The organism is Allobosea sp. CRIB-10 (genome assembly GCF_900112185.1).
GTDB lineage: Bacteria > Pseudomonadota > Alphaproteobacteria > Rhizobiales > Beijerinckiaceae > Allobosea.
Map to the genome: position 1 here is coordinate 1 of NZ_FOKP01000007.1, position 224,656 is coordinate 224,656.

Annotated in this window: 208 protein-coding genes, 1 tRNA gene and 1 pseudogene (1 of these 210 cut by a window edge); 103 read left to right on the top strand and 107 right to left on the bottom strand. The window is 66.8% G+C overall.

Translation table 11 applies throughout. The features are described 5' to 3' along the window. Together BMZ69_RS32105 and BMZ69_RS11190 are read right to left on the bottom strand one after the other, a co-directional pair. Positions 1–191: pseudogene (locus tag BMZ69_RS32105) on the bottom strand (integrase); the annotation flags it as partial. A gap of 834 nt (positions 192–1,025) precedes the next feature. Next, positions 1,026–1,844, bottom strand: a complete 819-nt coding sequence (locus BMZ69_RS11190) for an IclR family transcriptional regulator (protein ID WP_244543320.1) — start codon at positions 1,842–1,844, stop codon at positions 1,026–1,028. Between the two features lie 95 nt (positions 1,845–1,939). Between BMZ69_RS11190 and BMZ69_RS11195 the strand changes: the two genes are divergently transcribed. From BMZ69_RS11195 to BMZ69_RS11230, 9 genes are all read left to right on the top strand, one after another. Beyond that, a complete protein-coding gene (locus tag BMZ69_RS11195) occupies positions 1,940–2,704 on the top strand; it encodes an enoyl-CoA hydratase/isomerase family protein (protein ID WP_092156907.1) in 765 nt (254 codons plus the stop codon). 44 nt (positions 2,705–2,748) lie between these two features. Beyond that, positions 2,749–4,320, top strand: a complete 1,572-nt coding sequence (locus tag BMZ69_RS11200; RefSeq protein ID WP_092156716.1) for a class I adenylate-forming enzyme family protein — start codon at positions 2,749–2,751, stop codon at positions 4,318–4,320. After that, positions 4,320–8,294, top strand: coding sequence for a hydantoinase B/oxoprolinase family protein (locus tag BMZ69_RS11205; protein ID WP_092156717.1), 3,975 nt, complete (start codon positions 4,320–4,322; stop codon positions 8,292–8,294). The genes BMZ69_RS11200 and BMZ69_RS11205 overlap by 1 nt, the downstream gene beginning before the upstream one ends. Next, entirely contained in the window at positions 8,291–9,388 is a 1,098-nt protein-coding gene (locus BMZ69_RS11210) for an ABC transporter ATP-binding protein (protein ID WP_092156718.1), read from the top strand. The genes BMZ69_RS11205 and BMZ69_RS11210 overlap by 4 nt, the downstream gene beginning before the upstream one ends. Positions 9,389–9,487: 99 nt before the next feature. After that, positions 9,488–10,570, top strand: coding sequence for an ABC transporter substrate-binding protein (locus BMZ69_RS11215; RefSeq protein WP_092156719.1), 1,083 nt, complete (start codon positions 9,488–9,490; stop codon positions 10,568–10,570). Between the two features lie 75 nt (positions 10,571–10,645). Further along, positions 10,646–12,412, top strand: coding sequence for an ABC transporter permease subunit (locus tag BMZ69_RS11220; protein ID WP_092156720.1), 1,767 nt, complete (start codon positions 10,646–10,648; stop codon positions 12,410–12,412). Positions 12,413–13,084: 672 nt separating this feature from the next. Next, the gene (locus BMZ69_RS31105; RefSeq protein ID WP_139219033.1) at positions 13,085–13,333 is read left to right on the top strand and encodes a hypothetical protein; all 249 of its coding nucleotides are present in this window, start codon (positions 13,085–13,087) and stop codon (positions 13,331–13,333) included. 121 nt (positions 13,334–13,454) lie between these two features. Further along, positions 13,455–14,450 (top strand): ABC transporter substrate-binding protein, encoded by a 996-nt coding sequence (locus tag BMZ69_RS11225; RefSeq protein ID WP_175506764.1) that lies wholly within the window; start codon positions 13,455–13,457, stop codon positions 14,448–14,450. Between the two features lie 500 nt (positions 14,451–14,950). Next, complete coding sequence (locus BMZ69_RS11230; protein ID WP_175506765.1) at positions 14,951–17,158, top strand: ATP-binding protein; 2,208 nt, start codon at positions 14,951–14,953, stop codon at positions 17,156–17,158. Here the strand turns inward: BMZ69_RS11230 and BMZ69_RS11235 are convergent. From BMZ69_RS11235 to BMZ69_RS11245, 3 genes are all read right to left on the bottom strand, one after another. After that, positions 17,122–17,841 carry a response regulator gene (locus tag BMZ69_RS11235; protein ID WP_092156723.1) on the bottom strand — a complete coding sequence of 240 codons (720 nt, stop codon included), beginning with the start codon at positions 17,839–17,841 and terminating at the stop codon, positions 17,122–17,124. The genes BMZ69_RS11230 and BMZ69_RS11235 overlap by 37 nt on opposite strands. 390 nt (positions 17,842–18,231) lie before the next feature. Continuing rightward, entirely contained in the window at positions 18,232–19,200 is a 969-nt protein-coding gene (locus tag BMZ69_RS11240) for a Bug family tripartite tricarboxylate transporter substrate binding protein (RefSeq protein ID WP_092156724.1), read from the bottom strand. Positions 19,201–19,212: 12 nt separating this feature from the next. Further along, complete coding sequence (locus BMZ69_RS11245) at positions 19,213–20,406, bottom strand: M20 aminoacylase family protein (RefSeq protein WP_092156725.1); 1,194 nt, start codon at positions 20,404–20,406, stop codon at positions 19,213–19,215. Positions 20,407–20,487: 81 nt separating this feature from the next. On the opposite strand from BMZ69_RS11245, the gene BMZ69_RS11250 reads away from it, so the two are divergent. After that, positions 20,488–21,432 carry a LysR family transcriptional regulator gene (locus tag BMZ69_RS11250; RefSeq protein WP_092156726.1) on the top strand — a complete coding sequence of 315 codons (945 nt, stop codon included), beginning with the start codon at positions 20,488–20,490 and terminating at the stop codon, positions 21,430–21,432. 60 nt (positions 21,433–21,492) lie between these two features. Here the strand turns inward: BMZ69_RS11250 and BMZ69_RS11255 are convergent, their stop codons facing one another. From BMZ69_RS11255 to BMZ69_RS11380, 26 genes are all read right to left on the bottom strand, one after another. Then, positions 21,493–22,449: a catechol 2,3-dioxygenase gene (locus tag BMZ69_RS11255; RefSeq protein ID WP_092156727.1), complete on the bottom strand. Its 957-nt coding sequence runs from the start codon at positions 22,447–22,449 to the stop codon at positions 21,493–21,495. Then, complete coding sequence (locus BMZ69_RS11260) at positions 22,446–23,555, bottom strand: 5-methyltetrahydropteroyltriglutamate--homocysteine S-methyltransferase (protein ID WP_092156728.1); 1,110 nt, start codon at positions 23,553–23,555, stop codon at positions 22,446–22,448. Before BMZ69_RS11260 ends, BMZ69_RS11255 begins: the two co-directional genes overlap by 4 nt. Positions 23,556–23,587: 32 nt before the next feature. Next, complete coding sequence (locus BMZ69_RS11265; RefSeq protein WP_092156729.1) at positions 23,588–24,295, bottom strand: ABC transporter ATP-binding protein; 708 nt, start codon at positions 24,293–24,295, stop codon at positions 23,588–23,590. Then, complete coding sequence (locus BMZ69_RS11270) at positions 24,288–25,040, bottom strand: ABC transporter ATP-binding protein (RefSeq protein WP_092156730.1); 753 nt, start codon at positions 25,038–25,040, stop codon at positions 24,288–24,290. The genes BMZ69_RS11265 and BMZ69_RS11270 overlap by 8 nt, the downstream gene beginning before the upstream one ends. Next, complete coding sequence (locus BMZ69_RS11275; RefSeq protein WP_092156731.1) at positions 25,037–26,044, bottom strand: branched-chain amino acid ABC transporter permease; 1,008 nt, start codon at positions 26,042–26,044, stop codon at positions 25,037–25,039. The genes BMZ69_RS11270 and BMZ69_RS11275 overlap by 4 nt, the downstream gene beginning before the upstream one ends. After that, positions 26,041–26,898 carry a branched-chain amino acid ABC transporter permease gene (locus BMZ69_RS11280; protein WP_092156732.1) on the bottom strand — a complete coding sequence of 286 codons (858 nt, stop codon included), beginning with the start codon at positions 26,896–26,898 and terminating at the stop codon, positions 26,041–26,043. Before BMZ69_RS11280 ends, BMZ69_RS11275 begins: the two co-directional genes overlap by 4 nt. Before the next feature lie 21 nt (positions 26,899–26,919). Continuing rightward, positions 26,920–28,092, bottom strand: coding sequence for an ABC transporter substrate-binding protein (locus BMZ69_RS11285; RefSeq protein ID WP_092156733.1), 1,173 nt, complete (start codon positions 28,090–28,092; stop codon positions 26,920–26,922). A 51-nt stretch (positions 28,093–28,143) separates the two neighbouring features. Then, positions 28,144–28,833 carry a 4-carboxy-4-hydroxy-2-oxoadipate aldolase/oxaloacetate decarboxylase gene (locus BMZ69_RS11290; protein WP_092156734.1) on the bottom strand — a complete coding sequence of 230 codons (690 nt, stop codon included), beginning with the start codon at positions 28,831–28,833 and terminating at the stop codon, positions 28,144–28,146. Next, positions 28,830–29,552: a PIG-L deacetylase family protein gene (locus BMZ69_RS11295; RefSeq protein ID WP_092156735.1), complete on the bottom strand. Its 723-nt coding sequence runs from the start codon at positions 29,550–29,552 to the stop codon at positions 28,830–28,832. The genes BMZ69_RS11290 and BMZ69_RS11295 overlap by 4 nt, the downstream gene beginning before the upstream one ends. Continuing rightward, complete coding sequence (locus BMZ69_RS11300; RefSeq protein WP_092156736.1) at positions 29,549–30,649, bottom strand: 4-oxalomesaconate tautomerase; 1,101 nt, start codon at positions 30,647–30,649, stop codon at positions 29,549–29,551. Before BMZ69_RS11300 ends, BMZ69_RS11295 begins: the two co-directional genes overlap by 4 nt. A gap of 4 nt (positions 30,650–30,653) precedes the next feature. Beyond that, positions 30,654–31,640 (bottom strand): Bug family tripartite tricarboxylate transporter substrate binding protein, encoded by a 987-nt coding sequence (locus BMZ69_RS11305; RefSeq protein WP_244543321.1) that lies wholly within the window; start codon positions 31,638–31,640, stop codon positions 30,654–30,656. Next, positions 31,640–32,470 carry an NAD(P)-dependent oxidoreductase gene (locus tag BMZ69_RS11310; RefSeq protein ID WP_092156737.1) on the bottom strand — a complete coding sequence of 277 codons (831 nt, stop codon included), beginning with the start codon at positions 32,468–32,470 and terminating at the stop codon, positions 31,640–31,642. Before BMZ69_RS11310 ends, BMZ69_RS11305 begins: the two co-directional genes overlap by 1 nt. 86 nt (positions 32,471–32,556) lie before the next feature. After that, positions 32,557–33,477, bottom strand: coding sequence for a LysR family transcriptional regulator (locus BMZ69_RS11315; protein ID WP_092156738.1), 921 nt, complete (start codon positions 33,475–33,477; stop codon positions 32,557–32,559). Beyond that, a complete protein-coding gene (locus tag BMZ69_RS11320) occupies positions 33,474–34,103 on the bottom strand; it encodes a response regulator transcription factor (protein WP_092156739.1) in 630 nt (209 codons plus the stop codon). Before BMZ69_RS11320 ends, BMZ69_RS11315 begins: the two co-directional genes overlap by 4 nt. Beyond that, positions 34,096–35,172 carry a sensor histidine kinase gene (locus BMZ69_RS11325; protein ID WP_092156740.1) on the bottom strand — a complete coding sequence of 359 codons (1,077 nt, stop codon included), beginning with the start codon at positions 35,170–35,172 and terminating at the stop codon, positions 34,096–34,098. The genes BMZ69_RS11320 and BMZ69_RS11325 overlap by 8 nt, the downstream gene beginning before the upstream one ends. A gap of 75 nt (positions 35,173–35,247) precedes the next feature. Continuing rightward, positions 35,248–36,579, bottom strand: a complete 1,332-nt coding sequence (locus BMZ69_RS11330) for an ABC transporter ATP-binding protein (protein WP_092156741.1) — start codon at positions 36,577–36,579, stop codon at positions 35,248–35,250. A gap of 24 nt (positions 36,580–36,603) precedes the next feature. Continuing rightward, on the bottom strand, positions 36,604–38,355 hold the full coding sequence (locus BMZ69_RS11335) for an ABC transporter permease (RefSeq protein ID WP_092156742.1): 1,752 nt from the start codon (positions 38,353–38,355) through the stop codon (positions 36,604–36,606). 64 nt (positions 38,356–38,419) lie between these two features. Next, complete coding sequence (locus BMZ69_RS11340; RefSeq protein ID WP_092156743.1) at positions 38,420–38,662, bottom strand: hypothetical protein; 243 nt, start codon at positions 38,660–38,662, stop codon at positions 38,420–38,422. A 263-nt stretch (positions 38,663–38,925) separates the two neighbouring features. Beyond that, positions 38,926–40,083: a DSD1 family PLP-dependent enzyme gene (locus BMZ69_RS11345; RefSeq protein ID WP_092156744.1), complete on the bottom strand. Its 1,158-nt coding sequence runs from the start codon at positions 40,081–40,083 to the stop codon at positions 38,926–38,928. Next, complete coding sequence (locus BMZ69_RS11350; protein ID WP_210188019.1) at positions 40,080–41,822, bottom strand: hydantoinase B/oxoprolinase family protein; 1,743 nt, start codon at positions 41,820–41,822, stop codon at positions 40,080–40,082. The genes BMZ69_RS11345 and BMZ69_RS11350 overlap by 4 nt, the downstream gene beginning before the upstream one ends. Further along, complete coding sequence (locus tag BMZ69_RS11355) at positions 41,819–43,894, bottom strand: hydantoinase/oxoprolinase family protein (RefSeq protein ID WP_092156746.1); 2,076 nt, start codon at positions 43,892–43,894, stop codon at positions 41,819–41,821. The genes BMZ69_RS11350 and BMZ69_RS11355 overlap by 4 nt, the downstream gene beginning before the upstream one ends. After that, a complete protein-coding gene (locus BMZ69_RS11360; RefSeq protein WP_092156747.1) occupies positions 43,881–44,753 on the bottom strand; it encodes an ATP-binding cassette domain-containing protein in 873 nt (290 codons plus the stop codon). The genes BMZ69_RS11355 and BMZ69_RS11360 overlap by 14 nt, the downstream gene beginning before the upstream one ends. After that, a complete protein-coding gene (locus tag BMZ69_RS11365; RefSeq protein ID WP_092156748.1) occupies positions 44,750–45,715 on the bottom strand; it encodes an ABC transporter ATP-binding protein in 966 nt (321 codons plus the stop codon). The genes BMZ69_RS11360 and BMZ69_RS11365 overlap by 4 nt, the downstream gene beginning before the upstream one ends. Next, positions 45,712–46,596, bottom strand: a complete 885-nt coding sequence (locus BMZ69_RS11370) for an ABC transporter permease (protein WP_092156749.1) — start codon at positions 46,594–46,596, stop codon at positions 45,712–45,714. Before BMZ69_RS11370 ends, BMZ69_RS11365 begins: the two co-directional genes overlap by 4 nt. After that, positions 46,593–47,537 (bottom strand): ABC transporter permease, encoded by a 945-nt coding sequence (locus BMZ69_RS11375; protein ID WP_092156750.1) that lies wholly within the window; start codon positions 47,535–47,537, stop codon positions 46,593–46,595. The genes BMZ69_RS11370 and BMZ69_RS11375 overlap by 4 nt, the downstream gene beginning before the upstream one ends. A 28-nt stretch (positions 47,538–47,565) precedes the next feature. Then, positions 47,566–49,125, bottom strand: coding sequence for an ABC transporter substrate-binding protein (locus BMZ69_RS11380; RefSeq protein ID WP_092156751.1), 1,560 nt, complete (start codon positions 49,123–49,125; stop codon positions 47,566–47,568). A 143-nt stretch (positions 49,126–49,268) separates the two neighbouring features. On the opposite strand from BMZ69_RS11380, the gene BMZ69_RS11385 reads away from it, so the two are divergent. The 4 genes from BMZ69_RS11385 (at position 49,269) to BMZ69_RS11400 (ending at position 54,061) form a co-directional block, all read left to right on the top strand. After that, positions 49,269–50,183, top strand: coding sequence for a LysR family transcriptional regulator (locus BMZ69_RS11385; RefSeq protein ID WP_244543331.1), 915 nt, complete (start codon positions 49,269–49,271; stop codon positions 50,181–50,183). A 73-nt stretch (positions 50,184–50,256) separates the two neighbouring features. Further along, complete coding sequence (locus BMZ69_RS11390) at positions 50,257–52,044, top strand: peptide ABC transporter substrate-binding protein (protein WP_092156753.1); 1,788 nt, start codon at positions 50,257–50,259, stop codon at positions 52,042–52,044. A gap of 147 nt (positions 52,045–52,191) precedes the next feature. Continuing rightward, positions 52,192–53,151 carry an ABC transporter permease gene (locus tag BMZ69_RS11395; protein ID WP_092156754.1) on the top strand — a complete coding sequence of 320 codons (960 nt, stop codon included), beginning with the start codon at positions 52,192–52,194 and terminating at the stop codon, positions 53,149–53,151. Further along, positions 53,117–54,061: an ABC transporter permease gene (locus BMZ69_RS11400; protein ID WP_092156755.1), complete on the top strand. Its 945-nt coding sequence runs from the start codon at positions 53,117–53,119 to the stop codon at positions 54,059–54,061. The genes BMZ69_RS11395 and BMZ69_RS11400 overlap by 35 nt, the downstream gene beginning before the upstream one ends. 70 nt (positions 54,062–54,131) lie before the next feature. On the opposite strand, the gene BMZ69_RS11405 is transcribed toward BMZ69_RS11400, so the two are convergent. The 3 genes from BMZ69_RS11405 to BMZ69_RS11415 are packed head-to-tail and all read right to left on the bottom strand — an operon-like array spanning position 54,132 to position 60,483. After that, complete coding sequence (locus tag BMZ69_RS11405; protein WP_092156756.1) at positions 54,132–55,805, bottom strand: OPT/YSL family transporter; 1,674 nt, start codon at positions 55,803–55,805, stop codon at positions 54,132–54,134. A gap of 47 nt (positions 55,806–55,852) precedes the next feature. Then, positions 55,853–59,701 (bottom strand): hydantoinase B/oxoprolinase family protein, encoded by a 3,849-nt coding sequence (locus BMZ69_RS11410; RefSeq protein WP_092156757.1) that lies wholly within the window; start codon positions 59,699–59,701, stop codon positions 55,853–55,855. Continuing rightward, positions 59,698–60,483, bottom strand: coding sequence for an IclR family transcriptional regulator (locus BMZ69_RS11415; RefSeq protein ID WP_092156758.1), 786 nt, complete (start codon positions 60,481–60,483; stop codon positions 59,698–59,700). The genes BMZ69_RS11410 and BMZ69_RS11415 overlap by 4 nt, the downstream gene beginning before the upstream one ends. 397 nt (positions 60,484–60,880) lie before the next feature. On the opposite strand from BMZ69_RS11415, the gene BMZ69_RS11420 reads away from it, so the two are divergent. From BMZ69_RS11420 to BMZ69_RS11470, 11 genes are all read left to right on the top strand, one after another. Next, the gene (locus BMZ69_RS11420; RefSeq protein WP_092156759.1) at positions 60,881–61,573 is read left to right on the top strand and encodes an MtnX-like HAD-IB family phosphatase; all 693 of its coding nucleotides are present in this window, start codon (positions 60,881–60,883) and stop codon (positions 61,571–61,573) included. Beyond that, positions 61,566–63,014, top strand: a complete 1,449-nt coding sequence (locus tag BMZ69_RS11425) for an aspartate aminotransferase family protein (RefSeq protein ID WP_092156760.1) — start codon at positions 61,566–61,568, stop codon at positions 63,012–63,014. The genes BMZ69_RS11420 and BMZ69_RS11425 overlap by 8 nt, the downstream gene beginning before the upstream one ends. 15 nt (positions 63,015–63,029) lie before the next feature. Then, on the top strand, positions 63,030–63,953 hold the full coding sequence (locus BMZ69_RS11430; protein WP_092156761.1) for an arginase family protein: 924 nt from the start codon (positions 63,030–63,032) through the stop codon (positions 63,951–63,953). Beyond that, positions 63,950–64,312, top strand: coding sequence for an EamA family transporter (locus BMZ69_RS11435; protein WP_092156762.1), 363 nt, complete (start codon positions 63,950–63,952; stop codon positions 64,310–64,312). The genes BMZ69_RS11430 and BMZ69_RS11435 overlap by 4 nt, the downstream gene beginning before the upstream one ends. 13 nt (positions 64,313–64,325) lie before the next feature. Continuing rightward, positions 64,326–65,165, top strand: a complete 840-nt coding sequence (locus BMZ69_RS11440; RefSeq protein ID WP_092156763.1) for an alpha/beta hydrolase — start codon at positions 64,326–64,328, stop codon at positions 65,163–65,165. A gap of 2 nt (positions 65,166–65,167) precedes the next feature. Then, the gene (locus BMZ69_RS11445; protein ID WP_092156764.1) at positions 65,168–66,322 is read left to right on the top strand and encodes a GNAT family N-acetyltransferase; all 1,155 of its coding nucleotides are present in this window, start codon (positions 65,168–65,170) and stop codon (positions 66,320–66,322) included. Further along, positions 66,319–66,711, top strand: coding sequence for an EamA family transporter (locus BMZ69_RS11450; protein WP_092156765.1), 393 nt, complete (start codon positions 66,319–66,321; stop codon positions 66,709–66,711). The genes BMZ69_RS11445 and BMZ69_RS11450 overlap by 4 nt, the downstream gene beginning before the upstream one ends. Then, positions 66,711–67,130: a DUF2147 domain-containing protein gene (locus BMZ69_RS11455; RefSeq protein ID WP_092156766.1), complete on the top strand. Its 420-nt coding sequence runs from the start codon at positions 66,711–66,713 to the stop codon at positions 67,128–67,130. Before BMZ69_RS11450 ends, BMZ69_RS11455 begins: the two co-directional genes overlap by 1 nt. Before the next feature lie 70 nt (positions 67,131–67,200). After that, the gene (locus BMZ69_RS11460) at positions 67,201–68,916 is read left to right on the top strand and encodes a sensor histidine kinase (protein WP_175506766.1); all 1,716 of its coding nucleotides are present in this window, start codon (positions 67,201–67,203) and stop codon (positions 68,914–68,916) included. Next, entirely contained in the window at positions 68,913–70,286 is a 1,374-nt protein-coding gene (locus BMZ69_RS11465) for a sigma-54-dependent transcriptional regulator (protein ID WP_092156768.1), read from the top strand. The genes BMZ69_RS11460 and BMZ69_RS11465 overlap by 4 nt, the downstream gene beginning before the upstream one ends. A 22-nt stretch (positions 70,287–70,308) precedes the next feature. Then, positions 70,309–71,199, top strand: coding sequence for a MipA/OmpV family protein (locus BMZ69_RS11470; protein ID WP_092156769.1), 891 nt, complete (start codon positions 70,309–70,311; stop codon positions 71,197–71,199). A gap of 16 nt (positions 71,200–71,215) precedes the next feature. Here BMZ69_RS11470 and BMZ69_RS11475 read toward each other — a convergent pair whose 3' ends face one another. The 6 genes from BMZ69_RS11475 to BMZ69_RS11500 form a co-directional block, all read right to left on the bottom strand. Continuing rightward, a complete protein-coding gene (locus BMZ69_RS11475; protein WP_092156770.1) occupies positions 71,216–72,277 on the bottom strand; it encodes an ABC transporter ATP-binding protein in 1,062 nt (353 codons plus the stop codon). 15 nt (positions 72,278–72,292) lie between these two features. Further along, a complete protein-coding gene (locus BMZ69_RS11480) occupies positions 72,293–74,476 on the bottom strand; it encodes an ABC transporter permease (RefSeq protein WP_092156771.1) in 2,184 nt (727 codons plus the stop codon). Between the two features lie 43 nt (positions 74,477–74,519). Next, entirely contained in the window at positions 74,520–75,461 is a 942-nt protein-coding gene (locus BMZ69_RS11485) for an ABC transporter substrate-binding protein (protein WP_244543332.1), read from the bottom strand. 164 nt (positions 75,462–75,625) lie between these two features. Continuing rightward, positions 75,626–76,426 carry an inositol monophosphatase family protein gene (locus BMZ69_RS11490; protein ID WP_092156773.1) on the bottom strand — a complete coding sequence of 267 codons (801 nt, stop codon included), beginning with the start codon at positions 76,424–76,426 and terminating at the stop codon, positions 75,626–75,628. After that, entirely contained in the window at positions 76,426–77,427 is a 1,002-nt protein-coding gene (gene iolG / locus BMZ69_RS11495; protein ID WP_092156774.1) for an inositol 2-dehydrogenase, read from the bottom strand. Before iolG ends, BMZ69_RS11490 begins: the two co-directional genes overlap by 1 nt. A 36-nt stretch (positions 77,428–77,463) precedes the next feature. Continuing rightward, positions 77,464–78,264: an SDR family oxidoreductase gene (locus BMZ69_RS11500; protein ID WP_092156775.1), complete on the bottom strand. Its 801-nt coding sequence runs from the start codon at positions 78,262–78,264 to the stop codon at positions 77,464–77,466. Positions 78,265–78,387: 123 nt separating this feature from the next. On the opposite strand from BMZ69_RS11500, the gene BMZ69_RS11505 reads away from it, so the two are divergent. From BMZ69_RS11505 to BMZ69_RS11535, 7 genes are all read left to right on the top strand, one after another. After that, complete coding sequence (locus BMZ69_RS11505) at positions 78,388–79,236, top strand: MurR/RpiR family transcriptional regulator (protein WP_175506767.1); 849 nt, start codon at positions 78,388–78,390, stop codon at positions 79,234–79,236. After that, positions 79,229–81,130, top strand: a complete 1,902-nt coding sequence (gene iolC / locus BMZ69_RS11510; RefSeq protein ID WP_092156777.1) for a bifunctional 5-dehydro-2-deoxygluconokinase/5-dehydro-2-deoxyphosphogluconate aldolase — start codon at positions 79,229–79,231, stop codon at positions 81,128–81,130. The genes BMZ69_RS11505 and iolC overlap by 8 nt, the downstream gene beginning before the upstream one ends. A gap of 11 nt (positions 81,131–81,141) precedes the next feature. Beyond that, positions 81,142–82,983, top strand: a complete 1,842-nt coding sequence (gene iolD / locus BMZ69_RS11515) for a 3D-(3,5/4)-trihydroxycyclohexane-1,2-dione acylhydrolase (decyclizing) (RefSeq protein WP_092156778.1) — start codon at positions 81,142–81,144, stop codon at positions 82,981–82,983. Between the two features lie 14 nt (positions 82,984–82,997). Next, positions 82,998–83,897 carry a myo-inosose-2 dehydratase gene (iolE, locus tag BMZ69_RS11520; RefSeq protein ID WP_092156779.1) on the top strand — a complete coding sequence of 300 codons (900 nt, stop codon included), beginning with the start codon at positions 82,998–83,000 and terminating at the stop codon, positions 83,895–83,897. Between the two features lie 14 nt (positions 83,898–83,911). Continuing rightward, positions 83,912–84,715: a 5-deoxy-glucuronate isomerase gene (gene iolB, locus BMZ69_RS11525; protein WP_092156780.1), complete on the top strand. Its 804-nt coding sequence runs from the start codon at positions 83,912–83,914 to the stop codon at positions 84,713–84,715. After that, the gene (locus BMZ69_RS11530) at positions 84,712–85,464 is read left to right on the top strand and encodes a hypothetical protein (RefSeq protein WP_244543323.1); all 753 of its coding nucleotides are present in this window, start codon (positions 84,712–84,714) and stop codon (positions 85,462–85,464) included. The genes iolB and BMZ69_RS11530 overlap by 4 nt, the downstream gene beginning before the upstream one ends. A 156-nt stretch (positions 85,465–85,620) precedes the next feature. Further along, positions 85,621–85,896, top strand: coding sequence for a hypothetical protein (locus BMZ69_RS11535; RefSeq protein ID WP_092156781.1), 276 nt, complete (start codon positions 85,621–85,623; stop codon positions 85,894–85,896). A 14-nt stretch (positions 85,897–85,910) separates the two neighbouring features. Here the strand turns inward: BMZ69_RS11535 and BMZ69_RS11540 are convergent, their stop codons facing one another. Continuing rightward, positions 85,911–86,546 (bottom strand): hypothetical protein, encoded by a 636-nt coding sequence (locus BMZ69_RS11540; protein WP_092156782.1) that lies wholly within the window; start codon positions 86,544–86,546, stop codon positions 85,911–85,913. Positions 86,547–86,623: 77 nt separating this feature from the next. Beyond that, the gene (locus BMZ69_RS11545) at positions 86,624–86,830 is read right to left on the bottom strand and encodes a hypothetical protein (protein WP_092156783.1); all 207 of its coding nucleotides are present in this window, start codon (positions 86,828–86,830) and stop codon (positions 86,624–86,626) included. Between the two features lie 245 nt (positions 86,831–87,075). Here BMZ69_RS11545 and BMZ69_RS11550 point away from each other — a divergent pair, with 245 nt between their 5' ends. Beyond that, positions 87,076–87,531: a hypothetical protein gene (locus BMZ69_RS11550; protein WP_092156784.1), complete on the top strand. Its 456-nt coding sequence runs from the start codon at positions 87,076–87,078 to the stop codon at positions 87,529–87,531. A gap of 65 nt (positions 87,532–87,596) precedes the next feature. Here the strand turns inward: BMZ69_RS11550 and BMZ69_RS11555 are convergent, their stop codons facing one another. The 3 genes from BMZ69_RS11555 to BMZ69_RS11565 form a co-directional block, all read right to left on the bottom strand. Next, the gene (locus tag BMZ69_RS11555; protein WP_244543324.1) at positions 87,597–88,949 is read right to left on the bottom strand and encodes an amidohydrolase family protein; all 1,353 of its coding nucleotides are present in this window, start codon (positions 88,947–88,949) and stop codon (positions 87,597–87,599) included. Between the two features lie 188 nt (positions 88,950–89,137). Beyond that, entirely contained in the window at positions 89,138–89,995 is an 858-nt protein-coding gene (locus tag BMZ69_RS11560) for a LysR family transcriptional regulator (RefSeq protein ID WP_092156786.1), read from the bottom strand. Between the two features lie 126 nt (positions 89,996–90,121). Next, a tRNA-Ala gene (locus BMZ69_RS11565) sits at positions 90,122–90,197 on the bottom strand. A 109-nt stretch (positions 90,198–90,306) separates the two neighbouring features. Here BMZ69_RS11565 and BMZ69_RS11570 point away from each other — a divergent pair. The 4 genes from BMZ69_RS11570 (at position 90,307) to BMZ69_RS32365 (ending at position 92,553) form a co-directional block, all read left to right on the top strand. Further along, complete coding sequence (locus tag BMZ69_RS11570; protein ID WP_092156787.1) at positions 90,307–90,597, top strand: YggT family protein; 291 nt, start codon at positions 90,307–90,309, stop codon at positions 90,595–90,597. Positions 90,598–90,601: 4 nt separating this feature from the next. Further along, positions 90,602–90,910, top strand: coding sequence for a DUF167 family protein (locus BMZ69_RS11575; protein WP_092156788.1), 309 nt, complete (start codon positions 90,602–90,604; stop codon positions 90,908–90,910). 78 nt (positions 90,911–90,988) lie between these two features. Continuing rightward, complete coding sequence (locus BMZ69_RS11580; RefSeq protein WP_092156789.1) at positions 90,989–91,714, top strand: carbonic anhydrase; 726 nt, start codon at positions 90,989–90,991, stop codon at positions 91,712–91,714. A 179-nt stretch (positions 91,715–91,893) separates the two neighbouring features. Beyond that, entirely contained in the window at positions 91,894–92,553 is a 660-nt protein-coding gene (locus BMZ69_RS32365; RefSeq protein ID WP_092156790.1) for a cold-shock protein, read from the top strand. A 104-nt stretch (positions 92,554–92,657) separates the two neighbouring features. Here BMZ69_RS32365 and BMZ69_RS11590 read toward each other — a convergent pair whose 3' ends face one another. The 6 genes from BMZ69_RS11590 to BMZ69_RS11615 all read right to left on the bottom strand — a co-directional run bounded on the left by BMZ69_RS11590 (position 92,658) and on the right by BMZ69_RS11615 (position 98,012). Next, the gene (locus tag BMZ69_RS11590) at positions 92,658–93,197 is read right to left on the bottom strand and encodes an MOSC domain-containing protein (protein ID WP_092156791.1); all 540 of its coding nucleotides are present in this window, start codon (positions 93,195–93,197) and stop codon (positions 92,658–92,660) included. A gap of 128 nt (positions 93,198–93,325) precedes the next feature. Continuing rightward, positions 93,326–93,814 (bottom strand): bacterioferritin, encoded by a 489-nt coding sequence (bfr, locus tag BMZ69_RS11595; protein WP_092156792.1) that lies wholly within the window; start codon positions 93,812–93,814, stop codon positions 93,326–93,328. Positions 93,815–93,925: 111 nt separating this feature from the next. Then, a complete protein-coding gene (locus BMZ69_RS11600; RefSeq protein WP_175506768.1) occupies positions 93,926–94,213 on the bottom strand; it encodes a (2Fe-2S)-binding protein in 288 nt (95 codons plus the stop codon). After that, positions 94,210–94,743 carry an iron response transcriptional regulator IrrA gene (irrA, locus tag BMZ69_RS11605; RefSeq protein ID WP_092156793.1) on the bottom strand — a complete coding sequence of 178 codons (534 nt, stop codon included), beginning with the start codon at positions 94,741–94,743 and terminating at the stop codon, positions 94,210–94,212. Before irrA ends, BMZ69_RS11600 begins: the two co-directional genes overlap by 4 nt. Before the next feature lie 311 nt (positions 94,744–95,054). Then, positions 95,055–96,644, bottom strand: coding sequence for a DHA2 family efflux MFS transporter permease subunit (locus BMZ69_RS11610; protein WP_092156794.1), 1,590 nt, complete (start codon positions 96,642–96,644; stop codon positions 95,055–95,057). A gap of 162 nt (positions 96,645–96,806) precedes the next feature. Continuing rightward, entirely contained in the window at positions 96,807–98,012 is a 1,206-nt protein-coding gene (locus BMZ69_RS11615; RefSeq protein ID WP_092156795.1) for an HlyD family secretion protein, read from the bottom strand. 149 nt (positions 98,013–98,161) lie between these two features. Between BMZ69_RS11615 and BMZ69_RS11620 the strand changes: the two genes are divergently transcribed. Then, positions 98,162–98,830 (top strand): TetR/AcrR family transcriptional regulator, encoded by a 669-nt coding sequence (locus BMZ69_RS11620; RefSeq protein WP_092156796.1) that lies wholly within the window; start codon positions 98,162–98,164, stop codon positions 98,828–98,830. 25 nt (positions 98,831–98,855) lie between these two features. On the opposite strand, the gene BMZ69_RS11625 is transcribed toward BMZ69_RS11620, so the two are convergent. Together BMZ69_RS11625 and BMZ69_RS11630 are read right to left on the bottom strand one after the other, a co-directional pair. Further along, positions 98,856–99,782, bottom strand: a complete 927-nt coding sequence (locus tag BMZ69_RS11625) for a DMT family transporter (protein ID WP_244543333.1) — start codon at positions 99,780–99,782, stop codon at positions 98,856–98,858. Positions 99,783–99,955: 173 nt separating this feature from the next. Beyond that, on the bottom strand, positions 99,956–100,990 hold the full coding sequence (locus tag BMZ69_RS11630) for an aspartate-semialdehyde dehydrogenase (RefSeq protein WP_092156797.1): 1,035 nt from the start codon (positions 100,988–100,990) through the stop codon (positions 99,956–99,958). Positions 100,991–101,439: 449 nt separating this feature from the next. Between BMZ69_RS11630 and BMZ69_RS11635 the strand changes: the two genes are divergently transcribed. Both BMZ69_RS11635 and BMZ69_RS11640 read left to right on the top strand, forming a co-directional pair. Continuing rightward, positions 101,440–102,546: a hypothetical protein gene (locus BMZ69_RS11635; RefSeq protein ID WP_092156798.1), complete on the top strand. Its 1,107-nt coding sequence runs from the start codon at positions 101,440–101,442 to the stop codon at positions 102,544–102,546. 199 nt (positions 102,547–102,745) lie between these two features. Then, complete coding sequence (locus tag BMZ69_RS11640; RefSeq protein WP_092156799.1) at positions 102,746–103,051, top strand: hypothetical protein; 306 nt, start codon at positions 102,746–102,748, stop codon at positions 103,049–103,051. A gap of 58 nt (positions 103,052–103,109) precedes the next feature. On the opposite strand, the gene BMZ69_RS11645 is transcribed toward BMZ69_RS11640, so the two are convergent. The 4 genes from BMZ69_RS11645 to BMZ69_RS11660 all read right to left on the bottom strand — a co-directional run bounded on the left by BMZ69_RS11645 (position 103,110) and on the right by BMZ69_RS11660 (position 107,476). Then, complete coding sequence (locus BMZ69_RS11645; RefSeq protein WP_092156800.1) at positions 103,110–104,546, bottom strand: homospermidine synthase; 1,437 nt, start codon at positions 104,544–104,546, stop codon at positions 103,110–103,112. Positions 104,547–104,629: 83 nt separating this feature from the next. Continuing rightward, positions 104,630–105,442 carry a phosphodiesterase gene (locus BMZ69_RS11650; protein ID WP_092156801.1) on the bottom strand — a complete coding sequence of 271 codons (813 nt, stop codon included), beginning with the start codon at positions 105,440–105,442 and terminating at the stop codon, positions 104,630–104,632. 123 nt (positions 105,443–105,565) lie between these two features. Next, on the bottom strand, positions 105,566–106,102 hold the full coding sequence (locus BMZ69_RS11655; RefSeq protein WP_092156802.1) for a GNAT family N-acetyltransferase: 537 nt from the start codon (positions 106,100–106,102) through the stop codon (positions 105,566–105,568). 228 nt (positions 106,103–106,330) lie between these two features. Continuing rightward, positions 106,331–107,476 (bottom strand): type III PLP-dependent enzyme, encoded by a 1,146-nt coding sequence (locus tag BMZ69_RS11660; protein ID WP_092156803.1) that lies wholly within the window; start codon positions 107,474–107,476, stop codon positions 106,331–106,333. A gap of 661 nt (positions 107,477–108,137) precedes the next feature. Here BMZ69_RS11660 and BMZ69_RS11665 point away from each other — a divergent pair. Next, on the top strand, positions 108,138–109,715 hold the full coding sequence (locus BMZ69_RS11665) for an OpgD/OpgG family glucan biosynthesis protein (protein ID WP_092156804.1): 1,578 nt from the start codon (positions 108,138–108,140) through the stop codon (positions 109,713–109,715). A 158-nt stretch (positions 109,716–109,873) separates the two neighbouring features. Here BMZ69_RS11665 and BMZ69_RS11670 read toward each other — a convergent pair whose 3' ends face one another. Beyond that, positions 109,874–110,302 (bottom strand): RidA family protein, encoded by a 429-nt coding sequence (locus tag BMZ69_RS11670; RefSeq protein ID WP_092156805.1) that lies wholly within the window; start codon positions 110,300–110,302, stop codon positions 109,874–109,876. 179 nt (positions 110,303–110,481) lie between these two features. Between BMZ69_RS11670 and BMZ69_RS32115 the strand changes: the two genes are divergently transcribed. Beyond that, on the top strand, positions 110,482–111,198 hold the full coding sequence (locus tag BMZ69_RS32115) for an AprI/Inh family metalloprotease inhibitor (protein WP_244543325.1): 717 nt from the start codon (positions 110,482–110,484) through the stop codon (positions 111,196–111,198). A gap of 257 nt (positions 111,199–111,455) precedes the next feature. On the opposite strand, the gene BMZ69_RS11680 is transcribed toward BMZ69_RS32115, so the two are convergent. Beyond that, on the bottom strand, positions 111,456–112,073 hold the full coding sequence (locus BMZ69_RS11680; RefSeq protein ID WP_175506769.1) for a GNAT family N-acetyltransferase: 618 nt from the start codon (positions 112,071–112,073) through the stop codon (positions 111,456–111,458). 161 nt (positions 112,074–112,234) lie between these two features. Next, positions 112,235–112,831, bottom strand: a complete 597-nt coding sequence (locus tag BMZ69_RS11685) for a LysE family translocator (RefSeq protein ID WP_092156807.1) — start codon at positions 112,829–112,831, stop codon at positions 112,235–112,237. A 98-nt stretch (positions 112,832–112,929) separates the two neighbouring features. On the opposite strand from BMZ69_RS11685, the gene BMZ69_RS11690 reads away from it, so the two are divergent. The 11 genes from BMZ69_RS11690 to lpdA all read left to right on the top strand — a co-directional run bounded on the left by BMZ69_RS11690 (position 112,930) and on the right by lpdA (position 125,690). Further along, positions 112,930–113,793 (top strand): LysR family transcriptional regulator, encoded by an 864-nt coding sequence (locus BMZ69_RS11690; RefSeq protein ID WP_092156808.1) that lies wholly within the window; start codon positions 112,930–112,932, stop codon positions 113,791–113,793. Between the two features lie 88 nt (positions 113,794–113,881). Further along, positions 113,882–115,060: a cell division protein ZapE gene (gene zapE, locus BMZ69_RS11695; RefSeq protein WP_092156809.1), complete on the top strand. Its 1,179-nt coding sequence runs from the start codon at positions 113,882–113,884 to the stop codon at positions 115,058–115,060. An 11-nt stretch (positions 115,061–115,071) separates the two neighbouring features. Then, positions 115,072–115,551 (top strand): GNAT family N-acetyltransferase, encoded by a 480-nt coding sequence (locus BMZ69_RS11700; protein WP_092156912.1) that lies wholly within the window; start codon positions 115,072–115,074, stop codon positions 115,549–115,551. Between the two features lie 30 nt (positions 115,552–115,581). Further along, the gene (locus BMZ69_RS11705) at positions 115,582–116,157 is read left to right on the top strand and encodes a TetR/AcrR family transcriptional regulator (RefSeq protein ID WP_092156810.1); all 576 of its coding nucleotides are present in this window, start codon (positions 115,582–115,584) and stop codon (positions 116,155–116,157) included. Positions 116,158–116,402: 245 nt separating this feature from the next. After that, positions 116,403–117,365: a malate dehydrogenase gene (gene mdh, locus BMZ69_RS11710; protein ID WP_092156811.1), complete on the top strand. Its 963-nt coding sequence runs from the start codon at positions 116,403–116,405 to the stop codon at positions 117,363–117,365. A 73-nt stretch (positions 117,366–117,438) separates the two neighbouring features. Next, the gene (gene sucC / locus BMZ69_RS11715) at positions 117,439–118,635 is read left to right on the top strand and encodes an ADP-forming succinate--CoA ligase subunit beta (RefSeq protein ID WP_092156812.1); all 1,197 of its coding nucleotides are present in this window, start codon (positions 117,439–117,441) and stop codon (positions 118,633–118,635) included. Positions 118,636–118,644: 9 nt separating this feature from the next. Next, a complete protein-coding gene (gene sucD, locus BMZ69_RS11720) occupies positions 118,645–119,529 on the top strand; it encodes a succinate--CoA ligase subunit alpha (protein WP_092156813.1) in 885 nt (294 codons plus the stop codon). Between the two features lie 133 nt (positions 119,530–119,662). Continuing rightward, on the top strand, positions 119,663–122,620 hold the full coding sequence (locus tag BMZ69_RS11725; RefSeq protein WP_092156814.1) for a 2-oxoglutarate dehydrogenase E1 component: 2,958 nt from the start codon (positions 119,663–119,665) through the stop codon (positions 122,618–122,620). A 38-nt stretch (positions 122,621–122,658) separates the two neighbouring features. Beyond that, the gene (gene odhB, locus BMZ69_RS11730) at positions 122,659–123,936 is read left to right on the top strand and encodes a 2-oxoglutarate dehydrogenase complex dihydrolipoyllysine-residue succinyltransferase (RefSeq protein WP_092156815.1); all 1,278 of its coding nucleotides are present in this window, start codon (positions 122,659–122,661) and stop codon (positions 123,934–123,936) included. Positions 123,937–123,948: 12 nt separating this feature from the next. Continuing rightward, a complete protein-coding gene (locus BMZ69_RS11735; protein ID WP_092156816.1) occupies positions 123,949–124,290 on the top strand; it encodes a nucleotidyltransferase family protein in 342 nt (113 codons plus the stop codon). Continuing rightward, the gene (gene lpdA, locus BMZ69_RS11740; RefSeq protein WP_092156817.1) at positions 124,290–125,690 is read left to right on the top strand and encodes a dihydrolipoyl dehydrogenase; all 1,401 of its coding nucleotides are present in this window, start codon (positions 124,290–124,292) and stop codon (positions 125,688–125,690) included. Before BMZ69_RS11735 ends, lpdA begins: the two co-directional genes overlap by 1 nt. A gap of 162 nt (positions 125,691–125,852) precedes the next feature. On the opposite strand, the gene folD is transcribed toward lpdA, so the two are convergent. Further along, positions 125,853–126,707 (bottom strand): bifunctional methylenetetrahydrofolate dehydrogenase/methenyltetrahydrofolate cyclohydrolase FolD, encoded by an 855-nt coding sequence (gene folD / locus BMZ69_RS11745; RefSeq protein WP_092156818.1) that lies wholly within the window; start codon positions 126,705–126,707, stop codon positions 125,853–125,855. A gap of 223 nt (positions 126,708–126,930) precedes the next feature. Between folD and BMZ69_RS11750 the strand changes: the two genes are divergently transcribed. The 5 genes from BMZ69_RS11750 to BMZ69_RS11770 all read left to right on the top strand — a co-directional run bounded on the left by BMZ69_RS11750 (position 126,931) and on the right by BMZ69_RS11770 (position 132,002). Continuing rightward, positions 126,931–128,259 carry a cytosine deaminase gene (locus BMZ69_RS11750; RefSeq protein ID WP_092156913.1) on the top strand — a complete coding sequence of 443 codons (1,329 nt, stop codon included), beginning with the start codon at positions 126,931–126,933 and terminating at the stop codon, positions 128,257–128,259. A 136-nt stretch (positions 128,260–128,395) separates the two neighbouring features. Further along, entirely contained in the window at positions 128,396–129,823 is a 1,428-nt protein-coding gene (locus tag BMZ69_RS11755) for an FAD-binding oxidoreductase (RefSeq protein ID WP_092156819.1), read from the top strand. Between the two features lie 8 nt (positions 129,824–129,831). Next, positions 129,832–130,425 carry an NAD(P)H-dependent oxidoreductase gene (locus BMZ69_RS11760; protein WP_092156820.1) on the top strand — a complete coding sequence of 198 codons (594 nt, stop codon included), beginning with the start codon at positions 129,832–129,834 and terminating at the stop codon, positions 130,423–130,425. A gap of 81 nt (positions 130,426–130,506) precedes the next feature. Next, positions 130,507–130,980, top strand: coding sequence for a MarR family winged helix-turn-helix transcriptional regulator (locus tag BMZ69_RS11765; RefSeq protein ID WP_092156821.1), 474 nt, complete (start codon positions 130,507–130,509; stop codon positions 130,978–130,980). Between the two features lie 167 nt (positions 130,981–131,147). Further along, positions 131,148–132,002 (top strand): DMT family transporter, encoded by an 855-nt coding sequence (locus BMZ69_RS11770; RefSeq protein WP_092156822.1) that lies wholly within the window; start codon positions 131,148–131,150, stop codon positions 132,000–132,002. A 135-nt stretch (positions 132,003–132,137) separates the two neighbouring features. Here the strand turns inward: BMZ69_RS11770 and BMZ69_RS11775 are convergent, their stop codons facing one another. Next, positions 132,138–133,040: an NAD(P)-dependent oxidoreductase gene (locus tag BMZ69_RS11775; protein ID WP_092156823.1), complete on the bottom strand. Its 903-nt coding sequence runs from the start codon at positions 133,038–133,040 to the stop codon at positions 132,138–132,140. A 104-nt stretch (positions 133,041–133,144) separates the two neighbouring features. On the opposite strand from BMZ69_RS11775, the gene BMZ69_RS11780 reads away from it, so the two are divergent. After that, positions 133,145–134,230: a LacI family DNA-binding transcriptional regulator gene (locus BMZ69_RS11780; protein WP_092156824.1), complete on the top strand. Its 1,086-nt coding sequence runs from the start codon at positions 133,145–133,147 to the stop codon at positions 134,228–134,230. Between the two features lie 7 nt (positions 134,231–134,237). On the opposite strand, the gene BMZ69_RS11785 is transcribed toward BMZ69_RS11780, so the two are convergent. The 5 genes from BMZ69_RS11785 to ugpC form a co-directional block, all read right to left on the bottom strand. Further along, the gene (locus tag BMZ69_RS11785; protein WP_092156825.1) at positions 134,238–135,134 is read right to left on the bottom strand and encodes an NAD(P)-dependent oxidoreductase; all 897 of its coding nucleotides are present in this window, start codon (positions 135,132–135,134) and stop codon (positions 134,238–134,240) included. A gap of 43 nt (positions 135,135–135,177) precedes the next feature. Continuing rightward, the gene (locus tag BMZ69_RS11790) at positions 135,178–136,083 is read right to left on the bottom strand and encodes a carbohydrate ABC transporter permease (RefSeq protein WP_092156826.1); all 906 of its coding nucleotides are present in this window, start codon (positions 136,081–136,083) and stop codon (positions 135,178–135,180) included. After that, positions 136,076–137,029, bottom strand: a complete 954-nt coding sequence (locus BMZ69_RS11795) for a carbohydrate ABC transporter permease (protein WP_092156827.1) — start codon at positions 137,027–137,029, stop codon at positions 136,076–136,078. The genes BMZ69_RS11790 and BMZ69_RS11795 overlap by 8 nt, the downstream gene beginning before the upstream one ends. A gap of 61 nt (positions 137,030–137,090) precedes the next feature. After that, positions 137,091–138,398 (bottom strand): ABC transporter substrate-binding protein, encoded by a 1,308-nt coding sequence (locus BMZ69_RS11800; RefSeq protein WP_092156828.1) that lies wholly within the window; start codon positions 138,396–138,398, stop codon positions 137,091–137,093. Between the two features lie 105 nt (positions 138,399–138,503). Continuing rightward, positions 138,504–139,556: an ABC transporter ATP-binding protein gene (gene ugpC, locus BMZ69_RS11805; protein WP_092156829.1), complete on the bottom strand. Its 1,053-nt coding sequence runs from the start codon at positions 139,554–139,556 to the stop codon at positions 138,504–138,506. A gap of 246 nt (positions 139,557–139,802) precedes the next feature. On the opposite strand from ugpC, the gene BMZ69_RS11810 reads away from it, so the two are divergent. The 3 genes from BMZ69_RS11810 (at position 139,803) to BMZ69_RS11820 (ending at position 142,515) form a co-directional block, all read left to right on the top strand. Continuing rightward, on the top strand, positions 139,803–140,564 hold the full coding sequence (locus tag BMZ69_RS11810) for a FadR/GntR family transcriptional regulator (RefSeq protein WP_092156830.1): 762 nt from the start codon (positions 139,803–139,805) through the stop codon (positions 140,562–140,564). A 176-nt stretch (positions 140,565–140,740) separates the two neighbouring features. Further along, entirely contained in the window at positions 140,741–141,715 is a 975-nt protein-coding gene (locus tag BMZ69_RS11815; protein ID WP_244543326.1) for a 2-hydroxyacid dehydrogenase, read from the top strand. Further along, on the top strand, positions 141,700–142,515 hold the full coding sequence (locus BMZ69_RS11820) for an AprI/Inh family metalloprotease inhibitor (protein ID WP_175506771.1): 816 nt from the start codon (positions 141,700–141,702) through the stop codon (positions 142,513–142,515). The genes BMZ69_RS11815 and BMZ69_RS11820 overlap by 16 nt, the downstream gene beginning before the upstream one ends. Positions 142,516–142,649: 134 nt before the next feature. Here BMZ69_RS11820 and denD (BMZ69_RS11825) read toward each other — a convergent pair whose 3' ends face one another. The 8 genes from denD (BMZ69_RS11825) to BMZ69_RS11860 form a co-directional block, all read right to left on the bottom strand. Continuing rightward, entirely contained in the window at positions 142,650–143,633 is a 984-nt protein-coding gene (gene denD, locus BMZ69_RS11825) for a D-erythronate dehydrogenase (protein ID WP_092156832.1), read from the bottom strand. Between the two features lie 27 nt (positions 143,634–143,660). After that, on the bottom strand, positions 143,661–144,653 hold the full coding sequence (gene denD / locus BMZ69_RS11830; RefSeq protein WP_092156833.1) for a D-erythronate dehydrogenase: 993 nt from the start codon (positions 144,651–144,653) through the stop codon (positions 143,661–143,663). 19 nt (positions 144,654–144,672) lie between these two features. Next, entirely contained in the window at positions 144,673–145,419 is a 747-nt protein-coding gene (locus BMZ69_RS11835; RefSeq protein WP_092156834.1) for an SDR family oxidoreductase, read from the bottom strand. A gap of 25 nt (positions 145,420–145,444) precedes the next feature. After that, positions 145,445–145,891 (bottom strand): GNAT family N-acetyltransferase, encoded by a 447-nt coding sequence (locus BMZ69_RS11840; RefSeq protein WP_092156835.1) that lies wholly within the window; start codon positions 145,889–145,891, stop codon positions 145,445–145,447. Position 145,892: 1 nt separating this feature from the next. Then, positions 145,893–146,567 carry a GNAT family N-acetyltransferase gene (locus BMZ69_RS11845; RefSeq protein WP_092156836.1) on the bottom strand — a complete coding sequence of 225 codons (675 nt, stop codon included), beginning with the start codon at positions 146,565–146,567 and terminating at the stop codon, positions 145,893–145,895. Further along, positions 146,564–146,890 (bottom strand): hypothetical protein, encoded by a 327-nt coding sequence (locus BMZ69_RS11850; protein WP_092156837.1) that lies wholly within the window; start codon positions 146,888–146,890, stop codon positions 146,564–146,566. The genes BMZ69_RS11845 and BMZ69_RS11850 overlap by 4 nt, the downstream gene beginning before the upstream one ends. Further along, entirely contained in the window at positions 146,887–147,726 is an 840-nt protein-coding gene (locus BMZ69_RS11855; RefSeq protein ID WP_092156838.1) for an isocitrate lyase/PEP mutase family protein, read from the bottom strand. Before BMZ69_RS11855 ends, BMZ69_RS11850 begins: the two co-directional genes overlap by 4 nt. Positions 147,727–147,873: 147 nt before the next feature. Next, the gene (locus BMZ69_RS11860) at positions 147,874–149,694 is read right to left on the bottom strand and encodes an IlvD/Edd family dehydratase (RefSeq protein WP_092156839.1); all 1,821 of its coding nucleotides are present in this window, start codon (positions 149,692–149,694) and stop codon (positions 147,874–147,876) included. A gap of 339 nt (positions 149,695–150,033) precedes the next feature. Here BMZ69_RS11860 and BMZ69_RS11865 point away from each other — a divergent pair, with 339 nt between their 5' ends. Both BMZ69_RS11865 and BMZ69_RS11870 read left to right on the top strand, forming a co-directional pair. Continuing rightward, positions 150,034–151,218, top strand: a complete 1,185-nt coding sequence (locus tag BMZ69_RS11865) for a pyridoxal phosphate-dependent aminotransferase (protein WP_092156840.1) — start codon at positions 150,034–150,036, stop codon at positions 151,216–151,218. Positions 151,219–151,223: 5 nt separating this feature from the next. Further along, entirely contained in the window at positions 151,224–151,556 is a 333-nt protein-coding gene (locus tag BMZ69_RS11870) for an NIPSNAP family protein (RefSeq protein WP_092156915.1), read from the top strand. On the opposite strand, the gene BMZ69_RS11875 is transcribed toward BMZ69_RS11870, so the two are convergent. Then, the gene (locus tag BMZ69_RS11875) at positions 151,540–152,853 is read right to left on the bottom strand and encodes an MFS transporter (protein WP_092156841.1); all 1,314 of its coding nucleotides are present in this window, start codon (positions 152,851–152,853) and stop codon (positions 151,540–151,542) included. The genes BMZ69_RS11870 and BMZ69_RS11875 overlap by 17 nt on opposite strands. 70 nt (positions 152,854–152,923) lie before the next feature. Next, positions 152,924–153,817, bottom strand: a complete 894-nt coding sequence (locus tag BMZ69_RS11880; RefSeq protein WP_092156842.1) for a tellurite resistance TerB family protein — start codon at positions 153,815–153,817, stop codon at positions 152,924–152,926. Between the two features lie 276 nt (positions 153,818–154,093). Between BMZ69_RS11880 and ykgO the strand changes: the two genes are divergently transcribed. From ykgO to BMZ69_RS11910, 6 genes are all read left to right on the top strand, one after another. Next, positions 154,094–154,219 (top strand): type B 50S ribosomal protein L36, encoded by a 126-nt coding sequence (ykgO, locus tag BMZ69_RS11885; protein WP_038363015.1) that lies wholly within the window; start codon positions 154,094–154,096, stop codon positions 154,217–154,219. Between the two features lie 167 nt (positions 154,220–154,386). After that, the gene (locus BMZ69_RS11890; RefSeq protein WP_092156843.1) at positions 154,387–155,031 is read left to right on the top strand and encodes a tetratricopeptide repeat protein; all 645 of its coding nucleotides are present in this window, start codon (positions 154,387–154,389) and stop codon (positions 155,029–155,031) included. Positions 155,032–155,243: 212 nt separating this feature from the next. Next, a complete protein-coding gene (locus BMZ69_RS11895; protein ID WP_092156844.1) occupies positions 155,244–155,657 on the top strand; it encodes an MbcA/ParS/Xre antitoxin family protein in 414 nt (137 codons plus the stop codon). Beyond that, positions 155,654–156,394 carry an RES family NAD+ phosphorylase gene (locus BMZ69_RS11900; protein WP_092156845.1) on the top strand — a complete coding sequence of 247 codons (741 nt, stop codon included), beginning with the start codon at positions 155,654–155,656 and terminating at the stop codon, positions 156,392–156,394. The genes BMZ69_RS11895 and BMZ69_RS11900 overlap by 4 nt, the downstream gene beginning before the upstream one ends. 508 nt (positions 156,395–156,902) lie before the next feature. Further along, positions 156,903–157,889 carry a GlxA family transcriptional regulator gene (locus tag BMZ69_RS11905; protein WP_092156846.1) on the top strand — a complete coding sequence of 329 codons (987 nt, stop codon included), beginning with the start codon at positions 156,903–156,905 and terminating at the stop codon, positions 157,887–157,889. 67 nt (positions 157,890–157,956) lie between these two features. After that, entirely contained in the window at positions 157,957–159,798 is a 1,842-nt protein-coding gene (locus tag BMZ69_RS11910; RefSeq protein ID WP_092156847.1) for a putative bifunctional diguanylate cyclase/phosphodiesterase, read from the top strand. A gap of 99 nt (positions 159,799–159,897) precedes the next feature. Here the strand turns inward: BMZ69_RS11910 and pncB are convergent, their stop codons facing one another. The 4 genes from pncB to BMZ69_RS11930 all read right to left on the bottom strand — a co-directional run bounded on the left by pncB (position 159,898) and on the right by BMZ69_RS11930 (position 164,628). After that, a complete protein-coding gene (pncB, locus tag BMZ69_RS11915) occupies positions 159,898–161,202 on the bottom strand; it encodes a nicotinate phosphoribosyltransferase (RefSeq protein WP_092156848.1) in 1,305 nt (434 codons plus the stop codon). Between the two features lie 175 nt (positions 161,203–161,377). Continuing rightward, positions 161,378–162,817, bottom strand: a complete 1,440-nt coding sequence (gene pyk, locus BMZ69_RS11920; protein ID WP_092156849.1) for a pyruvate kinase — start codon at positions 162,815–162,817, stop codon at positions 161,378–161,380. A 90-nt stretch (positions 162,818–162,907) separates the two neighbouring features. Next, positions 162,908–163,345: a DUF1036 domain-containing protein gene (locus BMZ69_RS11925; protein WP_092156850.1), complete on the bottom strand. Its 438-nt coding sequence runs from the start codon at positions 163,343–163,345 to the stop codon at positions 162,908–162,910. Beyond that, complete coding sequence (locus BMZ69_RS11930; protein WP_244543336.1) at positions 163,342–164,628, bottom strand: glycerate kinase type-2 family protein; 1,287 nt, start codon at positions 164,626–164,628, stop codon at positions 163,342–163,344. Before BMZ69_RS11930 ends, BMZ69_RS11925 begins: the two co-directional genes overlap by 4 nt. Before the next feature lie 242 nt (positions 164,629–164,870). Here BMZ69_RS11930 and BMZ69_RS11935 point away from each other — a divergent pair, with 242 nt between their 5' ends. After that, a complete protein-coding gene (locus BMZ69_RS11935) occupies positions 164,871–165,659 on the top strand; it encodes an N-formylglutamate amidohydrolase (RefSeq protein ID WP_092156852.1) in 789 nt (262 codons plus the stop codon). A gap of 79 nt (positions 165,660–165,738) precedes the next feature. After that, complete coding sequence (locus BMZ69_RS11940; protein ID WP_092156853.1) at positions 165,739–165,981, top strand: DUF2312 domain-containing protein; 243 nt, start codon at positions 165,739–165,741, stop codon at positions 165,979–165,981. Positions 165,982–166,096: 115 nt separating this feature from the next. Here the strand turns inward: BMZ69_RS11940 and BMZ69_RS11945 are convergent, their stop codons facing one another. Then, a complete protein-coding gene (locus BMZ69_RS11945; RefSeq protein ID WP_092156854.1) occupies positions 166,097–166,684 on the bottom strand; it encodes a nitroreductase family protein in 588 nt (195 codons plus the stop codon). A 183-nt stretch (positions 166,685–166,867) separates the two neighbouring features. Here BMZ69_RS11945 and BMZ69_RS11950 point away from each other — a divergent pair, with 183 nt between their 5' ends. Then, the gene (locus BMZ69_RS11950) at positions 166,868–167,848 is read left to right on the top strand and encodes a LysR family transcriptional regulator (protein WP_092156916.1); all 981 of its coding nucleotides are present in this window, start codon (positions 166,868–166,870) and stop codon (positions 167,846–167,848) included. Positions 167,849–167,926: 78 nt separating this feature from the next. Continuing rightward, on the top strand, positions 167,927–168,535 hold the full coding sequence (locus tag BMZ69_RS11955; protein ID WP_092156855.1) for a glutathione S-transferase family protein: 609 nt from the start codon (positions 167,927–167,929) through the stop codon (positions 168,533–168,535). Between the two features lie 12 nt (positions 168,536–168,547). Here BMZ69_RS11955 and BMZ69_RS11960 read toward each other — a convergent pair whose 3' ends face one another. The 3 genes from BMZ69_RS11960 to BMZ69_RS11970 all read right to left on the bottom strand — a co-directional run bounded on the left by BMZ69_RS11960 (position 168,548) and on the right by BMZ69_RS11970 (position 174,061). Further along, the gene (locus tag BMZ69_RS11960) at positions 168,548–170,353 is read right to left on the bottom strand and encodes a peptidoglycan L,D-endopeptidase MepK (RefSeq protein WP_244543328.1); all 1,806 of its coding nucleotides are present in this window, start codon (positions 170,351–170,353) and stop codon (positions 168,548–168,550) included. A 188-nt stretch (positions 170,354–170,541) separates the two neighbouring features. Beyond that, positions 170,542–172,422, bottom strand: a complete 1,881-nt coding sequence (locus tag BMZ69_RS11965) for a L,D-transpeptidase family protein (RefSeq protein WP_092156856.1) — start codon at positions 172,420–172,422, stop codon at positions 170,542–170,544. 148 nt (positions 172,423–172,570) lie between these two features. After that, positions 172,571–174,061 (bottom strand): sigma-54-dependent transcriptional regulator, encoded by a 1,491-nt coding sequence (locus tag BMZ69_RS11970; protein WP_092156857.1) that lies wholly within the window; start codon positions 174,059–174,061, stop codon positions 172,571–172,573. 202 nt (positions 174,062–174,263) lie between these two features. Here BMZ69_RS11970 and BMZ69_RS11975 point away from each other — a divergent pair, with 202 nt between their 5' ends. From BMZ69_RS11975 to BMZ69_RS11985, 3 genes are read left to right on the top strand one after another with little or no spacing between them, the layout of a single operon-like run. Further along, positions 174,264–176,105: a M3 family oligoendopeptidase gene (locus tag BMZ69_RS11975; RefSeq protein ID WP_092156858.1), complete on the top strand. Its 1,842-nt coding sequence runs from the start codon at positions 174,264–174,266 to the stop codon at positions 176,103–176,105. Between the two features lie 13 nt (positions 176,106–176,118). Continuing rightward, entirely contained in the window at positions 176,119–177,003 is an 885-nt protein-coding gene (locus tag BMZ69_RS11980) for a methyltransferase domain-containing protein (RefSeq protein ID WP_092156859.1), read from the top strand. After that, positions 177,000–177,440 (top strand): acyl-CoA thioesterase, encoded by a 441-nt coding sequence (locus tag BMZ69_RS11985; RefSeq protein WP_092156860.1) that lies wholly within the window; start codon positions 177,000–177,002, stop codon positions 177,438–177,440. The genes BMZ69_RS11980 and BMZ69_RS11985 overlap by 4 nt, the downstream gene beginning before the upstream one ends. Positions 177,441–177,459: 19 nt before the next feature. Here the strand turns inward: BMZ69_RS11985 and BMZ69_RS11990 are convergent, their stop codons facing one another. Together BMZ69_RS11990 and BMZ69_RS11995 are read right to left on the bottom strand one after the other, a co-directional pair. Further along, complete coding sequence (locus tag BMZ69_RS11990; RefSeq protein ID WP_092156861.1) at positions 177,460–177,849, bottom strand: type II toxin-antitoxin system VapC family toxin; 390 nt, start codon at positions 177,847–177,849, stop codon at positions 177,460–177,462. Further along, a complete protein-coding gene (locus BMZ69_RS11995; RefSeq protein WP_092156862.1) occupies positions 177,846–178,058 on the bottom strand; it encodes a type II toxin-antitoxin system VapB family antitoxin in 213 nt (70 codons plus the stop codon). Before BMZ69_RS11995 ends, BMZ69_RS11990 begins: the two co-directional genes overlap by 4 nt. Before the next feature lie 160 nt (positions 178,059–178,218). On the opposite strand from BMZ69_RS11995, the gene purL reads away from it, so the two are divergent. Genes purL through BMZ69_RS12020 form a run of 5 tightly spaced genes read left to right on the top strand, consistent with a single transcriptional unit; the run spans position 178,219 to position 181,936 of the window. Next, on the top strand, positions 178,219–180,429 hold the full coding sequence (gene purL / locus BMZ69_RS12000) for a phosphoribosylformylglycinamidine synthase subunit PurL (protein ID WP_092156863.1): 2,211 nt from the start codon (positions 178,219–178,221) through the stop codon (positions 180,427–180,429). Positions 180,430–180,440: 11 nt separating this feature from the next. Further along, positions 180,441–180,677: a BolA family protein gene (locus BMZ69_RS12005; RefSeq protein WP_092156864.1), complete on the top strand. Its 237-nt coding sequence runs from the start codon at positions 180,441–180,443 to the stop codon at positions 180,675–180,677. 46 nt (positions 180,678–180,723) lie between these two features. Continuing rightward, positions 180,724–181,059 (top strand): Grx4 family monothiol glutaredoxin, encoded by a 336-nt coding sequence (gene grxD, locus BMZ69_RS12010; protein ID WP_092156865.1) that lies wholly within the window; start codon positions 180,724–180,726, stop codon positions 181,057–181,059. Positions 181,060–181,119: 60 nt separating this feature from the next. Next, positions 181,120–181,452, top strand: coding sequence for a nucleotidyltransferase family protein (locus tag BMZ69_RS12015; protein WP_092156866.1), 333 nt, complete (start codon positions 181,120–181,122; stop codon positions 181,450–181,452). Positions 181,453–181,468: 16 nt separating this feature from the next. After that, entirely contained in the window at positions 181,469–181,936 is a 468-nt protein-coding gene (locus BMZ69_RS12020) for a ribonuclease toxin HepT-like protein (protein WP_139219037.1), read from the top strand. 6 nt (positions 181,937–181,942) lie between these two features. Here BMZ69_RS12020 and BMZ69_RS12025 read toward each other — a convergent pair whose 3' ends face one another. From BMZ69_RS12025 to BMZ69_RS12040, 4 genes are all read right to left on the bottom strand, one after another. Beyond that, a complete protein-coding gene (locus tag BMZ69_RS12025) occupies positions 181,943–183,673 on the bottom strand; it encodes a carbamoyltransferase family protein (protein ID WP_092156918.1) in 1,731 nt (576 codons plus the stop codon). A 57-nt stretch (positions 183,674–183,730) separates the two neighbouring features. Further along, positions 183,731–185,839 carry a DUF294 nucleotidyltransferase-like domain-containing protein gene (locus tag BMZ69_RS12030; RefSeq protein ID WP_092156868.1) on the bottom strand — a complete coding sequence of 703 codons (2,109 nt, stop codon included), beginning with the start codon at positions 185,837–185,839 and terminating at the stop codon, positions 183,731–183,733. A gap of 73 nt (positions 185,840–185,912) precedes the next feature. Next, entirely contained in the window at positions 185,913–186,914 is a 1,002-nt protein-coding gene (locus tag BMZ69_RS12035; protein WP_092156869.1) for a hypothetical protein, read from the bottom strand. A gap of 170 nt (positions 186,915–187,084) precedes the next feature. After that, complete coding sequence (locus BMZ69_RS12040) at positions 187,085–187,714, bottom strand: thiol:disulfide interchange protein TlpA (protein ID WP_244543329.1); 630 nt, start codon at positions 187,712–187,714, stop codon at positions 187,085–187,087. Between the two features lie 31 nt (positions 187,715–187,745). Here BMZ69_RS12040 and argH point away from each other — a divergent pair, with 31 nt between their 5' ends. The 4 genes from argH (at position 187,746) to BMZ69_RS12060 (ending at position 193,662) form a co-directional block, all read left to right on the top strand. Continuing rightward, on the top strand, positions 187,746–189,152 hold the full coding sequence (gene argH, locus BMZ69_RS12045) for an argininosuccinate lyase (protein WP_092156871.1): 1,407 nt from the start codon (positions 187,746–187,748) through the stop codon (positions 189,150–189,152). 130 nt (positions 189,153–189,282) lie between these two features. Further along, positions 189,283–189,543, top strand: coding sequence for an LPS translocon maturation chaperone LptM (locus BMZ69_RS12050; RefSeq protein WP_092156872.1), 261 nt, complete (start codon positions 189,283–189,285; stop codon positions 189,541–189,543). Between the two features lie 7 nt (positions 189,544–189,550). Further along, positions 189,551–190,840 (top strand): diaminopimelate decarboxylase, encoded by a 1,290-nt coding sequence (gene lysA, locus BMZ69_RS12055; RefSeq protein WP_092156873.1) that lies wholly within the window; start codon positions 189,551–189,553, stop codon positions 190,838–190,840. A 134-nt stretch (positions 190,841–190,974) separates the two neighbouring features. Continuing rightward, on the top strand, positions 190,975–193,662 hold the full coding sequence (locus BMZ69_RS12060) for a TIGR02302 family protein (protein ID WP_244543330.1): 2,688 nt from the start codon (positions 190,975–190,977) through the stop codon (positions 193,660–193,662). A gap of 37 nt (positions 193,663–193,699) precedes the next feature. Here the strand turns inward: BMZ69_RS12060 and BMZ69_RS12065 are convergent, their stop codons facing one another. Further along, entirely contained in the window at positions 193,700–195,001 is a 1,302-nt protein-coding gene (locus tag BMZ69_RS12065) for an aminotransferase class V-fold PLP-dependent enzyme (protein ID WP_092156874.1), read from the bottom strand. A gap of 137 nt (positions 195,002–195,138) precedes the next feature. Here BMZ69_RS12065 and BMZ69_RS12070 point away from each other — a divergent pair, with 137 nt between their 5' ends. Next, a complete protein-coding gene (locus BMZ69_RS12070; RefSeq protein WP_092156875.1) occupies positions 195,139–195,741 on the top strand; it encodes a glycoside hydrolase family 19 protein in 603 nt (200 codons plus the stop codon). Between the two features lie 242 nt (positions 195,742–195,983). Here BMZ69_RS12070 and BMZ69_RS12075 read toward each other — a convergent pair whose 3' ends face one another. The 6 genes from BMZ69_RS12075 to tsaD form a co-directional block, all read right to left on the bottom strand. Beyond that, on the bottom strand, positions 195,984–197,168 hold the full coding sequence (locus BMZ69_RS12075; protein WP_092156876.1) for a DUF418 domain-containing protein: 1,185 nt from the start codon (positions 197,166–197,168) through the stop codon (positions 195,984–195,986). Next, positions 197,168–197,686, bottom strand: coding sequence for a TetR/AcrR family transcriptional regulator (locus BMZ69_RS12080; RefSeq protein ID WP_092156877.1), 519 nt, complete (start codon positions 197,684–197,686; stop codon positions 197,168–197,170). Before BMZ69_RS12080 ends, BMZ69_RS12075 begins: the two co-directional genes overlap by 1 nt. A 75-nt stretch (positions 197,687–197,761) precedes the next feature. Beyond that, positions 197,762–198,172 (bottom strand): EVE domain-containing protein, encoded by a 411-nt coding sequence (locus tag BMZ69_RS12085; RefSeq protein WP_092156878.1) that lies wholly within the window; start codon positions 198,170–198,172, stop codon positions 197,762–197,764. Beyond that, entirely contained in the window at positions 198,172–198,510 is a 339-nt protein-coding gene (locus BMZ69_RS12090) for a hypothetical protein (RefSeq protein ID WP_092156879.1), read from the bottom strand. Before BMZ69_RS12090 ends, BMZ69_RS12085 begins: the two co-directional genes overlap by 1 nt. Before the next feature lie 14 nt (positions 198,511–198,524). Beyond that, positions 198,525–199,523 (bottom strand): NAD(P)H-dependent glycerol-3-phosphate dehydrogenase, encoded by a 999-nt coding sequence (locus tag BMZ69_RS12095; RefSeq protein ID WP_092156880.1) that lies wholly within the window; start codon positions 199,521–199,523, stop codon positions 198,525–198,527. Further along, positions 199,520–200,563, bottom strand: a complete 1,044-nt coding sequence (gene tsaD / locus BMZ69_RS12100) for a tRNA (adenosine(37)-N6)-threonylcarbamoyltransferase complex transferase subunit TsaD (RefSeq protein WP_092156920.1) — start codon at positions 200,561–200,563, stop codon at positions 199,520–199,522. Before tsaD ends, BMZ69_RS12095 begins: the two co-directional genes overlap by 4 nt. A 326-nt stretch (positions 200,564–200,889) precedes the next feature. Between tsaD and BMZ69_RS12105 the strand changes: the two genes are divergently transcribed. The 4 genes from BMZ69_RS12105 to rpoH all read left to right on the top strand — a co-directional run bounded on the left by BMZ69_RS12105 (position 200,890) and on the right by rpoH (position 206,824). After that, positions 200,890–202,842, top strand: a complete 1,953-nt coding sequence (locus BMZ69_RS12105) for a uroporphyrinogen-III synthase (protein ID WP_175506772.1) — start codon at positions 200,890–200,892, stop codon at positions 202,840–202,842. A gap of 14 nt (positions 202,843–202,856) precedes the next feature. Beyond that, a complete protein-coding gene (locus BMZ69_RS12110) occupies positions 202,857–204,539 on the top strand; it encodes a heme biosynthesis protein HemY (protein WP_092156882.1) in 1,683 nt (560 codons plus the stop codon). A 149-nt stretch (positions 204,540–204,688) separates the two neighbouring features. Next, complete coding sequence (locus tag BMZ69_RS12115) at positions 204,689–205,720, top strand: RluA family pseudouridine synthase (RefSeq protein WP_092156883.1); 1,032 nt, start codon at positions 204,689–204,691, stop codon at positions 205,718–205,720. Between the two features lie 207 nt (positions 205,721–205,927). Next, positions 205,928–206,824 carry an RNA polymerase sigma factor RpoH gene (gene rpoH, locus BMZ69_RS12120; RefSeq protein WP_092156884.1) on the top strand — a complete coding sequence of 299 codons (897 nt, stop codon included), beginning with the start codon at positions 205,928–205,930 and terminating at the stop codon, positions 206,822–206,824. Here rpoH and BMZ69_RS12125 read toward each other — a convergent pair whose 3' ends face one another. Continuing rightward, positions 206,825–207,880 (bottom strand): DUF2125 domain-containing protein, encoded by a 1,056-nt coding sequence (locus tag BMZ69_RS12125; RefSeq protein ID WP_175506773.1) that lies wholly within the window; start codon positions 207,878–207,880, stop codon positions 206,825–206,827. Positions 207,881–208,019: 139 nt separating this feature from the next. Between BMZ69_RS12125 and BMZ69_RS12130 the strand changes: the two genes are divergently transcribed. Next, positions 208,020–208,577: a gamma-glutamylcyclotransferase gene (locus BMZ69_RS12130; protein WP_092156886.1), complete on the top strand. Its 558-nt coding sequence runs from the start codon at positions 208,020–208,022 to the stop codon at positions 208,575–208,577. A 4-nt stretch (positions 208,578–208,581) separates the two neighbouring features. Here the strand turns inward: BMZ69_RS12130 and BMZ69_RS12135 are convergent, their stop codons facing one another. The 5 genes from BMZ69_RS12135 to ftsE form a co-directional block, all read right to left on the bottom strand. Further along, entirely contained in the window at positions 208,582–209,067 is a 486-nt protein-coding gene (locus BMZ69_RS12135; protein WP_092156887.1) for a hypothetical protein, read from the bottom strand. A 59-nt stretch (positions 209,068–209,126) separates the two neighbouring features. After that, positions 209,127–209,909: a lysophospholipid acyltransferase family protein gene (locus tag BMZ69_RS12140; RefSeq protein ID WP_092156921.1), complete on the bottom strand. Its 783-nt coding sequence runs from the start codon at positions 209,907–209,909 to the stop codon at positions 209,127–209,129. Positions 209,910–209,960: 51 nt separating this feature from the next. Continuing rightward, on the bottom strand, positions 209,961–210,695 hold the full coding sequence (locus BMZ69_RS12145) for a YdcF family protein (RefSeq protein WP_092156888.1): 735 nt from the start codon (positions 210,693–210,695) through the stop codon (positions 209,961–209,963). A gap of 137 nt (positions 210,696–210,832) precedes the next feature. Beyond that, positions 210,833–211,810: a cell division protein FtsX gene (locus tag BMZ69_RS12150; RefSeq protein WP_139219039.1), complete on the bottom strand. Its 978-nt coding sequence runs from the start codon at positions 211,808–211,810 to the stop codon at positions 210,833–210,835. Further along, entirely contained in the window at positions 211,797–212,456 is a 660-nt protein-coding gene (gene ftsE / locus BMZ69_RS12155; protein ID WP_092156889.1) for a cell division ATP-binding protein FtsE, read from the bottom strand. The genes BMZ69_RS12150 and ftsE overlap by 14 nt, the downstream gene beginning before the upstream one ends. A 270-nt stretch (positions 212,457–212,726) precedes the next feature. On the opposite strand from ftsE, the gene BMZ69_RS12160 reads away from it, so the two are divergent. From BMZ69_RS12160 to BMZ69_RS12180, 5 genes are all read left to right on the top strand, one after another. After that, positions 212,727–213,551 carry a zinc-ribbon domain-containing protein gene (locus tag BMZ69_RS12160; RefSeq protein WP_175506774.1) on the top strand — a complete coding sequence of 275 codons (825 nt, stop codon included), beginning with the start codon at positions 212,727–212,729 and terminating at the stop codon, positions 213,549–213,551. A gap of 130 nt (positions 213,552–213,681) precedes the next feature. Beyond that, positions 213,682–214,242: a hypoxanthine phosphoribosyltransferase gene (gene hpt, locus BMZ69_RS12165; RefSeq protein ID WP_092156891.1), complete on the top strand. Its 561-nt coding sequence runs from the start codon at positions 213,682–213,684 to the stop codon at positions 214,240–214,242. A gap of 4 nt (positions 214,243–214,246) precedes the next feature. After that, positions 214,247–214,621 carry a response regulator gene (locus BMZ69_RS12170; protein ID WP_091836358.1) on the top strand — a complete coding sequence of 125 codons (375 nt, stop codon included), beginning with the start codon at positions 214,247–214,249 and terminating at the stop codon, positions 214,619–214,621. 72 nt (positions 214,622–214,693) lie between these two features. Continuing rightward, positions 214,694–214,963 carry an antitoxin gene (locus BMZ69_RS12175; protein ID WP_092156892.1) on the top strand — a complete coding sequence of 90 codons (270 nt, stop codon included), beginning with the start codon at positions 214,694–214,696 and terminating at the stop codon, positions 214,961–214,963. A gap of 9 nt (positions 214,964–214,972) precedes the next feature. Then, complete coding sequence (locus BMZ69_RS12180; RefSeq protein ID WP_092156893.1) at positions 214,973–215,380, top strand: type II toxin-antitoxin system VapC family toxin; 408 nt, start codon at positions 214,973–214,975, stop codon at positions 215,378–215,380. A gap of 4 nt (positions 215,381–215,384) precedes the next feature. Here the strand turns inward: BMZ69_RS12180 and BMZ69_RS12185 are convergent, their stop codons facing one another. Beyond that, entirely contained in the window at positions 215,385–215,894 is a 510-nt protein-coding gene (locus tag BMZ69_RS12185) for a TspO/MBR family protein (protein ID WP_092156894.1), read from the bottom strand. Positions 215,895–215,998: 104 nt separating this feature from the next. On the opposite strand from BMZ69_RS12185, the gene BMZ69_RS12190 reads away from it, so the two are divergent. Then, entirely contained in the window at positions 215,999–217,153 is a 1,155-nt protein-coding gene (locus BMZ69_RS12190; protein WP_092156895.1) for a trans-sulfuration enzyme family protein, read from the top strand. 271 nt (positions 217,154–217,424) lie between these two features. Further along, positions 217,425–219,377 carry an acetate--CoA ligase gene (gene acs, locus BMZ69_RS12195; protein WP_092156896.1) on the top strand — a complete coding sequence of 651 codons (1,953 nt, stop codon included), beginning with the start codon at positions 217,425–217,427 and terminating at the stop codon, positions 219,375–219,377. Between the two features lie 12 nt (positions 219,378–219,389). On the opposite strand, the gene BMZ69_RS12200 is transcribed toward acs, so the two are convergent. Continuing rightward, positions 219,390–221,105 (bottom strand): GGDEF domain-containing protein, encoded by a 1,716-nt coding sequence (locus BMZ69_RS12200; protein ID WP_092156897.1) that lies wholly within the window; start codon positions 221,103–221,105, stop codon positions 219,390–219,392. A gap of 177 nt (positions 221,106–221,282) precedes the next feature. After that, positions 221,283–221,744: a Fur family transcriptional regulator gene (locus BMZ69_RS12205; RefSeq protein ID WP_092156898.1), complete on the bottom strand. Its 462-nt coding sequence runs from the start codon at positions 221,742–221,744 to the stop codon at positions 221,283–221,285. 130 nt (positions 221,745–221,874) lie between these two features. On the opposite strand from BMZ69_RS12205, the gene BMZ69_RS12210 reads away from it, so the two are divergent. The 4 genes in view from BMZ69_RS12210 to BMZ69_RS12225 are tightly spaced (at most 17 nt apart) and all read left to right on the top strand, a layout consistent with a single transcriptional unit that may run on beyond the window. After that, a complete protein-coding gene (locus BMZ69_RS12210) occupies positions 221,875–222,795 on the top strand; it encodes a metal ABC transporter substrate-binding protein (protein ID WP_092156899.1) in 921 nt (306 codons plus the stop codon). A gap of 17 nt (positions 222,796–222,812) precedes the next feature. Next, positions 222,813–223,700, top strand: coding sequence for a manganese/iron ABC transporter ATP-binding protein (locus BMZ69_RS12215; RefSeq protein WP_139219042.1), 888 nt, complete (start codon positions 222,813–222,815; stop codon positions 223,698–223,700). Beyond that, positions 223,697–224,551 (top strand): metal ABC transporter permease, encoded by an 855-nt coding sequence (locus BMZ69_RS12220; protein ID WP_092156901.1) that lies wholly within the window; start codon positions 223,697–223,699, stop codon positions 224,549–224,551. The genes BMZ69_RS12215 and BMZ69_RS12220 overlap by 4 nt, the downstream gene beginning before the upstream one ends. Further along, positions 224,548–224,656, top strand: partial view of a metal ABC transporter permease gene (locus BMZ69_RS12225; RefSeq protein ID WP_092156902.1) — the beginning only. 740 nt of this gene lie beyond the right edge of the window; only the first 109 of its 849 coding nucleotides appear in the window; its start codon is at positions 224,548–224,550; the stop codon falls past the right edge of the window. Before BMZ69_RS12220 ends, BMZ69_RS12225 begins: the two co-directional genes overlap by 4 nt.

Here is a 224,656-nt window from a genome sequence, read left to right on the forward strand (position 1 = left end):
CGACCCGCTACGACAAGCTCGCCAGGAACTATCTGGCCTCGCTCTGCCTCGCCGCTCTCGTCGCCTACTGGCTGCGTTGAGTCTCGACCATAGCGAAACATGAACAGCCAGCGTTTTGCGCCGCTTGCGTCAATCCACAGATAGAGGCCGCTGCCATCGCTATGACGCCCCGGCGTAGTCAAGGTCGCCACCCCTCTCGCCGAGAGCCTGTTGACCTCGCGTCCCACCGTCACCCCACCTCGGGGCTGTCATTTCATGGCACGGCACGACGAAGCAATACTTTCCACTTTTGTTCACGCAGTGTACCCACCGCGTTCACGGCATGGCACGCCCTGGCAGTTCAATTACGCGGACTCCCTGTCTGCCACTTTTTCCGCTCTAACTAGTTAATTTTGCTGACAAATACCTGATTCAATTGCCGAATTTTCCTGAAATCGATCGCGCTACTTTTCATGTCATGGCGGGCGCGATGAAGGGCCTCCATGGCGGCGTCAGCCATGCGCTTTTGCTCCGCTGCCCTTGTGTGGGGCGCGATTTCCTTCTCGCTTTCGTGGTTACTGATCGCCTTGATCTGCTGGTTCGTGCAACCGGCTTCCGCCAGCCTTCGGGAGGCCCCTTACGCAGGCCGTGCGGTGAGCAATCGGGCGGCCGGCCATCGCAAGGATCCCGCATCCAGTTGCCGGAACCCTTGTTCGTGAATGGCCGTCCGTACTCCGTGACGAGAAGGGTCATGTTCTCCCTCAGCGTCTGGCCGAGCACCGACCGCAATCTCAGATGCAGGGGAATGCCAGGTTCTGCGCCGGTCTTCTGCTGCCGGATGTGCCCCCCGATCGGCCGCGTGGACCAGCTGAAGGGCGCCCAAATTCGGTGTCATGCATTCCGCGGTCGAAAGGCCCACCTGCGGCTATCCTCAGGAGCGAGCCCGCAATCGCTCTTGGTGCCCTACAATGGATACAGCGGAGCTGACCGCAGGCATGCCGCCTGGCGCCGTGAGGCAGACCGGCTCGGCCTCGCGGACCTGCTGATCATATCAGGCTCGCGACACTCTGCGAGACGGAGGTTGCAGCGGCCACCACAAGGGGCGCAAAGCGTTCCGTTGCCTCTGCCGGCGAGTAGCGGGCGCTCGACACGCTGATATTGAAAGCGCAGACGGGTTGTGCCTTGGCGTCGAGAACCGCAGCTGCGATCGACAGGTCGCCCTGATAAAACTCTCCGAACGCGGTTGCATAACCCTGCGCTGCCGAAACCTCCAGCTTCCGCAGCAGCGCGTCCATCGTGCACGTCGTCGACGCCGTGTACGGCTTGAGCTCGCTCAGCTCCAGGATCGCCCGGGCTTCGTCCGAGGGAAGGCGGGAGAGCATCGCAATTCCCGGAGCGGTGCAGAATGCGGGCATCTTGGCGCCGACGACGAGATCGCTGGCAAGCACATGTCGGCTCAGGAATCGTGAAACAAAGGTGATTTCCGTTCTGTCTAGAACGGTTAGATTGACGGTCTCTTCGGTCTCGCGGCTTAGGTGAAGCAAATATGGCCTTGATCCTTCGATCAAAGAGCTCGACCGAATGTAATTATACCCGACATTCAATGTTTTTGATGTCAGCTCAAGGTGCTTTGTTTTCGGATTTTTCTTTAGATAGCCCAACTTTGTGAGCGTGTGCGCAAAGCGTTGTGCTGCGCTTTTGTCGAGTTCCGTCACATCCGCAATCTCCGCCAGACTCAGGCTTGGCCGTGCGGGGTTGAATGCCTCCAGGACCCTGAAGGCCTTGTCGACGGAACGCACCATCAGGGAGTCCGTGCGGTCGGCGCTGCCTGTCGCGCCCCGTCCGCGTCTCGATTGCTCCGCCATGAAGCATTCCCCCCAGCTTGCCTCTGGTTGACACTATCAGAAAAATTACAATACACTGTGTCATATTATAATGCAATACGAAAATGGAAGCGCCTGTGGCTGTGGGAGTTGTTGAAGAGCTGCGGAATGGGGTCGCGTTGATCCGACTCGACAAGCCCGAGGTGCTCAATGCCTGGGACCGGCCGATGCGATCGCGCCTCCTCAATGCGTTGCGTAGTGCGGACGCCGACCCGCTGGTTCGCGCCATAGTCCTGACAGGTACGGGGGAGCGTGCGTTCTGCGCTGGCCAGGACTTGCGCGAGGCCAAAGGCTTCGATGCCGAACTAGCCGAAAGCTGGATCCGGGAATGGGAGGCGCTCTATGACGCCATCCGTTCGCTCACAAAGCCGCTGGTGGTTGCGCTCAACGGGCTGGCGGCCGGCTCGGCCTTCCAGGTGGCTCTGCTGGCAGATTTCAGAATCGGTCATGCCGGCGTCCGCATGGGGCAGCCCGAGATCAACTCCGGCATCGCGAGCATCACAGGCCCCTGGATCATGCGCGAAATCCTCGGCGTCGCGCGCACCGTCGATCTCACGCTGTCCGGTCGCATGATGGATGCGGAGGAGTGCTTCCGTATCGGCATCATCAATCGATTGGTCCCGCGCGAGCAGGTGCTGGGCGAGGCGCTGGCGCTGGCACACGAGCTGGGCGCGAAGGCGCCGCTCGCCATGAGGCTCGACAAGCAGTGGCTGCGGGAGATGACGGAGCCAGGCTTTCGCACCTGCATAGCGGCCGCCATTCGTGCCCACCGCGAATCCTATGCCTCGGGCGAACCAGCGCGGAAGATCGACAGCTTCCTGAACCGCGAGGCGCGGCAGTGACCGCGCCGTTGCCTCCAGCGCCTCCTGCCTGTCAGGACACTCCGATGGGGCGCGCTCCGGAGGGCTTTGTCGACCTTCTGCGCTTGTGTGCGGCAGCGACGCCGGAGCGCGTCTTTGCCCGTTTCGATGGCAAGTCCCTGACTTTTCGTGAGCTCGATCGCCAGTCGGATGCCTGTGCCGCGAGTTTGCGGCGGCGCGGCATCGGGCCGGGGGACCGCGTCGCCGTTATGATGCGCAACTCGCTCGCCGTGCTGCCCTTGTTGTTCGGCTTGGCGAAGGCCGGTGCGGTCTGGGTTCCGCTGAACCCTCGCCAACGCGGTGAGGGTCTCGACGATCTCCTGGAGAACAGCGAGCCTCGTCTCGTCTTTGCCGATGCCGATCTACTCCCGGCGCTGGCCGCGAGCCGGTTTGCACCTGGCCGGGCTGCCGTCGTGTCGAGCACGCCGGTCGAAGGCGTCGCTCTGCTCGCTGAGATGCTCTGCGGCGAGGAGGGCTTCACAGAGGCGGCGCCCGATCCGCTTTCGCCTTTCGCGCTGATGTATACCTCCGGGACCACTGGTCGGCCAAAGGGCGTGCCGGTTTCGCATTCCATGCTGCGGATTGCGGGCGAGGCTGCGGCAATCGTCTCGGCGATCCGCGCCGGCGACGTCCTGTTCGTTTGGGAGCCCCTGTTCCATATCGGCGGCACCCAGCTTCTGGTGCTGCCGCTGATGCACGACGTCAGGCTCGCCATGGTGGCGAGGTTCAGCGCGTCCCGCTTTTGGGACGATGTGCACAGCGAGGAGGCGACGCACATCCACTATCTGGGCGGCATTCTGCAGATGCTGCTCAAGCAGCCCGCGCGGGCGGACGACCGCTCGCATGGGGTCCGCATCGCCTGGGGCGGCGGCTGCCCACCCGACACCTGGACCAGTTTCAGCCAACGCTTCGGCGTCGAGATCCACGAATGCTACGGCATGACGGAGACGTCGAGCATCACGACCTGCAATCTCGACGGGCCGGTCGGCTCCGTCGGTAGGCCGCTGCCATGGTTCGATGTCGTTCTGCTCGATGAGGGCGGCCGTCCGGTGGAGCAGGGGCAGCGCGGCACCATCGCCGTGCGTTCCAAGCGTCCCGGGGCGCTCTTCGCCGGCTATCTCGGAAATGAGGAGGCCACTGCGGTAGCGTTCCGAGATGGCCTTTTCCATACCGGCGATATCGGCCGCTGGGATGAGGCCGGAAATCTGCATTTCCTCGGACGCAGCAGCGACAGTGTCCGTTCCCGTGGCGAGAACATCTCTGCTTGGGAGGTGGAGCGCGTCGTCGCACGTCATCCGGCTATCGAGGATTGCGCGATGATCGGCGTGCCGAGCGAGCTTGGCGAACAGGACGTCAAACTCTTCGTCAAACCCAAACCGGGCTGCGTGGTCGATCCCGCCGCCCTTTCCGATTGGCTCGAAGAGCGCCTCGCGCCCTACCAGATCCCGCGTTTCATCGCGCAGGTCGACGACTTCGAGCGTACCCCGAGCGAGCGCATCATGAAGCACAAATTGTCGAAGGCCACCACGGATTGCTGGAAGCGCGACACGCGCTCGCAGGAGCGCCACCCCGCCGCGGCCACGGCGGAGTCACGGTGATGGTGCAGCCTTCTACTCTCACCATCCGCATCGGCGTCGACATCGGCGGCACTTTCACCGATCTCGTCGGCGTTCGCTCGGACGGCAGGCTTTACGTCGAAAAGGTGTTGTCCTCAGTCGACGATTACAGCCGCTCGATAGCGAAGGGCATCGAGATCATTCTGCGCCGCGCCAAGCTGGAGGCCGGCGCGGTGACGGAGATCGTCCACGCAACAACCGTGGCTACCAACGCGATCCTCGAGGCTCGCGGCGCCAAGACCGGCCTCATCACCACGGCTGGCTTCCGCGACGTCCTGGACATGCGCCGACATCGACGGCCTGACATGTATAACCTGGATTGGGTCAAGCCACCCATCCTCGTCGAACGCCATCTGCGTCGCGAGGTGGGCGAGCGCATCGACGCGCATGGCGACATCATCCGGCCTCTTGATGAGAGTTCGGTTCACGTGGCCATCGACCGGCTTCTTGCAGAGCAGGTCGAGTCCTTCGCTGTCTGCCTGATCAACGCATTCGCCAATCCCGTGCACGAGCAGCATATCGGCCGGATCCTGCGCGAACGCCTGCCCGGCGCCTCGATCTCTCTGTCCTCGGACGTCCTGCCGGAGGTGAAGGAGTACGAGCGCACGAGCACGACCTGCGTCAACGCCTATGTCCGGCCGGTGATGCAGCTCTACTTGACCAGCCTCCAAGGACGCCTGGCTGAGATGGGGATCTCGGCACCGCTGCTGACGATGCAGTCGAATGGCGGCATCATCAGTGCCGGGATCGCCTCGGAACGCCCGGTCAACATCATCGAATCCGGTCCGGCAGCCGGAGTGATCGGCGGCGTCGCGACGGCAGCGCAAGCCGGCGAGTTCAAGGCCATCACCTTCGACATGGGTGGGACCACCGCCAAGGCCGCATTGATCGAAGGCGGCGAAGCGACACGGATTGGGAGCCTCGAAGTCGGCGCCGGCATCTCAAGCTTCAGCCGCTTGACCACCGGTGGCGGCTATACGATCGGCACCCCGTCGATCGACGTTGCGGAGGTCGGCGTGGGCGGCGGCAGTATCGCTTGGCTCGACGAGGGTCGTTCGATCCGGGTTGGACCACGCAGCGCCGGCTCCACCCCCGGCCCGGTCTGTTACGGGCAAGGCGGGACCGAGCCCACGGTCACCGATGCCAATCTCGTGCTCGGCCATCTCAACCAGACGCATCTCGTCGGCGGGACCCTTCCGGTGGATGTCGCAGCCGCACGGCGGGCGATCGCTCGGGTGATCGCCGAGCCACTCGGTATCAGCGTCGAGGATGCCGCCTATGGCATCATTGCGGTTGCAAATGCGGGGATGATCAGGGTCATCCGCGCGATCTCCTCGGAACGCGGCCAGGATCCGCGCGATGCAGCCTTGATCTGCTTCGGCGGCAACGGCCCCGTCCATGCCGTCGAGCTCGGACGTCAACTCGGCATGCGCAAAGTCGTGGTGGCTCTGACTCCAGGCGTGTTCAGCGCCTATGGCTTGCTGCACACGCCGATCGAGCACAGCTATTCGAGGTCGACCTACTGCGCGCTCGACGACGCCAACCGGCCTGGCATCGAAGCAGCGTTGGCCGAACTCGTCGCCATGGCCGGCCGCGACATGCAAGAGGCGGGCTACGGCAGCGTCGACGTCGCCTACCGTGTCGAAGGCGACCTGCAATATCGCGGTCAGGGCTCGACGATCGGCACGCGCATCGCTGAAGGTGCCGCGACGCTGGACGGGCTCGATGCGGCGCTTGCGCGCTTTCATGATGAGCATCAGCGCATGTTCGGATACTGCATGCGTTCAGAGACGGTCGAGCTCGTGACGCTGCGCCTTTCCGCACGCATCCTGCAGGACAAGGATGCCGTGCCCGGCGGCTATCGGCTCGATCGCCCTCACCGGGTTTCCGAAGGCGAGCGGCGTCGCATCTATTGCGGTCCCCATATCGGCCATCTCGACGCGGACGTGACGACGCGCGAAGGCGTCGGCAATACGCCGCTGCAGGGGCCGGTGATCGTGGAGCAATACGACACCACGATCGTCGTGCCTCCGGGCTCGTCGATCTCGCGCGGTGACGACAACACGCTGACCATCGACATTTCCACGCAAGCGGACGGATCCTTCGGGGATGAGCGCTTTGACGGCGTTACGCGTGAGCTGGTGCGTCACGGCCTCGAAACTCTCGCCGACGAAATGGCTCTGACGCTGATCCGCACCTGCCGTTCGCATCACGTCAAGCATACCGGAGATTTCTCGACGGCACTCGCCGACGCCGAGGGGCGGCTGCTCGCACAGGGGATGACGATCCCGCTCCATCTGGGAGCGATGCCCGATGTGATCGAGGCGGTGATCGCCCGCTATGACGGCGATATCCACGAGGGCGACGTCTTCGTCATGAACGATCCGTTCGGCGGAGGCATGCACCTGCCGGACATCTTTCTGGTGAAGCCGGTATTCGCCGAGGGGCAGCATGTCGCCTTCACGGCCGCTATCGTCCATCACCTCGATATCGGCGGCAACACGGCAGGCGGAAATTCCCCGCTGAACACCGAGACATTTGCAGAAGGGCTGCGCATCCCTGTCCTCAAACTGTACCGGAAAGGGCAGGCCGATCCCTCGATCCTGCCCATCCTGCTCGCGAATGTTCGCGTCCCCGACAAGGTGCGCGGTGATATCGATGCCCAGCTCTCCGCCTGCGAGCGCGGCGCCCGGGACTATGCCGCCTTGGCCGCCCGCTACGGCGTCGCCAACCTCAAACGCTACGAGAACCAGCTTCTCAGCGCTTCCGAGGCGATCGCACGAGACACGATCCGTGCGATCCCGGATGGAAGCTACGCGTTCGAGGACTTCCTGGACGACGACGGAATAACAGATGATCCGATCCGCATAGCGGTGAAGATCACAATCAAGGACGACGAAGCCCTCGTGGACTGCACGGGTAGCGCACCGCAAGTGGCTGGCGCGCTCAATGCCACGCTTTCAGCCACGAAGAGCACGGCCTATCTGGCCTTCCGCTGCCTGATGCCGCCCCATGCGGCGACGAACTCGGGCTATATGCGGCCCATCACCGTCATCGCGCCGGAAGGCACCGTGCTCAATGGCCGCAGCCCGGCGGCCGGCGCGGCCCGCGCCATCACCACCTACCGGCTGATGGACGCGTTGTTCGGTGCACTGGGCAAGGCGCTGCCCGGCCGCATCATGGCGGCGGGCGATGGCGGTTCGCTCCTTCATACCTTCTCCGGTCATACTTCGACCGGTAAGCCATTCATCTTCGTCGACATGCTGCGGGGGTCGTGGGGAGCCCGGCCCTCTGCCGACGGGCTCGACGGCACGTCCCTCGCTCTCGCCAACGCCTCGGCGGTCCCCGCCGAAGTGGTCGATCTTGAAGGGATCGTCCGGCTCGAGCACTGGAGCTACGTCCCGGACTCTTGTGGCGCCGGGCGGTTCCGCGGGGGGATGGCCGTGATGCGCGAGTATCGCTTCCTCGCCGATGCGGGAAAGCTGCAATATCGCTCCGAACGCCGAAAATTCCTGCCCTATGGTGTCGCTGGCGGCGGACAGGGCACGCCCTCCTTCGTCTTGCTCGACCCCTATGGCGAGCCTCAGATCCTGCCGGGAAAGGGTGAGATCAGCCTGCGCAAGGGCATGGTGATCCGGGTTTGCCAATCCGGTGGCGGCGGCTACGGCTCGCCGCTCGACAGAGCGCCCGAATCTGTGGGGCGCGATGTGCGCGACGAGCTGGTCGGAATCGAGGCCGCCAGGGAAATCTACGGCGTCGTCCTCACCTCGCCGTCGGGAGCGATCGACGCGGACGCGACAGCCGCCCTGCGCGCCCGGAAAAGGGCGGCTTCAAGCGAGGCCGGCGAAGCAGGCGTCGTCCCAGCGAGCGACGTCGATCTCGGTGAAATCGTCGAGAAGGCCGGCAGGTTGATGGAGCGCTCCGTTCCCGTTCTCCTCAGGAAGGTCCACGGATGACGCGCGAAAAAGTCGAAGCGACGCTCGGCGCCAGCGTCCAAATTCGAAACCTCAAACTGATCTACGGAGACTTCACGGCTGTCGACGATGTCTCCCTCGACATCGCGCCCGGCGAGTTCCTCACGATGCTCGGTCCGAGCGGCTCGGGCAAGACAACGACAATGATGGCAATAGCCGGGTTCGCGCAGGGCTATTCGGGTTCGATCGCGATTGGTGGCCGCCGGGTCGATGAGTTGCCGCCGCACCGACGCAATATCGGCGTGGTCTTTCAGCATTTGGCGCTGTTCCCGCACATGACCGTCGCCGACAACATCGCCTTTCCCCTGGTCATGCGTGGGGTTTCGAAGGGAGAGATCGCGGGACGCGTCCGGCAGGCTCTCGACCTTGTGCAGCTCAAGCAGCTTGGAGACCGGCTTCCTGCGCAGCTGAGCGGGGGCCAGCAGCAGCGCGTGGCGATCGCCCGTGCGCTCGTGTTCTCGCCGCCGCTATTGCTTCTGGACGAACCGCTTGGCGCGCTCGACCGCAAGCTGCGCGATACGCTCCAGCTCGAGTTGAAGGAGCTTCACCGTAAGCTCGGCATAACGATCGTTCTGGTTACGCATGATCAGGTCGAGGCGATCTTGTTGTCGGATCGGGTCGCCGTAATGAACGATGGGCGGATCGCGCAGATCGCGACCCCAACCGATCTCTATTTCTCGCCCGTCAATCGGTTCGTCGCCGATTTCGTGGGAGAGTCCGTCTGCTTTCCGGCCACTGTCCGCACCGTCGATGGTGACCGTTGCGGCGTCGAGGCTTTGGGCGGGCAACGCTTTCAAGCCCGTCACCTCCACGGCCCCAGGCCGGGCGAGACTGTCGAGATCATGCTCCGCCCCGAGCATGTCCGTCTCGACGAGCAAAGGGGCATGGAAAACGCGATCGAGGGAACGGTCATCGACAGCATCTTTCTCGGCGATCACAGCAGGGTGCGGGTCGCAGTCTCCAGCGCCGATACCATTTCAGCCGTGGTCGACAATCGCGGCACGTCTCGCGGCTCAGGCGAGCGCGTTCGGGTCGGCTGGGCCGCGGCCGATGCGTTGGTTCTGCCTCCGAACTGATCTAGAGTGTATCGCATTTCGATACGATCACACTTATTGCAATAGATTGTGTCACGGCATAGCCTTAGGCGATCAAAACAAACATGGGAGGGGACACTCATGAGCGACCGCAGCTTGACGAGGCGCGGGGTCATCGGCGCGTTCGGCGCGATGGCGCTGGCACAACCTTCATCGGTCTCGGCTCAATCGAATGAGCGCATCGTCGTTGCCTCCTATGGCGGACGGATGCAGGACAGCCAGCGCGCGGCCTATTTTGAGCCGTTTGCAAAGGAAACCGGCATCGCAGTCACCGACGCGACGGGGATCACGCTCGCCAAGATCAGAGCGATGGTCGCCAGCAAAAACGTCGAATGGGACGTCTTCCTCGCTACGCATGAGGAATTGGTGTCGCTCGCCGAAGCGGGGCTTCTCGAGAAGATCGACTACGGCCAGCTGAGCAAGGCGACGATGGGAGAGATAGACCCACGTCTCGTCCACGAATATGGCGTCGGGTCGCAGTATTATGCCTCGGTCATCGCCTATAACACGCGAAAGTATAGTAAGGACAATCATCCGAAGAGCTGGTCGGATGTATGGAACGCCACCAAATTTCCGGGGCCGCGTATTCTTCCGGCGGGAAGCTACCAGCTTCGCCCCATCGAACCTGCACTGCTGGCCGATGGCGTGCCGGCTGAGAAGCTGTACCCGCTCGACCTCGAAAGAGCCTATGCAAGCCTGAGCAAGATCCGACCAAATGTCATCAAATGGGTCAGCTCCGGCAATGCCGCACCGCAGGCGCTGGTCGACGGCGAGGCAGATATCGCCATCGCCAATCACGGCCGGATCGCGCAATTGCGGGACGAGGGCGCGCCCGTCGACTATGTCTGGGATGGCGCGGTCGTGACCGGCTCCTTCTGGGCCATTCCGAAGGGCGCCAAGAACTACAAGAACTCACTCAAGTTCATCGAGTTCGCTTCGCGAGCCGATCGTCAGGTCGATTTCGCCACCCGCATGCCCTACGGCCCGTCCAACATGAAGGCTTCGGAAGCGTTGCCGGCGAAGCTTGTCAGGGACAATCCTGTCGCGGCGGAAAACCGCTCGAAGGTGATCTTCATGGATGCGCACTCCTGGGCGCTGAAGACCGGCGGAAAATCCGTTCTGGAGCGCAATATCGAGATGTGGAACCGCTGGATCCGCACGTAAACGCCACTCCCTCCGCCGGCGGCCGAGACCCGCCGGCGGAGGGACACGGATCGCAACCGGGATGCGAAACTGATCATGAGCACCCCTAAATCTCGCCGATTTCGCTTCCTGTCATCGGGACCCGGACTGCTGTTCCTGCCTGCGCTGGCTTTTCTTCTCGTCACTTACGTCCTTCCAATCCTCGGCCTTCTGATGAAGAGCTTCGGAAATGAAGGTTGGACCCTGCAGCACTATGCGGACGTCATGTCGGATACGCTGTTGTGGGGCGTATTCGTCAGTACTTTCGTTCTGGCGCTGGAGGTGACGATCATCTGTGCCGTGATCGCCTACCCACTCGCATATGCGGTACTGCGCATGTCTGCGCGGACACAGAAGCTGGTCCTGCTTCTGATGCTCATGCCGCTTTGGACCAGCGTTCTCGTGCGCGCCTATTCATGGATCGTCCTGCTCGGCAGGCAGGGCATCGTCAATAATGCGCTGCTCGGAATCGGCATCGTGCCGGAGCCGCTACAGATTCTCTATGGCCGCTTCGCTGTTGCGCTCGGCCTCGTGCATCTTCTCATCCCATTCGTATTCTTTCCCCTCTTCGCCGTCATGCGTCGCTTCGACGGCAGGCTCCTGGCGGCGGCGGGTAGCCTTGGGGCCAATCCTGTCGTCGCCTTCTTGCTTGTTTTTCTGCCGCTCACACTGCCCGGCCTGTTCTCCGGCAGCCTGATCGTCTTCCTTCACGGTATCGGCTACTTCGTGACTCCCGCCATTCTCGGCGGGTTGAAGGAAGTGACCTATGTCATGCTGATCGAAGAGCAGGTAAACAACCTGTTCAATTGGGAGCATGCAGCCGTCATGGCGGTCATCCTCCTCGTCGCGACCCTGATCATCGTGCTCGTCTGTGCCCGCTCGCTCGGACTGATCGAAGGCGGCAAGAATAGTTCGCCGAAGCCGGCCCGTGCCTTCGTGCTCCTCCTGCGTGCTGTCGGCATAGTCCAGGCGCGGCTAGGTGCACGGCCGAGCAGGATGGGAAAACACTCGGTCATGCATTTCACCGGCGTTGCCTCCGATCTGATGGGAAAGACCTTTGCCGTTCTAACTCTACTTTTCCTGCTGACGCCGATCTTCATCCTGCTGCCGCTGAGCTTCAGCGCATCCCCGTTCTTGCGGTTTCCCCCGTCTGACTGGTCATTGCGTTGGTACGAGACGTATCTGTCGCGTCCGGATTGGACCGGGCCGACGTTCACGAGCTTGCAGGTTGCGTGTGTCAGCGCGCTTCTCGTAACGACATTGGGGCTTGCCGCCGCAGTGGGCGTCACACGCTCGCCTTCGCGTCTGGCCCAATTCGCGCTCGCGCTCATGCTGTCACCAGCGATGATCCCGACGCTGATTATCGCGGTCGCACTTTATTTCCAGATGTCCGCGATAGGGCTCGCCGGCAGCAAGGCCGGCTTGGTCATCGCTCATCTCGTCATCGGCCTTCCAATCGTCGTGCTGATCCTGATTGGTGGTCTGAGAAACGCTGATCAGCGCCCGGAAATGGCGGCACGCAGCCTGGGTGCGTCGCCAACTCGCGCCTTCATGAAGACGACGTTCGTCATGATCAGGCCCAGCATCATCGCTGCCGGACTCTTTGCCTTCCTCGCATCGTTCGACGATGTCACCGTGGCCCTCTTCATCAGCGGCACTTCGGCGGTGACGCTGCCGGTGAAGATGTGGGAGAGCGTCCGGCTGGAACTCGATCCAACGCTGGCTGCGGTATCCAGCGTGCTGGTGCTGCTCTCGATCGCTCTTCTCTCGATGTCGGAGTTGGCGAAACGTCTCGGCAGAAAAGCAGACTCGTCACAAGGTTGAGATCGCAATCCGGGACCGGCGGGGCCCAGTCCGAGGTACACAAATTGCTGTTCATCGAGACAGGGTAGGCAATCCGCCGGAGGGCTGCACAGGCGAATTCCTCCAGTGTCGACTGGGCATTGGGGGATGTGTTGGACTTTGTCTTGCAAGGTCCGTGAAACGCTATTGCACTTATAGTAGTGTGTCTGTTCCGGGCTCTGGCGGCGTCGACGCTCGAGCCGACGAGCCGAGCCGACTTCAGTATGCGACGATTTTCGATACGCGCTGGCTGGAGCCAAGCTGAAGAGCGAGCCTGGAAAGGAACCGCGGCTGCCCAAGTGACGGATCGGAATCGCGCCTCGGGCCAAGACGCGCAATCGTCGAGAACCGTCATGCGGGGTGTCATAAAGGAATGCCCCCAATCTGCCTCAAGGCCACGATCTCGCACCACAATTCGCAGCCGTCGATGAGCGCGCTCGCGAAACCGGCGAAATTTGCCGCGCCGGCAGGTGAAGCGCCGGCCTCAGCCCTTGCGTGCATCGGCGAGGCGCAGTGCAAAAAAACCGGCCGCCACGCAGCAATGAGGGCGGCCAAGAGCCGATCGGCGGGCTTCGGCTCGCCCTTGAAGGCGCCGGCAGCGGCGCTTGACAGGCGTCACGCGAGCCCGAACCCTACGGGTGCGTTGGAGGGCTGATGAGGGTGACGCGTGCCAACATCAAGATTTTCGTCACGGCCACCGCGCTGGGCTGTCTGTCGACAGCGGCGCCGGCCATGGCGATCGAAGGGCGATATCGCGTCGAAGGCCGGATCACGGCCGAGAAGCGCTATGCTGGCGAGGCCATCCTGCGCCGCAGCGGGGAGGTCTACGGCATCTACTCTGCAGCAATCGCCGAACGCGCAAGAGACCACGCCCTCAAAGGAAAAGTCGAACTCAGATTCTGAAGAAGGCGCGGAGGCACGGCCGACCTACCGCACATCGCCGCCCCTCGACGCGCCCCGGGGGGGGGCATGTCAAGTTGTCTGCCAGGGGCGGCCGGCCTCCCGCCTTCATTCGGTTCGCGACATGCATCGCCGCTCCCTTCTGGCTGCCCTGGCAACATGCGGTTTTGCGACAACGATGCGCACGGCCGGATCGGCTGAGCCTGCGAAGCGGGTTTCGATCATGGTCGGGCTGCCGCTTGACCATCCCATCGCGCGCACGCGGCTGGCCGAACTGCATCAGTTGCTGGGCGAGCGGGGCTGGCTCGATGGCCGGAACCTGCGTGTGAGCGCGCGATTCTGGGGGACAAGCGCAGCTGATCTGGCTCGCGCCGCGGCCGAGATCGTCCGCGACAGGCCCGACATCATCGTCGTCGGCTCCAGCACCGAGACGGCGGCCGTGCTGGCCGAAACCCGCCAGATTCCTGTCCTGTTCGGGACGGCATCCGATCCGGTCGGAAGTGGCTTCGTGCGCTCGCTCGAACGTCCCGACGGGAATGCGACGGGCTTCAGCAACAACGATCCCGTGATGTCGGAGAAATGGGTCGAGCTGCTGAGCGAGATCGCCCCGGGGACACAGCGCATCGGCGTGGTCTTCAACCCACGCACGACACCGGCGGCCGGCGCGACCTATCTGGCGCTCCTGCAGGCGGCCATACCCGCGGGTGCGGCGTCCTTCGAGGTTCTCCACGTTACCGAGCCTTCCACCATAGACGGCGTCATCACGGGGTTCGCCGCCAAGGGAGCCGGCGGGGGCCTGATCTTTCTCCCCGACAGCTTCACCTTCCGCAACGCGGCACTCTGCACCGCTGCCGCAGCGCGGGTGGCTCTACCCGCCGTCTATCCTTTCGACACCTTCACTCTGCAGGGCGGGCTGATGTCCTATGCCGGCGCGCGGGAGGAGACGGGCGAGTTGATCGCCTCCTATATCGATCTCATCCTGCGCGGCGCCAATGTCGCCGAGTTGCCGGTGCAGTTCTCGCGCAGCTTCGAGCTGGTCATCAACGAGAAGGCCGCTGTTGCCCTGGGCTTGATCCTGCCGGCATCGCTGCGGATCCGCGCGCAACGGATCCTGTCGTGACGGCGCCGGATGCGGCAGAGCAGGGCGGCCCGCCCCGCCAGCGCAGCGAGCTCGCCCGCAAATACGCGATCTTCGTGGGGGTGGCGATCTGCCTCGCGCTCGGCCTCAGCACCGCGATCGCGACATTCTTCGCGTTCTCTGATCAGCGAGCGCTGCTGGTCCGGGTGCAGCAGGAGCAGGCGCGAGCGGCCGCCCAGAGGATCGGGACTTTCGTCGCCGGCATCATGGACCATCTCGACTGGTCCTCGCAAAGCGGCGCCAGCGCGAACTCTTCCGAGGAGCGCCGGCTCGACGGCCTGCGGCTGATGCGGCAAGCGCCGGCCGTCCTGGAACTGCGCCAGATCGATCAGGCCGGGCGCGAGCAGCTCTCGCTCTCGCGCTCGGCGCGGGATCGCGTCGGCAGCGGCACCGATTGGTCGACCGACCCGGGCTTCCAGGCCGCACTTGCCCGGGGCAGTCATTACGGTGAGGTCGAGTTCCGGCGCGGCTCGGAACCGCATATGGTGCTGCTGCGGCGAGCTGCGTCGCCGCCGCAGTGGGTCGCGCGTGCGACCGTCAATCTCGTCTTCATCCGGGAACTGGTCTCGCGGCTCAAGGTGGGTGAGGCGGGGCGCGCCTATATCGTGACGCGCTCGGGACGGTTGATTGCCCATCCCGATCTGCGCTTCGTGCTCCGGAACACCAATCTTGCCGGCCTCGTCGGCGCGCATGAGGCCGCCGGCGCGCCCGGAGCGGGGCTGTCGGTGGTCGATATCGAGGGGCGGCGGGTCCTGTCCGTCATGGCCGCGGTGCCCGACCTCGACTGGAACGTGGTGATCGACCTGCCGGAGAGCGAGGCGTTCGCGCCGATCCATGCGTCGATCCTGCGCTCGCTCGTGCTGCTGGCGCTGGCTCTGCTCGTCGCGGTGCTGGCCGGCATTGCCCTGAGCCGGAAGCTCGTCGCACCGATCAAGACTCTCGGCGAAGGTGCCGCACGGATCGGCCGGGGCGAGCTGGATGCGCGGATCGACATCCGCACGGGCGACGAGCTGCAGCAGCTGGGCGAGCAGTTCAACGTGATGGCCGAGCGCTTGGCAGAAAGCCGTGCCGTCCTGGAAGACAAGGTTGTCGAGCGGACCGCGGCTTTGGCGAAGGCCTTGCAGCTGGCCTCCGCCGGGCAAAAAAAGGCGGAAGAGGCGACGCGGGCGAAATCCCGGTTTCTGGCTGTGGTCGGACACGACATCCGCACGCCGCTGTCCGGCGTGCTCGGCGTCCTCGAACTGATCGACCGCCGGCGCTTGAGCCAGCGCGACCGCCGCCTGATCACCATGGCTGCGACTTCCGGGGAAGCCCTGGTCGATCTCGCCAATGCGACACTTGACCTGTCGCGCCTCGAGGCCGGAACCGAGGGTATCGACCGGCGCGACTTCGATCTCGGCGCTCTCCTGAACGCGGCGGTGGCGCTGATGCGGCCGCAGGCGGAGCAGAAGGGGCTCGCCCTGACGCTCCGTCCGCCACCGGCCGTGCTGCGCCTCCACGGCGATGCTGGCAAGATCCACAGGATCCTGATCAACCTGCTGCGCAATGCGATCAGCTTCACCGAACAGGGCGAGATCGTGCTCGGGTCTGACTTGCAGCGCGTCTTCTCACCCGAGGGGTTCGAGCTGACATTGGAGGTGCGCGATACCGGCATCGGCATCGATCCGGCGATGCAGCCGCGGATATTCCAGGATTTCGTGCAGGTCGATCCGGCGACGGGGCGGCGCAACGGCGGCGTCGGCCTTGGCCTGGCGATCTGCGCCAAGCTGGCGGAGTTGATGGGCGGTTCCATCTCCGTGATCAGCCAGAAAGGGGAGGGCAGCACCTTCCTGGTCAAGCTGCCGATGGCGGTGGCCAGATCCGCGGCCCGGCCGGGCGAAGTCACGGCCGGACAGCTGCAGCGTGTCCTCGTGGTCGACGACGATCCGGTGACGCGCGAGGTCGCGCGTTTGATGGTCGGCAAGGCCGGCCACAAGGTGCAGGCCGCGGCTTCTGGCGAAGCGGCTTTGAAGACGCTCGGCAAGCGCAGCTTCGATCTCGTGCTGCTCGACATGCATATGGGCGGAATCGACGGAGTCGAGACCGCGCGGGCGATCCGCGGGCTGCCGGGTATCGCTCAGCCCCGGATCGTTGCCCTCACGGCGGACGTTTCCCCGCAGACGATGCGGCGCATGCGGGCGGTGGGGCTGACCACGATCCTGTCGAAGCCGATCACCTCCGTGGCCCTGCTGCAGGTGGTCGGACATGGCGAGCGCCATGGCGGCCGGAGTCCGAACGTCGCCCTCTCCGGCGACGGGCCGGTCGATGCGGGTTTCTTCCGGGCCCAGCGCAGCCTGATCGGGGAGGCGCGCACGCGCCAGCTCGTGACACTGTTCGCGAGCGTGTCGGAGACGATCCTGACGGGGATGCGAGCTGCTTCGCGGGCCGCCGACCGCGCCGAGCTGAGACGGCTGGCGCACCAGCTGGCGAGCTCTGCCGGGGCGGTCGGCCTCGGCCGGCTCTTTGCCATCGCCAACGCGCTGGAGCGCGATGCGCGGGATACCGGTCCCGAAGCGCTCGCTGCCGCGGTCGAGATGCTCGGACAGGCGAGAGACGAGGCGCTGGAAGCCTTGACCGAGCTGGCAGGCGAAGCGCCTGCCACGGCACCAAGTTCTCAGACGTCGCGTTCCACAGGCACGCCGATCTTGTAGCCCATGCCGCTGACGGTCGCGATGACGCCCGATTTGCCGGTGTCCCCGAGCTTCCTGCGCAGACGCGCGACCAACGCATCGACGCTGCGCGCGTCGACATCGGTGAAGCGGTTGCTGATGACCTCGATCAGGTAGTCGCGGCTGAGCGGATGGCCGGCACTCTCGACGAGGGCGGCGAGCAGGTCGAACTCGCCCCGCGTCAGGCGGATGGGATCGCCATTGATCGTCGCGAGCTCGCGGCGCAGCAGATCGACGGTGAACGGGCCGAAGGTGGCGACAGTGTTGCGGCGCGCCATGTCGCGCTCGATCCGGCGCCGGCGCAGCAGCGAGCGGGCTCGGGCCAGCAGGTCGCGCAGATCGACGGGCTTGCTGACATAGTGATCGCCGGCGAGCTCGAGGCCGACGATGCGGTCGACGTCGGCGTCGCGCTGCGTCACGAAGATGATGCCGGCATCGGAGACCGACTGGAGCTCGCGGGCGAGCTCGAAGCCATCGCCGTCGGGCAGGACGACATCGATGAAGATCAGGTCCGGCCGGACGCGCCGGACCGCTTGCCGCGCCTGCACGACGGTCTCGGTTTCCTCGACCTGGAAGCCCTGGTCGGTGAAGTAGCCCGCGATGACCGTGCGGGTGACGGGATCGTCCTCCACGATGACGAGCCGTTCCTGGGAGGTTGCATCCATCAGCTCTGAATTCCCTCGCCAGCCGGTTCGGTCCGCTATGGCTGGCCGCGCGGACGATTCAACAGGACGCACCGCACCGCAAGCGTAAGGGAGCCCGATTATGGACGACCGTTCACGCCGCAGGCGAAGGCCGAGCCTTCATCCCCGACAATATCACATCACCGGCATGGAGCAGAGGCGCGCCACCGCTTGCGCGCGCGTCCTGGCGCCGAGGCGTTTTCGACGTGGGCGTGGGGGGGCACGGAGATGCCGAGCCTGTCGGCGATCTGGGCGTCGGACAGGCCGTCCGCGACATGGCAGAGGCAGTCGCTGTCACGGGGCGTCAGGGCAGGCCGCGCCCCGGCGAGTAGCATGGTTGGTTCATGACTAGGCGAAGACCAGAGCGGGAGCTCATTCCGCCTTGGCCTTCGCCGCCTTCAGCAACGGCGTCCAGCGGGCATGTTCCGCCTTGATGTGCGCCTTGTACTCCTCCGGCCCGAGCGGGGTCGGAACGGCGGCCTGCTGCGTCAGCTTGGACCGCAGCTCCGGATCGGCGAGGGTCGCGACGGCGGCCTGGTGGATCCGCGCGATCAGGGCGGGCGGCGTCCTGGCCGGGGCGGAGAGGCCGATCCAGTTGACCATCTCGTAGCCTGGCACGGCTTCGGAGATCGCCGGGATGGTCGGTGCGAGCGGCGAGCGTTTGGCGGTGGCGACGCCGAGGATGCGGATCCGGCCGCTCTCGCCGAGCGGCAGGAGCACGGGGCCGGTGCCGATCGTTGCATCGATCCGGCCGGCGAGGAAATCCCCCATCATCGGCCCGCCGCCGCGATAGGGCACATGGACGACGTTGATCCCAGTCAGCGCCTGCAACAGGAGAAGCGCGACATGGCTCGGCGAGCCGATGCCCGATGAGGAGAAGGTGATCGCGCCCGGCCGGGCGCGGGCATCGTCGATCAGGTCCTCGACGCTCTTCCAGGGCCGGTCGACCGGCACGGCGAGTACGTCGAGGATCGAGCAGAGCAGGGCGATCGGCGCGAAATCCTTCTGGGGGTCGAAGGGCAGCCGGTCATAGATCGTCGGGTTGATCGTCTCGGGGCCCGGTGTCGCCAGCATCAAGGTATAGCCGTCCGGGTCGGCCTGGGCGACGCTGGCGGCGGCGAGGTTGCCGCCGGCTCCCGCGCGGTTCTCGACATAGATCGTCTGTCCGAGACGCTCGCCGAGGCCTGGCGCGATCAGGCGGCCGACGATGTCGGTCGCGCCGCCGGCCGCAAAGCCGACGACGAGGCGGATCGGGCGTGTCGGCCAGGTCTCGCCCTGCGCTGCGGCCGGGCCGATGAGGCCGAGCCCGGCAAGGCCGGTGAGGAAGCTTCTGCGTTGCATCGGACCATTCCCCTAGGCTGCGAGCTGCAGTTCGCGCCGGACCAGCGTGACCCAATAGGCCGAGCCGAGCGTCAGAAGCGCGTCGTTGAAATCGTAATGCGGGGTGTGGACGTGATGCAGGGCGCCGTCCGGCGCGAAACCGTTGCCGATCAGCATGAAGGCGCCCGGCGTCTCGCGCAGCATGAAGGCGAAGTCCTCGGCCGCCGTGATCTGGGGAAACTCGCGCTCGACCGCGCCCTCGCCGAACACGGTCGCGACGGCATCGGCGGCCCGGATGGTCTCGTCGCGGCTGTTGACGAGGGGCGGATAGTGCGAGGCGATCGTCACCTCGACCTGGCAGTTATGGGCGCTGGCGGCGGCTTCGGCGAGCTCGTGGAGACGGCGGATCGCGATGTCGCGGATCTCGGGACGGTACGTCCGCATCGTGCCCGCAAGACGAACCTCGGCCGGAATGTTGTTCGGCGCATCCGGCGCGCCGCCGCCGATATGCCCGACGCTGATCACCGCCGTCTCGTGGCCGGGGATGTTGCGGCCGATCACGCTCTGGAGGGTGAGCACGAACTGGGCCTGCGCCATCGTGGGATCGGTGGCGCGGTGCGGGCGCCCGCCATGGCCGCCGGTGCCACAGAACAGCACGCGCCAATCGTCCATCGCCGCCAGCATCGGGCCGACGCGGATGCCGAAACGCCCGAGTTCGAGCCCCGGCTCGTTGTGCAGGCCATAGACGGCCCGGCAGGGAAAGCGGTCGAACAGTCCCTGCTCGACCATCAGCCTGCCGCCGCCGGCGCCTTCCTCGGCCGGCTGGAAGATGAAGTGCACGGTGCCAGCGAAATCGGGGTCCGAAGCGAGATGGCGGGCCGCGCCGAGCAGCATTGCCGTATGGCCGTCATGACCGCAGGCGTGCATCACGCCGTCATGGACCGAGGCGTAAGGCAGGCCGGTCGCCTCGTGGATCGGCAGGGCATCCATGTCGGCACGCAGGCCGATCGTGCCGGCGCCGGGATCGCGACCGCGCAAGGTGCCGACCACGCCGGTCCCGGCAAGGCCTTCGCTGACCTCGATGCCCCAGCCGCGCAACTGCTCGGCTACGATCGCGGCGGTGCGGAACTCCTTGAAGGCGAGCTCTGGATGGCGATGCAGATCATGTCTGATCGCCATGATCTCAGCCTCCTGCGCGCGCAGGGCGTCGAGAAGCGGTGTGGTCATCGCGGTCGGCCTCCTGGGAGGCAAGCTCCCATCGCCGTCGTCGGACATAAAATACATTTTGTTTTCAACTTAATGTATTAAATGTATGTTTCAGCGATGCAGGATTTCACGCTGAAGCAGCTTCGCTACATCGTCACGACGGCCATCAACCGTTCGATCGCGGATGCTGCGGAGGCGCAGGCGATCTCCGCCTCCTCGATCCGCGAGGCGATCGCCTTCGCCGAGGCCAAGCTCGCAGCGCCGCTGTTTCGCCGGACGCCGTCGCGCGGGGTGGAACTGACGGCGGAGGGCCGGCATTTCGTCGCTCTGGCGGAGCAGTTCCTGGCGACGCATGACGCCTTCGAGCACGCCGCCTTGCGTATTCCGCACGAATGGCAAACGGAGATGCGGATCGGCGTCGTCGCCACAGCCGCCGCGATGGTCATCCCGGCTCTGCTCGTCGACATCGCGGCCCGGGCGCCGCAGGCGCGGTTCCGAGTGGACGAGATGAGTTCCGAGGAGGTCGCCGCGCGGGTGAAATCGGGCGAGCTTCTCGCCGGCCTCGCCTTCAACGACGCGATGACGCAGGACCTCGCCTTCGTCGAGATCGTAAGGGCGCCGATCCATGTCGGCCTGCATCGCGACCATCCGTTCGCGGAAGCCGCCTCGATCAGGCTCGCGCAGCTTCGGGACGAGCCCTATATCCTGCTCGATTTTGCTGGCGCGCGCGCCTATTACGCCGGCCTGTTCGAGCAATCCGGCTTCAGGCCGGCGCTGCGCTATGTCGTGAACTCGCGCGAGCTGGCGAGCGAGCTCGTTGCGGAAGGCCTGGGCTACTCGCTGTTCAACATGCCGCCTTCGCGGCGGATGCGGGCGGCGGAGACGATGGTGCGCGTCCCCCTCGACACCGGCTATTGGTGCCCGAGCTTCGGGCTGTTCTATGCGCGGCAATACCGGGACATGCCGATGATCCGCGAGTTGGTCGGCGCGATCCGGCGGCTGCGCCACAAAGGCGGGATCGAGAGTGATCTCGCCCCGTTCGGTTGAGGCCAGCCATCCGCCTCCGGTGCCCGCCCGCACCGACCGCCCGCCTGATCGAGGAGCGCCCTAACCCTTCGCCGGCGGCGTGCCGTGGGTGTGGAAGCTCTCGATCGTCTTCAGCCCCCAGGCCTGGCCCTTCTTCCGCTCCTCTTCCGTCCAGGTCACCGTCTGCCAGTCCGGATCGAGGATCAGGCGCGCGCCGGCATTGGCGATCTCGACGCGGTTTCCGGCGGGCTCGTAGACATAGAGGAAGAAGGTCTGCTGCACCGCGTGCTTGTGCGGCCCTGTCTCGATGAAGACGCCGTTCTCCAGGAAGAGATCGGCCGCCTCCAATATGTGCTCACGCTGGTCGACGGCATAGGTGACGTGGTGGAAGCGCCCGCGGGTCGGCGTGTGGTCGCGGGTATAGGCGATGTCGTAGCTCTTGTTGTTGACGGTGAACCAGCAGCCGCCGACATCGCCGGAATCGAGCACGATCTGCTCGGTGACGCGGCTGCCCAGCGCCTTCGGCATGAAGTCGCGGATCGCCGCGACGTCCTGCGCCAGGAGATTGAGATGGTCGAGCCGGCGCACGGCGCAGCCGCGGCCATGATTGCGCTGCGCCTGGTTCTTCAGCGCCGGCCGCTCCTTCTCGGGAGCAACGTATTTGTTGGTCTCGAAATAGATCTCGAAGACATGCTCGTCCGGATCGCGGAAGCGATAGGCCCGGCCATGGCCGAGGTCGCCGTCGCTCCAGCCGATGCCGCAGCCCATCGCCTCGATCGCCGCGACGCGGCGCAGGAGCGCCGTCTCGCTGCTGGCGCGGTAGCCGATATGGCCGACGCCCGTCGTCTTTGCCGCGGTGAGCTTCAGCGTGTGGAACTCATAGTCGTCCCAGGCGCGCAGATAGACGCTGTCGCCCTCACGCCCGCTCTCCGTCAATCCGAAGATCTCGACGAAGAAGTCGAGGCTTTCCTGCGGCTTGTCGGTGAAGAGCTCGACATGGCCGAGATGGGCGATATCGAAGCAGGGCTCGCTGCTCATCCCCAGACTTCCCTGGCGACTTCGAGGATGCGCGAGAGCTTTGCCCATTGTTCGTCCTCGGCCAGCACATTGCCTTCCTCGGTCGAGGCGAAGCCGCATTGCGGCGACAGGCAGAGCTGCTCAAGCGGGGCGTATTTGGACGCTTCCTCGATCCGGCGCTTGAGGTTGTCCTTGCTCTCGATCTCGCCGAATTTCGAGGTCACCAGCCCGAGCACGACCTGCTTGTCGCCCTTGGGCAGGAAGCGCAGCGGCTCGAAGCCGCCGGAGCGATCGTCGTCCCACTCCATGAAATAGCCGTCGACATCGATCTCGTTGAAGACCATCTCGGCGACCGGCTCGTAACCGCCCGAGGCGATGAAGGTCGACTTGAAGTTGCCGCGGCAGGTGTGGGTGGTGATCTGCATGTCGACGGGTTTGGCCTTCAGTGCCGCGTTGAGCACGTCGCGATAGATGAAGACCAGTTGCTCGGGATCGTCCCCGCGCTCGGCCAGCATCTTGCGCTGTTCGGGATCGCAGAAATAGGACAGGCTGGTGTCGTCGAGCTGGAGATAGCGGCAGCCGGCATCGTAGAAGGCTTTGATCGCCTTGGCGTAGGCTTTGCCGAGATCGTCATAGTAATCCTCGATCCGCAGATAGGCGCTGGAATCGATCGCTTTCCGGCCGCCGCGATAGTGCAGCATGGACGGGCTCGGAATCGTCATCTTCGGCACCCGGCTGGTGACCGAGGCCAGGAACTTGAAATGGGCGAGATGCGGGTGATCGTCCGGGAAGTCGAGCTTGCCGGTGACGCGGACCGCATGGCCCTTGGTGGTGACTCCCTTGAACTGGATGCCTGAATCGGTCTCGAAGCTGGTGACGCCGGAGAGGCCGTCGAGGAAGTCGAAATGCCAGAAGGCACGGCGGAACTCGCCATCGGTCACCGCCTGCAGACCGACCTCCTCCTGCTTGCGCACGAGCTTCCTGATCTCCTCGTCCTCGATCGAAGTCAGCTCGGCCTGACCGATCTCACCGGCTGCGTGCTTGGCGCGGGCGTCCTTGACCGGCGCACTGCGCAGCAGGCTGCCGACCATGTCGCCCCGAAACGGCGGCTTCTGTCTCTGGCTCATGGCGTTTCCTTTCCTTAGGTTCTGTCGTTGGTTCAGGCGGCGGCGAGGCCGAGATGGCGCTCCAGCCGTGTAGGGTCGGCGAGGAGCTCGGCACTCCCCGCGGTAAGGACGACGCGGCCGCGCTCGAGCACGATCGCCTCGTCGGTGAGCTCCAGGATCTTGCGGGCGTGCTGCTCGATCACGATTGCCGACAGCCCCTCCTCGCGGACGAGGCGCTTCAGGGCGCGCAGCAATTCCTCGACGATGATCGGAGCGAGCCCCTCTGTCGGCTCGTCGAGCAGCAGCAGCTTGGGATTGAGCATCAGCGCCCGGCCGATCGCCAGCATCTGCTGCTCGCCGCCGGAGAGCTGGTTGCCGAGATTGGCCTTGCGCTCGGCGAGGCGCGGGAACATCGAAAAGACGCGCTCGGTCGTCCAGGCGCCCGGCGTCGCGACGGCGGTGAGGTTCTCCAGCACGGTCAGCGATTTGAAGATGTTGCGCTCCTGCGGCACCCAGCCGATGCCGGCATGGGCGCGCTGCTCGGGCGAGGCTGTGGTGAGGTCGCGCCCGGCGAGCACGATCCGGCCGCCGCGGCGACGGGTGACGCCGATAATGCTGTTGACCAGCGTCGTCTTACCGACGCCGTTGCGGCCGAGCAGCGCCAGCGAGCGCCCCTCGGCGAGCGAAAGATCGATGTCGAACAACACCTGGGCCTCGCCATAGCCGGCGCTGAGGCGTTCGACCTTGAGGAGCTCAGCCATCGCCATGCTCCCCGAGATAGGCGGCGCGAACGGCTGGATCATTGGCGATCTCGCTCGGCGTACCGTCGGCGAGCAGGCGGCCATTGACCAGCACGGTGATCCGGGTCGCGAAGCGGAAGACGAGGTCCATGTCGTGCTCGATCAGCAGGACCGAGACATCCTCCGGCAGCCCGGCGACCGTCGCCATCAGTTCGCGCCGCTCGGCCTCGGGCACGCCCGCCGCCGGCTCGTCGAGCAGGAGCACGCTCGGCCTCGCGGCGAAGGCGGCGGCGATCTCGATCTGGCGCTGCTTGCCATAGGGCAAGGTCGCGATGCGCTCGTCCATGATGTCGTCGAGCCTGAAGCGCGCGAGGATCTCGGCCGTCTCGGCGACGAGCTCGGCGTCACGGTCGAGCGCGCGCAAGGGCCGCCGGCCGCGGCCGAGCCGCTCCGAGGTGACGAGCGCGATCATCTCGACCGGCGTCATCGTCGCAAAGAGCTGGTTGATCTGGAAGGTCCGCGCCAGCCCGCGCCCGACCCGGGTCTCGCGCGGCAGAGCGGTGATGTCCTCGCCCATCAATTCGACCCGGCCGGAGCTCGGCCGCAGCACCCCGGTGAGTTGGTTGACAAAGGTGGTCTTGCCGGCGCCATTCGGGCCGATCAGCGCATGGCGCGCGCCCTTCGCCAGTGTGAAGTCGACATGGTCGGTCGCGGTGATGCCGCCGAAGCTCTTGCACAGGTCGAAGGTCTGGAGCGCGACGCTCATGTCGGCGACCTCCGGCCGAAGCGCGTGATCCGGCTCACCACTGCCTTGATGCCGCCGTGGATCAGCTCGCGGCCGCCGAGGACGAACAGGACAAGGAACAGCCCGATCCAGAACATCCAGTATTGCGGCGTGAAGCTGGCGATCACGTCCTGCAGTAATTTGAAGGCAACCGCGCCGATCAGGCCGCCATAGAGATAGCCGGCGCCGCCGATGATCAGCACCAGCATCAGATCGGCCGAGCGATGGAAGGCGAGCACGTCGAGCGAGACGAATTGCGTGGTCTGGGCGAGCAGCGCCCCGGCCGCGCCGGCATAGGCCGCCGCCAGCGTATAGACCGCGACCAGCCGCCAGTGCAGCGGCACGCCGGACGCGGAAGCGCGCAGCGGGTTGTCGCGGATCGCTCGCAAAGACAGGCCGAACGGTGAGCCGACGATGCGCCGCGCCAGCACGAACAGCACGAACAGCACGGCGAGCGAATAGAGATAGGCGACGCTGCCGAAGATATCGAACTCGAACAGGCCGAGCACCGGCCCCATCATGATGCCCTGCAGGCCGTCGGCGCCACCAGTGAGCCACCCCAGTGAGTTCGCCAGCTCCCCCAGGATCAGCGCGACACCGAGCGTCACCATCAGGCGCGTCAGGTCGCTGCCGCGCAGGATCAGCGGGCTGGTGAGCAGACCGAGCAGGCCAGCGGCGCCCATCCCGACGGCGAGACCCGCCAGCGGATCGGCGCTGGCATGCTTGGCGAAGAGCCCGGCGGCATAGGCGCCGAAGCCGAAGAAGGCGGCATGCCCCAACGAGACGATGCCGGCATAGCCGAGGATCAGGTCGAGCGAGAGCGCGAACAGCCCGAGGATCGCGATCTCGTTGAGGATCAGCAGCTGGCGCGGCAGCAGGAAGAAGGCCGCCAGTGCCAGGATCCAGAACACGATCTCGGCCGGATGCCAGCGCCGTGCGCCATAAAGCGAGCGCCGGACGCGCGCCTCGATGCTGTCGGCCTTCATGCCCGGCTCCTCGCGAAGAGCCCGTGCGGCCTTGTGATCAGCAGGACGACCATCAGCGCGTAGATGATGAAGGCGCCGAGCTGCGGCACCAGGTACTTGCCGCCGACATCGGCGACCCCGAGCAGCATCGCCGCGAAGAACGGGCCCGAGATGGTCGAGGTGCCGCCGACGGTCACGACGATCAGGAAGTAGATCATGAACTTCAGCGGGAAGGTCGGGTCGAGCCCCATCAATTCAATGCCGAGCGCGCCGCCGAGGCCGGCAAGGCCGGAACCAAACGCAAAGGTCAGCGCGAACAGGCGGTTGACCGGGATGCCAAGCCCGCGTGCCACCCTGGTATCGTCGACCGCGGCGCGCAGCCGGCTGCCGAAGCGGGTGCGGGTGAAGGCCCATTGCATCGCAAAGGCCAACACGCCGCAGAGCACGATGATGAAGAGCCGGTAGCGGCCGATGCCGATCCCGACGACGTCGAAGCGCCCGCTCAGCCAGGCCGGCAGCTGCACGAATTGCTGGCTCGAGCCCATCAGGTAATCGGCACCGGCGACGGCCATGAACACCAGCCCGATCGAGAACATCACCTGGTCGAGATGGCTCTTGGCGTACATCGGCCGGTAGACCAGCCGCTCCAGCACCAAGCCCGCGAGCGCGGCGGCGAGGAAGGCGGCCGGCAGCGCCCACAGGAACGGCAGGCCGAGCCGCTGCATCGCCAGCACGGTGACATAGCCGCCGAACATGGCGAAGGCGCCATGGGCGAGGTTGACGAAGTTCATCAACCCCATGGTCACGGACAACCCACAGGCCAGCACGAACAGGATCATGCCGTAGGCGACACCGTCGAACAGGATGGTGAGCACGTCGGGTCCGCCCTGGCCGACTTACTTCTTCGCCTTGGTCGGATCCTTGACGTTGGGAATCGTCTCGAACTCCTGATTCCAGAGCTCGCCGTTCACGCGTTCGACCTTGCGGATATAGACGTTCTGGATGATGTCGCGCGTCTCGGGATCGATCGAGATCGGCCCGCGCGGGCTCGTCCAGCTCATCCCCTTCATCGCGTCGACCAGCGCCTGCCCGCCCTCGCCCTTGGTCTTCTTCAGGCCCTCGTAGAGCGCATGCATGCCGTCATAGCCGCCGACCGCCATGAAGTTCGGGCGCATGCCGGGATTGGCCTTCTTGAAACCCTCGACGAAGGCCTTGTTCTCCGGGCTGTCATGCGAGGCAGAATAGTGCTGGGCGGTGATGACGCCGAGCGCGATGTCACCCATGCCGTTGAGGATGTCATCATCGGTGAGGTCGCCGGTGCCGATCAGCTTGATGCCGCTCTTGTCGAGGCCGCGCTCGACGAACTGCTTCATGAACTGGGCGCCGACGCCGGACGGCACGAAGACCAGCAGCGCCTCCGGCTTGGCGTCGGCGACGCGCTGCAGGAAGGGCGAGAAGTCCGGGTTCTGCAGGGGCACGCGGATGTTCTCGACCTGGCCGCCACCGGCCTTGAACGCCTCGGAGAACGAGCTCTCGACATCATGGCCCGGGCCGTAATCAGAAACGATGGTGATGACGCGCTTGGTGCCCTGCTTGGCGATCCAGGTGCCGAACGGCGAGCCGATCTGCGGCACGACCTGGCTGGTGCGCACGATGAAGGGCGAGCGCTCGGTGATGATCCCGGTCGCCGCCGCCATCACCACCATCGGCGTCTTCGCCTGCGTCGCCAGCGGCGCGGTCGCGAGCGCCAGCGGCGTCAGGCCGAAGCCGGCGATCGCGGTGACCTTGTCGTTGACGATCAGCTCCTGCGCGATGCGGCGGGTGACGTCGGCCGTGCCGGTGTCGTCCTTGACGATGAGCTCGACCTTCTTGCCGGCAACGGTCGCGCCCTTCTCCTGGATGTAGAGATTGGCCGCCGCGGCGATCTGCCGGCCGGTCGAGGCGAAGGGGCCAGTCATCGGCAGGGTCAGGCCGATCTTGACCGCGTCCTGCGCCAGAGCCGCGCCGCTGACCGAGGCGGCCAGAGCAAGGCCGAGCATTCCTTTGAGAACCGTCCTGCGAATGGTCATGTCGTTCCTCCCGAGAGTTGTGCCGATCCCCTTGCCGGGGCTTTCGTTGGATTATTCGCTGTCGTCGTCGCGATAGGTAAGGCCAGCTTTGGCGAGGCCGTCGCGCATAGCGTACATGTCCAGCCCGAGTTCACCAGCAGCCAGTCGTCTACGCTTTTCGTCTTCATTTGCCTCGCGCTTGCGGCCGGCGGCTGCGACCGCATCGGCATCGCGCCGCGGCACCGCCACCACCCCGTCATCGTCGGCGACGATCACGTCGCCGGGATGGATCAGCGCCCCTGCGCAGACCACCGGCACATTGACCGAGCCTAGCGTCGCCTTGACCGTGCCTTTGGCCGAGATCGCCCGCGACCAGACCGGGAAGCCCATCTCGGTCAGCGTGCGCACATCGCGGACGCCGGCATCGATGACGAGGCCGATGCCGCCGCGCGCCTTCAGCGAGGTCGCCAGCAGGTCGCCGAACATGCCGTCGGTATTGTCGGTCGTGCAGGCGACGACGAGCACGTCGCCCGGCTGCACCTGCTCGATCGCGACATGGATCATCCAGTTGTCGCCGGGCTGGGCCAGCACCGTCACCGCCCCGCCGGCGATCTGCGCACCGGCATAGATCGGCCGCATATAGGGCTTCAGCAGGCCGCTCCGGCCCATCGCCTCATGGGTGGTGGAGACTCCGAGCGCGGCGAGGTCGGCCATCGCGGCGGCGGAAGCCCGCTTCTTCGTACGGACGACGACGGGGTTCATGCCAGCGTCTCCAGCGCTTCCGGGAAGAGGCGCTGATAGGCCTCGCCATAGGTCATCGGCTTGCCGGAGTTGCGGCCGCCCTGCATGCCGCGGTTCAGCGCGACGCGGGTGTAATACTCCCAGAGGTGCTTCTGCGCCGCGAGGATCTCGAACGCCCGGCGCTTCTGCTCCCAGACCTCGTCGATGTTGAGGATGACGTTCGGCTTGAAATTGCACTGCTCGGGCTGGTGCGGCTCGAACAGGAAGACCGGCGGGGCGGCATAGGCGCGGCTGGGATCGGGCTTGTGGCCGGCCGCCTGCGCGATGATGCGGGCCTCCTGGGCGAAGCGCGTCGCCTCCGGATGGTCGACATTGTAGGGGTCTTCGAGCGCGTGGGTCAGCACGAAGCTCGGGTTCATCTCGTGGAAGATGTCGATGGCTCGCTCCAGCATCGGCTCGGTGGTGCGCAGCGGATAGTCGCCGGCATCCATGAACTCGATCTCGGCGCCGAGCGCCGCTGCAGCAGCTTCCGCTTCCTCGCGGCGCTGCGCCTTGACCTCCGCCATCTGCACGCCCGCCTTCTTCCAGGCGAACTGGCTCTCGCCGCGCTCGCCATAGGACAGACAGAGGATCTTGACGCGCATGCCGCGTTTGGCATGCAGCGCGATCGCGCCGCCGGCGCGCCAGACGAAATCGCCGGGATGGGCGGTGATCACCAGGCCTGTCTTCTGGGCGCTCATGGCATGCGCTCCTCTTGCACTCTATCGGCCGGCACGAAGGCCTGCCCTGCCATCAGGATGCGGGCGGTGCGCAGCAGCCCGGCCCGCTTGACGACCGGCTGTTCTGCGGTTCCACCGACCGTCAGCGTCACCGTGAACTCGCCGGTGGGATGCTCGACGGAAAGCGTCCGCTCGCGTGCTTCGGGCATCACGACGACCGAAGCCGCAGGCGAGCCCGGCAAGACGGCGGCGGTGGCGACCGTCACGGCTGCGAAGACGCCGATCGAGGCATGGCATTCATGCGGGATGAAACTGCGGGTCGAGATCGCCCCGCCGGCCTGCGGCGGCGCGACCAGCGCGATCTTCGGCACGACCTTCCTGGCGACGTCGCCGAGATTCATCAGCGGTCCAGCGGCAATCCGGATGGCCTCGATCCGGGCCTTGAGCTCGGTATCCTCGTTGAGCTGGTCGCGCGGCTCATAGCCGGTGCGCCCGACATCGGCGGCGCGCATGACGATCACCGGCATGCCGTTGTCGATCAGCGTGCAGGGCACGCCCTCGATCACGTCGACGACATTGCCGGTCGGCAATAGCGCGCCGCAGACCGAGCCCTCGGCATCGAGGAAGCCGATATCGATCGGCGCCGAGGTGCCCGGCACGCCGTCGATGCGCGCAGTTCCGTCCGCGCTCGCCTGCCCGTCCGGCGTATCCATGGTGAGATCAGCGATCGTGCCGGTGTTGATCGTCCGGACTCGCACTGTCGTGCGCGCGCCGCTTGCCTTCACCAGGCCGCGGGCCAGCGCGAACGGCCCGATCCCCGCGAGGATGTTGCCGCAGTTCGGCGTCGTGTCGACCGAAGCCGTTTCGACGCCGACCTGCGCGAACAGGAAGTCGATATCGCAGCCGGGCTCGTCCGAGGCCGAGACGATCGCGACCTTGCTGGTCAGGGGATGAGCGCCTCCGAGCCCATCGACCTGGCGCTTGTCGGGCGAGCCCATCACCGCGAGCAGGACAGCGTCGCGCGCCGCGACATCCGACGGCAGATCGTCACGCAGGAAATAGGCGCCTTTGGAGGTGCCGCCGCGGATCAGCATGCAGGGGATGGCGAGCTGGCCCATCGCGCTATTCCGCCGCCTTGATACCGGCACGGGTGATGACATCGCGCCAGAGCGCGAGCTCCGAGGCGATCAGCTTGCCGAACCCTTCCGGCGTCTCCGGCCGGGCGATGGCGCCGTCCTTGGCCAGGGCCGCAGCGAAGTCGGGCTGACCGAGCAGCGCATTGATCTCGCGGTTGAGCCGCTCGACGATCGGGCGCGGCGTGCGCGCCGGCGCGACGATCCCGTACCATTGCACCGCCTCGAAATCCGGCAGGCCGCTCTCGGACAGCGTCGGCAGATCGGGCGCGAAGCCGACGCGCTCGCGCGCGGCGACGCCGAGCACCCGGAGCTGGCCACCTTCGGCCAAAGGCAGCACAGCCGGCCCGCCGGTCAGTGTGAACTGGATATTGCCGGCGACGAGATCGTTCACCGAGGGCGCGGTGCCGCGATAGGGCACATGCGTCGCCTCGATGCCGGCGCGATGGCAGAAATAGGCGGTGGCGATATGGGCGGCGCTGCCCTGTCCGCCGGATGAGTAGTTCAGCTTGCCAGGGTTCGCCTTGGCATAGGCGATGAACTCCGCCAGCGTCTTGGCCGGCAGCTTCGGATTGATCGCCAGGATGTTCGGCAGCATGGCGACGAGCGCGACCGGCTGGAAATCCTTGACCGGGTCGTAGGGCACATAGGCGTAGAGCGAGGGCGCGAAGGCCAGCGTGCCGATATGCCCCATCATCAGCGTATGGCCGTCGGGCTCGGACCTGGCGACCTGGCGCGAGGCCGTCATGCCGCCGGCGCCCGGCCGGTTCTCGATCACGAAACCCTTGCTCGGGATGATCTGCTCGAGCTTGGCGGCGATCACCCGCGCCAGCACGTCGGTGCTGCCGCCGGGCGTGAACGGCACGACGATCCGGATCAATTGGCTCGGCCAGCCCTGCTGGGCCAGAGCAGGCGCCGCTGCGGTGAAGCCCGCCAGTCCGAGACCCTGCAGCACGAGGCGACGATCGAGCATCATCATGCGTTTCCCTTGCGCCGCGCGCCGCGCTGCTGGGCATCGGCGATCGCGCCGGCGAGCCCGGGATGGAAACCGGCCGCCGCCAGCATCTCGGCCGCCTCGCGCATCTCGGCCGAGCGGCGCACGCCATGGGTCGCGACGCGCTCGCGCATGTCGGCGGCGAGCGCGTGGAAATCGATGGAGGGGAAAGTCGCATTGAGGCTGGCGAAGACCGGGTCCTTCACGTCCCAGGCCTCGCAGGCGGCGGCGCAATCGACCATCAGCACCTCCAGCCCCTTGATCACGATCGAGCGGCAGAGCTTCATCGCCGAGGCCCGGCCATAGACCTCGGAGACCGGCGTCAGGTTCATGCCGAGTCCGTTGAGCGCCTCGGACGCGGCCTGCGCCTTTGGCCCTCCGGAGAGGATCGCGACCTTGAGGCCGGGCTTCAGCACCGGCGCCATCACCGCGGCTTCGAGATAGTCGGCTCCGCTTGCAATGACAGCTTCGGCCGCCCGCTGCTTGGTCGAGGGGGCGGCCGAGTTGACGTCGACGAAGACCTGGCCCGGCTTCAGCCAAGCGGAGGCCTCGTTCGCCACCGCCTCGGCGCGATCGGCAGTGACGGCCGAGAAAACGAAGGCCGCACCCGCGCAGGCGTCCTGCGCCGAGGAAGCGCGGGTGACGCCGAGTTCTTGCGCTGCCGTCTCCAAACGGCTGCCGGCCTCGCTGCCGAACAGGAGATCATAGGCACGAATGGCGACGCCTTCATTGGCGAGCAGGCCGCGCGAAAAGGTCTGGCCGACCTCGCCGAAGCCGATGAAGGCGATCGCTGTCGTGTTGGCGCCTGCCATCGCTGGCTTCTCCTCGCGCGTTTCGTCCCGCCGCGAGGTTCGGCCAAAGCCATTCTGCCATCAAATGATAAGAATGCAGCGATTGATTACTTTTCTTCATCTCGCCGCGGCACGATGCTGCGCTTCAGCGCCTGGCTCAGCAGCGCGATCAGGTCGCGCGTCACCGGGCGCACCGGCACCGACTTGCGGGTGATGATGCCGAGCGTGCGAGACACCGCCGGCGAACGCAAGGGAATGGCGACGAGCTCACCGGCGTCGACGACATCGAGCGAAAGCTGCGGCACCACGGCATAACCGATGCGCGAGCGCACCAGGCTGACCGCGGTGACGACGCGCTGGACCTCGTAGCGCCAGGTCAGGCTCTCGCGCCTTGCGCCGAGCACATCGTCGATCAGGATGCGGTTGCCGGTCTCGGCGCTAATCCTGACCAGCGGTTCGTCCTGCAATTGCGCCCAGGTCAGCGAAGCCGCCTGCGCCAGCGGCATCGCGCGGTGGCTGACCAGCACGAAGGGCTCCTTGACCACCGGCTTCAGCTCGAGGTCCCAGCGATTGGCGGCGACGATGGTGACGCCGAACTCGGCCTCGCCCGACTGGACCTTGTCGGCGATCTCGGAGGCCGAATTGTCGTGGATCCTGACGCCGACGCCGGGATGGCGCGCAGCGAAGGCGGCGATCACGCCCGGCATGCAATGGGCCGCCACCGTCGGCAGGCAGCCGAGCGAGACCTGTTCGTCACCTTCGCGCAGATCGACCCTGACCTCGTTGATGGCGAAGCCGAGGTCCTCGAAGATGCGCCGCGCCCGCGGCAGCAACGTGGTGCCGGCTGCGGTCAGAGAGACCTGCCGGGTGGTGCGCAGAAAGAGCGGCGTGCCCAGCGACTCCTCGAGCTTGCGGATACGGTGGCTGAGCGCCGTCTGCGACAAGTTGAGATGCGAGGCCGCCGCGCGGAAGCTGCCGCGCTCGGCGATGCTGACAAAGGCCTGCAGTCCAAGGACGTCAACCCTCATCGGGCCGCCCTCCCAGTTCCGGAGATGAGGTCGGCGAGCCGGACCAGCTCGGCCAGCGTCGCGGCCCCCAGCTTGCGCATCACCTGGCCGCGATGAACCTTGATCGTCACCTCGCTCAGGCCGAGATCGGCCGCGATCTGCTTGTTGAGCCGCCCTTGCGCGACGAAGGCGAGCACCTCCTTCTCCCGGACCGTCAGCGTCGCAAAGCGCTCTTTCAGTTCGGCGAGTGCCGCCTCGTCCCGGCGCCTCGCCTCGTCCTTCTCGATCGCCACGCGCACGGCGTCGAGCAGGTCCTGCTCGCGGAACGGTTTCAGCAGGAACTCGACCGCGCCAGCCTTGATCGCCCGCACCGCCATCGGCACGTCGCCATGGCCGGTGAGGAAGACGATCGGGATCGGATCGTTCAGCGCGGCGAGCTCGGCCTGGAAATCCATGCCGCTCGGGCCGGGCATCCTGACATCGAGGACGAGGCAGGACGGGGTGCCAGGCCGCCGGGCCAGCGCGAACTCCCGCACCGACGCGAAACAGGTCACAGCATAGCCGACCGAGCGGAGCAGGCTGTCGAGCCCCTCGCGCACGGAGACATCATCATCGACGACGAAGACGGTCGCTGCCTGCCTATCCATGCTGCCGTTCCACTGAGGCGCCGGCAACCGGCAAGGTGAAGCCGAAGACCATGCCACGCGGATGATTGGCGGCGGCATAGATCGTCCCGCCATGCGCCTCGACGATCGAGCGGCTGATCGCCAGGCCCATGCCCATCCCGCCCGGCTTGGTCGAGTGGAAGGCCTCGAACACCTGCTCGATCGCAGCCGGCGGCAGGCTGACACCGGTGTCGCGCACGCTTACCGTGATCGTGCGGCCATCGCTGGCGGCGCCGACCAGCAGATCACGCGGCCCTGTCTCCAGCCCGCCCATCGCCTCGGCTGCGTTGATCACCAGGTTGAGCACCACCTGCTGGAGCTGGACCTTATCGCCGAGCAGCTGCGGCAGGTCATCGGCAAGGTCAGTCTGGAGCACCACGCGGCTCCTCCGCAATTCTCCGCGGGTCAGGGCCAGGACCTCCTCGATCAGCACGCCCAGTTCGAGCCTGTTGCGAGAAGGCGGGGCCTTAGCCACGAGGTTGCGCACGCGGCCGATCACCTCACCCGCGCGATCGGCATCGGCAACGACGCGTTCCAACGCTCGCCGAACCTCACCGGCATCCGGCGGCGTCGCCGCGAGCCAGCGCAGGGCGGCATGACCGCTGGCAACGATCCCGGCGAGCGGCTGGCTGACCTCATGCGCAATCGAAGCTGTCAATTCGCCCATGGTGGTGACGCGTGCCATATGCGCCAATTCGGCCTGTGTCTGGCGGACGCGCGCCTCGGCAGCCTCGATCTGCAGGGCCAGATAGGTGGTCGCGCCAATGGCAATCAGGCTGAGCGCTCCGTTCACCAGCCCGGTCTCATGAATCCCCCGCGGCGTCAGCAGATAGCTCAGCACCGTCAGGACGGCGCTGGCCGCGCCAAACCAGATGACGGTGGCGGGCCGATCGAACCTGGCCGAGATCAGGATCACCGCGACATAGAGGACGGCGACCGCGATCTCCAGATTGGTGAAGGTATCGGCTACGAAAATCGCCGCCATCGCCACGATCAGGCCGAGCCAGAGCCATGGTCTTTCGATGCGCATACGCTCGCGATCGCGCATCATGCCTTAGCCCTTCGCCGGCTCATCCGTCGCCGGCCCAGACAAGACAGGCCGAGGCCGCTCTGTCCAGCCCCGGTGTCAACTCGGATTATCCAGCGTGAACAGGTCGGCATCCTCGTCATAGGCGAAGTATTCGCCATAGCGGGCCCAGTTCGTCACTGCCTTCAGCGTCGTCGCGGCATAGTCCTCCGACATGTGGTCCTCGAGCTCGTCGCGGAAGCGCGGAGCGGGCGCCTTGTGGCTGGAGCGCTCGTCGAGTACGCGCCGGATATGGGCGGCAAGCGGCACATAGGTCGCGAGCTGCTGGGCGAAGAGACGCTTGCGTCCATCGACATCGGCGTCGGCGAAGCGCAGTCCGGCAGCAGTCAGCCTGATGTCGCCGCCTTCGAGATCGGCGAGCCGCAGCAGCTGCAGCGTCTCGGCCACCGGGAAGAGATCGTCGATCTCCAGATGCAGCTCGGCCGCAAGCGGCGGCAGGTCGGCCTCGCCCCTATAGGGCGCGCCCGCGATCGTCTCGATCAACCCCGCCATCAGATTGGTCGAAACCCGCGGCAGCGCCATGGCGATGCCGGTGCCGGGGAAGACGCCGTCGCGCGCCGGCGTACCGGCCTTCGCGGTCATCCGGGCATAGATGTCCTCGACCAAGGTACGGAAGGCCGGATCGATGCGGCCACGCGGCTGCGGCAGCTCGACCTTCAGCTCGGCGATGACCCGGCCGGGATTGGAGCCGAAGATCAGGATGCGGTCGCACATCAACACCGCTTCCTCGATATTGTGCGTCACCATCAGGATCGCCTCGATCGGCATCCTGCCCTCGCACCAGAGGTCGAGCAGGTCGGTGCGTAGCGTCTCGGCGGTGAGCACGTCGAGCGCCGAGAACGGCTCGTCCATCAGCAGGACCTTGGGATGCACCACGAGTGCACGCGCCAGCCCGACGCGCTGGCGCATGCCGCCGGAAAGCTCCTTCGGATAGGCACTCTCGAAGCCGTCGAGGCCGATCAGGTCGATTGCGGCGAGCGCGCGCTTGCGCCGCTCGGCCGGCGCGACGCCCTGCGCCTCCAGCCCGAGCTCGACATTCTCCAGCACGCTCAGCCAGGGGAACAGCGCAAAGCTCTGGAACACCACGGCGACGCCCGAGTTCGGCCCGGTCACCGTCCGCCCCTCGAAGGTGACGGTGCCGCCGCTCGGCTGGATCAGCCCGGCGATCGCCCGCAGCAGCGTCGACTTGCCCGAGCCGGAGCGGCCGAGCAGGCCGACGATCTCGCCGGGCCGGAGCTCGACATCGACCTTGTCGAGCACGACGAGCGAGCCGGCCGCACCCTTGTCATAGCTCTGGCAGACCTGATTGGCACTGACGAGCGGAGTGGCCTTCTCGGCCTTGAAGTCGCGGGTCGCGATGATCTCGTTCATGGCGGAATCCTCCTGCGAAAAGGGTCAGTCGAGGCGCATCCGGCGTTCCGCCATCACATAAAGCGGGCGCCAGAGCAGGCGGTTGAAGAGCGTGACGAAGAGCGACATGACGGCGATGCCGAGCACGACGCGTGGGAAGTCGCCGGCCTCGGTCGCATTGGCGATGTAGGCGCCGAGGCCATAGGCTTCGAGCTTGGTGTCGCCCCAGCTCGCGACTTCGGCGACGATGCTGGCGTTCCAGGAGCCGCCGGACGCGGTCAGTGCGCCGGTGACGTAATAGGGGAAGATCCCCGGCAGCATGACGCGCCGGCACCAGGTCCACGAGCGCAGCTGGTAGACGCTAGCCGCCTCGCGCAGATCGGTCGGGAAGGCGCTTGCGCCGGCGATGACGTTGAACAGGATGTACCACTGCGTGCCGAGCACCATCAGCGGCGAGAGCCAGATGTCGGGGCTGGCGCCGGTCGCGACGATGGCGATGACCGCGAAGGGGAACAGCACGTTCGCCGGGAAAGCGGCGAGGAACTGCGCCACCGGCTGAACGCGCTCCGCGACGGCCGGGCGCAGGCCGATCCAGACGCCGACCGGGATCCAGATCACGCTGGCGACGGCGATCAGCAGGGTGACGCGCAGCAGGGTGACGAGGCCGCGTGCCAGCGCGTCCCAGGCATCGGACCAGGACAGGCTCTGCCCGAGATAGGCGATGGCGGTCCACATCGCCCAGAGGCCGAGCGCGAGGACCAGCGCGAGCCAGGCCCGGTCGAGCGCCTTGCTGGCCCCCGCACTGACCTCACGGCGCACAGGCGGCGCATTGCGGACGCGCACCAGCAGCAGCCGGCCGCCCAGCCAGACGAGCGGAGCCGTCAGGCGCTTGAGCAGGCGGGTGCGCCGGGCGAGCGCATGCACCCAGGAGCGCGGCTTCTGCTGGCCGGCGGTCTGCTCGAAGCGGAACTTGTCGGCCCAGGCGACGATCGGCCGGAACAGCAGCTGGTCGTAGAGGCCGATCACGATCGCCATCGCCAGCACCGCCCAGGCCACGGCGGCGAAATTCTGTTCCTTGATCGCGAGCGCCAGCCAGGAGCCCAGGCCCGGCAACTGCACGGTAGTGTCGCCGACGGTGATCGCCTCGGAGGCGACGACGAAGAACCAGCCGCCGGACATCGACATCATCGTATTCCAGACCAGGCCCGGCATGGCGAAGGGCGCCTCCAGCCGCCAGAAGCGCTGCCAGGAGGACAGGCCGAAGCTGCGGCTGACCTCGTCGAGATCGCCAGGCACGGTGCGCAGCGACTGGTAGAAGAAGAAGGCCATGTTCCAGGCCTGGCTGGTGAAGATCGCGAAGATCGAGGCGCATTCGGCGCCGAGCTGGCTGCTTGGGAACAGCCCCATGAAGAAGGTGACGGTGAAGGTCAGGAAGCCGAGCACCGGCACCGATTGGAGGATATCGAGCGCCGGGATGATCACCATCTCGGCGCGCCGGCTCTTGGCCGCCAGCGTCGCGATGGTGAAGGTGAAGACGAGCGAGGCGATGATCGCCGCGAACATCCGCATGGTCGTGCGCAGCGCGTAGTCCGGCAGCAGCGCCGGATCGAGCACGACCGGCTCGCTGGCGAGGCCGGAGAGCGGGGCGCGCATCGCCGCCGCGCCGTGCAGCGCGAGGACGGCGAGCGCGGCCAGCAATGCGAAAGCCGCGAGGTCATAGAGATTGGGCAGGACGCGATTGCGCGCCAGGGTGGCGAGCGCGCTGCGCCCGGCGTCACGGTTCGTTGCGAACACCATTGGAACCTCGGCGGAAAGGCGATGGCCGCGACCGGCGGCCGAACTTGCGGGCTGAGCGGTGAGGTCAGGCGGCACGCCTGCGCGATGAGCGGCGACTGCCGTCCTCGTCGCGGCACTCGCTACCCTCGCTGCCCCAGCGGCATTCCAGGCGCCCGTCGGCCGCACTGATGCGCCATTCGGCGAACAGAATCCGCCGCTTCGGCATAGCCGCGCGCGGAAGCGTGCGGTTGCTCTGGCGAAAGCCGGGCCATGCCGGCGCCTGCACAGAGGCGGTTACAGAATGCCGAAATGCGACGACGTTGTTCATGGCCCACCTCTCCGATCCCGGTGGGGCCGTCCGACGCGCGGACGGGCGCACACGACGACGCGCGCCGCAGCGATTGCTGCACACGATCGATCGTCATGGCCACGTCCCTGCGACGGAAAGCCGGCTGCTGCGAAAGGTCTCGCGATCAGCGCCGCGAAGACACGGCCTCTCTGCGCCTCAAGACGATGGCGATCAATCGGACGATGGGATCGCGGCCGATACCTTGGTATAGCGCCGCCAGCGCCCCATGCGGCGGGCCTGGTTCAGTCGGCGCGGCCCCGCGCCTCGACCGGCCATTGCGCGACGAGGTCGGCGCCGCGGACGACGTGCAGGATGTCGTGCAGATTGATCGTCGGGTCGCAATGCGGGACCGTGCATTCGACGACCGTCCCGATCGGCAACGCGGCCTGCCCGTCCGACGGCAGGATGCGGCCGAACTCGTCACCGCACCATTCGATCCGCCCGACCAGTTCGCCGCCGAGGAAGACGCGCGGCGGCGGGCCGTCGAGCGCAAAGCTCTTGCTGCCGCCATCGGTGATGGCGAAGCCGAGCGAGCTGTGGCCGATCACGGTAACGGCGATGCGCAGCGCGGGCTTGAACTCCGGCCCGCCCCTGCCATGCATGTCGACACTGCCATAGGCCTCGTCCATGAAGACATAGGAGCCGGCCTGGATCTCGGTCAGCAGCCTGTCCTCACCGTCGAGGAGATGGCTGCCGGTACCGCCGCCCGAGACGATCTCCGGCGCGAAGCCAGCCTGACGCAGCGCCTCGATCATCGAGGCCAGCAGCCGGCCCATCTCCTGATTGGCGGCACGGCGCGCGGCGAAATCGTCGATATGCTGGACGCGGCCCTGATAGGCCTGCACGCCGCAATAGCGCAGCCCATCCAGCCCGGAGACCAGCCGCGCCAACTCGACAGCCTCGGCCGGCGTCGCGACGCCGCTGCGCTTCAGCCCGACATCGAGATCGACCAGCACGTCGAAGACCCTACCGTGTCGCTGTGCCGAATCGGCATAGGCAGCCGCCAGATCGGCCCGGTCGACCACGACACCGATACGCCCACCGGCCGCCGCAGCGCGCGCCAGCGCATCGATCTTCACTGGGCTGGCGATCGGGGCGCTGAGCAGGAGATCGCGGACGCCGCCCTCGAACAGCGCCAGCAATTCGCCCGGCTTGGCGCAGCAATTGCCGAGCGCTCCCGCAGCCATCTGCCGGCGGGTGATCTCGGCGCATTTGTGCGATTTCGCATGCGGCCTGAGATTGAGCCCGGCCTTGCGGCAGGTCTGCGCCATCAGCGCGACATTGTGCTCGAACAGATCGAGATCGAGCACGGCTGCCGGCGTCTCCAGGCGCGCCCGGCTGCCAGGAACGCCGACGAGCTGTTCGTTGAGGGCAGCCGCACCGAACAGGGGCGTGGTCATCTCCTCGCCTCCGCAAGCGCAGTGCGTCGGCGGATCGTCGCGTCGCGATCGATGCTCACGCCGTCGGCGGCGAAAACCACGCCATAGTCGCGTGCGGCGCCCTCCGCCGTGACCTTGCCCTCGCGCAGATCACCCTGGATGCGGATCGGATCACGCTTCAGCGCATCGCCATAGCCGCCACCGCCGGCCCCGATCAGGCGAAAGACATCGCCGGCGTGGGCGTTGAAGCTCTCCATCGGCATGGTCGGCAGGACCTGCTGCGTGCCGTCGGCCCGGATGAGGATGTGGGCGGACGGAGCACCGGGGCTGCCGCCCTCGAAGCCGAAGGGCGGGTGGTCGCGCCGGTCTCCGCGCAGCACGAAGCGGACCGGCGCCAGGAAGCGGAATTCGCGGATGAGCGACAGCCCGCCGCGGAACTCGCCGGGACCGCCGGTATCCGGCACCAGCCCATAGCGCAGCACCTCGACCGGCATGTCGGCCTCGATCATCTCGACCGGCTGGTTGGAGAGGTTTGCAGCAGGATTGGAGATGCCCTCGATGCCGTCCTTGCCGGCGCGGGCGCCCCAGGTGCCGACCACCATCTCGTTGAGCACGAAGGACCGCCCCTCATGCGTGCCGCCGGCGGCGAGCAGATAGGGGCCACCCTCGGAGCCACCCATGGCCCGTTCGGGCACGATCTGCGCGAGCGCCTGCATGATCGCATCGAAGACGCGGTAGCCGACGACGCCGCGTGCGCCGCAGGCGGCCGGATAGCGCGGATTGACCAGGCAGCCCTCGGGCGCCCTGACCGTGATCGGCCTGAGATAGCCCTCGCAATTGGGGATATCCTGTTGGGACAGGCAGCGGATCGCGCAGAAGGAGGCCGATTCCGGCAGCGAGATCGGGCAGTTGATCGAGGCGGCGACCTGATCGGCGGTGCCGGTAAAATCGATGTCGATCGTGTCGTCGGCAACGGTGACTGTCGCAACGATCGGCAGAGGCTCAGGGTTCTCGCCGACGCCGTCGATATAGTCGGTGGCGCGATAGACGCCGTTCGGCAAGGCCCGGATGACGTCGCGCATCATCGCCTCGGCATGGTCGTGCAGCGCCTCGATATAGGCGTCGAGCTCCCGCGCGCCATAGCGGCCGATCAGGGTCTTCAGCCCCTCCTCGGCGACATTGCAGGCGGCGATCTGGGCGCGGATGTCGCCGAGCACCTCGACGGGGGAGCGCGTGTTCGCCTCGAGGATGCGGAAGACCGCTTCGACGGGTTCGCCGGCCTCGTAGAGCTTGAGCAGCGGGATACGCAGGCCTTCCTGCTGGATCTCGGTCGCGTAGATCGCGACCGAGCCCGGCACGATACCGCCGAGATCGTTGTGATGAGCCACCGTCGCGGCGAACCCTGAGAGCCGGCCGTCGACGAAGATCGGCTTCAGGATGTAGATGTCCGGCAGGTGCTGGCCGCCGGAGCCATAGGGATCGTTGGCGATCAGCACATCGCCTTGTTTCAGCGCGTCGCCATAGCGCTCCCTGACGAAGCCCATGATCCGCGGGAAGGAGCAGAGCTGGATCGGCAGGGTCAGCCCCTGCGCGATCACCCGGCCTTTCGCGTCGCAGAGCGCGGTCGAATAGTCCATGATGTCGCGCACGACGGGCGAATAGGCCGAGCGCATCACGATCAGCGCCATCTCGTCGGCGGTCGAGGCCAGCGCGTTGCGGATCACCTCCAGTGTGATCGGGTCGATCTCGCGCATGCTCATGCGGCCTCCAGGGCGATGTCGATATTGCCGGCCTCGTCGAGCCTGGCGCTCTGGCCGGGGCCGACGACACAGGTGCAGTCGTATTCCTCGATGACGAAGGGACCGCGCCGGGCCGTGGCGTCGAGATCGGCCCGGCCGATCACCGCGATCGAGGCAGCGGGCCCGCTAGCGCCGAAGGAGACAGCCCGGTCGGCCCGGCGCATCGGCGCCTCCGCCGCGAATTGCTGGCCCGGCGCGACGAGCGGCAGGCGCGCCGTCAGGCGGGCATTGACGAGATGGACCGCGTCCTTCTGCGAGCGATGGCCATAGGTGCGCTCATGCTCGCGGTGGAACAGTTCGCCCAGCTCGGCGATGTCGAGGCGCCTCGCCGGCACCGTCAGTTCATAGGCCTGGCCGACATAGCGAAGGTCGGCGGCAAAGCGGAATTCGGCCTGCGCGAGATCGTAGCCTTCGAGCGCGAGGATGCGGCGGGCGTCGGCGCCGAGCTCGGCGAAGAGCTGTTCCAGCCCGGCATCGTCGAGCTCTCCCGCCCGCCGCCGCGACGGCCGCACGAACTCCTGCTCGACATCGGAGCGCAGCAGGCCGAGCGCGCTGAAGACGCCGGCGGCGCGCGGGACGATGACGCGGCGGATGCCGAGCGCGCTCGCGACCTCGGCCGCGACCACCGGGCCATTGCCGCCGAAGGCGACCAAAGTCGCCTGGCGCGGATCGCGGCCGCGATAGGTCGAGACCGCCTTCACCGCCCGCGTCATCGTGGTCACTGCGAGCGTCAGCACGCCGCGCGCCGTCTGCTGCAGGTCGAGGCCGAGCGGGCGGGCGACCTGGTCGTTCAACGCGGCACGGCCGGCATCGGCCTTTAGCGGGAAGCTGCCACCGGCAAGCGCAGTATCGTTGATGTAGCCGAGCGTCAGGAAGGCGTCGGTCAGCGTCGCCTGCTTGCCGCCTAAACCGTAGCAGACCGGGCCGGGCCAAGCCCCGGCGCTCTGCGGGCCGACCGAGACCTGGTTCATCCTGTCGATGGCAACGATGCTGCCGCCGCCGGCGCCGATCTCAGAGACGTCGATGAAGGGCATCTTGATCGGATAGCCGCCGCCTTTGACCAGCTTGCTCGACAGATTGATGCCGGCGCCGACCTCGTATTCGGTGGTGCGGGCCGGCTCGCCATGCTCGATCAGCGCCGCCTTGGCGGTGGTGCCGCCCATGTCGAAGGAGATGATGCTGGGCTCGTCACCGCCTGAGACCAATCGCGCACAGGCGATGACGCCGGCAGCTGGACCGGATTCGACCAGCGACGCCGCGCGCTTCACCGCCGAGCCCAGCCGCATGATGCCGCCGCCGGAATGCATCATCTCGACCTGGCATGTGACGCCGATCGAGGCGAGCCGCGCCGTCAGCGCGCTGGCATAGTTGCGCACGACCGGGCCGATATAGGCGTTCACCACCACGGTCGAGGTACGCTCGTATTCGCGGATCTCCGGCAGGATCTCCGAGCCGCGGCAGATATAGACGCCCTCGCCGAGCTCGGCGCGCAGGATCTCCTCGGCCTCGATCTCGTGTTGCGGATTAGCGTAGGCGTGCAGGAAGCTGATCGCGACGGCTTCGACGCCCTCTTCACGGAAACGCTTTGCCGCCTCTACCACGTCCTCCCGCGAAAGCGGCACGCGCACGGAACCGTCGGGGCCGAGCCGCTCGCGGACCTCGAGCCGTAGGCGCCGCGCGGCCAGCGGCTTCGGCTTGTCGTATTGCAGGTCGTAGAGCACCGGGATGCGCAGGCGGCGCATCTCGAGCACGTCGCGGAAACCGGCAGTGGTCAAAAGTCCGGTGCGGGCGCCCTTGTATTCGAGGATGGCGTTGGTCGCGACCGTGGTCGCGTGGACGATGCCGGTGATGCGGTCGGACGTGGTCTGGTAGTCCTCGATCAGTGCCTTGAGCGCCTGGGCGATGCCGCGGCTGTAGTCGTCCGGCGTCGACGGCACCTTGCGGGTCTCAATCAGCCCGTCGTCGCGCGCGACCACGACATCGGTGAAAGTGCCGCCGATGTCGATGCCGATCCGGTAGCTATGTTGCGCCATGAATGTCTTCCCGGGGTTCTGGAGCGACCGCGTCGGCACGGACAGGCAACGGCGTGCGCCGGCCGGCGAGGCCCTTCGGCACGGCGGCGATGAGGGCTTGGGTGTAGGGATGCTGTGGCCGGTCGAGTATTTCGAGGCACGGCCCCTGCTCGACGATCGCGCCCTTGCGCATCACGACGATGCGGCTGCACAGTGTGCGCACCAGAGCAAGGTCGTGGCTGATGAAGACGAGGGTCAGGCCGAGATCGCGCGTGAGGCGCGACAGGAGATTGATCACCTGCGCCTGCAGCGAGACGTCGAGCGCCGAGACCGGCTCGTCGGCGATCAAGACCTCCGGCTTCATCGCCAGCGCCCGCGCTAGGCCGATGCGCTGACGCTGGCCACCGGAGAGCTCATGCGGCAAACGCGGCCCGATCTCGGGGCCGAGCCCGACCAGCGTCAGCAGATCCGCGATCTCGCTATCGCGCTGCGCCCTGGGCACGCCGAGCAGCGCCAGCGTCTCGCCGAGGCAGCGCGCCACGCTCTTGCGCGGGTTCAACGCGCTGCTCGAATCCTGGAAGACCATCTGCACGCGCCGGCGCCACGGCCCGGCATGGTCGCGCATCAGCTCGCTCATCGACTGGCCGTCGAGCAGCACCTCGCCGGTGGTCGGCCGTGCCAGCCCGACCGCCAGGCCGGCCAGGGTCGACTTGCCCGAGCCGCTCTCGCCGACGATGCCGACGACGTCGCCGCGCATCACGTCGAGGCTGACATCGTCGAGCGCGACGAGCCGGCTGTCGCGCCCCACCAGACGGTCGAGCAGCCCGCCCTGCGGGAAGGATTTGCAGACGCCGCGCAGCGACAGGATCGGGCCGGTCATCGCGGCCTCCAGCAGGCGGTGCGGTGGCCGGCCTCAGTGACAAGCGCCGGCATTTGGCTGGCGCAGGGCTCGGCGGCATCTGGACAGCGCGGCGAAAACGGGCAGCCTGCCGGCAGCCGTCCGAGCCGCGGCGGCGCGCCCTCGATCGCGGTCAGCGGGCCGACCGGGCCGGAGAGACTCGGCACGCAGGCCTTGAGCAGGCTGGTATAGGGATGGCGTGGCGCAAGCTCGATCGCCTCGACCGGCCCGTCCTCGACGACCTTGCCGCCATACATGACGACGACGCGGTCGACGATCTCGGCGACGAGCTGAAGGTTGTGCGAGATGAAGACGACGGCGAGGCCGAGCTCGTGGCGCAGCTCGGCGATCAGGTCGACGATCTGGGCCTGGACGGTGACGTCGAGCGCCGTGGTCGGCTCGTCGGCGATCAGGAGGCGCGGCCGGCAGGCGATCGCCATGGCGATCAGGGCGCGCTGGCGCATGCCGCCTGAGAACTCGTGCGGGTAGGAGGCGAGGCGCCGGCCGGCATCGCGGATGCCGACGCGCTCCAGCGCTTCCGCCGCGATGCGCCGTGCCTCGGCTGCGGAGACGCCGCGATGGGCCCGTACCACGTCGGTGATCTGACGGCCGATGGTCAGCGCCGGATTGAGCGAGCTCTGCGGATCCTGGAAGACCATGGCGATGTCGCGCCCGCGCAGGGCCCGCATGCGCTTCTCGTCGGCGGCGAGCAGGTTCTCGCCGTCGAACACGACGCGGCCGCCGGTGATCCGGGCCGGCGCGCCGAGCAGCCGCATCACCGCGAGCATGCTGAGGCTCTTGCCCGAGCCGGACTCGCCGACGATGCCGACGGCCTCACCCGGCGCGACGCAGAAGTCGATACCGCGCACTGCCTCGATCATGCCGCCATCGGCCGAACGGAACCCGACGCGCAGGCCCTCGACGCTGAGCAGGGCCGGGCTCATGCGACCAGCGTCCTGGCTTCGCTGCGCGGATCGAACAGCTCGCGCACCGCGTCGCCGAGCAGGTTGAAGCCGATCACGGTGAGCGAGATGGCGAGGCCCGGGAAGACCGGCAGCCACCATTCGCCGGAATAGATCGCGCTGCGGGCATCGGAGAGCATGGTGCCCCAGCTCGGCTGCGGCGGCTGCACGCCGAGGCCGACGAAGCTGATCGACGCCTCGATGACGATGCCGATCGCGACCAAGAGCGTGCCCTGCACGATGATCGGCGACAGGCAGTTCGGCAGCACGTCGCCGACGACAATCTGCCAGTGCGAGGCACCCTGCAGGAAGCGGGCGCGGACATAGTCGGCCCCGGCGATGCGCTTGGCGACCGCATAGGTGACGCGGGCGAAGACCGGCGAGAACAGGCAGCCGACGAGGACGACGATCTTGACCTCGTTCGGCAGCAGCAGCGGCCCCACGGGTAGAGGCCCGACGCCGAGGATGCCGACGATGGCGATCGCCCAGACCAGCAGCGGGATCGAGGCGATGCCGTCGACGATGCGCATCACGACCTGCTCGCCGAGCCCGCCCTTGTAGGCGGCGAAGATCCCCGCGGAGACGCCGATCGCTGCGCCGATCAGCACCGCACCGATGCCGACCGAGAGCGAGGCGCGCGCCCCGAACAGGATCCGGCTCAGCACGTCGCGGCCACCCTGGTCCGTACCGAGCCAATGCTGCGCATTGGGCGCGACGAGCCTGTCCTCGATGTTCAGCGCGAGTGGGTCGTAAGGTGCGATCAGCGGCGCGAAGATCGCGGCGAGCACGATCAGGCCGACGATGCCGGCGCCCAGCCATCCGCTCCAGTCGAGGCCATGAAGGGCTTTGCGCAAATCGCTCATGCCGCCGCCCTCTGGCGCGGATCGAGCACGCGGTTGATCAGGTCGGCGCCGAGATTGGCGAAGACGAAGATCGCGGTGAACAGGAAGACGATGCCCTGCAGCAAGAGGAAGTCGCGCTGCGAGATCGCGTTCAGCAAAGCGCGCGACAGCCCGGGAATGTTGAACACCTGCTCGATGATCAGCGCCCAACCGAACATGTAGCCGAAGGATAGCGCCGCGAGATTGACCACCGGCGGCAGCGCGTTGACCAGCGCGTAGAACACGACCTGGCGGGAGGAGAGGCCCATGGCGTGGGCGGTGCGGACATAGTCGCCGCGCAAGCTCTCCTGCAGGCTCGCCTGCGTCATCCGCGCCAGCACGGCGATGTAGTAGACCGCAAGCGAGAGCGAGGGCATCAGGATGCTCTGCAGGTGCAGCTTGAGCCCGGCCGAGAGCGGGACATAGCCTCCGGGCGGCAGCAGGCGCAGATCGACGGCAAGAAAACGGATCAGCACGATGCCGAGCCAGAAGGCCGGGATCGACAGGCCGAGCACTGCGGCGAAGCGGCTGACCCGGTCGAAAGTGCCGCCCGGCTTGAGCGCAGCCAGCACGCCGATGCCGATGCCGAAGACCAGCGCGATCAGGAAGGCGAAGAGCACGATCGACAGCGTCACCGGCAGGGCGCTGACGATGTCGGTCGCGACGTCGCGGCCGGTGACGAAGGATTTGCCGAAATCCCCGCGCAGGATGTCGCCGAGCCAGGCGGCGTATTGCGAGAGGAAGGGTCGATCGAGGCCATGCGCCTGCTCGAACTGCATGATCTGCTCTGCGGTCGCGTCGGTCCCGAGCACGATCCGGGCCGGGGAGCCCGGACCGGAGCGCGTCAGCGCGAACAGCGCGAGGCCGACGAAAAGCAGCGTGCCGATCGAGGAGACGATGCGGCCTGCGACGAGGCGGAGCATGGCGGGCTCGCTTTAGTCCTTGATCCCGTTAGACCTTGACCTCGCCGGGCGCGATGGTCAGGCCCTGATTGACCTTCACATCCTGGAGCGCCTGCCGCCAGAGATTGGAGGCGTGGACATAGCCGAGCACGCCGATCGGCGCGTCGCGGGCGGCGAGCGCCTGCAGCTTGCCGTAGAGCTCCTTGAGCTTGGCTTGGTCGGTCTCGGCGAAGGCGGCCGCGAGCGTCTGGTTGAACTCGGGGTTGTTGTAGCCCGTGCTCTTGGACAGCACCTGCTCCGGCGTCAGGCAGACCTGCATGATGTAGCTCGGCTCGCCCGGCGACATGAAGACCTGCAGCGCCGCCTGGTGCTCGCCGCGGATCGCCTGCTGGATCAGCACCGAGAACTCGTAGACCTTGAGATTGACCTTGATGCCGATCTTGGCGAGCTGCGCCTGCACGAAGATCGCCGCGTCTTTGGTGTCGAGCAAATAGGGCTCGGCCTGGATGCTGAGGTCGAATTCGGCGCCCGTCGCATATTTCGACTTGGCGAGCAGGGCCTTGGCCTTGTCGAGGTCGAAGCCGAGCTCCTTGTCGGCCTCGGCATTGAACCACCAGCCGCGCGCCGGCGCCGGCACCGAGGACGGATCGAGCAGCCCGTAATAGACCTTCTCGCCGATCGTCTTGCGGTCGATCGCAGCGGAGACCGCCTTGCGGAAGTTCACGTCGTCGAAGGGGGCTTTGAGGTTGTTGGTGTACATCAAGAGCGCGCCGCCCAGGGTCGGACGCGAGGCGCCGGTGATGCCCGGCATGGTCTTCAGCCGGTTGAACTCGCGCGGCGGCGGGGCGCTGATCAGGTCGACCTGGCCGGTCAGCAGATAGGCGACGCGGGTCGCGTCCTCCGGGATCATCTTGACGACGAGCCGGTCCCAATGCGGCAGGCCCTTGCGCCAGTAATTCGGGTTCTTCCTGAAGCTGATATAGTCGTTCGGCTTCCACTCCTCGAAGACGCCGAAGCCGGTGCCGACCCCGGCCGGCCTCGACTTGAAATAGTCGTCGCCATGCTCCTTGCGCGAGCCTGCGGGGTAGATGCCCATGTATTTGGTCAGGAAATAGAGCCAGGGGCCATAGGGTTCTGACAGCTCGAACTGCACCTTCAGCGGATCGAGCACCGTGACCTTGGCGATGCGGGTGAAGAGCGAGCGGCGCGCCGCCTTGTTGGCGGGGTCGAGCAGATAGTCGAAGGAGTATTTCACATCCTCCGCCGTCATCTTCCTGCCGTTGTGAAAGGTGACGTCGTCGCGCAATTCAAAGGTGTAGGTCTTCTTGTCGGCGGAGATCGTCGGCAGGGCCTTGGCGAGCTGCGGCTTCAGCACACCGTCGACATCATACTCGACCAGGTTCTCGAACACCGCCTGGCCGAGCACCATGGCATCGTGATTGAGCTGGTTAATCGGATCGATGGTGATCGGATTGCTCGGCAGGACGATGGTCAGCGTCTTGCCATTGTTCGGCTGGGCGTGGAGCAGGCTCGCGGGCAAAAGGCCACCGAGAGCGCCGCCTGCTGCGGCTGCGAGAAACGCACGGCGATTTGTCGGCACGGTCAGCATCGGAGCTCCCCTGTTTTATTGGCAATGCCTTGGCGGCGCCGGAGATCGGCGCCGCGCCGAACGGGGGAAAGCTAGAGCGCTGAGGCGGCGAATAAAAATAAGAAGTGCTTGCCGCTTGATTGCCTCAGGCTATCATCTTGGCGATGCGCTATACCTTCGGTCAGGCGGAAGCGTTCTATTGGGTGGCCCGGCTCGGCGGCTTCCGTGCCGCCGCCCAGCATCTCAACCTGTCGCAACCGACGGTCAGCCTGCGCATCAAGGAGCTCGAGCGCATCCTCGACGGCGAGCTCTTCGACCGCTCGCTCTATCGGCCAGTGCCGACGACGCTGGGCAATGCGATCTATGCCGATGTGGAGCGCATGCTGGCCCATGCCGAGCAAATTCAGCGCCACAGCAAGGACGGTCTGCGCGGCAGGAGCCTGCTGCGCATCGGCGCCGCCGATTCCTTCGCCGCCGCCATCCTGCCGGAGCTGCTCGCCCAGCTGGCGCGCCGCCATGCCGAATTGCAGGTCGACGTCACCGTCGACTTCAGCACGAAACTCGAGCAACTCCTGCTCGACCGCTCGATCGATATCGCCTTCCTCTCACAGCCGCGCGCGCATGAGGGGGTCACCATCGTCCCGCTCTGGCTGATCGACCTCGTCTGGGTGGTGGGCGAAAGCCTGCCCTTCACCGGCAACGTCGCGACGCCGGAAAATCTGGTCGACCTGCCGATCTTCACCAACAGCTCGCCGTCCGGCCTGTTCACCACCATCCAGATGTGGTTCGGCGCGCATGGTCTGAAGCCACGCCGCCTCAACACCTGCAATCCGCTGACCGTCATCGCCCGTCTCGCCAGTGCCGGCACGGGTGCCGCGATGATCCCGCGTGAGATGATCCATCTCTCGGGCGAGAAGCTGGCGCTGCGCGTGCTGGAAGCCGATCCGCCGATCCCCTCGCATAACCTGTGCGCGATGTGGTGGAACAACGAATCCGCCGAGGAGTGCAGTTATCTCGCCAATCTCGCTCGCGAGATCGCAGCTGAGCATGTCCTGTTGGCGGCAAAAAACAGGGCATAGCCGCAGAGCCGGGCATGCATTACGCTCCCTTACCGGCCACCTCACAATAGGCCAGCTAAAACAGGGGATTGTAATGGACGAGCGTACACTGAGCAGCTTGATCGAGAACGTGAAGGACGGTGCGATCTCCCGCCGCTCCTTCATTCGCAGACTGGCTGCCGTCGGCATCACGGCGCCGATCGCTTCACAGATCCTGGCCTGGAACGACGTCGCCATGGCGCAGGCCTCGCTGCAGTACAAGCCGACCAAGGCCGGCGGCGGCGGGCCGCTGAAGATCCTGCTCTGGCAGGCTCCGACGCTGCTGAACCCGCATTTCGCCAGCGGCACCAAGGACCAGATCGCTGGCCGCATCTTCTTCGAGCCGCTCGCCGGCTGGGACAAGGAGGGAAACCTCACCCCGCAGCTCGCCGCCGAGGTTCCGAGCCGCGCCAATGGCGGCCTCTCGGAAGACGGCAAGGTGGTGACCTGGAAGCTGAAGCAGGGCGTCAAATGGCATGACGGCAAGCCGTTCACCGCCGACGACGTCGTCTTCACCTGGGAATATGCCGCCGATCCGGCGACAGCCGCCTACACCACCGGCTCCTACACCAACATCAAGGTCGAGAAGGTCGACGACCACACCGTCAAGGTGATCTTCAAGGAAGCGACGCCGTTCTGGGCCGATCCTTTCGTAGGTGTCGTCGGCCAGATCCTGCCGAAGCACCATTTCGGCGAGTACAAGGGCGCCAAGTCGCGCGAGGCCCCCGCCAATCTCAAGCCGGTCGGCACCGGCCCCTACAAGTTCGTCGACTTCAAGCCGGGCGATATCCTGACCGGCACGCGCAACGAGGACTACCACGTCAAGAACCAGCCGCATTTCGACACGATCGAGGTCAAGGGCGGTGGCGACGCGGTCTCGGCGGCCCGTGCCGTGCTGCAGACCGGCGAGTTCGACTACGCCTGGAACCTGCAGGTCGAGGACGAGGTCCTGAAGAAGATGGAGACCGGCGGCCGCGGCAAGGTCAGCGCGGTCGCCTCGGGCGACATCGAGTTCATCATCCTCAACACCACCGACCCGTGGACCGAGGTCGACGGTGAGCGCTCCAGCGTCAAGACCAAGCACCCGACCCTGTCGGATCCCAAGGTGCGCGAGGCGATCAACCTGCTGATCGACCGCGATTCGATCCAGAAGTTCATCTATGGCCGCGGCGGCACCGCGACGGCGAGCTTCGTCAACGAGCCCAAGCAGTTCAAGTCGCAGAAGCTGAAATACGAGTTCAACATCGAGAAGGCCAACAAGATCCTCGACGACGCCGGCTACAAGAAGGGCTCTGACGGCATCCGCGAGAAGGACGGCAAGAAGCTCAAATACGTCTACCAGACCTCGATCAACGCCCCTCGCCAGAAGACGCAAGCGATCATCAAGCAGGCCTGCCAGAAGGCCGGCATCGACCTTGAGCTGAAGTCGGTGACGGCATCGGTGTTCTTCTCCTCCGACGTCGCGAACCCCGACACCTACACCAAGCTCTATGTCGACATGGAGATGTATACGACCACGCAGCCGCAGCCCGATCCGGAGCGCTTCCTCAACCAGTTCGTCTCCTGGGAGATCGCCACCAAGGAGAACAAATGGCTGGGCCGGAACGTCTCGCGCTATTCCGACCCGGAGGCCGACAAGGCCTACAAGGCTGCCCAGAAGGAACTCGACCCGGCCAAGCGCGCCGCGCTGCTGATCAAGGTCAACGAAATCTTCTGTGAAGCCAATGTGATCCTGCCGCTGCTCTCGCGCACCCGCGTCGCCGCCTCGGTGACCAATCTGATGCACGATCACAGCGGCTGGGACGTCGACACCTGGAACGTGGCTGCCTGGTATCGCAGCTGAGGCCGGCTAGACCGCTCGCGGACGATTGATACCGTCCGCGAGCGGCTCCCTGCCGCTTCCGCGCGAGCTGCCTCGGTCCGGTGGTGTCTCGTCGCCATCAGCCCGTGCGGCTCGCTTTTGCGACACCCCGCTTTCCGGGAATCCTTGATGGCGACTTATCTTCTGCGGCGATTGCTCATCGCCATACCGAGCCTGCTCGGCATCAGCCTGATCCTGTTCACGGTCCTGGCGCTGGCGCCGGGCGATCCGTTCTCGGAGATGGCGACAAACCCCAACGTCCCGCCCGAAGTGCGCGAAGCGCTGCGCGCCAGCTTCGGCCTCAACGACCCGATCATGGTGCGCTATCTGCGCTGGCTTTCCGCCATGGCGCAGGGCGACTGGGGCTTCTCCTTCGCCAGCCGGATCGATGTCGATACCCTGATCATGCAGCGCGTGCCGACCACGCTCTTCGTCGTCGGCACCTCGCAGATCCTGGCGCTGTGCATCGCGCTGCCGGTCGGCATCTACGCGGCGACGCGGCCCTATTCGGTCTTTGACCAGATCGCCAACACGCTGGCCTTCGTCGGCTTCTCGTTGCCGACCTTTTTCACTGGCCTGCTGCTGATCCTGCTGTTCTCGATCAAGCTCGACTGGTTCCCCTTCGTCTACCGCTCCGACATCGCCGCCACCGGCTGGCGCTGGTATTGGGAGATGTTCCGCCAGGCGATCATGCCGATCACCGTGCTCGGCCTGTTCCAGGCGGCGTCGTATACGCGCTATGTCCGCTCAGCCGTGCTCGACGTGATCCGGCTGGACTACGTCACCACGGCGCGGGCCAAGGGCCTCAGCGAGAAGCGGGTCACGCTGCGGCACATCACCCGCAATGCGCTGATCCCCGTCGTGACGCTGGTCGCGCTGCAGATGCCTGCCGTCTTCGGCGGCGCCATCGTCACCGAGCAGATCTTCCGGATCCCCGGCATCGGCTCGCTGCTGATCGACGCGATCCTCGCCAACGACACCCCCGTGATCATGGCTGTGACCTTCGTCTTCGCCTGCCTGGTCGTCCTGTTCAACCTCATTGCGGACCTGCTCTATGGCTGGCTCGACCCTCGCATCTCCTTCGGCTGACCCGGCCGTGGCCGCAGTGGCCGCCGCGACCGTATCGGTCTCGCCCGGCCGCGAAACCTGGCGGCGTTTCCGCCGCCACAAGCTCGCCATGGCGAGCGCGGTCATCCTCGCCTCGCTGATCCTCGGCGTCGTCGTCGGCCCGTGGATCTGGACCATCCCGATCAACGACATCGACTTCTCGGCGACGTTGCAGGGGCCGTCGCTGGCGCATCCGTTCGGCACCGACGATCTCGGCCAGGATATCCTGGCGCGGATGATGTATGGCGGGCGCATCTCGCTCGCCGTCGGCCTCGCCGCCATGGTGGTCGCGACCACTGTCGGCGTCGTGATCGGCGCGACGGCAGGCATGTCGCGCAAGGTCGCCGACCCCGTGCTGATGTGGGTGACGGACCTCTTCCTGTCGCTGCCACAGCTGCCGCTGCTGCTGCTCGTGATCTACCTGTTCCGCGAGCAGCTCAAGGCGGTGTTCGGCGTCGAGGGCGGTGTCTTCATCCTGATCGTCGTGGTGATCGGCGGCCTGCGCTGGATGCCGGTCGCGCGGCTGGTCAGGGCGCAGTTCCTCTCGCTGCGCGAGAAGGAGTTCGTCGAGGCCGCCAAGGCTCAGGGCGCCACCAAGTTCCGCCAGATGACGCGGCACATCCTGCCCAACGCGGTCGGACCGGTCATCGTCGCCTCGACGATCGAGGTTTCCTCGGCGATCATCGCGGAATCGACGCTGTCCTTCCTCGGCCTCGGCTTCCCGCCGGACATCCCGACCTGGGGGCGTCTGCTCTTCGACGCCAAGGACCATCTCGACTCCGCGCCGCACTGGGCGCTATTCCCCGGTGCGGCGATCTTCCTGACCGTCCTGTCGATCAACTTCATCGGCGACGGCCTGCGCGACGCGCTTGATCCGCGCCGGGTGATCTGACGGAGGGGAGAGGTCCTTCCTTCCCGAAAACAGGAGGCCCGGGCCGTCATCGGCCCGGGCCTCTTCGTTCTCAGCGTTTGAGAAAATTCTTCGAGACGGAATCGAAGAAGGAGAAGATCGCGTCACCGGCGATGATGCCGGCGGCGAAGACCTCCATGTCGCCTTCGCCGTCGGCGCCGCGCAGCTTCTCCCAGATGAGCCGGCAGAGGATGCCGGCCAGCACCGCCCAGCCCGCCATCGGGAAGTTGATCAGGAGGCCGGTGGCGAAGAGCACGCCGATCTGGCGCTTCGGCCCGCCGACGAATTGCAGGATCGCGCCGGGGATCGCCCAGAGGAAGAGCTGCCAGGCGACGCCGGGCGCGACGCCGGCCTTGATCGTCGCGGCATAGACCTTGTCGACGGGGGCGACGAGGTTCCGGTCGAAGAAGGACTGGTAGGAGACCAGCACGACCGCGCCGGCGACGACGAAGGCGAACATCGCGGCAAAGAGCTGCTGGCGGCGGCCTTCGCGCTCGAAGGCCGGATCGACGCCGTTGCCGCGCAAGAGGTGGCCAGCCTTGAGGTCGTAGCCCATATCGGCGAAGGCGGGGCCGGTCGCGGCCGAGAAGCCGACGAGCAGGGCCAGCGCCGGCATCGGGAAGCCGAGGAGCATGCCGATGATCAGGGTGATCAGCGCCACCGCGAAGGCCGGGAACCAGCCGGAATGCATCGCGGCGAGGCCGACGATCAGTTCATGCACATAGGCGGCGAAGGCGGCGTAGAGCACGAACAGGATCAGCATGCCGATCGACATGTCGGTCATCAGCCCGCCGACAACAGCGATGAAGACGGCGATGACGAGATAGCCGATCGTGCCGAGGCCGAGCGCCCGCTTCACCTCGGCATCGGTGGTGCCGGACGCGGCCTCGGCCTGCTTCTGGGCTTCGTCGCGGCGGAAGAGCAGCAGGCCGACCTGCAGCAGCGCGACGAGGCCGGCGCCGATCATGAAGCCGTGCGGGATATAGGCGGCCATCAGGTCGCCCTTCGGAATGATGGTCTCGAAGAGCGGCCCGCCGAAGATCTGGCCGGAATAGCCGCGCAGCAGCAGGCCGATGCCGAACATGGCCAGCGCCCAGATATTGCCGATGAAGGCGACGCCGAAGGCGGACATCGGAATGCCGGAGACGGCGGTCGAGCCCGCAAAGCCGATCCAGGCCAGCGGCACCTTGATGAAGCCGGTGACGATGGCGGTGACGAAACCGATGCCCATCAGCACCGCCTTGCGGCCGCCCTCGTCGCCTGCCTTGATCGCCTCGGCGGCGGCGACGCCCGGCGGCCAGGCGCCGGTCGCCGGGAAGACGCGGGAATCGAACATCCGATAGAGCAGATAGCCGTCGAGCAGCATGGCGAAGAAGGCGCCGGCCAGCATCGGCAGGACCAGGTCCGGCCGACCGAGCAGCCAGGGAATGCCGACCGGCAGCAGCAGGCTGTTGGCGGCGCCGAAGGTGGCCGAGGAGATCGCGCTCTGGGCCAGGTTCTGGACGTGGATCGAGCGATAGCGCGCGAAGATCGCGAGCGGCACGCGCGCCAGTGCCATGGCGGCGAGCGCGCCGATCAGCGAGGTGTTGGCGGTGATCCCCAGCGACACCAGCAGCTGCATCCCGATGATCGCGCCGAAGACGCAGAGGATCGCGATCAGCACCAGCGTCGCCGGCTCGAACAGGCTGGGGTGCCGCTGAGGCACTCCGTCATTTTGCGTCGTCATGCCTCGATCCCCTCATTGGCCCGTGCGGGCGTCTTTCGCTTGATCAGTCAGGCAACAAGGATGCCGGTCTTTGCTTCGCCGACATCCTGGGAGGCATGGGCGACATGCATGCCGTAATCGCGCCTGGCCGCTTCCGGCGAGACGAGGCCGAGCCCGATGTCGCGGGCGATCGCTTCGCGGGAGCGCTCGGAGGCCGGGCCGTAGCCGGCGCCGCCGGCAAGCACGAGCTCGACGATCTCATGCGGCTGCTTGACCTGGACGAGTTCGCCGGTGCCGACGTCCTTGAGGACATGACCCTGCTCGTCGATGACCCGGCCGGAAGCACCGCCGCCGGCCTTGCCCTCGAACAGGCCCGGGATCGGATTGTTGACTCCTTCCGGATAGAGTGAGACCAGCGTCGGCAAACCGTCATCGGAGAGCTTGCGCAGGCGCACGCGCTGGCCGAGGCCGCCGCGCTGGCGGCCGGCGCCGCCGGAGTCGATGAGATAGGTCTTCTCGACCACCAGCACCGGCACGCGCGATTCGAAGGTCTCGATCGAGGTGTTGGCCGCCGAGGTCGGATAGAGCAGGCCGGACTTACCGTCGCCATGGGCCGAGCCGCCCTGGCCGCCGCCGACGAAGAGCATGTCGGAATAGGTGTCGCCGGCCTGGTCGCGGCCATAGACGCTCGCCGCCACCGGCAGGCCGGTGAAGGCCTGCACCTGCTTCGGCGCCGCCTGCGACAGGGCGCGGAAGATGTTCGGTGCCAGATACCAGCCGGTGCGGGTGCGCAAATTGACCGCCAGCGGCTTGTCGCAGTTCAGGATCGAGCCCTTGGGGGCATCGATCGAGAAGGCGCGATAGCAGCCGGCATTGCCGCGCACCGACGGCGTCAGCATGCATTTCAGCGGGTAGGTGGCGTGCGCCATCGTGTAGTTGAGCGTGCAGTTCAGCCCGCCCTGCGGCAGCTGCGGCGGCGCGCCGGCGAAGTCGAGATGGATGGTGTCGTCCTTGACCGTCAGCGCTAGCGGATAGGTCATCGGCGTGCCGAGCGGATTGTTCGAGACGGTGCTATGGTAGGTGCCGTCCGGCAGCGCCCGGATGGCCTCCCGCATCGCCTTCTCGGAGCGGCTCTGCACGACATGGGCCAGTGCCCTGAGGTCCTGCATGCCGTAATCGGTGAGGAAGGACTGCAGCCGCTCGGCGCCGATCGCATTGGCGGCGACGAAGGAGTGCAGGTCGCCGAGCACCTGCTCGGAATTGCGCACGTTCTCGGCGAGCAGCCTGACCAGGGTCTCGTTGATCCTGCCGGCTTCGTAGAGCTTCATGGGCGGGATCTGGAAGCCTTCCTCATAGACCTCGCGGGCTCGCAACGAATCCTTGGTGCCGCCGATGTCGGAGACATGGCCGACCGTGCCCATCAGGCCGACGACGCGGTTGCCCAAGAACACCGGGGTGACGATGGCGATGTCGAAGAGATGGCCGGCGCAGAGCCAGGGGTCGTTGGTGATCAGCACGTCGCCCGGCTTCAGCGTCTGCGCCGGATAGCGCTCCAGCAGCGCCTTGACCGCGCGCGGCAGCGTCAGGTTGAAGACCGGCATGGCGCGTGGGCTGTGCGCGAGCGTCTCGCCCTCGGGATCGAGCAGCTCGCAGGCGAAGTCCTGCGCCTCCGAGATCACCAGCGAGAAGGCGGTGCGGCAGACGGTCAGCCACATCTCCTCGACGACGTTGATCATCCGGCTCCACATGATCTCCAGCGAGATCGGGTCGGCCTCGATGCGCCGCGCAGCCTCGGCCAGCGGCATGTCGGCGGTGATCGTGGTCTCGGCCGCGCTGGCCTGGCCGACATGGATGATCAGGTTCAGGACATCGTCGATCGCGACACTGTCGCCGGGCGGCACGATCGTGGTCGCCTCGCGCTCCTCGATGATCGCAGGCCCCTTGATGGCATCACCGGCGCGCAGGGCGTAGCGGTCATAGACGGTGGCCTCGCTCCAGCCGCCCTCGAACCAGGCGCGGCGCGTGCCCTTGACCTTTGCCGTGGCGTCGCCACCGCCGGCCGCGCCGGAAAGCGAGAGCGTGGGCACCGGGCCGGCGCAGCGGACGCGGAAGTTGATCGCTTCCAGCCGGGCGCCCTCGTAGACCGAGGTGTAGCGGGCCGAATAGGTCTTGCTGAAGGCGGCGCGGATCGCTTCCAAGCTGGACGCGTCGATTGCGCCTGACGGCAGCGGCACGGAAATGTCGTGCATCTGGCCGACGAGGCGCATATCGGCCGAGCGCTCGACCGTGACGTCGCCGGGCTTCACGCCGGCTTCGATCAGGTGCTTGCGGCCTTCCTCTTCCAGCGCGGTCAGCACGTGGTTGACCGCGGCGGCGTCGAAGCCCTCCGAGAACTCGACCGGCAGTGAGCGCACCATGTCGAAGGAGAGCGGGGCCGCCAGGAAGCCGAGCGCCGAGGCCGCGCCCGAGGCCGGCGGGATGATGACCTGCTTGACGCCGAGCACGCGGGCGACGTCGACGGCATGGGCCGGGCCGGCGCCGCCGAAGCCGACCATGGCGTAATGGCGCGGGTCCTTGCCCTTCTCGACGAGATGGACGCGGGCGGCGGCGCCCATGCTCTCGACCACGACCTTGTGGATGCCCCAGGCGGCTTCCTCGATGGAAAGGCCGAGCGGCTCTGCCACAGTGGCGACGGCCTTGCGCGCGGCGTCCAGATCGAGCGCCATGCGCCCGCCGAGGAAGAAGCCGGGATCGTAATAGCCGAGCACGAGATTGGCGTCGGTCACGGTCGGCTTCACGCCGCCCATGCCGTAGCAGGCCGGGCCGGGATCGGAGCCGGCCGAATGCGGGCCGACCTTGAGCAGGCCGACCTCGTCGATCGCCGCGATCGAGCCGCCGCCGGCGCCGATCTCGATCATGTCGATCACCGGCGCCTTGATCGGCAGGCCGGAGCCCTTGGCGAAGCGGTTGACGCGGCCGGCTTCGAGCATCGGCGCGATCTCGGCGCGGCCGTCCTCGATCATGCAGGCCTTCGCGGTGGTGCCGCCCATGTCGAAGGAGATCACGTCCTTGTGGCCGGCGAGCTCGCCGAACAGGGCCGTGGCGAGGCCGCCGCCAGCCGGGCCGCTTTCGAGCAGGCGGATCGGGAAGGTGCGGGCGGTCTCGGGCGAGACCAGGCCGCCGGCCGAATGCATCAGGCGGAGCGCGCCGCGGAAGGAGCGGGCGGCGAGCTCGCGCTCCAGCCGCTCCAGATAGCGCCGCATCAGCGGCTGGACATAGGCGTTGGCGGCGGTGGTGACGAAGCGCTGGTATTCCCAGATCTCGGCGACGACCTCGCTCGACAGCGAGACGGTCAGCTCCGGGCAGGTCTCGCGGGCGATGCGGCCGGCTTCCTGCTCATGGGCGGGGTTGCGATAGCTGTTGAGGAAGCAGATCGCGATCGCCTCGCAGCCGGCGGCGGCGAGCTCGCGGGCGGCCTTGCGCACGGCGTCGGCATCGAGGGCGGTCACGACCTTGCCGTCGCGGTCCATGCGCTCGGGCACTTCGAGACGATGTTCGCGCGAGACCAGCGGGTCGGGGAAGGTCAGGAACAGATCGTAGATATCGTAGCGCTGCTCGGTCCCCATTTCGAGGATGTCGCGGAAGCCCTTCGTGGTGATCAGCCCGAGCTTGGAGCCCTTGCGCTCGATCACGGCGTTGGTGACCAAAGTCGTGCCGTGGACGATGTCGCCGACATCGGCGAGCGTGATCCCGGCCATCTCGGTGAGCTCGCCAAGGCCGATCAGGGCCGCCTCGGACGGATCGTGCGGGGTGGTCAGGCGCTTGTGCAGCCGGACCGAGCGCTCCTCACCGTCATAGAGGATGAAGTCGGTGAAGGTGCCGCCGATGTCGAAGCCGATGCGCCAGCGATTGCTCATGGAGCAGTCTCCGAATATGAGAGGTTCAAGGGGAAGAAGCGCTTGTCCTGGGTCAGCGCCGCGATCTCGGCGGCGCCTTCGGCCAGGGACCGGATGATGGTGAGACGCTCGCCCGGCTCGACCGTCGCTGCCGGGAAAGTGATGCAGAGCGCGACCTCGTCGCCGGTCGCGGCATCGCCGAGGCCGACCGAGATGGCGCGGACGCCGCGCACGGCTTCGTCATGGGATTCAGCGAAGCCGGCACGGCGGGTCTCGGCCAGTCGCTCCAGCAACTCGTCCATGTCGCGCGGCGCGGTCTCGGACGGGGCGGTGAAGCCCTCCGGATAGAGCGCGCGGACCTCGGCGTCCGAAAGCCGGGCGAGCAGAGCGCGCCCGGTGCTGGAAGCGAAGGCCGGGATGCGATCGCCGATCGATGTGACGACCCTAAGCGCATGCCGGCCGGGATGGGCGGTGGCCGCAATGACCTCGGTGCCGCGGCGCACGCTGATATAGCCGGTATGGCCGATCTGGTCGGAGACGCGTCCGACCACGGCATCGGCCCGGTCTATCAGCGAAGCGGCGAAGCGATAGAGCTGGCCGACCTGCGCGAGCAGCAGCGAAGGACGGTAATGTTTGCTGTCGCCGACCGTTTCCAGCAGCCCCTCGTCGCGCATCGCCCGTAGCAGGCGCGAGGCATTGCTTTTGGGCATGCCGAGCAGGGTCACGAGGTCGGTCACGGTAACGTCGTGACGCGTGCTGGAGAAGCAACGAAGCACGTCTGCGGCTGCCGTCAGGATGGACATCCGGGTTGCTTCCAAAAAAAAGTTCCAAAAAATGGAACTTAAGTTGCAATTATTGAAACAATACGCCGGCTCGACGATGAGTCAAGACGGTTTGTGTCGCCAGCCGACCTTTGGCGGTTCGAATCGTTCGCGCTGGGGCAAGAGGCAAACCGGCTGGGGCTGTCGACTCCGGCCAGCCCTCTTGTTCGGCTTTCGTGCGAGAGCCCGGTTGCCAGGCAATCCCCGGGCAAGTTCCCGGTTCATAGACTGAATATGCGGCTCCAAAAAATGGAGCCTTCTCCAAAAGACAGGAGCTTCAGACCAAGGCCTTGGCTTCCTTCTTCACGATATTTCAAAGACTTGGTGTGTGGCACGAGGGTTGCTGAGCGGCGCGCGGACTGGCTGGAGCGCAGCGGGCATGAACTGGCAGGCAATCGTCGATTTCGACGGAACCATCTCACGCGAGGATACCACCGACCGCGTGCTGCAGCGTTTCGCGGAACCGGGCTGGGAAGAGATCGAGGCCGATTGGGTCGCCGGCAAGATTGGCTCGCGCGAATGCATGGTGCGCCAGGTCGCGCTGCTGCATGCCTCGCCCGACGTGTTCGACACCTTCGTGTCGTCGCTGGCGATCGACTGGGGCTTCGCCGCCTTCGTGCGGCTGTGCCAGCGCGCCGGCATCCCGGTCACCGTCGTCTCCGACGGGCTCGACCGGACGATCCATGCGCTGCTCGGCCGCGCCGGCCTCAGCGGCCTCACCGTCGTCGCCAATCATATCGAGCCGCTGCCCTGCGATCGCTGGCGGCTGACCTCGCCGCATGCCGACCCCTCCGGCGGCTGCGCCAGCGGCACCTGCAAATGCCGCGTCGCCAGCAGCCTCAGCCGGCCGTTGACCCTGCTGGTCGGCGATGGTCGCTCGGATTTCTGCGTCGCCGGCCAGGCCGACCTCGTCTTCGCCAAGAAGAGCCTGATCGCGCATTGCCGCGAGAACGGCATCGGCCATCGCCCGTTCAACACCTTCTCGGAGGCCGTCGGCCTCCTCGAAACCCTGCTGTCGGACACCACGAGCGAACCGGCAGCCCCTGCACGCAAGGACATGATCAATGGATGACGGCTTCACCCTGCTCGACCGCGCCGAGCCGGTCGATGTTTTCTCCGCGCCGGCGGCGACGCTGGCCGAGGAAGAGGCTCGCTTGCTCGCGCTCGAGGCCGAATACTGCTCGCATGGCGACACCGTCCACTACACGCAGTTCCCGAAGATCTTCTCGGGCTGCGAGGGCTCGTTCATGCTCGACGCGGCGGGCAACCGCTTCCTCGACCTGCAGATGTGGTACTCGGCCGTCAATTTCGGCTACGCCAATCCGCGCCTGAACACTGCGCTGAAGCGCCAGATCGACACGCTGCCTCAGGTGGCGAGCCAATATCTCCACCGCGAGAAGATCGAGCTCGCGGCGATGATCGCGCAGGACGCGCAGCGCAAGTTCGGCGCCAAGGGCCGCGTCCATTTCAATGTCGGCGGCGCCCAGGCGGTCGAGGATTCGCTCAAGCTCGTGCGCAACGCCAAGCACGGCAAGAGCCTGATGTTCGCCTTCGAGGGCGGCTATCATGGCCGCACGCTCGGCGCCTCGGCGATCACCTCGTCCTATCGCTATCGCCGCCGCTTCGGCCATTTCGGCGAGCGCGCGCACTTCATCCCGTTCCCCTATCATTTCCGCGGCCCCAAGGGGATGAGCAAGGAAGAGTACGGGCATCACTGCGTGCAGCAGTTCGCCCGGCTGTTCGAGAGCGAGTACAACGGCGTCTGGGATCCGAAGGTTCGCGAGGCTGAATACGCCGCCTTCTATGTCGAGCCGCTGCAGGGCACGGGCGGTTACGTCATCCCGCCGCCGAACTTCTTCATCGAGCTCAAAAAGGTGCTCGACCAGCACGGCATCCTGCTCGTGGTCGACGAGATCCAGATGGGCTTCTATCGGACCGGCAAGCTCTGGTCGATCGAGCATTTCGGCGTGCAGCCGGACGTGATCGTCTTCGGCAAGGCGGTGACCAACGGGCTGAATCCGCTCTCCGGCATCTGGGCCAAGGAAGAGCTGATCAATCCGACCGTGTTCCCGCCGGGCTCGACCCACTCCACCTTCAACGCCAACCCGCTCGGCACCGCCGTCGCGCTGGAAGCGATGAAGATGATGGAGGAAGAGGATTACGAGACCATGGTCATGGCCAAGGGCGCGTATTTCCTCGAGGGGCTGCAGGGGCTGAAGCGTCGCCACAGAATCGTCGGCGAGGTCGATGGGCTCGGCATGGCGCTGCGCATCGAGATCTGCGAGCCGCATGACAGCTTCACCCCGTCGAAGCGGCTGGTCGACATGATGTGCGACGAGGGCATGAAGGCGGACCTCGAAGTCGGCGGCAAGCGCTTTGGCCTCGTGCTCGACATCGGCGGCTACTACAAGAACGTCATCACCCTCGCCCCGGCCTTGACCATGAGTTACGCCGAGATCGACCTCGCGATCGAGCTGCTCGACCAGCTCTTCGCCCGCGTCGCCAGCGCCTGAGCAGGGGGACGGGCCTTGCGCCTGCGCGTGATCGACCTCGACGGTAGCGTGGCGGCGCAGGAGCCGCTGCGCCGGCATATCGATGCCGGCACGGCCGCGCGCATCGAGGCGACCGATCTTGCCGGCGCCCTGCGCATCGTCGCGGGCCGCCGGGCCAAGGCCGAGCTGCTGGAGCGCCTTGGCGGCCGCGACGGCGAAGGGCGGGGCGTGCCCGTCTTCTTCTACGGTTCGGGTGATTTCCATCACGTCACCTCGGTGCTGCTGGGCCGTGTCGAGGAGCCGGTCACGGTCGTGCATTTCGACAACCATCCCGACTGGGTCAGCTTTCCGGCTACGGTGAACTGCGGCGCCTGGGTCAACCGCGCGCTGGAACTCCCTTTGGTGTGCAAGGTCGTGACGATCGGCCCGTGCAGCGACGATCTCGTGCGCCCGGAATGGCAGTTCGCCAATCTCAGGGCCGTGGCCGAGGGGCGGATCGCGCTTTACCCTTGGCGGCATGCGCCCTCTCGGGTCTGGGGCCGCTATGGCGACGCCGAGAGCTTCCGCGAGAAGGGCGGGCATCTGCACTGGCGCAATCTTGCGGAGGTGGATTGGCCCGACTTCCTCGATGAGCTGATCCCTGCGATTCCGACCACCGCCGTCTGGCTGACGATCGACAAGGACGTCCTCGGGCCATGTGAAGCCTGCACCAACTGGGACCAGGGCGAGCTGCCGCTGCGCCATCTGCTGACGGCGGTCGAGCGGCTTGCGAGCGAGCGCCGGATCGTCGGCGCCGATGTCTGCGGCGACTGGTCCGAGCCGCGCTTCACCGACCCCTTCCGTGCGACGCTGGCCTATTTCGACCATCCGCCGCGCTTCAGGCCGACGCCCGAGCAGCTCTCCGTCAACGCCCGCGTCAATGCGCGGCTGATCGACTGCTTCCAGCGGGTGCTGTCATGAACGCGACGATCATCTTCTGGTTCGTGGCGTCGGTCGTCTGCGACGTCGCCGGCCAGATCTGCTTCAAGATCGGCGCCGACAAGCTGCCGCAGGGCGCCGATTTCCGGGCGACGGCTGCGGCGGTGGCCCGCTGCGGCTGGATCACCGCTGGGCTCGCGACCTATGTCGCCGAGTTCTTCATCTGGCTGCGCATCCTCGCCGAGGTGCCGCTCTCGATCGCCTTCCCGATCGCCAGCGCCAATTTCCTCGCCATCACCCTGGCCAGCGCCGTCTTCCTCGGCGAGCGCGTCGGCCGGCGACAATGGCTTGGCTCCTTCCTGATCACCTGCGGCGTCATGATCGTCGCCAGAACAGCCTGACGGACATGTTCCGATGACCATGCGCGATGTTAGCGTCCGCCTCGGCGGTGACCGCACCGGCTTCCTGCTCATCCACGGCCTTGGCGGCACGCCGACCGAACTGCGCTTCGTCGCCCGGGCGCTGCACCGCGTCGGCCATACCGTGCATTGCCCGCAGCTCGCCGGCCACTGCGCCGGGGAGGCTGAGATCCTCGCCACCGGCTGGCGCGACTGGACGCAGAGCGTCTTCGACGAGCTCGAGCGGATGCGCGAGATCTGCGATACGGTGATCGTCGGCGGGCTCTCCATGGGCGCGGTGCTGGCGATGCATGTCGCCGCCCAGCGCCCCGACCAGGTCGACGGCCTGGCGCTCTACGCCCCGACCTTCTGGTACGATGGCTGGTCGATCCCGCGCTACGCCTTCCTGCTGAAATGGTTCATCAACACGCCGTTCGGGCGGCGCTATCGCTTCGTCGAGCGCGAGCCCTATGGACTCAAGGATACGCGCACGCGCGCTTTGGTCGTCTCGTCTCTGGCGAGCGGCGACAGCGCGGAGGCCGGCCTGCTCGGCACGCCGTCGGGCTCGCTGAAGGAGATGTGGGACCTGATCGCGATCACCCGGCGTGAGCTGCATCTGGTCAAATGCCCGGCGCTATTGGTCCATCCGCGCGAGGACGACATCGCCGACCTCAAGAACGCCTTCGAGATCCAGCGCAAGCTCGGCGGGCTGGTCGATGCGGTCATCCTCGACGACAGCTATCACCTCGTCACCATCGACCAGCAGCATGAGATCGTGATCGAGCGCTCGCTGGCGCTGGCCTCGCGGCTCGCCAAGGCGCGCATGCCGGCGCTGCCGCTCGTGGCGGCCGAGTGACCATGGCCAAGGGGCGCATCCTGAAAGGCATCGCGGAGATCGCGCCTGCCGCCTGGGATGCCTGCCTGCCGGGCGAGGCCGAATGCCATGCCTATTACAGCGCCTGCGACACGGCCGCGTCGCAGAGCGGCGTCGGCCTGCGCATGATGGCCGCGGTTGTCGAAGAGGCAGACGAGATCGTTGCGGTAGCGCCGTTCTTCCGGCTGAACTACCGGCTCGACACGCCGTTGCAGGGCAAGCTCAGAGCTTTCGGCGATGCCCTGTATCGGCACGCGCCGGGGCTCGTCACCATGAAGGTGCTCTGCGTGGGGTCGCCCTATGCCGAGCGCTGCCATCTCGGTTTCGCCCCGAAGCTCGATGCCGCCGGATGCAATGCCGCCTTCCAGGCGCTCGCCGCCGCGCTGGAGCGGCAGGCAGCCGAGGAGGGCGCGCATCTCGTGGTCTGGAAGGACCTCGCGCCGGACGAGGAAGAGGGCTTCGGCGATGTGCTGAAGCAGGCCGGCTTCGCACGGCTCGGCAGCCTGCCGATCGCGCTGCTCGACCTGCCTTTCGATGACGAAACCGCCTATCTCGCCTCGCTTTCGGCGGCGACGCGCAAGGACATCAAGCGCAAGCTCGCCAAGGCGGACCAGGTGCGCATCGCCTTCCACACCGACATCACCGGGCTGGAGGCCCAGATCGGCGCACTTTACGAGGCGACGCGGGCGAAGAGCGGCCTCGATTATGGCGAGCTCGAAGTGCTGCCGCCCGGCTATTTCGGCGCGGTCTCGCGCGCGCTCGGCGAGCGGGCGGTGTTCGTGCTCTACTGGGTCGGCGGAGAGCTCGCCGCCTTCAACCTGCTGCTGGTCGAGCCCGACCGGGTGATCGACAAGTTCCTGGGCATGCGCTACCCGCTGGCCCGCGAGCATAATCTCTACGCCGTGAGCTGGATGGCGAATGTCCGCTTCTGCCTGGAGCGCGGCATCGACAAGCTCCAGAGCGGCCAGACGGCCTATGCCTCCAAGCTGCGCTTCGGCAGCCGGCTGGTGCCCTCGACCCTCTATGTCCGGCACCGGCTTGCGCCGCTGCAATGGGCGCTGCGTTCCTTGAGCCCTTGGCTCGGTTTCGAGCGCTTCGATCCCGATCTTGCCGCAATCGCCCGAAAGAAGGCCGCATGAGCAGCATCTCGCCACCGGCCACGACTCCCTGGGCGCGCCAGCTTGCGATCTGGGTCATCTTCGTCGCGCTCGACACCGGCACGCAGCTCGCCTTCAAATGGGGCGCTGACGGGATCGGCGACATGGAGTTCGGCCTCGCCATGATGGCGAAGGCGGTGTCGCTGCCTGGCGTCTGGTTTGCGACGCTCGGCTATATCGGCGTCTTCGTCGTCTGGATGGCGATCCTGCGCGACATGCCGCTCAGCCGCGCCTTCCCGATGACCGGCCTGGTCTATGTCACGGTTCCGTTGTTCGCCTGGTTCACCTTCGGCGAACAGATCGATCTGGTGCGGGCGGGCGGAATCGCATTGATCATCGCAGGCGTGATCCTGCTCGGGAGCGAGGACTAATGCGTGGGCTTGGTCCGGTCTTCGTGGTTGTTGCGGCGCTGATGGCCGCGCTGCCGGCCCATGCCGATCCGATGAGCGACATCGTCGGGCGCTGGCGCGATTCGGACGGGGAATCGGAGATCGCGATCAGCCGCTGCGGCCCGGCTTTGTGCGGCAAGATCGTCTGGCTGAAAGAGGCGCGCTTCGACATCTTCAATCCCAATGAGGGGCTGCGGAAGCGCTCGCTGCTCGGCCTCCAGGTGCTCTCCGGCTTCAAGCCGGCAGCGAAGGGGGCGCTGGAGGGCGAGGGCTACAATCCCGCTGACGGCAAGACCTATCGCACGACGCTGGAACTGACGTCGGCCCGCAGCCTGGTCGTGCGCGGCTGCGTGCTCGGTGGCCTGATCTGCGACGACGACACCTGGTCGCGCCAGCCATGATGCGACCCTGTCCGGGACTGCCCGCCGATGGCTGCGGTTGAGGGGTAGGGCGCCGACCATGTCGCTGCGGATGACATCGCTCAGACTCAGGCTGGTGATCGGCTTCATGCTGGTCAGCGTGCCGGCGATGATGGCGTCCGCCTATATCGCGGCCAGGCTGATCTCGGATGCCTTCGAGGAGAATGTCGAACAGTGGCTCGGCGAGACCTCGCGCTTCTTCGCGCTCGAGATCGCCGAGGCGACGCAGGAGGCGCAGCGCGTCGCCGGCGTGATCGGCCACCGGCTGGAGCAGGCGAGCGACGAGCACAAGATGCAGCGGACCGTCGAGCGCGAGTTCGCGGTGCTGAGTTCCGTCGGCTATGACCTGATCGCGATCTACCGACCCGGCGGCGATGTCCTGTTCAAGACGCGCGATTTCAGCAGCGTCAGCTCGCTGCCGACGGAATCGGGCCTCGGGCTGTTCAGGATCGAGACCGACGGCAAGCGCTGGATCATGGCGGGCGCGGTCCAGGCCATGCAGATCGGCAGCCAGCCGGCCAACATCCTGGTCGGGACCTGGCTCGACGAAGCCTCCTTCGGCGGCATCAAGGTCGTGACCTCGCTGGAGATTCGGCTTTTCGCGCTCTTCAACGACCAGCTCGAACTGGTGATGCAGACTCACCCCGACCGCACGACGACAGTGCCGGCGGGCGTGCGGGCGAGGCTCGAAGCCGGAGAGGAAGCGGTCTTCGAGCCGGCGGCCGATGCCGGCACCTACCGCGCCGTCTATTCGAGCCTGCGCGGCATAGACGGGCAACTCGCCGCGATCAGCTTCATCGGCATGCGCAGCGAAGCGGGCTTCTTCGAGCAGCTCGGCCGGGAGAGCCTGTTCCTCGGCATCTTCCTGCTCGGCAGTGCGATCTCGATCGTCGTCGGCATCCTGACCTCGGACCTCTTGGTGCGCCCCCTGCGCGCCGTGACCCATGGCGTGCGCGCGATCGCGGCAGGGGATTTCGGCCAGCGCGTCGCGGCCGGTGGCGGGCGCGAGATCGTCGAGCTTGCCACCGGCTTCAACAGGATGGCCGAGCAGCTCGGCAAGCTGCACGAGCTGGAGGCGGAGCTGCGGCGCCACGACCGGCTCTCGGCGCTCGGCCAGGCGGCGATGGTGATCGCCCATGAGGTGCGCAATCCGCTCGGGATCATCAAGACGTCGACGGAGGTGGTGCGCAATCGTGCCAGGCTCGGCGGGGCCGAGGAAAAGATGCTCGGCTATGTCGTCGACGAAGTGCGGCGGATCGAGACGCTGGTCCGCGACTTCCTCGACTTCGCGCAACCGAAGCCGCCGCTGAAGGTCGAGATGCCCCTGCGGGCGGTGATCGATCGCGTCGCGGCGATCGCGGCACCCGAATTCTCCCGCCAGAAGGTGGAGCTGACGATCGAGGACAGCAGCGAGGCGGCGACCATTCTGGGGGACCCCGACCAGTTGCATCAGGCTTGCCTGAACCTCTTTCTCAACGCGATCGACGCCATGCCCGACGGCGGCATGATCCATGCGAGTGTGAAGGCCACGGACGAGACCGTCTCGTTGACGATCCGCGACGAAGGGCCAGGCGTGCCCGAGGCGATCCGGCCGGAGGTCTTCAACCCGTTCTTCACCACCAAGGCCAAGGGCACCGGCCTCGGCCTCGCCAAGGTCCAGACCGTGGCGGAGGCCCATGGCGGCACCGTCACCTGCGCTTGCGAGCCGGGGCGGGGAGCCGCCTTCACCGTCACCCTGCCACGGGCAAGACCGGGAGCGGCGGCATGAACCATTCCATCCTCGTGGTCGACGACGAGGTAAGGCTCGCCGACGTGCTGGCCGCGGCGCTGGAGGATCTCGGCTATCGCGCCACCGCGGTTCATAGCGCGCGGGCCGCGCTGACCGAGCTCGAGCAGACGCGCTTCGACCTGGTACTGACCGATCTCAGGCTGCCGGTGATGGATGGGCGCGCCTTGCTGCGCGAGGTCCGCAGCCGCTGGCCGGAGGTACCCGTCATCGTCATCACTGCCTTCGCCGCGGTGCGCGACGCGGTCGAACTGGTGAAGGAAGGGGCTTTCGACTACATCGCCAAGCCGTTCGAGATCGAGGATGTTTCCGCTACCATTCGGCGCGCCCTGCGCGTCGCCGACATCGTGCGGGACAATGAGCGCCTGCGCGGCGAGCTGGAGGGGCGCTACAGCTTCGATACGCTGGTCGGCAACAGCGCCGCCTTCCGCCGGGTGATCGAGCAGGTCACCGAAGTCTGCGAGACCAAGGCGACCGTGCTGCTCAACGGCGAGAGCGGTACCGGCAAGGAGCTGGTCGCCAAGGCGATCCACTTCAACAGCCCGCGCCGCGACAAGCCCTTCATCGCGGTCAACTGCGCGGCGATCCCGGAAACCCTGCTGGAAAGCGAGCTCTTCGGCCATGTGAAGGGCGCCTTCACCGGCGCGCTCGCCAACCGCACCGGGCGCTTCGCCGCGGCCGATGGCGGCACGCTCTTCCTCGACGAGATCGGCGACATGCCGCTGCCGATCCAGGCCAAGCTGCTGCGCGTGATCCAGGAGCGCAGCTTCGAACCGGTCGGCGCGACGCGGACCCAGACGGTCGACGTCAGGCTGGTCGCGGCGACGCATAAGGACATGCGCCAGGCCGTCGACAAAGGCAGCTTCCGCGAGGACCTGTTCTATCGGCTCAACGTCTTCCCGATCCAGCTGCCGCCTCTGCGAGACCGGCCCGACGACATTCCGCTTCTCGCCGGCCACTTCCTGGCCGATCTGGCCGAGAGCATGGGCAAGCGCGCGAGCGGGTTCTCGCCGGCGGCCATGACCGCCATGGCCGCCTATGACTGGCCGGGCAATATCCGCGAGCTGCACAACTGCATCGAGCGGGCGGTGATCGTGGCGAAGACGCAGACGATCGATGTGGCCGATCTGCCACAAGACCTGTTCGTCAGCCGCAGAAGCGATCGGGACGCGTTCCCTCGCGATCTCGACGCCGAACTCGAGCGGATCGAGCGGGATTTCATCATCGAGGCGCTCAGGCGCAACGATGGCGTGCAGGTCAGGGCTGCGAAATTGCTAGGCATAGCGGAAAGAAGCCTTTGGCACCGCATTAAGAAACTCGGTATTAGGCTGGGCCGCTCGATCGCGGATTGACGACTCACGGGACGCCTAACCCATGCTCTCTCTCGTCCGTCACGAACGTCCAGCCCGCGGCCGGCGCTCACGCGCCGCCGTCCTGGCCGGGGTCGCGGTGCTGCTCGCCCTCTCCAACGGAGCGGCAAGCGCGAATGACGACGATGACGATGATGACGACGACACCAAGCGGGTCCTGACCGATCCGACGCCGGCCAAGGGCTGGATCATCACGCTGGGGGGCTCGTTCCAGGTCGGTCCGAAATATGATGGCGCGAAGGCCTTCAGCCCGTCCTTCATGCCGTCGCTCTCATGGCGGCGCGTCGGCGAGCCCGCCGGCTTCAGCGCGCCGGACGACAGCTTCGACTATGCCATCTACGATACCGACCGCTTCGATGTCGGCGTCGTCGGCAATTATCGTTCCGGTCGCTATTCCGGCTCGAGCTTCCGGCTCTTCGGCATGCGTGACGTGCCCTGGGCGATCGAAGCCGGCGTCTTCGCCGAATACTGGGTTGTTCCCGACCGGTTGCGCACCCGCATCGAGATCCGCCAGGGCTTCAACGGCCACCATGGCGTGGTCGCCGATCTCTCGGCCGACTGGGTCGAGAGGCTCGGCAGCTTCACCTTCGCCATCGGCCCGCGCCTATCGCTCGGCAGCGCCTCGTACATGCGTCGCAATTTCGGCGTCCTACCGGCGGAGGCGGCGCTCAACGGCACGATTCCCGCCTATAAGCCCGGCGCCAGCGCCAAGTCGGTCGGCCTCGCCTCGTCGCTGGAATATGCCTGGTCGCCGAGCTTCTCGACCACTGTGTTCGCCCGCTATGACCGGCTGGTCGGCGACGCCGGGAACTCGCCGCTCGTCGACAGGCTGGGGGAGCGCAACCAGTTCTCGGTCGGCATCGGCGCGAGCTATTCCTTCCAGGTCGGCGGCTGAGGCCGACCGCGGATGCTCAGGGCACCAGGATCACGCCCGAGCTCGCGAAGGAGAGCCAAACCGGCGTGCCCGGCAACAGCATGTCGTCGACATCATTGCTGATGACGAACAACTCGCCGACGGCGGTCTCGATCATCAGGTCGAGATGGTTGCCGAGATAGGCGCATTTGCGGACGGTGCCGGGCAGGGTGCCCTGGCTCTCATGGCGCGAGACCAGCAGGCTCTGCGGCCGGATCGCCGCCTTGGCCGGTCCGGGCTGCAGGCCGCGCGCCACCAGTGAGGCGTTCGCCGGGCCGATCGCCACTTCCGCGCGTCCGTCCGCGACCGACTTGACGGTGACATCGACCATGTTGGCGTCGCCGATGAAGTCGGCGACGAAGGCGTCGGCGGGCTCCTCATAGAGCTGACGCGGCGTGCCCTGCTGGGCGATGCGGGCGTTCGACATCACGATGATCCGGTCGGAGACGGCGAGCGCCTCCTCCTGGTCGTGCGTGACATAGGCGACAGTGAGGTTGAGCGCCTGCTGCAGCTCGCGGATCTCCTCGCGCACGCGCCGGCGCAGTTTGGCGTCGAGATTGGAGAGCGGCTCGTCGAAGAGCAGCACCTGCGGCTCCAGCACCAGGGCGCGGGCGACGGCGACGCGCTGCTGCTGGCCGCCCGAGAGTTCGGACGGGTAGCGCTTCTCGAAGCCCTTGAGGCCGACCAGCGCCAGCTTCTCCAGCGCCATCTCCTGTGCCTTGGCCTTGGGCAGGCCCTTCACGGTCGGGCCATAGGCGGCGTTCTCCAGCACGCTCATATGCGGAAAGAGCGCATAGGACTGGAAGACCATGCTGACGTCGCGATCGGCGGCGGAGAGCCGGGTGACGTCCTTGCCGCCGATCAGGATCTGGCCGTCGCTGGCGATCTCCAGGCCGGCGATCATGCGCAAGGTCGTGGTCTTGCCGCAGCCGGAGGGGCCGAGCAGCGTCACCAGCTTGCCGGCCTCGATCGAGAAACTGACATTGTCGACCGCGGTCACCGCGCCATAGCGCATGCTGACATTGCGGAATTCGACGGAGGCGGGGCCGGCCTTGGGCATGACTGCAACGTATCCTTACTTGATCGGCTCGGCGGCGGAGGAGGCGAGGGCGGTCGTGCCGCGCCGGCCGAGCTTGCGCTCGCCGACGCCGAGCTGGATCAGGCTGATGCCGAGCGCCATGACCACGATCAGCACCGAGGAATAGGCGATGGCGAGGCCGAACTCGCCGGCCTCGACCCGGCCGACGATATAGGCGGTGGCGAGGTTGTACTCGGCCGAGACCAGGAAGATCACGGCACTGACCGTCGTCATGCTGCGCACGAAGCTGTAGACCAGCGCGGCGACGAGGGCAGGGCGCAGCAGCGGCAGCACCACCCGCCAGAGCGTGGTGAAGCTGCGGGCCGAGAGCGTCGCGGATGCCTCGTCCAGGCTCTTGTCGATCTGCGACAGCCCGGCGATGCCGGAGCGCACGCCGACCGGCATGTTCCGGAAGACGAAGGCGATGACGAGGATCAGGCCGGTGCCGGTGATCTCGACCGGCGGCACGTTGAAGGCGAGGATATAGGCGACGCCGAGCACGGTGCCGGGAATGGCGAAGCTGAGCATGGTCGCGAATTCGAGCGCGCCGCGGCCGGCGAAGCGCTGGCGGGTCAAAAGATAGGCGGTCAGCAGGCCGATAATCGCGGTCAGCGGCGCCGCAATGATGGACAACTTCAAAGTGGTGAAGAAGGACGGCCAGGCCGAGCCGTCGAAATGGAGGCCGCGGCTGAAGTCGATCGAGAAGCCGGTGATGTAGTGCTGCAGCGTCGGGGTGTGATCGCGCCCCATCGTCTTGACGAAGCCGCCCATCAGGATGACGACGTAGATGACCGCGGTCAGCGCCACCCACGGGCCGATGACGAGGGCGGAGATCCAGGTGATGCGACGCGGCAACGGTGTCGGCAGGCCGGAATCGCCCTTGCCGGTGACGGTGGTGTAGGACTTGCCGCCGAGCCAGCGCTGCTGCGCCCAGAACGCGGCGAGCGTGAAGCCGAGCAGGACGATGGCGAGCACCGCCGCCTGGCCCTGGTTGTGCGCGGCGCCGACCACGGCGAAGAAGATCTTGGTCGAGAGCACCTCGAAATTGCCGCCGAGCACCAGCGGGTTGCCGAAATCGGCCATGCTCTCGACGAAGCCGAGCAGGAAGGCGTTGGCGAGGCCCGGCCGCAGCAGCGGCCAGGTCACGGTGCGGAAGGTGGTCCAGCGCTTGGCACCGAGTGTCTGCGAGGCTTCTTCCAGGCTCGGCGCGATGCCCTGGACCACGCCGATCAGCACGAGGAAGGCGATCGGGGCGAAGGCGAGCACCTGGGCGAGCAGCACGCCGGGCAGGCCGTAGATCCAGCGCGAGCGCGGCACGCCGAACCACTCGAACAGGAATGTCGAGAACAGGCCCGAACGACCGAAGAGCAGGATCAGCGCCAGGCCGATGACGAAGGGCGGCGTGATGATCGGCAGCACGGTGAGCAGGCGCATGGCGCGCTTGCCGGGCATGCCGGTGCGCAGGATCAGCAGCGCGCAGGCGAGGCCGAGCAGGGTAGTGATCAGGCCGGTCAGGACAGCAAGGATCAGCGTGTTCCAGGCGACGCCGCAATTGGTGTTGGCGGAAAGGCAGCCGAGCCCCCAGATCGTCGGGCTGAAGAAGCGCTCGACGAACTCGCCGAGGACGAGGGCGCCGCTGGAATCGACCAGCGCGCTGCGCAGGATCACCGCGACCGGCAGGAAGATGAACAGCGCGATCAGCATGATGACGATGCCGATCGAGGAGGTCGTGAACAGGTCGCCACGGCACAGGCCGCGATAGGCGAGGCCGTGGCAGAGCAGGAGCAGCAGCGAGACCAGGGTTATCAGCGCGCCGAAGCCCATGCCGGGCTGGGCCGCGCCGGCCCCGCCGAGCAGGGCCGCCAGCGCCGGCATGCCCTGATCCTTGAGCGTGATCGCAAAGCCCTGGGCGAAGAAGACGACGAGGCCGGCAAAGCCGATCCAGGCCAGGAGCTTGCCGGTGCCGGCATTCTCCTGCCGGAAGGCGAGCAGGCTGGCGAGGACGAGGGCGATGCCGACGGGGGCGAGCCAGGGTGCCGCCCCGGAGAGCACGAGCGCCAGCGCCGTGCCCGCCTTGCCGAACGGATAACCGGAAAGGCTCATCCCCTCGGGCAGGTACCAGGGGATGAGCGCATAGCCGAGCCAGCCGGCCAGCAGCGCAAGCCTCGTCGCGGGACGCATCGTCTCTCGCCTCTCGTCTCGGATGTCAGCGATCAGCGTGCGCTCATTTCGGCAGCGCCTTGATCTCCTTGTCCCACTTCGTCAACAGGCGGGTGCGCTCGGCCGAGGAGCCGTATTTGACGAAGTCGTATTTGATCAGCTTCATCTCCGACATCTTCGGGGCCTGGGCCGGGACCGGCGCGTTCTTGTTCGAGGGCACCTGATAGGACTTGGCCGGCGCGGCGAGCGCCTGTGCCGCCGGGGTCAGGGCCCAGTCGTAGAACTTCTTGGCGTTGTCGAGATTGCGCGCGCCCTTGATGATCGACATCGAGCCGATCTCGTAGCCGGTGCCCTCGCAGGGTGCGACGGCCTTGATCGGGTCGCCCTGCACGGCGAAGACGACGGCGTCATGGATGAAGACGATGCCGACGGCGGTCTCGCCGAGGCTCGCCGCCTTGGCCGGGGCCGCGCCCGATTTGGTGTACTGGCTGACGTTCTTGTGCAGCTTCCTGAGATAGTCGAAGCCCTTGTCCTCGCCCATCAGCTGCACGACCGTGGCCAGCAGGTTGTAGGCGGTGCCCGAGGAGTTGGGGTCGGCGACCTGGACGTCGTCCTTCAGCTTGGGATCGAGCAGGTCGGCCCAGCATTTGGGCTCGGCAAGGCCCTTGGCCTTGATCTGCTGGGTGTTGTAGCCGAAGCCGAGCGCGCCGGCATAGATGCCGACCGAGCGCTTCTTGGCGGCTTCCCACTGCGCCAGCGCCCATTCGTGCAGGTCCTTGCTGGCGGGCGATTCGTATTCCTGCGTCAGCCCTTCCTCGGCCGCCTGCAGATGCGGGTCGCCGGTGCCGCCCCACCAGATGTCGCCGCGCGGATTGGACGATTCCGCCTTGAGCTGGGCATAGATCTCGCCGGCCGACTTGCGGGTCATCGCGACCTTGATGCCGGTCTCCTTCTCGAAGGCGCCGCTCATGGCGCGGCACCATTCCTCCTGCACGCCGCAATACATGACGAGCGAGCCCTGGGCCTGGGCCGGAGCAGCGGCGAAGGCCGCGCTCGCGGCGGCCGCGAATAGTCCGGCGCGAAGCCAGTGGTGTTTCTGCATGGTCTTCCTCCCGATATCTGGTTCTGTCTGTTCTTGTTGGGTCGATAGTGACCGGTCGTCGGCAAAGATCAACGGCTATTGTGCCGGCTTACTATTCCGGTGATGCGTTCCAGTTCGCCCGTCAGCTCCGGGGTGCAGCACAGCACCGGGTTGCCGGCCTTGATCGCGCCGCCAGCGAAGAAGTCGTTGATGTCGGCGCCGGCCTCGGTCGCGATCACCAGTCCGGCGGCGACATCCCAGGCATTGATGTGCAATTCAGCATAGGCCTCGGTACGGCCGATCGCGACATGGCAGAGGCCGAGCGCGCCGGAACCGGAGCGCTTGACCGAGGCGCCCGCAGCGAAGCCGCGCCCGACCGTGGCGAGATAATCCTCGTTGGGAATGCGGGTCGACCAGCCGAATTCGAGATAGGCGCGGCGGATGTCGGCCGTGCCGGAGACCTTGATCGGCTCGCCGTTCATGGTCGCGCCGCGGCCGCGGCGGCCGAGATAGACCTCGCCCAGCGCCGGCGCCGAGATGATGCCGATCTCGGGCACGCCGTTGAGCAGCAGGCCGATCGAGATGCACCAGGTGCGGTCGCCACGGGCGAAGTTCGAGGTGCCGTCGATCGGATCGATGATCCAGACCGCATCGGCCGCCTCGCCGCCGCCTTCCTCGCCGATGACGGCGTCACCCGGAAACAGCACGGCGAGGCGCTCACGCAGGAACGCTTCGACTGCGCCATCGGCGACGGTGAGCCAATCCTGCGCGCCCTTCATGCTGACGCCGAGGCTGTCCTTGCGGCCGAAATAGCCGAGCGCCAGCCGGCTCGCCTCCTCGACGAGGCCAAGTACCGCGTATTGGCGCAGGTCGAGCTCCGCAGGCGTCATCACAGCGATTCCAGCGAGACGGCGACCGGCTTGCCGGTGCGGCGGGATTCGGTCGCGGCATCGGCCAGGACCTGGGCCTTCAGGCCATCGAGGCCCGACGGGGAGGGCGCGCGCTTGTCGCGGCAGGCGGTGACGAAGGCGTCGAGCTCGGCGCGATAGGCCGCGGCGTAGCGCTCCAGGAAGAAATTCTGCACGGGATCGGCCCGGAAGCCGGCCCCGGTCGCGATCTCGACCGTGGTCTCGTGGATATTGCCGGCGCGCAGCATGCCCTTCGAGCCATGCACCTCGATGCGCTGGTCGTAGCCGTAAGTTGCGCGGCGCGAGTTCGAGATCTGGGCGATGCGGCCGCTCGCGGTGCGCATCAGCACGGCGGCGGTGTCGACGTCGCCGGCCTGGCCGATCGCCGGATCGACCAGCGCCGAGCCGAGAGCGAAGACCTCGACGGGCTCCTCGGCGAGCAGAAAGCGGGCCATGTCGAAATCATGGATCATCATGTCGCGGAAGAGACCGCCCGAGCGCTTCACATACTCGACCGGCGGCGGGCCGGGATCGCGCGAGATGACGGTGACGATCTCGATCTCGCCGGCTTCACCCGCGCGCAGGCGGCCTTCGAGGCCGGCGAAGTTGGGATCGAAGCGGCGGTTGAAGCCGATCATCAATGGCTTGCCGGACTTCGAGACGACTTCGAGGCAGCGGCGGATGCGGCCGGCGTCGAGATCGACCGGCTTCTCGCAGAACACCGCCTTGCCGGCCGAGACGGCAGCCTCGATCAGGTCGGCATGGGTATCGGTCGGGGTGCAGATCACCACGGCGTCGATGCCGGAATCGGCGAGGATCGCCTCGGTGCTGGCGACCCTGGCGCTGGAGGCCTGGGCGAGCGAGGCGGACGCCTCGGCCGAGGCGTCCGAAAGCGCGACCAGCTGCGCATCGGAGCGCGCCGCGACATTGAGCCCGTGAATGCGCCCGATCCGGCCGGCGCCCAGCAATCCAAATCTCATCACGTCCGTGGTCCTGCAGTTCGAGAGTGCTCCGGCGCTTCAGTCGTGCGCGCCGAGAATGGTCTGGTCGAAGTCGATGTTCGAGCCGGTCATCAGCCCCGATTCGGATGACGCCAGATAGGCGACCGCCTTGGCGACCTCGCGCGGATCGATCAGGCGGCCGAAGGGACGGCCAGCCTCTGCCTTCTCCAGCCAGCCATCCTGCGCGTCATGGCGCAGGCGCATGATCGCGTCCTCGCCCGGCGTCGCCATCCAGCCGATGTTGAGGCCGTTGACGCGAATGCGGTCGGCCAACAGGCCATAGGCGGCGTTCTTCGTCAGCGTCGCCAGCGCACCCTTCGAGACGCTGTAGGCGGCGAGGAAGGGCTGGCCGCCATGGGCCGACATCGACTGGATGTTGACGATGCTGCCCTGGATGCCCTGCTTGCGCATCAAGGTCGCGGCGTCCTGGATCAGAAAGAAGGGCGCGGTCAGGTTGACAGCCATGATCCGCGCATAGAGCTCGGGGCTGGTGTCGAAGATCGTGCCGCGGTCGGTGTCGCCGGCAGCGTTGACGAGGACGTCGAGCCGGCCGAAAGCTTGCTCGGCGGCCGGGACGATCTTCCGGACAGCGTCGAGATCGGCCAGATCGGCGGCGTGGAAGTGGGCGTTGCAGCCGGCGGCCTTCAGGCTGTTGGCGACCATTTCGCCGCGCTCGCGGTTGCGGCCGGTGAGGACGAGGCCGGCAGCACCGCGCGCGGCGAATTCGCGGGCGACCGCCTCGCCGAGGCCCTGGCTGCCGCCAGTGACGACGGCGACCTTGCCGTCGAGCGCGCGGCTGAAGTTAGTCGGCTCAGGCAACTCGGCTTCTCCCTGGGCGCGCCACTGTCACAATGGCACATTATTTTTATTGCGCTTGACTAATGGAACAAACATTCCATTCTCTACCGGCACAAGTCAAGGCCATGAGAGCCCCTGTTCCCGATGACATCGCCCGTGCAGCAGGACACGCCAAGAGACGATTTCGACGGCTTCGTCGCCCTGTTGCGCGAGCGCGGGCCGAGCCTGCCGAAACGCCTGCGGCAAGTCGCCGATTATGCGCTTGCCAACCCTGATGACATGGCGCTCAATACCGCTGCGCAGGTGGCGCAGCAGGCAGGGGTTCAGGCCTCGACTTTGGTGCGCTTCGCCCAGGCGCTGGATTATTCCGGCTTCAGCGAATTGCAGCAGCTCTTCCGCTCGCGGCTGCGCCAGCAGTTCCCCGATTATCGCGAGCGGCTGGCGGCCTTGCGCGACGAAGGTGCTGCCGGGCCGAATATGGCGCAGGTGCTGCTCGACGGCTTCGTCGAGGCCAGCCGCAGCTCGCTGACGCGGCTGCAAACGACCGTCCGCTATCGCGACATCGACAAGGCGACGGACCTACTTGCCGAGGCCGAGACGATCATCCTGGTCGGCGCGCGCCGGATGTTCGCGGTGGTGTCCTATCTCGCCTATGCCTTCGGCAAGCTCGGCATCCGCGCCGTGCTGGTCGACAATATCGCGGCGCTCGGACCGGAGCAGGCAGCGATCGCCCGGAAGGGCGACGTCGTCATCGCGGTGAGCTGCGCTCCTTACACGCCGACGACGGTCGGAATCGCGGCTCAGGCCCATGCCAAGGGCATTCCGGTGATCGCGATCACCGACAGCGCGCTCAGCCCGCTCGCCCAGCATTGCTCGCTCTGGCTCGAAGTCGAGGAGGCCGATTACGGCGCCTTCCGCTCGATGTCGGCCACCTTCGCACTCGCCATGACGCTCGCCGTCGGCACCGCCGAGAAAGCCCGTCCCGATGCCTGAACCCGTGCTCGACCTGATCTCGATCGGCCGGTCCTCGGTCGATCTCTATGGCCAGCAGATCGGCGGGCGGCTGGAGGATATGGGCTCGTTCTCCAAGGCGGTCGGCGGCTGTCCGACAAATATCGCGATCGGCACGGCGCGGCTCGGCCTGAAATCGGCGGTGATCACCCGCGTCGGCGACGAGCAGATGGGCCGCTTTATCCTGGAGCAGTTGCAGCGCGAGGGCGTCGAGACCAAGGGCGTCGTCGTCGATCCCAAGCGCCTGACCTCGCTGGTCATCCTCGGCGTGCGCGACGAGAAGACCTTTCCGCTGATCTTCTACCGCACCGATTGCGCCGACGCGGCGCTCGACGAGAGCGAGATCGACGAGGCCTTCATCGCCTCGGCCAAGGCGGTGGTGGTCACCGGCACGCATTTCGCCATTCCCAACGCCGCCAAGGCGCAGCGCAAGGCGATCGCGCTCGCCCGCAAGCATGGCCGCAAGGTCGTGTTCGACGTCGATTACCGGCCCAATCTCTGGGGGCTCGCCGGGCATGGTGCCGGCGAGGAGCGCTATATCCGCTCCGACAGCGTGACCCAGCATCTCCAGGCGATCCTGCCGGATTGCGACCTGATCGTCGGTACCGAGGAGGAATTGCACGCTGCCGGGGGCTCGGAGGACACGCTCGCCGCGATCCGCAATATCCGCGCCCTGAGCCAGGCGACGATCGTCTGCAAGCGCGGGCCGATGGGCTGTGTGGTTTTCCCAGGAGCCATCCCTGCCTCGATCGAGGACGGGATCAAGGGGCCGGGCTTCCCGGTCGAGGTCTACAATGTCCTGGGGGCGGGCGATGCCTTCATGTCCGGATTCCTGCGCGGCTATCTCAGCGACGAGCCGATCGAGACCTGCTGCACCTGGGCCAATGCCTGCGGCGCCTTCGCCGTCTCGCGCCTGCTCTGCTCGCCGGAGAGCCCGACCTTCGCAGAGCTGCAGTTCTTCCTGAAGCATGGCTCGCCGCACCGGGCGCTGCGCCATGACGTGGCGATCAACCATGTCCATTGGGCGACGACGCGCCGGCCGCAAGCGGCGACGCTGATGGCGCTTGCCATCGACCACCGCTCCCAGGTCGAGGCGATGGCGGATGAGGCCGGCGTGCCGCACGAGCGCATCGCGGCCTTCAAGCGGCTTGCCGTCGATGCCGCGGCGCGGATCGCTGGGGGAGCCGAGGGCTTCGGCATGCTGCTCGACGGGCGCCATGGCCGCGAGGCGCTGTTCCGCGCCGGGGATCACGGCTTCTGGGTGGCACGGCCGCTGGAAGTGCCGGGCTCGCGGCCGCTGCGCCTCGAAACCGATGCGGATGGCTCGCTCGGGGCTGCGCTGAACGAATGGCCGGTCGACCATGTCGCCAAGGTGCTGGCCTTCTACCATCCCGACGACGATGCGGCGCTGAAGGCCGAGCAGGAGGCGACCCTGAAGCGCGTCGCGCTCGCCTGCCGGCAGGTCGGCCGCGAGCTGCTGGTCGAGATCATCTGCTCGAAGAATGGCCCGGTTGGCGACGACACCATGGCGAGCGTCATGCGCCGGCTCTACGACATCGGCATCAAGCCGGATTGGTGGAAGCTCGAGGGGCAGCCGAGCGCAGCAGCCTGGGCCGCGGTCGATGCTGTGATCGCGCAGAACGATCCCTATTGCCGCGGCGTCGTGCTGCTCGGGCTCGACGCGCCGCTGCCGGAGCTGGAGGCTGCGTTCCGGCTGGCGCAGACCGCCAGGACGGTGAAGGGTTTCGCGGTCGGGCGCTCGATCTTCGGCGAGGCGGCGCGCGGCTGGCTTGCGGGGACGCTCGACGACGAGGCCGCGACCGCGATGATGGCCGAGCGCTTCGGCCGACTGGTCGATGCCTGGCAAGGCCGCTGAGGAGATTTGCGATGAGCACGATCAGGCTCACCATGGCGCAGGCGCTGGTGGCGGCGCTTGCCGCGCAGAAGACGGTGGTTGGCGGCCGCACGCTGCCGCTTTTCGCCGGCGTCTGGGCGATCTTCGGCCATGGCAATGTCGCCGGGCTCGGCGAGGCGCTGCATGGCGCGCGCGACATCCTGCCGACCTTGCGGGCCCATAACGAGCAGGCGATGGCGCACTCCGCAATCGCCTTCGCCAAGGCCTCGCGCCGGCGCCGGATGATGGCGGTGACGAGCTCGATCGGGCCGGGCGCGACCAATATGGTGACGGCCGCCGCCGTCGCCCATGTGAATCGCCTGCCGCTGCTGCTGCTGCCGGGCGATGTCTTCGCCGGGCGCCGGCCCGATCCGGTGCTGCAGCAGATCGAGGATTTCGGCGACGGCACCGTCTCCGCCAATGACTGCTTCCGTCCGGTCTCGCGCTATTTCGACCGGATCACCCGGCCGGAGCAACTGATCCCGGCATTCGAGCGGGCGATGCAGGTGCTGACCGATCCATCCGAATGCGGGCCCGTGACGCTGGCGCTGTGCCAGGACGTGCAGACCGAGGCCTATGATTATCCGGAAAGCTTCTTCGCCGAGCGGATCTGGCAGCCGCGCCGGACGCGTCCGGACGAGCAGGAGCTGGCGCAGGCGGTGGAGCTGCTCAAAGCTGCGAAGCGGCCATTGGTCGTCGCTGGCGGCGGCACGCTCTATAGCGAGGCCGAGAGCGAGCTCGCCCGTTTCTGCCTGGCGCACGGCATCCCCAGCGCCGAGACGCAAGCCGGCAAGAGCGCCTTGCCGCATGATCACCCGCTCAATCTCGGCGCGATCGGCGTCACCGGCACCGGCGCTGCCAACGACGCCGCCAAGAGCGCCGATGTCGTGCTCGCGGTCGGCACGCGCCTGCAGGATTTCACCACCGGCTCGCGCGCGCTCTTCGCCGATCCGGACTGCCGGATCATCGGGCTCAACACGCAAGCCTTCGACGCCGGCAAGCACGGCGCACAGCCGCTTGTTGCGGACGCCAAGGCCGGGCTCGCCGAGCTGGAAGCCGGGCTCGCCGGCTGGAAGGCGCCTGTCAGCTGGACGTCGCAGGCACAGGCTTCCCGCGACGCCTGGCTAGCGACCGCTGAACGCTATACTGCGGCGAGCAACCAGGCGCTGCCGAGCGATGCGCAGGTGATCGGCGCGGTGCAGCGCCAGAGCCGGGCGAGCGATGTCGTGCTCTGCGCCGCCGGTGGCCTGCCGGGCGAATTGCACAAGCTTTGGCAGGCCGGCGCGCCCGGCGGCTACCATATGGAATACGGCTATTCCTGCATGGGCTACGAGATCGCCGGGGGCTTGGGGACCAAGCTCGCCGACCCGGCGCGCGAGGTCTTCGTCATGGTCGGCGACGGCTCCTATCTGATGATGAACTCGGAGATCGCGACCTCGGTGATGCTCGGGGTCAAGCTGACCATCGTCGTGCTCGACAATCGCGGCTTTGGCTGCATCAACCGCCTGCAGTACGCGACCGGCGGTGCCCCCTTCAACAACCTCCTGCGCGACACCCGCCACGAGACGCTGCCGGAGATCGACTTTGCCGCGCATGCCGGCGCGATGGGCGCCATCTCGCGCAAGGTCGCCGGTTTGGCTGAACTTGAGACCGCACTGGCGGAGGCGCGCGGCCATGATCGTACCAGCGTCATCGTCATCGATACCGATCCGCTGATCTCGACCGATGCCGGCGGGCATTGGTGGGAGGTGGCAGTGCCCGAGGTCTCGGTACGCGACGAGGTCAAGGCAGCGCGCAAGCGCTATGACGGCGCGCTAGCCGCGCGCGACAACTGATCAAAGAGGACGATATGCCTATCCGTATCGGCGCCAATCCCATCGGCTGGTCGAATGACGATCTGCAGGACATCGGCGGCGCGACGCCGCTCGAAACCTGCCTGGCCGAGGCCCGCGAAGCCGGCTTCGTCGGCATGGAACTCGGCCACAAATTCCCGCGCGAGCCCAATGCGCTGAAGACGGCGCTCGATCCGTTCGGCATGGCCTGTATCTCCGGCTGGTATTCGGCCGAATTGCTGAAGCGCGACGCTGATGAGGAGATGAAGCATTTGCGTGCCCATCTCGACCTGCTCAAGGCGATGGGCTCGACCGTGCTGGTCTTTGCCGAGACCTCGAACGCGATCCATGGCGACCGCTTGAAGCCTTTGTCGCAGCGGCCGGTTCTGGAAGCGGGCGATTGGGCGCAGTTCGGCCGCAGGATCACCGAGGTCGCCGAGCGCACGCTCGCCGAGGGCGTCCGGCTGGTCTACCACCACCATATCGGCACGATCGTCGAGAGCGAGGCGGATATCGACGCCTTCATGGCGGCGACGGGCGAGGCGGCCCATCTGCTGCTCGACACCGGCCATGCGACCTGGGGCGGGGCCGATCCGGTCAAGCTCGCCGGGCGCTACCGGTCGCGTATCAGCCATGTCCATGCCAAGGATGTGCGCAAGGGCGTGATGGAGCAGGCGCGCAAGGAGGACTGGAGCTTCCTCGACGCCATCCTCGGCAAGGGCTCCGAACTCGGCGTCTACACCGTGCCGGGCGACGGCATGGTGGACTACCCCGCGGTGTTCAAGGCGCTGCCGGGCTATTCCGGCTGGGTCGTGGTCGAGGCTGAGCAGGACCCCGAGAAGGCGCACCCGCTGACCTATGCCAAGAAGGGCGTCGCCCATCTCAAGCAGAGCCTGAAGGAGGCCGGGCTCGCCTGAGCCCGGGCACGAGCATGTCGAAGCTGCTGGTCAAGCCACAGGCGCCCGATGCCGAGGGGCGTATCCACGAGGTCACGCCCGAAACGGCCGGCTGGGGGCATGTCGGCTTCGCCGTGCACAAGCTTGCCGCCGGGCAGAGCCTGTCGCGCCAGACCGGCAACAGGGAGCATTGCCTCGTCCTGCTCTCCGGCAAGGTCTCGGCCAGCGCCGCGGGTAAGGATTTCGGCGTGATCGGCGGGCGCTCCTCGCCCTTCGAGCCCGATCCCTGGTCGCTCTATGTGCCGGCGGGTTCGGAGTGGAGCGTCACCGCGCAGGGGCCATGCGAGCTCGCGATCTGCTCGGCGCCTGGCGCGGCTGGCGCGCGGCCGGCGCGTGTGATCACGCCCGCCGATGTCGGCGCGCTGACGCGCGGGGAGGGCAGCAACACCCGCCATGTCCGCAACATCCTGCCCGAGACGGAAAGCGCGGACGGCCTGCTCGTCGTCGAGGTGATCACGCCCTCGGGTTGCTGGTCGAGCTATCCGCCGCACAAGCACGACCAGGATAACCTGCCGGCTGAATCGCTGCTTGAGGAGACCTATTACCATCGCCTCAACCCGCCGCAGGGTTTCGGCTTCCAGCGCGTCTATACCGACGACCGCTCGCTCGACGAGACCATGGCATTCTCGGACGGCGACGTGGTTTTGGTGCCGAGGGGCTATCACCCGGTCGGCGCGCCGCATGGCTACGAGCTCTATTATCTCAACGTCATGGCCGGGCCGAAGCGGATCTGGAAATTCCACAACGACCCCGCGCATGAGTGGATGCTGAAGGCGTGAACGCGGCGGCCGGGATCGACCTGATCGGCGACGAAGAGCTCGCCTATCTCAGCAGCCGCACGGCTTTCGCGCCCGGCGCCGGCATGGCTCTCGACGATGGCTACCGCCTGGCGCATCTGCCGCTGATCGACCCCGCCCATCCCAGGGCGATCGCGCGCAAGGAGGGCACGCATTACGACAATGGCCGGCACCCGCCCATCTACTCACTGGTGGTGCCGACACCGGGCTTGCAGGAGGCGCCGGCTTATTTTGAGCTGGAGCAGGCGCTGCGCCAGGCACCGTTCGCAAGCAAGATCGCCTGGGACATCGTTACGAGGCGGCAGGCCAAGCTGCATGCGACGGTGTGCGGCTCGCTCTCGATCGGCGCGCCGTCGCTGATCGATCCTGCGGCGCGCGAGGCTCTGTCGCGTATCGGGCCGGTCGCCATGGAATTGCGCGGCCTGTTCTCGGGAAATGTCAATCGCGGCCGGCTCTATCTGCGGCTCTATCCGGAGCGTCGGGACGGACAGAACGCCCTCCATCTCCTGCAGCGGGCGCTCGGGCGGCTGACCAGCGATCTCTATGTCGTGGGGATCTGGAACCTGAGCGACGACCTCGACGCTGCCGAGGCGGCTGCGCTCTCTGGTCTGATCGAGCATTGGTGGGACCGGCCGGTCCTGCGCTTCACCGCCGATCGGCTCTGGCTGATGGGCGCCCGTGACGACCTCGTGCTCGATTCCGAGATCGTGGAGACGCTGAGCCTGACATAGGCCGGCAACCAGCAAGATGCCGTTCCGGCTTGCCTTGCCGGCCGGACGGGTCTACCTCGCCCCCATCGCTTTCTGCTGCCTAGCGCGGCTCCACGATCATCCGGCCCCGCCACGAGCGTAGCGGCCGGACGATCGCCCAACCGATAGGATCGACCCATGGCCCGCAAGAAATCCAAGCCGCTCGAGGCTTCCTTCGTGCTGTTCGACGTTTTCTACGAGGACGGTTCGCGCAGCTCCAATCGCCGCGTGCCGAGCGAACTGCTCGGCGGGATCGATGGTGACGATCCCGCCCTGGACGCCATCCAGGAGCAGGATCGCGTCATCGCCGAGAAGTCGGGCAGGCGCCCGCTTACGATCAAGAGCCTGGTGCGCGCCGGCGAGGCCGAGAAGCAGGCGGCCCGGCAGGCGGAGAAGGCCTCCCGCCGGAACTGACGCCTGCTGGCCGATCAACGTTTCGAGCGGCGACGCGCTGCGGGCTGTGACTGGCCACCGCTGCTGCTCAGCAGCGAGCCGATGACATAGAGTGCGAGGCCGACGCCGACCACAGCGGCGAGCGGTTCGCGTTCGCCGCGCTTCATCAGCATCTGACCGCCTTCGCGGGCATAGTCGCGGCCCATGTCGAGATAGTCCTGCCCGCGCGTGGCATAATCGCGGCCGCGATCGAGCTGCTCGCGGCCGCTGCCGACGAGATCGCGCCCGGCGCGCAGCGCCTGATCGCTGTAGTCACGGAGCATCCGGCTCCAGCCGGATGTGTCGGGCTGCCAGCTCGAACGGCGAGGCGTCATCGCCCAGGCGATCAGGCCGACGCTGAGCGCTCCGACCGCAAAGGCCGCGAGCGGATGGCGCTCGACCGTTTCAACGGCCGCCTCCCCAGTCTCCTGGGCATAGCGGCCGGCATCGCGCAGCGTTTCGCGCGGATCGATCTCGGCTAATTTCTCCCTGGCCCGGCCATAGCCATCCTTGACGGTCTCGGCCGTGCGATTGGCGAGATCGGCCGCCCGTGCCGCGACGCTGCCCGTCGCGCGGTCGATCTCATCCTCGTTGGAGGGCACGTCCGGCGGCAGGCGCTTGTCGTTGTCCATCGTTCGACTCCATGGGCTCGAATGGCTTCAGTGGTCGAAACGAAAGAGCGGCGGCAGGGTTCCGCCGCCGGTCGAGTTTAACGCGTCGCCCGTCGCGTGGTGCGAGCCACGGTGGGGCCGGTGACGGCGCCGGCAGCCCCGCCAACGACTGCGCCGACCGGCCCGGCGACGACCGCGCCCGTTCCGGCACCGACGGCCGCACCACCGATACGCTCCTCCGTCGTCGAGCACGCGGCCAGACCCAGGGCCATGACGGTCACGGCGGCGAGAATGGATGTCTTCATGATCTGATCCTTTGTGTTGACCGGGACTCTAAACGTCCGGGCGGCCCAGATGTTGCCGCAGGGCGATGGCAGAGATTTCCATCGTTGGTTAAGCTCGCCGCGGCGAGTCCGACTCATCGCCTAGAGCAGGTGCGAAAAAGTGGGAACCGGTTTTTCGCACCCTGCTCTAAGGTTCTAGAATCGATCGCGTCCTATGATTTTGGATCGGGTCGATCCAAAAGCATCGTGATCTAGGGAGACTGCTCATGAAGACGCTTCTGTTCTCCACCGCCCTCGCTCTGATGACCATGGCTCTAGCCGGCGCGCCAGCCTCGGCCCTGACCATGAAAGAGTGCAGCGCCAAGTATCAGGACGCCAAGAAGGCGAACACGCTGAAGGGTCAGAAGTGGAACGATTTCCGCAAGGCCAACTGCGCCGATGACGACGCCTCTGACAATGATGCGGCGGCAGCCGTGACGGATGCTCCGGCTGCGACGCCGGCCGCGACGACCCCGGCCAAGCCCGCCGGTAAGGCCAAGGCGGCCGTATTCCCGAAGGCTGTGTCGCAGAAGTACTCGAACGAGACGGCCGGCAAGGCGCGCCTCAAGACCTGCGTCGACCAGTACAACGCCAACAAGGCGGCCAATGCCAATGGCGATCTGAAGTGGATCGAGAAGGGCGGCGGCTACTGGAGCCAGTGCAACACCAAGCTCAAGGGCTGAGCTGAAGACCGCGCGGTGCGCCCGGATGCCGGGCGCACCATCACTTGGTCGAGCGTTGTGAAGCCTCAGGCCTTGCCGACGCTGCCATAGACCATGCGCCCCTGATGGAAGGTGGCGCTGCGCGTCGGCACGCGAGCGACCGCTTCGGCCGAGCAGCTGGCGCCCACCAAAGTGAAGCCGGCGTCGTCGCCGACCTTCGGCCAGGCGCGCTTGCCGTCGTCGTCGAGCGGCAGCACGCCGCCGGTGGCGATGGCGAGCGAGCGCGACAGGCGGAACTCGTCGGAATTCCGGTAGACCTGCGCGTAGAAATAGGACCGCTCCAGCATGTCGCCGCTGCCGAAGGGCGACCAATGGTCAATGACGCTGTCGGTGCCGGTCATCACGAAAACACCCTTGTCCTGCAATTGCGGCAGGGGCATCGTCAGGGCGCCGAGCGGCACGGTCGAGGCGATCGTCATCTTCTGGGCCGAGAGGCGCGCGATCGTCTCGGCCTGCAGGCCGGGCGCCATGGTCGCGAGCGCAAAGCCATGGCTGATCGTGACCTTGCCGCGCAGGGCCGGGTTCTTCTCGACCGTGTCGATCATGTAGGTGACCGCGGCGGCGCCGGACGGGCCGGTCTCGTGCAGGTGGATGTCGACGCCCTTGCCGGTGTCGAGCGCGATCTGGAACATCGCGTCGAGCGATTTCTCCATCGCCTTGTCGACATTGGTCGGATCGAGCCCGCCGACATGCTGCACGCCCATCTTCATGGCCTCGCGCATCAGCCCGTCGACCTTGGAATGCAGCAGGCCGTGCTGCGGGAAGGCGACGATCTCGCAGGAGAAGTCGTCACGATGCTTCTCGAGCGCGAGCAGCAGATGCTCCAGGCTCTTCAGCCCGCTGACCGGGTCGATGTTGCAATGGCTGCGGGCGGTGGTGGTGCCCTTCGACTGCAAGAGGGCGATCAGGCCTTCGGCACGCTCCTGCGAGGTCGGCAGCAGCGTCGGGATCAGCTTCTCCTCCAGCGCGATCATATCCATGATCGTCTTGCCCTGGCGCGGACGCGGCGCCTGCCAAGGGCCGCCATAGAAGGTCTTGTCGAGGTGGATGTGCATGTCGCGCATCGCCGGCAAGGCGAGCTGGCCGGCGGCGTCATAGCGCGGCAGCGTGGCGGAGAGGGCTGCGCCGGCCGGATGCAGCGCGGCGATTGTCCCGTCCTTGATCTCCAGCGTATACAGCCCGGTGCGGGTGCCGACCACGACCTCGCCGTCATAGTCGAAGCCGTCTTCGAGGCGGACGCCGCCGAGATAGTAGTGGCGGTCGGTCAGTGCGGTGACGCCGGTCTCGGCAACGTCCTTCCCGGCCTTGCCCGGCGCCGCCTGGGCGCTACCGGCCAAGCCGATGACCGCCGCCGAGGTTGTGAGCTGGCCGGTCTGCATGAGAAAGCCCCTGCGGCTCTGGTGCTGCACGCTGCCCATGGTGTTTCCCCGATCTGACTGTGAGCTTGTGGCTCCGGTCTACGGGAGGCTCGTCAGCATTGGCAGCGATCTTTGCCCATGATGATCATTCGATTCGGCAATGATCGACGTAGTCAGGACGATAGCCAGCGATGCGCCGGGACATCGCCTTATCGTTCCAGTCCGCAGAAGGTGGCCAGCGTCTCTGCCAGGGCTGTTGTCGCGTCCGGGGCATTGTCGCGGTAGTAGAGCGCCAGCTCGAAGCCGGTGACCTCCGGCAGCCCTTCCGCCGTTCCCAGCACGCGGTGGCCTTGCTGCCGGCAGCTCGCAGGCAGCAATGTCAGACCGAGACCGGCGGCGGAGGCCGCCGTGAGGGCAGCCAGACTCGTGCTGGCGTAGCTGACGCGCCAGCGCATGCCGAGGCCGTCCAATGTCTCGCAGAGCTCTTCGCGGTAGAGCCCGTTCAGCGGAAACACGGCAAGCGGCACAGGAGCCCGCTCGATGGCGGGATGGGCCAGGCTGTCGAGCCAGAGCAGCGGTTCGGGCCGCGCCGCACGCGGCGGCTGGCGACGGCGCTGCTTGACGAGGACGAGGTCGAGCTCCTCGCGCTCATAGGCGCTATAGAGGTCGGCGCTGAGGCCGCTGGTCACGTCGAGACGCAGATGCGGCTCGGCCAGGCTGAACTGCGCCAAGAGGCCGGCTGTCGGAACGGTGAAATCCTCGGGCATGCCGAGTCTCAGCACGCCGTCGCGCCAGAACCCGGTCAGCGCGTCATGCGCCTCTTCGTGAAGCGCGAGGATGCGCCTTGCATAGCTGAGCAGCCGGCTGCCCTCCTCGGTCAATTGCACCTGATGCGGATTGCGCTCGAACAGAGGCTTGCCCAGCATTTCCTCCAGCCGCCGGACCTGCTGGCTGACGGTGGACTGCGACAGCGACACCCGCTCGGCGGCGCGGGTGAAGCTCATGCTCTCGCAGACCGCGACGAAGCTCTGCAGCAGCTGCGGGTTGAACATGGGGTAGCGGGTCATCGTCGCGCTGCCGGGCGGTTCGGGCCGATTGCCCGATAGTATGCAGCGCAAGCGCCTGCGCCCAAAGCTATCGCTCGAGGCAATTCAGCGATTGAGTTTGGGAAATCGACGATCAGTCGTCGGGCCTGGTGGAGCTGAGGGGATTCGAACCCCTGACCTCTGCAGTGCGATTGCAGCGCTCTCCCATCTGAGCTACAGCCCCCAAGGCGCTGGCCTTCTAGGCCCTGCGTCGCGCTTCTGTCAATCGCTTGCGACAGGAGTTTTGTGGGTGGCTCCGGCGGAGCGCCCGGTCTTCTCGGAGATGCTACTCGATGCGTGCCGTTCTCGACGTCGTGATGCTGGCGCTGAACCTCTATGTCTGGCTGCTGATCGCCTCGGCGGTGCTGAGCTGGCTGATCGCCTTCAACGTGGTCAACACGCGCAACCAGTTCGTCTCGACGGTCTGGGATTTCCTCTACCGCATCACCGAGCCGGCGCTCCGACCGATCCGCAATATGCTGCCCAATCTCGGCGGCATCGACATCTCGCCGATCATCCTATTGCTGGCGATTTTCTTCATCCAGAGCGTGATCCAGCGCTACATCTACCCTAACGTCTTCTAGCCGGATGGCCGCCTGGTCCGTTACGCCGGACGGGCTTGCGATCGCGATCCGACTGACGCCGCGCGGCGGGCGCGATAGTCTTGATGGCATCGAGACGCTGGCCGACGGCCGACAGGTATTGAAGGCCTGGGTTCGGGCCGCTCCCAGCGAAGGCGAGGCCAATGCTGCGCTGATCGCGCTCCTCGCCAAAGAGCTCCAGACCTCGCGCTCGCAGATGACGCTGACGGCGGGGGCGGGCGCGCGATTGAAGCGAATCGTCGTTCGCGGCGATGCGGAGGCATTGGCGGCACAATTGCAAAGGCAGCTTTGTTAGTTTTAATGCTGCATCGCAGCAGAATCAGCGCCGTTGGCTCTTGACGTGAGCCTGCGGCTTCTGGCCCAACTAGCGGCCATGGACGAGCCAAGCCCCCAGCCCCAGCCATTCCCGCAGCGCCTGACGGAGGGCTATCGCGCCTTCCTCGACGATCGCTTCATCCGCGAGCAGAGCCGCTACGAAAAGCTCGCCGAGAGCGGGCAGACGCCGAAGATCATGCTGATCGGCTGCTGCGATTCGCGCGTCTCGCCGGAGGTGATCTTCGATGCGAGCCCGGGCGAGATGTTCGTGGTCCGCAACATCGCCAACCTGATCCCGCCCTTCTCGCCCGACGACCAGTTGCACGGCACCTCCGCTGCGCTCGAATACGGCGTCCAGGCGCTCAAGGTCGAACATATCGTCGTGCTCGGGCATGGCCGCTGCGGCGGTATCAAGGCCTTCGCCGACGATACGCAAGGGCCGCTCTCGTCCGGCGATTTCATCGGCCGGTGGATCACGCTGGTCGAGCCTGCGGCAAGGCGCTCGGGCGGACGCGGCCGGAACGAGACCCTGGACGATTATGTCGAGCGCCTCGCTTTGCTCTCGGTGCAGCAGTCGCTCGCGAACCTGCGCACCTTCCCCTGCATCAACATCCTGGAGAGCAAGGGCCGGCTGCATCTGCACGGCGCCTATTTCGCGGTCGCCAGCGGCATGCTGATGCTGCTCGATCCGCAGAGCGGGCAGTTCGTGCCGGCGGTCGGCGAGATGCCGAAAAAGGTGCAGATGATCCGGTGCTCGGAGGCCGAACCGGAATCCGGAGGTTGACGTAGCGTCCGAGTTGGGTGTCTTTTTAGATATTCCGCCTACAGAAGTGGCGGTCGCTGGGAAAAAAACGCCATCCGGCAGCATTTCGCCGGACATGCATTTTTGCTGCGCCGCCCCGATGACGAACCCGGCGGCTTGCGCTAGATTGCGCGCTCCCGGTCACTATGATTTGAAGCTGCATGTTCGATCGTCGTAAGCCCGCCGCCCCGGCGCCCTTCGTCACCCACGAGAATGTCGAAGCCAAGATCAAGTGGTTCGACCCGGAGAAAGGCTTCGGCTTTGCTTCTCCGGCGGACGGATCTGGCGATGTTTTCGTCCACGTTTCGTCCATCGGCCCGCAGGATCCGCAGGACCTGCAGCCCGGTGCGACCATCATCTGCGATCTCGGCGAAGGCAGGCGCGGCCTGCAGGTTGTCGCGGTCCATGAGATCGATGCCTCGACCGCAACCCCCGCTGCGCCGCGTGGCGCCGGTGGCCCCGGCGGCGGTGGGCGTCCGTTCTCGCCGCGTCCGCCGCGCGACGATTTCGGCGGCGGCTATGGCGGTGGCGGCGGCTACGACCGCGGCGACCGAGGCGGCTTCGACCGCGGCGATCGCGGCGGTTTCGATCGTGGCGCCAGCGCCCCGATGGAAGGCCCGTTCGACGGCGCGGTGAAGTTCTTCAACACCGATCGTGGCTTCGGCTTCATCGCCCCCGACAAGGGCGGACCGGACGTGTTCCTGCACGTCTCGTCGCTGAGCCGCAGCGGCCTGCAGCCGCCGATGGACGGGCAGCGCGTGCGCTTCTCGATCCGTGCCGGCAAGAAGGGCCCCGAGGCTGCGAACATCAGCTTCCTCTAAGGAGCTGAGCGCGAGCTTTTGCCCTGGTCAGGCTGACATCAGCCTTGACCAATGCGATGTTCTGACGAAATCGATGAGGCGGCGAGCCGAGAGGCTTCGCCGCCTCAAACGCGTTCGAGGGCTCGGTGCGGCAGGGCCGGCAAGGTGAGGCCGATCGAATCGCCGGGCCGAATCTCGCCGCCTTCGAGCACGATCGCCATGACCCCCGCCTTGCGGATCAAGTTTCCGTCGGCGTCGCGGCCGAGCACGGCCTTGAGCAGGCCGGGCCGGAAGGCCTCGATCTGGATGCACGGGTTGCGCAGACCGGTGATCTCGACCAGCGCCTCGGCGCCGAGCCGCAGGCGCGTGCCGACGGGCAAAGCGAGCAGATCGATGCCGCGCGTGGTAACGTTCTCGCCCAGATCGCCGGGCTGGAGAGAAAAGCCGCCAGCTGCGAGCTCGCCGAACAGCTCCTCATGGATCAGATGGACCTGGCGCAGATTGGGCTGGGTCGGATCGACCTTGACGCGCGAGCGGTGCTTCACGGTTTCGCCGCAATGGGCATCGCCTTCAATACCGAGCCCGGTGAGCAGCCGAATGGACGGTAGGAGCGGCTTGCTGAAGCGGTGAACGTCGTCCCGCGCCACGGCTATGATCGTTGCCATTCTTCGGCCTCGCTGCTGGTGACCGCTCTCTGACACGGAGCGCGGCGTTTGGGGAGCCGCCTGCGCAACAAAAAACCGGGCCTGTCACCAGGCCCGGTCGATCGCCCCTTTGAAACGGCTGTCGCCGCTCAGTGCTCGTCGCCCTCGAGCCCGCCGACATGCTTCTGGGTGTAGAGCTCGAGGCCGATGCGACCGATCAGGTCGAGCTGGGTCTCGAGGAAGTCGATATGGCCTTCCTCATCCTTCATCAGCGCCTTGAACAGGTCCTCGGACGGGTAGTCGCCGACATCGCGGCAGTACTTCGCCGCTTCCTGATAGAGGGCGCGGGCCTCGACCTCGGCCTTGAGGTCGCACTCGATCACTTCCTTGACGTTTTCGCCGATGCGAAGCGCGTCGAGGGTCTGCAGGTTCGGGAAGCCTTCGAGGAAGAGGATGCGGTCGACGAAACGGTCGGCATGGACCATCTCCTCGATCGATTCCTTCTTCCAGGTCTTGGCCATGTCCTTCAGCCCCCAATTGTCGAGCATCCGGTAGTGCAGCCAATACTGGTTGATGGCCGTGAGCTCGGAGCGCAGGCCCTTGTTGAGGTATTCGATGACCTTCTTGTCGCCCTTCATGCCGCTCTCCTCGCAATCGTCTACATTAGAATGATCCTAATGTAGAGCGAAGGGGAGCGAAAGGGAAGGGGAGATCGCGCAGGTCGCGGGAGAAAAATCGCGCCGCACCGATCAGGCGGCGACGCGGTCGTCGTTCTCTTCGATGGCTGCCATCATCAAGCCGACCGAGACGTGCACGGCGCATTCAACATTATGGCTGGCGCAGCTATGGCACTGGCTGGCGCAGGCGGCGCGCGCCTCGGCGAGCAGAGAGCGGACCTCGCGGGCGCAGCGTCCGCAATCCGGGCTGCAGCCGAGGCAGTCATAAGCCTCGCCCGCAGTGCGCGGACCGCTACCGTCAGGGGCGATCGTGCCCTTGATCTGCCGGCAGGAGAGGACGTTGCAGGAGCAAACGATCACGCCCGTTGGCCCCCGGCGAGCTTCGTCGCCGTCTCCTCAGCATCGGCGCGGCGCAGGCGGACGATCACTTCCACCGAGGAGACCATCATGCCCTCCGGGGCGACCGGCAGGCCGGAGACCTGGATCTCGGAACCGGGGATGTCGACGACGGTCTCGTCGTCCTCATTGTAGAAGTGGTGGTGCTCCGAGACATTGGTGTCGAAGAAGGTCTTGGGACCCGACACCGAGACCTGGCGCAGCAGGCCGGCCTCGGAGAACTGGCGCAGCGTGTTGTAGACGGTCGCGAGCGAGAGCGGCTCGCGGGCCCGCAGCGCCTCCTCATAGAGCATCTCGGCGCTGACATGGCGGTCGCCCTTGGCGAAGAGCAGCCAGCCGAGCGCCATGCGCTGGCGCGTGGGCCTGAGGCCGACGCTGCGCAGGCGCGCCTTGACCGCGCTGATCGGGCAGGCGGCCGGGGCTTTCTGCGGCCACGGAATCTGCTCCGCCTGGGTCCGCACCGGGTTGCCATCCTTGAGGGACAGAATGCTCATGAACGCCTTCCAACTCGCAGATCGGTCTCACTGCAGTTTAGAATTCATCTAAACTACTGATATTGTTAGTATTTTTGACGCCTCCGAAGCCGACTGTCAATCTCTTCGCAGCTGCGGCAAGACGCATCAGGGGGTTGTCCACGACGCAGGAGTGTCATTCCGGGACGCTGCGCAGCAGCGAGCCCGGAACCCAGAACCGATGCCGGCAGCAATCTTGCCGCGACGATCGACGCGCTCTTCCGGAGATGGCATCAGCTCTGGGTTCCGGGCTCAGGCCTGCGGCCTGCCTCGGAAAGACGGGAGAGCTTCAATCAGTGGCCGCCGCCGCCTGCTCCGGGCTTAGGCGCTGGCGGCTTGCTCATGAAAATCGCGAGCACGACCAGGGCGCCGAAGATCACGGTCAGGCCGAGGAAGACGTCGCCGAAGGCCATGATCAGCGCCTGCTTGTGGGCACGCTGGGTCAGCAGCTTCAGCGCCATGGCTTGGGCGGCGTCGCCATATTCTGCGAACCGCTGGACCATCGCGGCGAGGTTTTCCTCGGCGATCTGGCGGCCGGCTGCGACCGCTTCGTGCAGGCGGGTGATGTGCAGGTCGGTGCGGCTGTTGAGCAGGGTGTTGATGACCGCGAGCCCGACCGCGCCGCCGAGGTTGCGGGTGAGGTTGTAGAGGCCCGATGCGTTCTTCAGCTGCTGCGGCGGCAGGGTGCCGAGGGCGAGGTTGTTGATCGGCACCATGCACAGCATCAGCGAGCAGCCGCGCAGGATCTGCGGGATCAACAGTTCGTGAAAATCCCAGTCGGCGGTGATGGCCGAGGCAAGCCAGGTGCCGAGCGCGAAGCCGCCGAAGCCGATCATCATCATGATGCGCGGGTCGAGCTTGGCCGAGAGGCGCCCGGCGATCGGCGCGGTCAGGAACATGGCGAGGCCGGTGACGAACATGGTCTCGCCGATCATCAGCGCGTCATAGCCGCGGATGCGCCCGAGATAGACCGGGTAGAGATAGGTCAGGCCGTAAAGGCCGATGCCCATGGTGAACGAGAACAGCGAGCCGAAGGCGAAGTTGCGGTTCCTGAAGGCGTAGAGGTCGACGAGCGGATCGTCGCGCGTCAGCGCCCGCCAGAAGAACAGCACCGCGCCGACGATCATCACGACGGTGAAGAGCACGATCTCGTGGCTCTCGAACCAGTCGAGCCGCGTACCCTCCTCGAGCACGTATTCCATGCTGCCGAGGAAGGCGGCCATGGCGCCGAGCCCGACCCAGTCGAAGCGCTTGAGCAGGCTGTGGTCTGGCTTGTCGAAGTCGATCAGGTTCCAGGCGGCGATGGTGACGCCGATGCCGGGGATGACATTGACCAGGAAGAGCCAGTGCCAGGAGAAGGCATGGCTGAGATAGCCGCCGACCGTCGGGCCGATGGTCGGGGCGAGCGTCGCGATGAGCCCGATCAGCGGCGAGACGATCGGCCGTTTCGAGGCCGGGAAGATGGTGAAGGCAGCGGCGAAGACGCCGGGGATCATGCCGCCGCCGATGAAGCCCTGGACCGCGCGCCACAGGATCATCTCGTTGATCGAGCTCGACATGGCGCAGAGCACGCTCGAAATGGTGAAGCCGGCGGCGGCGATCGAGAAGAAGACGCGGGTCGAGAGCGCCCGGCTGAGATAGCCGGAGAGCGGGATCATGATCACTTCGGCGATCAGATAGGCGGTCTGGACCCAGGCGATCTCGTCGCTGGAGGCCGACAGGCCCGCCTGGATCTCGGCGAGCGAGGCCGAGACGATCTGGATGTCGAGGATCGCCATGAACATGCCGAAGACCATCGCCATGAAGGCGAAGATCCGGCGCATCGGAATGGCGTCCTCGGCCGGCGCGGCAGCGGCCGGGATGGTGGTCGTGGCGGTGGCCATGCCGGCCTCCAGCTTCGGGCTTCAGCTTTGGTTTGAAGCCGGGCCCCCGGCCCGAGGAGCGCCGTGAGGCGCGGTGCGCTTTGGCCCAGAAGGGGCGATTGAGCCTTGGCACATCGCCATTCCCCGGTCGGGAACGGCTCCTCGGGTCGAGGGCCCGGAAACTTATTTCTGTGCGCTCGGGCGCGGATCGATCGAGACCACGACCGACATGCCCGGACGCAGCACGTGCTTGCCCGCCGCCTCCTGCGAGAGGGCGATGCGGACCGGCACGCGCTGGACGATCTTGGTGAAGTTGCCGGTGGCGTTGTCGGGCGGCAGCAGGGTGAAGACCGAGCCGGTGCCGCCGGCGATGCCGCTGACCGTGCCGTCGAACACCTGGCCGGGCAAAGCGTCGACAGTGATCTTCGCTTTGTCGCCGATCTTCAACGGGCCGACTTGCGTCTCCTTGAAGTTGGCGTCGACATAGACCTGGTCGAGCGGAACGATCGACATCAGGCGCTTGCCGGCGCCGACGAGGTCGCCGAGCTGCATGTTGGTGTTGGCGACGAGGCCGTCGATCGGCGCCGAGATCGACATGAAGGAGAGGTCGCGCGCCGCTTTGTCCTCGGCGACCTTGAGCTCGTCGATCTGGCGGGCGGCCTCGACGCGCTGGGCCTTCAGCACCTCGATATTGGCCTGGGCCTGGACGATGCCGGCCTTGGCGCTGGCGAGCGAGGCGACGGCCTGGTCACGTGCCGCGGTGGCGGCGTCGAGCGTCGCCTGCGAGCCATAGGACTTGGCGGCGAGATTGCTGGCGCGATCGTAATCGGCGGCGGTGCGGGTGACGGCGGCCTCGGCGGAGGTCTGCTGCGCCTGCGCCTGCTGCAGGCTGGCGCGGGCGGCCTCGACCTGTGCATCGATGCGCGAGAGGGTCGCCTTGGCGGTGGCGCTCTTGGCCTTTGCGCTCTCCAGCGCGATGCGCTGGTCGCCGTCGTCGAGCTTGACCAGAGGCTGGCCGGCCTTGACCTCCTGGTTCTGCTTCACTGAGATCGCGGCGATGTTGGCGGGCAGCTTGGCCGAGATCGTCGCCATCTCGGCGCCGACATAGGCGTCGTCGGTCGAGACGATGAAGCGGCCATTGCGCCACCAGTCGACACCGAACCAGAGACCGGCGGCGAATGCGGTGCCGGCGACGAGGATCAGCGCGACGCGTTTGGCGCCGCTGCGCTTGGGAGCAGGCTTGTCGCCCGTCTGCGAGGCGGCGGCGCGCTCCTCGTCGGCCTTGCGGGCTTCGACGGGGGCTGGCGTCTGTTCGAGCACGGGGTCGACCAGCTTCAGCCGGTCGCGACGGAGCTCGGAGCGCTTTTCAACTGTGGATTCGACAGTCATGGTGTCAATGGCCTGACGATCTGATTTCGAACCGCTTGGTTCGATTGCGCTTGAAATAGCGCCATCGGCGAGGCATATCAAGAGGAAATCGAACCGATCGGTTCGATTATTTTTGCAAGCGCGAACATGCGCAAGACGGATGGAACAGGATGAGCGCGACGCTGGAGCCCCGGCATGTCAAGGCGATCTCCCGTAACCGGCGGGTTGCCGGCGCCGACCCGGAGAAGCGGCACCAGATTCTCGAAGGGGCGCATGCTGTGTTCACCGCGCGGGGCTTCGACGCGGCCAGCATGAACGACATCGCCGCGGCGGCGAACGTCTCCAAGGGCACGCTCTATGTCTATTTCGAGGACAAGGAGCACCTTTTCGTCGCGCTGATCGAGCGCGAGCGCGAAAAGCAGAAGCAGGGTATGTACGAAGCGCTGGCGGAGGAGCCTGGCCTCGAACAGGCGCTGACGAACTTCGGCAGCGGGCTGGTGCGTCTACTTACCAATCCATTCGCGCTGAGCGCCCATCGGATCGTGCTGGGCGTCGCCGAGCGCATGCCCGATCTTGGCCGCGAATTCTACGAGCGCGGCCCGATGCAGGGCGCGCAGCGGCTCGCCGCATTCCTCGACCAGCGTGTCGCCAAGAGCGAACTGGCGATCGACGACACCGCCCTTGCCGCGGCGCAGTTCGTCGATCTCGCGCAATCGACCCTGATGCGCCCGCGCCTGTTCAACGCAGTGCGCACCCCGCCGAGCGAGGATGAGATTGCGCGTGTCGTCGGCGAGGCGGTGGCGATGTTCATGATGCGTTACGGCGTAAAGAAGCCCTGAGGTGGCTCAACGCGCCGTTGCGGGCTCAGTGCCCGGTCACCTTGCGTGCCCTGATGCGCTCGCGATGGGCGGTATAGAGGCCTGACGCGATGATGATCGCGGAGCCGAGCCAGGTGAAGGCGTCCGGCAGCACCGAGAACAGGACGAAGCCGAAGGCCGAGGCCCAGAGCAGCTGGACATAGGAGAACGGCGCCAGCAGCGAGGCGTCGGCATGCCGGAAGGCCTGGATCACGAACCAGTGGCCGACGGTCGAGGAGACGCCGATGAACAGGCCGACCAGCAGCGCCTCCGTCGACAGCGGCTGCCAGGTGAGGGGCTGGAGGGCGGATAGCACGATGCAGCCGACCACCGCCGACCAGGCGAGCGTCGTCACCGGGTTCTCGGTCGCGCTCATCATGCGGGTGACGATCAGCGCAAAGGCCCAGGTCACGGCCGACAGCACCGGCAGCATAGAGGCGAGCTGGAAATCGCTGCCCCCGGGACGAACGACGATCAGCACGCCGATCAGGCCGACGGCCGTCGCGGTCCAGCGCCGCCAGCCGATCTTCTCGCCGAGGAGCGGGATCGAGAGAGCGGTGACGAAGAGCGGCGAGACGAAGCTCGTCGCGGTCGCGTCTGCAATCGGCAGGTATTTCAGCGATGAGACGAACAGGATCGAGGAGACCGTGACGGCGACGCCGCGCAGGATCTGCATGCTCGCGCGCCGCGGCTTCAGCTGCTTGAAGCCGCCTGGAGCCGCGACGGCCAGCATGATCAGCGCGAAGGCGGCATAGCGCAGCCAGACGACCTGGATCGCCGGCGTCGTCGCGGTGAGGTATTTCGAGGCGACGTCGGCGGCGGAGAGGAAGACGCTGCCGAGCAGCATCAGGCCGATGCCGCGCAGGCTGTTGTCGCGTCGCGGCGCAGGGCGTTGCGGCGGCTCAGCCGGAACTGGTTCGACCGGCAGAGGCACTCTGGTCAAGGTGTCGGGCAAGGTCTTCGGCGAATCTCGATGGGCGGGGCGAGCCTAGCCGATGACCGGGACGATCCCTTGCGCAAATCCGGCACGGCCGCCATGCGTGCGCGCAAGAAAAAGGCGGGCGCGAGGCCCGCCTTGAAATTTTCTTTAAAGGAATCGCGCTGAACTCAGGCGGCTTGCTTGCGCGGCTGGATCAGCTTGCGGTTGACCAGCACCTCGGCGATCTGGACCGCATTGAGCGCGGCGCCCTTGCGCAGATTGTCCGAGACGCACCAGAAGGCGAGGCCGTTCTCGACCGTGGCATCCTCGCGGATGCGCGAGATATAGGTCGCATCCTCGCCGGCCGCCTCATGCGGGGTGATGTAGCCACCGGGCTCGTGCTTGTCGATGACGAGGATGCCGGGCGCCGTGCGCAGCACCTCGCGCGCCTCGTCGGCCGTGATCGGCTTCTCGCATTCGATGTTGACGCTCTCGGAATGGCCGATGAAGACCGGCACGCGCACGCAGGTGGCGGTCAGCTTGATCTTCGGATCGAGGATCTTCTTGGTCTCCGCCATCATCTTCCACTCTTCCTTGGTGAAGCCGTCCTCCATGAAGACGTCGATCTGCGGAATGAGGTTGAAGGCGATGCGCTTGGGGAACTTCTTGGCCTCGACCTCGCCGGCGGCGAAGACCGAGCGGGTCTGGTTGAAGAGCTCGTCCATCGCCTCCTTGCCGGCGCCGGAGACAGACTGATAGGTCGAGACGACGACGCGCTTGACGCCGAAGCGCTCATGCAGCGGCTTCAGCGCCACGACGAGCTGCGCCGTCGAGCAGTTCGGGTTGGCGATGATGTTCATCTTGCTGAAGCCGGCGGCCGCGGCGGCGTTGACCTCCGGCACGACCAGCGGCACGTCGGGATGCATGCGCCAGGTCGAGGAGTTGTCGATCACGACGGCGCCTTGCGCGCCGATCTTCGGCGACCATTCCTTCGAAACCGCGCCGCCGGCCGACATCAGGCAGATATCGGTGTCGGAGAAATCGTAATGCTCGAGCGCCTTCACCTTCAGCGTCTTGTCGCCGAAAGAGACCTCGGTGCCGACCGAACGGGAAGAGGCGAGCGCCACCACCTCGCTGACGGGGAAAGCGCGCTCGGCGAGAATGTCGAGCATTTCATGGCCCACATTGCCCGTGGCGCCGACGACCGCGACCTTGAAGCTCATCTTCGTGAATTCCTTCTGGCGAAACCGGTTGTGCCTCCCCGGGGAGCCGTCGCCGCTGATCTCGCTTGCGGGTTCGGCCGGTTGACCCCGGCCGGGGGGGAGAACCCGGATTCGAGGCGACGTGTCAGTGCGACGTCCGGGTTTTCCCGGCCGTCGTTTTGGTCGTGGTTTTCGTCGTCAGACGGAACGTCACTGAGCCAACCTGAGCATCATCGCGAAGCCGGGAGATAGGTGCCCGGCCCGCAATCCCAAACACAAGCCGCCGTAAAAAGTCAATCGTCCTGCGGGCGCATCGCCATTAACCCTGCCTCCTTACTGGCCATTGACCCTGTTTCGCGAAGGATCTCGCCCGGTAACGACCTGCTCATCGCGGCCGGCGAAAGCTGGCCTGCGAGTGGTGGCGAGGCGGCTTGCGGGGGTGCGGGCCGCCCAACGGGTCGGGTTCTGTCGTGTCCGGGGACGAGATCAGCGCCATCTGGCAGCGAGTCAAATTGCGCCTGCAGGAAAGCGGCCAACGCCTTCAGCCGCGTCTGCAGGGCCTGGCCGAAGTCGCGCCGGGTCGCTTCGATCTCGCCGCGCGGCTGGTCGATCTCGCCGACGTGACCGAGGCCGGTCTTGCGCGGATCTTGCGGCCGATCCGGCGTGCGCTGCGCTCCGGCGTGATCGGCCTGACCGGCGGCCTCGTTTGGCGCGGTCTTGCAGCCCTGACCGGCATCAGCCTGACCGCGATGCTCGTTGCCGGCCTCTCGTCCGGTTCGTCCGAGCCCGCGCTCGCTAGTCTTGCCTCACCGACAGAGGCTTCGGTTGCTTCCACGGTCCGTGATGTTCGCCTTCAGGCGCTGCCGATCGCGGCCGGGCAGGATGGCTGGGTGGCGATCGGCCGTCCGATCGCGCTGTTCGGGCTGGACTCGCCCGAACTCGACAAGCGCAGCGGTTATGAGGCGCGGCGCAGCCAGGACGGCCAGCGGCGGGAAGACCTGCTGAGTTTCGGCGAGTTCGATGGCGACAAGTCGTTCCTCTCGCTCAAATTCCAGGTCAACCGCGATGCGCAGGTCCAGAAGGCGTTGGCCGGCCAGTCGCAGCCCTTCGTGATCACGCTGGTGCGCGAGAGCGCGGCGCGCGGGCTCTCGGTCGGGCGCAGCGGTGCTGCCACCACGATCGAGACCAAGTTCGGTATCGTCGAGACCGCCGATATCGGCCTCAGCGACGGCACGTCCGGACGGGCGTGCATCGCCTTCCGCCATCTCGATGGGGCGGCGCATCTGTCCTTCTCCGGCTGGTGGTGCGGCAGCGAGGCGCGGCCGGCCGACCGGGCGCAACTGATCTGCCTGATCGACCGGATCGATCTTCTCAGCGCCGGCGACGATCCCGAATTGCGTGCCAGTTTTGCCCGCACCGAGCTCAACCGCCGGCAGGGCTGCTCGGTGCCGCGGCTGGCCGCGACCGGGCGCAAGAGCTCCTGGCTCGATGCCGACGCCAAGGCGCCGGCATTGCGGCCGACCAAAGCATCGGACCGAAAAGTGGAGTCCACTTTTCGGAAAACTCCGATGCTCTGATAACGAGATAGATCACCGTCATCGCGTCCTGTCGGACACGCGGTGATCTAGCGGCAAGCAGGCACCGCCGCGGTAACGGCCTCGTGTTGCGGCGGCGCACTGGCGGACCGCAACAAAAGCATTAACTCAAGAATTGTATCGTCAGCGATAGCCGGTCCGCCAGCAGCCTCGGCGGGGGCAACCGCCTCAGGAGATCGTCATGCGTTCGCTTTCCCGTCTTGCCGCCGGCTTGGCCCTGTCAGTTGCAGCCGTCACTTTCGCGGTCTCGGTCGCCGAGGCCCAGCAGCAGCGCAAGCCCTTGCGCGTCACCGTGCAGAAGCGCAGCTATTTCGACGCTGGCAATGTCGTGCCGGTCGGCAGCATGAACCGCTATGCGTCGCAGCATTTCGTGGCGAGCCCGGTCTATTCCGCAGCCGGCGAGCTCTACGGCGAGGGCACGCTGCCTTCGCGCATCGGCTCGGGCGCCAACCCCTTCGCCAACAGCTTCTCGACGCCGCGCTTCTGAGCGGTTGCGAGTTTTGAATCGAAAAGGCCCGCCGTGAGGCGGGCCTTTTGCGCTGGGCTCAGCGAACCAGGATGTTCTTGAACTGCCAGGGGTCGGAGGTGTCGATATCCTCCGGGAACAGGCCCGGGCGGCCATCGAGCGGCGTCCAGTCTGTGTAGTAGCCCTTCACCGGTCCGAGATAGGGCATCTGGATCGCAAGGCAGCGGTCGAGATCCATCTCCTCGACCTCGACGATGCCGGCCTTGGGGTTCTCCAGCGCCCAGACCATGCCGGCGAGCACAGCCGAGGTGACCTGCAGGCCGGTCGCGGTCTGGTAGGGCGCGAGCTTGCGCGCTTCTTCCGTCGAGAGCTGCGAGCCGAACCAGTAGGCGCCCTTGTCGTGGCCGTAGAGCAGCACGCCGAGCTCGTCGATGCCGTCGATGACCTCGTTCTCCTCGAGGATGTGGTGCTCCTCCTGCGGGCGGCCGGCATTGCCGAACATCTCGTGCAGCGAGAGCACGGCATCGTTGCAGGGATGGTAGGCGTAGTGGCAGGTCGGCCGGTAGATCGCCTTGCCGGCCTCGTCGCGCACGGTGAAGTAGTCGGCGATCGAGATCGACTCGTTATGCGTCACCAGGAAGCCGTATTGCGGGCCCGGAGTTGGGCACCAGCTGCGCACCTTGGTCTCGGCGCCTGCCTGCATCAGGTAGATCGCCGCCTGCGAGCCGGTCTCGTGGGTGCGGGCATTGTCCGGCATCCACTTCTCATGGGTGCCCCAGCCCAGCTCGGCCGGCTGCACGCCCTCGGAGATGAAGCCCTCGACCGACCAGGTGTTGACGAAGACGCCCGGCGGCTTGGGGTTCTTCGAGCGCTGGGTGTCGCGCTCGGCGATGTGGATGCCCTTGACGCCGACCTGCTTCATCAGCCCGGCCCATTCCTCGCGGGTGGTCGGCTGCGGCACGTTGAGGCGCATGTCGGAGGCGATGTTCAGCAGAGCTTTCTTGGCCAGCCAGGAGGCCATGCCGGGGTTGGCGCCGCAGCAGGAGACGGCCGTGGTCGAGCCCGGCGCACGGGCGCGCTTGGCGGCGAGCGTCATCTCGCGCAGCGCATAATTCGAGCGCTCGCCCGGACCCTTCGTCTCGTCGAAATAGAAGCCGAGCCAGGGCTCGTTGACCGTGTCGATATAGAGTGCACCGAGGCTGGAGCAGAGCTCCATGATGTCGCGCGAGCCGGTGTCGCAGGAGAGGTTGACGCAGAAGCCCTGGCCGCCGCCCGCGGTCAGCAGGGGCGTGAGCATGGTCTTGTAGTTCTCGAGCGTCACGGCTTCCTGGATGAAGCGGATGCCGCGCTCGTCCAGAAGGGCGCGGTTGTCGTCGTCGGGTGCGATCACCACGAACCGGCTCTTGTCGAATTTGAGATGCCGCTCGATCAGCGGCAATGTCCCGCGGCCGATCGAACCGAAGCCAATCATCACGATCGGGCCACTGATCTCGCCGTATACGGGCCAATCCGTCATTCTTTTTAACTCCTGGGTGGGTCTGGTTGAGGATAAGCGGACGCTGGTATGGGGCGGGCTCTTCGGCGTCAATGCCGGCAGGCTCACTCCTTGCCGAGGCTGAACGGGTAGGGGCCCTCGAAGGCGCCGACATAGGCGGTGTGCGAGATCAGGCCGGCATCGGGCTGCCAGATGTGGAGCATGAAGGCCGGCGGCTCCATCAGGAAGCGTGCCTCGGCGCCCGGCGTCAGGTCGAGGATGACCTGGTGAGCGACACCGGGCACGACCTGGCCGATCGTGCCGGCATAGCGGACCTGAACCGGGCGGTGATGGTGGCCGCTGAGCACGCGCTCGATATTGGAATGGCGCGCGACGATCTCGGTGAGGCGCGCCGCGCCGTCCTTGAGCATGACCGCGTCCATGTAGCCGAGGCCGCAGGAGAAGGGCGGGTGGTGCGTGAACAGCAGGACGGGCCGGCCTTCGGCTTCCGCCAGTGCCCGTTCGAGGAAGTCGAGGCGCGCATCGCAGATGGCGCCGGCGCTGGAGCCCGGCAGCAGCGTGTCGAGGCCGATCAGCCTGAGGGGACCCCGATCGGCCTTGAACTGGATGAAGCCGCCGCTGAGATCGGCATGCGGACCGAGGTCGAGCCCGGCGATCATCGCCTCGCGGACGTCGTGATTGCCGGGGATCAGCAGCGTCGGCAGGCCGAGCTTCTCCAGCATCGAACGGACGAGCGCATATTCCTCCGGCAGGCCGCTCTCGGTGAGATCGCCGGTGATGACGAGGACGTCCGGACGGACGGGCAGCGCTGCGAGCGCGTCGAAGGCGCGCTGCGTCATGCCGATCGTGTCGGAGACCTTGAGCGCAAGGCGGCCGGGCGGGCAGATGTGCAGGTCGGAGAGATGGGCGATAAGCATGTCGTCTTCTTCGTCAGGAATGCAGCCTGGACCGCCTTACCTGACGGCAGCCCGCGCGGCCAAGGCCGCGCGGGCTTCAATGACGCGATTTGATGACGGATCGACTACGATCCGAGAGCGACGTCAGGCTGCGCGACGTCGGAGACCGTCCATTCCCTCTGCCGGGGCGAGCACCCCCGTGGCCTTGAGCACGCCATTCGCGCCCTGGAGCGCGCCGTCGCGCAGTTCCAGGCCGAGGAAACGCTCACGCTCGAACGGTCCGGGCATGGAAAGCTCTGCCATCGGCCCGGCGGTGAAGCCGAAGCGCTCGTAATAGGGCGCATCGCCGACGAGCAGGATCGCGCCATGGCCGCGGCAGGCGGCGCGCCAGATCGCCTCGCGCATCATCGCCTTGCCGAGACCCTCGCCCTGCAGGTCCGGCGAGACCGCGAGCGGGCCGAGCAGCAGCGCCGGCTTGCCGGCGGCCTCGACATGCCAGAGCCGCACGGTCGCGACGACCGCACCGTCGCGCTCGGCCGTCAGCGCCAGGCCATCGGCCGGAAGACGGCCTTCGCGCAGGCGCTCGCTCGACTTCGTCGTGCGGCGCTCGCCGAGGCAGCGGTCGAGCAGGGCCTCGCGGCCCGGGATATCGGTCTCGATCTCGTCGCGGATCGTGATCATGACGCACCTCTTGCCGGAGCGCCCGCTTCGTCGCGAGCCTTCCCGGCGCCGCGCGAACGCGGCCACAAGCAAGGGATTGTGTGGAAGAGGGTCCGGCGGGAGCCACGCCCGCGCTCCATTCTTGGAGGCACGAACGCTCCGCCCGGTTTCCCGGGCAGCCTGCGGATAGTGGCAGGGCGCTTCGCCGGACCCGATTGGTTCGAGGCTGGCGAGCCAGCCCCAATTTTGTCAGATGACGTACTGCTTCAGCGGCGGGAAGCCGTTGAAGGCGACGGCTGCGTAGGTCGTCGTATAGGCGCCGGTGCCCTCGATCAGGACCTTGTCGCCGATCTCCAGGCTGAACGGCAGCATGTACGGGGTCTTCTCGTACATGACGTCGACCGAATCGCAGGTCGGGCCGGCGAGCACGCAGGGAACCGTGGCGTCGCCGTCCCGGATCGTTCGGATCGGGTAGCGGATCGCCTCGTCCATCGTCTCGGCGAGACCGTTGAACTTGCCGATGTCGAGATAGACCCAACGGACCTGGTCGTCCTCGCTCTTCTTCGAGATCAGCACGACCTCGGCCTCGATCAGGCCGGCTTCGCCGACCATGCCGCGGCCCGGCTCGATGATGGTCTCCGGCAGACGGTTGCCGAAATGCTTCGACAGCGCCTGGAAGATCGCATCGCCATAGGCCGGCACGCCCGGGATCGGCTTCAGATAGCGCGCCGGGAAGCCGCCGCCGAGGTTGACCATCGACAGCGACAGGCCGCGGGTGGCGCATTCCTTGAACACGGCCGAGGCCGAGGCCAGGGCCGAATCCCAAGCGTTCACATTGGCCTGCTGCGAGCCGACATGGAACGAGATGCCATAGGCCTGCAGGCCGAGGCGATGGCCGTGCTCGAGCACGTCCGCGGCCATTTCGGGCACGCAGCCGAACTTGCGCGAGAGCGGCCAGTCGGCGCCGGCGCCGTCGCAGAGGATGCGGCAGAAGATGCGCGCGCCGTCGGCCTTGGTGGCCTGGGCGGCACGGGCGACCTTCTCGACCTCGGCCTGGCAGTCGACGGCGAACAGGCGCACGCCGAGCTCCATGGCGCGGGCGACGTCGCGCTCCTTCTTGATGGTGTTGCCGAAGGAGATGCGGTCAGCCGTGGCGCCGGCCGACAGCGCCAGCTCGATCTCGACGACCGAAGCGCAATCGAAGCAGGAGCCGAGCTTGGCCAGGAGACGCAGCACTTCCGGCGCCGGGTTCGCCTTGACCGCGTAGAAGACGCGGGTGTCGGGCAGCGCCCGGGAGAACGCGACATAGTTCTCGCGAACGACCTCGAGGTCGATCACGACGCAGGGGCCGTCCTCGCGGCGGTCACGCAGAAATTCACGGATGCGCTCGGTCATGAGACGCAGCTCCCTTCGGCGCAAGCGGCGCCGATACGACGTGTAGCCGGTTGAAACGACCGCGACCCGAGGCGCTGTGGAGACGCCTAAGGACTGCGGACGAAACGTCCGGACCCGAAACACCGTCGATTGGGGAGACCCCGCACGGCCGGCAATGAAGGACAAGCCTCTTCGGTGCCGGCCTGTGGAAAGCCGGCGAGACCAAAAAAGCCCGCTCCGTCGTTGCTTTAAGCTGCGTCCCCCGTGGAGATTCGGGGTTCGCCGGTTTTGCCTCCGGCTGCCGGTCGCTGTTCGGGAGCGGCCCTCTTGCGAGAGCCGGGAGCGTGATTTGAGGGGATGTCCATCCCCCTCCATCCGTTTCCCATCCCTGGCGGCTGTCCGGCCTCTTGTCCGGATGCCCACCGACCAGCACGCGGCCACAGGCACGTGCGAATTGGGTGAAGCCCATATACGGACGGGCGCCCCCGGCTTCAAGTTTTTTCTGACGGCCGGGGCCGGATTTTTTACAGGACGGACCCGCATAGCGCGCGGGGCGACCCCGCGCCCTTTCAACGCTGGCTGGCTTGGGCCGCGGCTACGCCCTAGACCGGCCCCATTTCATCGCCTAAGTCGTTGGCGCAGCGCGCCTTCGCGCGCCTATATCTAGGGGCAAGCTTCGATCATGACGGTTACCGATCGCCGCCGGGTTCTGGCCGGGCTGAGCGCCGCTCTGTGCGCCACTGCCGCGCCGCAGGCTTTGCTGGCGCAGCAGCCGGAACAGGCGCCGCCGCAACCGCGATTCGGCTTCGAGGAGGTGACGCGCCGAGCTCGCGAGATCGCCGCCGTTCCCTATGAAGCGGGGCCGGCCTTGCCGGAGGCACTGACGCGGCTCGATTTCGACGCCTGGCGCGAGATCCGCTTCCGGCCGGAGCGGGCTCTGCTCGCCCAGTCGAATTCCGGCTTCCGCATGCAGATGTTCCATCCCGGCTTCCTGTTCACCCGGCCGGTGACGGTGAACGTGATCCGCGACGGCGTGCCGATGCCGGTGCCCTATGCCGCCAATCTCTTCGATTACGGGCGGACCAAGTTCGACAAGCCGCTGCCGGTCAATCTCGGCTTCGCAGGCTTCCGTCTGCATTATCCGCTCAACGATCCACGCTTGTTCGACGAGCTGATCTCCTTCATCGGGGCGAGCTATTTTCGCGTGCTCGGGCGCGGGCAGCGCTATGGCCTCTCGGCGCGCGGCCTTGCGATCGGCGCGGGCGTGCCCGGTGGTGAGGAATTTCCGATCTTCCGCGAGTTTTGGGTGGAGTCGCCGACAGCCGATGCGGACCGCGTCACGGTCTATGCCCTGCTCGATTCGCCCTCGGTCTCCGGGGCCTACCGTTTCCATATCTATCCCGACGGCGACAGCGTCGTCGATGTCGGCGCGGTGCTGTTCCCGCGCAAGCCGATCGAGAAGCTGGGCCTTGCGCCGCTGACCTCGATGTTCTTCACCGGCGAGAACGACAGGCGCTTCCACGACGATTTCCGCACCGAATTGCACGATTCGGACGGGTTGATGATCCATTCCAGCACTGGTGAATGGATTTGGCGCCCGCTGCGCAATGCACGCATCGCCGCATCCTCCTCCTTCGTCGAGCGCAATGTGCGCGGCTTCGGGCTGATGCAGCGCGACCGGGTGTTCGAGCACTATCAGGACCTCGACCTCAACTATGAGCTGCGGCCCTCCTACTGGATCGAGCCGCAAGGCGACTGGGGAGAGGGCGTGGTCGAGCTGATCGAATTGCCGACCACCGACGAGACCAACGACAACATCGTCGCGCTCTGGGCGCCGAAGCTGGCGCTCGAGCCCGGCCGCGAGTTCCGCTTCGGCTACAAGCTGACGGCGATGCTCGATTCCGGCGATCTGCATCCGGGCGGGCGGGTGATCAACACCTACCAGGCCAAGCCGAAGGCGCTCGGCTCGGGCGAGGCGGTGACGGAGAACACAAGGCGCTTCATCGTCGACTTCGCCGGCGGCGATCTCGGCTACTATCTGAAGCAGCCGGAGAAAGTCGAGATCGTGCCTTCGATCGCCTATGGCCGGATCAACCGCGCCTTCCTGGTGCCGAACCCGAAGACGGAGGGCTTCCGCGCCTTCATCGACATCGTGGTCGAGCCGGGCCAGCTCGCCGAGATGCGCGCCTTCCTGAAGAGCGGCAGCAAGACCCTGACCGAGACCTGGAGCTATCCTTGGCGGGCGCCCGACGCAGGGTGAGCCCTATCGAGAGGGGGGCGGTTCAATCTCGCGGGTCGTCCCGGGCGACCGGCGGGAGACCCGGGACCCATTCCGGAACGTCTTTCGGATAGGCTCCGAAAGGGATCCCGGATCGGCGCCGCTTCGCGGCTTGTCCGGCCTGAGTTGAGGATGTCGGATCAGAACTTCGGCGCCGTAGCCGTACGCGCCGGCTTGCGCCGCTTCTCGGGCGCGGCCGCGACCACCTCGATCTCGACCTTGAATTCCGGCAGCGTGAAGCCGGAGACGATCATCAGGGTCGAGGCCGGTGGCGGGGTGCCGACATGGGCGTCGCGCGACTCCATATAGCCCTTCATATGGGCACGGTCGGTGACGTAGGCATTGATGCGGACGATGTCCTTCAGCGTCATCCCCGCCTCGGCCAGGATCGCGGCGATGTTGGCAAAGCACAGGTCGGCCTGTTCTCTGACCCCTTCGGGGATCATGCCGTCGGCGGCGATGCCGAGCTGGCCGGAGCAGAAGACGAGCCGCTGGCCGGCGGGCACCTCGCAGCCATGGCTGTAGCGGGCGAAGGGCGCGCGGATCGAAGAGGGATTGAGCGGCTTCATCGGATGGTCCGGATGGCGGAAGGCCCCCCTTCTGCCATGCCGGCCCGCCGCTGCAAAACCATGTTGAGACTTGACCGATGCCCCTTTGCGGCCTTGAAGGCGCTCATGTCAGGTTTCATGCCATGTTCAGGCGGCACCGGCACAATGCTTCGGACGGGCGACTTGTCGAGATGGTGGGAATGAGCTTGAGGACTTCTGCGCTGCTGCGGGCCGCGAGCCTGCTGCCTCTCGTGCTGTTGACCGCCTGCGCGGGGTCGCAGCGTTTCGGTGGCTATGGCTCCGGTTCGGGCCAGGCCGTTGCCCGCGCGCCTGTCTATGGCGAACCTGTCCAGTCGGCGCCGCCGGTCCAGTCGGCCCCTGTCACCTCCGAGCCTTTGCCGCCACCAGGCGGCTATCCGAGCGCGCCGCCGCAAGCAGGTGGATATCCGGGCGGCGGACCGGCGCCGGGCATGCCGCCCCAGAACGATCCGTTCTTCGATCCGCAGGCGGCGCAACCGGGGCAGCAACCGCCGCCGGTACAACAGCGCCCGGTCGAGCCGGCGCCGCCACAGGTCGCCAACGCCAATCCCGGCGCGACGCCGGGCGGTGGCTCGACACGCTCCGGTTCGGTCTCGACGCGTGACGGCGTCATCGGCAACTGGACGGCGCAGGAGGCGACCGGTGGCTCCTGCCGGGTGCAGCTCTCGAGCTCGCCTTCGCTCGACCTCTACCGCGCCAACGCCACGGGCTGCAGCAATCGCGACCTGCAGCAGGTCAATGCCTGGGATTATCGCGATGGCGAGGTCTATCTCTATCAGCGCGGCGGCTCGGTGGTGGCACGCCTGCGCGTCGGCAGTGCCGGCACCATGAACGGGGCGATCACCAAATCGGGCGCCGGGCTCTCGATGAATCGCTGAGCCGCTCTCCTCTTCCTTCTTGTGGGTTCCTCTGTGAAACGCTGATCGCCCTAGCTCCTCCCTTCCCCCCTTGTGGGGAAGGGTATGGGGATGGGGGGCGGACGACTGGTTGCAGGGCTGATTGTAGAAGCGAACCGATTCACTTCCGTCGAATTTGCTCCGACTTTGCGCCCCCACCCCTGCCCCTCCCCGCAAGGGGGGAGGGGTTCTCGCGCTTCCTCATGTTTCGTAGCGGCGTCCCGCGCCGCGATCGGGCATCAGTGCCGCGAGGCGCTTCGGCCGAACAGCGCCTGCGGCCAGAATCTGCGCTGCAGCGAGAGCGACAAGGTCGCGAAGCTGCGGGCGTTGTCCATGGCTTCGTCGAGCAGGGTGAACGGCGTCGGCGCGCCGGTGGCGATCCGGCCCTCGACATCGGCATAGCCTCCGACCATCTCGGCCTCGAACTTGCGCGCGAGATTCCGCATCGCTGCGTTCTCCGGCAGGCAGGTCATGTAGAGCGTGCGGATGTTGCGGTTGCGCGCGGCCGTCATCAGGCGGCCGAATAGCGCCTCGCCGATGCCGCGGCGGCGCCAGTCGCGCTCGACGCTGAAGGCGGCTTCGCCGGTCTGGATGACGATCTCTTCCAGCCCTCGCAATTCGGCGGCGCCACGGACCTCGCCGGCCTCGACATAGGCGTAGACGAGCCCACCCACGCCGAAGGTCGTTTCAGCATAGTTCCGGAGGAAACCATCGGTGACCGCCGTCCCGAAGCGTTCGCGCCGCGTGGCGGCGTCGAGACGAAGCAGATGGGCGGTGAAGAGGTCGCGCTCGGCAGGCCAGAGACGCCTGACCTCGCCGTGCCTGGCCTTGGCGCCAGACTTGATCGAACGATTCAATTGCAGCTCCTGTGAAAGCGCGGTTGCGCTGCCCAAAGGAGGCGTGTCTTCCCTAACTCGGAGAGCAAGATGCGCTTCCGATCTGGGAATACAAGTGGCGCGATTGCGGCAATTTACGGCTAAATGCCTGTAAAAATGGCCGGAATGGTCAAGGCTGCGCGCTATCGCCACATCGTCAGGATCGAGGCGGCCAGAGCCACCGCAAGCGTGACATTGAGAACGCGCCACTGCCAATCCTGCGTCAGCAGCTTCGCCAGAAGCAGGCCGGCGACGCACCAGAGCATCAGCGACAGCAGCGCGAGGATGCCGAAGACGGTTCCGAGCAGGGCTGCGAGTTCTCCTGCGCCGCGGGCAAGCTCGCCGAAGGAGGCGGCGGCGCCGAGCGTCATCGCCCAGCCCTTGGGATTCTGTAGCTGAATCCAGAGTGCGCCGGCAAAGCTCGTCGGCTTGGGAATACTCCGGTCGAGATGCGGCGGGCCGCTGCGGCCGATCCTGACGGCGAGCCAGAGCAGATAGGCCGAGCCTGCGAGCTTCATCGCCAATTCCAGCGAGGGCATCGCCAGAAGCAGGCTCGCGAGCCCGGCCGCGGCCGCGACCGCCATCCCGGCCAATCCGATCGCGACGCCGACCATGAAGGGCAATGAGCGCCGAAAGCCGAAATGGGCGCCCGACGCCGTGGCGAGCGTGGTGGTGGCGCCCGGCGTCACCGTCGAGATGGCTGCGAAGGCGATCAGCGGCAGGACCGATTCCGGCGACATGAGGCGGCTCCAAAATGGAGCCGAGGACATAGGTCTCCTGACGGGATCATGAAAACGAATATTGAAGTTATTCGGCATTACGAATCATAATGCCAGACATGCGCAATCTCGACCTTGAATTGATCCGGGCCTTCGTCGCCGTTGCCGACCATGGCAGCATGACGATCGCCGGCAATGCGTTGCATCTGACGCAGAGCGCCGTCAGCCAGCAGATCATGCGGCTGGAGCGGCGGCTCGGACAGGCGCTGTTCCTGCGCGAGCGGCGTGGGCTCAAGCTGACGGCGGCGGGGGATCGCCTGCTCGCCAAGGCGCGCCGGCTGATCGGCCTCAATGACGAGATCTGGGCGGAGATGACGACGGGCTGCGCCGGCACGGTCCGGCTCGGCGTGCCCTATGACCTCGTCGGCACCGCGCTCGTGCCGATCCTGAAGGGTTTTGCCGAGGCGAGCCCGCTGGTCGAGATTTCGCTGGTTTGCGCCTCCTCGCCGCAATTGCTGGAGGCGCTCGGCAAAGGTGAGGTCGATCTGGCCCTGGTCGAGGAGCCGCTTGCGGCCGCGGGCGGCGAATGCCTCGGCATCGAGCGGCTGGTCTGGGTCGGCGCCAGGGCCGGGAATGCCCATCTGAAACAGCCGCTGCCGCTTTCGCTTGTCGCTGATAGCTGCGCCTTCCGGCCGGCGGTGACCGAAGCGCTCGACGGGCAGGGGAGGGCGTGGCGCAGCGTGTTCGAGAACGGCAATATCGACGCGACCACCGCGACGGTCAGGACCGATCTTGCCGTCACCGCCTGGCTCGCCTGCACGGTCCCGCCCGATCTCGATATTCTCGGCTGTGCGGAAGGCCTGCCCGAGCTGCCTCCTTTTGCGATCACGCTGCACCTCTCGCGTTCGCAGCCGTCCGAGGCGGCGCGCGAGCTTGCCCGCCATCTGCGTGCCGGCTGGCTGCGCCCGCGTCAGGCCGCATAGCCGGGCGGACACGCCGAGGGTTGCGGGGCGGGCCGCCCTGCCGTAACCCGGAAGGCGCCGTCCCTCCTTGCTGTCCCGCCTCCAGGCCATGTCCGCCACGCTCCCCGAACGCTATGACGCCCTGGTCGCCTCGGGTGCGATCGAGCGAGATCCGGCGCAGATCGCCGTCGTCAGGCGCTTGCAGGCGCTGTCCGATACGCTCGCCAGCCGCAAGCTGGCGAAGAAGAGCAGCGCGCTCGGCTGGCTGTTCGGCCGCAAGCAGCCGGCTGCGGACGCGGTCAAGGGCCTCTACATCTGGGGCTCGGTCGGCCGCGGCAAGACCATGCTGATGGACCTGTTCTACGAGACGGTCCCGGTCGCGGCGCGGCGGCGCGTGCATTTCCATGCCTTCATGGCCGATGTGCATGAGCGCATCCATACCTATCGCCAGGCGCTCAAGGCCGGGACGGTCAAGGAGCCGGACCCGATCGGGCCGGTGGCAGCCGAGCTGGCCGAAGAGGTGAGCCTGCTCTGCTTCGACGAGTTCACCGTCACCGACATCGCTGATGCGATGATCCTCGGACGCTTGTTCACGAAGCTGTTCGCCGACGGCGTCACGGTGGTCGCGACCTCGAATGTCGAGCCGTCGCGGCTCTATGAGGGCGGGCTCAACCGCGCGCTCTTCCTGCCCTTCATCGATTTGCTCGCAAGCAAGGTCGACGTGATCAAGCTGGAGGCGCGCACCGATTTCCGGTTGGAGAAGCTCGGCGGCGCGCCGACCTATCACGTTCCCGCCGACGACAGGGCGAAGGCTGCGCTCGACAAGGCCTTCAGCCAACTCACCGGCGTGGCGCAGGGCGCTCCCATCACCATTTCGATCAAAGGCCATGAGCTGAAGCTGCCGCAGGCGGCGGGCGGCGTGGCGCGGGCGACCTTTCCCGATCTCTGCGCCCAGGCTTATGGCGCCTCCGACTATCTCGCGCTGGCCCAGCATTTCCATACGCTGATCCTCGACGATATCCCGATCATGGACACCGAGCGGCGCAACGAGGCCAAGCGCTTCATCATCCTGATCGACACGCTCTATGAGAGCCATGTGAAGCTCGTCGCCTCGGCGGCGGCGGAACCGACCGGGCTTTATGTCGCGCAGAACGGCCGCGAAGCCTTCGAGTTCGACCGGACGGTGTCGCGCCTGATCGAGATGCGCTCGGAGGAATATCTCGCTTTGCCGCATGGCCGGGCCGATTCCGCCGCGAGCGGCGATACCACGGGCCTGGTCGATACGTGATGGCGGATCCCATGTCCCATGGCGCCATCGAGATCAGGCCGGCGATGCCCGCGGACGTGGAGGAGATCAGTACGGTTGTGCTGCGTTGCCTGCGCGAGACGAACGCTCAGCACTATTCCGCTGATATCATTGCCTCCGTCATCGAGAATTTCGCTCCGGACAAGATCGCCGCGAGATTTGCCGATCGACTCGTTCTGGTGGCAACCGCAGAGGGTACGATCATCGGCACTGCGAGCCTCCATGGGACCTGGGTACGAAGTGTTTTCGTGCGGCCCGATCGGCAGAAGCGGGGCATCGGGACCGGGCTCATGCGAGCCGTCGAGGAGCGCGCCGCCGCGCAGGGGATCAGGCAGATTTCAGTGCCGTCCTCGATCACCGCCGAGGGCTTCTATCGCGGCCTGGGCTTCACACATTTGCGCGACGAGCTTCATGGGCAAGAGAGGGTGATCGTGATGACCAAGCCGCTCACTTCTGCCGCCGAGCAGGGCTGAGCACCGATGGTGTCACGCGAGCCGAGTGAGATGCGCATTCTCTCGGTCGCCGGCGAGCATCTGCGCCGGCACGGCCTGCGCCGGTTCACCGTGGTCGCGGTGGCGGAAGAGGCGGGCATGACCCATGCCAATGTCTACCGCTACTTTCCCTCGCGCACCGCGCTGATCGATGCGGTGGTCGACGTCTGGCTGAAGGCGACCGAGCGCTCGCTCGCTGACATCGCCGACGGGCCCGACCCGGCCGATGACAAACTCGAACGCCTGATCCTGGCGCTGGCCAAGGCCAACCGCGACCTCCTGCACGAGGAGCCGCATCTGTTCGCGGCGCTGTCGCAGGCGGTGGCCAAGCGCCATGCGATCAGCCGGCGCAACCGCACCCGCGTCCGAGCCCTGTTCGAACGGGTGATCGACGACGGCATTGCGACGGGGGCCTTCGAACCGCGTGACCGCGACCGCGCTATCGCCTTCGTGATCGACGCCACCCATCGTTTCATTCATCCTGCCGCGCTGGAACTGGAGGCGGATGTGCCGCAGGAATCGGTCGATGCCAGGCTCGCCACCCTGATCAGGGTGGCGTTGCGGACGCTCGCGACCGGCGTCATCTGAAAAAATGACAAACTTTGTAAATTGTAACTGCTTGTTTTCGTGGCAGGTTGACGCCCCGTTTTCGCGAGTTAGCTTCTAACGGCTTGGTTTTGCTGGGCATTCCGTGATCGGAGGGCCGAAATCGCTGGTTGGGGGCTTTCCAATGTCCAATTTTGGACAGGGTTGAGCCTGAGAGCGGCTTGCGCCAAAGAACCGTCGGCTTTTCGGCTTCACCTGCTTTCGCATCCAACAACAAGGATTCGGCAATGGCCCGCAAGAAGATCGCCCTCATCGGCGCCGGACAGATCGGCGGCACGCTCGCTCACCTCGCCGGTCTCAAGGAACTGGGCGACGTCGTCCTGTTCGACATCGCCGAGGGCATTCCCCAGGGCAAAGGCCTGGATATCGCCGAGTCCGCTCCGGTCGACGGCTTCGACGCTGCTTACAAGGGCACGCAGTCCTATGAGGACATCAAGGGCGCCGACGTGATCATCGTCACCGCCGGTGTGCCGCGCAAGCCCGGCATGAGCCGCGACGACCTAATCGGCATCAACCTCAAGGTGATGAAGTCGGTCGGCGAGGGCATCAAGACCTACGCTCCCAAGGCCTTCGTGATCTGCATCACCAACCCGCTCGACGCGATGGTCTGGGCGCTGCAGAAGTTCTCCGGCCTGAAGCCCAACATGATCTGCGGCATGGCCGGCGTGCTCGACTCGGCCCGCTTCCGCCACTTCCTCGCCGACGAGTTCAAGGTCTCGGTCAAGGACGTCTCGGCCTTCGTGCTCGGCGGCCATGGCGACGACATGGTGCCGCTCGTCCGCTACTCGGGCGTCGCCGGCATCCCGCTGCCCGACCTCGTCAAGATGAAGTGGACGACGCAGGAGCGTCTCGACGCCATCGTCGAGCGCACCCGCAAGGGCGGTGGCGAGATCGTCAACCTGCTCAAGACCGGCTCGGCCTTCTACGCCCCGGCCGCCTCGGCGATCGCCATGGCCGAGAGCTATCTCAAGGACCAGAAGCGCGTGCTGCCGGCGGCCGCCGCGCTCAAGGGCCAGTACGGCGTCAAGGACATGTTCGTCGGCGTGCCGGTGGTGATCGGCGCCAAGGGCGTCGAGCGGGTCGTCAAGATCCGCCTCAACGGCGCCGAGAAGGAGATGCTGGCCAAGTCGGTCGCCTCGGTCCAGACCCTGATCGACGCCTGCAAGAGCATCGACGCGTCATTGGCGTGAGACAGACGGATGGCGTGATGGCCGGAGGCCATCACGCCATCGCCTCTCCCTTTACCGGCACAGGACATCAGGCATGAACATCCACGAATATCAGGGCAAGGCGGTTCTCAAGGAGTACGGCGCGCCCGTCTCCGCCGGCTTCCCGGCGCTATCGGTGGCGGAGGCCGTCGAGGCGGCGAAGAAGCTGCCCGGACCGCTCTATGTGGTGAAGAGCCAGATCCATGCCGGTGGGCGCGGCAAGGGCAAGTTCAAGGAACTGCCGGCCGACGCCAAGGGCGGCGTGCGCCTCGCCAAGTCGATCGAAGAGGTCGAGGCCCATGCCAAGGAGATGCTCGGCAACACGCTGGTGACGCTGCAGACCGGCCCGGCCGGCAAGCAGGTCAACCGCCTCTACATCGAGGACGGCTCGGACATCTCGAAGGAATTCTACCTCTCGGCGTTGGTCGACCGCGAGACCTCGCGCATCGCCTTCGTGGTCTCGACCGAGGGGGGCATGGACATCGAGAAGGTGGCCCATGACACCCCTGAGAAGATCCTGACCTTCTCGGTCGATCCGGCGACCGGCATCATGCCGCATCACGGCCGCACCGTCGCCAAGGCCCTCGGCCTTTCCGGCGACCAGGCCAAGCAGGCTGCGAGCGTTCTCGGCCAGATCTACGCCGCCTTCGTCGGCAAGGACATGGCGATGCTCGAGATCAACCCGCTGATCGTGACGACGCAGGGCCAGGTCAAGTGCCTCGATGCCAAGGTCTCGTTCGACTCGAACTCGCTCTATCGCCATCCCGAGCTGATGGAACTGCGTGACGAGACGGAAGAGGACGCCAAGGAGATCGAGGCGTCCAAGTACGACCTCGCCTATATCGCGCTCGACGGCACGATCGGCTGCATGGTCAACGGCGCCGGCCTCGCCATGGCGACGCTCGACATCATCCAGCTCTACGGCGAAAGCCCCGCCAACTTCCTCGATGTCGGCGGCGGCGCCTCCGAGGAGAAGGTCACGGCGGCCTTCAAGATCATCACCGCCGACCCGAAGGTGAAGGGCATCCTGGTCAACATCTTCGGCGGCATCATGAAATGCGACGTCATCGCCCGCGGCGTGATCGCGGCGGTGAAGACGGTCGGCCTCGAAGTGCCGCTGGTCGTGCGCCTCGAAGGCACAAATGTCGAGGAAGGCAAGGAGATCATCCGGACCTCCGGCCTCAACGTCATCCCGGCCGATGATCTCGACGACGCCGCCCAGAAGATCGTGGCTGCGATCAAGAAGGCTTGAGGTAAACCGATGTCCATCCTGATCGACAAGAACACCAAGGTCATCTGCCAGGGCTTCACCGGCAAGAACGGCACCTTCCATTCCGAGCAGGCGATCGCCTACGGCACGCAGATGGTCGGCGGCACATCGCCCGGTAAGGGCGGCTCGCTCCATCTCGGCCTGCCAGTCTTCGACACCGTCGCCGAGGCGCGCGAGAAGACCGGCGCCACCGCCTCGGTCGTCTACGTCCCGCCGCCGGGCGCGGCCGACGCGATCTGCGAGGCGATCGACGCCGAGATCCCGCTGGTGATCTGCATCACCGAGGGCATCCCGGTGCTCGACATGGTCCGCGTGAAGCGTTCGCTCTCGGGCTCGAAGACCCGCCTGATCGGGCCGAACTGCCCGGGTGTCGTCACCGCTGGCGAGTCGAAGATCGGCATCATGCCGGCCAACATCTTCAAGCCCGGCTCGGTCGGTATCGTCTCGCGCTCGGGCACGCTGACCTATGAGGCGGTGTTCCAGACCACGAACGAAGGCCTTGGCCAGACCACGGCGGTCGGCATCGGCGGCGACCCGGTCAAGGGCACCGAGTTCATCGACATGCTGGAGATGTTCCTCGCCGACGAGAAGACCACCTCGATCGTGATGATCGGCGAGATCGGCGGCTCGGCAGAAGAGGACGCGGCGCAGTTCATCAAGGACGAGGCCAAGCGCGGGCGCAAGAAGCCCATGGTCGGCTTCATCGCCGGCCGCACGGCTCCTCCCGGTCGCCGCATGGGCCATGCCGGCGCGATCATCTCCGGCGGCAAGGGCGGCGCCGAGGACAAGATCGCGGCGATGGAAGCGGCCGGCATCCGGGTCTCGCCCTCGCCGGCGCGCCTTGGAAAGACCTTGGTCGAAGTATTGAAGGGCTGAGCGCCAGGCTGCGTCATGGTCGGCCTTGAGCCGACCATCTCGTGACCAGCCAGGCTCGACAAAGAGATGCTCGGGTCAAGCCCGAGCATGACGGCAAGACGAAGCGGCAGGTTAGGAAGAAGGCAGGACGATCATGGCTCGCCAGGACATCAACGAGGCTCTCGCGCAGACGGGTTTCCTCTATGGCGGCAACGCGGCCTATATCGAGGACCTCTACGCCCGCTATCAGGCCGATCCCAAGTCGGTGGATCCGGAGTGGCAGGGCTTCTTCTCCGCGCTGAACGACGACAAGCAGGCGATCGTCGACAATGCCAAGGGCGCGTCCTGGAAGAAGCCGAACTGGCCGATCCCGGCTGGCGGCGAGCTGGTCTCGGCGCTCGACGGCAACTGGGCCGCGGTCGAGAAGGCAGTCGGCGAGAAGCTCGGCGCCAAGGCCAAGGCCGCCGGCGCGACCCTGTCTGCCGCCGATGTCCAGCAGGCGACGCGTGACTCGGTCCGCGCGATCATGCTGATCCGCGCCTATCGCATGCGCGGCCACCTCCACGCCCAGCTCGACCCGCTGGGGATCGAGAGCCAGAAGGATCCGGAGGAGCTGTCGCCGGCGGCGTTCGGCTTCACCGAGGCCGATCTCGACCGCAAGATCTTCATCGACAACGTGCTCGGCCTGGAATTCGCCACCATCCGCGAGATGACGGCGATCCTGCAGCGGACCTATTGCCAGACGCTCGGCGTCGAGTTCATGCACATCTCCGATCCCGAGCAGAAGGCCTGGCTGCAGGAACGGATCGAGGGGCCGGACAAGGAGATCGCGTTCACCCGCGAGGGCAAGAAGGCGATCCTGAACAAGCTGGTCGAAGCCGAAGGCTTCGAGAAGTTCCTCGACCTCAAGTTCACCGGCACCAAGCGCTTCGGCCTCGATGGCGGCGAGTCGCTGATCCCGGCGCTGGAGCAGATCATCAAGCGCGGCGGTTCGCTCGGCGTGCGCGACATCGTCTTCGGCATGGCCCATCGCGGCCGCCTCAACGTGCTGACCCAGGTGCTGGGCAAGCCGCACCGCGCCTTGTTCCACGAATTCAAGGGCGGCTCCTTCGCCCCCGACGACGTCGAAGGCTCGGGCGACGTCAAGTACCATCTCGGCGCCTCGGCGGATCGCGAGTTTGACGGCAACAATGTCCACGTCTCGCTGACCGCCAACCCCTCGCATCTCGAGATCGTCGATCCCGTGGTGCTCGGCAAGGTCCGCGCCAAGCAGGACCAGTTCGGCGACATCGTCGAGCGCTCGAAGGTGCTGCCGCTGCTGATCCATGGCGACGCGGCCTTCGCCGGCCAGGGCGTGGTCGCCGAGTGCCTCGGCCTGTCGGGCCTCAAGGGCCACCGCACCGGCGGCTCGCTGCATTTCATCATCAACAACCAGATCGGCTTCACCACCTATCCGCGCTATTCGCGCTCCTCGCCCTATCCGTCCGACGTGGCGAAGATGGTCGAGGCGCCGGTCTTCCATGTGAACGGCGACGATCCGGAAGCGGTCGTCTTCGCCGCGAAGATCGCGATCGAGTTCCGGCAGAAGTTCCACAAGCCGGTCGTGATCGACATGTTCTGCTACCGCCGCTTTGGCCATAACGAAGGCGATGAGCCGGGCTTCACCCAGCCGCTGATGTACCGCAAGATCCGCGGCCACAAGTCGACGCTGGAGCTCTACAGCGCCAAGCTCGAGGCCGAGGGCGTGATCCAGCCGGGCGAGCTCGACCAGATGCGCGCCGCCTGGAAGGAGAAGCTCGAGGTCGAGTTCGACGCCGGCCAGGCCTTCAAGCCGAACAAGGCCGACTGGCTCGACGGCCGCTGGGCCGGCATGAAGGCGATCCGCGCCGACGAGGACGATCCGCGCCGCGGCGCCACCGGGGTGCCGGAAGCGACGTTGAAGGAGATAACGCAGAAGATCACCGAGGTCCCGGAAGGCTTCAACGTCCACAAGACGATCCAACGCTTCCTCGACAATCGCCGCAAGGCGGTCGAGAGCGGGCAGGGGATCGATTGGGCGACGGCGGAAGCGCTGGCCTTCGGCTCGCTGCTGCTCGACGGCAATCCGGTGCGCCTCTCCGGCCAGGATTGCGAGCGCGGCACCTTCTCGCAGCGTCACTCCGTGCTGATCGACCAGGAGACCGAGGCCCGCCACACCTCGCTGAACAACATCCGCGAGGGCCAGGCGCGCTACGAGGTCATCAACTCGATGCTCTCGGAAGAGGCCGTGCTCGGCTTCGAATACGGCTACACCCTGTCGGAACCGAACGCGCTGACGATGTGGGAGGCGCAGTTCGGCGACTTCGCCAATGGCGCGCAGGTCGTGTTCGACCAGTTCATCTCCTCGGGCGAGCGCAAGTGGCTGCGCATGTCGGGCCTCGTCTGCCTGCTGCCGCACGGCTATGAGGGCCAGGGTCCCGAGCACTCCTCGGCCCGCCTCGAGCGCTTCCTGCAGATGTGCGCCGAGGACAACATGCAGGTGGCGAACTGCTCGACCCCGGCGAGCTATTTCCACATCCTGCGCCGGCAGCTGAAGCGCGACTTCCGCAAGCCGCTGATCCTGATGACGCCGAAGTCGCTGCTGCGCCACAAGCGCTGCGTCTCCGACCTCAGCGAGCTGGCCGAGGGCTCGAGTTTCCACCGCGTGCTGCACGACGATGCCGAGCGCGGCAAGTCGACGACCAAGCTGGTCAAGGACTCCAAGATCCGCCGCGTCGTGCTCTGCACCGGCAAGGTCTATTTCGACCTGCTGGAGGAGCGCGAGAAGCGCGGCATCGACGATGTCTATCTGATGCGGGTCGAGCAGCTCTATCCGTTCCCGCTGAAGTCGCTGGCGCAGGAGCTGGCGCGCTTCAAGAGCGCCGACGTCGTCTGGTGCCAGGAGGAGCCGAAGAACCAGGGTTCCTGGACCTTCGTCGAGCCCTATCTGGAATGGGTGCTGGGCCATGCCGGCTCGAAGTCGAAGCGGCCGCGCTATGTCGGCCGCCCGGCGTCGGCCGCGACCGCGACCGGCCTGATGTCGAAGCACACCGCCCAGCTCAACGCCTTCCTGGACGAGACCTTCGCGGTCTGATCCTTCGCCTGACATAAAGACACGAGAAGAGGCCTGACATGGCGACCGAAATCCGCGTTCCGACCCTCGGCGAATCCGTTTCCGAGGCCACCATCGGCAAGTGGTTCAAGAAGCCGGGCGACGCGGTGAAGGCGGACGAGCCTTTGGTGGAGCTCGAGACCGACAAGGTGACGCTGGAAGTCAACGCACCGGCGGCCGGCGTGCTCGGCGAGATCGTCGCCAAGGAAGGCGAGACGGTCGGCGTCAGCGCGCTGCTCGGCACCATCGCGGCCGGCGACGGCAAGGCCGCGGCCGAGCCGAAGAAGGACGACGCGGCGGTCGCTCAAGCCGCGGGCAAAGCTGGCGCTGAGACCTCGGCGGAAGCGCAGAAGAAGGCCGGCGAGGTCGCCGGCGCGACCCCGGTGAAGCCTGCGACCAAGGCGGCCGATTCCGGCCCCGCGGTTTCGCGCCTCGCCGCCGAGAGCGGCGTCGATCCGTCCAGCGTTAACGCCTCCGGCAAGGACGGCCGCGTCACCAAGGGCGACATGCTGGCGGCGATCGCGACCGGCCCGGCCGTCGCCGCTGCGGCGCCCGCCGCTCCGGTGCAGCTCCGCGCCCCGTCGGCGCCGGACGACGCCTCTCGTGAAGAGCGCGTCAAGATGACCAAGCTGCGCCAGACCATCGCGCGCCGCCTCAAGGAAGCCCAGACCAACGCCGCGATGCTGACCACATTCAACGAGGTGGACATGACCAACGTCATGGCGCTGCGCAACCAGTACAAGGACGTGTTCGAGAAGAAGCACGGCGTGAAGCTCGGCTTCATGGGCTTCTTCGTGAAGGCCTGCGTGCAGGCGCTGAAGGAGATCCCGGCCGTCAACGCCGAGATCGACGGCACCGACATCGTCTACAAGAACTACTACCACATCGGCGTCGCCGTCGGCACCGACAAGGGCCTGGTCGTGCCGGTGGTGCGCGATGCGGACGAGCTCTCCATCGCCGGCGTCGAGAAGAAGATCGGCGAGTTCGGCAAGAAGGCTAGAGACGGCGCCCTCAAGATCGAGGAGATGCAGGGCGGCACCTTCACCATCTCGAATGGCGGCGTCTACGGCTCGCTGATGTCGACGCCGATCCTGAACGCGCCGCAATCGGCGATCCTGGGCATGCACAAGATCCAGGAGCGGCCGATGGTCGTCGGCGGCAAGATCGAGATCCGCCCGATGATGTATCTGGCGGTCAGCTACGACCACCGCATCATCGACGGCAAGGAAGCCGTGACCTTCCTCGTGCGCATCAAGGAAGGCCTGGAGGACCCGGCGCGCCTCGTGCTCGACCTCTGAGGCGCATGTTTGATGAGCCGGGACGAACTGGAGGGCTGGTGTCGCGCTCTGGCTTTGTGGGCTCATGGCAAGCAAGAAATTGCCGAGCTATGGCTATTTGGCAGTCGGGCGCGCGGCGATCATCGGCACGATAGTGACCTCGATCTTGCGGTCATTATGTCCGCGGGAGAGGAAGGCGAACGTTTGGGCGCTTGGATCGATTGTGCCGAAGAGTGGCGCGCCGAGTTGGCGACGTTGCTGCCTGTCCAAGTCGACCTGGATATTGGTGACGGCGACATCGCCACAACAATCGTTGCGCCTGCTTTGAAGAGAGATGGGCGGCATATTTTTCGCCGGAACACGGAAGAGGCATAATGTCCTACGATCTCGTCGTCATCGGAACAGGTCCCGGCGGCTATGTCTGCGCCATCCGCGCCGCCCAGCTCGGCCTCAAGGTCGCGGTGGTCGAAAAGCGCAAGACGCATGGCGGCACCTGCCTGAACGTCGGCTGCATCCCCTCCAAGGCGCTGCTGCATGCCTCCGAGATGTTCGAGGAGGCCAGCCATACTTTCCCGAGCCTCGGCATCACCGTCGGCAAGCCCAAGCTCGACCTGAAGCAGATGCTGGTCCACAAGCAGGAGACCATTGACGCCAACGTCAACGGCGTCGCCTTCCTGCTGAAGAAGAACAAGATCGAGCCGTTCCACGGCACGGCCTCGATTCCCGCCGCCGGCAAGGTCGTCGTCACCGCTGAGGACGGCAAGACGCAGGAACTGACGACCAAGAACATCGTCATCGCCACCGGCTCGGAATCGGCGGCGCTGCCGGGCGTCGCCACCGATGAGAAGACGGTGGTGACCTCGACCGGTGCGCTCGAGCTCACCTCCGTGCCGAAAGAGCTGCTGGTGGTCGGCGCCGGCGTGATCGGCCTGGAGATCGGCTCGGTCTGGGCCCGGCTCGGCGCCAAGGTCACGGTCGTCGAGTTCCTCGACCGCATCCTGCCCGGCATGGACGACGAGATCGCCAAGCAGTTCCAGCGTATCCTGCAGAAGCAGGGCTTCACCTTCCATCTCGGCTCGAAGGTGACCAAGGTCGAGACCGGCAAGAAGGGTGGCGCGACCGTCACGGTCGAGCCGGCCGCCGGCGGCGAGGCCAAGACGCTGAACGCCGACATCGTGCTGGTCGCGATCGGCCGGCGCCCGAACACGGACGGGCTGACCCTCGACAAGGCCGGTGTCGCGACCGAGCGCGGCCGTGTCGTCATCGACGATCACTTCAAGACCAATGTCGACGGCATCTACGCGATCGGCGACGTGGTGCGTGGGCCGATGCTGGCGCACAAGGCCGAGGATGAGGGCGTCGCCGTCGCCGAGATCCTCGCCGGCAAGCATGGCCATGTGAATTACGATGCCATCCCCGGCATCGTCTACACCGCCCCCGAGGTTGCAGCGATCGGCAAGACCGAGGAGGAGCTCAAGGCCGCGGGCATCGCCTACAAGGTCGGCAAGTTCCCGTTCACGGCCAATGGCCGGGCGCGGGCGATGCGGCACACCGACGGCTTCGTCAAGTTCCTTGCGGACGCGACGACCGATCGCGTGCTCGGCTGCCACATCATCGGCCCGCATGCCGGCGACCTGATCGCCGAGGTGACGGTGCTGATGGAGTTCGGCGGCTCGGCCGAGGATCTCGCCCGCACCTGCCACGCCCATCCGACGCTGGCCGAGGCGGTCAAGGAAGCGGCGCTCGCCGTAGACAAGCGCCCGATCCATATGTGATCGGCGGTCGTTATCACGGCTCCCGTGCGTCATGGTCGGGCTTGTCCCGACCATCCACGCCGTTACCTCACTGATCGAGTGCAGTGTTCAAGACGTGGATGCTCGCCACAAGGGCGAGCATGACGAACTGGAGAAGCGTCTCGTTCGTGAGGCGCTCCGGTTTCAGCCCCGCCGGGCGCGATAGGCGGTCAGCGTGTTGCGCAGCAGGCAGGCGATCGTCATCGGGCCGACACCGCCGGGGACCGGGGTGATCGCACCGGCGATCTCCACGGCTTCGGCATAGTCGACATCGCCGGCGAGCTTGCCGTCGGGCATGCGGTTGATGCCGACATCGATCACGGTCGCGCCGGGCTTTATCCAGTCGCCCTTGACCATGCGCGCGCGACCGACCGCGGCGACGACGACGTCGGCGCGCTTCACCACGGCCGGCAGGTCGCGCGTGCGTGAATGGGCGATGGTGACGGTGCAGTCGGCCTGGAGCAGCAATTGCGCCACCGGGCGGCCGACAAGCTCCGAGCGGCCGATCACGACCGCTTCCAGCCCCGACAGAGAGGGTAGCGCCTGTTTCAGCAGAAGCATGCAGCCGAGCGGCGTGCAGGGCACGAGGCCGTTCTTGCCGCCGGCGAGCAGACCGGCATTGATCGGGTGGAGGCCATCGACATCCTTGGCCGGGTCGATCGCGTCGATGATGCGGCCGGTGTCGATATGCTTCGGCAAGGGCAGCTGAACGAGAATGCCGTCGACGCCGTCATCGGCGTTGAGCTCGGCGATCTTGGCGAGCAGTGCCGCCTCGGTCGTCTCGGCCCGCAGGCGGTGGGCGACCGAATTCATGCCGATCTCGGCGGCGAGCTTCTCCTTGGAGGCGACATAGACCTTGCTGGCCGGGTCCTCGCCGACGAGCACGACATGCAGGCCGGGTGCGGGCTTGCCGGCGGCCTTGAGCGCCGCGACCTCGCGACCGATCTCGGCGCGTAGCTCCGCCGCCGCCGCCTTGCCGTCGATGATGCGTGCCGCCATGACCAGCTCCTTGGTGAGGCATCGGATCGAAAAGCGGATTCCTGTTTCCGGTTTGATGCCCTGCGCCGCTCTCTTGCTGCATTGCGACAGAACGGACAAGGGCCGCCTTGCTTTGAATCTCCGGCGGGTGGGGATGCCGCTCGTGCCGCTTGATCGGGACGCGGCGAGCCAGCATGGTCGGCGGGTGATTCAGAGGGCGGCCTGCAAGCCGGAGACGATCGACGTGACCACCGGCTTTGCGGCAATCCCGGCCTCCGGCAGCTATGTGCTGCGCAATGCCAGGGCGCCTGCCTGCCTGGTCGAGGCCGGCAGCCTCGCGAGCGGCCGCGACGGCCTGGCGCTGATCGACATCGCCGTCGAGGATGGCGCCGTCGCCTCGATCCTGCCGGCGGGCACGCCTGCGCTCGATGCCTTGCCCTCGCTCGATCTCGATGGCGGCATCGCGCTGCCACGTCTGGTCGATGTCCACACCCATCTCGACAAGGGCCATATCTGGCCGCGCCGGCCCAATCCGGATGGCAGCTTCATGGGCGCTCTAAGTGCCGTCGCCACCGATCGCGAGGCGAACTGGTCGGCCGGCGACGTGCGGGCGCGCATGGAATTCGGCCTGCGCTGCGCCTATTCGCACGGCACCGCGGCGATCCGCACCCATCTCGACTCGCTCGGCAAGCAGATCGGCATCTCCTGGCCGGTCTATGCCGAGTTGCGCGCCGAATGGGCCGGGCGGATCGCGCTGCAAGCCTCCCCATTGTTCGGTGTCGATGCCGTCGCCGATCCCGCGCATATGCAGGCGATCACGCAGGCCGTGACCGATCATGGCGACAGGCTGCTCGGCGCCGTCACCTATATGGTGCCGGAGCTTGACGCTGCGCTCGACACGCTGTTCCGGGCGGCGATCGAAAACGGCTTCGATCTCGATTTTCATGTCGACGAGACCAATGATCCGGCGGCGCGCTCGCTCGAGCACATCGCTGACGCAGCCCTGCGCCATCGCTTCGCTGGCAGGATCCTGGCCGGGCACTGCTGCTCGCTCTCGCAGCAGCAGCCGCAGGACGAGGCGCGCATCATCGCCAAGGCGCGCGAGGCCGGGATCGCCGTCGTCTCGCTGCCGATGTGCAACATGTATCTGCAGGACCGCCAGCGCGGGCGCACGCCGCGCTGGCGCGGCGTCACCGCGCTGCATGAGCTCAAGGCGGCCGGCGTGCCGGTGATGATCGCCTCCGACAACACCCGTGACCCGTTCTACGCCTATGGCGACCTCGACCTCGTCGAGACCTTGCGCGAAGGCACCCGCATCCTCCAGCTCGACCATTCCGACCGGGACTGGGCGAGGGCGATCGCGACGACGCCGGCCGAGATCATGGGACTTTCGAGCGCGGGCCGCGTCGCCGTCGGCGGCCCCGCCGACCTGATCCTGACGCGCGCCCGCGACTGGACCGAATTCTTCGCCCGGCCGCAGGCCGACCGGAGCGTTCTGGTCGATGGCCGCGCCATCGACCGCACTTTGCCCGACTACCGTGAACTCGACCGTTTGATGGCGAGCGCGACCTGACGATGTTACCCGCCATCCCCTCTTCCCGTCATGGTCGGGCTTGTCCCGACCATCCACGTCTTTCTCCGCCTCGTGCGGTGGTCAAGACGTGGATGCTCGCCACAAGGGCGAGCATGACGCCACAGGAATGCCCCGCATGACCGCACGCTACGACATCGATGCCCTGAAGCGCCGCATGAACGGCATCCGCACCGAGGACAACCCGGCGCTGGTCAAGCAGAAGAGCCGCGACTTCTTCTGGTACTCGCCGAAGCTGAAGCGCCAGCTCGACCATGTCGTCGCCGACATCATCGTTTCGCCGGTGAGCGAATCGCAGGTGCTGGAGACGCTCTCGGCAGCACATGCGCTCGGCATTCCGGTGACACCACGCGGCACCGGCACGGGCAATTACGGCCAAGCGATGCCGCTCGCAGGGGGGATCGTGCTCGACCTTGCCGGCTTCAACAAGGTGACGAGCATCGAGGCCGGGCGCTATGTCGCCGAGCCCGGCGCCGTGCTGGCCAGGATCGACCAGGAGACGCGTGCCCACTCCCGACAGGAGATCCGGCTGCACCCCTCGACCTACCACACCGCCTCGGTCGGCGGCTTCATCGCCGGCGGCTCGGGCGGCGTCGGCTCGATCAAATGGGGCGGCCTGCGCGACTGGGGCAACATCATCTCGCTGCGCGTCGCGACCATGGAAGGGGCGCCGCGTATCCTCGAGTTGCAGGGCGAGGACCTGCACAAGGTCGCACATGCCTACGGCACCAACGGCATCATCACTGAGGTCGAGATGCCGCTCGGCCCGGCCTATGGCTGGGTCGACGTCATCCTCGGCTTCGGCGAGTTGCGCGCCGCGGCCGAGTTCGCCAACGCGCTCGGCGAGCAGGACGGGTTGGCGCTAAAGAACCTCGCCGTGGTCGCGGCACCTGCACCTCACGACTACTTCCTGCGCCACAGGAAATTCCTGCCGCGCGAGAGCCACTGCGTCATGATCATGGTCGCGGATTTCGCGGTCGAATCCATGCTGGCCTTCGCCCGTCGCTTCGGGGGCTCGCAGTTGCTTATGCGCTCCGACAAGCTGACGGCCGAGGAGGCCAAGGGCTTGCCGCCGACTTTCGAACTCGGCTGGAACCACACCACCTTGCGGGCGCTGCGCGTCGATCCGTCGATCACCTACCTCCAGGTGCTCTATCCCTTCCCGAACCAGGTCGAGCTGGTCGACAAGATCCATGCCCGCTTCGGCGACGAGGTCACCTGCCATCTCGAATTCGTCCGCTTCGACGGCAAGATCACCTGCTTCGGCCTGCCGCTGGTCCGCTTCACCAGCGAGGAGCGGCTGGAGGAGATCATGGCGATCCACGAGGAGATGGGCGCGCCGATCTTCAACCCCCACCGCTACACGCTGGAGGAGGGCGGGATGAAGCAGACCGACGAGGTCCAGCTCGCCTTCAAGCGCGAGGCCGACCCGCAGGGACTGCTCAATCCCGGCAAGATGATCGCCTGGGAAGACCCGAACTACGACTACCGTTCGGGCAAGACATTCCTGTTCAAAGCGCTCGGCGAAGCCGGCATCGGCGCCTGAGCCCTGCCGTGCGCGTGCTTGTTCTCTATGCCCACCCCGATCCCAAGAGCTTCGGGGCGGCAGTGCACGAGACTGTCGTCTCCGGCCTGCGCCGTGCCGGGCATGAGGTTGATGATTGCGACCTCTATGCCGAGGGCTTCGACCCGGTGCTGAGCCGCGAGGAGCGGGTCGGCTATCATGATCTTGCCAGCAATCAGAAGACTGTAGCCGGCTATGTCGAGCGCCTGCTGCGGGCGGAAGCGCTCTTCCTCTGCTTTCCGGTCTGGAACTACGGCTATCCCGCGATCATGAAGGGCTATTTCGATCGCGTCTTCCTGCCGGGCGTCTCATTCAAGCTGGTCGACGGCGCAATCCGGCCGAATCTCTGGAATATTCGCCGGCTGACGACGGTGACGAGCTATGGCGGCTCGCGCTGGCGCACCTTCCTCATGGGCGATCCGCCGCGCCGGCAGATCAAGCGGGGATTGCGGGCGGTGTGCCATCCCGCAGCGCGGGTCTCTTACCTCGCGCATTACGACATGAACCGCTCGACGCCACAGAGCCGGGCAGCCTTTCTCGCCAAGGTCGAAGAGGAAATCGCACGGATTCAAAAGCCTGTCTGACAATTGTCATCGGCCTGTCATGAAGGCGGGCGATTGCACAGCCGGCGAAAAGTATCCGCAACCTTTTCCAAGGGCCGGCTCATGACCAAGTCCCTCGAAAAAAGCGTCGGCCGTGCCCTGTTGGTGACGGCCCGGCTCCACAGGGCGCGGATGGGCGAGCGGCTCAACGCGCTCGGGCTCTTCCCGGGCCAGGAACAGGCCCTGAAATCCCTGCAGGGCGCCCCGATGACGATGGGCGAGCTTGCGACCCTGCTGCGGGTCAAGCCGCCGACCGTGTCGAAGACGATCGGCAGGCTCTCGCTGCAGGGGCTCGTCACCCGCGAGGGCGGCGGCCGCGACGGCCGGCTGGTGCAGGTGGCGCTGACCGAGAACGGCCAGAAGACCGCTGCGGCGCTCGATGCCGTCTGGAACCAGGTCGAGGAAGAGCTGCTCGAAAAGCTCGACGCCAAGGAACGCAAGCAATTGCGCAAACTGCTGCGCAAGGCGTCGAAGGGGCTGTCCAAGGCCGGCGCCGACGTCGATGACGGCGAGGACGAGGCCGAAGACGCGGCTTGAGACCGAGCGCGTCAGCGGCATGTCTCGCATGCGTTGGCGGGCTGGTTTAGAGTCTTAAATCGGTTCATCTATGTCTCGTCATTCCTCCAGAGCATGACGAGACTTTGTCGGCAGCTCCCGCTCCGCTTCCGGATACGCGCCGGACACGCCTGACTGCCATCGCCCTGATGAGCGGGGCGATCATCTGCTTTTCCCTGCTCGACGCCTGCGCGAAATGGCTCGGCAGCACGATGCATCCGATGCAGGTCGTCGTGGCGCGGTATCTGGTCAGCGTCGCCCTGGTCTCGATCCTGCTCAACCCTTGCAGCCATCCCGGCATCACCCGGACCAAGCGGCCCTGGCTGCAAGGGTTCCGCTCGCTGCTGCTGCTCGGCTCGACGGCGCTCAACTTTGTCGCCCTGCAATATCTGCAGCTGGCCGAGACGGTCTCGATCATGTTCGCCGGGCCACTGCTGGTAGCCTTGCTGGCTGGGCCGCTGCTCGGCGAGTGGGCCGGGCCGCGCCGGCTGATCGCGATCGGTGTCGGCTTTCTCGGTGTGCTGGTGGTGACGCGGCCGGGGCTGGGCGGCTTGCATCCGGCCGCCCTGCTCAGCCTCTGCGGCTGCTTGTGCTACGCCTTCTATGCTTTGTCGACGCGGATGCTGGCGTCGAGCGATTCGCCTGAGACGACGATGTTCTATTCCGGCATCGGCGGGGTGGTGATCATGCTGCCGCTGCTGCCGTTGTACTGGTCCTGGCCTGCGAACTGGCAGAGCTGGCTGTTGATGTGCGGTACGGGCTTCTTCGGTGCGGTCGGTCATTGGTTGCTGATCCTCGCGCATCAGCGGGCGCCGGCGACGATCCTGGCGCCGTTCATCTATTCCCAGATCGTCTGGATGATCCTGCTCGGCTGGTTCGTCTTCGGTCAGATCCCCGACCGCTTCACGTTCATCGGCGCGGGAATCGTCATCGCCTCCGGGCTCTATCTGCTCTATCGCGAACGCGTCCGGCACGTACCTGAAGGCTCGGCCCGGCTCGACTGACGCCGGCATGCATCTTGAAGCCTCCACCCATGGATGGAGGCCATAATGACGGTTTTGCACCGCAACTGGCTACCGGCTGCCGCGTTCGGCACAGATATGCTCCGGGCGCGCTCCGCTATGGCACGAGCGCCGGACTCAGCCGAGCGAGACCTTGCTCTGGCCGGCGACGAAATCCGAGAGCATCGGCACGTAATCCTCGCCCTTGCCGCTGGCGACGGCCGCGGCATAGACGTTCTTGACGGCGCCGCCGACCGGGTTCGGAACGCCGGCGGCGTTGGCGAGGCTTTCCAGATAGCGCACATCCTTCAGCGCGTTGGAGAGCGTGAACTTGTGTGCATCCCGATCGCGTTCGAGGACGTACTTCATGAAGGTTTGGTAGAATCCGCACTCCATGCGCCCGCCGGTGATGACGCTGTCGAAGGTCTGCGGGGTGATGCCGACCTTCTGCGCCAGGGTAAGGGCCTCGGCGTAGATTGCGCCGTAGCCGAGCGAGAGGAAGTTGTTGAGCAGCTTCATCTTGTGGCCGTCGCCGACGGGCCCGAGATGGACGATCTTCTGGGCCCAGGCTTCGCAGACCGGGCGAATGCGTTCGAAAACCGCGCTGTCGGCGCCAATCATCGTCGAGAGTTGACCGAGCTTGGCCTGGGCGGGGGTTCCGCCCAGCGGTGCGTCACAGAGGTGCAGGCCGATGGCTGCGAGCTGTTCCGCCAGAGCGATCGTCGAGACCGGGTCGGAGGTCGAGCAGTCGACGATGACCGTGCCCGGCCTGGCGCCGGCGGCGATGCCGTCTGGGCCGTTGATCACCTGCTCGACCTGCGGCGAGCCGGTGACGCAGAGGAAGATGATGCTGGCCTTCTCGGCGAGTTCCTTCGGCGTGGCGGCTTCCGCAGCGCCCGCAGCTTTCAACTCCTCGACCGGCCCACGGTTGCGATGGCCCATGACGGTGAGGGGAAAGCCCTTGGCGAGAATGCAGCTCGCCATGCCCTGGCCCATGTAACCGACGCCGATGAAGCCGATCGATTCTTTAGTCGTGCTCATCTTCAGTTTCTCCGAAATCTATGAGATGGAATTAGGTCATGCGGAACGATTTGGCCAAGAACTGGTTGAATGCATCGGCTTCGCGGCTTCAGGAGAAGCGATTGATGGCGAATGACGGACACTCGCGCGATCCCTCGGGGGCGGGGAAGGCGGGTGTGAGACCGGGTGGGCGCGGACGCGTTACCTTGCAGATCATCGCCGACCGGCTGGAGGTCTCGACCGCGACCGTCTCGCTCGCGCTGCGTGAAAGCCCGCTCGTCGCCGATGGCACGCGCCTGCGGGTGCAGCAGATCGCGCGCGAGATGGGCTACAGCTACAACCGTAGCGCGGCCTCGCTGCGGACCGACCGGACCAATATCCTCGGCGTCGGCTTCCACGACATCACCAACCCCTATTTCGCCGAGCTGCTCGCGGCGATCGAGGAGACGGCGGCGGCGCATGGCCGCTCGATCCTGCTCGGCACCTATGCCGAGAACCTGCAGCGGCAGGACCGCGTGCTCAACACCCTCAAGGAGTATCGCCCGGACGGCATGATCATCTGCCCGGCCGGCGGCACCACGGGCGAGACCTTGCAGCATCTGATGGCGGCGCAGGTGCCGCTGGTCCAGCTCTCGCGCGAGATTCCCGGCATCGGGCTCGATTTCGTCGGCTCCGACGACCGGCATGGGACGGTTCTCGCCGTGGAGCACTTGCTCGGCCTCGGCCACACCCGCATCGCCTTCCTCGGCGAGAGCCCGCTGATCTCGACCGGCCGCAACCGCTATCGCGGCTATTGCGAGACCTTGGCCAAGCACGGGTTGCCGCTCGATCCGACGATCGTCTACTCGGCCTATGGCACGCGCGAAAACGGGCTGAAGGGCGTCCAGAAGGTGCTCGACGCCGCGAACCCGCCGACAGCCGCGATCTGCTTCAACGATCTCACGGCCTTCGGTGCAATGCTCGGCCTGCGTCATCGCGGGCTGGAGGCCGGCGCCGATTTCTCGCTGATTGGTTGCGATGACGTTCAGGAAGCCGCGCAGTGGTATCCGGCGCTGACGACGCTGAAGAATTTCCAGGACGATATGGGGCGCAAATCCGCAGAGATGCTGCTCAGTCGGATCGCCGACCCCTCGGCACCGCCGCAGCGCGCCGTGCTGACGCCGGAGCTGGTGGTGCGCGGGACCACGGCGCCTCCGAAGGCCGCGCGCTGAAACGGAGTTAGGCATCGTTTTCCGGCTTGCGGTTCAGCGCCCGATAGGCGCGCACCACATGCGAATCGTCGCGCCCGCCATGGCCGAGGCCTGAGGCCGCCAGGAACATTTGATGCGCAGCCGCTGCCAGCGGCAGGGCCGCCTTGGCGGCGCGGCCGGCATCGAGGACGATGCCGAGGTCCTTGACGAAGATGTCGACGGCGCTGGCGACCGGCGGCTCATCGTCGAGCATGCGCGGGCCGCGGTCTTTCAGCATCCAGGACGAGGCGGCCGAGCCGCCCATGATCTCGAACAGCACCTTGCCGTCGATGCCGGCCTTCTGCGCCAGGGAGAGCGCCTCCGCCGCGACCGCGATATGCACGCCGCAGAGCAACTGGTTGACGGTCTTCACCGTCGCACCCTGGCCGGGCTTCTGCCCGACATGGAAGACCTTGTCGCCCATGGCGTCGAGCACGGGTTTCGCCTTGGCGAAGCTGTCGGCGGGGGCGCCGACCATGATGGTCAGCGTGCCTCCTTCAGCGCCCTTGACGCCGCCCGAGACCGGCGCATCGACAAAATGTCGGCCCGTCTTCGTCACGGCGTCGGCGATGGCCTCGACCTCGCCGGGCGGGCAGGTCGCCATCAGGATGATTGTGGCGCCCGGAGCCAGCGCATCGAGCGCGCCGGCGTCGAAGAGGACCGAGCGGGCCTGTGCGGCGTTGACCACCATCAGGACGAGCGTGCCGGCGTCCTTCGCCGCTTTAGCGGCGCTGTCGGCTGCCTGGCCGCCGGCCGTGACCAGCGCAGCGCGGGCGTTCTCCCTCATGTCGAAGCCAGTGACGCGGAACTGGCGCTTGACGAGGTTTTCGGCCATCGGCGCGCCCATGGCGCCAAGCCCGACGAAGGCGATTGAAGTCACGACGATTTGCCTTGGTTGGAAGGCGGGCGGCGTGGCCGCCCGCCGGGAACTACTCCTTCACCGCACCCGTCATCGAGGCGACGTAGTAGTCGACGAAGAAGGAATAGAGGATCGCGACCGGGATCGAGCCGAGCAGCGCGCCGGCCATCAGCGAGCCCCAATGGTAGACGTCGCCCTCGACGAGCTGGGTCAGCACCGCCACCGGCACGGTCTTCTTCTCGGCCGACTGGATGAAGGCGAGCGCGTAGATGAACTCGTTCCAGGACAGGGTGAAGGCGAAGATGCCGGCCGAGATCAACCCGGGCAGCGCCAACGGCAAGGTGATCTTCCAGAGCGTCTGCAGACGGGTCGCGCCGTCGATCATGGCGCATTCCTCGAGCTCGTAGGGGATCGACTTGAAGTAGCCGATCAGGAGCCAGGTGCAGAACGGGATCAGGAAGGTCGGATAGGTCAGGATCAGCGCGAGCTGCGAGTCGTACAGGCCGAACTGGAAGATCAGCGTCGCCAGCGGGATGAACAGGATCGAGGGCGGCACCAGATAGGCGAGGTAGATGGCGAGGCCGACATAGTTCGAGCCCTTGAACTTCAGGCGCTGGATCGCATAGGCGGCGAGCACGCTGGCGAAGAGCGAGAGCGCGGTCGCGACCGTCGCCACCGTCATCGTGGTCAGCAGCCATTGCGGGTAGTCGGTCTGGAAGAGCAGCTTGTTGATGTTCTCCAGCGTCGGCGACTTCACCCAGAACGGATTGTTGTTCTTGTAGTCGAGCAGTTCGCCGTTCGGTTTGATCGCCGTGATCGCCATCCAGTAGAACGGGAACAGCAGCACGATCACGAAAAGCGACAGCGGCAGATAGAGCGTGATGAAACGGCGCGGTCCCGAGGACCAGTCGATCACGCCGGTGCTCTCCTTGTCGACGAGATGCGGACGCGGAGCAGGGGAAGCCTGGTCAGTCATTGTCTTCTCCCTGCTGCCATTTGCGGCGGGCGAGCGCGAAGTAGCTGAACAGCGTCGCCATCACGAGGAAGGGGATCATCGCCACCGCGATCGCCGCGCCCTCGCCAAGCTGGCCGCCCGGAATGCCGCGCTGGAAGGCAAGCGTCGCCATCAGATGAGTGGAGTTGATCGGGCCGCCGCGGGTGATGGCGTAGACGAGCTGGAAGTCGGTGAAGGTGAACAGCACCGAGAAGGTCAGCACGATCGCCAGGATCGGCATCAGCATCGGCAGGGTGACATGCCGGAAGCGTTGCCAGGCATTGGCGCCGTCGAGCATCGCCGCCTCGTAGAGCGTCGGCGAGATCGTCTGCAGGCCGGCCAGCAGCGAGATCGCGACGAAGGGGATGCCGCGCCAGACATTGGCGGCGATCAGCGACCATCGGGCCGGCCAGGGCGAGCCGAGGAAGTCGACATAGGTGTCGCGCCAGCCGAGCACGTCGACCAGGACATAGGAGATGATCGAGAATTGCGGGTCGTAGATCCACCAGAAGGCGATCGCCGAAAGAACGGTCGGCACGATCCATGGCACCAGGATCAGCGCGCGCAGCAGCGACTTGAACGGCAGATGGTTGTTGAGCAGCAGCGCCAGCCAGAGGCCGAGCCCGAATTTCGCGACGGTCGCGACGCCGGTATAGAGCAACGTGTTCCAGACCGAGGTGATGAAGACCGGGTCGTGCCAGAGCGACTCGAAATTCTCGAAGCCGATGAAGACGCCGCTGCGGCCGATGCGCGTATCGGTGAAGGCGAGCCAGATGCCGAGGCCGAGCGGATAGCTCAGGAAGACCAATAGCAGGCCGAGTGCCGGCAGCAGGCAGATGAAGATCAGGAATGGCTTGTAGTCGAACAGCCTGACCAGCCAGCTCTGCGTGAGCTGGGGTACGGGCCGGGCCTCTGCCGCAATGGTCATGGCGCTTTACTCCGTGATGGAGCCGCGCCGCCGGGCAAGCCGGCGGCGCGGTGTCGACGGATCAGGTACGATAGTAGCGCTTGGCGCGGCGCTCGGCCTCGGCCGCCGCCTGCTCGGGCGTCGCCTGCCCCGCGCAGACGGAGGCGACCATCTGCACCATGACGTATTCGGCATTGACGGTGCCGGCCGCCTCGGTGATCGCGCCCTTGTAGCCGCTCCACAGAGCCCGCTCCCAGGTGTCGCGATAGACCAGGATCTTGGGATCGCTCTCCCAGACCTTGCTCTGCGCGTAGCCCTTGAGCGGCTGGGTCCAGTAGCCGAAGCAGCCGGTCAGCCACTTGTCGTACTGCTCCTTCTCCATCATGAAGCGCAGATATTCCTTGGCCGCGTTCGGGAACTTGGTGTGCTTGAACACCATGGCGTTGATCACCAGCGCCGTTTCGGTTGGCCGCCCGACACCGGCGCCGATCGGCATCGGCGCGTGGTTGAGGTCCTTGCCGATCGCGGCCGTCTTCTCGTCCTTCGAATTCTTGATCGAGAAGTAGAGCGAGACGCCGTTCTGGGTCAGGCCGACCTCGCCCGCCGTCAGCGCCTTGTTGTTGCTGATGTCGAGCCAGGAGAGCGTGCCGGGGATGAAGGTCTCGTAGAGCGCCTTGGCGTATTTCAGCGCCTCGATCGTCTCCTTGCTGTTGATCGCGACCTTGTTGTTCTCGTCGACCATGTAGCCGCCATGCGACCAGACCAGCCAGTTGCAGAACGAGTTGCCGTCGCCGACGGCGTTGCCGAGCGCGAAGCCGGCCGGGTGGCCATTGGCCTTGAGCTTACGGCAGAGATCGAGGAAGCCGGCATGGTCGGTCGGGAACTTGTCGAAGCCCGCTTCCTTGACCCAGGATTCACGATAGACCGCCGGGCCGCCGGAGCCGCCCATCGGGATCGAGATCCAGGTGCTGGTCTTGTCCTTCTTGCCGTATTTCTCGGCGACCGGGTACCAGCCGCCATATTTCTTGCCGAGGTCCTCGGCGACCGCAGTCAGGTCGATTAGCTTGTCGGCAAAGATGTGCGGATCGTCGGCCCAGCCGACGACGACGTCGGGGCCGGCGCCGGTATTGGCGGTGACGGCGGTCTGCGGGCGCAGATCCTCCCAGCTCGCATAGTCGACACGGACCTGGACGCCTGTCGCCTTGGTGAAGGCCTCGGTGTTCTCGTTGAAGATGGTCTGGTCGGGGTCGACGAACTTGGTCGGGCGCAGCACGCGCAGCGTCGCGCCCTTCTCGATATTGGCGGTCTGGGCGATTGACGGCGCGGCAAGGGTGGCGCCGGCTGCGAGGCCCGCGCCGCCAATCAAAACGTCACGTCTGGAAATGCTCATCGCTTGTCTCCTCCGGGTTGCCGCGAGGCCCTGCATGGGAGCCTCGTCGCGATTTATTCGGGCATCGCAGCCGCCGGAGTGTTTACCGTGCGGCGGCGACGGAAGTCAGATCCGCTTGCCGGTCGCGGCGTCGAAGAGATGGGTCACCGAGGTATCGGGACGGATCTTGATGGTCTCGCCGGGCTTGGCGCCGATGCGCTCGCGGAAGATGCAGGTCAGGTCCTGGCCGCCGCAGCGGACGACGACCTGGGTCTCCGAGCCCATCGGCTCGATCACCACCACTTCCGCGGACAGGCCGTTCGGATCGAGCATCAGATGCTCGGGGCGGATGCCGAGCACGGCGGCCCGGTCGTTCGAATCGGCCGGATGCTTGCCGACCGGCCAGATCACGCCGCCCTCGGTCTCGAAGCCGTTGGCGCGGATCGTGCCCTTCAGCAGGTTCATCGAGGGTGAGCCGATGAAGGCGGCGACGAACAGGTTCGCGGGGTTGTCGTAGAGATCGAGCGGGGCGCCCATCTGCTCGACGATGCCGTCATGCATCACGACGATCTTGTCGGCCATGGTCATGGCCTCGATCTGGTCGTGGGTGACGTAGACGGTGGTGGTCTTCAGGCGCTGATGCAGCTCCTTGATCTCGGTGCGCATCTGCACGCGCAGCTTGGCGTCGAGGTTCGAGAGCGGCTCGTCGAAGAGGAAGACCTGCGGATCGCGCACGATGGCGCGGCCCATGGCGACGCGCTGTCGCTGGCCGCCCGAGAGCTGGCGGGGATAGCGTTCGAGGAGATTGGTCAGGCCGAGAATGCCGGCGGCCTTGTTGACGCGCTCGTCGATCTCGCTCTTGGGCGCCTTCCGCAGCTTCATCGAGAAGGCCATGTTGTCGGCCACCGTCATATGCGGATAGAGCGCATAGTTCTGGAAGACCATGGCGATGTCGCGCTCCTTCGGCGGCACGTCGTTGACGACGCGCGAGCCGATCCGGATCTCGCCGCCCGAGATGTTCTCGAGGCCGGCGATCATGCGCAGCAGGGTCGATTTTCCGCAGCCTGAAGGGCCGACGAGGATGACGAACTCGCCATCGTTGATATCGATGTCGACGCCATGAATGACCTGCGTCGAGCCATAGGCCTTGCGCACGTCGGCAATCTGGACGGATGCCATCTTGGTTGTTTCTCCCGCACTTTGGTTTGCCCCGGGGTGCCTGACACGATCCCCGCCGGCGGCGTTGCAGACCATCGGCTTCTGACTGCCGATCGAGACGAGGCCGCGCAACCCAGGCGAGCCGCCTGTTGCGTCAACCTCGTTCGCGGATAAAGTCATACGATAGAAACAGGCGTGTCAAGCGCCGGGCGGGCAGCGGAACGAGCTCTCCGACGCTGCCGGTCACGGAGGAAAAAGCGCGGTCCGATGCAGCTCCATGTCCATGCACGCGTGACGAGGCTCAACCCCGACCGGCTGTTCGGCCAGGTGGCGCACCGGCTCGCAGTCGCGATCATCACCGGCACCTCGCCGACCGGCGCGCTGCTGCCGAACGAGGACGATCTGAAGGACGAGATCTCGGTTTCGCGCACCGCCTACCGCGAGGCGGTGAAGTTTCTGAGCGGCAAGGGGCTGGTCGAGGCCAGGCCGAAGAGCGGCACGCGGGTGGCGCCGCGAGAGGCCTGGAACCTGCTCGATCCGGACGTGCTCGCCTGGCATTTCGAAGCCGATCCCAACGAAAAATTCATCCGCGACCTGTTCGAGCTCAGGCTTTTCGTCGAGCCGAGCGCGGCGCGGCTGGCTGCGCAGCGGCGGAGCGATGCCGATCTCGAGCGGATCGAGGCGGCCTTTCGCGGCATGGTCGAGAACCCGCCCTATGCCGAGCCGACGGTCAGCGCCGATCTCGCCTTCCACGAGGCGATCTTCGCCGCCACCCGCAATCCGCCGCTGCAATGCCTGGCGCCGGCCGTCAGCGCGACGATCCAGTGGTCGCTGTTCCTGAAGGCGCCGGACGACCAGTTCTTCTTCACGGCGTCTCTGATCGATCACGAGCGGGTGCTGGAGGCGATCGTGCGGCGCGACGGCGACCTCGCCGCGGCGCGGATGAGCGGCCTGGTGATCGACAGCCTGAACAGCACTTTGCGTCTGCTGGCCGGACGGACACAGCCGGAGGCGGCGAGAAACGCATGATTAAATCATACTATTTCGAGCTGAATCGACAGCCGAGCCGGAATGCCATACCCGGTTCCGTGCAGCCCCTGCTTGCGCTCGCTGGGAATTCCCTGGGCGCGTTCGGGCGGCTAGATTGATTTAATCGTTTTAAGAATTTGAAATCAAGCGATGCAGCGTTCCAGGAAAGCAGGACCATGACCGCACAGAACAAGATCGAGATCGTCATGACCGGGCCGCTGATGGCCTATGCCGCCGATCAGTTGAAGGCGCGCTTCACCGTGCACGAACTCTGGAAGGAGCAGGACCGCGCGGCGGCTCTGGCAGCCGTTAAGGACCGGGTGCGCGGCGTCGCCGGCGGCGGCGCGCATGTGCGTATCGACGACGCGCTTTTCGACGCGCTGCCCAAGCTCGAAGTCGTCTCGAATTTCGGCGTCGGCTACGACAATGTCGACGCCAAGGCCGCCGGCAAGCGCGGGATCATCGTCACCAATACGCCGGATGTGCTGACCGACGAGGTCGCCGACCTCGCCATCGGCCTCTTGCTCTCGACCGTGCGTCAGCTGCCGCAGGTCGACCGCTATTTGCGCGCCGGCAAGTGGCTGCAGGGCGCCTATCCGCTCACCACCTCGCTGCGCAAGCGCAAGATCGGCATCGTCGGCCTCGGCCGGATCGGCAAGGCTGTGGCGCGCCGGCTCGAAGCCTTCGACGTGCCGATCGCCTATCACGGCCGCTCGCGCCAGGCCGATGTCGCCTATCGCTATTATCCCTCGCTGGTCGAGATGGCCGGGGATGTCGACACGCTGGTCTCGGTCGCGCCGGGCGGCGACTCGACCTATCACATCATCAATGCCGAGGTGCTGAAGGCGCTCGGGCCGAACGGCATCGTCGTCAATGTCGGCCGCGGCACGGTGATCGACGAGCAGGCGCTGATCGAGGCGCTGCAGAGCAAGACGATCCTCTCCGCCGGCCTCGACGTGTTCGAGGACGAGCCGCGCGTGCCGGCCGAGCTGATCGCCATGGACCATATTGTCCTGCTGCCGCATGTCGGTTCGGCATCCGTGCATACGCGCGAACAGATGGGCCAGCTTCTGGTCGACAATCTGGTTTCATGGTTCGATGGCAAGGGTCCGCTCACACCGGTTGCCGAGACGCCATGGACAAAAGCCTGATCACGACTGGACTGCGGCGCGGGGCGGCAATCGCCGCTCTGGTGCTGCTCATCGACTCGCCGGCCGGAGCCCAGACGGCGGCGCTGCCGCGCGGTGCCGAGAAGGCCCCTGAAGCGCTGAAGCCCTTCATCGGCGCCTGGGACCTCGAGAAGCTCGGCTCGGCGCGCGAGTGCACGGTGACCTTCGGCGCCGAGGCGGCGGGGCAGGGGCGGCAGGTCAGGTTCCCGGCGACATGCCGGCGGGCCTTGCCGATCCTCACCGGGGTCGTCGCCTGGGATGTGTCCGATGGCACGCCGAGGCTGCTCGACGGCCATGGCAAGGCGGTGATCGTCTTCAGCGAGAAGGCCGATCCGGGGCGGCGTGGTAGAGGCAGCGATGGCGCTGACTACGGGCTCGATCCAACGGGTTATGTCCGAGCGCAGCAGCGCCCGGCGCCTGGCCGGGCGGAACTCGCGGCAACGGCCGCCGCTCGCCCGACGGCAGTGGATCCCGCCAGCGCGCCCGCTTCGGCAACGGTGCCCGGGCGCTATGCGGTGATGAGACAGGTCGGCCGCGACGTCTGCAAGCTCGTGCTCTCGACCTCGCCCTCCGCGAATGCGGGAGCCTTCACGACCAGCTTCGACGGGCTCTGCCCCGATACCGGCCTGACGATCTTCTCGCCGGTCGCCTGGCGCTATGAGGCAGGCCGGCTCGAACTGATCGCCCGCAAGGGCCATAAAGTCGAGCTGGTCTTCGAAGGCGGGCAGTGGCGCAAGGACCCGGCGGTCGGCGCGCCATTGATGCTGAAGAAGCTGCCTTAGGGCCAGCAGCTTTCCAATCGCGAGTATTTTTCGTCATGGTCGGGCTTGTCCCGACCATCCACGTCTTCGACGAGTGCGGTGTCCAAGACGTGGATGCTCGCCACAAGGGCGAGCATGACGGTGGAGTCAGGTCCTTACGCGACGAAGGTGCCGCCGAGCTCGTCGTCGATATGGGCGCGGATGATCTCTTCGAAGCTCGACTCCGCCTTGAAGCCGAGGGCGGGCGCGCGCTTGGCGTCGAAATTGCGCGGCCAACCGGCGACGATGGCGTCGATCACCGGATCGGGCACGCGCTTGATGCGCTTGACCACATTCTCGCCGGCGACCTTGCGCAGTGCCTCGATCTGCTCGGCGACGGTGGCGGAATAGCCCGGCATCGTCAGCGCCCGGCGCGGGCCGATCGCGTTCGTGTCCATCGTTGCGGCATGGACGAGGAAGCCGACGGCCGAGCGCGGCGAGGCATGCCAGTGGCGGACCTGGTCGGAGACCGGCAGCACCGCGTCCTGGCCGTTGAGCGGCTCGCGGATGATGTTGGAGAAGAAGCCGGAGGCGGCCTTGTTCGGCGCGCCCGGGCGGACGCAGATCGTCGGCAGGCGGATGCCGACGCCGTCGAAGAAGCCGCGGCGGGAGTAGTCGCTGAGCAGGAGCTCGCCGATCGCCTTCTGCGTGCCGTAGCTGGTCAGCGGCGTGGTGAAGAACTCGTCCTCGATCTTGTCATGGAAGGGCGCGCCGAAGACGGCGATCGAGGAGGTGAAGATCACGCGCGGCTTATAGCCGTCGCCGGTGAGGCGGATTGCGTCGAAGAGATAGCGCGTGCCGTCGAGATTGATGCGGTAGCCCTTGTCGAAATCGGCCTCAGCCTCGCCGGAGACGATGGCGGCGAGATGGACGATCAGCTCAGGGCGCGAAGCGATCAGCTTCTCGGCCTCGCCCGGCAGCGACAGGTCCGAGGTCAGGGATTCGAAAGCGAAGGGGGCGTTCGCCGGCGCCTGGGCCGGGAAGACGTCCTGCGCCGTCACCTTGTCGATCGCCTTGCCGCCGAGGCCGCCGTCGCGCGCCAGTCGCTCGATGAACTTGCGGCCGACCATGCCGGCGCCGCCGATAACGAGGATATGCATGCGTTTGTCCGATCTATGCTGTTGCGTTCAGTTAGGTAGGCGGCCGCCGAGATCGTCCTCGATATGGACGCGGATGATCTCGTCGAAATCCTGCTCGGCCCGGAAGCCGAGCGACAGCGCTCGCTTCGCGTCGAAGCGTGTCGGCCAGCCCTTGACGATCTCGGCGGCCGCCTTGTCAGGCGCGCGCCGGATCAGCTTCACCGCCCTGTCGCCGGCGATGCGGCGCAGCGCCTCGATCTGCTCGCCGACGGTGACGCAGACGCCCGGCATGCTGAGATTGATGCGCTGGCCGAGTTGCTCGCGCGTCAGCGAGGCGCCATGCAGCAGGAAGCCGACGGCCGAGCGTGGCGAGGCATGGGTGAAGATGACGCTGTCGTCCACCGGCAGCAGCGCCTCCTGGCCCTGCAGCGGCTCGCGGATGATGCCGGAGAAGAAGCCTCCGGCCGAGGCGTTGGGCTTGCCCGGGCGGATCACGATCGAGGGGAAGCGAATGCCGACGCCGTCGACGAAACCCCGGCGCGAATAGTCGGCGAGCAGCAGTTCGCCGATCGCCTTCTGGGTGCCGTAGCTGGTCAGGGGCGTGACGTGGAATTCGTCCGAGATCGCCGGCGGGAAGGGCGCGCCGAAGATGCCGCTCGAGGAGGAGAAGACGAGCGTGGGCACATACTGGCCGCTCTTCGCGCTCTCCTGACGGATCGCCTCCAGCAGATTGCGCATGCCGTCGAGATTGATGCGGTAGCCCTTGTCGAAATCGCGCTCCGCCTCGCCAGAGATGATCGCGGCGAGGTGGAAGATGATGTCGGGGCGCAGCGCGGCCAACTCGGCGGCAACGGCCGCCGAACTCGAATCCTCGGTGCGGGCCACGATCGGACCGTCGAAGCCGGCCGGGCGCGGCGGCGTCACGACGTCGGTCAGCGTTAGCCGGGTCAGCGGCGTGCCGGCACAGGCGCCCTCGCGGGCGATGCGCGCGGCGAGCCTCTGGCCGATCATGCCGGCGGCGCCGCTGATCAGGACGTGCATGGCGCTTCTCCTGCGCTGATCAGAGCGCGAAGCCGCCATCGGCGAGGTGGATCTGGCCGGTGGTATAGCTGGATTCATCGGAGGCGAGATACACGGCGAGCCAGGCGATCTCCTCGGCGGTGCCGAGCCGGCCCATGGGCTGGCGATCGATGAAGGCCTGACGGGCGGCTGCTTCAGTCGTCTTGGTCACCTTGGCAAGGTCGACGATGCGCTGGTCGAGCGAGGGCGACTGAATCGTACCAGGGCAGATCGCGTTGGCGCGAACGCCCTTCTTGATGAAGTCGGCTGCGACCGCCTTAGTCAGGCCGATCACCGCCGCCTTGGTCGCGCCATAGACATAGCGGTTCGGGATGCCGCGCACTGAGCCGGCGCCCGAAGCGATATTGACGATCGAGCCCTTGCCGGCGGCGAGCATGCCGGGAACGAAGGCCTTGATCGTGCGGTGCATCGACTTGACGTTGAGGTCGAAGGAGAACTCCCAGGCCTTGTCGTCGCAGTCGAGCACGGTGCCGTGATGGACGAAGCCGGCGGCGTTGACGAGGATGTCGATGGTGCCGACCTTTTCGGCGAAGGCCCCGACCGCCTTGGTCGAGAGCACGTCGAGCTTGCGCTTCTTCGCCTTCGGGATGCCGTCTAGCAAGGCGACGTCCTTGTCGGTGGCCCAGACAGTCGCACCCTCGGCCACGAAGGCCTCGGCGATGGCGCGCCCGATGCCCTGGCCGGCAGCGGTGACGACCGCGACCTTACCCTTCAAACGTCCTGCCATGTCGTTTCTTCCCTTGGTTTCCCGGTTATCGAAGGCTTTTTCGCATATGGATCAGCCGGCGATCAGACAGATCCTCGAAATGGGTGGTCTGGTAGCCGAGACGCTCGTACCAGCCGATACGGTCGGCGAGCTTCTCGTGGGTGTAGAGGTGGACAGCGTCATGGCCGAGCGCCTTGGCTCGCTCCTCGGTGAAATCCATCAGTTGCGAACCGATCTTCCTGCCGGTGGCGGCCGGCGAGACGGCGATGCTCCAGAGCGTGAACTTCGCCGGTTCGTCCTCGAGCACGAGGACACCGTCCAGCGTCCCCTCGCTCTCGGCGAGCCAGATTTCGTGCTCCGCCAGCACCTGCCGATAATCGGCGATGCGCGGCAGCGAGGGCACGCCGATGATGCTCTCATTCGGCAGATAGGCGGCCTGCGTCAGCGCGACGATTGCCGGAACGTCCTCTGTCGTTGCGCGACGAAGGGCCATCTCAGGCGGCTCCGGCCGTCTTCATGCAATCGGTCAGCGAACTCTTCTGCTGGCCCTGAGCGTCGAAGTTCTCCGGCGCGAGCCAGTTGCTGAAGCCCTGGCCCACCTTGGGCCATTCGCCGTCGAGGATCGAGAACCAGGCGGTGTCGCGGTTTTCGCCCTTCACCACCTGATGCTGGCGGAAAAGGCCTTCATACTGGAAGCCGAAGCGCTGCGCGGCGCGTTTGGAAGGTTCGTTGCGGTTGTTGCACTTCCATTCATAGCGGCGATAGCCGAGCGAGAAGCCGTATTCGCCGACGAGATAGACCGCTTCCGTCGCCATACGGGTGCGCTGCATCGACGGCGAATAAGTGATCCAGCCGACCTCAAAGACGCCGTGCTCGGGCCGGATCTCCATCATCCAGAGATGGCCCTTGGCCTTGCCGTCGGCCTCGTCGATCACGGCGAAGGGGATGATGCCGGCCTTGTCCGCCATCGACGTCAGCAGTTCGCGATAGGCCTCGCGGCTCGGCGGAAGCGTCGCGGGCAGCCAGTCCCAGACCGATTCATGGCCGTCCATGGCCTGCCAGATGTCGTCGAGATGGCGTGCCGGGTCGAGCGGCTCCAGCCGGCTATAGTGGCCCTGCAGCACCTTCGCCGGCGGGAAGGGGCGAGGCGTCCAGTTCAATGTCGTCATGCCTTGATCGTCCTGCGCCAGGCGGTGAAGTCGTGGGTGATCTGCCAGTCCGGGCCGAGCTCGGCGGCGATGGCGGCGGCGAGCGTCGTGCCTTCCGCCTCCCAAGCAGCGCGCTCCGCGTCGCTGGCGAAGTCGGAGGCTGCCTCGTTCGCCTCGTCATAGATCGCGTCGAAGGTGTCCATCCAGCTTTCCAGCCGGTCGGCGAGCACGTCGGACAGGCCGATGTCGTCGGCATCGACCTGTTTGCGCTTGCCCTTGGCGTCGATCTGCCAGAGCCCGCTCCTGCCGAGCCATTCCGGGGCAATGAGAAGCTGCCCGCTCACGAGCGCGCCTTGAGATCGTCGCGGAAGAATGGGTTGAGCGGGGCCGAGGCGCCGTTGCCGGCGAAGCCCTTGAAGCTGCCCTCCTGCGCGATCAGGCGCGTCGCCTCGATGAGGGCGGCCCAGGCGGCCCGTGCCAGGGCTCCGCCGATCGAGATGCGGCGCGTGCCGGTGGCGGCGATCTCGGCGACGCTGAGGCCGACATCGCCATAGACCAGCGTGTTGACCGGCTTGCCGCCGGCGGCCGCGACGAGGGCGCCGATGTCGGCCACAGTCTTCGGGCCGGGGGCGTAGAGCACATCGGCGCCGGCCTCGGCATAGGCCGTGATACGGCGCACCGACTCGTTCAGCGCGTCGGGATGGCCGGTGAGGAAGCATTCGGCGCGGGCGGTCAGCACGACGCCGGTACCGGTTTCGTCGATGGCGCGACGGGCCGCCTTGACGCGCTCGACGGCGAGCTCGAAGGGATAGAGCGGCTCGTCCTCGCGGCCGGTGGCGTCCTCGATTGAGAGGCCGGCGACGCCGGTCGCGATGCAGAGCTTGACGTTGGCCGCGACGCCATCGGGCGTGTCGGCATAGCCGTTCTCGAAATCGGCATTGATCGGCAGATCCGGCACCGCCTTCACCAGCTCGGCGAGGTGGGCCAGCATCATGTCGCGCGGCACGTCCTGGTCGGCGCGCGCTTTCGTGAAGGCGAAGCCGGCGCTGGTCGAAGCGAGGGCCTTGAAGCCCTGGCCGCGCAGCCAGCGGGCCGAGCCCTCGTCCCAGGGGTTCGGCATGACGAAGCAGCCGGATTCATGGAGTCTGCGAAACGCGTCGACTTGCGGGCTGTAAGTCATTTTAAATCGTTTCAGATGAGCTCAGGGGCGTCATACTGTCGTCCCTGAGCCGATTTGTCAGCCCCGCTCCCACGCATCTGCCGGCGAGGCGCGATGCACCGCGGGAATGGCCGGCGGCAGGAGCTCCGCCGCCAGCCTTGTGCGGTGTCAGTGGTTGTCGCGCGGCACGCCGAACTTCTTGTGGATCTTCTGGTACTTGACCGCCGGCTTCAGGACCATGCCCTCGGAGAGCTCGTCGACGATCTTGCGCTGGATCTCCTGCCAGGGCGTCTGGCTCTTCGGGTACTTGTAGCCGCCGGCCGCCTTCAGCTCGGCGCGGCGCTTCTCCAGCTCCTCGTCCGAGATCAGGATGTTGGCGGTGCGCTTCTTCAGGTCGATGCGGACCTTGTCGCCGGTCTTGAGCAGCGCGAGGCCGCCGCCGGTCGCCGCTTCCGGCGAGGCGTTGAGGATCGAGGGCGAGCCCGAAGTGCCGGACTGGCGGCCGTCGCCGACGCAAGCGAGCGCGGTGACGCCCTTCTTGATCAGGTAATCCGGCGGCCGCATGTTGACGACCTCGGCCGCGCCGGGGTATCCGACCGGGCCGACGCCACGGATGAAGAGAACCGTGTGCTCGTCGATCGCGAGCGCGGGATCGTCGATGCGGTGGTGATAGTCCTCCGGCCCGTCGAAGACGACGGCCTTGCCCTCGAAGGCCATCGGGTCCTTCGGGTTCTCGAGATAGCGCTTGCGGAACTCCGGCGTGATCACCGAGGTCTTCATGATCGCCGAGTCGAAGAGGTTGCCGGAGAGGTTGAGGAACCCGGCCTCCTTCTTCATCGGCTCGTCATAGGCCTTGATGACCTCGCGGTCGCCCGAGAAGGCGCCTTCGCAGTTCTCGATATGGGTCTTGCCGTTGGCGGTGATCGCCGGCTTCAGCTTGCCCTTGGCGATCAGCTCGGCGATCACGGCGGGCAGGCCGCCGGCGCGATAATAGTCCTCGCCGAGATATTCGCCGGCCGGCTGCATGTTGACCAGCAGCGGCGTGTCGTAGCCGATCTTGGTCCAGTCCTCGTTGTCGAGCTTGACGCCGATATGCTTGGCGATGGCGTTGACGTGGATCGGGGCATTGGTCGAGCCGCCGATCGCCGAGTTGATGACGATGGTGTTCTCGAAGGCTTCGCGGGTCAGGATCTTCGAGGGGATCAGGTTCTCCCAGACCATCTCGACGATGCGGCGGCCGGTGAGATAGGCCATCTCGTAGCGGTCGCGATAGGGCGCGGGGATCGCGGCGGCGCCGGGCAGGGTCATGCCCATCGCCTCGGCGAGCGCGTTCATGGTCGAAGCCGTGCCCATGGTGTTGCAGTGGCCCGCGGACGGTGCGGACGACGCAACCAGGTCGACGAAGCCGCGATAATCGATCTCGCCGGCGGCCATCATCTGGCGCGCCTTCCAGACGATCGTGCCCGAACCGGTGCGCTCGCCGCGGAAGGAGCCGTTCAGCATCGGTCCGCCCGGCAAGGCGATCGCCGGAATGTCGACCGTCGCCGCAGCCATGATCTGCGCCGGGGTGGTCTTGTCGCAGCCCGTCGTCAGCACGACGCCGTCGATCGGGTAGCCGTAGAGGATTTCGACCAGCGAGAGGTATTGCAGGTTGCGGTCGAGCGAAGCGGTCGGCCGCTTGCAGGTTTCCTGGATCGGATGGATCGGGAATTCGAAGGGCACGCCGCCCATCTCGCGGATGCCGTCGCGGACGCGGGAGGCTAATTCGAGGTGATGGCGATTGCAGGGGGCGATGTCGGAGCCGGTCTGGGCGATGCCGATGATCGGGCGGCCGGACTGCAACTCCTCGCGCGACAGGCCGAAATTCATGGTGCGCTCGATATAGAGCGCGGTCATGTCGGCATTGGCGGGATTGTCGAACCAGGCCTTGGAGCGCAACTGCTCCGGCTTGATCCTGCGGACCGGCTTCTTCCCAGGCGTCTTGGCCATCCCGTCATTCCCTCTCGCAGCCAGGCGGCATTCGTGCCGCTTCGGCATCATCTTTAAATCGATTTGATCGACAGAGCATGCCGATCGGAAGCGAAGTGGCAAGAACACTTGCCCCAGTTGCTGTATGCTGCATACAACGACTTGGCGCGCCGTGCCAATCGCTTGGAGGGCGCCGCTGCCAGAAGAAGTCGCCACAGCGCAGTTTGCAAGTGTTCCAGATGCGTCCCTGTCGCGACCGGAACGCAGAAGACGGGCTTGCGCGGCCGGCGGCTTTGCGGCCAAGACAGGTTTGGAATACGTGGCGACGGAAGATCGGCCGCGAGCGAAGAGGAAACCGCCATGACGCTGCACGTCGTCCCATCTTTCGGCCGGATCGGTGAGGAGAACGCCTTCGCCGTGCTCGCCCGCGCGACCGAATTGCAGCGCCAGGGCAAGGACATCATCAATCTCGGCATCGGCCAGCCGGATTTCCCGACGCCCGAGCACATCGTCGAAGCCGCGGTGAAGGCGCTGCGCGACGGCCATCACGGCTACACGCCGGCCAACGGCATTCTGCCCTTGCGCGAGGCGGTCGCGGCCGATCTGCACAAGCGCTTTGCCGTGAACGTCTCGCCGGAGGAGGTGATGATCGTGCCGGGCGGCAAGGTCACCATGTTCATGGCGATCCTGATGTTCGGCGAGCCCGGCGCCGAGATCCTCTATCCCGATCCGGGCTTCCCGATCTACCGCTCGATGATCGAGTACACCGGCGCGACGCCGGTGCCGGTGCCGATCCGCGAGGAGAACGGCTTCGCCTTCTCGGCCGAGGAGACGCTGGCGCTGATCACGCCGAAGACCAGGCTGCTGATCGTCAACTCGCCGGCGAACCCGACCGGCGGCGTCACCCCCAAGGCCGAGGTCGACAGGCTCGTCGCCGGGCTGGCGCAGTTCCCCGATGTCGCCGTGATGTCGGACGAGATTTACGACCAGATGCTCTATGACGGCGAGAAGCATGTCTGCCTGCTGAGCTATCCCGAGATCCGCGACCGGCTGATCCTGCTCAATGGCTGGTCGAAGACCTATGCCATGACCGGCTGGCGCATGGGTTTCTCGGTCTGGCCGAAGCCGCTCTACGACAATGCCCGCAAGCTCGCGGTGAACTCGCATTCCTGCGTCAACGCTCCCGCGCAATGGGCGGGCCTCGCCGCCCTGACCGGTCCGCAGGATGCGGTCGCGATGATGCTGGCGGAGTTCGACCGGCGCCGGAAGGCGGTGGTGGCGGGTCTCAATGGCCTGCCGGGCGTCTCCTGCATCGTGCCGAAGGGCGCCTTCTACGCTTTCCCGAACGTCTCGCAGACCGGTTGGAAGGCGAAGAAGCTGGCCTCGGCGCTGCTGGAGGAGACCGGCGTCGCCACGATCGGTGGGCCGGATTTCGGCGTGCATGGCGAGGGCTATATCCGCCTCTCCTACGCCAATTCGCTGGAGAACATCGAGCTCGCGCTGGGGCGGATGGGCGAGTTCCTGAAGAGTGCGAAGGCGGCCTGACGATGATGATCACCTGCCATCTGCGCTATATCGTCGACCCGTACCAACTCCCGGCCTTCGAGGCTTATGGCAAGGCGTGGATCCGGCTCGTCGAGAAGTTCGGCGGCAAGCACCACGGCTATTTCATGCCGTCGGAAGGCACCTCCAACGTCGCGCTGGCGATGTTCAGCTTCCCGTCCTTCGCGGACTACGAGGCCTATCGCGAGGCCTCGTTCAAGGATGCCGAATGCCTTGCCGTGGTCGCCGAGAACGACAAGCATCGCTTCATCATTAGCTATGAGCGCAGCTTCTTCCGGCCGGTGTTCGAGGACGATCAGGGCGTCAAGCGGGCGCCCTGACGCGCCCCGGCACCAACCGGACCTTGCGCGGCGCCGCCAGCCAGATCGCTGCCGCCGAGATAAAGCAGCAGGCGATCACCAGCAGGAAGGCGAGGCGATAGCTGCCGGTGGCGTCATGGATCGTGCCGGCAAGCCAGGGGCCGGCCGCGCCGCCGCCGAGCAGCGCAACCGTGACCGTCCCGAAGATCGCGCCGAAATGCGGTCCCTCGAAAATCTCGAAGACGATTGGGCCCATCACCGAGGTGATCGCGTAGCCCAGGAAGCCCTGCGTGATCACCATCACATAGAGCAGCAGGGGCGACGGGGTGTGCTCCAGCGCGATCAGCGCGGCATAACAGATGGCGAAGCCGAGGCAGCCGATCATCCAGATCCATTCGCGGCCGATACGATCGGACAGGGCGCCGAGAGCGATCTGGCCGGGGATGGCCACGGCGCTGACCAGCCCCAGCGCCCAGGCGGCGGTGAGCGGGGAAAAACCGACCTCGATCAGATATTTGGTCTGGTGGACCTGCACGGCATACCAGGCGATCAGCGCGCAGAAATAGCCGATCATGATCCACCACAGGCGCGCCGTGCGCAGCGCTCGTCCCAGCGTCCATTCGATCGCGACCCAGGCCGGATCGACCACGGCCGCCTTGCGCTGCGCGGCGACGACGCCGGGCGGGCCGGTCTCGCCATCCGGCAGCAGGCCGAGATCCTGCGGCTTGCGGCGGACCAGCAGGTTGAGCGGGCCGAGCAGGACGAGCACGAGCAGGCCCATGATCCAGCAGGCGGCGCGCCAGCCGTCACGGCTGATGATCGATTGCAGCCAGGGCAGGAGCAGCAGCGCGCCGACGCCGACGCCGGAGAAGGCGATGCTGATCGCGAAGGCGCGGCGGCGCACGAACCAGTTCGGCAGGAACAGCGACTGCGCCGAGAAACTCATCAGATTGGCGCCGCAGCCGACGAGGACGCCGAGCGTCAGATAAAGATGCCAGGCGGCGCCGATGGCGGGCGCGATCAGCAGGCCCGCCGCCAGCATCGCCACGCCGATCTCGATCACGACACGCGGGCCGTGCCGGTCCATCATGCGGCCGACGAAGGTGCTGGTCACGGCCGAGAGCAGGAAGCCGAATGAGAAGGCGCCCGAAGCGAGGCCGCGATCCCAGCCGAACTCGTCGATCAGCGGCGGCAGCAGCAGCGAGAAGGCCGTGCGTGCGCTGACCGCGATCGCCATGGTGACGAAGGCGATGCCGATGATGATCCAGCCATAATAGAACGGCAGGCGCGCCGACCAATGCGGGGATGATGGTTGCATCCCCTATCCGTCAGCCGTGCGCGCCGGGCGGTCAATCCACGCCCGGCGCACTCCAGCTCTGCGTCAGCGGTCAGGCCTTGGCGGCGCTGGCGGCGGCGTCGATGTTGGCGACCAGCTCGGCATCGAGGCCGAGCGAGCCGGCGAGACCGGCGAGGAAGTCCTTCTCCGCCGGCGTGTCCGGATTGATGGCGATGCGGGCGGCCGTATAGATCTGCGCGGCGAGTTCGGGGCTCTCGGCGCCTTCGACCAGCGTATCGACGCTCGCCGGGTTCGCGAGCTCCCGGCTGAGCCACTCATTGGCTTCGGCATCGAGGCCGGCCTCGCGCAGCCCGCCCATGATGGCGTTGCGCTCGGCATCGTCGATATGGCCGTCGGAGGCGGAGGCCGCGATCATGGCGCGAATGAAGAGCAGCGCATGCTCGTTCTTCGCCGCTTCCGGCTCGAAGCCGGAGCCGGCGGGAGCGGGCAGAGCAGGCTGCTGGTCGGCGCCGAGCAGCGGCTTGCCGGCCTGATAGTTCTGATAGGCCTTGTAGGCGAGGCCGCCGATCAGGGCGAGGCCGCCGATCTTGGCAGCGGAGCCCGCCAGCGAGCGGCCGGCCGAGGTGCCGAAGATCAGCGCGCCGAGGCCGCCGAGCACGGCGCCGGCGGCGAGCTGATTGCCGCCGAGCATGCCCCTGGCCTGCTCGATCAATTGCTCAGGCGTCTTGCCGCCGGAAAGCTGGCCGACGATGTCGGTCGCGCCCTGCTGCAGGCCGGTATTGCGGGCGGCATCCTGCACGCCCTGGCTGGCCTGGCCGAAGATCTGGCCGGCCATGCCGCCAAGGCCGCCGGCGCCGCCGGCCTGCTGGACCTGCTGGGCGAGATTGCCGAGCACGCCGCCCAGCCCGCCGGCCTGGCCGCCCTGGGCGCCAGCCTGGCTGCCCGCATTGACGAGGGCATCGAGGAGGGACTTGGCGTTGAACATCGAGAATGCTCCCTGATAGGTCTGCCGTCGCCGCAATCTAGGCATGCGCCAGCCGGGATACTAGGGCGGCCATGCGATTGCGACGGGAGCATGACGCATGCGATCTTCAGGCGGAAAAACGCGCGGGGCCTTGCCAATCGTCGTAAAATCCTTATACAGCCGGCCATCGCATCAGGCGCGCATGTCGTTTGCTCGATGAGAGCCGGGTTCCGGTTCGCGTCGCCTTCAGTTTTTTGACCGGTTCTGCCGTAGGGCGGGCCGATGGGAGTACGGGCTATGAAGATCCGCAATTCGCTGAAGTCGCTGCGCGCCCGCCATCGCGACAACCAGCTCGTGCGCCGCAAGGGCCGCGTCTACATCATCAACAAGGTCCAGAAGCGCTTCAAGGCGCGTCAGGGCTGAGGTTTCGCGCGGTCTTATCAGGCTGCGCCGCCGGCTGCCTTGTCGAGATTGAGAAAGCGGGCTGCACATCGTGCGGCCCGCTTTTTTGGCGCGCACTCGTCTCCGTTCCTGGTGATCTCGCTGGGCCGTGAATTGACGTCGGGCCTCGTCGGGCCCACTTTGAGGGCATGGGACTCTCTCGTCTTGCCCGTCTCGCGCTGATTCCGGGGCTGCTCCTGGCGGTTGCGCCAGGCGCGATTGCGCAGCAGGCGCCGCTGCGTGACGGCGCCGTGCCGAACGCCGACCGCGACGACAAGCCGAACCTGCCGGAAGCGCCGCCGCCGCGCAGCCCGGCCGCAACCCTCGACCGCCTGTTCGAGCGCCTCGCGGCAGCAAAGACCGCCGAAGAGGCGAAAGGCATCGCCAATCTGATCCAAAGGCGCTGGGCCCGATCGGGCTCCGACACGGCCGACCTGCTGATGACCCGCGCGCAGGACGCTCTGAAGGCACGCGAATTGCCGCTGGCGATCGAGCTGCTCGACCGTGTCATCACCCTCGAGCCCGATTGGGCGGAAGGCTGGAATCAACGGGCGAATGCGCTGTTCCTGCAGGGCGATCCGATTCGCTCTCTGCTTGATATCGCCGAGACGCTGAAGCGCGAGCCCCGCCATTACGGCGCAATGATGGGGCTCGGCACGATCCTGCGCCAGCAAGGCGACGACAAGCGCGCCATGGTCGCCTATCGGCAGGCGCTCGCGGTCTATCCGCAGCTCGAAGCGGTCAAGGACGCGGTCGAATCGCTCAAGCTCGAGGTCGACGGCCGCGACGCGTGAGGCGTTCCACGCTCCAGCGAATCCCTAACCTCCGTCATTCCGGACAAGCGTCGAAGGCGCGCAGTTCCGGAATCCATCGTAGAGCGCAGTTCCCTACGATGGATTCCGGCGTTCCGCTTCGCTGCAGCCGGAATGACGAGGAGGGATAGGCGTAGAATAGCCTTGCCATTTGGCAGCATTTTACCTATCTTCTGCCATATGGAGATCGCCCCATGAGCCAGCTCTCGCCGGTTCCGACTGCCCCGGACGCCTTCTCGCCCGCTGCGATCACCGAAGCGGAGGCCGCCGCGATGTTCCGAGCGGCCGTGAACCTGTTCCGTCTCTGGGGGTTGACCGATGAGGAAGCCGCTGTGCTGCTCGATCAGCCGGTGCGCAGCTATCGGCGCTGGAAGGCGGGTGAGATCGGCCGCATCGACCGCGACGCCAAAGCGCGCCTCTCCAACCTGATGGGCATCCACAAGGCGCTGCGCCTGATCTTCCGCGAGCCGCAGCGCGGCTATGCCTGGATCAAGGTGGGCAACGAGGCCTTCGGCGGCAAATCGGCACTGGAGGTCATGCTCGGCGGCGAGCTCACCGATCTGATGCGGGTGCGGCGCTATCTCGACGCGGAGCGCGGGCTCTGGTGAGCGCCGGGGATTTTCCGGTCGCGCAGGTCGCATGGCCCGGCGCGGTCCGCATCATCCGCAGCGCCTTCCCGCCGATCGACCTGTTCGAGGACATTGCCGATCCGGCCGATTGGCCCCTGCTGATCCTGGCGGAGATGAAGACCAATCCGCGCCTGATGGAGACGATCGGCAATCTCGATCTGGTGCCGCCGTCCCGCCGCGTCTCCGGCCCCGGCGCGAGCTGGCTGATGGCGCCGTTCACCCATGTCAGCCGCGACCGGCCGAGCCGCTTCAGCGACGGTTCCTTCGGCGTGCTCTATGTCGCCGAGAGCTTCGAGACGGCATTGTTCGAGACGATCCACCACCATGGCCGCTTCATGGCGCGCACCAGGGAGCCGCCCGGCTGGACGTCGCAGTTCCGGGAGCTCGTCCTGTCGATCGATGTAGCCCTGCATGATCTGCGCGGCGAGCGGGCCGGGGAGAGCGCGCTGTTGCAACCGGACGACTATGCCGAGAGCCAGGCGTTGGGAGTGAGGCTGCGCGCCGCGAAGTCGGAGGGTGTCGTCTATCCGAGCGTTCGCCGCAGGGGCGAGGACTGCGCCGGGCTGTTCTGGCCGGACCTCGCAAGCAATGCCATGCAGGGCCGGCATCTCGACTATCACTGGAACGGCGAGCGGGTCGACCTCTACCGCGAGGCGGGAACGGGGAGAGTGTTCCGGATCGGGGGGCTTGATCGCAGCCCGCGCCAGTCTGAGTAGGCCCGGAATGGAGGCTTTGCGGCGTGGCTTCGTATTCGGAATGAGCCTGTCCCTGGGGGCTATGTCGATCTGACGCGTTTGGGCCTGATGCCACGCTCTTCAGAGCACGTGCAGGCTTGACATCCGGCGGTTATGGTCGCCGCATCTACGAGATCGGGCTCTATCGGGCTGAAGATCGTCCTGAATGGGCTGAGGATTTGCGCGCCATCGCGGTGGCATGGCGGTGCCAGCCGAGCCGGGGCATGTCGCGCTCGCTGACGCGGGTCTGAACCACTCCGAACTTGTTGGAGGCACCAACTCCTGAGGGGATGACGAACAAGACGACGGTCAAGTTTCAGCTTGAGCTGCGGTCTGCGGGGAGTCCATCTGATTTCCCGAGCAAATGGGCCGAGCCGGAAATGTCCGCCGCTCTCACAGCGCCTGTGAGACGCCCTCACCTCGAACGACTGGCTGCTGCGGGCTGGCCTCCCCGCACCTCCGGCCGCGACCTTTTCGAGGAGATGTCCGCATGCGGATCATTATCTTCGTGCCTTCCAACGTTCACTCGCTGGAACTCGCTGGCTTGATGGACGTGTTTGCCGAAGCGAACGCGCGTGCTGCTGGGGCGTTCTACGAGGTTGGCGTCGTCGCGGAAGAAGACCGCCCGATCCGTTGCGGGTCGGGGCTGAGAGTCCTGCCGGACTCAGATTACCGCATGAGTCTGAAGGATCCCGACACGCTTCTCGTGGCCGGGAGCGTCGGCATTCCCAGCGCGCCAGGCCGGGATATGATCGACTGGCTGGCCCGGACTGCCCCGCGGACGCGGCGCTACGGCTCGGTCTGCACGGGGGCCTTCCTGCTTGGTGACGCCGGGCTCCTTGGCGGCCGCCACGTGGCGACGCACTGGCAGTACGCGCCACTCCTGGCCGAACGCTTCCCGGACGCGAAGGTGGACGGCGATCGTGTCTTCGTCCGGGATGGCGCGATGGTCACCTCCGCCGGGTCGAGCGCGGCGATCGATCTCGGCCTTTCGCTGGTCGAGGAGGATCTCGGCCGGGACGTTGCGCTTTATGTCGCCCGTCGCCTGGTCGTGTTCCTGAAGAGGCCAGGGGACCAGTCTCAGTTCAGCATGCATCTGGCGGCGCAAGCCGTCGACCGCAGCCGGCTCTACAAGGTCCAGCAATACATCCTGAGCCATCCCGATGCCGACCTGTCGGTCAATGCCCTGGCGAACGTCGCCGCGATGAGCCCGCGCAATTTCACGCGCGTCTTCACGCAGGAGGTCGGCATCTCGCCGTCGGAATACGTCGATCTCACGCGGATCGATGTTGCGCGCTTTCTGCTGGAGGGCAGCCGGCTACCGATCGATTCGATCGCCGCGAAAAGCGGCTTCGGTTCCGCGCGGGCGATGCGCCGCGCCTTCCTTGCGCATATCGGAGCGACGCCCTCGGATTACCGCGAACGGTTCCGGACGTCTGGAGACGGGTCGAGACCCACTATGTCCGAAATCGGCTGACGGTTGTCCCGAAACGACCGTGCCCGCGGATTGTCCGACAACGGGCAACCGCGCCATTGCTCGGGCCATGAAAGACTACAAAGAACTGAAGCCCTCGGGGTTCATGAAGTTCGCGCCGAAACCGTTCGGCAGTTGCGGGGACCTCAGCTCGGACGCCCTGCTGCGCTCGGTTCTGCCCACGCTCGTCGAGGAATTCTCCGACGGAGTAGTGATCGGCCGGGTTTCGGCAGGGAACGGGCCGCTCATTTACGTGAACAGGGCCTTCGAACGGCTGACGGGCTATGCGCGACACGAGGCGCTCGGAAAGGACTGTCGCTATCTGCAAGGCAATGAACGCGAGCAGCCGGAAGTCGCCCGTATCGGAGCGGCGATCAGGGCGGCCGAACCGGTGGACGTGATCCTGCGCAACCATCGGAAGGACGGCTCGGCCTTCTGGAACAGCCTCAGCCTCAGACCATTCACGGTCGGCGGCGAACTGCTCTATCTCGGCATTCTTCGGGATGTGTCGGCGACTCGCCAGACCGAGATCGACCTCGATCGCGCCGCGAACCTCGACCTTGCAACAGGGTGTCTCAACCGGCAGGCGTTCATCGTCGCTGCGGAAAGGCGTTTCGCGACACGCGCGGGTCCGGTTCTGATCGTCAAGCTCGACGTGATCGGCTTCCACGACATCAACGCCGGATATGGCTTCGATGTCGGGGACGCGCTGCTGCTGGAAACCGGCCGCCGATTGCGGGCGACCGGGGCTGCCCTGGTCGCCCGGATCGGAGCGAACGAGTTCGCCCTGGCTTTCGAACCGACGCATGACGCAAGCGGGCCGCCGATTGTCGCCGAGATCTGCGCTGCGCTCGCCCCGGACTTCGTGATCCCGGGAGCGAACGTTCCTTTGCGCTTCGCCGTCGGCTATGCGCTCGGTCAGCCCGACGGCACCGCGATCTCCTTGATCCGGAATGCCGGCGCAGCACTCCATGCGGCGAAATCGGCTCCGTTGAGCGGCCCTCGCCGGTTTCAGCGCGCAGATGAGGACGAGGCGCGCAACAGAGTTCAACTGACCCGCGAGTTGAAGGCCGCTCTCGCAAGCGACCAGTTTTTCCACCATTTCCAGCCCCAGATCGACCTCGTGACCGGCGAGTGGGTGGGTGCGGAAGCCCTGATGCGATGGAACCACCCCCTGTTTGGCGTGCTGCCGCCGGGCCGATTCATTGAGGCGGCGGAGCGGATCGGCCTGCTGCTCGATCTCGGCGAGCGCGGCCTTGCCGCCGTCGCCGCCTTCGCGCGCAAGATCAATCAACACCGTGAACGGCCGCTACGCTTCTCGGTGAACGTGTCCGCCACTGAATTCCTGCACCGCGACATGGCGGAGATCGTCGACCGGGTGATCCGAAAGGCCGGTGTCGAACCCGCCTGGCTGACGCTCGAGATCACCGAAAGCATGTTTCTCAACGACACGCCGGGCGTGCTGGCGGCCATGCGCCGGCTGCGGGACCTCGGCGTCGGCCTATCGGTTGATGATTTCGGGACCGGCTATTCGAACCTGCGCCTGCTCGAGGTGTTTCCGGTCACGGAGATCAAGATCGACCGGAGCTTCGTCGCCGAACTGGCCGCAAGTCATTCGAAGATGGTCATCGTCCGGGCCATCATCGACCTCGGGCGCGCCTTGGGTACTGCCGTCGTGGCGGAGGGGGTGGAAACCGAGGCCCAGCGCGCGCTGCTGGCCGGCATGGGCTGTCCGATCGGCCAAGGCTATCTGTTCGGTCCTCCCGAAGACGGCGAAGGTTTCGCAGCGAAGCTCCGTCTGGCATCCCCCGAGGGACAGACCAATCGCGCAACGAGAGATGACCGCTTTCGCGCCAAGACGCCATTCGGCTCCCTCTTGCCCCTTCATCCCGCACGCGACGGCAATCGCTGACGGCCAAGCGCTTCCAGGCACTGCCTATGGCTTGTGCCATATGAGAAACTCGGAGGAAGCACGACCGCCGACGGAAGCAGCAGCGCGGAGAAGCCGCCGCTAAACCCTGACCGCCTTCGCCTTCCGGTCCGCCCCGCCGAATACCCGCAGATACCTCGCGATCTCCGCCGGGTCTCCTGTCGCCTTGTTCGGGTTGTCGGAGAGCTTCACCGCCGGGCGGCCATTGGCGCTGACGACCTTGCAGACCAGCGAGATCGGGTCGAGATCGGGCGTGCCGACCGGCGAGCAGCCGACGAAGTCGTTGGTCAGGTTGGTGCCCCAGCCGAAGCCGGTGCGGACGCGGCCATGGAAATGACGATAGGCCTCCTCGATCGAGTCGATGTCCATGCCGTCGGAGAAGATCAGCAGCTTGCTCTTCGGGTCGCTCCCCTGCGACTGCCACCAGGCGATGATCTGTTCGCCGGCCTCGATCGGGGGGGCGCTGTCGGGGCGAAAGCCGGTCCAGTCGGCGAGCCAGGCGGGCGCGTCGCGCAGGAAGGCGGTGGTGCCGAAGGCGTCCGGCAGCACGATCAGCAGGTTGCCGCCATAGACCTGGCGCCATTCGTCGAGCACGCGATAGGGCGCGCGCTTCAATTCCTCGTCGCTGTCGGCCAGCGCGGCCAGCACCATCGGCAATTCATGCGCGTTGGTGCCGATCGCCTCGAGATCGTTCTCCATGGCGAGCAGGACGTTGGAGGTGCCGGTGAAGGTCGGCCCCAGTCCCTCCTTCAGCGCCTCGACGCACCAGCGCTGCCAGAGATGGCCATGGCGGCGGCGCGTGCCGAAATCTGAGATGCGCAGGTCGGGCAGCTTCTTCAGCCGCTCGACCTTGTCCCAGAGCTTCGACTTGGCGCGGGCATAGAGCACGTCGAGGGCGAAGCGGTCCCAGGTCTTGAGCGCCTGGCGCGAGCGCAGCTCGTTGACGATGGCGAGGGCCGGAATCTCCCACATCATCGAATGGGTCCAGGGGCCGGGGAAGGTCAGCTCGTACTGGCCGTCGACCTTGCGCAGCTCGTACTCCGGCAGGCGGAACTCGGCGAGCCAGGCGATGAAGTCCGGCGTGAACATCTGGGTCTTGCCGTAGAAGCTGTTGCCGGCGAGCCAGATCAGCTCCTTCTTGGTGAAGCGCAGTTCGCGGGCATGGTCGAGCTGGGCGCGCAGCTCGGCCTCCTCGATTACGTCGGCGAGGCGGATCTGCCGGGAGCGATTGATCAGGCCGAAGGTGACCTGCACCTCCGGATGGAAGCTCCTGATCATCTGCAGCATCAGGAGCTTGTAGAAATCGGTGTCGAGCAGGCTGCGGATGATCGGATCGAGCCGCCAGCTGTGATTATAGGTCCGGGTGGCGATGTCGGTGAGGGCCATGGGCGTCGCTGGCTCGCGGGGACAGACGCTCAAGCAGTAGAGCAGGGATCGCCGCAGGGGAATGGCGAGCCGCCCGCCGTCATTGCGAGGAGCATAGCGACGAAGCAATCCAGGGGGACGTCGAGCGCTGCCGCTCCTGGATTGCTTCGCTTACGCTCGCAATGACGGGAGAGGCTCACGCCTGCTCGACATGCTCCTTGGCGACGAAGGCGATGCGGACCATGTTGGTCGCGCCCGGCGTGCCGAAGGGAACGCCGGCGACGACGATCAGCCGGTCGCCCTCGGCGGCGAAGCCCTCGCGCACCGCGAACTTGCAGGCGCGGAAGGCCATGTCATCGACGTCGCTGGCGTCCTTGGTCACCACCGAATGGACGCCCCAGACCAGGGTGAGCCGGCGGGCCGTGGCAGCATTCGGCGTCAGCGCGACCACGGTCGAGTTCGGGCGCTCGCGAGCGATGCGGAAGGCGGTCGAGCCCGAGGACGTCCAGGCGGCGATCGCCTTGAGATGGAGCGCGTCGGCGATCTCGTGCGCCGCCTTGGCGATGGCATCGGCGCCGGTCGCTTCCGGCTCGGCCTTCTGCGATTCGAGGATGGAGCGGTAGATCGACTCGCTCTCCACCTCCTCGGCGATGCGGTTCATCATGGTCACCGCCTCGATCGGGTACTGGCCGGCGGCGCTCTCGGCCGAGAGCATGACGGCGTCGGCGCCCTCGAAGACGGCGGTGGCGACGTCCGAGACCTCGGCCCGGGTCGGGACCGGGGCGGTGATCATGCTCTCCAGCATCTGCGTCGCCACGACGACCGGCTTGCCCATGCGCCGCGCCATGCGGGTCATGCGCTTCTGCGTGCCCGGCACCTTCTCGATCGGCATCTCGACGCCGAGATCGCCGCGCGCCACCATGATCGCGTCGGAGGCCTCTATGATCTCTTCCAGCCGGGCCACGGCCTGCGGCTTCTCGATCTTGGCGAGCGCCAGCGCCCGCCCCCGGACGATCTTGCGGAGATCCGCCATGTCTTCCGGCCGCTGCACGAAGGAGGCGGCGATCCAGTCGACGCCGATCTCGGCCGCGGCCTCGGCGTCGGAGCGGTCCTTGTCGGTCATGGCCGAGACCGGTATCGTGGTGTCGGGCAGGCTGACGCCCTTGCGCGAGGAGAGCTTGCCGCCGACGATCACCTTGGTCACCGCCTGCTTCGGCGAGGCCTTCTCGACGACGAGGCGGATCTTGCCGTCGTCGAGAATGAGATGATGGCCGGGCTCCAGCGCCGTGAGGATTTCCGGATGCGGCAGGTGCACGCGCTTGACTGTCCCGAGGGCCGGATCGGCGTCGAGGATGAAGCGGGCGTCCTTCTCCAGCATCACCGCGCCGTCGCCGCCGAACTGGCCGACGCGCAGCTTCGGTCCCTGCAGGTCGGCGAGGATGCCGACCGGGCGGCGGAACTCCTTCTCCAGCCCGCGCAGCATCGCGACCTTGGCGGGAAGATCCTCGCGCTGGGTATGGCTCATATTGATGCGGAAGACATCGACGCCGGCCTTGAAAAGCGCCGCACACATCTCCGGGGTCGATGAGGCCGGCCCCAGCGTCGCGATGATCTTGATCCGCCGTTCCCGCCTCATCGCATCATCCCCATTAAAAGCCATATGCGCCTGCTGTCTGCAGGCCTCGCCGATTCAACCGATTAGGGCAAGCGGTCTGCTGCACCGCAATCATGGGCGCGGCGCCGCGCCGGCCGTGTCGGTGAGCTGGATCGTCCAGCCCTTCTGCTCGCCGGTGTCGACCTCGAAGAAGCCGGAGCGCTCATAGCCGCGCGCCAGGCAGTCCTCGATGCCGCGAATCGTGAATTCCTTGTTGCGCGTGCACATGACGGATTTGCCGGTCCATTCGCCGCCTTTGTCGTAGTCGACGGCATGGACGTAGTAGAAGCGTGCCGCCAACGTGCCGCGCAGCAGGGTCTCGCAGGCGCGTGGCGCCAGGTTCCACCAACCTTCGGTGACCCAGCCCTGCGCATCGCGATAGCCGAGGGCGACGCCGATGCGGCTGCCGGTGGTGTTGCACATGCGCAAATCGGCGAGCGCCGGGCCGGCTCCGGCGAGAAGCAGGCCGGCTGTGGATGCTGCCAGGAGAAGGGGTCTACTTCGGCTCATGGATCGATCAGAATCACGCGACAGTCATTGACATTGGTCAGGGTCGGGCCGGTCTGCAACAGGTCGCCAAGAGGCGAGAAGAAGCCCGTCGAGTCGTTCTGGCTCAGCGATTGGGCGGGATCGAGGCCAAGGGCGCGGGCGCGCGCCAACGTGGTCTCGTCGATCACCGCGCCGGCCGGGTCGGTCGCCTCGCCGCCGCCGCCATCGGTGCCGTCTGTGTCGCCGGAGAGCGCGACGATGCCGGACTCGCCGGCGAGCGCGAGCGCCAGGGCCAGGGCGAATTCCTGGTTCGGCCCGCCGCGGCCATTGCCGGCGATGGTGACGGTGAGCTCGCCGCCCGAGATCAGCGCGACGCGGCGCCCGGCGGCCTTGAGCTCCCGCGCCCGAGCCGCCTGCGCGGCTGCGACCTCGCGCGCTTCGCCTTCGAGATCGGGACCGAGATCGATCGGCTCGTAGCCGGCCTCGGCGGCAGCCTTCACCGCCGCGGCGATGGCGTCGGCCGGGCGGGCGACGATGCGGTAGTCGCTGCCAGCGAAGGCGGGATCGCCGGGCTTGGGCGTCTCGCTGGCATCGTCGGCGAGCAGGGCCCGTGCTGCCGGCGGCAGCGTCAGCCCGTAGCGGGCGACGATGGCGCGGGCATCGGCCATGCTGCTCGGATCGGGCACGGTCGGGCCTGAGGCGATCGCGGCGGGATCGTCATGCGGCACGTCGGAGACGGCGAGGGTGAGCAGCTTCGCCGGCGCGGCGGCGAGGGCGAGCCGGCCGCCCTTGATGCGCGATAGGCGCTTGCGCACGATGTTCATCTCGCCGATCGGCGCGCCGGAGCGCAGCAATGCCTTGTTGACTGCCTGCTTCTCGGCGAGCGCCAGCGTTCCGGCCGGTGCGACCCAGTTGGCCGAGCCGCCCCCGGACAGCAGCACCAGGACGAGGTCGTCGGCGGTGGCGGAGGCGGCGAGGTCGAGCGCCCGCGTCGCGCTGGCAATGCTGCCCTCGTCGGGCACGGGATGCCCGGCGGCCAGCATCGGGATGTGCCGGGTCTGCGCCTCGTAGCCATGGCGCGCCACGGCATGGCCGATGAAGCGTTCGGGCGAGAGCTTCAGGGTGTCGAGGTAATGCGCTTCGGCCAGGAGCGTCATGCTGCCGGCTGCCTTGCCGGCGGCGAGCAGGATCAGGCGGCCGTTCGGCGGAGGAGGGGGCAGATGCGCGGCGAGCCAGCTCCGGGGATGGGCACGGGCCACGGCGGCGTCGAAGATCCGGCGTGCGGTCTCTCGCCGCTGCGTGATTGCGTCCTGCCGCTGCTCCAAGCGTCTTCCCCGTGCGAATCTGCTGCTGGCAATCGACTTTCGTCTTAGCCACTTACTAGAGCATGTCCCGCGAAAGTGGATACGCCATTTGCGATCAGGACATGTTCCGGGATGGTGAATTGGTGCGGATTCTTTTCGCACTGCCGTTCCGGGCGAGGCGAAAGCACGCTATGTCGCGCCGGCGCGGGCGTCACCCGCGATCGATGATGTAATCCGAGGTCATGATGCGCGCGGAGGAGGGCTTGCAGAGCATCGCGCCGGCCCGGCGGCCCGGCGATGTCGAAATCATCACGGGAGACCCGGCGACGGGCATCCTGCTGCTCTGCGACCATGCGACGAACGCGATCCCGCCGGAGCTGAACCTGCTCGGCCTGCCGCCGCAGCAGCTCGAGCGCCACATCGCCTACGACATCGGCGCGGCCGAGATGACACGAGCGATGGCGCAGGCGCTCGGCGCGCCGGCCGTGCTCAGCAATTTCTCGCGGCTGCTGATCGACCCCAATCGCGGCCGCGACGATCCGACCCTGGTGATGCGGATCTCCGACGGCGCGATCGTCCCTGGCAATGCCCGGATCGACGAGGCCGGCATCGCCGAGCGGATCGCGCGTTACTACGCGCCCTATGACGCGGCGATCGATGCCGCGGTGGAGGCGGCGCTCGCGGCCGGCCAGCCGCCGGCGATCGTCTCACTGCACTCCTTCACGCCGTTCTGGAAGGGCGTGCCGCGGCCCTGGCATGCCGGCGTGCTCTGGGACAGGGAGGGGCGGCTGGCGCAGGCGCTGATCGCGGCGCTGCAGGCCGAAGGCGACCTGATCGTCGGCGACAACGAGCCCTATAATGGCGGCCTGCCGGGCGACACGATCGACCGGCATGCGACGCGCCGCGGCCTGCTCGACGCGCTGGTCGAGATCAGGCAGGACCTGATCGGCGAGCCGCATGCGGCCCGGGCCTGGGGCCTGCGGCTGGCGCGGCTCCTGCCGGGCGCGCTCGCCGCGGCGCGAGAGATGTGAACTCAGCGCCGTTCTTGCTTGACCTTGCCGCCCATCCTTGCGAACCCCTGCGGCCGAATTCCGAAGAAGGGTTATGAGAATGGACGATCCGGTTGCAGGCGATCAGCTCAAGAGCATCGTGCAGCGCATCGAGCGGCTCGAGGAAGAGAAGAAGACGATCGCCGACGACATCAAGGAGGTCTATGCCGAGGCCAAGGGCAACGGCTACGACGTCAAGGTGCTGCGCAAGGTGGTCGCGCTACGCAAACGCGACCTCGACGAGCGCAAGGAGGAAGAGGCGATCCTCGACCTCTATCTGCAGGCGGTCGGCGAGACGGCCTGAGGAGAACACCAAAACGCCGCCCAGCGTGTCCTGGGCGGCGTTTTGCTTTTCGGGGGCAATCGCTCAGGCGACCAGCTCGAGCTCGGCCGCAGCGCCGGTTGATCGCAAGTTTCGCTCAGCGATGCGTGCGGAACCGAAGCTCGTCGTCCATGAAGGTCTTCTCCGGGAAGGCCGCTTCGTTGGAGCCGAAAGGCATCTGCGCCGTCAGCTTCCAGGACGCGGGGATGTTCCAGGTCTTGGCGACTTCCGCATCGACCAGCGGATGATAATGCTGAAGGCTGGCGCCGATGCCGGCATCCGCGAGCGCGGTCCATACCGCCAGCTGCGCCATGCCGGTCGAATGCTCCGACCAGATCGGGAAATTGTGCGCGTAGAGCGGGAAGTTGGCCTGCAGGGCCTTCACCGGCTCCTCGTCCTCGTAGAACAGCACCGTCCCGGCTCCGCTCGCAAAAGCCTCGATCTTCTTGGCGGTCGCGGGGAAGTCGGCAGCCGGCACGATCGCCTGAAGCGCTTCCTTGGCGATGCTCCAGAACTTGTCGCTTTCCCGGCCGAAGAGGATGACGGCGCGGGAGCTCTGCGAGTTGAAGCTGGAGGGCGACAGGCGGATCGCCTGCCGGATCAGGGCATCGACCTGTGTCTCGGAGATCGGCAGATTCTTGCCGAGGGCATATTGCGTACGGCGCTTCTTGAGCTTGTCGAGCATGGCTTCCTCATCTGTGAACGCGTATCACCGGCAGGCCGATGTCGCGGGTGGTGTTTCCCGGAGCGCGCCCTTCAGACGTGCTTCCTGCGAAAGCGGGATTTGATGAGGGAGAGGTAGCGGTTCACTTGTCGCACCAGAATGCCCATATTGGGCACCAATCTGTTGCTGATCCAGGAACGCTTGATGTCAGAGATCGACGATATCAGGAGCTTCGTCGCCGTCGTCGACGCCGGCAGCTTCGGACGGGCGGCCCATAGCCTGGGGCTGGCCAAGTCGATCGTCAGCCGCCGTATCGCCAGGCTGGAAGCTGATCTCGGCACACGCTTGCTCAGCCGCACGACCCGCGGCGTCGCCGCCACCGAGGCCGGGCTCGAGTTCAAGACGCGCGGCGAGCGCATCCTGTCCGAGCTCGCCGAGGCGCGCGAGGCCATCGCTCAGCAGTCCGAGGGAATGAGCGGACGCTTGAGACTGTCCATGCCGCTTTCCTTCGGCTTCCGTCATCTGGCTCCCGTGCTGGCGGAGCTGGCGCAACGCCATCCGCGGCTGGAACTCGACGTCGAAGCCAGCGACCGCCAGGTCGACCTGATCGGCGAGCGCTTCGATGCGGCGATCCGGATCGGCGCGCTCAAGGATTCCAGCCTGGTGGCGCGCCGCATCGTGCCGGTGAAGAACGCGGTGCTCGGCAGCCCGGACTACTTCGCCCGCCATGGCAAACCGGAGACGCCGCTCGATCTTGCTCGCCATGAATGCCTGATCTACTCGGGCAACAGCGTCGCTGAATGGAACTTCCAGGTGAACCGGCGCTGGGTATCCGTGCGCCCCTCCGGCCGCCTGCGCTCGGATAATGGCGACACGCTGCTCAAATGGGCCGAGGCCGGGCTGGGCATCGTGGTGCTGCCGACCTTCATCGCCAGTGATGCGATCCGTGCCGGTACGGTCGAGCATATCCTCTGGCGCTATCCCATGCGCGAGAGCGCCCTTCATGTCGTGCGCCCGCCCGGTCCTTACGTGCCCGGCAAGGTCCGCGTGCTGATCGAGCTGATGCTGGAGCGCTTCGGCAGCGCGCCGTCCTGGGACCCTTGCCAAGCGGCGGTCGAGGCGAGGATCGCGACGGGAGAGCTGGCAGCGGAAGACTATCCGGCCGACGAGCATCAAATGGCGTGAAGTCGGGCTTCACGCGAATTCGCGTGGCAAGCCCTCCGCAAGCAGCCAGTGTTCTCCCCACGACAACGGGAGATCGCCATGCTGCTGGTTGGAATGCTCGACAGCCCCTATGTGCGGCGCGCAGCCATCACCGGGACCTTGCTAGGCCTCGATTTCGAGCACCGCTCGGTCTCGGTGTTCCGGCACATGCCGGAGTTTCGCAAGATCAATCCGCTCATCAAGGCGCCGACGCTGGTCGCCGGCGACGGCACGGTCATCAGCGAGTCCCTGCTGATCATCCAGCATTTCGAGGATCTCGCCGGTCGCTCGCTGCGCCCGGCTGACAAGGCTGAACGTGTCAGGGATCTCAGCCTGACCGGCATCGGCATCGTCGCCGCCGACAAGGCGGTCTCGGTCGAATACGAGCGCAAGCGGCCTGAGGAGAAGCGCTACGACAACTGGCAGGAGCGCATCCTGTCGCAGCTCCACACGGCGCTCGACCTGCTCGATCAGGCCGCCCAGAGCGGCGAGATCGGTGCGGGGCCGGAGCTGCGGCCGGGTGACATCGCGGCCGCGATCGCCTGGGGATTCTGCCGCTTCGTCATCCCGGAATTCGCGCCGGAGGGGCGCTGGCCTGCGCTGGCGCGTCAGGCTGCGGCTTGCGAGGCGCTCGATGTCTTCAAGGCCTGGCCGATCGACAGGGAGTAGGCGAGAGGCCGCTCAGTTCTGGACGAAGGTCGTCGGCAGGGCCTTGACCGCCGGGCCGGTGAAGCCGCTGGTGCCGACATCGCTGGGCTCGGCGGCGGAGAAGCCAAGCGCTGCGGCCGGGCTCGCACCTGCGACCCAGCCCTTGGCATGGGCGTCCGAGCCCGTCTTCGCCTTGGCGGTCGCGACCGTCGCGCGGCGGGCAGGCGGTGCTTCCGGAGCCGAGACGGCGGCGAAGAGCGAATCGAGACCGGCGCGATCGGCATTGTATTCGGCGGCGATCGGGGTCGTGCGCGGTCGCGCGGCGATCTGCGTCGTGCCGGCCTGCTCCGGCGTTGCGCCCGGCGGGCGCGGCCGGATCGGTGGCAGCGGATGGCTGATAGTGACCAGCTTGGCGCCGGCGGAGGCGGCATCCTCGTCGGCAGTGTCGCCGAGCCGCAGCCCCTCGGTCGACAGGCTCGCCAGCGCGACCGGGCGCGATGGCGGCAACGGCGCCGAGACAGGCCTGCCGGTGAGGATGGTTTCCAGCGACGGGCCCGGCAGGTCGGTCGGCCGGCGCGGCGGCAGTGAGGCGAGAATCAGCTTCTGCTCGGCTGCCGGCAGCGGCAAGGCCGAGGCCTCCGCGGCCATCGCTGCGAGCTGCGGCGCGCCGGCCGGCGGGTTCGGCACGGGCGGCGTCAGGCCGCTCGGGCGTGCGACGGGCAGCGCGGTCGCGATCGGGCTAGGCTTCGGCGGTTCGGGCGGTGCGACCTGGGCGGGAGCCAAGGCTGCGACCTGCGTCTCCTCCGGCGGCGGGGCGGTGGTGGTGGTAGTCGCGCGGTTCGAACGCTCGCGCAGCACGGAACGGCCGGTCGGCTCGGGCTGGGCCGGTTGCGCATTGAACACGGCGAAGCGCCCGCCATCGCCGCTATTGCTGTCGCCGGCATAGGCCATGACGGTCGGTTGCGGCGTCGGCGCGCGGCGGGCCGCGGCGCGACCACGGGTCGGCCGGGCGTCGGCCTCCTCATCGTCTCCGCCGAACAATGCCGCCCAGAAGCTCTTGCCGCCGCCGCTCGACGCCATGATTGCGCCTTCGTCGTAATCGCCGGCGCCATAGCCCATCACCGAGCCGCCGCTCGAGAGAATGGCAGCCTTGGCGACCTCATACCCGCTGAGCGGCTTGCCGTCGGCCGGCAGGTGCACTGTCTGCTCGTCGGGGAAGAGGCGCACGAGCTGATCGCGGGTCATGCGCGGCCAGGAGCGGACCGAACCGGCGTCGAGATGGACAAAGGGGGTGTGGGCACCAGGATAGAAGCCGACGCCGCCGCGCTGCATGCGCATGGCCGTTTCGCGCATGCGGGCGGTCGGGGTATCCGGCAGATAGAAGTCCATCGCCTTGCCGAGCATGTGCTGGCTGTGCTTGGCGACGCCGCGCGAGCGCCGGCGCAGCATCGAATTGGTACCGGGGGAGCGATAGGCGGAGACGACGTGGAAAGGCTGGTCGGAGCCGACCTTGCGATGCACTTCCCAGGCGATGTCGAAGAGCTTCGGGTCCATCCGGATCGGCTCGTCGGTGCGCCAGTCGCGCAGCGCCCAGTTCAGCTTCTCCAGCCCCGCGGAATCGTAGCGGCCGTCACGCTTGAAGGTGACGGTCGTCTCCTCCTTGGTGTGCATGTGCTTGATGGTGATCGTGCGGGTGTCGCCATTGGCGACGGCGTTCTGCGTGCCGCGTGCACCGAGGATCAAGAAGCTCGCGCTGGCGATCAGCAGGAAGCCGGCACGGGCGCTCAGCCGCAAGGGGCGCGGGAGCCGTGCTGCGATCTCGGCTTTCGACCTGCTCACTCTGCCAGACCCGTCTCGAAGCGCCGGGGCGAACCGGAGCGATAAACGTGAAGGAACAGTTGCCGAGAAGGCTTAACGGGAGGTTACCGGCGAGACAACTCCCCGCCGGAATCCGGCAAGCAAGATTGCTCGCTAGCGGCAGATCGTGGCGAAACCGTGCCGAATTGGACTTTTCGCGGTGGATTCAGTCAGGAACGTTGCTCGAGCGCGTTCCTGACCAGCCTGTGGAAACCGTAGATATCGTCGAAGGTCGTGACCGCGCCGGTCTCGTTTACGACGATGGTCTCATAGACCAGATGGATCGGCAGGGGCTGCGGCAGCTTGATCGTGCGCTCGCCGGAACCGATCAGCCGCTTCAGCCGCTCGCTCGACCATTCCGGCCCCAGCACCTGGTCGGCGAGGGCAAACGGGTTCTCGACTCGCACGCAGCCATGGCTGAGGGCGCGCCTGCCCGCGCCGAACAGGCTACGATTGGGCGTGTCGTGCAGGTAGACGGCATGGTCGTTCGGGAACATGAACTTGATCCAGCCGAGCGCATTGCGCTCGCCCGGCGGCTGGCGCACTGAGATGCTGCCGTTCTTGGCCCGCGTCACGACATAGCCGCGCCTTGCGGCATAGTTCGGATCGTTGGCGAGCCCGGGCAGGATCTCCTTCTTCAGGATCGAGGGCGGAATGTACCAGGACGGATTGACGACGACGTGCTCCATCCGGTGCGAGAACACCGGCGTCGCCGATTCCGGCTTGCCGACGATGACACGCGACTCATAGGCGAGCTTGTCGCCGTGCATCACGCGCATCCGGTATTCCGGGATGTTCACGACGATGCGGTTCTCGCCGAGATCGCTTGGTAGCCAGCGCCAGCGCTCCATCTGGGCGATGATGTCGCTTTCCAGCCGGGTCGAGCGCGGCATGGCGAGTGCGGCGACGGTCTGGTCGCTGAGCACTCCGTCGGCGCGCAGGCCGGCCTGCTTCTGGAAATCGGCCAGCGCCAGCGCGGTCGAGCGATCATAGACCGGCTCCTCGCTGGTCCCGAGCCCGAGCCGGGCGCGGACGAGTGGCACGCGGGCATCGCGCATGCCGACCTTGAGGGCAGGGCCGGCCGGGATGCGGGCGACCGGCGTCTCGGGCTTGTCGGCGCGCAACTCGGCGAGCTTGGCCTTGAGATGCTGATAGCCGGCGTGCCGGGGGTTATAGGCGGCGAGCACCGCGCCGGCGTCGGCGGCGCCAGTCAGTTCCGACAGCACCTCGGTCGCCGAGGGCAATTCGAGCTTGGGCGTGATCAGCTTGGAGAGGCGGCGCGGGTCGATACGGCCACCGCGTGCATCGCGGGCATAGAGCACGGCCAGGGCCGAAAGCCGGATATCGGCGGCGGCGAGGCTGTCCTTGTCGCTGCCCTCGAAGACCGGCAGCAGGTAGTCACCGACGCGCAAACCGTCATCGCCGGCACGGCCGAGTTGCGCGACGATCTGCTTGCCGGCGGCGCCGAAATCCTTGCCGTCTATCCAGAAGGGGCGGTTCTCGTTTGCGGCGTAGGCGGCGACGATGTCGGCGCGCTCGCGAGCGGAGAGGCGGGTAAGGGCGGAGGCGATCTCGGCCTGCGCCGCGATCCGGCCGGAGAGCTCGAGGCCCGGCGGCATGGTGACCGCGACATCGGGGAGGGGTGGCAGGTCGATCTGCGAGGGCTTGGCGAGTTGCGGCTGTGGGGCGGGCTCGATCGGTTTGACCAGAGCCGGATCGACCGGCGGCGTCTCCGGTTCGGGCAGATCGAGATCGAACTCGGCCGGGGCGTGGTCAGGCCTGGTCGAGAGTGCGCCTGTGACCATCTCATTGGCCTCGGCCGCTGCGGCCGACTGCAGGCCGGCGGACGGGCGCAGGTCGAGCGTGACCTCCGCCGGGGCGGGGATGTCGAGCTGTCGCGGCTCGGCGTCGGTCTTGAGAATGACCAGAGCGGGCTGTTCAGGCAGTGGCTGACCGATCCCGCTTGCCTCCTGCGCTGTTGCGGCAGCGAGTGCGAACGAGAGGCCGAGAGCGGCGGTTGAGACGGTTTCCGCCAGGCGGCGAAGGCGCATCGATCTACTTCCCCGGTCCGGCCGATCCACGCCGATAACTGCGTGACTCGGCCTGCTTCGACAAGATGCCGCCCTGCAACAGCGGCCGATATTCGCCCTCTGCAGCCCGTCCCCTGTGGGTTGCAGAGCGCGTTTCGATTCGCTCTGATCAGGCGGCGTCGGCGCCGTCGGCTGCGTCCTCGCCTTCGATCAGCCCGTAATCCTTAAGCTTGCGGTAGAGCGTCGAGCGGCCGATGCCGAGCTTGCGCGAGATCTCCGACATGTGGCCGCGGTAATGGGCCAGCGCGAACTTGATGATCTCGCGCTCCAGCTCGTCGAGCGTGCGCATGTCGGAGCCGGCGACGAGGTCGAGCGCATTGGGATCGCGCACCGGGACCTGGATGACGCGCGGCGGCGCCTCGCCACGCGGCTCGCTGGCGATGGAGGCCGGCGCCGGCGGGATGCGCACGTCGAATCCGTCCATTTGCGCGGCGATCTGTGGGAATTCGGCGATTGTGAGCTCGTCGCCATCGGAGAGCACGACGGCGCGGAACATCGCGTTCTCGAGCTGGCGGACATTGCCGGGCCAGTCATAGTCGGCGAGGAGGGTCAGCGCCTCGGCGCTGATGCCGCGCAGCTTGCGGCCCTCTTCGGCGGCGAAGCGGGCGAGGAAGCCGCGGGCGAGATCGGCGACGTCCTCACGGCGACGGCGCAAGGGCGGCAGGGTGATCGGGAAGACGTTGAGCCGGTAGTAGAGGTCCTCGCGGAACTCGCCGCGCTTGACCTGTTCCAGCAGGCTCTTGTTGGTCGCCGAGATGATGCGGATGTCGACGCGCACGGACTTCTTGCCGCCGACGGGGTCGACCTCGCTCTCCTGGATGGCACGCAGCAGCTTGACCTGCGCATCGAGCGGCAATTCGCCGACCTCGTCGAGGAAGAGCGTGCCACCATTGGCCTCGACGAACTTGCCGATATGACGCTCGGTCGCGCCGGTGAAGGCGCCCTTCTCATGGCCGAACAAGATGGATTCGACGAGATTATGCGGGATCGCGCCGCAATTGACCGTGACGAAGGGCTTGCCGCGGCGGTCGCTGGAGCCCTGGATGGCGCGGGCCAGCACCTCCTTGCCGACGCCGGATTCGCCTTCGATCAGGATCGGGATGTTGGAGCGGGCGGCGCGCTCGGCGAGCTGGACGACGCGGCCCATGTCCTGGCTCTTGCTGGCGAGATCGCGGAAGCCGAGCTGCCCGGAGGCGCGCCGCTTCATGTAGCGGATTTCGTGTTCCAGCGCGCCGAGCTTCAGCGCGTTCTTGAGCGAGACCTGCAGGCGCTCGGCCCCGGCCGGCTTGACGACGAAGTCGACGGCTCCGGCGCGCATCGCCGCGACGACGGTCTCGATCGAGCCATTGGCCGTCTGCACGATGACAGGCACTTCGCTGCCACGCTCGCGCAGCGCCGCGAGCACGGCCATGCCGTCGAGGCCGGGCATGACGAGATCGAGGATCACGCAGTCGATGCGGCGCGATTCGTCGACGAGAGCCGCCAGCGCCTGCTCGCCGCGTTCCGCCAGCGCGACCTCGTAGCCGAAGCGCTTGAGCATCGCATCGAGCAGCCGGCGCTGGACGGGATCGTCGTCGACGACGAGAACGGTGGCTGACATGAAACCTCGGCAGGCCAGACGGTTAGCCGGAATCGGCTGTTCCGTTTCGGGTCACTGTCGGGGAGAACGGTTAAGCCCCGCTTAAGCCGGCGGGTCGGGCTGGAATTCGCGCCGCTGTTGCCGCGCTGCCGTTGATCGCGGGCGGCAGGCCGCGCATATGAGAGGGCCACAACCGACCCCGACAGGCCGAGGCAGAGACGACATGACCCGCCCCTTCGACCGTCCCGCAATCGCACGCGCCGCCCACGCCGGAAGCGCGGCCGAGGCGCTCGGCGCCTTGCCGGAGTGGGATCTGACACATCTTTATCCGGCAATGGATTCGCCGGCCTTCGCTGCCGATGTCGAGCGGGCAGCAGTCGAGGCACGCCGCTTCGCCGAGCTCTATCGCGGCAAGCTCGCGGCGCTCGCTGCGCGCGAGGATGCCAGCGTCGCGCTGGCCGAAGCGGTCAAGGCCTATGAGGGGCTGGAGGATCTCGTCGGCAGGATCATGTCCTATGCCGGCCTGGTCTATTCCGGCGACACCACCGACCCGCAGCGCGCCAAGTTCTATGGCGATACGCAGGACAAGGTCACGGCGATCTCGACCGAGCTCCTGTTCTTCGGGCTCGAGCTCAACCGGATCGACGAGGCGCCGCTGGCCAAGGCTGCCGCGCAGGCGCCGCTCAACCACTGGAAGCCCTGGCTGGAGGACCTCGCCAAGGACAAGCCGCACCAGCTCGAAGACCGGATCGAGGAGCTCTTCCACGAGAAGTCGGTCACCGGCCACGGTGCCTGGAACCGGCTCTTCGACGAGACCATCGCCTCGCTGCGCTTCAATGTGGGTGGGAACGATCTCACCCTCGAACTGACTTTGAACCGGCTGCAGGACGCAGATGGCGCCGTGCGCAAGGAGGCCGCGGAGGTGCTCGGCACCGTCTTCCGCCAGCATCTGCGGACCTTCGGCCTGATCACCAACACGCTGGCCAAGGACAAGGAGATCTCCGACCGCTGGCGCAAGTTTGCTGATGTCGCCGATTCCCGCCATCTGGCGAACCGGGTCGAGCGCGAGGTCGTCGATGCGCTGGTCGCGGCGGTGCGCGAGGCCTATCCGCGCCTGTCGCACCGCTACTACAAGCTGAAGGCGCGCTGGTTCGGGCAGGACGCGCTCGACTACTGGGATCGCAACGCGCCGCTGCCCAAGGTCGAGCAGCGCACCATCCCCTGGACGGAAGCGCGCGATACGGTTCTCGGCGCTTATGGCGATTTCTCGCCGAAGATGGCGGGGATCGCGCAGCGCTTCTTCGACGAAAGCTGGATCGACGCGCCGGCCCGCCCAGGCAAGGCGCCGGGCGCATTTGCTCATCCGACGGTGCCATCCGCACATCCCTATGTGCTGCTCAACTATCAGGGCAAGCCGCGCGACGTGATGACGCTGGCGCATGAGCTCGGCCATGGCGTGCACCAGGTGCTGGCCGGTCCGAACGGGGCGCTGATGGCGCCGACGCCGCTGACGCTGGCCGAGACGGCGAGCGTCTTCGGGGAGATGCTGACCTTCCGCAAGCTGCTCGACGAGACGCGCGACCAGAAGCAGCGCAAGGCGATGCTGGCGGCCAAGGTCGAGGACATGATCAACACGGTCGTGCGCCAGATCGCCTTCTATTCCTTCGAGCGCAAGGTCCACGAAGCGCGCCGGCAGGGCGAGCTGACGGCCGAGAATCTCTGCGATCTCTGGCTCAGCGTGCAGTCGGAGAGTCTCGGGCCGGCGATCCGGCTCGGGCCGGGCTACGAGACCTTCTGGGCTTATATCCCGCACTTCATCCACTCGCCCTTCTATGTCTACGCCTATGCCTTCGGCGATTGCCTGGTGAACTCGCTCTACGGCGTCTACCAGAACTCGGCCTCGGGCTTTCAGGAGCGCTATTTCGCGCTGCTCTCGGCCGGCGGCACCAAGCATCATTCCGAGTTGCTGAAGCCCTTCGGCCTCGATGCACGCGATCCGGCCTTCTGGCAGATTGGGCTCAAGATGATCGAGGGGCTGATCATCGAGCTGGAGGGGATGGAGTGAAGCGGGGCGGGCGGTGAGCTCAGTCGTCTTCGACCGCGCGCTCTATCGCCGCCGCCTGTCGGCTGCGCTTTCCGCCGGCTATCCCGATTTCCTGCTGGCACGCTGCGTCGGCGATCTCGACGAGCGGCTCTCGGCGGTGCTGCGCCGCTTCGAACGGGCGGCCGATCTCGGCACGCCGCTGTCCTTGGCAGGGCCGGTGCTGCAGGCGCGGGCGGGGCACCTCTTGCGCATGGCGGAAGTCGCGGATGCCGGCACCGCTGTCGTCGGCGATCTCGAGGCGCTGCCATTCGCACCGGAATCGCTCGATCTCGCCGCCTCGCTGCTGGCGCTGCACGCGGTTAACGACCTGCCTGGCGCCCTCATCCAGATCAAGCGGGCGCTCAGGCCCGACGGGCTCTTCATCGCCTGCCTGCTTGCCGGCCAGAGCCTGACCGAATTGCGCCAGTCGCTGCTGGCGGCCGAGGTCGAATTGACCGGAGGAGCAAGCCCGCGCGTCGCGCCCTTCGCCGATCTGCGCGATCTCGGTGGGCTATTGCAGCGCGCCGGCTTCGCGCTGCCCGTCATCGACAGCGAGAGCGTCACGGTGCGCTATGGCGACATGTTCGGCCTGCTGCGTGATCTGCGCGCCATGGGCTGGGCCAATGCGCTCTCCGAGCGCAGCCGCAAGCCGCTGCGTCGCGGCGTGCTGTTGCGGGCGGCCGAGCTCTATGCAGAGCGTTTCTCCGATGCGGATGGGCGCCTGCGCGCGACCTTCGAGATCGTCTGGCTCTCCGGCTGGGCACCGCATGAGAGCCAGCAGAAGCCGCTGCGGCCCGGCTCGGCCAAGGCGCGATTGGCGGATGCGCTCGGCGTTGCCGAGATCGGCGCCGGCGACAAGGCGGGCGGGGAGAAGCTATGAGCGAGAAGCCGGTCAGGCTGGGGCGGGCCGATTTCCGCCTGTTCCGTGCGATCCCGACGCGCTGGGCCGACAACGACGTCTTCGGCCACGTCAACAATGTGATCTACTACAACTGGTTCGACACGGTGGTAAATGCCTGGCTGATCGAGCAGGGCTTTCTCGACGTGAAGGAGAGCAAGGTCGTCGGCCTCGTGGTCGGCACCCGTTGCGACTATTTCGAGAGCGTCGCGTTTCCGGAGATCGTCGAGGGTGCACTGGCGGTCGAGAAGCTCGGCCGTTCCTCGGTGAGCTATCGGATCGGCATCTTCCGGCAGGGCGGGGCGCTGACCGCGGCGCAGGGCCTCTTCACCCATGTCTATGTCGAGCGCGGTCCGCAGACGCCGGTACCGATCCCGGCCAAGCTGCGTGCGGCCATGGCGGAGATCGGGGTAGGGTAGGCGCTCTGGCGCCCTCCCATCACGCGATCAGCAGACCGCAATGCTTGGCGAAGGGGTCGAAGTCGCGATCCTGATGGAGCAGGAAATGGCCATGTGCAATGCAGTAGGTAGCGATCACGAGATCGGGCGATTTTCGGATCGTCACGCCGAGGCTGCGTAGCTTGCGATAATGCCGGGCAGCCTGGGATGCCAACTCGGGAGACAGCATCGGCCGCACCTGGAAACGGCGAAGCCGCTTTTCGAGCGCAGACGCGTGCGCTTCGTCGCGGGCGCCCCGCAGCACTTCCAGAAGCACGATGTCGCCGACGAGAATCGATGCGGCGCTTTCGATGGCATTGAGCCGAGCGACAGCCTGTGAAGGCGTTCGCCGCAGCAGCGCGATCAAAACCGACGAATCGACCGCAATCACAGGTATTCAGGATCGGTGAGATCGGTCCTCATCTCGTCGAGGTCTCCTTCCCAACCCAAGCCTGCGAGCTCGCGGAGGGCACGTCGCGCCTCGTGCTCGCGCACGAGAGCGCGCAAGGCTTCTTCCACGGTTGCGCGTTTGGTCGGCAGGCCGGTTGCTTTCATGGCCTCGGCGAGCAACTTGTCATCGAGCTCGATATTGGTGCGCATGGCGGCCTCGATGTGTAGGGATTATCCGGATAATACACATCAAGTGGTTGACGCTCAATCTGTGTGCCACCGCTGCGATTGTCTCAGACGCCATTTTCAGGCTATTGCCCCCGCTTGAGATCGAGCCTCTGGCTCGCCCCCTCCGTCAGGAACAGGCCGCGTGATTCCCAACGACATCAAGATCACCCCGCAGTTGGTCGCCGAGCACGGCCTCAAGCCGGACGAGTACCAGCGCTTCCTGCACCTGATCGGGCGCGAACCGTCGATCACCGAGCTCGGCATCGTCTCGGCGATGTGGAACGAGCATTGCTCCTACAAGTCGTCGAAGATCCATCTGAAGACGCTGCCGACCAAGGCACCTTGGGTGATCCAGGGCCCGGGCGAGAATGCCGGCGTGATCGACATCGGCGACGGGCTCGCCGTGGTCTTCAAGATGGAGAGCCACAACCACCCGTCCTTCATCGAGCCCTATCAGGGGGCGACCACCGGCGTCGGCGGCATCCTGCGCGACGTCTTCACCATGGGCGCACGCCCGATCGCGGTGCTCGATGCGCTGCGCTTCGGCGATCCGAGCCATCCGAAGACCCGCCATCTGGTTTCCGGCGTCGTCGCCGGCATCGGCGGCTACGGCAACTCCTTCGGCGTGCCCAATGTCGGCGGCGCCACCGGATTCCACCGCCGCTATGACGGCAACATCCTGGTCAATGCCATGGCGGTCGGCCTGGCGAAGGCCGACGAGATCTTCTACGCCAAGGCCTCGGGCGTCGGTAAGGCGATCGTCTATCTCGGTTCCAAGACCGGGCGCGACGGCATCCATGGCGCGACCATGGCCTCGGCAGCCTTCGACGAGGGCGCCGAGGAGAAGCGGCCGACCGTGCAGGTCGGCGATCCCTTCGCCGAGAAGCTCTTGCTCGAAGCCTGCCTGGAGATCATGGCTGCCGGCCATGTCGACGCGATCCAGGACATGGGCGCGGCCGGCCTGACCTGCTCGGCGGTCGAGATGGGCGCCAAGGGCGATCTCGGCGTCGAGCTCGATCTCAACGCTGTGCCCTGCCGCGAAGCGCAGATGAGCGCCTATGAGATGATGCTCTCGGAGAGCCAGGAGCGCATGCTCATGGTGATCAAGCCGGGCCATGAGGAGCCGGCCGAGGCGATCTTCCGCAAATGGGGCCTCGACTTCGCCGTCGTCGGCAAGACCACCGACACGCTCCGCTTCGTCGTCAAGCATGACGGCGAGACGATGGCCGACCTGCCGATCAAGGAGCTCGGCGACGAGGCTCCCGAATACGACCGGCCCTGGGTCGAGACGCCGAAGCGGCCGATGATTGAGGCGTCGAGCGTGACGCCGCCGATGTCGAACGCCGAGGCGCTGCTGGCGCTGGTCGGCTCGCCCGACCTCTCTTCGAAGCGCTGGATCTACGAGCAGTACGACACGCTGATCCTCGGCAACTCCGCGGTGACGCCAGGCGGCGATGCCGGCATCGTCCGCATCGAGGATGGCCCGAAGGGGCTCGCCATGACCGCCGACGTGACGCCACGTTATTGCGAGGCCGATCCGTTCGAGGGCGGCAAGCAGGCCGTCGCCGAGGCCTGGCGCAACCTGACCGCGGTCGGCGCCCTGCCGCTCGCCATCACCGACAATCTGAACTTCGGCAATCCGGAGCGGCCGGAGGTGATGGGCCAGCTCGTCGGCTGCATCCGCGGCATCGGCGAAGCCTGCAAGGCGCTCGACTTCCCGGTCGTCTCCGGCAATGTCTCGCTCTACAACGAGACCAACGGCGTCTCGATCCTGCCGACCCCGACCATCGGCGGCGTCGGCGTGCTCGCCGATGTGACGAAGCATGCGACCGTCGCCTTCAAGGCCGAGGGCGAGGCGATCGTGCTGATCGGCGAGACCAGTGGCTGGCTCGGCCAGAGCGCCTATCTCGCGACGGTCTGCGGCCGCGAGGAGGGCGCGCCGCCGCCGGTCGATCTCGCCGTCGAGCGTCGCAATGGCGAGTTCGTGCGCTCGCTGATCACCGCGGGCCGTCTCAGCGCCTGCCACGACCTCTCGGATGGCGGCCTTGCGGTCGCGCTCGCCGAGATGGCGATGGCGAAGGGCATCGGCGCCGAGATCGACGCTCTGCCGGCCGGTCCCGCCCATGCGGTGCTGTTCGGCGAGGATCAGGGCCGCTATCTGCTGTCGTTGTCGGCTGCCGCTGCCGAGGCTGTCGTTGCCGAGGCGAGGGCGGCGGGTGTGCCGGCGCAGACCATCGGCAAGACCGGCGGCAGCGAGCTTGCCCTGCCGGGCGAGGCCGCCGTCTCGATCGCCGCACTGCGCAAGACGCATGAAGGCTGGCTGCCCGACTACATGGCCGGCAAGGCCGCCTGAGGAGAACTGCCATGGCGATGGAAGCGAGCGAGATCGAGCGCATGATCAAGGCGGCGTTCCCAGATGCCGTCGTCGAGATCAAGGATCTAGCCGGCGACGGCGACCATTATGCCGCGACGGTGGTCTCGGCTGCCTTCAAGGGCAAGAGCAGAGTGCAGCAGCACCAGATGGTCTATGCCGCCCTGCAAGGGAACATGGGCGGCGTGCTGCATGCCCTTGCGCTGACGACGACGGTTCCCCAAGATTAGAACGAGTTCATCCAGCGGGCCTTGAACCCGCCGCAGGAGAAAAGACATGAGCGACGTCAACGCCCGCATCGATGCTGAAGTGAAGTCCAGCGACGTGGTGCTCTTCATGAAGGGCACGCCGCAATTCCCGATGTGCGGCTTCTCCGGCCAGGTCGTGCAGATCCTTTCCTATGTCGGCGTGCCCTTCAAGGGCGTTAACGTGCTCGAGGACCAGGAGATCCGCGAGGGCATCAAGGCCTATTCGAACTGGCCGACCATCCCGCAGCTCTATGTCAAGGGCGAGTTCGTCGGCGGCTGCGACATCACCCGCGAGATGTTCCAGGCCGGCGAATTGCAGGCGCTGTTCGAAGAGAAGGGCATCGCCGTCAAGCAGGCGAGCTGAAGGGCCCGCAGACCTTTTGCTTCGACGGGTGCATGACGCTGGCTTGTGCTATGAAGCGGCATGAGCGGTTACGTCACCCTGCGCGAGCGCCATGAGCGCAAGCTTGCGGAGTACCAAGCTTCGGTGGAGGCGCTGAAGCCGATGCTCGCTGCCTATGCGCGCGAGCATGGCGGCGCGTTCATCCTGTTCGGGTCCGCGGCGCGCGGAACGCCTAATGATCAGAGCGATGTCGACATTCTGGTCGACTTTCCGGAGGCGAACGCGATGGTCGCATGCGGCTTCGCCGAGGATTCATGCTGGCGGCTGGGCCTGAAGCCCGATGTGCGGCCTGTGATATGGACCTCCGGCAAGGTGGTGGCGCGTGCCCGAGCCGAAGGCCTGATTTTGGCGTAAGGCGAATACAGCGATGATGGCGGAGCGCTGGGGAGACATCAGAGCGGACATCGCTGCGGCAAAGCGCCATTTTGCCGCCGCCGAGCGCATCGGCAGGCAAGAAGCGATCGATACTGCCACAGATGCTGGCTATGATGCTGCGATGGCGCTCCAGCATGCTATGCTCGCCGGCTATACGTCCTTCGAACTCGCTCTGCGCCGAATCCTGGCCCTGCTCGACGAGGATGCGCCGGTCGGACCAGACTGGCATGCTGCGCTCATCCGCCGTGTGTCGACGCCGATCGCAAATGCCCGTCCTGCCATCATCAGCCCGAAACTCGCCGGCGATGCAGCCGAATTGATGCGCTTTCGGCATGTCGCCATGCACAGCTACGATAATTTCGATTTCGAGCGTGCGAGGACGGCGGTTGCCGCTGCCGGGCGTTTCCTCGCGCGCATCGACGACGATCTCGCGACGTTCCGCGCGGCTATCGATCCGGACTGAGCCGCTTCACTTCACCAGCAGCCAATCCTCGACCACCAGCGCGTCGAGGCCGCTGGTATAGAACATCAGGATCGCATCCTCGCTCGTATGCAGGATCGGCTTGCCCATGATGTTGAAGGAGGTGTTGAGGACCACCGGCACGCCGGTGATGTCGTGGAAGGCCAAGATCAGCGCGTGATAGCGCGGATTGCGCTGCGCCGTGACGCTCTGCAGGCGCCCGGTCGCATCCTCGTGGACGACGGCCGGAACGCGGTCGCGCACAGCTTCCTTCCAGGTCAGGGTGCGCTCCATATAGGGCGCATCCTGATAGTTCTCGAACCAGTCGGGGCCGTGCTCGGCCAGGATCGAGGGCGCGAAGGGCCGGAAGGCCTCGCGGTACTTCACCTTGGCGTTGAGGATGTCCTTGGCGTCGGCCGGGCGCGGATCGGCCAGGATCGAGCGGTTGCCGAGGGCGCGTGGCCCGAATTCGGCACGCCCCTGCGCCCAGCCGATCAGCTTGCCTTGTGCGAGGAGTTTCGCCGTCGCGATGATGATCTCGTCAGGCGGGAGCTTCTTCAGCCGCGGCTCCCAGGCGGCCATGCGCTCGAACGGCTCGGTCGAGAGGCTGGAGCCGAGATAGGGGCTCATCGGGCCCTTCGGCGCCTGCCAGCCCGGATTCGCCTCGGCATGGGCGAGCCAGGCGGCGCCGATCGCATTGCCGTCATCGGCCGGGGCGGAGGGGACGTGGACCTGCTTGAAGCCGTGGCGGCCGACGATCTTGCCGTTGAAGGAGGAGTTGAGCGCGCAGCCGCCGGCAAGCACGAGGTTTTCCGATGGGCAGAGCGCCGCCGTTTCGGCAAGCAGCGCCTCCATCATCTCGGCGAAGACGTCCTGGCCGCAGCGCGAGAGATCGGCCCAGCCCTTGTCGAGTGCATCGGCCGGGCGGCGGGCGAGGATCTCGTCGGCGACGCTCTGGACCGTCGCGGCATCGGCGAAGCTGAGCTTGGTGCCCTCGACGCGATAGAGCTTGCGCAGCAATGCGAGCAGCGCGGGATCGCGCTTGCCATAGGGCGCGAGCCCCATGATCTTCCATTCCTCGCCCTTGGCCTGGTCGAAGCCGGCGAGGTCGGTGACGAAGCCGAAATAGAAGCCGATCGATTCGCGGCCGCGATGCCGCTTCAGCTCGGTGAGGCGGCCGTCCTTCAGCGCGAAGATGGCGGAGGCGCCGGTCTCGCCCATGCCGTCGACGACGAGGCAGGCGGCGTCGCGGAAGGGCGACGACCAGGAGGCATAGGCGGCGTGGCTGAGATGATGGCCGTAGCGCTTGATCCCGGTGAGCTTCGCCTCGCCGAAGGCGCGGTCGAGGCCGAGCAGGGTGCCGAGGCCGGCGCGCTGCTGCTGGTGGTGCAGGTTGGCGATCAGGGCGCGCTCGCTGCGCTCGGGCACGAGCGAGCGGTTGAAGGCGGGCGAGAGCTTCAGGAGCGAGTCGAGGCTGAAGGAGCCGGCGCGGCTCATCTGGTCGAGGAAGCCGGTGAACTCCTCGCCCCAGCTGGTGGCGAGCCTGATCTCGACGCCCTTGGGAATGTAGCGCTTGACCAGGCTTTCCATCCGCGCCGCCGTGTCCGGCTCGCAGTTCGGCGCGCGCTTGTATTGCAGGTAGCGCTCGGCCGCCTCGGCGAAGAGGACCTCGCCGTCGGGATCGACGATCGCGATGGCCGGGTCGTGGAAGGTGGTGGCGAGGCCGATAGTGTAGCTCATGGCCGGCAGCGTATGGAGCAGCCGGCCGGCCATGGCAAATGCAATACACCAAGAGCGTCAGCCGCCGAGGCGGTTGCGGCGCAGCTCCGGCAGTATGGCGAGACGGCCGAGCGCCTGTTTCAGTTCCCGCTGCCGGCGCTTGCCGAGGATACCGGGGACGACCCTGTTGCTCGGTGGCTGCCCGGCCGCGATGTCGGCGACCTGCTGCTGCAGGATCGCGGAGAGCAGGAGCGCGTGATCGTCGGCGAATGCGGCCAGGTCTTCGCCGCCTCCGGCCCCCGATGCGGCGAGCGCCGCGAGCCGCTCCTGCGTCGCGCGACCGGGGGCGCCCTGATGCAGTGCGAGCAGGCGCGCCGTCGCGACGATATCCTTCAGGCCGTTGCGTTTGAGGTCGATGCGCCCGTCCTCCTCGGTGCGGATGCCGCCGAGAAGGCCGAGCCCCTGTGCCGGCTCGCCCGCGCTCTCGGCGAGGAGCTTGAGAAAGATCGTCTGTTCGCGTGCCGCCAACCAGGCCCCCCGCCAGAGCTGCTCGGCTATGGCTAGGTCGCCATAGACAGGCAGAAAGTCGAAGAAGATGTCGACATTGAGCAGGTCTTTCGGACTGGAGCGCGACAACCATTGGCCGATGCGCCGGCGCCAGGTGGCGACCGAGCCGCGAAAATCCGGCTCCGACGCCATCACGCCGCCCTTGCAGAGCGGGACGCCCACTTCGTCGAGAATTCGGGTCATGCGCCGCCCCAGCGCGGCGAACCAGCGATCGGCCGGGCCATCGGGCTCGCCTTCTGCGAAGACGATCGCATTGTCCTGGTCCATCGCCAGCAGGCTCTCGCCGCGCCCGGCCGAGCCGAGCACCAGGACCGTGTAGGGGCAAGGGGCGGGTCCGGCCTCGCCTGCGGCGAGTTCGGCCTCGGCGAGCATCGCCGCGCGTCGCGTCAGCGCGCCGACCTCGCGGGCGATCACGGCGGCGATCGTCCGGGCCGGGACGTCTTCCGTGAGCAGGGCCCGGGCGACCACGGGCAGTCGCGCCCAAGCGGTGGCGAGCGCCGGCAGGTCCGGGGCGCTGTCGATGTCGTCGCCGAGCGCCACCGCGGCGCTGGCTCGCAGCTGCAGCAGGTCTCGCGTGGTAACGACGCCGACCAGCGCATTGTCCGGCCCGCTGACGGCCAGATGGCGCACACCATGCCGGCTCATCCGCCCGATCGCGCGGTAGAGGAAGGCGTCGGCCGGCACCGCGAGCAGCGGACGCGTCGCGCAAGCCGCGGCAGGCTGTGCGAGCGCGGCCGCGCCGTCTCTGGCGATGGCGCGCAGCACATCCCGTTCCGTCAGTATGGCCAGGCCTTCGAGGGCTGCTTCCGCCCTGCCGACGAAGACCGAACTTAACCGCTCACGCGCCATGATGCGCAGCGCCTCCGCGAGAGCCGTTTGCGGTGCTACGATCGCCGGCTTCTCCCGCATCACCTCGCGGACGCGATGACGGTAGGGGTAGCTGTCGAGCTTCGGCAGGGGATCGTCGGCCCCGGCGGGGCTGTGCAGTTCCCAGGCAGGGGGCGCGGCGGCCGTCATCGCATCGGTGACGCGCCGGCTGGCCGAAATCGCCTCGCCGACGGTGCGGATGCCGCGTTCGCGCAAGCGCGGCGCCAGGGCGAGGAAGACGAGCCCTGCCGCCCGCGCATCGCCCAAAGCGCGGTGCCGTTCCTGAGGCGGGATGCCGAGCCAGCTGCCGAGCGCCTCGAGCGAATAGGAGGGCAGGCCGGGTTCGGCGAGCTGGGCGAGCAGGCGGATGTCGAGCGCCGGCGGGGCTTCGAAACCTCGGCCGATGCGCTCGGCCTCGCGCCGCAGCATGGCGATGTCGAAGCCGATTGTATGTCCGACGACGACCCGCCCGGCGAGGAATTGCGCGATGCCGTCAAAAAGTATCGTGAAATCCGGCGCGCCGGTCAGCGCGGCGCTGTCGAGGCCGTGCACGGCGCTGGCGGCGGCGGGAACCGGCGCATCCGTCGCGATCAGGCTGTGGAAAGCGTTGGCGCCGTCGAGGCTTCCCCGGTCGAGATGGATGGCGGCGATCTCGATCATCCGCGCGCGTCGGACATCGAGGCCGGTGGTCTCGACATCGAGCGCGACACCGTGGATGGCGAAAAGCGGCGTCGCTCGCAGCAGACTGGCCATGCCTCCCCCTTTTTCCGGAGGCTAGAGCGGGGCGGGCCGCTTCGCCAGCCCTGCCTGTCGGCAGGACCGGCCGCTACCGTGATTTTGCGGCGAAGGCGATACTGTCGGCGATCGCCTTGATCGCCGGTTCCAGGGAGGGGTAGGTCGCCTCATCCGCGCTGACGATCATGCGTACAAAGCGGCCATCGGCGCTCAGGCCCATATACTGGGCGAAGCGCTTGCGGGCCGAGCCTTCGGTGATCGTGCCCGAGAGCATGACGCCGTTCTTGTCGCCAGCGAAGGTCACGGTGTCGCGCTTGGCGATCTGCGCCTTTTCGAAGCCGCGTGTCGTCTGCAGCAGCTTCTCGCCCACGGCGGCCAGCTGGCCGGCCGGGACCTGGCCGCCGGTCTGGTAGCTGACGATCAGCATGGGCTGGCTGCCCTTCGGGTCGACGTTCAGCGGTCCTGAGGTCATCAGCACGCCGAGGCCGCCGAAGGTGTCGACGACGCGGAAGGGATCGGTGGCGCGGACTCGGAAGGGCAGGGCTGCGAGCTTCTGGTCGATCGTCGGCTCTGCGCCGAGCGACACGGTCTTCAGCATGGCGACGATGTCGTCGCCGTCGAGATCGGAATCATCCGGCGCCTGCACCGTGATCATCACGGTCTTGGCGCCCTTGAGCAGCACGATCCATTTGTCGAAGGTCGCGGCTCCGAGTGCCTGCTGGCCGGTCAGGATGCGGCCTTTGCCGGCGGCGGTGTCGATGTCCTCCGCGTCGTCAATGGTGATGTTCTGCTTGGCGAAGTTGGTCTTCGCCGTCTCGAGATTGGTGAACAGCGTCGAGAGTTGCGGATGCGCCTCGGGCGGCAGCTCGACGACGAGCACGGAGGCCTTGGCCTCGGCGTTCTCCAGCCCGGCGAACTTCGTCGAGGGCACGAAGCCCTTCAGTGGCGCCAGCGAGACCGTCGTACCGGAGATCGCGGTTCGATCCTGCGCCTGAACGCCGACCGCCAATCCAGCGGCCAGCAGCCCGCCCATGGCCAGGCGAAAGGTGGTTCGGGCGGCGTGGCGCACCGCGCTCATGTCGAATCGGATCATCGCATCGCTCCTGTATGATCGGTGGGACCCGCGTCGCCGACAACGGGCCATGCTGTAACTGGCTCAGCGGATACAGGTTCACATCCCGCGATCTTGCCGATCGAAGGATGAGGCCCGGGCCGCTTGTCGCTCTTGCACGTGTCAGCGCCGTGATCGACGCCCTGTGCGGATCAGCGCCGACCGATCGCGGCGGTGATCATCGCCTTGGCATCGGCGCCGGCCCATTCGGCCGGGCCCTGCAACAAGGCGAGCTCGCAGCCGGCCGGGTCGACCAGCAGGCTGACCGGCATGCCCTCGACCTTCTTCACGGCGCGGATGTCCTGGAAGACCTTGGCCTGCGGATCGGCATAATAGGCGAGGCGGGTGATGGTCTTGTCGGCCAGCCACTTCTTCGGCTTGTCGGGGTGGCGCGTGTCGATGTTGATCGCCACCACCTCGAAATCCGGACCGCCGAGCGCGCCCTGGAGCGCGTCGAGCGCCGGCATCTCGGTCAGGCAAGGCAGGCACCAGGTCGCCCAGAGATTGACCAGCACGGTCTTGCCGCGGAAGGCTGACAGCGTCGTCGGCTTGCCGTCCGGGCCGTTGAAGGCGAGGTCGGGCAGCAAAGCCGGCTGCTTGGCGACCTCGATGGCAGCCACCTCGCCCTTCGCGAGGGGACGCAGCGCCTCCACCTTCGTCGCGGCGGCACTGCAGACGGAATTGCCGGCCACGCCCCGCACGGAGTAGAAGGCGCCAGCGCCGCCCAATACCAGCAGCGCGAGAGCCCCGCAGGCCATCATCATTTTCGACCGAGACGTCATCGCGCGTCCTTGAAGAGCAGGAAAGACCGCCGTGAGCAACCGCATGTGGGGTGGGCGTTTCGCCACAGGTCCCGACGCCATCATGGAGGAGATCAACGCCTCCATCGACTTCGACCAGCGCCTGTGGCGCCAGGACATCCGCGGCTCGCTGGCGCACGCCGCCATGCTCGCCGAGACCGGCATCCTGACGCGCGAGGACGTGGACGCGATCTCGGACGGACTCAAGGGCATCGAGGCCGAGATCGAGGCCGGGCGCTTCACGTTCTCGCGTGCGCTCGAAGACATTCATATGAATGTCGAGAGCAATCTCAAGGACCGGGTCGGCCTCGCTGCCGGGCGCCTGCACACCGCCCGCTCGCGCAACGACCAGGTCGCGACCGACATGCGCCTGTGGGTGCGCGACGCGCTTGATCAGCTCGACGAGCAGGTCGCCGACCTCCAGCTCGCCCTTGCCGAGAAGGCCGAGACCTATGCAGGGGCGGTGATGCCGGGCTTCACCCATCTGCAATCGGCGCAGCCGGTGACCTTCGGCCACCACTTGCTTGCCTATGTCGAGATGCTGGCGCGCGACCGCAGCCGTCTTCGTGACGCCCGCGAGCGCATGAACGAGTGCCCGCTCGGCGCTGCCGCGCTCGCCGGCACCTCCTTCCCGATCGACCGGCACATGACCGCCAAGGCGCTCGGCTTCGCCCGTCCGACGGCGAACTCGCTCGATTCGGTCTCGGATCGCGATTTCGTGCTGGAGACTTTGTCGGCCGCCTCGATCTGCGCCATGCACCTGTCGCGCCTGGCCGAGGAGATCGTGCTGTGGGCGACGCCGCAATTCGGCTTTGTCAAGCTCTCGGACAAGTTCTCGACCGGCTCCTCGATCATGCCGCAGAAGCGCAATCCCGACGCGGCCGAATTGGTGCGCGGTAAGGCCGGGCGCGTCTTCGGGGCGCTGCAGGGGCTGCTGACGATGATGAAGGGCCTGCCGCTGACCTATTCGAAGGACATGCAGGAGGACAAGGAAGGCACCTTCGATGCGGTTCAGACGCTGTCGCTCTGCCTTGCCGCCAGCGCCGGCATGATCCGCGACATGCAGCCGGACCTGAAGACGATGAAGAAGGCGGCCGGCCTCGGCTACGCCACTGCGACCGACCTCGCCGACTGGCTGGTGCGCGTGCTGAAGATGCCGTTCCGCGACGCCCATCACGTCACCGGCCGGCTCGTCGGCATCGCTTCGGCCAAGGGGGTCGGGCTGGAAAAGCTCTCGCTCGCCGAGATGCAGGGGGTCGAGCCGAAGATTTCCGACGAGATCTTCGCCGTGCTCGGCGTCGAGCGCTCGGTGAAAAGCCGCACCAGCTATGGCGGCACCGCTCCCGCCAATGTGAAGCGGCAGGCGAAGCGCTGGTTGAAGCAGCTCGCCAAGGACGGCACCCGTCATGCTCAGGCTTGACCCGAGCATCTCTTGACGGAGATTCTCGGATCTGCGCTTCGCTCCGCCCGTGAATGACGCCCGTGAGGCTCGCAAGCTTGCGCGCCATTCGCTACAGTCCCTTCGACGCCTTGCCCGAGGATACCCGTTCGTGCCGCATTCCCGTCTGACTATCGGCCGCGCCGTGCTGGTCGCCGGCTTCCTCGGTCTCGCGCTCTCCGCCTGTGGCCGCCGTGGTCCGCTTGAGCCGCCTCCGAACGCCCAAAACGCGATCGATCTGCCGGACGCGCAGACCGGAGCCGTCGAGAACACCTTCAACGCGACGGAAGCCTCGCCGCTCGGCAAGCCGCCGAAGCGCAACCGGCCGATCGAGGTTCCCGAGAAGCCTTTCGTGCTCGACCCCTTGCTCTGAGCGCCCGATGCATCACTTCGCCTATCGCGACGGCGCGCTCTTCGCCGAGGATGTCGACCTGCGCGAGATCGCGGAGAAGGTCGGCACGCCGGTCTATGTCTATTCCTCGGCGACGATCGAGCGGCATTACCGCCTCTATGAGGCGGCGATGGCCTCGACCACGCCGGGCAAGCCGGCGCATGTCTTCTACGCCATGAAGGCGAACAGTAATCTCGGCGTGCTGAAGACGCTCGCCGCGCTCGGCGCCGGCGCCGATACGGTGTCCGAGGGCGAGATCCGTAAGGCGCTCGCCGCCGGCTTCCCGGCCAGCAAGATCGTCTTCTCCGGCGTCGGCAAGGCCGAGAGCGAGCTAGCCTTTGCGGTCGAGGCCGGCATCTATCAGGTCAATATCGAGACCGAGGGCGAGCTCGACCTGCTGTCGAAGGTGGCGCAGCGCCTGGGCAAGCGCCAGGAGGCGGTGTTCCGGGTCAATCCCGACATCGGCGCCGGCGGCCACGCCAAGATCACCACGGGCTCCTCGGCCAACAAGTTCGGCGTCTCCTTCGAGGAGGTGCACCGGCTCTATGCCCGTGCCGCCAATATGTCGGGTGTCAGGATCATGGGGCTCGCCGTGCATATCGGCAGCCAGATCCGCGAGGTCGACGCCTTCGAGGCGGCCTATGCGAAGATGCGCGACCTCGTGCTGGCGCTGCGGGCGGAAGGCCACCGCGTCGACCGGCTCGACCTCGGCGGCGGGCTCGGCATTCCCTACGATATCCCGCGCGAGTTCGATCACGGCCCCGGTCTGATCGAGGCCTATGCCGCGATGGTCGCCCGGGTGACGAAAGGGCTCGATGCCGAGCTCGGCTTCGAGCCGGGCCGCCTGATCGTCGGCAATGCCGGCATCCTCCTGACCAAGGTGCTGCATCTCAATCCGCGCCCGACCAAGGAATTCCTTGTCGTCGATGCGGCGATGAACGATCTGATGCGACCAGCCATGTACGAGGCTTATCACGAGATCTGGCCGGCTGCAGAGCCGGCGGAGGACGCAAAGACGATCGCTTATGACGTGGTCGGGCCGATCTGCGAATCAGGCGACACCTTCACCACCGGGCGCGAACTCTCCGCGCTGAAGCCGGGCGATCTCATCGCCTTCATGACGGCTGGCGCCTATGGCGCCAGCATGTCATCGACCTACAACCAGCGCCCGCTTGTCGCCGAAGTGCTGGTGAAGGGCGACAAATTCGCGGTGACGCGGCCGCGCCAGACCTATGAGGAGCTGATCGGCACGGATCGTGCACCGCCCTGGCTGCCCTGACGGCGCTTCACGATTCCAAGAGCGCCTGTGGGCTCGGGCGCTTCGACGCTGGTCACGCCACAATCACGTGCTAGCCTCTCCGCTCGATCGATGAAGCCATGAGAGCGGCCGCGGGGGGCGGCTCGGAGCATCGGATGAGCGAAACACCGCGCCGGACGGCGCTAGACCCGGTCCAGATGATCCGCAGGCGGCTGGAGCGCCTCGCTGCGGCATCGCGGCTGTCGCTGGCCTGGGAACGCCTCTGGCCGAAGCTGTGGGCGCCGCTCTGCGTCCTCCTCGTCTTCCTCGCCGTCTCCTGGTTCGGGCTCTGGCTGCATCTGCCCTGGTGGGGGCGGGCCGCCGGCTCCGCGATCTTCGCTCTTCTCCTGCTCGCGAGCTTCTGGCCGGCCGTCAGCGGTCGCTGGCCCAGTCGCCGCGAGGCGCTGGCCCGGCTCGACCACTCGATGGGTGGGGCGCACCGCCCGGCGACCTCGCTGGAGGACACGCTCGCGGTCGGCGGCAAGGATCCGGTCTCGCAGGCACTGTGGACCCTGCATCTGCAACGCCAGAGCGCCCATGTCGCGGCACTGAAAGTCGCGCCGCCGCAACCGCGCATGGCCGGGCGCGACAAGCGCGCGCTGCGTGCGGCGCCATTGGTCGCGGCCGTCGCCGGTTTCTTCGTCGCCGGGCACGAGGCCCTGCCGCGGCTCAGCGCTGCGTTCGACTGGCGCGGGCCTGCGCTCGCGGCAGCCGCGGTCCGGATCGACGCCTGGATCGACCCGCCATCCTATACGCGCATGCCGCCGATCCTGATCGATTTCGGCAGGCTCGCCAGCCCGAACTTCAACGTGCCCGAGAAATCGACGGTGGTGGTGCGCATCGCCGGCAAGAGCGGAATGGATGTCGCGACCACCGGGCGCCTCGACGCCGTGCCGGTCGAGGGCAAGCCCGGTGAAGCCAAGCCCGCTGAAGCCAAGGCGGCGGCGACGAATACGGTCGCGGTGACCGAGAAGCGCTATCTCGTCGCCGGCGACGGCACCTTGCGCATCACCGGCTCGGGCGCGCCGGCGCAAACGCTCAGCCTGCAAGCGGTCATCGACCAAAAGCCGGAGATCGCCTTCGCCGAGCCGCCCAAGGCGGTCAGCGGCGTGCAGGGCGGGCTCGGCATCAGCTATCGCGCCAAAGACGATTACGGCATCGCCTCGGCCGAGGTCCTGGTCTCGCGTGTCGGGCCGATTTCGGGCGGCCGTTCGCTGGTCGAGGCGCCCAAGCAGGTCTTGCCGGTGCCGCCCTCCGGCGAGGAGGAGATGAAGAGCACGGTCGACTTCTCGGCCCATCCCTGGGCCGGCGCCAAGGTCAATATGAGCCTCTCGGCGCGCGATGAGACCGGGCAGGAGGGGCGCAGCGAGGTTGTCGAGGTGACGCTGCCGCAGCGGACCTTCACCAAGCCGCTGGCCAAGGCGCTGGTCGAGCAGCGGCGCAAGCTGGTCATGGACGTGGACAATCGCAGGAAGGTCCAGCTCGCGCTCGATGCGCTGATGATCGAGCCGGACCGCTTCATGAAGGAGACCGGCGTCTATTTGGGCATGCGGATGATCGGCGAAAGGCTGCGCCGCGCCGCCAGCGACGACCAGCTGCGCGAGACCGCCGAGATGATGTGGGCGCTCGCACTGCAGATGGAGGATGGCGATCTCTCGGATGCCGAACGGGCGCTGCGGGCGGCGCAGGAGAATCTGGCGCAGGCGCTGGAGCGCGGCGCCTCCGAAGAGGAGATGAAGAAGCTCACCGAGGATCTGCGCCGCGCCATGGACCAGTTCATGCGCGAACTCGCCCAGCAATGGCAGCGCCAGCAACAGAACGGCGAGCAGAACCAGGCGCAGATGCCGGAGAATTTCCGCACGGTGACGCCGCGCGACCTGCAGAACATGCTCAACCGGATCGAGGAGCTGACCAAGCGCGGCGACATGGCCGAGGCGCAGCGCCTGATGGAGGAGCTCAACAACCTCCTGAACAATCTCAAGACGGCGCGCCCCGGCCAGCAGGATCCGCGCCAGCGCGAGATGAACCAGGCGCTCGGCGATCTCGACCGGATGACACGCGAGCAGCAGCAATTGCGCGACGAGACTTATCAGCAGGATCAGCAGCGCCAGAACCGGGCCCAGCGCGGTCAGCGTCCAGGCCAGCAGCAGGCCCGCCCCGGCCAGCAAGGCCAGCGCCAGCAAGGACAGCAGGGCCAGCGCGGACAACGTGGCCAGCAACCCGGGCAGCAGCCCGGCGAGAATGGCGAAGAGGGCGAAGGCGAGGACGGCCAGAACGCCGAGGGCGGGCAGGGCCAGGGGCTGTCGCAGCGCCAGCAGGCCCTGCGCGAGCGGCTGCAGGATCTGCAGCGGCGGATGCGCGGCATGGGCGCCGACCCGGGCGAGCTCGGCGAGGCCGAGGACGCGATGCGCGAGGCCGAAGGCCAGCTCGGACAGGGCCAGGACGGGCAGGCGGTCGACTCGCAGGGGCGGGCGCTGGAGGCTTTGCGCAAGGGCGGCCAGAACCTCGCCCAGCAGATGCAGGGCGAGCCCGGCGAGGGCGAGGGCAACGAGAACGCCTATGGCGAGCCGGATGGGCGCCCTGCGGGCCGGCCCTCGGCCCAGCAACGTGACAACAATGATCCGCTCGGGCGTCCGCAGCGCCAGCGCGACTGGGCCGATGGCCGCGTGCGGGTGCCGGGTGCCGACGAGAGCGCGACGCAGCGGGCACGGCGCATCCTCGAGGAATTGCGCCGCCGCCTCGGCGATCCCCTGCGTCCGACCGAGGAGCTCGACTATCTCGAGCGCCTGCTGCGGCGGAATTGACGAAAGGCCGCGCCGAGCGCGGCCTTTCTTTTAGGGCTCAGCCCGCCCGGTTGCCCGAAACCACCGCGAGCGCCGCGATGAAGCGGTCGAGGTCGGCTTCCGTCAGATAGGGCGCCGGCGAGATGCGGATGGTGTTGCCTTTGGCGACGCCGCCGCGGCGCACCGTCATCACCTTGTGCTGGTCGCGCAGCGCCGCGACGATCGCGTTGCAGTCGGCGGCGGAGCGCTTGCCGGTCAGCGCGAAGGAGGTGATGCCGGCGACCATCTCCGGATCGTCCGGCGTCTGGATCTCGACGCCCTTGAGTTCGCGCGCCTTGGCGACCCAGTAATTGCGTAGATGGCGATAGCGCGCCTCCTTCGCCTGCGGGCCGACCTCCTGGTGCAAAGCGAGCGCTGCAGGCACGGCGAGCTGGGCGGCGAAGTTCGGGGTGCCGGTGTGGATGCGCGAGCGGACATCGTCAGCCTTGAAGTCCTCGTCGCCGTAATGGGTGTCGATATCAGCCAGACGCTCGCGGGCGATGTACATCAGGCCGACGCCGAGCGGCGCGCCGATCCATTTGTGCAGGTTGAAGCCGATGAAGTCGACGCCGAGGTCCTTCGCCCTGAAGTCGACCTGGCCCCAGCTATGGGCGGCGTCGAGGATGACGTCGATGCCGCGCGCTTTGGCCATGGCGGCGAGCTCCCGGACCGGCATCATCAGCCCGGTGCGATGGCTGATATGGGTGAGCAGAAGCAACTTCGTCTTCGGGTTGGCCGCGAGCGCTGCCTCATACGCCGCAAGCACATTGGCCTTGGTCGGCGGCTCGGGGATGTCGAACTTGGCGACCTCGACGCCACGCCGGCCCTTCAGCCAGTTCATCGCATACTGCATCGAATCGTAATCGAGATCGGCATAGAGCACGCCGTCGCCGGCTTTGAGCTTGTTGTAACCGGCGATCAGCGTCTGCAGCGCCTCGGTGGCGCCGCGCGTCAGCGCGATCTCCTCGCGGGCGACGCCGAGGAAATCGGCCAGCGGCGAGCGGACATTGTCGAGGTCCTGGCCGATCTTGGTGCGGGCGTAGACGGTGTTCTCGAAGTTCACGAAGTCGGTCAGGCGCTTGTACTCGGCCTTCACCGGCTCGGCCATGATGCCCCAATAGCCGTTCTCTAGGTTCACCATGTCGGGGGTGACGCTGTAGAGGCGCCGGACCGCGTCCCAGTAGCCGGTGTCGGTGCCGAGATTGCTGGTCGGCAGGGCCGGAAGCGAGCGGGCGAGGGCGGGAGCGGCTGCAGCAGCGAGCGCGGCGGTACCGAGACCGGCGAGCAGTGTGCGGCGGCTGAGAGTGGTGTGGTCGGTCATGGCGGAGGGCTTTCCTTGGGGCGGGGGCCCTCGCTAGACGCGCGCTATTTCAGGGCCATGACGGTCTTGGTTACGAACTTGTCCCCGCGTGGCGAAAGCGATGCATACTGGCGCAAAGCGCAGCCGGGAGTGCCGCCATGTCGATGCAGGGATCGCCAGCCGAGGACGTACCGGTCGAGGAGCCGCAGGTTCCGCGGCTGCCGGATCTTGGCGTCACCGTCGCCCGGCTCGCGCGGCTTGCACCAATCGGCAAGGCCGAAATCATGAACAACCTTGCCCTGCATTTCGACCGGCTCGCGGCCGAGGCCGACCTGACGACGCCACTGCGGGTCTGCCACTTCCTGGCGCAGGCCGCGCATGAGACCGACCGTTTCCGCACACTCGAGGAGAAGGGCGGCAAGAAGCAGTTCGCCAAATACGAGGGGCGCGTCGATCTCGGCAACACCGAGCCGGGCGACGGTGCACGCTATCACGGGCGCGGCATCTTCCAGCTCACCGGCCGGGCCAATTACAGGCGCATCGGCCGGATGCTGAACATCGATCTTGAGGGGCGACCCGAGCTGGCGCTTGATCCGCGCATCTCGGTCCAGGTCGCCTTCGCCTATTGGCGCGACCGCAAGATCAACGCCGCCGCCGACCGCGACGACGCGGCCCGCGTCACCCAGTTGATCAATGGCGGCGCCAATGGCCTCGCCGACCGCCGCCAATTGCTGACGACGGCGAAAGGGATCTGGTTCTAGCGCATTTCCGTGTTTCTTCGAATCGCAAAAATGCTCTAGGCCCTTGTTTTATCGCATTTTCTTCACGCGAACCGGTATCCACTTCGCTCGAAAATGCTCTCGGTCTCTCTCTTCCGCCCGCCATCGTCATTGCAGCTGAGTATCGGCGGCCGCGCGCTCGGAGGCGTCGCAGCGCGGGCTCGCATCTCGGTGCCACAGGCTTCTTGGCGACGTCGGGTGGCGGAGGAGGGGCCGGAGACCGGCTATCGCGTGGCCCCGAGCATCGTGTCAGGCGGCCGGCGCGGTCCCGCCAGACGCTCGACGAACCATTCGAACGGCCCCTTGGCGAAAACCCTGCTCCACAGCGAGGCCGCGATCAGCAGGGCGAAATAGACCAGCGCTGCCAAGCCGATGCAGGCAGCCGGCCCGAGTCGGCCATAGAGGCCAAGCCCATAGCCGAGAAAGATCAGCGCGCAGGCGATCGACTCGCTGATGTAAAGTGACAGCGACAAGCGGCCATCCGCCTGGAAGATTCGCCCGATTCTGGCGCCGACGCGACTGTTGAAGACGTTCAGGCCGGCGCCGATCAGGACGAGGCTGAGCAGCGGCGGGAACACCCCGCGCAGGATCAGCTCCGCCGCGGCGAAGGCGGGCTTCATCGCGCCTGGCGGTGCCACCGCCACAGCTGCATAGGCAATGTTGCCGATGAGGGCCGGAAGCCAGAGCAGGCGAGCGATCGCGCCACCTTGCGTGGCCAGGCTGCTCAGCGGCGCGGAGCCGAGATATCGATAGGCCGCCGTGCCTAGGAAGAACATCATCGCGACATGCGGTAGCGTGATGAACGGCGAAAGCCCGTAGAATACCGCCCACTCGATCAGTCGATAGCGCGCGATGCCGAGGAAATCACCCGAGCGTTGCAACGCCACGGCGACGGCATCGTTCCCGGTCCAGCCGTCAGGCTCGATGATGCCGACGACGCCCAGAAGCGTATGGGTGAGGATGGCGAGCAGCCACATCAGCGCCGCCGCCTTGACGAGGCGCAAGACCGACCACCGCGCCGCCAGCGGCAGGATCAGTCCCACCAGGGCGTAGGCCAGGAGGATATCGCCGGCGAAGAGCAGCAGCGCATGGGCGATGCCGAGCAGGCCGAGCGCCAGTAGCCTGCGCCGATAGCGCTCCGGGCCGTTGCTTTCGATCTGGCGCGCCGCGCCATAGCCGAAGAGGAAGGAGAAGATCAGGATGAACTTCGCCTCGAACAGCGCCTGGATCAGAAAAACCGCGAAACGGTCGAGCGCGCCGGGAAAGGCGGTGCGCCACCAGTCGCCGCCGAAGCCGAAGGGCATCGCGAAGAACGGCATGTTGACGACGAGGATGCCGAACAGCGCGACACCGCGGATCATGTCGATGGCCGGATCGCGCCCGGCAGCAGTCGTCGGAACAGGCGTCATCACAGCTGCTCCGTCAGCTTCAGCAGGGTTTCGCGCGTCGTGGCGGCATCGCTCTCGTTCAGCCTGGTGAAGAAGGCGCCATCGACAGCGAGCCGGATGGCTATCGCGAGGCCGCGCGGCAGCCCGTCATCGCAGGCCGCTTCGAGCCAGCGCCGGTCAGCGTCAAGCAGCGGGACCAGCGCGGCGGACTCCGGCGGCAGGGCGGCGATCAGCGCCCCGAGCAGCCGGTCGATCTCGTCGCCATTGGTGAAGGCGACCCGGATATAGGCGCGCAGCCAGCGGCCGGGCCGGACCGGCTCGGTTTGCATCGCCTCGGCGATGGCGAATTCGGTCAGCGCGACGATGCCCTCGACCAGCGCGACGAGCAGCCGCTCCTTGTCGGGGAAATGATAGAGGATGCCGCCCTTACTGACGCCGGCCTCGGCTGCAAGGCGATCGAAGGTCAGCGCCTCGACACCGCTGCGGACGATGATCGCCCCGGCGGCTTCAAGCAATTCGGACTTCTTGCTTCGGCGCATGAGCGTATCTCCATAACTAAACCGTCTGGACGGTATAGTTATGGAATTTGCCGCTGATCGGCAAGGGGGCTGGAGCTACAGCCCGCCCATCTTGCAGACCAGCGCCCATTCCTCGTCCGTCACCGGCTGCACCGAGAGACGGAACGAGGTGACGAGCGACATCTTGGCGAGCTTCGGCTCGGCCTTGACCGCGGCGAGCGAGACCGGGTTCGGCAGGGGCTTCAGCGCCTTGAAGTCGACCAGCACCCAGGGCGGACCGGCCTCGACCCAAGGATAATGCTCCTTGATCACCTCGGCGATGCCGACGACCTCAAGCCCTTCGTTGGAATGGTAGAAGAAGACCTGGTCGCCTTTCTTCATCGCCATCAGGTTGAGCTTGGCGGTGTGGTTCTTCACCCCGTCCCAATGCGTGCCCTTGGCCCCCGTCTTGACCAGGTCGTCCCAGGAGAAGACCGAGGGTTCGGATTTGATCAGCCAGTGCGCCATCAGCCTTCGTCCTCTTCCTTCTCTTCCTTCAGAGGCACCGGCGGTCGCGACGCCGCTTCGCCGTTCTCGTTCCAGAACCTGACCATCTCGCGTGTCAGCCCGGCATAATCCTGCGGGCTGAGCTCGACCCTGACCTCGCCCTCGCCGAAAGGCAGGATCAGCACGAAGCGATGCGCGTCCTCGGCCCGCCGGCGGCGCAGCTCGATCACCCGCCCGGCGATGCGCCCGGCGAGCGGCACCGGCTGGCTCTCGGCAATCAGCTCGGAGCCGGTCGTCTTGCGTACCTCGGCGATCCCTCGCGCCACGCGCTTCGTCAGATCGGACCAGTCATTCGCCATGCATGCCTCTCCGCTCAGTTTTCTGCCCGCACCGGCCGCGCCAGCAATTCCGCGACCGCCTCGCGCACCCCGACGCTGCCGGCGATGATGCTTGATACGGCCTCGGCGATCGGCATGTCGATCGCCTGCGCCCGCGCCATCTCGACCAGCACCGGAGCGGTGAAAGCGCCTTCGGCGAGCTTGCCACCCGATGCCTCGGCCGGCGACCGACCCTGCCCGAGCGCCTGGCCATAGGCGAAATTGCGTGACTGGGCGGTGGCGCAGGAGAGCACGACGTCCCCCAGTCCCGAAAGTCCCATCAACGTCTCGGCCTGGGCGCCATGCGCCTCACCAAATCGGCGCAGCTCCGAGAAACCGCGCGCCACCAGCGCGGCGCGAGCGCTCTCGCCGAGGCCGAGGCCGATGGCGATGCCGGCGGCGATGGCGAGCACGTTCTTGGCGGCGCCGCCGATCTCGACGCCGCGCGGATCATTGCTGTGATAGATGCGCAGCGTCTGTGAGTTCAGCGCCTCGGCCAGCGCCTTCGCCAACGCGGCATCGGCGCAGGCGAGCGTCAGCGCCGTCGGCAGCCCCCGCGCGATGTCGGCGGCGAAGCTCGGCCCGGACAGCACCGCCGGAACCGCCTGTGGCAGCACCTGGGCGATGATCTGCGTGGTGAAGCGTCCGCTGCCTTGCTCGATGCCCTTGGCGGCGGAGATCACCGGCAGTCCGTGCGGAAGCGCCGGAGCAAGCAGCGTCGAGGCCGCACGCAAGGCCTGCGTCGGCACGGTTAGGATCAGCGCCTCGACCTGCGCAAGCGCCGCGCTGTCCGAAACCGGTTCGATCGCCGGGGGCAGCTTCGCGCCGGGCAATCGCGGTGCCTCGCGCTGGTCGCGCAAACTCGCCACGGTCTCCTCGTCGCGGGCCCAGAGGACGACGTGCCGCCCGGCCCGGGCCGCAGCGAGCGCCAGCGCCGTGCCGAAGGCGCCGGCGCCGGCGACACCGACCGTCTGGTAGCGGGCTCTTGCGCTCACGCCTGCGCCCTGAGTTCGTCGAGCGGCCAGCGTGGCCGCGCCACCGCGCCCATGTCGTCGACAAGGCCAAGCCGGAGGCGTTCCAGGCCGGCCCACGCGATCATCGCGCCATTGTCGCCGCAGAGCGCCACCGGCGGGGCGACCATCGGCAGGCCGGCCTCGGTCGCAAGGCGCACCAGCCCGTTGCGGATCTGCTGATTGGCGGCGACGCCGCCGGCGACGACGAGCGACGAGGGCTTGATCCCGGCCTCGCGGCAGGCGCGCAAGCCGGCGCGTGTCCGGTCGACCAGCACGTCGACCACCGCCGCCTGGAAGGAAGCGCAGAGATCGGCGACGTCGCGCTCCGACAGGGGCGCGATTCGCTCGGCGACGAGGCGCACCGCCGTCTTGAGGCCCGACAGCGAGAAGTCGGGATTGGGCCGCCCGCTCATCGGCCGCGGGAATTCGAAGCGCTCGGGATCGCCCTTGAGTGCCTCGCGCTCGACCGAGGGGCCGCCGGGATAGGGCAGGCCGAGCATCTTGGCGATCTTGTCGAAGGCTTCCCCGACCGCGTCGTCGATGGTGGTGCCGAGGCGCAGATAATCGCCGACGCCGCGCACGGCGAGCAATTGCGTATGCCCGCCGGAGACCAGCAGCAGCAGATAGGGGAAGGCGAGGTCGTCGGTCAGCCGCGCCGTCAGGGCATGGCCTTCGAGATGGTTGATCGCGATGAAAGGCTTACCCGTCACCAGCGCGATCGCCTTCGCCGTGGTGAGGCCGACCATGACGCCGCCGACCAGGCCCGGTCCCGCCGCTGCGGCGACCCCGTCGATCTCCGATGGCTTCATGCCGGCGCTCGCGAAGGCGCGCGCCACGATCCGGTCGATCGCCTCGACATGGGCGCGCGCCGCGATCTCAGGCACGACGCCGCCATAAGCGGCATGCGCCGCGATCTGGCTGAGGATCTCGTTCGACAAAATCTTCGCTTCGCCGGAGCGTTCGACCGAAACGATCGCGGCGGCCGTCTCGTCGCAGGTCGTCTCTATGCCCAGAACTCGCATGCTCGTCATGGTGTTGGGCGGGCATCGGCACTGGTCGCCGGGCTGCCGCCGAGGTGCGCGGTTTCGCGCGGGGATTTCCTCCGTATAGTGCTGCATGAAGGAGAAGGCCAATGCCCAGCGTCGGCCCATCCGCACTGAACCGGAGACCTCGCACCAGATGACGGACGTACCGATCGCCGGTTATGCCATCCTTGTCGGCGAATGCCTTGGTTCCGTCACGGAGGCCGCGCAGGGAGCGAGGATCGGACGCGGATCTCGCGTCCGTATCCAGCCCGGCAGCTTCGACCCGGCCTGAGCCCGCCCGAGGAGACGATATGCGCGTTTTGGTGTTCAGACCGCTTGACGATGCCGAGCGCAGCGCTCAGAGCTTGCGCGAGCGTGGCAAGGACCCGTTGGTCGCGCCGCTGTTTCAGGTCCTGCCAACAGGCGAGAAGCCGCCCAAGGGACCATTCGACGCGCTGGTGCTGACCAGCGCCAATGCCGTGCCGGCGCTGGAAAGCCTGCCGAAGAGCTGGCGCAGCGCGCTGCCGGCCTTCTGCGTCGGCCCGCGCACCGCGGAAGCAGCCGGCAAGCTCGGCTTCATCGCGCACAGCGCCAAAGGCGGGCGGGCCGAACTCCTGGCGCTGATCCTGGAGCGGCTGCCGGCTGGGCAGAAGCTGCTCTTCGTCGTTGGCCGCGACAGGCATGAGGACCTGCCGCAGCAATTGCGCGATGCCGGCCACGACGTGACGATCTGGACCGCCTATGAGGCCAAAGCAGTCGAGAGCCTGCCTGCGCATGCCGCCGACGCGTTGCGTGATGGCTCGGCTGATGCCGCCCTGCATTATTCGCCGCGCAGCGCTGAGGTCTTCGTCGCTCTCGCCGGCAAGGCCGGTCTCACCGAGCAGGCGCAGGCGCTGCCGCAGCTCACGCTTTCCGCTGCGGTTGCCGCGCCGCTGATCTCGGCCGGCGCGGACACCGTGCTCGTCGCCGAGCATCCTGAGGAAGCGGCGCTCTTCGCGGCGCTCGACCAGCTTCCCGCTCGCACTCTGCTCACCGGCGATGCTAAGGAGCCGGCAGCAATGGACGACAAGGTGGACAAGGACGAGATGGCGGCGGAGCCGAGCAGCGAACAAGGCCCGGCCGGCAAGCGCCGCAACCGTTCCGGCCGGACGCCGCCGACCATCGAACTGGCGGCGACGGAAACCGTCGAGACGCCGCCCGCAGGGGCTGCCAACTTGGCCACGACCGCAGCCGAAGCCGAGCGCATCGAGACACAGGCCGAGGCCGTGTTGCCAACCGAGGCGCTCGCCGAGGAATTCACACCGCCGCCGGTGCCCGAGCATCAGCGCCGCTTCAGCCTGCCGACCGTGGCGCTTGCCGGCCTCGCCGGCGGCGTCATCGGCGCCGGCTTGCTGCTGCTCGGTCTGCGTCTTTCCGCGCCCGATGACGGCGCCCGGCTGGCCGAGCTCGCCAAGCGCATCGAGACCCTGCAGGCGCAGAGCGCCGCCCTGCCCAACCGAGCCGCACTCGAGGCCGTCGATCGCAAGGCGGCGGCCGCAGCCGAAAGTGCCGCCAGAGCGAGCAGCGAGGCGCAGGCCAATGCCACCCGGCTCGCCGAACTGGCCAAGGCTGCTCCGGCCGGGGACGCGAACCTCGCCGCTGCGTTCAGTGAGAAGCTTGACCGTGCCGACAATGCTGCCGCCGCCGCCCGCGACGCAGCCACGGCGCTGAGCCAGCGTCTCGCCGGTGTCGAGGCCGCGGCCAAGAGTGCCGCCCAGCCGAGCCGGCAGGCGGTGGCGGCAGCGCGCGTCGTCCTGGCCGAGCGCATCCGCGACGCGATCGGCTCCGGCCGCCCGTTCCAGGCCGATCTCGCCGCGCTCGGCGACATCCCCGCTGACCAGAAGACGGCGCTCGCCGCCGTTGCCGGCAGCGGGGCCGCGACGCGCGACAAGCTGCTGGCGCTGTTCAAGAGCCACCAGGCCCTGCTCGTGCGCGAGACCACGCCGGAGGCGAACAGCTGGGAGGACAAGCTGCTCGGCCTTGCCAGCCGCATCGTCACCATCCGCCCGGTCGATGACTCCGGTTCCAGCGATCCCGCGACCTTGCCGATCCGGCTGGAGGGCGCGCTCGTCCAGAACGACATTGTCAAGGCTGCCGAGCTCTGGGCGCAATTGCCCGAGCCGGCGCGGCGCGGCAGCGAAGCCTTCGGCGCGGCACTGAAGCAGCGCGCAAGCGCGGAATCGACGATCAACCGTATCGCGCAGGATGCGGTCGCGGCGCTGGGCACGGCAGGCTGAGAGGATAGATCCCGATGGTTCGCGTACTGGTCTATCTCCTCGTCATCGCCGCCTTCGCCGCTGGCGCCGTCTGGCTCGCCGATCGGCCGGGCGAGGTCTCGATTCTCTGGCAGGGCTACCGCATCGAGACCAGCGTCGCGATCGCGGCGATCGGCGTCGTCGTGCTCGCCTTCCTCGCTCTGGTCGCCTGGGCGATCATGCGCTTCGTCTTCGGCCTGCCTTCGGCCTTCGGCTTCGCCTCGCGGGCACGGCGCCGGGCGCGCGGCTTCGAGGCGATCTCGCGTGGTATGGTCGCGATCGGCGCGGGCGATCCCGTCGCCGCCGGGCGCCATGCGGTCGACGCCCGCAAATTCGCCGCCAGCGAGCCGTTGACCTTGCTGCTCGAAGCGCAATCGGCGCAGCTCTCCGGCGATCGCGGCCAAGCCGAGGCCGCCTTCAAGGCGATGCTCGACAAGCCGGAGACCCGTGTACTCGGCCTGCGCGGCCTCTTCGTTGAGGCACGCCGGCGCGGCGACATGGCCGCCGCCCGCGCCTTCGCCGACGACGCCGTGCGCCGCTCGCCCTCGCTCGCCTGGGCCAATGACGCCCTGCTCGACTTCCACACCGCCGCCGGCGACTGGCAGGCGGCCCGCACAGCGGTCGAGCGCCGCGCCGCTTTGCGCCTCGCCGACAAGGGCGAGGCCAAGCGCCAGCGCGCCGTCCTGCTTGCGGCCGAAGCGCTCGACGCCAAGGACCGCGAGCCCGAAAAGGCGCTCGCCGCTGCGCTCGAAGCGGTCAAACTCGCGCCGGGCCTCACGCCCGCCGCGGCTCTGGCCGGCCGGATGCTGTCGGAGCGCGGCGACATCAAGAAGGCGGCGAGATTGCTGGAAGCCGCCTGGAAGCAGGTCTCGCATCCCGACATCGCCAGCGCCTATCTCGACGTCCGCCCCGGCGACAGCGCCCGCGATCGGCTGGCCCGGGCGGAGACACTGACCAAGCTCAGGCCCGCCGATCCGGAAGGGGTGCTGGCGCTCGCCGGCGCCGCCATCCACGCCCAGGACTTCGCCCGCGCCCGCGCCACGCTGAAGCCGCTGCTCGCCGGCGGCGCCTCCGTCCGCGCCTGCCTGCTGATGGCCGAGCTGGAGGAGGCCGAGCATGGCGCCACCGGCCGCGTGCGCGAATGGCTGGCCCGCGCCACCCGCGCCCCGCGGGACGCCGCCTGGGTCGCCGACGGCCTCGTCTCCGACCAGTGGCTGCCGGTCTCGCCGATCTCGGGCCGGCTCGACGCCTTCGTCTGGACCGTGCCGCCGGCAACGCTCGGCAGCCAGGGCAGCCATCTCGACGACGACGTCCTCGCCGATCTTGACGAACCCTCGGCGCCGTTGCTCGAAGGCAAGGCCGAGGTGGCAGAGGCCGTGACGGTGCCACCAGCGGCCGGGCTCACCGCGCCTGAACCGCCGAAGCCTGAGCCCAAACCGGAGCCCAAACCGGAGCCTAGGTCGGAACCCAAGGTCGAGGCCAAGCCGGAACCATCTGCCGCAGCTGCTCCTCCCCCGGCCGAGCCGGTCGTCGAGATCACTCCGATGACGACAAAGCCGGCGCCGCTGCAGGGCAAGCCGGCCCCGGTGGTCTTCCCGGTCGCGCACGCTCCCGACGATCCCGGTCCGGAGCAACAGGCGCCGGGCGAGGCCAAGGGTCGTTTCCGGATCTTTAGCTGACGAGCACGTGATTCGCGGTAAGAGCGCAGCGAAGAGCCGAGAATGAAGTGACAAGAAGGCGCCGACTGGAGCCTTCTTTCCCTGAGATGGTCGGGGCAAGCCCGAGCATGACGCGTGATCTTTGCCTTCTGGACGCCTATAGACGGCGCATGACCGCCTCCGAGATCACCTCCTCATCCGCCACCGAGCTCGTCATCACGCCCGAGCAGGCCGGTCTGCGCCTCGACAAGGCGCTCACGCTGCTCGGCGGCGAGGTCTCGCGCGCCCGCCTGCAGCAGGTGATCAAGGAAGGTGGCGTCAGCATCGACGGAATGGTCACTGCCGATGCCAGCCGCAAGGTCGTGGCCGGCCAGCGGCTTTCCCTCGTCATGCCCGAGGCCAAGCCGGCCGCGCCGGTCGGTCAGGACATCCCGCTCACCGTCGTCTTCGAGGACGAGCACCTGATCGTGATCGACAAGCCGGCCGGGCTCGTCGTCCACCCCGCCGGCGGCCATGAGGACGGCACGCTCGTCAATGCGCTGATCGCTCATTGCGGGGAGAGCCTTTCGGGCATCGGCGGCGTGCGCCGGCCCGGCATCGTCCACCGGCTCGACAAGGACACCAGCGGCCTGCTCGTCGTCGCCAAGAACGACAGGGCGCATCGCGGCCTCGCCAAGCAGTTCGCCGACCACGGCCGCACCGGTCCTCTCGAACGGGCTTACCTTGCCTTGGTCTGGGGTTCGCCGCGCCGGCAGACCGGCTCGATCGACGCGCCGATCGAGCGCTCCAACCGCAATCGCGAGAAGATGATGGTGGTCGGCGAAGGCCGCGGCCGCGAGGCGATCACCCATATCGAATTGATCGAGCGCTATCCGCCCCTGCTGCGCGGCCATGAGGAGATCGAGGCGCTGGCGAGCCTGGTCGAGTGCCAGCTCGAGACCGGGCGCACCCACCAGATCCGCGTCCATATGAGCCATATCGGCCACCCCTTGCTCGGCGACCAGCTCTACGGCTCCGGCTTCATGACCAAGGCGAGCCGTCTGCCGGAAAACGCTCGCGCTGCGCTAGCCGATCTCGGGCGCCAGGCGCTGCATGCGCGCCTGCTCGGCTTCGAGCACCCGGTCACCGGCGAGGAATTGCGCTTCGAGTCGGAACCTCCAGCCGACTTTGCACGTTTGCAAGCAGAACTCTCGATCCTGTGACCGATTTTTGCTGCGTTGCCCACTTTCCGCCACCCTCGCATCGTCTATACTGCATTGCGAAAGCGGATGGCTAAAGGGGCGCCGCTGGGTGCCGGTAGCGGACGACAGGGCGAAGGTCGTCGTCAACGCACAGCACCGGAGATCCTGCCCGATGGAACATCGGGTGGTTGGCTCGCCGCAGAGCGGGAGCCGGAAAGGAGTACGAGCATGGCGACTGCGTCGTTGCCCGTCATGTCCGCGGAGGGCGGACTTTCACGTTACCTGGACGAGATCCGTCGGTTCCCGATGCTGGAACCGAACGAGGAATTCATGCTGGCCAAGAGCTGGCGCGAGCATGGCGACCGCGACGCGGCCCATAAGCTCGTGACGTCGCATTTGCGTCTCGTCGCCAAGATCGCCATGGGCTATCGCGGCTACGGCCTGCCGATGGGCGAAGTCGTGTCGGAAGGCAATGTCGGCCTGATGCAGGCGGTCAAGCGCTTCGAGCCCGACAAGGGCTTCCGGCTTGCGACCTATGCGATGTGGTGGATCAAGGCTTCGATCCAGGAATATATCCTGCGCTCCTGGTCGCTGGTGAAGATGGGCACCACCGCCAACCAGAAGAAGTTGTTCTTCAACCTGCGCAAGGCCAAGAGCAAGATCTCGGCGCTCGGCGACGGCGATCTCAAGCCCGACCAGGTCAAGAGCATTGCGACCAAGCTCGGCGTCAACGAGCAGGACGTGATCGACATGAACCGCCGCCTCGGCGGCGACGCGTCGCTCAACACGCCGCTGCGCGAGGATGGCGAGGGTGAATGGCAGGACTGGCTCGTCGACGACAGCGACAGCCAGGAGAATCGTCTCGCCGCTTCCGAGGAGAGCGACAACCGCCATCTGGCGCTGCGCGAGGCGCTCGGCGTGCTCAATGATCGCGAGCGCCGCATCTTCGAGGCGCGCCGCCTCGCCGAGGACCCGATCACCCTGGAGGAGCTCTCCGAGGAGTTCGGCGTCTCGCGCGAGCGTGTCCGCCAGATCGAGGTCCGCGCCTTCGAGAAGGTGCAGGAGGCGGTCAAGAAGGCGCTGGTGAAGATCGAGGCGCCGCGGGCGGCCCTGCCCGCGGCCTGATCAATACAATGGCGGCAAAGGCTGCAAGGGCAGCCTGAGCGGCCCAAGGAAGACCCTGCCCTCGCGCAGGACCAGCGGCGGCAGCGGCGTAAGCCCTGCCGCCGTATTGCTTTGCCCGCCATCGCTGCGCCCGCCGAGCAGCGCACCGAGGCCCGCAGTCAGGCCGCCGACGTTGATGCCGGCGATGCGGTCGACACCGGCGACCGCAGCCGCGACCTTGCCGGCCGGCCGGTGCGCCTCGTCGAGCGTCACCTGGCCGCTCGCCTCCAGCCTCGTCGGGCCCTTGGTCATGACGAGCTTGGTCACATCCAAGATGCCGCCGGCCATGCGCCAGGCTTCGAGCGCATCGGGGTTGAAACCGCGCCGGAAGGACAAAGCGCGCGACAGGCTGGCCTGCAGATCGAGATCGGCAAGCTGGCCATTGCCAATAAGCGCCTCCAGCGCCGGCAGCGCGCCGCCTTTGGCGTTGACGGCAAGATCGACGGTGCCGTCACTGGCGAAGCGCTGCGGATTGGGCCGCAGATGCGCCTCGGCTGCAGCCGCACGCCAGGTCTCGGCCGCTGCTTGCCCGGGTTCGGTGACGGTCAGGACCGGCTCGCCCAGCACCAGTGAGAAGCGCTCGAAAGCGAGCCCGCTGAGATGCAGGCTCGCGGCCAGCGCCTTCCAGTCGAGCGCCGCCTTGCGGCCCTGCGGCAGGTTGGCCAGCATCGGGCCGGTCATCTGCAGGATGATGTGGCCGGGAGTCCAGACCTGCGCGACCGCAACGGCCGGGCCGGCATCGAGCTTGACCTCGTCGCCCCAGCGCGAGGAGGTCAGCGTCAGGCTGGCGCAGCGCACCTCGATGCGGAAGGGATAACCGCCGACGCTGCGCTCGCGGCAGGTCCAGTTGCGGCCGGCCTTTGCCTCGCGGGCGATGCCGGCATCGAGCTCCTGGTCGACCTTGCTGCGCGCAAAGCCCCAGATCCCCGACCAGCCGGCTGCGAGCAGCGCCAGCAGCACGAAGGGCGCATAGAGCCAGAAGCGGCCATGCCGGCGCACGGGCGTGGTATCGGACATGCGCGGGCGCTCCATTGCGAAAATCTCGGCAGGTTGATAGCGACCGGGGCCGCAACGCGCCAGCGCCGGCGAGGGTGATCCGCCTACGGGTCGCCCTGCCTCTCTGGCGAGGCAAGCGGGCTAAATTGTGAGGAAACGGATGAGGGCGCCGCTTCCGCCGGAAGATCTCTGGGTGTTCGGCTACGGTTCGCTGATCTGGCGTCCCGGTTTCGCCTTCGTCGAGCGTGCCGGCGCGCGCCTGCACGGCTACCACCGCGCGCTCTGCATCTATTCGCATGTCCATCGCGGCACGCCCGAGGTGCCGGGGCTGGTGCTCGGCCTCGATCGCGGCGGCATCTGCCGCGGCGTCGCCTTCCGCGTTCCCGCCGACCAGGCGGAGGAGACGATCGACTACTTACGGGCCCGTGAGCAGGCGACCGCGGTCTATCTCGAACGGCGGCTGGCGCTGCGGCTCGACGACGGCCGCCGGCTTACTGCGCTCACCTACATCGCCGATCGTAATCACGAGCAATATGCCGGGCGCCTTCCGGAGCAAGCGGTGCTGGCCTTCGTCCGGCAAGGCAAGGGCGTCTCGGGCGAGAATCCGGATTATGTCCGGCGCACCCATGAGCATCTGCACGAGATGGGCATCCACGACCCGCTGCTGGCGCATCTCGTCGCCGAGCTGGACAGGACGAACGAGCCGGGAGCGCCCTGAGCGCTCACGCCTCCGGCATCAGGTCGCAGAGCGCGGCGCGGCGGCCGGCGCTGTCTTCCGCCAGGAGATGGACATGGATCTCGCTGGCGCCGGCCATGGCGACGGCGTCGCGCCAGCGCGTCAACGCCGCATCGATGCCGAACGGCCCGCTGTCGCGCGCCGCGACGATCTTCCGGTCAGGCGACACCGCCAGCAGCACCGCGCCAGTGAAGCCGAGTGCATGCCCGTCCTGGATGGCGAAGACCGAGGCGACATAGCGCCGGCCGGAACGGCCGCGCCAGGCGGTGAAACGGCGCTCGGCGAGCTGGGCCGTCGCGCGTAGTGGCATCTCGCGCACCTGTCCCGGCAGACCGGCAGCATCGTCGAACAGCGGCGCGGCGCGCTCCGCCTTCGCAGGCTGCAGCGCCTCCAGCAGATTGAGCTGGCGCGGCATCTTGTCGGGCGACCGGTTGCGGTCGATTGGGAAACGGGCTCGGGCCAAAGCAGCCATATCGTTCCTCCTTTGTTCTAGAACAAAATCGGAACACTCAAGTCCGTTGTCAAGGCCGATCACGCGCTGGGCTGCGCCTCCTGACGTATACTGACAGGAGCGGGCACGCCGAGCCGGTCGAGCTCGGCGAGACCATCGGCCAAGAGCCGGTTGCTCGCCGTCTCGATCTGCTCCTGCAGCAGGGCGTGGAAAGCCGCCTTGTCCAAGCCCGGCGGAATCGCCGGCATGATCTCGACCTTGATCGTGCCCGGCCGCTTGATCAGGCTGCGGCGCGGCCAGTAGAGGCCGGCATTGAGCGCGACGGGGACGCAGGGAACGCCGAGCTCGGCATAGAGATGGGTGACGCCGTATTTGTAGGCCGGCTCGGCGCCGGCCGGCCGGCGTGTGCCCTCCGGGAAGATCATCAGCTGGCGCCCGTTCTGGCCGAGCTCGACCTTGGCGCGCCTTGTCACCGCCTGCAGCGCCCGGCTGCGGGCGCCGCGATCGACCGGGATCATCCTGAGCTTGAGCAGGCACCAGCCGAAAAAGGGCAGCCAGGTCAATTCGCGCTTGAGGATGTAGACGGGGTTGCGGAACACCGTCACCAGCGCGAAGGTCTCCCAGGTCGACTGGTGCTTGGCCGCCATGATGATCCCGCCGGGCGGAATGTTCTCGGTGCCCTTGATCTCGTAGCGTGTGCCGACGATCACCCGCATCCACCAGAGCGACGTCTGCGCCCAACACAGCGCGATCTTCAGCAGGAAGCGCGGCGGCAGCACCATCGTCACCATGGCCGCGAGCAGCCACAAGGCGAGGTTCAGGTAGAAGGCGGTGTTGAACAGGAGCGAGCGGATTAGAAGCATGATCTGCAAGAACCCCGGCTGCCAAAGCGCGTCAAGAGCCCTTCGAGCAGGTCAGGCTCCGCGCGCCTGCGTCGCCGCCCGCGAGCGCTTCTCGTGCTCGGGACCGATCTGGTCGCTCGGCTTCGGCGAGATCGGCTTGCGCCCGCCGATGATCACCGAGAGCCTTGACGTCTCAGGGTCCGTTTCCAGTTTGCTGCGCGCGGCAGCAACCAGGTATTTGAGGTATTCGGGCACCAGAAGTCGGAGCGTGTGCCAGTCGCGCCACCAGCCGGCGACGTCGACCTGGTCGGTCACCACGGGATGCGGCACGAAGCGCACCTCGGGCATCGCATGCCGGAGTTCGAGCAGCGTGCGCGGCATGTGGTAGTTCGAGGTCACCACCAGCAGCGAGCGGAAATCATGGCGGCGGACCCAGCGCCGCGTCTCGATGGCGTTGCCGATGGTGTTGCGGGCGCGATAGTCGAGGTCGACGCAGCAGGCGAGCGCCTCGCGCGCCGTCGGGTTGAGCTTGGCCAATTCCTCCCGGCCGGTCTTCTCGTTGACGCCGCTGATCAGGAGACGGCGTCCGCGCTCGGCGTTGAGCAGGCTGACGGCATCGCCGATGCGCTGCGCCCCGCCGGTGACGACGACGATGGCGTCGGTCCGCGGCGCCGCTCCGGCTTCGGTCCGAGACAAGCCGGTGGCAAACCAGACATAGCCGGCGGCGACGACGAAGCAGCCGCACAGGCAGGACCAGACAAGGAAGCGGCGAAACCAGCGGCGCCGCGGAGAAGCGAGCGTCGTCATCGGTCGCGAGGCAGCCGGGCTGTCCTCAACACAGGGGAATTGACCTTGCCGGGTTCCAAGGAGCACCATGAGATCGGGTAACTAACCGCCCAATCGGGCACAATGACGGCACTCTCACAACTCCGCCGCGCAGCGAGTCAGCCCATTGCCCTGAGATAATGGCGCACCGTCAGCCGCGAGACGAGTCCCGCGATCGCCGCGACCACCGCCGCGACCAGGATGACGACGCCATAGCCGGACCAGCCGATCTCGAAGGCTCCGAACAGCGCCTGCAACTGGTCGGCTTCCGGGGTCGCGCTCCAGGCCGAGGAGAGGAAGCCGAGCAGCGCGATCGCAACGATCGCCGCGAGCCCGCCGGCCGCGCCGCCGCGCAGGCCGAGCGCGACGAATCGCGTCTGGAACTCGCGCGCGATGAACTCGTCGGTCGCGCCGACGAAATGCAGCACCTCGACCGAATCGCGGCTGCCGGCCATGGCGCCGCGCGTCGCGAAGGCGACGGCGAGCCCGGCCGCCACCAGCACCAGCAGCACCACCGCGACGCCGGCGAGGATGATCGTGCTCGCCATGGTCGAGAGGCGGCGCACCCAGAGCCGGTGATCGTCGAGCATCGCGCTCGGCACCTCGCGCCGCAATGTCTGGCTGAAGGCGACAAGATCGTTGGCGGAGGTCGAGGACAGCCGCAGCACGATCAATCGCGGGATCGGCAGTTCGACGAGATCGAGCCCAGCGCCGAGCCAGGGTTCGAGCAGCTTGTCCGATTCGGCCCGCGGCATCGGCCTGACATCGGCGACGCTCGGCACGGCGCGGGCGAGCTCGACCGCGCGGGCGATGTCCTGCTCGATGTTGCGGCGCGGATCGGGCCGGACCTGGATCGTCATCTCGTTGGCGACCGCGCCGCGCCACTGCTCCGAGGCGCGGGCGGCGAGCAGCGCCGCCCCGGCGCTCAGCGCCGCCAGGAAGGTCAGGATGGCGATGACGACGACGAGCGCGCGCCCGGCGACGGAATCGACCGGCACGAGCGGCTGGTCGCGGCGCAGGCTCGCCGGCAGGCGCGAGCCGCCGCGTGGCCGCTCATCCTCGGCTTCGTCCAGGTCGAGATGGTCAGGCGTCGACATGCAGATGCCCATCCGCCAGCACGAGGCGCGGCGCGTCGTAGAGTTCCATCAGCGCGATGTCGTGGGTCGCGATCACCACCGCGGTTCCGAGCGACTGCAATTCCATGAACAGGCGGAGCAGGCGGCGCCCGAGTCCGGGGTCGACATTGCCGGTCGGCTCGTCGGCGAGCAGCAATTGCGGCCGGCTGATCAGTGCGCGCGCGATCGCGGCGCGCTGTTTCTCGCCGCCGGAGAGGACGGCGGGCACCGCATGCATGCGCTCGCCGAGCCCGACCCAGCGCAGCAGCTCGACCACCTCGGCGCGATAGCTCGCCTCGTCCTTGCCGAGGACGCGCAATGGCAGCGCGACATTCTCATAGACCGTCAGGTGGTCGAGCAGCCGGAAATCCTGGAAGACGACGCCCATGCGTCGCCGGAAATCGGTCAGCGTGGCGGCTTCGAGGCGCGAGACGTCCTGGCCGAACAGGTTGACCAGCCCGCGCGTCGGCTTGAGCGCCATCAGGATCAGCCGGATCAGCGTGGTCTTGCCCGCGCCCGACGGCCCGGTCAGGTACTGGAAGGAGCGCGGCGCGATGCTGAAGTTGATGTCCTTCAGCACCTCCGGTCCCATCCCGTACCGCAAGCCGACATTCTCGAACCGAACCAACGCTGTTCCTCTCGCTGAACTTTCCGAATCGTAGCGGACGGGCGCCGAGCCGGCACGACCTTACACCGAGACCAAGCCCCGGCAGGAAGCACCGGCAGGTTTTCCTCAGCCCTGCTCGGTTCGGGCTTTACGTGACGTTAACCATAAATCGACCCTATGGGAGGCGGAGCGGCTGGCCGCACCCGCTTGCGCTTGCGCGCAGCGGCGGGAGGATCAGGCTCCGGACCGACATCCCCGGGGATGCAGCGCGGAGCGAGCATTTTTAAGGCCATGCAGATCGTCTGCCCCAACTGCGCCAGCCGGTATGAGATCGCCGAGGCCAAGATCGGGGCCGGAGGTCGCAAGGTGCGCTGCGCCAGCTGCCAGACGACCTGGCAGATCCAGGCGCCGCGAGAGGCGCAGCCGACCGAAGAGGTCCTGCAATCCGATCTCGATGCCGCGATGCCGGATTTTCCTGGCGCCCCCAGCCCCGAGGAGACCGCCGCGGAGTTGGCCGAAGAGCTGCGCCGAGCCGCCGAGATCGACGCCGACATCTCGGCGCTCGCATCGGAGCGGGCCGAGCCGGCGCAGCCGGATGCGACGCCGCCATCACGGCTTTCGAAGCGGAAGCGCAACTGGCCGGGCGCCCGCAAGCCGGCTGGGAGCCTGCCATCCGCAGCTGCCGGCCTCTTCGTCGTCGCCGGGCTCGCCGCGCTCGGGCTCGGGCTCTGGCAGCGCGAGCGCGTCGTTCGGGTGATGCCGCAATTCGCCGGCCTCTATGCGAGCATCGGCTTGCCGGTGAATGTGCGCGGACTCGCCTTCAGTGCCGTCGAGAGCGAGCTGGTTCAGGATCCGCAGGGGCGTTTCCTCGTGGTTTCCGGCGACGTCACCAATATCGCCAAGAGCACGACGAAGGTGCCGCCGATCACGGTGATGGTGCAAGGCGAGGACGGCAAGGTGCTCTACAGCTGGACGACGGAGCCGCCGCGCCCGTCGCTCGAGCCGGCGGAATTGATGCATTTCCGCGCTCGCCTCGCTTCGCCGCCGCAGGATGGCCGCTCGGTCCAGTTGCGTTTCGGCGGGGGCAGCCCCGACGGCTTAGCCAGCCTCTACTGATTTCCCACACCCCTGAAGGCCGGCCGCTTCAATTGTCGGCACATGAACGCTATGATTCAGGCCTGAAGAGTTTAGCCCGCGATCACGGGGCTGCGCGGGCACGGGCCCGCGCCGAAAGGAACGGTCGTCGATGTCCCAGCCCCAGCGTATCCGCGTTCTCTACGACGAGGCGGCGATCGCCACGCGCAATGCCGAAATGGCCGCCGAGATCGCCACCACCGCCGGCGAGGACCTGCTCGTCGTCGCGGTGCTGAAGGGTAGCTTCATGTTCGTCGCCGACCTGATCCGCGCCATGCACCGCGCCGGCATGACCCCGCAGGTCGAATTCGTCCATCTCTCGAGCTATCGCGCCGCCACCGTGTCCTCCGGCCAGGTCGAGATCCTGCGGGACGTGCAGAGCGACGTCCGTGGCCGGCACGTCCTGCTCGTCGATGACATCCTCGAATCCGGCCGCACGCTCGCCTTCGCCAAGGATCTGCTGGCCGCGCGTGGCGCCGCCCGCGTCTCGACCGCCGTGTTGCTGGAGAAACCGGCCAAGCGCGCCGTCAACATCGAAGCGGACTATGTCGGCTTCGAATGCCCGGACTTCTTCGTCGTCGGCTACGGCATGGACGTCGCCCATTCCTATCGCCAACTGCCCTATGTCGGCGTGATCGAGACCGCCGACCAGGCCGGTCTGCCGGGGATCTGAGGACATGTCGCGCATTCTCGTGGTCGATGACGAGGAAAGCCTGCGCTCGCTGGTCGCGCGCGGCCTCGCCATGGACGGGCATGACTGCCTGACAGCCGGCGACGGCGCCGAGGCGCTCGACATCCTGATGGCCGAGCAGGGCCATTTCGACCTGCTGCTCACCGATATCCGCATGCCCTTGATGGACGGCATTGCATTGGCGCTCGCGGCCAAGCAGCACTTCCCCGACCTCACCATCATGCTGATGACCGGCTATGCCGAGCAACGCGAACGGGCCAAGAGCCTGGAGACGATCGTCTCGGAGGTGATGACCAAGCCCTTCACCATCGCCGAATTGCGCGAGACGGTGCTGCGGGTGATCGAGCGCTCGATCGGGTGAAATCCTTCGCCCATTAACGCCCGGACAATGATATCTATCTTTGGTAGACACCACCTGTTTGGAGCGCGCGACATGGGTGACGCTGCATCGGCGAGGGCCAAGCTCTTCATGCACGGCCGCAGCCAGGCGGTGCGGCTGCCGAAGGAGTTCCGCTTCGAAGGCAGCGAGGTGCAGGTCAGCAAGGTCGGCGGCAAGGTCATCCTCGAACCGGTCGCGCGTGCGCCTTTCGATGCTGCCGCCTGGCGCGCCCGTCTCGACGCGCTCGGCGCGCGCGATTTCCTAGTCGAGGGGCTGCCGGACGACCCGCCTCCGGACGACGAAGACGAGATCGGGTTCGGCTGAGCCGTTCCGATGTTCTGCCTCGATACCAATGTGATCGTGTTCGCGATCAACGGCCGCGTTCCGGCCATCGAGCGGCGGCTTCAGCAAGAGCTGGCGGCAGGAACGACGCTCCTGATCCCCACGATCGTCCTCTTCGAATTGCGCTACGGCATCGCCAAGAGCGCTCGGCGCGAAACATCTGCACGGATCCTCGACGCCTTCCTGGCGGAAGGCTTCGAGGAGCTTCTCTTCGATTCCGAGGATGCGGCTGAGGCCGGTGACGTCCGCGCCGTGCTCGAAACCTCCCGCACGCCGATGGGTGCTTACGACATCCTGATCGCGGCCCAAGCCCGGCGACGGGGTGCGGTTCTCGTCACAGGCAACCGCCGCGAATTCGAGCGCGTAGCCGGTCTGATGGTTACCGATTGGGCGGGGTGATCGTTCAGCGATTCAGCCACCAGATCGAAGCGTTGAGCAGGCTCGCGAACGAGACCCAGGCGAGATAGGGCACGAACAGTGCCACGGACAGCCTGTCACCGAGCGTTGCAAAGCGCCGCATCGTCCAGATCATCGCCGCCAGCAGCAGCGCGATCACGGCGAGCCCGCCGGCCGGGCTGTTCAGGCCGAAGAACACGCAGGACCAGAGCATGTTGAGCGCGAGCTGGACGTGGTAGGCGAGCAGCGTTTGCGCTCTGGCTGCGGTTCCGGTCGGCAGCCGCCAGATGCGGAAGGCGGCCAGCGCCATCAGCACAAACAGCGTCGTCCAGACCGGCGCGAACAGCCAGTTCGGCGGGTTGAAGGGCGGCTTGGCGAGGCCGGCATACCAGCCTGGAATCTGCGGCACGGTCACGGCACTGCCGATCAGCGATGCCGCCACCACTGGCAGGATTGCGAGGGCCGCAGCAAGCCACACATTCGGCTGACGGTCGGTGCTGTCTGTCGCTATGCTCATGCGGCGAGGATGGAGCTTCCCTGCGCGCCACACAAGACGCGCCTCTTGCAGCGCAGCAATTCAGGTGAGATGAATCGTCTTACATAGTGGAAATCGGATCGACCATGACCAAGCGCCCGCTGCACCCCCGTTCGCTCGCCGCCCAGGCGATGGGCAAGATCGACCCGCTGACCAAGGCCGTGGTGCCGCCGATCCACGTCTCCACCACCTATATCCGCGACGAGGACAACGCCTATTCCTCCGGCTTCATCTATGGCCGGCCGGACAATGAGACGGTGCACGAGGCGCAGGCCGTGCTCGCCATGCTGGAGGAGGCCAAGGCCGGCGCCCTGCTGTTCGGCTCCGGCATGGCCGCGGCGACCGCCGTGTTCCAGGCGCTCTCGCCGGGCGATCATGTCGTCGCCTCCAAGGTGATGTACTGGGCGCTGCGCGCCTGGCTGCTGACCGAGGCGACGCGCTGGGGCCTGAAGATCGACTTCGTCGAGACCGACGACCTCGCCAAGCTGAAGGAAGCGGTAAAGCCCGGCGTCACCAAGCTGGTTTGGGCCGAGACGCCGTCCAACCCGCTCTGGACCATCACCGATATCGCCGCCGCTGCCGAGATCGCTCATGCGGCCGGCGCGAAGCTCGCGGTCGATTCGACCTGCGCCTCGCCGGTGCACACGCGCCCGCTGACGCTCGGCGCCGACATCGTCATGCATGCCGCGACCAAGGTGCTGAACGGCCATTCCGACGTCGTCGCCGGGGCGCTCTGCGCCCGTGAGGACGATGAGTTCTGGGCCCGCATCAAGACCGTCCGCAAGGGACAGGGCGGCATTCTCGGCCCGTTCGAAGCCTATCTCCTGATGCGCGGCATGCGCACGCTCCATCTCCGGCAGGAGCGCCAGTCGGCCTCGGCGATGGCGCTGGCGCAGAAGCTGTCGGCTCACCCGCTGGTCTCGCGCGTGCTTTATCCCGGCCTGCCGCAGCATCCCGGCCACGATATCGCCGCCCGCCAGATGGAGGGCGGCTTCGGCTTCATGCTCTCGGTCCAGGTCACTGGCGGCGAGGCTGCGGCGGTCAAATCGGCCGCGCATGTCGAGCTCTACAAGCGCGCCACCTCGCTCGGTGGCGTCGAGAGCCTGATCGAGCATCGTGCCTCGATCGAAGGCGCCGGCTCGCCTTGCCCGCCCGACCTGCTGCGCCTCTCGACCGGCATTGAAGATGTCGAGGATCTCTTCGCCGATCTCGACCAGGCGCTGAAGGCCGGGCATCGCTGAGACCAAGGCCGAGGCTATCCCATCGCTGCCATTCCGGCCTCCCGTTTCGCCGTGGCGGGGAGGATGGCTGGCCTGTCACGGGCCGCCGCGATCATCGCCATCCTCGCCAAAAGTCTGTGACACCAAAGTGCGAGCCCGCGGCGCTTGTCGGCGCGGGCTTGCTGCCTATGATGCGACGAACTCGAATAAGGCCGGTCGGATCGTCGTGGCGCGTTGCCGCGAGCCGATGAACCGGTCCTGACGACGGCCCAAGTCTGGGGAGACGCCTGTTATGACCGAGATGATCTACGACGTGCCAGCTTCCTGGGCCAAGAAGGCCTGGCTGAACGACGCCAAGTACAAGAAGATGTATGCGGCCTCGATCAAGGACCCGGACAAGTTCTGGGGCGAGCACGGCAAGCGGATCGATTGGTTCAAGCCCTACAGCAAGGTCCGGAACGTCAGCTACAAGCCGGGGAAGGTCTCGATCAAATGGTTCGAGGACGGCACCACCAACGTCGCTTTCAACTGCATCGACCGGCACCTTGCGACGCGGGCCAAGCAGACGGCGATCATCTGGGAGGGCGATGATCCCAGCGAATCGAAGAAGATCAGCTACGGCCAGCTCTATACCGAGGTCTGCAAGTTCGCGAACGTGCTGAAGGCCAAGGGCGTCAAGAAGGGCGACCGGGTCACGATCTACCTGCCGATGATTCCGGAAGCCGCCTACGCCATGCTGGCCTGCGCCCGGATCGGGGCGATGCATTCGGTGGTGTTCGGCGGCTTCTCGCCGGATTCGCTGGCGAGCCGCATCGAGGATTCCGATTCAAAGATCGTGATCACCGCCGATGAAGGCCTGCGCGGCGGCCGCGCTGTGCCGCTCAAGAAGAATGTCGACGCCGCCGACGACAAGGTGAAGGGCGGCATCGGCACGGTGATCGTGGTCAAGCGCACCGGCGGCAACGTCACCATGAAGGATGGCCGCGACGTCTGGTACCATGACGAGGCCGCGAAGGTCTCAGGCCATTGCCCGCCGGTCGAGGTCAAGGCCGAGGATCCGCTGTTCCTGCTCTACACCTCGGGCTCGACCGGCAAACCGAAGGGGGTGCTGCATACCAGCGGCGGCTATCTCGTCTATGCGGCGATGACGCATCAATACGTCTTCGACTACCATGACGGCGACATCTACTGGTGCACCGCAGATGTCGGCTGGGTCACCGGCCACAGCTACATCCTCTACGGGCCGCTCGCCAACGGCGCCACGACGCTGATGTTCGAGGGTATCCCGACCTATCCGACGATCTCGCGCTTCTGGGACGTGGTCGACAAGCACAAGGTCAACATCTTCTATACCGCCCCGACCGCGATCCGCTCGCTGATGGGCGCCGGCGAGGAGCCGGTGAAGAAGACCAAGCGCAAGTCGCTGCGCCTGCTCGGCTCGGTCGGCGAGCCGATCAACCCGGAAGCCTGGGAGTGGTATCACCGCGTCGTCGGCGAGCGCCGCTGCCCGATCGTCGACACCTGGTGGCAGACCGAGACCGGCGGCATCCTGATCACGCCGCTGCCGGGCGCGACGAAGCTCAAGCCCGGCTCGGCGACACGGCCCTTCTTCGGGGTGAAGCCTGAGCTGGTCGATGCCGAGGGCAAGGTGCTTCAGGGCGTCGCCGAGGGCAATCTCGTCATCGCCGAGAGCTGGCCCGGCCAGATGCGCACGGTCTATGGCGACCACAAGCGCTTCGAGGAAACCTATTTCGCGACCTATCCGAACAAGTACTTCACCGGCGACGGCTGCCGGCGCGACGCCGACGGCTATTACTGGATCACCGGCCGCGTCGACGACGTGATCAACGTATCCGGCCACCGCATGGGCACGGCCGAGGTCGAGTCGGCGCTGGTGGCGCATCCGAGGGTGTCGGAGGCGGCTGTCGTCGGCTATCCGCACGACATCAAGGGGCAAGGCATCTACGCCTATGTGACGCTGATGGCGGGCGAGAAGCCCTCGGCCGACCTCAAGAAGGAACTGGTCGCCTATGTCCGCAACGAGATCGGCCCGATCGCCTCGCCGGACCTGATCCAGTTCGCGCCCGGCCTGCCCAAGACCCGCTCCGGCAAGATCATGCGGCGCATCTTGCGCAAGATCGCCGAGGACGAGTACGGCGCGCTCGGCGACACCTCGACGCTGGCTGATCCGGCCGTCGTCGACGATCTGATCGCCAATCGTCAGAACAAGCGCAAGGCGGGCTGAGGCCCGCCGGCTTCAGGCGACGCGGACCGGCGCGGTCGCGACAGAACCGGCGAGCATCTGCTCGCCGGCGATGCTGACCCGGTTCCGGCCTTCGGCCTTGGCCGCGTAGAGGGCCTGATCCGCGGCTTCGATCAGGGCTTCCCAGTCGGCGCCGCCGCGGCGCCCGGTGGCGACACCGAAGCTCGCGGTGACGCGTAAGTCCGTACCGTCGGCGAGCGTGATCGCCTGCTCCGCGATTGCGGCGCGCAGCGTCTCCGCGATCCGCGCGAGCGTTCGGATGCTGGTGTTCGGCAGGACGATGGCGAACTCTTCGCCGCCATATCGCATGACGAGGTCGTTCTTGCGGACCATCTCCGTCACGAGCGCTGCGACGGCACGCAGGACGGCATCGCCCGCGACATGCCCATAGGTATCGTTGATCGGCTTGAACCGGTCGATATCCATCAGGATCAGGCCGGTCTCGGCGGGCAGGTAGTCGAAATCAGGATCGCTCTGGCCGAGGCGGTCGAAGGTGCGGCGGTTCAGCAGGCCCGTCAGCGCGTCGGTTTCGGCCTGCACCTTGAGGCGCTCGGTCAGGCGCAGGCGCTCGCGCAGCTTGAGGCGCAGGGTTTCGAGCGCGGCGAACAATTCGTGGATCTCGCTGCCGTGCCTGTCGCTCCGCGCCGGGCGATCGAGGCCGCGTTCCTCGGCGAGCGCGACGATATGGTCGCGCGCCTGCAGCAATGGCCTGAAGATGCGACGGCGCGCCGCCAGAAGCAGGGTCAGGTTGATCAGCACGATCAGCACGGTGAAGGCGATCACCGCCTGGAGCCACCAGGCGCTGGCTGTCCGGCTCGCCTGCGCGTGCATCAGCATGTCGTCGAGGAAGCTCTCGCGCAGCCGCTCCAGCGGCGCCATCGACGGCACATATTGCAACGTCATCGCCTCGGTGGTGACCGAGTAGCGGTTCGATCGGCCCTCGGCCGCCAGCCGCGCGATCAGGCCGAGGCCCTCGCCGAAATAGAGCCTGTTGGCCTCGTGCACGGCGGCGACCAATTCGGGCGCATCGGCGTGCTGAGCGAGCTGGCGCTCCAGCGATTGCCAGATCTGCAGGAGGCGCCCGCGGGTGAGGGCGAGCTCGTCATGGGCGGCCATGGAGAGCGGCTCATGCGCGGCGATCGAGGGGGCGAGGAAGGAGCCCATCCGGCCGGCATATTCGCGCAGGTCGCCGAGCATCTGCCCGGCCAAAGCGTGCCCGGCGAGTGTGCTGTCGTGCTCGATCAGCTCGGCCATGGCTCCGGTCACCACGGGCCGCATCGTCTCGACGACGTCGAACATGCCGGCGATGACGCCCTGGATGTCGGCGCCGCTGCGCTCGGCCAGGGGCAGGACGCTCAATCGATCGGCCGCGCGGCGCGCTTCGGCGAGACGCAACTGAACGGCTTCCAGCCCCTCGCGCCCGACAAGGTGAGGGGCCCCGCTATCAACATCCGGCAGGATCTCGGCCAAGGAGCGGTCGCTCAGCGCGCGGAACTCGGCGAGCTTGCGCCGCGCGGCCGTATCGGGCGCGGGCTCTTCGCCGAGCACGCTGTTCATCGGACCGCGTTCCGCAGAGAGCCGGTTCGCCGCGGTCAGCACCTTGCGGTAGAGGGTAAGGGCCTCGAAATTGCGGCTGGCGCGGATATAATCGCTGCCGAGAATGCTGATCAGGCCTATTGCCAGCGCCAGCGACAGCGCAAGCAGGATCATGCAGCCCAGAACGAGTTTTGTATCGAGGCTGGCCCCGCGCCGCAAACGAGCAGCAACGGGCTCTGGGAATCGATCGCTCAAAACAAGCTCACGCTGCGACGGGGCAATCTGCCGTTAGGTGAGCTATCGGAGGCGGCGATTGAGATTCGGTAAACCGGTCATCGCCAACGTTGCCTTTCAGTTGGCCGGGTCTGAGCGTTTGCGCCTGACCTTAGCGTCGAGCTTGCGCCCATAGAGTTCCAGTCTGTGTCGCACGATCTCGTAACCGAGCTTGGCTGCGATCTTCGCCTGCAGCTCCTCGATCTCGGGCGAAGAAAACTCGATCACCTTGCCGCTCTCGATGTCGATCAGATGGTCGTGATGGGCCTGGTCGGCATGCTCGTAGCGCGACACGCCGTCCTCGAAGGCGTGGCGCTCGATCGCGCCTTGCGTCTCCAGCACCTTCATCGTCCGGTAGACGGTCGAGAGCGACAGGGTCGGGTCGTGCACGAAGGCGCGGGTGAAGATGCCCTTCGCGTCCGGATGGTCGTCGGCCTCCGCCAGGACGCGCAGGATCAGCCGGCGCTGCTGGGTCATGCGCAAACCCGCCTTGCGGAGCTGGAGCTCGAACGCCTCCACGCGCTGGTCGATTCCCTTCATGCCAGAGAGGTAGCAACGCTGAGAGGCATTTGCAAAAATGAGTTATCGCAATTCATTTGCAATTGCGTTGACAAATGCAAGTGGGTTGCAATAGCGTTCCATTGTTCACAGTCCTGCTATCGGAGACACCATGTTCACGCGCCGCTGTTTCCTTGGCTTTGCCGCCGCCACGACGCTCGCGTTCGGCCTCGCCACGTCCGCTGCGGGGGCTCTGGCGCAGGCTGCGCCGGGCAAGCCGCTGCGTGTCGTCACCACCTTCACGGTGATCCAGGACATCGCCCAGAACGTCGCCGGCACAGCCGCGATCGTCGAGTCGATCACCAAGCCGGGCGCTGAGATCCACGATTACCAGCCGACGCCGCTCGACGTAGTGAAGGCGCAATCGGCCGATCTCGTGCTCTGGAACGGCATGAACCTCGAGCGCTGGTTCGAGAAGTTCTTCGACAATGTGAAGAACGTCCGAAGCGCGGTGGTGACCGAGGGCATCGAGCCGATGGGCATCAAGGAAGGGCCCTATGAGGGCAAGCCCAACCCGCATGCCTGGATGTCGACGGCGAGCGCGCTGATCTATGTCGAGAACATCCGCAAGGCGCTGGCCGAGGCCGATCCGGCCAATGCCGCGACCTATGCCAAGAACGCCGCCGACTACGCCGCGCAGATCAAGGCGATGGACGCGCCGCTGCGCGCCCGGCTCGACAAGGTGCCGGCCGAGAAGCGCTGGCTCGTTTCCAGCGAGGGCGCCTTCAGTTATCTGACCCGCGACTATGGCTGGCGCGAAGCCTATCTCTGGCCGATCAATGCCGACGAGCAGGGCACGCCGCAGCAGGTGCGCCGCCTGATCGACCTCGTCCGCAAGAACAAGATCCCGGCGGTGTTCAGCGAGAGCACGATCTCGGACAAGGCCGCCAAGCAGGTCGCGCGCGAGACCGGCGCCAAGTACGGCGGTGTGCTCTATGTCGACTCGCTCTCCGATGCGCGCGGCGCGGTGCCGACCTATCTCAAGCTGCTCGAGGTCACCGTCGACACGATCGCGAAGGGGTTCGGCCAGTGAACCGTGAGGCCGCCGAGATCCGCCCGGGGCAGGGGCCGACGCCGTCGCTCGTGGTCAGCGGCGTCACCGTCCGCTACGCCAATGGCGTGACCGCGGTCAACGACGCCTCTTTCGCGCTCGGCCCGGGCACGATCTGCGCGCTGGTCGGCGTCAACGGCTCCGGCAAGTCGACGATCTTCAAGACGCTGATGGGCTTCCTGAAACCGGCGCAGGGGCTGGTCAGCATCGCCGGCCTGGAGGTGCGCCAGGCGCTGAAGCGCGGCCTCGTCGCCTATGTGCCGCAGGCCGAGGAGGTCGACTGGACCTTCCCGGTGCTGGTCGACGATGTCGTGATGATGGGGCGCTACGGCCATATGGGCTTCATGCGCCTGCCGCGAAAAGCCGATCGCGAGGCGGCCGAGCAGGCGCTCGATCGCGTCAACATGCTGGAGTTCCGCCGCCGCCAGATCGGCGAGCTCTCCGGCGGCCAGCGCAAGCGCGTCTTCCTGGCGCGTGCGCTGGCGCAGGGCGGCCAGGTGATCCTGCTCGACGAGCCTTTCACCGGCGTCGACGTCAAGACCGAGGACCAGATCGTCGGGCTGATGCGCGAACTCAGGGCGGAAGGCCGGCTGATGCTGGTCTCGACCCATAATCTCGGCTCGATCCCGGATTTCTGCGACCAGGTCGTCATCGTCAACAAGACCGTGCTCGCCGCCGGGCCGACCGAGACCACCTTCACCCAGGACAATCTGCAGCGGGCCTTCGGCGGCGCGCTCCGGCATTTCCGCCTGGAAGGCGCGAGCCTGCATGCCGATGCCGACGAGCGCCGCGTCACCGTGATCACCGACGACGAGCGCCCGCTCGTGTTCTATGGCGACCGCGACCAGGAGAAGCCCGCCGCCGGCAGGAAGGACGGGCAGCCGTGATCGAACTTCTGCTCGAGCCCTTCGGCTATCAATACATGGTCAAGGCGATCTGGGTCTCGGCCCTGGTCGGCGGCGTCTGCGCCTTCCTGTCCTGCTATCTGATGCTGAAGGGCTGGTCGCTGATGGGCGATGCGCTGGCGCATGCGATCGTGCCCGGTGTCGCGCTCGCCTATCTCCTCAAGGTTCCCTATGCCGCCGGCGCCTTCTTCTCCGGCCTGCTGGCGGCCCTCGCTATGGCGCTGGTCAGGGTGCGCACGCAACTGCGCGAGGATGCCGTGATCGGCATGGTCTTCACGACGTTCTTCGCCGTCGGCCTGATGATCGTCTCGATCAACCCGACCTCGGTCAACGTCCAGTCGATCGTGCTCGGCAACATCCTCGGCATCTCCGACGAGGATGTGATCCAGGTCGCGATCATCGCCTTCGTCTCGCTCGCCATCCTGCTGCTGCGCTGGAAGGATCTGATGCTGGTCTTCTTCGACGAGAACCAGGCCCGCGCCGTCGGCCTGTCGCCGACGCGGCTGAAGATCCTGTTCTTCGTGCTGCTCTCGGCCTGCACGGTCGCGGCGCTGCAGACGGTCGGCGCCTGCCTCGTCATCGCCATGGTGGTGACGCCCGGCGCGACCGCCTATCTCCTAACCGACCGTTTCGGCCGGCTGATCGCGATCGCGGTGACGATGGGCGTCGTGACCTCGGCGGTTGGCGCCTATGCCAGCTACTTCCTCGACGGCTCGACCGGCGGCCTCATCGTCGTGTTCCAGACGCTGCTCTTCCTCGCCGCCTTCCTGTTCGCGCCCAAGCATGGCCGCCTCGGGGCGCGCCGCGCCGCCAGCGTCGGAGGTCCGGCATGAGCCTCATCCAAACCTGGCTGCTCGCGCCCTTCGCGCATGAGTTCATGATGCGCGGCCTTGCCGTCGCGGTGATGGTCGGGCTCGTCTGCGCCGTGCTGTCCTGCT

What these genes read in the sequence shown, in the direction of transcription:
- BMZ69_RS11190 (WP_244543320.1), bottom strand. Translation starts at nt 1,844, where the DNA reads ATGGCGGAGCAATCGAGACGCGGACGGGGCGCGACAGGCAGCGCCGAC.
- BMZ69_RS11200 (WP_092156716.1), top strand. Translation starts at nt 2,749, where the DNA reads ATGGGGCGCGCTCCGGAGGGCTTTGTCGACCTTCTGCGCTTGTGTGCG.
- BMZ69_RS11205 (WP_092156717.1), top strand. Translation starts at nt 4,320, where the DNA reads ATGGTGCAGCCTTCTACTCTCACCATCCGCATCGGCGTCGACATCGGC.
- BMZ69_RS11210 (WP_092156718.1), top strand. Translation starts at nt 8,291, where the DNA reads ATGACGCGCGAAAAAGTCGAAGCGACGCTCGGCGCCAGCGTCCAAATT.
- BMZ69_RS11215 (WP_092156719.1), top strand. Translation starts at nt 9,488, where the DNA reads ATGAGCGACCGCAGCTTGACGAGGCGCGGGGTCATCGGCGCGTTCGGC.
- BMZ69_RS11220 (WP_092156720.1), top strand. Translation starts at nt 10,646, where the DNA reads ATGAGCACCCCTAAATCTCGCCGATTTCGCTTCCTGTCATCGGGACCC.
- BMZ69_RS31105 (WP_139219033.1), top strand. Translation starts at nt 13,085, where the DNA reads ATGAGGGTGACGCGTGCCAACATCAAGATTTTCGTCACGGCCACCGCG.
- BMZ69_RS11225 (WP_175506764.1), top strand. Translation starts at nt 13,455, where the DNA reads ATGCATCGCCGCTCCCTTCTGGCTGCCCTGGCAACATGCGGTTTTGCG.
- BMZ69_RS11230 (WP_175506765.1), top strand. Translation starts at nt 14,951, where the DNA reads ATGGTGCTGCTGCGGCGAGCTGCGTCGCCGCCGCAGTGGGTCGCGCGT.
- BMZ69_RS11235 (WP_092156723.1), bottom strand. Translation starts at nt 17,841, where the DNA reads ATGGATGCAACCTCCCAGGAACGGCTCGTCATCGTGGAGGACGATCCC.
- BMZ69_RS11240 (WP_092156724.1), bottom strand. Translation starts at nt 19,200, where the DNA reads ATGCAACGCAGAAGCTTCCTCACCGGCCTTGCCGGGCTCGGCCTCATC.
- BMZ69_RS11245 (WP_092156725.1), bottom strand. Translation starts at nt 20,406, where the DNA reads ATGACCACACCGCTTCTCGACGCCCTGCGCGCGCAGGAGGCTGAGATC.
- BMZ69_RS11250 (WP_092156726.1), top strand. Translation starts at nt 20,488, where the DNA reads ATGTATGTTTCAGCGATGCAGGATTTCACGCTGAAGCAGCTTCGCTAC.
- BMZ69_RS11255 (WP_092156727.1), bottom strand. Translation starts at nt 22,449, where the DNA reads ATGAGCAGCGAGCCCTGCTTCGATATCGCCCATCTCGGCCATGTCGAG.
- BMZ69_RS11260 (WP_092156728.1), bottom strand. Translation starts at nt 23,555, where the DNA reads ATGAGCCAGAGACAGAAGCCGCCGTTTCGGGGCGACATGGTCGGCAGC.
- BMZ69_RS11265 (WP_092156729.1), bottom strand. Translation starts at nt 24,295, where the DNA reads ATGGCTGAGCTCCTCAAGGTCGAACGCCTCAGCGCCGGCTATGGCGAG.
- BMZ69_RS11270 (WP_092156730.1), bottom strand. Translation starts at nt 25,040, where the DNA reads ATGAGCGTCGCGCTCCAGACCTTCGACCTGTGCAAGAGCTTCGGCGGC.
- BMZ69_RS11275 (WP_092156731.1), bottom strand. Translation starts at nt 26,044, where the DNA reads ATGAAGGCCGACAGCATCGAGGCGCGCGTCCGGCGCTCGCTTTATGGC.
- BMZ69_RS11285 (WP_092156733.1), bottom strand. Translation starts at nt 28,092, where the DNA reads ATGACCATTCGCAGGACGGTTCTCAAAGGAATGCTCGGCCTTGCTCTG.
- BMZ69_RS11290 (WP_092156734.1), bottom strand. Translation starts at nt 28,833, where the DNA reads ATGAACCCCGTCGTCGTCCGTACGAAGAAGCGGGCTTCCGCCGCCGCG.
- BMZ69_RS11295 (WP_092156735.1), bottom strand. Translation starts at nt 29,552, where the DNA reads ATGAGCGCCCAGAAGACAGGCCTGGTGATCACCGCCCATCCCGGCGAT.
- BMZ69_RS11300 (WP_092156736.1), bottom strand. Translation starts at nt 30,649, where the DNA reads ATGGGCCAGCTCGCCATCCCCTGCATGCTGATCCGCGGCGGCACCTCC.
- BMZ69_RS11305 (WP_244543321.1), bottom strand. Translation starts at nt 31,640, where the DNA reads ATGATGCTCGATCGTCGCCTCGTGCTGCAGGGTCTCGGACTGGCGGGC.
- BMZ69_RS11310 (WP_092156737.1), bottom strand. Translation starts at nt 32,470, where the DNA reads ATGGCAGGCGCCAACACGACAGCGATCGCCTTCATCGGCTTCGGCGAG.
- BMZ69_RS11315 (WP_092156738.1), bottom strand. Translation starts at nt 33,477, where the DNA reads ATGAGGGTTGACGTCCTTGGACTGCAGGCCTTTGTCAGCATCGCCGAG.
- BMZ69_RS11320 (WP_092156739.1), bottom strand. Translation starts at nt 34,103, where the DNA reads ATGGATAGGCAGGCAGCGACCGTCTTCGTCGTCGATGATGATGTCTCC.
- BMZ69_RS11325 (WP_092156740.1), bottom strand. Translation starts at nt 35,172, where the DNA reads ATGATGCGCGATCGCGAGCGTATGCGCATCGAAAGACCATGGCTCTGG.
- BMZ69_RS11330 (WP_092156741.1), bottom strand. Translation starts at nt 36,579, where the DNA reads ATGAACGAGATCATCGCGACCCGCGACTTCAAGGCCGAGAAGGCCACT.
- BMZ69_RS11335 (WP_092156742.1), bottom strand. Translation starts at nt 38,355, where the DNA reads ATGGTGTTCGCAACGAACCGTGACGCCGGGCGCAGCGCGCTCGCCACC.
- BMZ69_RS11340 (WP_092156743.1), bottom strand. Translation starts at nt 38,662, where the DNA reads ATGAACAACGTCGTCGCATTTCGGCATTCTGTAACCGCCTCTGTGCAG.
- BMZ69_RS11345 (WP_092156744.1), bottom strand. Translation starts at nt 40,083, where the DNA reads ATGACCACGCCCCTGTTCGGTGCGGCTGCCCTCAACGAACAGCTCGTC.
- BMZ69_RS11350 (WP_210188019.1), bottom strand. Translation starts at nt 41,822, where the DNA reads ATGAGCATGCGCGAGATCGACCCGATCACACTGGAGGTGATCCGCAAC.
- BMZ69_RS11355 (WP_092156746.1), bottom strand. Translation starts at nt 43,894, where the DNA reads ATGGCGCAACATAGCTACCGGATCGGCATCGACATCGGCGGCACTTTC.
- BMZ69_RS11360 (WP_092156747.1), bottom strand. Translation starts at nt 44,753, where the DNA reads ATGACCGGCCCGATCCTGTCGCTGCGCGGCGTCTGCAAATCCTTCCCG.
- BMZ69_RS11365 (WP_092156748.1), bottom strand. Translation starts at nt 45,715, where the DNA reads ATGAGCCCGGCCCTGCTCAGCGTCGAGGGCCTGCGCGTCGGGTTCCGT.
- BMZ69_RS11370 (WP_092156749.1), bottom strand. Translation starts at nt 46,596, where the DNA reads ATGAGCGATTTGCGCAAAGCCCTTCATGGCCTCGACTGGAGCGGATGG.
- BMZ69_RS11375 (WP_092156750.1), bottom strand. Translation starts at nt 47,537, where the DNA reads ATGCTCCGCCTCGTCGCAGGCCGCATCGTCTCCTCGATCGGCACGCTG.
- BMZ69_RS11380 (WP_092156751.1), bottom strand. Translation starts at nt 49,125, where the DNA reads ATGCTGACCGTGCCGACAAATCGCCGTGCGTTTCTCGCAGCCGCAGCA.
- BMZ69_RS11385 (WP_244543331.1), top strand. Translation starts at nt 49,269, where the DNA reads ATGCGCTATACCTTCGGTCAGGCGGAAGCGTTCTATTGGGTGGCCCGG.
- BMZ69_RS11390 (WP_092156753.1), top strand. Translation starts at nt 50,257, where the DNA reads ATGGACGAGCGTACACTGAGCAGCTTGATCGAGAACGTGAAGGACGGT.
- BMZ69_RS11395 (WP_092156754.1), top strand. Translation starts at nt 52,192, where the DNA reads ATGGCGACTTATCTTCTGCGGCGATTGCTCATCGCCATACCGAGCCTG.
- BMZ69_RS11400 (WP_092156755.1), top strand. Translation starts at nt 53,117, where the DNA reads ATGGCTGGCTCGACCCTCGCATCTCCTTCGGCTGACCCGGCCGTGGCC.
- BMZ69_RS11405 (WP_092156756.1), bottom strand. Translation starts at nt 55,805, where the DNA reads ATGACGACGCAAAATGACGGAGTGCCTCAGCGGCACCCCAGCCTGTTC.
- BMZ69_RS11410 (WP_092156757.1), bottom strand. Translation starts at nt 59,701, where the DNA reads ATGAGCAATCGCTGGCGCATCGGCTTCGACATCGGCGGCACCTTCACC.
- BMZ69_RS11415 (WP_092156758.1), bottom strand. Translation starts at nt 60,483, where the DNA reads ATGTCCATCCTGACGGCAGCCGCAGACGTGCTTCGTTGCTTCTCCAGC.
- BMZ69_RS11420 (WP_092156759.1), top strand. Translation starts at nt 60,881, where the DNA reads ATGAACTGGCAGGCAATCGTCGATTTCGACGGAACCATCTCACGCGAG.
- BMZ69_RS11425 (WP_092156760.1), top strand. Translation starts at nt 61,566, where the DNA reads ATGGATGACGGCTTCACCCTGCTCGACCGCGCCGAGCCGGTCGATGTT.
- BMZ69_RS11435 (WP_092156762.1), top strand. Translation starts at nt 63,950, where the DNA reads ATGAACGCGACGATCATCTTCTGGTTCGTGGCGTCGGTCGTCTGCGAC.
- BMZ69_RS11440 (WP_092156763.1), top strand. Translation starts at nt 64,326, where the DNA reads ATGACCATGCGCGATGTTAGCGTCCGCCTCGGCGGTGACCGCACCGGC.
- BMZ69_RS11445 (WP_092156764.1), top strand. Translation starts at nt 65,168, where the DNA reads ATGGCCAAGGGGCGCATCCTGAAAGGCATCGCGGAGATCGCGCCTGCC.
- BMZ69_RS11450 (WP_092156765.1), top strand. Translation starts at nt 66,319, where the DNA reads ATGAGCAGCATCTCGCCACCGGCCACGACTCCCTGGGCGCGCCAGCTT.
- BMZ69_RS11455 (WP_092156766.1), top strand. Translation starts at nt 66,711, where the DNA reads ATGCGTGGGCTTGGTCCGGTCTTCGTGGTTGTTGCGGCGCTGATGGCC.
- BMZ69_RS11460 (WP_175506766.1), top strand. Translation starts at nt 67,201, where the DNA reads ATGACATCGCTCAGACTCAGGCTGGTGATCGGCTTCATGCTGGTCAGC.
- BMZ69_RS11465 (WP_092156768.1), top strand. Translation starts at nt 68,913, where the DNA reads ATGAACCATTCCATCCTCGTGGTCGACGACGAGGTAAGGCTCGCCGAC.
- BMZ69_RS11470 (WP_092156769.1), top strand. Translation starts at nt 70,309, where the DNA reads ATGCTCTCTCTCGTCCGTCACGAACGTCCAGCCCGCGGCCGGCGCTCA.
- BMZ69_RS11475 (WP_092156770.1), bottom strand. Translation starts at nt 72,277, where the DNA reads ATGCCCAAGGCCGGCCCCGCCTCCGTCGAATTCCGCAATGTCAGCATG.
- BMZ69_RS11480 (WP_092156771.1), bottom strand. Translation starts at nt 74,476, where the DNA reads ATGCGTCCCGCGACGAGGCTTGCGCTGCTGGCCGGCTGGCTCGGCTAT.
- BMZ69_RS11485 (WP_244543332.1), bottom strand. Translation starts at nt 75,461, where the DNA reads ATGTATTGCGGCGTGCAGGAGGAATGGTGCCGCGCCATGAGCGGCGCC.
- BMZ69_RS11490 (WP_092156773.1), bottom strand. Translation starts at nt 76,426, where the DNA reads ATGACGCCTGCGGAGCTCGACCTGCGCCAATACGCGGTACTTGGCCTC.
- BMZ69_RS11505 (WP_175506767.1), top strand. Translation starts at nt 78,388, where the DNA reads ATGACATCGCCCGTGCAGCAGGACACGCCAAGAGACGATTTCGACGGC.
- iolC (WP_092156777.1), top strand. Translation starts at nt 79,229, where the DNA reads ATGCCTGAACCCGTGCTCGACCTGATCTCGATCGGCCGGTCCTCGGTC.
- iolD (WP_092156778.1), top strand. Translation starts at nt 81,142, where the DNA reads ATGAGCACGATCAGGCTCACCATGGCGCAGGCGCTGGTGGCGGCGCTT.
- iolE (WP_092156779.1), top strand. Translation starts at nt 82,998, where the DNA reads ATGCCTATCCGTATCGGCGCCAATCCCATCGGCTGGTCGAATGACGAT.
- iolB (WP_092156780.1), top strand. Translation starts at nt 83,912, where the DNA reads ATGTCGAAGCTGCTGGTCAAGCCACAGGCGCCCGATGCCGAGGGGCGT.
- BMZ69_RS11535 (WP_092156781.1), top strand. Translation starts at nt 85,621, where the DNA reads ATGGCCCGCAAGAAATCCAAGCCGCTCGAGGCTTCCTTCGTGCTGTTC.
- BMZ69_RS11540 (WP_092156782.1), bottom strand. Translation starts at nt 86,546, where the DNA reads ATGGACAACGACAAGCGCCTGCCGCCGGACGTGCCCTCCAACGAGGAT.
- BMZ69_RS11545 (WP_092156783.1), bottom strand. Translation starts at nt 86,830, where the DNA reads ATGAAGACATCCATTCTCGCCGCCGTGACCGTCATGGCCCTGGGTCTG.
- BMZ69_RS11550 (WP_092156784.1), top strand. Translation starts at nt 87,076, where the DNA reads ATGAAGACGCTTCTGTTCTCCACCGCCCTCGCTCTGATGACCATGGCT.
- BMZ69_RS11555 (WP_244543324.1), bottom strand. Translation starts at nt 88,949, where the DNA reads ATGCAGACCGGCCAGCTCACAACCTCGGCGGCGGTCATCGGCTTGGCC.
- BMZ69_RS11560 (WP_092156786.1), bottom strand. Translation starts at nt 89,995, where the DNA reads ATGACCCGCTACCCCATGTTCAACCCGCAGCTGCTGCAGAGCTTCGTC.
- BMZ69_RS11570 (WP_092156787.1), top strand. Translation starts at nt 90,307, where the DNA reads ATGCGTGCCGTTCTCGACGTCGTGATGCTGGCGCTGAACCTCTATGTC.
- BMZ69_RS11575 (WP_092156788.1), top strand. Translation starts at nt 90,602, where the DNA reads ATGGCCGCCTGGTCCGTTACGCCGGACGGGCTTGCGATCGCGATCCGA.
- BMZ69_RS11580 (WP_092156789.1), top strand. Translation starts at nt 90,989, where the DNA reads ATGGACGAGCCAAGCCCCCAGCCCCAGCCATTCCCGCAGCGCCTGACG.
- BMZ69_RS32365 (WP_092156790.1), top strand. Translation starts at nt 91,894, where the DNA reads ATGTTCGATCGTCGTAAGCCCGCCGCCCCGGCGCCCTTCGTCACCCAC.
- BMZ69_RS11590 (WP_092156791.1), bottom strand. Translation starts at nt 93,197, where the DNA reads ATGGCAACGATCATAGCCGTGGCGCGGGACGACGTTCACCGCTTCAGC.
- bfr (WP_092156792.1), bottom strand. Translation starts at nt 93,814, where the DNA reads ATGAAGGGCGACAAGAAGGTCATCGAATACCTCAACAAGGGCCTGCGC.
- irrA (WP_092156793.1), bottom strand. Translation starts at nt 94,743, where the DNA reads ATGAGCATTCTGTCCCTCAAGGATGGCAACCCGGTGCGGACCCAGGCG.
- BMZ69_RS11610 (WP_092156794.1), bottom strand. Translation starts at nt 96,644, where the DNA reads ATGGCCACCGCCACGACCACCATCCCGGCCGCTGCCGCGCCGGCCGAG.
- BMZ69_RS11615 (WP_092156795.1), bottom strand. Translation starts at nt 98,012, where the DNA reads ATGACTGTCGAATCCACAGTTGAAAAGCGCTCCGAGCTCCGTCGCGAC.
- BMZ69_RS11620 (WP_092156796.1), top strand. Translation starts at nt 98,162, where the DNA reads ATGAGCGCGACGCTGGAGCCCCGGCATGTCAAGGCGATCTCCCGTAAC.
- BMZ69_RS11630 (WP_092156797.1), bottom strand. Translation starts at nt 100,990, where the DNA reads ATGAGCTTCAAGGTCGCGGTCGTCGGCGCCACGGGCAATGTGGGCCAT.
- BMZ69_RS11640 (WP_092156799.1), top strand. Translation starts at nt 102,746, where the DNA reads ATGCGTTCGCTTTCCCGTCTTGCCGCCGGCTTGGCCCTGTCAGTTGCA.
- BMZ69_RS11645 (WP_092156800.1), bottom strand. Translation starts at nt 104,546, where the DNA reads ATGACGGATTGGCCCGTATACGGCGAGATCAGTGGCCCGATCGTGATG.
- BMZ69_RS11650 (WP_092156801.1), bottom strand. Translation starts at nt 105,442, where the DNA reads ATGCTTATCGCCCATCTCTCCGACCTGCACATCTGCCCGCCCGGCCGC.
- BMZ69_RS11655 (WP_092156802.1), bottom strand. Translation starts at nt 106,102, where the DNA reads ATGATCACGATCCGCGACGAGATCGAGACCGATATCCCGGGCCGCGAG.
- BMZ69_RS11660 (WP_092156803.1), bottom strand. Translation starts at nt 107,476, where the DNA reads ATGACCGAGCGCATCCGTGAATTTCTGCGTGACCGCCGCGAGGACGGC.
- BMZ69_RS11665 (WP_092156804.1), top strand. Translation starts at nt 108,138, where the DNA reads ATGACGGTTACCGATCGCCGCCGGGTTCTGGCCGGGCTGAGCGCCGCT.
- BMZ69_RS11670 (WP_092156805.1), bottom strand. Translation starts at nt 110,302, where the DNA reads ATGAAGCCGCTCAATCCCTCTTCGATCCGCGCGCCCTTCGCCCGCTAC.
- BMZ69_RS32115 (WP_244543325.1), top strand. Translation starts at nt 110,482, where the DNA reads ATGAGCTTGAGGACTTCTGCGCTGCTGCGGGCCGCGAGCCTGCTGCCT.
- BMZ69_RS11685 (WP_092156807.1), bottom strand. Translation starts at nt 112,831, where the DNA reads ATGTCGCCGGAATCGGTCCTGCCGCTGATCGCCTTCGCAGCCATCTCG.
- BMZ69_RS11690 (WP_092156808.1), top strand. Translation starts at nt 112,930, where the DNA reads ATGCGCAATCTCGACCTTGAATTGATCCGGGCCTTCGTCGCCGTTGCC.
- zapE (WP_092156809.1), top strand. Translation starts at nt 113,882, where the DNA reads ATGTCCGCCACGCTCCCCGAACGCTATGACGCCCTGGTCGCCTCGGGT.
- BMZ69_RS11700 (WP_092156912.1), top strand. Translation starts at nt 115,072, where the DNA reads ATGTCCCATGGCGCCATCGAGATCAGGCCGGCGATGCCCGCGGACGTG.
- BMZ69_RS11705 (WP_092156810.1), top strand. Translation starts at nt 115,582, where the DNA reads ATGCGCATTCTCTCGGTCGCCGGCGAGCATCTGCGCCGGCACGGCCTG.
- mdh (WP_092156811.1), top strand. Translation starts at nt 116,403, where the DNA reads ATGGCCCGCAAGAAGATCGCCCTCATCGGCGCCGGACAGATCGGCGGC.
- sucC (WP_092156812.1), top strand. Translation starts at nt 117,439, where the DNA reads ATGAACATCCACGAATATCAGGGCAAGGCGGTTCTCAAGGAGTACGGC.
- sucD (WP_092156813.1), top strand. Translation starts at nt 118,645, where the DNA reads ATGTCCATCCTGATCGACAAGAACACCAAGGTCATCTGCCAGGGCTTC.
- BMZ69_RS11725 (WP_092156814.1), top strand. Translation starts at nt 119,663, where the DNA reads ATGGCTCGCCAGGACATCAACGAGGCTCTCGCGCAGACGGGTTTCCTC.
- odhB (WP_092156815.1), top strand. Translation starts at nt 122,659, where the DNA reads ATGGCGACCGAAATCCGCGTTCCGACCCTCGGCGAATCCGTTTCCGAG.
- BMZ69_RS11735 (WP_092156816.1), top strand. Translation starts at nt 123,949, where the DNA reads ATGAGCCGGGACGAACTGGAGGGCTGGTGTCGCGCTCTGGCTTTGTGG.
- lpdA (WP_092156817.1), top strand. Translation starts at nt 124,290, where the DNA reads ATGTCCTACGATCTCGTCGTCATCGGAACAGGTCCCGGCGGCTATGTC.
- folD (WP_092156818.1), bottom strand. Translation starts at nt 126,707, where the DNA reads ATGGCGGCACGCATCATCGACGGCAAGGCGGCGGCGGCGGAGCTACGC.
- BMZ69_RS11755 (WP_092156819.1), top strand. Translation starts at nt 128,396, where the DNA reads ATGACCGCACGCTACGACATCGATGCCCTGAAGCGCCGCATGAACGGC.
- BMZ69_RS11765 (WP_092156821.1), top strand. Translation starts at nt 130,507, where the DNA reads ATGACCAAGTCCCTCGAAAAAAGCGTCGGCCGTGCCCTGTTGGTGACG.
- BMZ69_RS11770 (WP_092156822.1), top strand. Translation starts at nt 131,148, where the DNA reads ATGAGCGGGGCGATCATCTGCTTTTCCCTGCTCGACGCCTGCGCGAAA.
- BMZ69_RS11775 (WP_092156823.1), bottom strand. Translation starts at nt 133,040, where the DNA reads ATGAGCACGACTAAAGAATCGATCGGCTTCATCGGCGTCGGTTACATG.
- BMZ69_RS11780 (WP_092156824.1), top strand. Translation starts at nt 133,145, where the DNA reads ATGGCGAATGACGGACACTCGCGCGATCCCTCGGGGGCGGGGAAGGCG.
- BMZ69_RS11790 (WP_092156826.1), bottom strand. Translation starts at nt 136,083, where the DNA reads ATGACTGACCAGGCTTCCCCTGCTCCGCGTCCGCATCTCGTCGACAAG.
- BMZ69_RS11795 (WP_092156827.1), bottom strand. Translation starts at nt 137,029, where the DNA reads ATGACCATTGCGGCAGAGGCCCGGCCCGTACCCCAGCTCACGCAGAGC.
- BMZ69_RS11800 (WP_092156828.1), bottom strand. Translation starts at nt 138,398, where the DNA reads ATGAGCATTTCCAGACGTGACGTTTTGATTGGCGGCGCGGGCCTCGCA.
- ugpC (WP_092156829.1), bottom strand. Translation starts at nt 139,556, where the DNA reads ATGGCATCCGTCCAGATTGCCGACGTGCGCAAGGCCTATGGCTCGACG.
- BMZ69_RS11810 (WP_092156830.1), top strand. Translation starts at nt 139,803, where the DNA reads ATGCAGCTCCATGTCCATGCACGCGTGACGAGGCTCAACCCCGACCGG.
- BMZ69_RS11815 (WP_244543326.1), top strand. Translation starts at nt 140,741, where the DNA reads ATGACCGCACAGAACAAGATCGAGATCGTCATGACCGGGCCGCTGATG.
- BMZ69_RS11820 (WP_175506771.1), top strand. Translation starts at nt 141,700, where the DNA reads ATGGACAAAAGCCTGATCACGACTGGACTGCGGCGCGGGGCGGCAATC.
- denD (WP_092156832.1), bottom strand. Translation starts at nt 143,633, where the DNA reads ATGCATATCCTCGTTATCGGCGGCGCCGGCATGGTCGGCCGCAAGTTC.
- denD (WP_092156833.1), bottom strand. Translation starts at nt 144,653, where the DNA reads ATGCACGTCCTGATCAGCGGCGCCGCCGGCATGATCGGCCAGAGGCTC.
- BMZ69_RS11835 (WP_092156834.1), bottom strand. Translation starts at nt 145,419, where the DNA reads ATGGCAGGACGTTTGAAGGGTAAGGTCGCGGTCGTCACCGCTGCCGGC.
- BMZ69_RS11840 (WP_092156835.1), bottom strand. Translation starts at nt 145,891, where the DNA reads ATGGCCCTTCGTCGCGCAACGACAGAGGACGTTCCGGCAATCGTCGCG.
- BMZ69_RS11845 (WP_092156836.1), bottom strand. Translation starts at nt 146,567, where the DNA reads ATGACGACATTGAACTGGACGCCTCGCCCCTTCCCGCCGGCGAAGGTG.
- BMZ69_RS11855 (WP_092156838.1), bottom strand. Translation starts at nt 147,726, where the DNA reads ATGACTTACAGCCCGCAAGTCGACGCGTTTCGCAGACTCCATGAATCC.
- BMZ69_RS11860 (WP_092156839.1), bottom strand. Translation starts at nt 149,694, where the DNA reads ATGGCCAAGACGCCTGGGAAGAAGCCGGTCCGCAGGATCAAGCCGGAG.
- BMZ69_RS11865 (WP_092156840.1), top strand. Translation starts at nt 150,034, where the DNA reads ATGACGCTGCACGTCGTCCCATCTTTCGGCCGGATCGGTGAGGAGAAC.
- BMZ69_RS11870 (WP_092156915.1), top strand. Translation starts at nt 151,224, where the DNA reads ATGATCACCTGCCATCTGCGCTATATCGTCGACCCGTACCAACTCCCG.
- BMZ69_RS11875 (WP_092156841.1), bottom strand. Translation starts at nt 152,853, where the DNA reads ATGCAACCATCATCCCCGCATTGGTCGGCGCGCCTGCCGTTCTATTAT.
- BMZ69_RS11880 (WP_092156842.1), bottom strand. Translation starts at nt 153,817, where the DNA reads ATGTTCAACGCCAAGTCCCTCCTCGATGCCCTCGTCAATGCGGGCAGC.
- ykgO (WP_038363015.1), top strand. Translation starts at nt 154,094, where the DNA reads ATGAAGATCCGCAATTCGCTGAAGTCGCTGCGCGCCCGCCATCGCGAC.
- BMZ69_RS11890 (WP_092156843.1), top strand. Translation starts at nt 154,387, where the DNA reads ATGGGACTCTCTCGTCTTGCCCGTCTCGCGCTGATTCCGGGGCTGCTC.
- BMZ69_RS11895 (WP_092156844.1), top strand. Translation starts at nt 155,244, where the DNA reads ATGAGCCAGCTCTCGCCGGTTCCGACTGCCCCGGACGCCTTCTCGCCC.
- BMZ69_RS11905 (WP_092156846.1), top strand. Translation starts at nt 156,903, where the DNA reads ATGCGGATCATTATCTTCGTGCCTTCCAACGTTCACTCGCTGGAACTC.
- BMZ69_RS11910 (WP_092156847.1), top strand. Translation starts at nt 157,957, where the DNA reads ATGAAAGACTACAAAGAACTGAAGCCCTCGGGGTTCATGAAGTTCGCG.
- pncB (WP_092156848.1), bottom strand. Translation starts at nt 161,202, where the DNA reads ATGGCCCTCACCGACATCGCCACCCGGACCTATAATCACAGCTGGCGG.
- pyk (WP_092156849.1), bottom strand. Translation starts at nt 162,817, where the DNA reads ATGAGGCGGGAACGGCGGATCAAGATCATCGCGACGCTGGGGCCGGCC.
- BMZ69_RS11925 (WP_092156850.1), bottom strand. Translation starts at nt 163,345, where the DNA reads ATGAGCCGAAGTAGACCCCTTCTCCTGGCAGCATCCACAGCCGGCCTG.
- BMZ69_RS11935 (WP_092156852.1), top strand. Translation starts at nt 164,871, where the DNA reads ATGATGCGCGCGGAGGAGGGCTTGCAGAGCATCGCGCCGGCCCGGCGG.
- BMZ69_RS11940 (WP_092156853.1), top strand. Translation starts at nt 165,739, where the DNA reads ATGGACGATCCGGTTGCAGGCGATCAGCTCAAGAGCATCGTGCAGCGC.
- BMZ69_RS11945 (WP_092156854.1), bottom strand. Translation starts at nt 166,684, where the DNA reads ATGCTCGACAAGCTCAAGAAGCGCCGTACGCAATATGCCCTCGGCAAG.
- BMZ69_RS11950 (WP_092156916.1), top strand. Translation starts at nt 166,868, where the DNA reads ATGTCAGAGATCGACGATATCAGGAGCTTCGTCGCCGTCGTCGACGCC.
- BMZ69_RS11955 (WP_092156855.1), top strand. Translation starts at nt 167,927, where the DNA reads ATGCTGCTGGTTGGAATGCTCGACAGCCCCTATGTGCGGCGCGCAGCC.
- BMZ69_RS11965 (WP_092156856.1), bottom strand. Translation starts at nt 172,422, where the DNA reads ATGCGCCTTCGCCGCCTGGCGGAAACCGTCTCAACCGCCGCTCTCGGC.
- BMZ69_RS11970 (WP_092156857.1), bottom strand. Translation starts at nt 174,061, where the DNA reads ATGTCAGCCACCGTTCTCGTCGTCGACGACGATCCCGTCCAGCGCCGG.
- BMZ69_RS11975 (WP_092156858.1), top strand. Translation starts at nt 174,264, where the DNA reads ATGACCCGCCCCTTCGACCGTCCCGCAATCGCACGCGCCGCCCACGCC.
- BMZ69_RS11985 (WP_092156860.1), top strand. Translation starts at nt 177,000, where the DNA reads ATGAGCGAGAAGCCGGTCAGGCTGGGGCGGGCCGATTTCCGCCTGTTC.
- BMZ69_RS11995 (WP_092156862.1), bottom strand. Translation starts at nt 178,058, where the DNA reads ATGCGCACCAATATCGAGCTCGATGACAAGTTGCTCGCCGAGGCCATG.
- BMZ69_RS12005 (WP_092156864.1), top strand. Translation starts at nt 180,441, where the DNA reads ATGGCGATGGAAGCGAGCGAGATCGAGCGCATGATCAAGGCGGCGTTC.
- grxD (WP_092156865.1), top strand. Translation starts at nt 180,724, where the DNA reads ATGAGCGACGTCAACGCCCGCATCGATGCTGAAGTGAAGTCCAGCGAC.
- BMZ69_RS12015 (WP_092156866.1), top strand. Translation starts at nt 181,120, where the DNA reads ATGAGCGGTTACGTCACCCTGCGCGAGCGCCATGAGCGCAAGCTTGCG.
- BMZ69_RS12020 (WP_139219037.1), top strand. Translation starts at nt 181,469, where the DNA reads ATGGCGGAGCGCTGGGGAGACATCAGAGCGGACATCGCTGCGGCAAAG.
- BMZ69_RS12025 (WP_092156918.1), bottom strand. Translation starts at nt 183,673, where the DNA reads ATGAGCTACACTATCGGCCTCGCCACCACCTTCCACGACCCGGCCATC.
- BMZ69_RS12030 (WP_092156868.1), bottom strand. Translation starts at nt 185,839, where the DNA reads ATGGCCAGTCTGCTGCGAGCGACGCCGCTTTTCGCCATCCACGGTGTC.
- BMZ69_RS12035 (WP_092156869.1), bottom strand. Translation starts at nt 186,914, where the DNA reads ATGATCCGATTCGACATGAGCGCGGTGCGCCACGCCGCCCGAACCACC.
- BMZ69_RS12040 (WP_244543329.1), bottom strand. Translation starts at nt 187,714, where the DNA reads ATGACGTCTCGGTCGAAAATGATGATGGCCTGCGGGGCTCTCGCGCTG.
- lysA (WP_092156873.1), top strand. Translation starts at nt 189,551, where the DNA reads ATGCATCACTTCGCCTATCGCGACGGCGCGCTCTTCGCCGAGGATGTC.
- BMZ69_RS12060 (WP_244543330.1), top strand. Translation starts at nt 190,975, where the DNA reads ATGAGCGAAACACCGCGCCGGACGGCGCTAGACCCGGTCCAGATGATC.
- BMZ69_RS12065 (WP_092156874.1), bottom strand. Translation starts at nt 195,001, where the DNA reads ATGACCGACCACACCACTCTCAGCCGCCGCACACTGCTCGCCGGTCTC.
- BMZ69_RS12070 (WP_092156875.1), top strand. Translation starts at nt 195,139, where the DNA reads ATGTCGATGCAGGGATCGCCAGCCGAGGACGTACCGGTCGAGGAGCCG.
- BMZ69_RS12075 (WP_092156876.1), bottom strand. Translation starts at nt 197,168, where the DNA reads ATGACGCCTGTTCCGACGACTGCTGCCGGGCGCGATCCGGCCATCGAC.
- BMZ69_RS12080 (WP_092156877.1), bottom strand. Translation starts at nt 197,686, where the DNA reads ATGCGCCGAAGCAAGAAGTCCGAATTGCTTGAAGCCGCCGGGGCGATC.
- BMZ69_RS12085 (WP_092156878.1), bottom strand. Translation starts at nt 198,172, where the DNA reads ATGGCGCACTGGCTGATCAAATCCGAACCCTCGGTCTTCTCCTGGGAC.
- BMZ69_RS12090 (WP_092156879.1), bottom strand. Translation starts at nt 198,510, where the DNA reads ATGGCGAATGACTGGTCCGATCTGACGAAGCGCGTGGCGCGAGGGATC.
- tsaD (WP_092156920.1), bottom strand. Translation starts at nt 200,563, where the DNA reads ATGCGAGTTCTGGGCATAGAGACGACCTGCGACGAGACGGCCGCCGCG.
- BMZ69_RS12110 (WP_092156882.1), top strand. Translation starts at nt 202,857, where the DNA reads ATGGTTCGCGTACTGGTCTATCTCCTCGTCATCGCCGCCTTCGCCGCT.
- BMZ69_RS12115 (WP_092156883.1), top strand. Translation starts at nt 204,689, where the DNA reads ATGACCGCCTCCGAGATCACCTCCTCATCCGCCACCGAGCTCGTCATC.
- rpoH (WP_092156884.1), top strand. Translation starts at nt 205,928, where the DNA reads ATGGCGACTGCGTCGTTGCCCGTCATGTCCGCGGAGGGCGGACTTTCA.
- BMZ69_RS12125 (WP_175506773.1), bottom strand. Translation starts at nt 207,880, where the DNA reads ATGTCCGATACCACGCCCGTGCGCCGGCATGGCCGCTTCTGGCTCTAT.
- BMZ69_RS12130 (WP_092156886.1), top strand. Translation starts at nt 208,020, where the DNA reads ATGAGGGCGCCGCTTCCGCCGGAAGATCTCTGGGTGTTCGGCTACGGT.
- BMZ69_RS12135 (WP_092156887.1), bottom strand. Translation starts at nt 209,067, where the DNA reads ATGGCTGCTTTGGCCCGAGCCCGTTTCCCAATCGACCGCAACCGGTCG.
- BMZ69_RS12140 (WP_092156921.1), bottom strand. Translation starts at nt 209,909, where the DNA reads ATGCTTCTAATCCGCTCGCTCCTGTTCAACACCGCCTTCTACCTGAAC.
- BMZ69_RS12145 (WP_092156888.1), bottom strand. Translation starts at nt 210,695, where the DNA reads ATGACGACGCTCGCTTCTCCGCGGCGCCGCTGGTTTCGCCGCTTCCTT.
- BMZ69_RS12150 (WP_139219039.1), bottom strand. Translation starts at nt 211,810, where the DNA reads ATGTCGACGCCTGACCATCTCGACCTGGACGAAGCCGAGGATGAGCGG.
- BMZ69_RS12160 (WP_175506774.1), top strand. Translation starts at nt 212,727, where the DNA reads ATGCAGATCGTCTGCCCCAACTGCGCCAGCCGGTATGAGATCGCCGAG.
- hpt (WP_092156891.1), top strand. Translation starts at nt 213,682, where the DNA reads ATGTCCCAGCCCCAGCGTATCCGCGTTCTCTACGACGAGGCGGCGATC.
- BMZ69_RS12170 (WP_091836358.1), top strand. Translation starts at nt 214,247, where the DNA reads ATGTCGCGCATTCTCGTGGTCGATGACGAGGAAAGCCTGCGCTCGCTG.
- BMZ69_RS12175 (WP_092156892.1), top strand. Translation starts at nt 214,694, where the DNA reads ATGGGTGACGCTGCATCGGCGAGGGCCAAGCTCTTCATGCACGGCCGC.
- BMZ69_RS12180 (WP_092156893.1), top strand. Translation starts at nt 214,973, where the DNA reads ATGTTCTGCCTCGATACCAATGTGATCGTGTTCGCGATCAACGGCCGC.
- BMZ69_RS12185 (WP_092156894.1), bottom strand. Translation starts at nt 215,894, where the DNA reads ATGAGCATAGCGACAGACAGCACCGACCGTCAGCCGAATGTGTGGCTT.
- BMZ69_RS12190 (WP_092156895.1), top strand. Translation starts at nt 215,999, where the DNA reads ATGACCAAGCGCCCGCTGCACCCCCGTTCGCTCGCCGCCCAGGCGATG.
- acs (WP_092156896.1), top strand. Translation starts at nt 217,425, where the DNA reads ATGACCGAGATGATCTACGACGTGCCAGCTTCCTGGGCCAAGAAGGCC.
- BMZ69_RS12200 (WP_092156897.1), bottom strand. Translation starts at nt 221,105, where the DNA reads ATGATCCTGCTTGCGCTGTCGCTGGCGCTGGCAATAGGCCTGATCAGC.
- BMZ69_RS12205 (WP_092156898.1), bottom strand. Translation starts at nt 221,744, where the DNA reads ATGAAGGGAATCGACCAGCGCGTGGAGGCGTTCGAGCTCCAGCTCCGC.
- BMZ69_RS12210 (WP_092156899.1), top strand. Translation starts at nt 221,875, where the DNA reads ATGTTCACGCGCCGCTGTTTCCTTGGCTTTGCCGCCGCCACGACGCTC.